Source organism: Nonomuraea sp. NPDC003709 (assembly GCF_040610775.1).
Classification (GTDB): domain Bacteria; phylum Actinomycetota; class Actinomycetes; order Streptosporangiales; family Streptosporangiaceae; genus Nonomuraea; species Nonomuraea angiospora_A.
The window spans coordinates 227,915-453,891 of record NZ_JBEXMW010000002.1 but is presented as its reverse complement, the minus strand read 5'-3'; the positions used below and the strand labels follow the sequence as shown (position 1 = coordinate 453,891).

Below are 225,977 nucleotides of genomic sequence, written 5' to 3'. Positions count from 1 at the left end.
CACAGCCGCATCCCGCCCCACCGCCAACCGCCCGCCACGAAGCCCGAAGACGGACGCGCGGAACCGGACACACGCAGCCGCAGCACGCCTACCGGTGGTCGCCCGCCGCTAGAACCCACCCGCCCCTGACCGGCTACGGGGCCTGGAGGCGGGCGCGCGAGTTGGACAGGTGCAGCCGCATCGCGGCCCGCGCCGCCGCGGCGTCCCGGTCGGCGATGGCGCGGTAGATGTTCTCGTGCTCCAGCGTCACCCGGGTGAGGTGGGTGGCGTTGGAGACGGTGTACGCGTGCTCCAGCCGGGTGCGCGGCAGCATGATCACCATGGGCCCGAAGGACGCCAGCAAGTCGGAGTAGAACCGGTTGCCCGAGGCCAGCGCGATCTTGAGATGGAACTGGAAGTCGGCCTCGACGGCGCTGCTGGGCTGCTCGCCGGAGCGCCCGAGGTCGACCAGGGCCCGCTCGATGGCCTTCAGCTGCAGATCGGTGCGGCGCTCGGCGGCCAGCCCCGCCGACTCCGACTCGACGCCGATCCGGAAGTCGATCATGTCGAGGACGTCGCGATGGCTGCGGATCTGCGAGGGCTCCACCGAGAAGGCCGTGGAGGCGGGCAAGGCCAGCACGAACGAGCCCCGCCCCTGGAACGTCTCGACCAGCCCGGCCGCCTGGAGCCGCGAGATGGCCTCGCGGACCACCGTACGGCTCACGCCGAACTCCTCGACGAGCGAGGACTCGGTCGGCAGCTTCTGGCCGGGCTCGATCTCGCCGGCGAGGATGCGTTCCTTGAGCCGTTCGACGAGCTCATGCGCGAGCCCGCGCCCGCTGTCGCGGTCGAGCCTCTGATCTGGCGGCACGGCTGACAACCTACCCGGCGTCCGCACGGAACTCGACCCGGCCGGACCATCCGCCCGCAACCGCACCGAACTCGCCCCGATCGGACCGCCCGCCCGCAACCGCACCGAACTCGCCCCGATCGGACCGCCCAGCCCCGGCCACGCCGAACTCGACCTGATCGAGCCGCCAGGCCGCCGCCCCGTCGGCGAGGCTGAGGCCGAGGCCCGGACGGTCCGGGACGCGCATGCCCCCTCCCTCGATCTCCAGCCGCTCCTCGAACAGCGGCGACAGCCACTCGATGTGCTCCACCCAGGACTCGCGCGGGTAAGCCGCGGCCAGATGGACGTGGATCTCCATCACGAAGTGCGGCGCGACCTGCAGCTGCGCGTGATCGGCCAGCGCGGCGACCTTGAGGTAGGGCGTGATGCCGCCCACCCGCGGCACGTCGGGCTGCAGGAAGCCGACGGCCCGAAGGTCGATGAGCCGCACGAGGTCGGGCACGCTGGAGAGCATCTCACCGGTGGCGATGGGCGTGCCGAGTGCGGCGGCCAACTGCGCGTGCCCCTCGGCGTCGTAGGCGTCCAGCGGCTCCTCGATCCAGACCAGCCCGAGCTCCTCCACCGCCCGCCCGAACCGCAGCGCCGTGGCCCGGTCCCACTGCTGGTTGGCGTCCACCATCAGCGGCACGTCGTCACCGAGGTGCTCGCGCACCGCGGCCAGCCGCCGCAGGTCCTCCCGGGTGTCGGGCTGCCCCACCTTGATCTTGATCCCGCCGATGCCGTCGTTCAGCGACTGCCGGGCCCGCTCCTTGACCTCCTCGACCGGAGCCTGCAGATAGCCGCCCGAGGTGTTGTACGTCCGGACCGAGTCGCGATAGGACCCCAGCAGCTTGGCCAGCGGCAACCCCGCCCGCTTCGCCTTCAGGTCCCACAGCGCGACGTCGACGGCCGCCAGCGCCTGCGTGGCCACCCCCGAACGCCCGACCGACGCCCCCGCCCACAGCAGCACGTCGTACAACCTGCCGATGTCGGACGGATCCCGGCCGAGGAGGTTCTCCCCGATTTCCTTCGCGTGGGCGAACTGCGCGCGGCAGCCCGCCCGCGTCGTGTACGAGAACCCGAGCCCCTCGAGCCCCTCGTCCGTCGTGATCTCGCAGGTCAGCACGTCGATCTGGGACAGGGGTCGCTGGCGCCCCGTCGCGACCTTGGCGTCGCTCACCGGATGCGCCAGCGGCACGGCGTAATGCCCGAACCGCACCGACGCGACACGGTCACCCATCGGTCTCAGGCCTTCCCGAACTCGACGCTGTCCACGGTCCACTTGCGGCACTGCTCGCTGAGCGTGAACCCGAGCCCCGGCCGGTCAGGGACGATCATGCGGCCGTCGCGGGTCTCGAGCCGCTCGTTGAACAGCGGGTTGAGCCATTCGAAGTGCTCGACCCAGGGTTCGCGCGGGTAGGCGGCGGCCAGGTGGAGGTGGATCTCCATGGCGAAATGCGGCGCCAGCTGCAGCCCCGCGTGGTCGGCGAGGGTGGCCAGGCGCAGGAAGGGTGTGATGCCGCCGACGCGCGGGGCGTCCGGCTGGATGATGTCGGCGGCGCGGGCCTCGATGAGGCGGACGTGCTCGGCGACGCTCGAGAGCATCTCGCCGGTGGCGATGGGCGTGTCGAGGGCGGCGGCGAGCTGCGCGTGCCCCTCGGCGTCGTAGGCGTCCAGGGGCTCCTCGATCCAGACCAGCCCGAGCTCCTCCACCGCCCGCCCGAACCGCAGCGCCGTCGGCCGGTCCCACTGCTGGTTGGCGTCCACCATGAGCGGCACGTCGTCGCCGAGGTGCTCGCGCACCGCGGCCAGCCGCCGCAGGTCCTCCTTGGTGTCGGGCTGCCCGACCTTGATCTTGATCCCGCCGATGCCGTCCTTGAGCGACTGGGTGGCGCGGGCCTTGACCTCCTCGATCGGCGCGTGCAGGAAGCCGCCCGAGGTGTTGTACGTCCGGACCGAGTCGCGATAGGACCCCAGCAGCTTGGCCAGCGGCAGCCCCGCCCGCTTCGCCTTCAGGTCCCACAGCGCGACGTCGATCGCCGCCAGCGCCTGCGTGGCGACCCCGGACCGGCCGACCGAGGCGCCCGCCCACAGCAGGGTGTCGTACACCTTGCCGATGTCGGAGGGGTCCTGGCCGATCAGGTTGGCCCCGACCTCCTTGGCGTGGGCGTACTGCGCGGGGCCGCCCGCCCTCTTGGAGTAGCTGAACCCGGTGCCCTCGTGACCGTCCTCGGTCGTGATCTCGGCGAAGAGGAAGGCGATCTCGGTCATCGGCTTCTGCCGCCCGGTGAGCACCTTGGCGTCGCTGATGGGGACGTCGAGCGGAAGGGTGACGGAGGAGAGCGAGACGTGGCGGATGCGGTCGGCGGCCATGGGCGGTCCAAGAGGGTAGGCGGCGATGTTGTCAGTCATCATACGAAGCCATCACTCGTATGACAACCTCGCCTCAGGGCCGCGTCAGCACGACGAGCAGGGCGGGGTGGTCGGTGTAGGTCATGCGGGTCACCTCCGTCCGCACGAAGCCCAGGTTGGCCGCGAAGACGTGCTGCACGCTGCCGTCCCCCTTCCTGAAGAAGGGCGCGGCGTTGCAGTCCTGGACATCGGGCCCGATCAGCGGGGCGTACTTGAGGTTGAAGTCGCCCGCCAGGAACGTCTGCCGGCCCGCGACGGCCCGGTCGCGCAGCAGGGCGATCGCCGCCTTGCACTGGGCCATGGCGACGTTCCCGGTGGTCGACAGGTGGGTGCTGCACCCGACGAGGTCCGCGAACTCGGCGCACACGTAGACGCGCTTCTCGCTGCCGCTGTCCTGGGTGGCGTACTGGCCGGAGAAGACGGTCCCGGTGACCGGGGAGCGGAAGATCAGGCCGTTGCCGTACTCGTCGCCGTTGGTGCAGCGCACGGGCGTGCCATCGGGGCGGCGGGCCGGGGCGAACATGGAGAAACCGCTGCCCATGGCGGGGGCCAGCTGGGGCAGGTCGTTCCTGCAGATCTCGTTGAGGGAGACGACGTGGGGCTGCTTGGCGGCGATGACCGCGTTCGCCTCCTGGAGGGTGGCGGCGCCGTTGAAGCAGGAGGTGTTGACGCCGCTGTGGCACAGGTTGAGCTGCAGCACGCGGAACTCCTGCGCGGCCGCCGCGGGCGCGGCCACGGCGCCCACCGCGATGAGGACGATCACGAGAAGCAGTCGGACACGAGGCATGGATTGCCCTTCCTTTCGCCCGTCGATGACCATGACAGCGTCTCAACGGATCTCCGATACCGTCGAGAGCATGCGGCTTCACGTGGGATGCGCGATGTGGACTCATGCGCGGTGGCAAGGTCGATTCCTCCCCGGCCACCTCCCGCCCAGGGAGCGCCTGCGCTCGTACGCGACCTGGTGCGACGCGGTGGAGGGCAACACGACCTTCTACGCGACCCCCACGCGCGCCACGGTGGAGTCGTGGGCCGGCCAGACCGCCCCCGACTTCCGCATGGTCGTCAAGCTCCCCAAGCCCATCACCCACGAGCACCGCCTGACCGGCGCCGACGAGCACCTCCACGCCTTCCTGGACGCGATCGAGCCGCTGGGCCCGCGAGCCCACGCGCTCTGGATCCAGCTGCCCGGCTCCTTCTCCCCCACCGACCTCGGCACCCTCGCGGCCTTCCTGCACCGGCTCCCCCGCTCCCACAGGTACGCCGTCGAGGTCCGCCACCGCGCCTTCTTCGAGGACCAGCGATCCGAACGGCTCCTGGAGCGCGTCCTGGCGGCCGCGGACGCCGAGTGGGTCCCGTTCGACACCACGACGCTCTTCCAGAGCCCGCCGACCAGCGACGCCGAGCGCGACGCGTGGACCAAGAAGCCCCGCGTGCCCCGCCGCACGCGCACCCTCACCGGCCACCCGATCGTCCGCTACCTGGGCCGGGACACCGAGGCCCGCACCGTCGAGGGCTGGCGGCCGTGGCTGGACGTCGTCACGGACTGGCTGCGCGAGGGCCGCTCCCCCACGTTCTTCGTGCACACGCCGGACAACGCCGACGCGCCGAAGCTGGCCCGCGACTTCCACGAGGCGGTACGCGCCCGCCTCCCCGGCCTGACCCCGCTCCCCGAACCCGAGCCCGCGGACCCGCTGACCCTCTTCTAGCTGTCCAGGCATCCAGAATGGGACGATCTCTGCTCATGGCGAAGAAGATCCTCGAGGCCCTGACGAGGGCGAGAGATTCCGGCAAGCCGGTGCGAGTCAGCCGTGACATCGACGGCGCCGATCGGCTCGACGCGTATGTGGTGGGCATCGGCCGCAAATGGGTGCTTCTGCACACCATCTCCGACGAGTACCGGCTGGACGGCTACTCGGCCGTGCGGCTGCGCGACATCGCCCATGCCACCCGTTCCGGTTGGAAGGGCGCGATGGTGGCCCATCGAGCCCTGGCGCTGCGCGGGGAACGTCCCCGGCTGCCGGCAGGCGCCGACCTGGACTACACCAAGGGCTTGATCCAAACGCTGACCACGGCGTTCCCTCTCATGGCCGTGCACGTCGAGAGGGTCGACCCCCACGTCTGCTACATCGGCCGCGCCCGAGGGATCGACCGGGGGAAACGGCTGCGTCTCCAGGAGATCGGCCCGGCTGCGGACTGGGCGCGTACGCGCTCCACGACCAGGACGGCGGACATCACGCGGTTCGACGTCGGCGGCGGGTACATCGACGCGCTCCACGCCGTGGGCGGACGTCCACCAGAACGCTGACCGGCCGCGGAACCGCCTACGGGTGCGAGGCACCTTTCCGGGTCGGGGTCCTCATCCCCTTGGGCCGTAGGCCGTCATGAGGATGTGCACGAGGATGAGGACGACGATCCAGAACATGGCGCGTCTGGTCGGCGGAGGACCGCTGCGCAGCAGGGATATGCCCAGGGGGATGAAGGCGACGCAGAGGCCGCCCACGGCGATGAAGGACTGCGGTTCGGTGCCTTTGAGCGTCCCGAGCGCGAGCGCCGACATCAGGCCGAGCGCGACCGAGCGGCCCAGCCCCAGGGCGCCGGAGCGGTAGGCGCCGACGGCCAGCACGACCCAGCCGAAGAAGGCCGGTCCGGATATGGCCCTGAACGGATTCCAGATCGCGTCCCGCCATGCCAGGTAATAATCGTCGATGCCCTTGAGCATCGTTTGCAGGCCGAGGCTGTCGGTCAGATAGAAGGCCAGGTGATCGGTGCCGAACTGGAAGGTCCGGGTGAACAGGCCGACGATCACCAGGCAGCCGCCCCACAGGCCCCACAGCGGGCTGGTGGCGGCGATCCTCTGCGCCAGCGTCATGACCGCCGGCCACAGCAGGACGAACCCCGCGGCGAAGCAGGTATAGGCGACCCTGATGAGCGCGGGGTGCTGGGCGTAGGCGGCCAGTTGGTAAGGAACGAAGTAGTAGAACGGGGAGCGCAGGACAGTCCCGGTCATGATGAGGGCGGGGCCGCCGATCAGGGAGACGGCGCTCACCCATCGTCCGGGAAACGGGGGTTGCCGGTCCAGGTTGGCCGCGGCGTTGGCGGCGCGCCGGTCCGCGGCGGCCTGTCGCCATCGTGTGATTCGCCCCCGAAGATCGACGTTCATCGGTTCCTCCCAGATTTATCGCTCTCGGCCCGGTATGCCGGGTGCACCAGCATGGTGATGGGCTGTGGGGTGCGGGCGCGTCTGGCTCGGGTGGCATCTTGGCCGGCATACATGAGCCGGTGCTACGACCCCAGACCGATGCGGATGTCCGACCGTGGGCAGATGCCGGTTGATCGGGAAAGGCGATAACTTCTGGTCATGGTTCGGGCTCGGCGGCTCGGTGGGCACGGCGTTGCCGACGCTGTGGTGGCGGTCATCGTGGCGCTGACCGTCGGCTATGCCATCGTCGATCCGCCGGGCCCGTCGTCGTGGTGGCCCGCTTGGTCGGCTTGGCCGGTGGCGGCGGTCATGAGTTTTCCGGTCGCATTCCGGCGGCGCCGGCCGCGGGCCATGCTGGGGCTCGCGTGCGCCGCGGCAGTGCTGGCGACGCTGGCCGGTGCCGTCGCGGCGGGCGCGATCTGGGTGTCGTTCGTACCGACCGTGCTCGTGCTGTACCTGGTGGCCTCCACCGCCTCGGTCGGGTGGTCGTTGGGCGGCCTGTCGGTGTGCGTGGCCGGCTCGGTGACCGCCATCCTGATCTTCTACGAGCAGGTGCTCCCCGGCCTTCCACCCGCGGCGGCGCCCAGCGAGTTGCCGCCGTACTGGCCGGTCGAGATCGGCGCGATCTGCGTGCTGCTGACGGCCGGATGGGCCATCGGGACGGCCGTCCGCTGGAAGCGGGACACGACCGCCCGCCTCGTCCGCCACCTCGCCGAGGCGGCCGTGGCCGACGAACGCAGGCGCATCGCCCGGGAGCTGCATGACGTCATCGGCCACAGCATGAGCGTGATCGCCGTCAAGGCCACCGTCGCCAACCATGTCGCCGACGCCCGCCCGCACGAGGTGCGCGCCGCGCTGGCCGTCATCGAGCAGACCAGCCGAAGCACGCTCGCCGAGATCCACCGGGTGCTCGGCCTCCTGCGCTCCGACGACGATCCCCACCAGCCCCACCTGCCCGTTCCCGGCATGGCGGACCTGCCCGAGCTGGCCGCCCATGCCCGCTCGGCCGGGGTGGAGGTGGATCTGACCGTCCGCGAAGAGGCGGTGCTGCCTCCCGCGGTCGCGATGTCGGTGTACCGCATCGTGCAACAGGCCCTGACCAACGTCATCACCCACGCGGCGCCCACCCGCTGCGCTGTCACCGTGGAGATCGACGGGCGGGAGGCCATGATCGAGGTCATCGACGACGGCCCCCGCCACGGCCGGCCGCCGCGCACGGGCCACGGCGGACACGGCCTGATCGGCATGCGCGAACGGGCCAAGATGTACGGAGGCACGTTCAGCGCGGGACGCCGGCCCGAAGGAGGCTTTCACGTGACCGCTCGCCTGCCCTACGACCCGAACGGCACCATCGCATGACCGCCGACGCCGCCGCACACGATCCGCCCCCACCCGTCCGGGTCCTGCTGGCCGAGGACCAGGTCCTGGTGCGCGACAGCCTCAAACTCCTCATCGACACCACACCGGGGCTGGCCACCGTGGGCGAGGCCGGCACCGGCGCCGAAGCCGTGCTCCTGGCCCGCCGGCGGCGACCCGACGTCGTCCTCATGGACGTGCGTATGCCCGACATGGATGGCATCGAGGCGACGCGCCGTATCTGCGCCGCCCCGGACAGCGCCGGCGTCCGCGTGCTGATCCTCACCACGTTCGATCTGGACGAATACGTGTACGCCTCGCTCAGGGCCGGCGCCAGTGGATTCCTCGTCAAGAGCGCGACGGCGAGCGAGCTCCTGGCCGCCATCCGGGTCGTCGCCTCCGGCGAAGCCCTGCTCGCGCCCACCGTGACCCGCCGGCTCATCGCCGATTTCCTGCGAGGCCCGCACTCCGCCCCGGTCCTGCGGGACCTCAACGACATCACTCAACGCGAGCGCGAGGTACTCACCCTCATCGGCAAGGGGATGTCCAACTCCGAGATCGCGGAGCACCTCCACCTCACCGTCGGCACGGTCAAAACCCACATCGGCCGTCTCCTGGCCAAACTGCACGCCAGGGACCGAGCCCAGCTCGTCATCGCCGCCTACGAAGGCGGGCTCATCACCATCTGAGACCCGGTCGTCGTCATTGCGGGGCGGGGTCGGGGTTCAGGCCGGCCCACAACGTACGCCGAGCCTTCCGGAAGATCGTCAAGGCCCCAGGGATGCCCGCCTCCTGCTTGCGAGCAGATCCGCGCCGTACTCCTGCAAGGAGCTGCGACGACGGGCACCCCAGCACACCCGAACCCCGCCGCGTCCGATCACGCAACGGCATCACGGGCATCAACTCGCGAACCGCCCTCTGATCTGGTTGGTCAGGCGCAGATCTTCACTGCGTCAGTCATGTTGTCCGCCGACTGTGGCATGTCGCCCTTCGCACCGTCGGGCACGTCCACGAGTAGCTGCCATTCGGCACCCGTCCAGTTGTACAGTGCGACGCTCTTGCCAGTCCGGTTCTGATACGAGGTCAGCCGGTCCCCCAAGCCGGCGCTCCCGATGTCATACATGCTGCAGGTGGCGTCCTTTTGAACGATCATGGCGCCCTCACCTTGAGCGTCATCCCATGCGCAGAACAGTCCACCGGGGCAGCTCCACCCCGCCGCGCCGCTGGTCGGCTTGGATGATTGCTTGGAGGAGTTGTGGCCACTCTTGGGGTTGCCTGCTGAGGCGGAGTGGCTACCGCCGTCCTGGCAGACCCCGACTGCCCGGCATACCGGTTCGCCCCACAGCGGTGAGGTCACGAGGGCCGTGATCAGGCCGATAACGGCGACCACTATGGGTATCAGCGAGCTGCTACTTTCTCGCCCTGTCATGCAGACTCTCCTGGTTTGGGGGGTTGTGGCCCGGTTAGGGCATGGCGTGTTGCCGGATGGTGCTGGTGCATCGGGGGTAGTGATCTACCGCGCAGGTGAAGACCGTCTTGGCCGTGCTCGGCGGCGTTTCGGGCAGCAGGAACGTCTCGGCGGCCTCGAGGTCGACCTGCTAGCCGAGGTCCTGCAGGGCATCACCAGCGGCCCGGCGGCGCCGAGTATCCCTTGGGGACCGTGGATGCGCATGCCCCGCCATGACCCTGAGGTCGGCGATCGCTGCGAGGCAGGGCATCCGCATCTCAGGCAGATCTCCCAGGATGATCTGCACCCAGCGATCGGCCGCCCCTTGAACGCCGCCTTCTGCGTCTCCGGCAGCCCGCCCAGGAACTCGACCTCGACGAGTGGTGATTCCGTATCTGCGAGCATCTTCACCCGCGTGACGTCGGCGATCGCCCTGTACGTCTCGTTGGTGGCCACGGGCCACTCCCTCCGTTACCTGCTCTGTGAAGGTAAACCGGCAACGATCTGCACGCCTGAGTAACCCATACTCAATTCGGCCGGCGGGAGGAGGCGCGGCGAAGGGCGGCGGGCGAGAAGCGGCAGGATCACGGGCTCGTCTTCGCCTTGCTCGTCGGCACGCCGCTCGACGTCCACAACGTCCGACGTGCCTTCCGAGAGATCATCGAGGACGCGGGGATGCCCGCCTACCACTGGACTTCTCGCGAGACGAGACGAGACGCGCCACAGCTTCGTCTCGCTGCTCTCCCACCCCGGCACATCGCCCGGCTCGTCGGCCACAGCGGGACGGCCGTCACCGAAGCCGTCCACCGTAAGCAGATCCACCCCGTACTCCTGCAAGGAGCTACGGCGATGGACACCCTCTTCGCCCCGTTAGTCACCCACCCATGCGAAAGGGTGCCACCCTATTGAGTGACACCCTCATCGACCACCGAGAATATGGTCGGGACGACAGGATTTGAACCTGCGACCCCTTGACCCCCAGTCAAGTGCGCTACCAAGCTGCGCTACGTCCCGGTCGCGCCGGCCGCCCCCTGCGGAGCGGAACGTCACAACCTTAGCGCACATCCGAGGTGCGGGATCATGGACAGTAACGCTGTAACGCCTCCATCGCGCGCAGTGATGAACACCGTGACGGCGTCGCACGCGAGGAGGGCCCGGCGGAATGTCCTGGCGGAGCTCGCTGGCCGAGATCATCGTCACCGCGTTTCTGCTGGGACCGCTCTGCGCGTGCGGAGACGGACAGGTGGACGCGCCGGCGTCGGGGACGCCGGTCGCGTCGAAGTCGAAGACTCCGACGCGGTCAGTGAAGAAAGGCGTGCGCACCCCCGAACCGACGCGGTCCAGGCGCAGACCATGCCCGACCGGCGGTGGTGAAGCGCCGTTGCCGTGCCCCTCGATCGCGCCGCCCGGCACCCCGACTCCCACCATCACGGTCCCGCAGCCCACGACTACGGCCCTGCCCCTTCCCGAGGCGTCCCCGGAGCCGTCGCCGGAGGCACTGCCCGCCACCGCCGCTCCGCAGGCTCCGTAGCCGTGCAGGAAAGCGAGCAGGGCGAGTCGCGTCCGCTCGACGCGATCGGGCTGATCACCGCGCTGATCACCGTCAGCGCGGCGGTGCTCATCTACATGGGATGGGCCTACCTGGAGGGTTACCTTCAGTATTTCAGTCTGAGGGCCACCGACCTGGGGTACGGCGCCGACGAATACGCCATCTACGGCGTCAACCTCTTCGACACCGGTTTCCTGCCGTGGATGGTGGCGATCCCGCTGGCGCTCGCCGTCGCCGCCCACCGGGCCCTGCTGGTCCGGTTCGTGCCGCAGTGGCTGCGGGGGGCCGGGGCGCGGCTGAAGAGCCGGGTGCCGGTCGTGGCGGACCGCAGGGTCGTGGGAGGCGGGCTCGCGCTCGCCGGGCTCGTCTGCGCCGTCGCCGTGCTCAACCGATGGTGGCAGATGGGTACGTACCAGCTGCTCGCGCTGTCGGCCCTCGGCCTGCTGTTGCTGACCTGGCCGTCGCCGGCCCGGAAATCCAACCGGATCACCTTCGCCTTCAGCGTGGCCATGGCCGTCTTCTCACTGCTCTGGGCCGCGTCCCTGTACGCCAACGGGCGGGGGACGAGGACGGCCGAGCAAGCCGTGCGCGATCTGCCCGAGCGGACCCAGGTGGTGATCTGGTCGAAGGACGACCTCTCGGTCAACCCCGCAGGCATCGAGCACCAGAAATACAAGACCGGGAAATACCGGCACTCCTACACGGGAATGCGGCTCCTGCTCGTCCGTGACGACCGTTACTATCTCGTGCCGCCGGTGAGCGAGAAGGACTGGCGGGACGGCGGGGGCCGTACGTACGTCCTCCCGCAGAACGACGACATCCGCATGGAGATCCTGCCGGGCAGGCAACCCGGCAGGGGAATCTGATCAGATGGCGGCCTGGAACGAGCTGGCGCGCATGCCGGCCAGCAGGCCCGCCGTCTGGTCCGGCGTGTAGCGGCGCACCGGGTCGTGGTGGAGCAGGCCCTCGATGAGCGGCCGCATCACCCCGGCCCGCCGGGGCGGTGGGTACGGGCCGCTGCGGGCCATGCCGAGCACCGTGGCCGCGTCCTGGCCCGGGTAGGGCGGCTGGCCCTCGACGGCGCTGTAGAGGGTGGCGCCGAAGGACCACATGTCGGCCTCTTTACTGGCCGGCCCCCCGTGCAGCCGCTCGGGCGCCATGAACGCCGGAGTGCCCCGCAACCGCCGCGACCTGGTCATCCGGATGTCGCCCTCGGCGGTCGCTATGCCGAAGTCGGTCAGCACCACCCGGTCACCGGTCAGCATCACATTGGCGGGCTTCACGTCGCGATGCAGCACTCCGGCCTGGTGGGCGGTCCGTAGCGCGGCGAGCAGATGCTGCCCGATCGCGGCGACCGACTGGGCCGGTAAGGTGCCCACCTGGGAGAGCAGCTGGTGCAACGAGAGCCCGTCCAGGTATTCCATCACGATCCAGAGCTTGCCGCCCTCTTCGATCAGGTCGTGGACCGTGACGATGTTAGGGTGCGTCAGCCCGGCAGCCATCCTGGCCTCACGCAGCACCCGGCGGCGCACCATCTCGGCCTCACCGGCCAAGGTCAGCTCCTTCAGCGCCACCGTACGGTGGAGGAGCTGATCGAACGCACGCCAGACGACACCCATACCCCCACGACCGGCCTCCTCGTTCAGGAGGTACCGTCCGCCGATCTCCCGCATACCATCCCCTCTTGCTCGGGGATAATCATGTCACTTCAGCACAGGCCGTAGGGTGCCTAACGTGATCCTGATATGTCGGAAAGTGCGGGTGCGCTGGTCAACGGCCTAGAAATTCGATCAGACAACGCGCGCCACACCAGTCCGACGCCCCCCAAACATACTCCAGTGGCGCCCACGAGGACGGCGCCAAGCCCCGCAAACTCGGCCACGACGCCTCCCAGCGCAGCCCCGAGCGGCATCCCACCCATGCCGACGAGGCGGTATGCCGAATTGACCCTCCCGAGCAATTCGGCCGGGATCAGCCGCTGCCGGGCCGAGATCACCAGGACGTTGCCCGCCGCGCCCACCACGCCCCACAGCACCGCCGTCGGGTAGAGCGTCCACGGGGAGGGCACGACCACCGGCACGATGAGCAGGAGGCTGGTCGTCAGCCAGCATCCCACGAGCGCGCGGAACTCCCCGAAGCGTCCCGCGACCCACCCCGACAGCAGGGACCCCGGGAGCGCCCCGACGGCGAACGCGGTCGTCATCAGGCCGTATTCGCCCGGCTCCAGCCCGATCCGCGACCCGTCGCCGACGGCCCACAGCACGAAGACGGCGAAGTAGGCGGCGTTGGCGAGGTTGAGCAGCCCGGCCGTGATGGCCAGGCTCCGCAGCACCCGGTGGGACCACAGGTACCGCAGCGCCTCGCCGATGTCCTGCCGCAGCGGCCGGCGCCCCTGCGCGCGAGGGGCGTCCATCCGGTACGTGCCGCGCATGCCCAGCAACAGCAGGCCCGCGGCGCCGTACAGGAGGGCCGGGGCGCCGAAGACGACGGCGGGGAGGGTGACGACGAGCAGGCCCGCCAGCGGCGCCCCGACGAAGTCGTTGCCGATCATCTGGGCGGTGGAGACGCGGCCGTTCGCCCTGGTCAGGTGGCCCTGAGGCACGGTCATGGGCAGGATCGACTGCGCCGAGACGTCGGCGAAGACCTCGGCCACCCCGGCCAGGAGCACGGCCGCCAGCAGCACCCACAGGTCGAGCAGGCCGAGCAGGGCCGCCAGCCCGGCGAGGGAGAGGATCGCGGCCCGGGCGACGTTGGCCACGACCATGATGCGGCGGCGGTCGAGCCGGTCGGCGAGGGCCCCGGCGTGCAGCGCGAGGAGCAGCCACGGCACCGTCGCGGCCGCCCCCGCCAGCGACACCAGCGTGGGCGAACGGGTCATCGACACGGCCAGCAGCGGCGCCCCGACCTTCAGCACGCCGTCGGCCAGGTTCGACAGCGCGGTGGAGGACAAGAGAAATCCGAACGAACGCCCCACGGCTCACTCCGATAGTGTGTAAGGGAAAGTGTGCATAGTTTTCTTTGCAAAGATAGGCTTGCATAGCATGCAGAGCAAGAGCTTCTCCGCCCGCACGCTCGACGCGAACGCCCTGAAGTCGTTCGCCCACCCGCTGCGGCTGCGGATCTACGAGCTGCTGGACGAGCACGGCCCCTCCACGGCCACCAAGCTCGCCGCCCTGCTCGGGCAGAACACCGGCGCCACGAGCTACCACCTGAGGGAGCTGGCCGGGCACGGCATGATCGAGGTCGTGCCGGGGATGGGGCGCGGCAAGGAGAAGTACTGGCGCATCACGCCCGGCGGATTCTCCTTCGGGGAGCCGGGCTCCGACCCCGAGACGGCCAGCGCGATGGAGTTCCTGCTGGACGACCTGGTGCGCCAGCGCGGCGCGGAGCTGGCCCGGTGGCGCGAGGAGGAGGCGCGGGCGCCCGAGGAGTGGGTGCGCGCGAGCGGCTACGGGCGGCGGTCGCTGCGGCTCACGCCGGAGGAGAGCGCGGCGCTGCGGGACGAGGTGTTCGAGGTGCTGGAACGGTATCGCACGCTGTCGGACCGCAGGGAGATCGCGTCGCCGGACTCCCGCGATCCGTCGACGGGACGCGTGGTCATCCACTTCGACGTGCTGCCGGTGGGAGCCGGTCAGGAGCCGGCCGAGGAGGGCACGCCTCAGGGCCGCCCACAGCCCGGGCGGCCCTGAGGCGGACCAGTACACTGACCGCCGTGGCGCTCTACGCTCTCATCGAGAAGGTCAGCGAGGACGCCGGCCAGGCCCGGTATCAGTACTCCGAGGGCACGGGGTTCGTCCTCGGCCACGTGATCCTCGACAAGGCCGGCGAACGGCTGTGGATCGAGGACGGCGAGGAGACGTACCTCTCCCGGGCCGTGGTGCGGAAGATCGCGGTCCACTGGGCGACCCACGGCGTGACGCCCGTGAAGCTGGCCGTGCAGTCGTAGCGGGTCAGCCGATGAGCTTGAGCGCCAGCTCGGTCAGGCCCTCCGGCGCCGTCCTGGGCGACCCGGCGTCGAACGGCGGGTGCGGGTCGTACTCGATCACGAGCTGCACCGACTGCGCGGTCGTCTCGTCGGTCGCCTGGGCCAGCAGCGTCAGCGCCATGTCGATCCCCGCCGACACCCCCGCAGCGGTCACGATCCGGCCCTGGGTGACGACGCGCTCGCTCACCGGCTCGGCCCCGTACTGCGGCAGCATGTCGAGCAGGGCCCAGTGGCTGGTCGCCGTCAGCCCCTCCAGCAGCCCCGCGGCCGCCAGGACGAACGAGCCGCTGCACACCGAGGTCGTCCATTGGCTGTGCTCGTGGGCCTCCCGCAGCCAGCCCAGCAGCGCCTCGTCGGACATGACGTCGAATGTCCCCGGGCCGCCCGGGACCACGATCACGTCGGGGTGGGGCAGGTCCTCGTAGGAGGCCGTGGCGGTGAGGGTGAGCGTGCCCCGGTCGTCGGTGACCGGCCCGGGCTCGGCCGCGACGAACGTGACCGTCCAGCCGGGCGCGAAGGCCAGCACCGTGTACGGCCCGACCGCGTCGAGCGCGGTGAAACGGGGATAGAGCAGGATCGCCACATGCATCGCTTACTTCTCCTTCGATCGGAACCTGCGACGGTGGTCGCCGGGTGAGATCCGCCAGTGGCGGCGGAAGACGCGGTAGAGGGTCTCCGGCGTGCCGAGCCCCGACTCCCTGGCCACCCGGTCCAGCGGGTGGGCGGTGACCTCCAGGAGCCGCCTGGCGGCCTCGGCGCGGCTGCGTTCGACGTACCGGCCGGGCGACAGGCCGGTCTGCTCGGTGAAGACACGGGAGAAGTGGCGCTCGCTCATCCCCACCCGGTCGGCGAGCGCGGGGACGCTCAGGTCGGCGGCGGGGTTCGCGTCGATGTAGGCCTGCAACTCCCTGAGCGGCTCGCTGCGCGGCGTCATGGCCCGCATCGGGGTGCTGAACTGGCTCTGCCCGCCCGGCCTGTGCAGGTACACCACGAGGCCGCGGGCGACGTCGCGGGCGAGCGCGTGGCCGTGGTCCCTGGCCACCAGCGCGAGCGCGAGGTCCACGCCGGACAGCACGCCCGCCGAGGTCCAGACGTTGCCGTCCTCGATGTAGAGGGGGTCGGCGTCCACCTCGACGCACTTGTAGCGGGCGTCCAGCTCGCCGGCGGCGAGCCAGTGCGTGGTGGCCCGCCGGTGGTCCAGCAGCCCGGCCTCGGCCAGCAGGAACGCCCCGTTGCACACGGACGCGACCCGCCGCGCGCCCGCGGCCAGCCGGGCGACGCCCTCGACGAGCTCCCGGTCGCCCAGCTGCTCGGGGACCGACATCCCGCCCACGACCATCAGCGTGTCGACGGGCCCGGTGACCTCGCCGAGGGCGCGGGCCGTGACGGCGATCCCGTTGCCGGAGGGCACGGGACCGGCGCGCACGGCCGCCACCTCGACCCGGTAGCCGTCCTGGGGCGCCAGCAGGGCCGCCGTCGCGAACACGTCGGACGGCCCGGCCAGGTCGAGCAGCTGGAAGCCGGGGAAGACGACCATGAGAACCCGTCGCTGCATGTCTTCATGCTGGTGGCGGGCCTGTCAAGGCGTCAACGACACAAATATTGCACATTACGCCATGAGCCCCCCGGGGCAGGACCGGGGGGCTCATGGGCTTGCTGGGCTGAAAAATCAGCCCATGTGCGGATAACGATGGTCGGTGGGCGGGACGAACGTCTCCTTGATCGTGCGGGCGTTCACCCAGCGGATCAGGTTGAAGATCGAGCCCGCCTTGTCGTTGGTGCCCGAGGCGCGGGCGCCGCCGAACGGCTGCTGGCCCACGACCGCGCCCGTCGGCTTGTCGTTGACGTAGAAGTTGCCCGCCGCGAAGCGCAGCCGGTCGGACGCCGACGCGATGGCGTAGCGGTCCTGGGCGATGATCGAGCCGGTCAGCGCGTACGGGGCGATGCCCTCCATCTGGTCGAGCACCGTGTCGAAGTCGCGGTCCTCGTAGACGTGCACGCCCAGGATGGGCCCGAAGTACTCCTTGACGAAGATCTCGTCCGTGGGGTCGGCCGACTCCAGGATGGTCGGCTTGACGAAGTAGCCGACGCTGTCGTCGTACGAGCCGGTGAGGACGTCGATGTTCGCGGCCGCCCGCGCCCGGTCGATGGCCTCCTTGTGCTTGGCGAAGGCCCGGGCGTCGATGACCCCGCCCATGAACGTCGACAGGTCGCCCGACACGTCGCCCACGGTCAGCGACTCGGCGGTGGCCACGAAGTCGTCGCGCATCCGGTTCCAGACCGAGCGCGGCACATAAGCCCGCGAGGCCGCCGAGCACTTCTGTCCCTGGTACTCGAAGGCGCCCCTGACCAGCGCCGTCGAGAGCACGGCCGGGTCGGCGGACGGGTGGGCCAGCACGAAGTCCTTGCCGCCGGTCTCGCCGACGAGGCGCGGGTAGCCGTGGTAGGAGGCGATGTTCTGGCCGATGGTGCTCCACAGGTGCTGGAACGTCGCCGTGGAGCCGGTGAAGTGGATCCCGGCCAGGGCCGGGTGCGCGAGCGCCACCTCGGAGACGGCCTGGCCGTTGCCGGTGACCATGTTGATCACGCCGGGAGGCAGCCCGGCGGCCTCCAGCAGCCGCATCGTGAAGTGCGCGGCGAACTGCTGGGTGGGCGACGGCTTCCAGACGACGACATTCCCCATCAAAGCCGCAGAAGTCGGCAGATTTCCGGCGATGGCGGTGAAGTTGAACGGCGTGATCGCCAGCACGAAGCCTTCGAGCGGCCGGTACTCCATCCGGTTCCACACGCCGGGCGACGAGATCGGCTGGTCGGCGTAGAGCTGGCGCGCGTAGGCCACGTTGAAGCGCAGGAAGTCGATCAGCTCGCAGGCCGAGTCGATCTCCGCCTGCTGCACCGACTTCGACTGGCCCAGCACGGTCGCCGCGTTGAGCGTGGCCCGCCACGGCCCGGCCAGCAGGTCGGCGGCCTTGAGGAAGATCGCCGCCCGCTCGTCGAACGACAGGGCCCGCCACGCCGGCGCCGCCCGCAGCGCCGCCTCCACGGCGTCCTGCACGTCCCGGGCCGTAGCGTCGTTGGTACGGCCCAGGACGGCAGCGTGGTTGTGCGGTTGCACCACGTCGATGGGAGCGCCCGCGCCGAGGCGCTGCTCGCCGTCGATCGTCATGGTCAGGTCGATCGACGACCCGGCCAGCTCCTTGATGCGGTCCTCCAGCGCCGACCGCTCGGCGCTGCCCGGCGCGTACCCGTAGATGCGCTCGTTGGCAGGAACGGGGACGTTGCTGATGGCATCCATTACTTACCCCCAAGGGCGCGAAGGAAGAAGGCGACGTTGGCCGGGCGCTCCGCGAGGCGGCGCATGAAGTAGCCGTACCAGTCGTCGCCGTAGGGGACGTAGACGCGGACCGTGTGGCCGGCCCCGGCCAGGGACTCCTGCAGGTCGGTCCGGATTCCGTAGAGCATCTGGAACTCGTGGTCGCCGATCGTCCGCCCGAACCGGTCGGCGAGCACCTCCGTGATCGCGATCATGCGATCGTCGTGCGTCGCCACCATGGGATACCCCTTCCCCGCCATGAGGATCCGCAGGCATCGCACGTACGCCTTGTCCACGGCGCCGCGGCCCTGGTGCGCGACGGAGGCGGGCTCGCGGTAGGCGCCCTTGACCAGGCGAACCCGGGAGCCCTCGGCGGACAGGTCGCGGCAGTCGGCCTCGCTGCGGAACAGGTACGCCTGGATCGCCACACCGGTCGACGGGTAGTCCTCGCGCAGCTTGCGCAGGATGGTCAGCGTCGAGTCGACGGTGGTGTGATCCTCCATGTCGAGCGTGACGGTCGAGCCGTTGCGCGCCGCCGCGGCGCAGATCTCGCGGGCGTGTTCCAGCGCCATCGCGTCGTCGAGCCGCTGCCCCACGGCCGACAGCTTCACCGACACCTCGCCCCGGACGCCGAGGTCGAGCGGCCTGACGGCGTCGAGCAGCGTGAGGTAGGCGTCCGCGGTGGCCTCGGCGGCCCGCGCGTCGCGCGTCTCCTCGCCGAGATGGTCGACGGTGACGGCGAGTTTCATGTCGCGCAGGCGCTCGATGGCGTCGCGGGCCTCCTGGACGCTCTCGCCCGCGACGAACCGATCGACCACCTTCCTGGTGAGCGGGAAGGCCGACACGGAACGACGTACGACGCCGCTCCCGGACGCGGCGAGGAGCACTTGACCCAGCATGCCTCAAGTCTAAAAACGCAGCTCAGCGGGGGCCATCGACGTGCGTAACGGCCGATGTGGCAGGCTGTCATACAAATGCACAACACGGCAGACCTGCAAGAGATCGTCGACGAGATCGCCGCCCGGCTGGGGGCGTCCGCGACGCTGGAGGACCGCTCGTTCCGGCTGCTGGCGTACGGGGCGCAGCACGGCGACATCGACACGGTCCGCCAGGAGTCGATCCTGCGCCGGCGCGCCACCGGAGAGGTGCGCGACTACTTCGAGCGCTACGGCATCGCCAAGGCCCCCGGCCCGATCCGGATCCCCGCCGACGCCGAGCTCGGGGTCCTGGCCAGGGTGTGCTGGCCGCTGCGCCACGGCGAGGTCACCTACGGCTATCTCTGGCTGCTCGACTCGGGCTCGCTTACCGCGCTCGAACCCGTCGCGCCGCTGGTGGCCAGGGCCGCCGCCGCCCTCGCCCAGGAGGCCAGGAGCCGGCAGGACCTCGGCCGCGGACTGCTCGCCCTCTTCTCGGCCGACCCGTCCGAGCGGGCGGGCGCGGCCATCGAGGTGCCGGGCCCCGTCGCGGCGATCGCCGTACGCGAGTCGGCCGAGCGCCTCGCCGCCCTCTGGACGCTGCCGCGCGGCGTCCTGGCCCGCCCCGGCTCGCCCGTCGCCCTGCTCGCCCCCGCCCACCTCGCGGGGGAGGTGGCGCAGACCCTGCAGAGCGCGTACGGCACCGCCGCCGGCATCGGCGCGCCCCGGGCGGACCCGGCCGACGCCTGGCTGAGCTGGCGCGAGGCCCGCCACGCCCTGCGCGTCGCCGAGCACTTCCCCCGGTACGCGCCCGTCGCCCGCTGGGAGGACCTGGGCGTGCACCGCCTGCTGGCCAGGCTCGGCCAGGCGGACCTGCGCGAGCTGGCGGCCGAGACCGCGGTCCTGGACGGCGAACTGGCCGAGACCGTGGAGGCATACCTCGACCACGGCGGCCACGCCCAGAAGACGGCCGCCGAGCTCGGCATCCACCGCCAGACGCTCTACTACCGGCTGGGCAAGGCCGAGCGCCTCACCCACCGGGATCTTTCGGACGGCGACGACCGCCTGGCCGTGCACCTGGGACTCAAGGCCGCCCGGCTCTGCGGATCCTGACCATGTCAAGGTGCCGGGTCGTGGTGCCGGGTCATGGTGCCGGGTCATGGTGCCGGGTCATGGTGCCGGGTCATGGTGCCGGCAGGCGGCTGCTGCCGCCTGCCGGGGTTTCGGTGCTTCAGGCGCAGGCCGCCTCGTACACCCGTACCAGTTCCTGGCTCACCCGCTCCCAGGAGTAGCGCGAACGCGCCCGGTCGGCGCCGGCGTAGCCCAGCGCGGTCCGCAGGGTGGGGTCCCACAGCAGCTCGCGGGCCAGCCGCGCGGTGCGCGCCGGCCGGTCCGGAGGCACGAGCAGCCCGGTGACGCCGTCGATGACGGAGTCCAGGTGGGCGCCGACGGCCGAGGCGATCACCGGTACGCCGCAGGCCATCGCCTCCAGCGCGACGATGCCCGTCACGGCCTCGCGCGGCACCGACACCACGGCGTCCGCGCTGCGCATGAGCTTCGGCACGGTGGACCGCTTGACCTGGCCCAGCAGCGTCACCTGGTCGGCGACCTCGAGCTGCTCGGCCAGCGCGCGCAGCCGGCGGGCGTCCTGGTCGCTGTCGAGGTCCTCGGGCTCGGGCCCGCCCGCGATGACCAGCTCGACGTCGCCGAGCCCCGGCAGCGCCCGCACGATGGTGTCCGCGCCGCGATCCACCGTCAGCGGCCCGACGTGCAGGAGCCGCTTGCGCGTGCCCTTCGTGGCCACCGCGCCGCGGCGCTGGAAGCGCTCAGTGTCGACGCCGTACGGGACGACGGCGATGTGGTTGCGCGGCACGCCCAGCCGGATCAGCGCCGACTCCTCGTCCCCGGAGCCCGCGATGACCGCGTTGGCCCGGCGGCCGAGGGCCAGCTCCAGCTCCTTGTGCGAGGCGTCGACCGTGTGGAACGTCTGCGTGACCGGCACCCCCAGCCCGTTGGCACCCGCCACCGCCACCAGCCCACCGGTCCACGAATGCGCGTGGATCACGTCGGGCCGGTCCTGGTTCCACCGCCGCATCAGGTGCTCGCCGACGTCGTTCAGGTAGGGAACGACGCCGTCGGCCGTCAGCTCCTGGGCCGGGCCCACATCGATCTGCTCCAACGTGACCCCCGGGGCCACCCGCGTCTTGGGCTTGCCCTCAATGCTGTCACGACGGGAGTAGACGGTGACGTGGTGCTCGCGGCCGAGCTCACGGGCGACGGAAAGGATGCGGTCACGCCGGTTGCTCTCGGCGGAAGCTACGATCGCGATATTCATGGCACACCTCAGCGAAGCAAGACTGAAAGGTGCGCCTGCGTCTTAGGCACATGTCTACGCTTCCGACCATACCCAGTTTTGACTCGATCGCAAACCCCCAAAAATCAGACATCTCTGACTTCGCAGGTCAGACCCCCCGTAGCGCGAGGATCACAATCTCGTCCCACACCTGGCCGCCCGAGAAGGCGTGCCGGTCGGCCTCTAGCGCCTTGACCACGGTGGACGGCGACTGTCCCGCGCACCGGCCGAGCACGTCGGCCAGCCGCTCCTCGCCGTACGGCTCCCCGAGGTCGTTCCTGGAGGAGATCAACCCCTCCGAGTACAGCACCAGCGTCTCGCCCGCGGCCACCGTCAGCCGCTCCACGGCGGTCTCCGCCTCGGGCGCGAGGCCCAGCGGCACGCCGCCGCCCGCGGCGAAGCGCACGCCGCCGTCGGCCTGCAGCAGCGCGGCGGGATGGTGCCCGGCCGACGACAGCCTGATCTCGCGGCCCTTCACGAAACCCGCCGCGGCCATCACGAACATGCCGGCGCCCTGCGCGACCAGGGCCTCGTTGACCTTGCGCATCACCAGGTCGGGGTCGGACTCCCAGGTGCCCAGCACCCGCAGGCCGCCGCGTACCATCGCGCTGACCGACGCGGCCTCCTCGCCCTTGCCGACGGCGCCGCCCAGCGCGAACCCCCACCCGCAGGACACCGGGAACACGTCGTAGAACTCGGCGCCCACCGACGCCCCGGGATGGTAGACGGCCGCCGCCTCGTAGCCGGGCACGTCGGGCAGCTTGCGGGGCGCGACACTCGCCGACAGCGCGTCCGCCGCCCGCGAACGGTTCTGGAAGCTGGTCTGGGCGCGTACCGCCAGCCCGAGTTGCAGACCCACCTCCTGCATGACGGCCAGGTCGGCCAGCGTGAACGGGCGCCGGTCGTGCGCGCGCACCAGCGTGAGCACGCCGTCGCCGGAGCCGATCGGCACGCACAGCATCGAGCCCGCGCCCATCGCCGTCAGCAGCGGCCCGTCCGCGCAGAACCCGAGCAGGCCGTCGTCGTCCAGCATCTCCTGCACCACGCCGGAGCCGCGCTCCAGCACCTGCATCACGACCTGGCTGCCCGCCGGATCCGCGGATTCAACCTGCCGGACCAGATCGCCCAGCGGATGGTTCTTCGGCGCCACCACGACCGAGCGGCGCGGCACCCCGCCGCGCACCATGTCCGCGATCACCCAGTCGGCCCACTCGGCCGCCAGCAGCCGCGTCGCCCTCGGCAGCGCGACCGGGCGCAGCAGCGTCTCCTCTTCGAGCAGCAGATTGGCCATCTTGACCAGCAGGTCCTGCCGCTTGGCCGCCGCCAGCAGCAGAGCCCCGTCGGACTGCTCGGGCCGCCCCGCGCCCGGCTCGGGCAGCTGCACCTCGGTCGGCAGCGCCACCGCCGCCACCATCTGCTGCGGCTCGCCCGGCATGGTCATCCTGGTCAGCGCCAGCTGGACGGTGTGCGTGCGCCCCTGATGCGCCAGCCGTGTCTCGAACGCCGACGGCTGGCCCGTCTGCAGCACCGCCGTCAGATGCGACCGGAACGCCGCCCGCCGCGACACGTCCACCAGCAGCGGGAACGACCGGCCCACCAGGTAGCCGTCGGGGCTGCCGAGCATCTGCGAGGTCTCGGGGTTGATCCGCCTGACCACGCCACCGCTGTCCAGCACGATGACCGGCACCGGAAAGGCCCGGAACACCTGACGCAGCAGCTTCAGCTCCCGCTGCGCGCCGTCCTTCTTGCCGCCCGCCCGCTTGGGCGCCTTCTGCAGCGCCTCGCGGGCCTCGGCCAGCAGCTCGGCCGCGGTGTCGAGCTCGGCGAGGGCGGCGTCGAGCGTGGGCGCGAGGTCGGCGGGATAGGCGGTTCGCGCCTCGCGAAGCGAGGACACGCGTCCGGCCAACGCGTCCAGCGCTTGTTCGAGGTCCGGCATGGTCACCCTCTGACGCTACGTCACAAGGGATACGGGAGGCCATATCGGGTAGGGGCTTCCTGCTATGAAATCAACTGCGATGATCACCCCCGGTCTCGCCCGCGACCTCGCCACACTGGGCCGGCTGGGCGAGGACACCTCCACGGAACGCGTGCTGCGCGACCTCACCACGGCGCTGGCCGCCGGCGTACCGGGCTGCTCGGGAGCCTCGGCCGAACACTGGCGCGACCACCGGGTGCTGGTGTCGGGCTCCCACAGCGAGCTGATCATGCTCGTCGAGGGCGAACGCGCGCTCGGCGAGGGCCCGTCCGTCGAGGCCCGGCAGAGCGGCGCCCGCGCCGGCGTGACCGACGTGCTCAACGAGCCCCGCTGGCCCCGCTACGACGCGCTGGCCAGCCGCTGGGGCGTGCGCTCCGTGCTGGTCGTCCCCATCGACGTGGCGCCCGCCCTGCTGCTGGTCGGCCTCTATTCGGTACGCCCCGGGGCGTTCTCCCCCCAGAGCGCCCACTCGCTGGCCGACATGCTGACCGAGCAGGTCGGGGTGGCGATGGCCAACATGTGGGAGTTCGAGGAGGTGCGTACGGACGCCGCGCAACTCCAGGAGGCGCTCGCCGGACGGGCGGTGATCGACCAGGCCAAGGGCATCATCATGCAGACCAGCGGATGCACCGCCGAGGCCGCGTTCGAGGAGCTTCGCAAGATCTCCCAGCACCACCAGGTCAAGGTGGCCGACCTCGCCAGGCTCCTGGTCGACGAGCACCAGCGCAAGTCGAGACGCTGACCTCCGCGGCCCTGCCGCGCCCTGCCGCCGCCCTCAGCCGATGGCCGCCAGCGCGTCGTCGAGCGTGTCGTAGAGGGGCAGCCGCTGCGCCAGCCCGGTGATCCACATCACCTTGGACTTGGAGTATTCGACCCCGATGAGCGCGAACCTGGCGCCCGACGCCAGGCTCGTCTGCCAGTGGTGGACGATGAGCCCGAGCGCGCGAGAGTCCATGAACGTGACCCCTGCCAGGTCAAGAATCAGGTCCGACCCCGCCAGGGACAGGTAGTCGGCGAACTGCTCGCGGGTCGTGGCATCGAGGACGCCGTCAACCTTGATCACGGTGATCTCGTCCACCGTCGACGACGTCAGGGTCAGGGCCGCCACGGGCCCCTCACCGTTATCCGGCATTGTCACGGAGCAACCTTACTGTCACCACAAGAGGGAGGAATACTTCCCGCGATACGGGGGACACTTGATGCGGAGTCCAGCAGCGGGCTTTCGTCTCGAGAGTTGAGCGAGGCGTGCCTCTGCCTGGGCTTTTTTGCTGGGAGAGGGCGCCTGCGACCCATAGAGGAGCAGCGATGGCTGTGCAGGAATACGTCCTCGAGGAGATGACAGCGGAAGAGCTCCTGGCCGAAATGGTCAGGGAAGAGACCCCCGACAGTCACAGAGAGCGACTGCGAGAGCGCATCGTCGAGATGCACCGGCCGCTCGCCATGGAGATCGCCCGGCGCTACCGCTACCGCGGCGAGCCTTTGGAGGATCTTCTCCAGGCCGCGTACGTCGGCCTGATGAAAGCCGTCAACGGCTTCGACCCGACCCTCGGCCACGCGTTCCGGGGCTACGCGGTCGTCACGATGACCGGCGAGGTCAAGCGCCACTTCCGCGACCGCACCTGGGCCATCCGGGTGCCGCGGCTCTACCAGGAGCGCCGCTCGGAGCTCAACCGCCTGGTCGCCGACCTCAGCCAGGACCTCGGCAGGTCGCCCACCGTGGCCGAGCTGGCCGTCAAGATGAACATCACCGAGGAGGACGTCCTGCTGACCCTCGACGCCTCCGCCGCCTACAGCACCCTGTCGCTCGACGCGCCGCTCGGCACCGACGACGACGCCGCCTCCCTCGGCGACGTCATCCCCGAGGACGACGACACGCTGAGCACCATGGTCGACCGGGAGGCCGTCAAGCCGCTCATCGACGCGCTGCCCTCCCGCGAGAAGCACATCCTGCTGCTGCGGTTCTTCGGCAACATGACGCAGGCCGAGATCGCCGCCGAGTTCGGGATCTCCCAGATGCACGTCTCACGTATCCTCCGCAAGGTTCTCGACCAGCTGCGCTCCGAGCTGGTCGGCTGAGAAGAAGGTCGCCGGGTGAACGAGGACGGAGAGCCTCAGTCGGGCTACACGAGCCCGCCGCCCGGCGCGCCCGTGAAAGAGCTCCGCTTCCGACTGCCGGACCTGCCGCAGGTCCGGCAGTTCGCTGAGGACGAGGCCCGCGACGCCGGCATGCACGAGGACGTCATCGAGGACTTCGTCATCGCGGTCAACGAGGTCGCCACCAACGCCGTCACCCACGGGGCCGACCGGGCCTCCATGCGTACCTGGACGGTGAACGGCGACCTGATCGTGGAGGTGCACGACGGGGGCGCCTGGAAACCCGGGCCCAGACCGGGCGCGGTGGGCGGGATGGGGCTGTGGGTGGCCCGCCTAGTGTCGGCGGACCTGACCCTGCGGGTCGGGAACGGCGGCAGCACCGTCATCATGCGCTTCCCCGGCAAGGAGTGACGGGAGGCCGCCGTCCTCGGCGACCTCCCGTCTTCGGGGCCTCACCGGCTGGGGCCTTTTACCGGTGGGCCCTTGGCCGGCTCCTACCTGCGCGCCCGGCCACGCCAGTTGCTGTAACCGGTACGGATTCCGGCCGTGCCGACACCCGCCTGATGCAGGGCCAGCAGCGTCAGGCCGAGCAGGACGAACGTCATGCCGGAGAATCCGCCGGGGATCCGGGCGCCGACCAGGTCGAGCAGGAACCCCAGTCCGAAGATGATCGCTGCGACTACCGCGAGCATGTCAGGTCACCTCTTTCCCCAGGTCTGGAGATGGGTCCGGGTCGTCTGGATCTGGGGCTGGTTCTGTTGGCCGGAGAGGGCGAGCAGGCGTTCCAGGACGCTCCTGTAGTCGCGCAGCGCCAGGCGCATCTGCTCGGTGTCGGCGGCCTCGGTGTCCTTCCAGCGGTCGCGCAGGCCGTTCGTACGGGTGGCGAGGCTGCTGGTGAGGGCGTCGACGACCTCGCCGACCAGCCCGTCGGCGCGCCGCACGGCCTCGCCGGGGTCGTCGACGAACGACGCCTGCAGGTCGCGCCAGCGGGCCTGCACCTGGTCCGGGTCCTGGTCGAACAGGACGACGTCCTCGGGGGCGGCGTGCGCCGGGATCTCGCCCGGCTCGGTCTCCGGCCCGGCCGGCGTGTCCCCGGCGGTTCTGGCGTAGGGGTCGCGGTACGTGCCGTCGTCGTACTCGGCGTCGTACTCGGCCGTGGGCGGCGTCACGGCGCCGGGCACGGCTGCGGCGTACTCGTCGCCGGCACGCGGACTGTGCCTCTCCGGCTCGCCGTCGCCCGCGACACGGACGTCGTCCGAGCCGTCGTCGGCGAGCTTGCGATCGTCCGCGTACTCATCGGCGCGGGCGTCCTCATCGGCGCGCTCGCCGGAGTGCTCGTCGGCTCGGAGGTGCTCATCGCGCCGAGCGCGCTCCTCCTCGCTGCCGCTCCTGGGGGTGCTGGGGGTGCTCATGTGCTCGTTCACCGTCCTCGTGTGGTCTCCTGCAGCAGTTCCTCGAACAGCGCGCGGTAGTGCACCATGGCCTGCCGCAGGTCCTCCGTGGAGGCCTCCTTCCTGGCCGCGCGCCCGCTGATCTCGTGGGCCGTCCGGTAGTGGTCGAGAGTCTTCGCGTGCCCCACCGACAGGGTGGACAGCCGCTCCTCGTAGTCCTCCGTCGGGTAACCCCGTTCCGCCATGACCGCGGTGACCAGCTGGTCGGCCTCGGTCACCGCGAACCCGGGTGCGTCGACGAAGCGCTCCTGCACCTCGGTCCACTGGTTCGCGTAGGTGTCGCGCGACTCTTCCGTCAGGGGATGGATGCCGAGCTCCGCATGCCGGCGCTCCCGGTCGAGCAGCTCCTGCTCGGCCTCGTGGCGGGTGTCGTGCTCGGAGACTATGCGTTCGTACTCCGGGCCGAAACGTTCGCGGAGGTGGCCGCGGCGCCTCTGCTGCAGCACGACATAACCCACTGCGACGAGCGCCACCACCACGACCACGACGACGGCCACCCAGATTAAGGTGGTCATGTTGTTCGCCTCCGGTCTGTGTCTTGAGACCAGCGACTGCCCTCGAACAGGTGGGTCGAAACTCACCGCCTCAGCGGGCTTCCAGCGCCTCCCTGGCCGCGGCCAGCACGGCTGCGACATGTGAGCCCGTTGGTGCGGCGGGGATCTCGCTGAACCCCTCAGCCGCGTCGTACCGCACGTCGAGCCCCGCGTCGACGAGCCGCTGAGCCCACCGCAGAGCCGTGTTCAGCCGCTCGGCCGCGGGCGGCTTCCCCTGCGCGGCCGCCGACAGATTGCGCAGATTGGTGGCGGGCCCGGACTGGGAGTGCTCGCGGGCCAGCTTCCACGGCACGGCCCGGCTGTGGTCGAGCATCGGCTTGGCCAGCCCGGCGGCCCGCTTGGCCTGCAGCACCCCGGACTCGCTGACCCCGAAGTGCGCGGCCAGCTCCTGGACGTTCATCCCTTCGGCCACCAACCTGGCCAGCTCCCGCCGATCGATGGTCGGTTTCCGCCCCACTCGGCCCCCTCCGCCCCAGCTCTCCGTGTACGCGTGCACCTCCGATGTGCGCTAAGGTTATGACGTCCCGCTCCGCAGGGAGCGGCCGACACGACCGGGACGTAGCGCAGCTTGGTAGCGCACTTGACTGGGGGTCAAGGGGTCGCAGGTTCAAATCCTGTCGTCCCGACCAGATATCGCTGGTCGATGAGGGTGTCACTCGTCAGGGTGACACCCTTTCTCATGCTTGAGCGGCGTCCGTCGCGGCTGTCCGCCGGCGCTCGGCCAGGCGGCCCCATACCGATACGACCGCGATGGAGACGATCAGCAGCACGACGCTCCCGGCGATGTCGAGCACGTAGTGGTTGCCCGTGGTGAGCACGACCGCGACCATACCCAGCGGAAAGATCCACGCCAGCAACGCCGGCCGTGGGTGGGAGACCCGCAGCGCGGACCACACGGCGTACGCGCACCACAACGACCACCCCACGTGCATGCTCGGCATCGCCGTCAGGTTCTGGCCGTTCCCGATCTCGCGTGAGGCGTGGCCGCCCAGGAGGTCATGCTCGGCGATGATGTCGACGACGCCCGGCAGCGCGAACCGTGGGGGCGACATGGGCACCGCCCAGTAAACGGGCAGCACGAGGACGAGCATCGCGACGAGGGTCCAGCGGACCTTGGCGTAGACAGCGGCGTGCCGGACGAAGACCCACACCAGCACACCGATGACCACGAGGTAGTACAGGCGGTAGTAGTACACCGCCGGCTGGATGAGGGCCGGATGCTCGGTCAGCCACTGGTTCGCGCTCAGTGCGATGTCCAGGTGGAGGGCCCGTTCCATGGACTGCAGGGCCAGAGCGTTGGCGGTGGCGGCCGCGGTGTCGTTCCCGGCGGCGGCGTGAAGCCGTGCGAAGAGCAGGATCACGAGCAGCAGACCGGCCACTTCGACCAGCGGGGCGGGGCGCCCGCCCATCCTCCCGGCGAGTGCGACCGAGCGGGCGCGCGCCACCAGGCGCGATAATCGGCCGGCGGCCACCTCACGCGGGCTCACGCGAGTCACCCTAACTCACCGCTCCGGCATGGAACGTGTTACAGAACGACCACCTCGGCCACTTCCGCCACCTCAACAACTTCCGGCGGCCTCACCGCCCCGGTAATCTTGCTGGATTCTCTGACTCCGGTGGAGGGTCGTCGTGGGCTCCGGTGCTCGCCATGCCGATCAGCGCGCTCGGGCTGGGCTTCGACTTCTTCCTGGCCGGACCCGTGGAGTGACCGCCCCAGGGCCGCTGTAGGTCCTGCACCCCTCAACCCCCAGGAGGTAGAGCCGTGGGCTCTGGCAAGAAGACGTGGACGGCAGCGTTGCTGGCCACTGCTGTGCTGGTGATCACTGCGGCCTGCGGCAGCGAAGGCGCCGACGGTGCGATCACGTTACGTTTCGCCTACTGGGGCAGTGACGCGCGGCAGAAGATGACGCAAGAGGCGATCAAGAGGTTCGAGGCGAAGAACCCGGACATCGACATCGAGGAAGAGTTCTCCGGCTTCGGCACCTACTACGACACGCTGGCCACGAAGGTCGCGAGCGACGAGACACCTGACGTCATCACCCTCGAGATCCGCGGGCTGCGGGAGTACGCCGAACGCGGCACGCTCGCCGATCTGTCCAGCGCGGTCGACACCGCCGACATCGACGCCAAGGTGCTGGCCACCGGCGCCATCGACGAGAAGCAGTTCGCCATCCCCACCGGCGTCAATGCCTGGTCCCTGGTCGTGGACCCGAAGGCGATCAAGGACGCGGGGCAGAACCTGCCCGACGACACCACGTGGACCTGGGACGAATACGTCGACCTGGCGGCGAAGATCACCGCGAGCACCGGCGGCAAGGTCTACGGCACGCAGCAGGCTTTCAACCCGGCGTTCCTGCAGATCTTCGCCGCTCAGCGGGGCGAGTCCCTCTACAAGGGCAACAAGATCGGTGTCTCGCCCGGGACGCTCAAGGCGTGGTGGGCGGTCCACCAGAAGCTGATCAGGAGCAAGGGCTCTCCTGACGCCGCCAAGAGCATCGAGCTCGCGACCCAGAGCGAGGACCGGTCGCTGTTCGCCACCCGCAACGGCGCGATGGGGATGTGGTGGAGCAACCAGCTCGGCTCGATCAACAAGGCGTCCGGCGGGAAGGAGGTGGACCTGCTCCGGATGCCCAAGGCGCAGGGCGCCACCGCGGGCGGCATGTTCCTGCAGCCCGCGATGTTCTACACCGCCTCGGCGAAGTCCGGGCATCAGGCCGCGGCGGCCAAGTTCATCGACTTCATGATCAACGACCCGGAGGCGGGCGCGATCATCCTCAGCGACCGCGGCCTGCCGGCCAGTTCCAAGGTGCTGGCGGCGGTCAGGGACAAGCTTCCGGAGACCGACAAGAAGACGCTGGCCTTCCTCGACAAGGTCAAGGGCGAGCTCACAGACTCGCCCGCCGCCCCGCCGAAGCGCGCCAGCGCCATCGAGGCCATCCTCACGCGGTACACGAATGAGGTCCTGTTCGGTCGGATGACGCCTGACGAGGCCGCTCAGAAGCTCATCACGGAGGCCAACGCCCTCATCGCGGGCTAGTGGGCTCGGTTCGCGGGGATGCGCAGGGCTGAGCGGTGGGCCCAGGTGACCCAGCGCCAGAGCCACTCGACGGGACCCTGGCGGTGGCGGCGCAGCCAGAGGGTGGCGAACAGCCACTGGGCGGCGAGGATGACTCCCGCGGCCGCGTACGCCGCCGTCAGGGATCGGCCGATCGGCAGGCCGAGGATGCGACTGGCCGCCAGCACGAGGAGTGTGGCGGTCAGGTAATTGGTCAGCGCCATCCGGCCCAGTGGTGCGAAGAGGGCCGCCAGCGCCGGTCGCAGCGGCGTTCTGAGCAGGACCAGCAGGGTGCACACGTACACGCCGGCGAGCAGCAGATCGGCCAGGCTGGACGTGAAGGACGGCGCACCAGCCCCGTTCCGTGCCCACAGGGCTGAGGCCGCCCCCGCCGCGAAGGCCAGCCCCAGCAGGAGCGGCCCTCGAGTGGACCGCTCGATCTTCTCGATCATCCCGTACCGGACCAGCGCCGAGCCCAGCAGGAACAGCCCGGCGATCATCAGGGGCCCGCCACCCCCGCCGCCGATCAGCGCCGCCGCCACGAGCGCCGGGGCGAGGCCGGCCACGGCCCACCGCGGCAGCCAGGTGGAGGGCAGCAGCACCAGCAGGCCGACGACGGCGTACGAGGTCAGGATTTCGCCCCGCCACAGCAGCGAATGCGCGAGGCCGATCGCGAGCAGCGCCAGAAGCCGGCGCAGCAGGACGAGCCGCGGGCGGGGGACGCGGTTCGCGGCGGAGTCCAGCAGCAGCGAGAACCCGATGCCGAACAGCAGGGAGAAGATCGGGAGCCCGAGCCACGGGTCCCAGTCGCCCATGGGCTGCGTCGTGACGGCTCTGTCGCCGTTGGCTATCAGCTGGATGTTGGCGAGCAGGATCTCGCACAGCGTGAACCCGCGCAGGACGTCGAGCGCGGCGATACGCGGCCGGCCGGGGGAGGCCGTCGTCCCGGCGCGGGTGGAAGGGGCTCCGGGACCTCGGACCGGTCCCGGAGCGTGATCTCGATAGGGCATGCACCTCATCCTGGGGACGGGGCCCGGTGCGGACATCGACCACCGGTGGGGGCTCGCGGTCCGCCGACGGTACTTTCGGCCGATCCTCGTTCTCGACGGTCCCCACCGGGCCGTCGGTTCGTCCGGCTGGTCCGGGATGAGAGGACGCGTCAGGCGTAGGAACCCTCGACGAGATCGGCCACGATGCCGGGGCGGGAGGGCTGCCAGCCGAGCGTTTCGCGGGTACGGGTCGCGCTGACGCGCTGGCTGATCGCCAGAGCCAGGGCGAAGCCCTCCCCGAGCTCCCGCGCGGCCTCCTCGAGCGGCCAGGGCTCGGCCGTCTCCTTGACGCCCGCCGACCTGGCCGCCGCCTCGGCCACGGCGGTGACGGGCACCGCCTCCTCGCTGATGGCGTGATAGACGGCCGCCTCCCCCTTCTCCACGGCGGCCACGATCAGCTCGGCCACATCGTCCACGTGCACGAAGGTCCACGTCGGCGCGGTGCCGCCCGCGGTGACGTACACACCGGTCCCGCGCCGCGCGGCCTGGGCCTTCAGCAGCGCCGCGATGCCCGTGCCGCGCCCGTGGACGACGCCGGGACGCACCACGGAGCCGCCGCCGCCGATCACCAGCCGCTCCACCTGGTCCCGGTACGCCACCAGGGGGATCGGGTCGGCCGGGCTGTCCTCGTCGGCCCCGTCGGTCTCGCCGAGCACCCACACACCGCTGACGTAGACGACCTTCTGTGACGCTCCGGCGAGCACGCCGATCGTGGCCAGATCGGTCTCCCGGTCGCCGGTCAACTGGCCGGCGTGCACGATCGCGTCGAGGTCCGCGGTGATCGCCTTCTCCAGCGCGGCGGCGTCCGCCAGATCCCCGTACCGGACGTCGGCCACACCCGGCACCCGCCGCTCTCCCTCCGCCGCGGGCCGCACGTAGGCCGCCACCTCATGCCCCTGCGCGACCAGCCGCTCCACCAGGGCACCACCGATGTACCCCGTCGCGCCAAGCACCAGCACCTTCATTGTCCCACCTCAAAAATTTCGACATTGAACATTTCCACGTAGGACGATAACCCACGACATCGAACATTTCAATGTCGTACGATTGCCGTCATGGGAGATGCAGTCGACGCGATCCTCGGGCAGTGGGCCCGCACCCGGCCCGACGTGGACGTGTCCCCGATGGGCGTGATCGGCCGGGTGTCGCGGGCCTCGCGGCTCCTGGAGCGGGGTGTCAAGGAGTTCCTGGGCGAGCACGGGCTGGAGGCGTGGGAGTTCGACATGCTGGCCACGCTGCTCAGGAGCGAAGCCGACTCCATGTGCATGAAGGACCTGTCGGCGGCGGCCATGGTCAGTCCCGGCGCGCTCACCAACCGCATGGACCACCTGGTGGAGCGCGGGCTGGTCGACCGCTGGCCGGCGCCGGACAACCGGCGGATGACGCTCGTGGCGCTGACGGACGAAGGGCGGCGGGTGGCCAACGACGTCCTGGAACGTCACGCGGCCAACGAGGCCCGCCTCCTGTCCGGCCTCTCCCCCACCGACCGCGACGCCCTGGCCGGCCTCCTCCGCAAACTCCTCGTCTCTCTGGGCGACACCGTGTAGAGGGCTGCTCCCGGGGCTCGGCACCTGCCCTGGGGCGGTCCGTCGAGGCTTCCCTTTTCTGCGCCTGTACGGCCCCGCATCCGGTGGCCCTCTCTGGGGCTACTCCGGAAGGTCGAGCTCGTCGTAGGTCGCCACCTGATCGGCCGGAGGCGCTTGGATGTCGATCGGCCGACCCCACCGGGACAGACGGAGGTCGTCGACGTAATGGACGGTTTCGTCGCTCAGCTTGGGGATGCCGGGTTGCCTGGAGTCGCTGTGGCATCGGCGGACGAGCTGGTCCCGTCCGATCCAGAGCTTCCAGTCGACCCGGACACGGACGTACTTGCCCGCGGGCCTGTGAAGTCCGGCGATACGGAAGTCGGGGTCCGCCTTGGCGAGCTCGCCCAGCGTGATGGACCCCTCGTAGAGGGTGGTGCGGGTGCCGTCGTACACGCCGGAGGGGCGTTTGACCTTGGTGGCGGCGAGCAGGGCCTTGAGCGTGCCGGGATCGCTCAGCCGCATCTGGCCGCAGTACAGGGCGAGGGACCGCTTCTCCTTGGCGACCACCCAGCTCTTGCCCTCCGGAAGATGCTTGCGCAGGCTGGCCGACTGCTCGTAGTACCGGTCCGGGAAGAGGATGAGGCGCTGGCGATACTTGCCGAACATGAAATCCTTGGGACGCAGGATCTCGCTCGCGACGATCTTCCCCCGGCCCAGCTCGTGGACTCCCGACTCCCGGAAGGTGCGCGGCTTTCCTTCGGACCTGGCGACCAGGACGTCCGAGAAGGTCACACCGTTGCCGCCCGCCAGCTGGCGGCGCAGCGCGGCGACGGGGTCGGGGCCGGCCGCGGCGGCCGGTGACGTGACGACGGAGGTCACGGAGGTGATCGTCAGGGCGAGCGCCCAGAGCCTCATGCGGGTCGTCTCCTCGGGAGGTGAGCCATGCCGGGTGATCTTCGCAGGCCCAGATCTCGTTCCGGCCTCACCGACTCCACCAGCGCAACCGCCCGGGCCACGCGCCTCGCACCACGGCCCGCAAGCGCGGTCGCAGGCCGACCCCGCGCGGTGAACGGGCGCGGCCTCGACCGGCTCGGGTCCCGCCCGTGCCCGGCTCGGGTCGCGCCCGTGCCCAGTCGCCGCTGCCGGGGCGATGCGTTGCGGCGCGACCGGGTGGATTCGATTCGCGCTGCGCTTGTTGATCTTGTCCGGGCCTGTCAGTCGCATCGGAATGGCGGCCATGAGTCGCGAGGCCCTGGAGCAGTGGATGGCCGCCGTGGCGCGCGGCGACCTGGCGGACCCACCGGCCGCGCTGACGGTCGAGGACTGTACGGCCGCGGGCCTGGCGCCGTATGGGAGGTCCTTCCGGCGCTCTCGCAGAGGCGTGACGTTCCGCGCTTACTTCACCCCCGACCGGCGGCATCACGCCATGCTGCTGGCCGGGCCCGAGCTCCTGCTGTGGATGAACGGCCGGAGCGCGCTCGTCCCGACCGGCATCCGGGGCGAGACGCAGGGCGCTGCATTGGAGCGCTGGCTGGAGCATCGGTTCTCGATGGGCGGGATGGACGATCCGGTACGGGCACTGGCAATGTGGGCCTGGACGGGCCGCGCCGCTCGGGGCCGCGCCGCTCGGTGGGATGGTGGCCCACCGGCTCGGGTTGTGGGCAGGCGCGCGGAGTCGCCCGTGCTGATCCGCGCGACGCGTCCTGGCAAAAGCCCGGGTCTAGTCCTTCTTGGCGCGGGCCTCGGCCTCGGCGGCGTCCATGGCCTCCGCCTCCTCCGGCGTCGGGGCCGTGCCGCCCAGGTGGGCGGGCTGCCACCACACCCCCTGCGGCACCTCCGGGTACGTGCGCTGCGCCTGGTCCACCAGGCCCGACAGCCGCTTGTGCAGGTCGGCGGTGTGGTCGTTGACGTTCTCGCCGCGCTTGGGGTGCATCGGCTCCCCCACCACGATGGTCAGCGGGATGTGCCGTTGCGTGAGCTTGCGGGGCCGGCCCTTGGTCCAGAAGCGCTGGCTGCCCCACAGCCCGACGGGGATGATGGGCGTGTTGGTGGCCTGGGCCATGCGGATGGCGCCGTTCTTGATCTCCTTGACGGTGAACGACCGGCTGATCGTCGCCTCCGCGAAGACCCCGACGACCTCGCCGGCCTTCAGCATGCGCAGGGCCGTGGCGTACGAGCCCGCGCCCGCCCCCCGGTCCACCGGGATGTGTTTCATACCGCGCATCAGCGGCCCGGAGATCCGGTGCTCGAAGACGTCCTGCTTGGCCATGAAGCGCACCAGCCGCCGCGAGGGCAGCGCGGCGAATCCCGCGAAGATGAAGTCGAGGTAACTGATGTGGTTGCTCACCAGCACCGCTCCCCCGGTCTGCGGCACGTGCTCCGTACCCTCCATGCGGAACCGGACGTCAAGCGCGCGAAACAGGGTCCGCGCGGCGGCGATCACCGGCGGGTACACGATCTCAGCCATGAGCAGAAGGTAGCCTACTCAGGCGGGTGCCACGGTAGTCGGGAGCCGGACCATCCCGCGCACGTTCCCGTGCGAGATGCGCCGGATGCCGTCCGGGTCGATCTCGTACGAAGGCGAGACGGCCTTCGTCAGCTCCTCCAGCGCCACCCGGGCCTCCAGCCGGGCGAGCGGACCGCCGAGGCAGTAGTGGCGGCCGACGCCGAAGCTGATGGACCTGGAGGTGTCGCGGCCCAGGTCGTAGACGTCGGGGTCGGGGAAGACCGACTCGTCCCTGTTGGCGGAGCCGATCAGGATCCACACCTTGGCGTCGGCGGGGACCCCGACGCCGTGCCACTCGGCGGGCTCGGTGAGGCGGCGGGCGATGCCGTGCGCGGGGGTGTCGTACCGCAGCGACTCCTCCACCCACTGCGTGATCGCCCCGCCGAAGGCGGCGGCGCGCTGGCCGGGGTGGCGCCATGCCCAGTACCAGGCGGCGCTCAGCAGGTGGGTGGTGGTCTCCGAGCCGGCCCCGATCAGCAGGAACAGGAACGCCACGATCTCCTCGGGGCTCAGCCCTCCGTCGGCGACGAGCGCCGAGACGAGGTCGTCACGGGGTGCGGCCCGGCGGTCGGCGACGATCGAGGCGTAGTAGTCGCCGAGGGACAGGATGCTCCTGAGCCCCGTGTCCGCCATCTTGCCCTGAGGGTCATATTTCACGAGGATGTCGGACTTGCGGCGGACGTCCGCGCGATCGGACGGCGGCACCCCCACCAGCTCGGAGATCACGTCGAGCGGCAGCTTGGCCGCGAAGTCGCGGACGAAGTCGAACGTCCCCCGCTCGATGCCCTCCTCGATGTAGCCCCGCGCGATCTCCCTGATCATGGGTTCGAGCGCGGCCACCCGGCGCGGGGTGAAGGCCCGCGAGACGACGGCCCGCATGCGGGTGTGGTCCGGCGGGTCCATGGCCACGAACGACAGGTACGTCCGCGCCTGCGGCCCCCACGCGGCCGGATCGAGCACGGGGCCGTGGTCGCTGGACAGCAGGGCGCTGTCGCCGAGCGCGGCGGACACGTCGACGTGCCGCGACAGTGCCCAGAAGCCGTGCTCGGCATTGTGATAGACCGGCGCTTCCCGGCGTAACCACGCGTAGACGGGGTACGGATCGTTGTTGATCGCCGGGTCGTAGGGGTTGTAGACGACCTCCATCCCGCCCACGCTACGACGCTTGCGCCCTCGTGAAAATGGGCAGATCTTCTCACCATGAAGAAGCTCATCAACACGGCCGACTCCGTCGTCGATGACGCGCTGAACGGCATGGCCGCGGCCCACCCCTCGCTGCGAATGCGCGACCGCGTGGTCTACCGGGCCGAGGGACCGCGGCCGGGCAAGGTCGGCCTGGTCTCGGGCGGCGGCTCGGGACATGAGCCGCTGCACGCCGGTTTCGTCGGGTACGGCATGCTCGACGCGGCCTGCCCCGGCGAGGTCTTCACCTCACCGGTCCCCGACCAGATCATCGACGCGACCAGGGCGGTCGACGGCGGCGCCGGGGTCCTGCACATCGTCAAGAACTACACCGGCGACGTGCTGAACTTCGAGATGGCCGCCGAGCTGATCGAGGACGTCGAGGTGGCCAGCGTGCTGGTCGACGACGACGTGGCCGTACAGGACTCCCTCTACACGGCGGGCCGGCGCGGCACCGGGGCCACGCTGTTCGTGGAGAAGCTCGCGGGCGCGCTGGCCGAGCAGGATGCGCCGCTGGCCCAGATCGCCGCGGTGGCGGGCGAGGTGGACGAGCGCAGCAGGTCGTTCGGCATCGCCTTGACGTCCTGTACGACGCCGCACGCGGGCAAGCCGACGTTCGATCTGCCGGAGACGGACGTGGAGCTGGGCATCGGCATCCACGGCGAGCCGGGGCGGGCCCGGGTGCCGATGGTGTCGGCGCGCGAGCTGGCCGCGATCGCCATGGAGGCCATCCACGGCGACCTGCCGCTCCGCGGCGACCTGCTGGTCATGGTCAACGGCATGGGCGGCACCCCGCTCATGGAGCTGTATGTGGTGTTCGCGGAGGTCGCGGCCTTCGTCAGGGGCAAGGGCGCGCGGGTGTCGCGCTCGCTCGTCGGCAACTACGTGACCAGCCTCGACATGCAGGGCTTCTCCGTGTCGATCTGCCTGCTCGACGACGTGCTCACCCGCCTGTGGGACGCTCCGGTCGAGACGCCGGGGCTGCGCTGGGGGCGCTGATGGACACCGACGTGTTCGTGGCCTGGTTCGAGGAGGCGGCCAGGCTGGTGCACAGGGACCGCGACCGGCTGACCCGGTTGGACGCGGCGATCGGCGACGCCGACCACGGCACGAACCTCGACCGCGGCCTCACCGAGGTCCGCAAGACGCTGGCCGAGTCGCCGCCGGGGACTCCCGGCGAGGCGCTGGCCGCGGCGGGCGCGACGCTGATCCGCCGCGTCGGGGGCGCCTCCGGGCCGCTGTACGGGTCCGTGTTCCGGCAGATGGGCAAGTCGCTGGAGTCGCCGGTGACGCTGGCCGGGTTCTCGGGGGCGTTCGAGGCCGGGGTGGTGGCGCTCGAACGGCTGGGCAAGGCCGCGCTGGGCGACAAGACCATGGTGGACGCGCTGGTCCCGGCCTCCCGGGCGCTCGCCCTGGCCGTACGTGACGGGATCGGGGTGAAGGAGGCGTTCGAGCGGGCGGCCGAAGCCGCCGAGAAGGGGGCGAAGGCCACGATCCCGATGCAGGCGCGCAAGGGCCGGGCCAGCTACCTGGGCGAACGCAGCATCGGGCACGAGGACCCGGGGGCGGCGTCGGCGGCCCTGTTCATGGCGGCGCTGGCGTCGGTGGTGGCGTGATGAGCTGTCTTGGCCTCGGTGGTGGCGTGATGGGCGGGCCTGGTCTCGGTGGTGGCGTGATGGGCGGGCCCGGTGATCGTGTGATCCCACGCGGAGTCGGGTGATGGTGGGGCTGGTGCTCGTCGCGCACAGCGCGGGGCTGGCGGCGGAGGCGGCGGCGCTGGCCCGCGGGATCGCCGGTGCCGACGTACCCGTGGCGGCCGCCGGGGGCACCGAGGACGGCGGGCTGGGCACGAGCCTGGACCTCATCGAGGCGGCGCTGCGCAGCGTCGACCAGGGTGACGGGGTGGTGCTCATCCCCGACCTGGGCAGCTCGGTGCTGACCGCCCGCCTGCTGGAGGAGGACGGGCGGGTGGTGGTGGCGGACGTGCCGTTCGTGGAGGGCGCGATCGCCGCGGCGGTGGCGGCGGGCGCGGGTGTGCCGCTGGCCGACGTGCTGGAGGCGGCCGAGGAGGCCCGCACCTACCGCAAGCTGTGAGCTCAGTGGGCGCTCGCGCCTGACACAAGCGTGAGCTCAGCGGGCGCCCGCGCCTACCGCGAGCTCTGAGCTCAGTGGCCCTTGAAGGCCTCCTCCAGCCACCAGGACCCGTGCTCCGCCGTGACCTTGGCGTGCACCAGGAGCGGCCGGTCGCGGGGCCCGTCCACCCATTCGGCCACGCCCGCCAGGTCGCCGGGCCCGCCGACCGTCACGGCGGCGCAGCCGTAACCCCGGGCGATGGCGGCGAGGCCGGCCGGTGGGAACGTGACCGTCCCGAGCGGGTGCCCGTGCGGCCCGAAGTGGTGGACCTCGGCCCCGTACGCCTCGTCGTCGTACACCACGATCACCATGGGCAGGCCGAGCCGGACGACGGTCTCCAGCTCCGCGATGCCCATGAGGGCGCCGCCGTCGCCGAGCGCGGCCACCGGCAGCCGGTCCGGCCGGGCGATCGCCGCGCCGATCGCCGTCGCCAGGCCCAGCCCGATCGACTGGAACGCCTGCGTGAAGCAGAACCCACCCTCATCGGGAACATCCACGAACATCGACGGATATCCCATGAAATTTCCGGAATCGATGGCGACGATCCGCTCCCGCGGCAGGAGGTCGTCCAGCCCGATGCTGAGCGTCCGGGGGTCGATCCGGCCGCCGCCGCTCTCGTCCTCGTACGGCACGTCCCGCCAGCGCCCCTCGGCCCGCACGCGGGCGGCGAGCTCCGGCGACCGGTAGCCCGGGCGGGGCGCGACCTCAGCGGCCAGCGCCTCCGCGACGCGCGCCACGTCGCCCGCCACGCCCAGGTCGGCGGGCACATGGGTCTTGAACGCCGCCGGGTCGAGATCGACCTTCACGACCTTCGCGCCCGGCGAGACGAGCGTGCCGTGGCGGGTGGTCCACATGTTCAGCGCGCATCCCCACGCGACGACCAGGTCGGCGCCGCGGATCAGCTCGGCGGCCAGCGGCGTCGCGAAGCCGCCGCTCACGTCGAGGTCCCACGGGCTGCCGCGGAACAGCCCCTTCGCGACGGCCGAGGTGGCCAGCAGGGCGCCCGCGAGGTCGGCCAGCTCCTCCAGCTCCCGCCGCGCGTGCCGGGCACCGCGCCCCGCGATGAACACCGGCCGCTCGGCCGCGCCGAGCAACCGCGCCAGCTCCCCCACCTCCACCACCGAAGGACCCACCGAAGGACCCACCGAAGGAACCGCCGAAGCGATCGCGGGCGGCATCACGTCGGCAGGCCCCTCGAAGGGGGCGGCCTGGACGTCGAGCGGCAGGTTCAGCAGGACCGTGCGCCGCTCCTCCACCGCCACCCGGTACGCCTCGGCCACCCGCGACACCGCCTCCTCCGCCGAGGTGACGCGCATCGCCACCGCCCCCACCGCCGTCGCGAGCGCGGCCTGGTCGATGTGGAAGTTGGACTGGGCCTCCGTGGCCTCCCCCGCCAGCACGATGAGCGGCGTACGGCTCTTGGCCGCCTCGGTCAGGCCGGTCAGGGCGTTGGTGAGCCCCGGCCCCTGGTGCACCGACACGACGCCGACCCGCCCGCTCATCCGCGCGTACGCGTCGGCCATGGTGGCGGCCCCGCCCTCGTGGCGGGCGGCGACGAAGCGCACGCCGCCCGCCACCAGGGCGTTGGTCACGTGGAAGTTGCCGCTGCCGACCACCCCGAAGGCGGCCCCGACGCCGCAGGCGGCCAGGGCCCGCCCCACGGCCTCCGCGACGATCAACGTTCCACCAGGGCCAGCACGCGCACGGGGCTGCCGGAGCCGCCCACGATGGGCAGCGGCGGCGCGACCACGACGGCGCCGGTCACGGGCAGCCGGTCGAGGTTGCGCAGCTGGGTCAGGCCGTACTTGCCCGCCCCCAGCAGGAAGGAGTGGCACGGGAAGGCCGGGTCGAAGGAGTGGGCGGCGCCCGCGTCGGTGCCGACGGTCTCGACGCCGATCCCGGCGATCGGGGTCTCGGAGGCCAGCCACTTGGCGCACTCCACCGAGATGCCGGGCGTGTGGGGGCCGGAGGCGTCGGCGTTCAGGAAGGCCGCCTGGTCGGCGGAGCGGGTGTCCCAGCCGGTGCGGTAGAGCAGCCAGCCCCCGTCGGGCAACGGGCCGTTGGCGCGTTCCCACTCCTTGACGTGGTCGATCTGGAGGAGGAAGTCGGCGTCCTTGGACGCCTCGGCGGCGAAGTCGAGCACGACGGCGGGCGCGATGAGGCTGCGCACGGGCACCTGGGAGACGTCCTGACCGTCGCGGGCGGTGACCCAGTGGACGGGAGCGTCGAAGTGGGTGCCGGTGTGCTCGCCGGTGTGGATGTCGTTCCAGTACCAGGCGGGGCCGCGGTCGTCGTAGCGGCTGATCTCCTCCAGGCGGAACGGGATCGTGTTGCCGAACGGCTCGGGCAACTGGAGGATCGGTGTCTCGGACGAGAGGGGCGCCGTGAGGTCGATCACCTCGATCGCCCCGCTGCGCACGCTGTCAACGAAGCTCTGCAAGACCGACATGTCATCCTCCAGGTGGGCTGTGGGGTGGGCTGTGCGCATCCTCCTACGCACACCCCACCGCTGCCAACAACCTCAGCCCTTGAGTCCGCTGAAGCTCATCGTGGCCACGAAGTGCCGCTGCGCCAGGATGAACGCGAGCACGAGCGGCAGCACCGCGATCACGTTGCCGGCCATCAGCGCCGACCACTCGGTGTGCCGGGCGCCGGCGAAGGTGGCCAGCCCGAGCTGCAGCGTGTAGCCCGACTCCGACGAGATCGCGATGAGCGGCCAGATCAGGTCGTTCCAGGCGCCGAGCAGCGTGAACACCACCAGCGTGGCCAGCGCGGGCCGGGCCAGCGGCAGCACCACGCGGAAGAACACGCCCAGGGGGGAGCAGCCGTCGATGATGGCGGCCTCCTCCAGCTCCTTGGGCAGCGACAGGAAGAACTGCCGCATGAGGAACACCCCGAACGCCGACGCCAGCCACGGCACGATGGCCGCCCCCAGCGTGTCGATCAGGCCCATGTTCTTGAACAGCAGGAACGTCGGGATCATCAGCACCTGGGTCGGCACCATGATGGTGGCCATGACCGCCGCGAAGGCGACCCCGCGGCCGCGGAACTTGATCCGGGCGAAGCCGTACCCGGCCAGGGAGCAGAGCACCACGTGCCCGAGCACCGCCGACCCGGCCACGATCACCGTGTTGGCCAGCCAGAGCGGGTACTCGTCCTCGGTGAAGATGCGCCTGAACCCGTCCAGCGTGAAGTGCTCGGGCCAGAGCTTGGGCGGGTAGGTGTTGATGTCGGCGTCCGGCATGAACGCGGTCAGCGCCATCCACACCAGCGGCGCCACGAGCAGCAGCGCGAGCGGCATCAGGAAGAGATGGGCGAGGCTGCGGCGCGTCACTTCGCACCCCTCCACAGGACCGCGCCCGACACGGCGAGCGTCACGATGAACAGGACGTAGGCGATGGCCGTGCCGTAGCCGGAGTGGAAGAGCTGGAACGCCTGCCGGTAGAGGTAGAACACGATGGTCGTCGTGGAGTCGAGCGGCTGGCCCTTGGTGGTGGTGTAGACGAGGTCGAACAGCTGCAGCGCGGTGATCGTCTGCCAGATCAGCAGGAAGACCGTGGCCGGCCGCAGCTGCGGCAGCACGACGTGGCGCAGGACGTGCCGACCGGCGCCGCCGTCCGCCCGGGCCGCCTCGATCAGCTCGCGCGGGATGTCCTGCAGGGCGGCCAGGTAGACCACGGCGGGCATGCCCACGCCGCCCCAGAGCGAGATCGCGACCAGGGTGAGCATCGCCTGGTCGGGGTCCTGCAGGAACCCCATCGCGGGCAGGCCGAGCGCCTTCAGCCCGGCGTTGACGATGCCGAAGTCGGGGTCGAAGACGAAGTTCGACAGGATGCCCGTGGCTGCGGCGGAGACCACGTACGGGACGAAGAAGCACGTGCGGTAGAACCCGATGAGCCGGATCTTGAGGTTGAGCGCCAGCGCCAGCGCCAGCCCGAGCACCACCGAGCCGGGCACGAAGAGCACGGTGTAGAGCAGCGTGTGCCCGGCCGACGCGGCCAGCTCGGCGTCGCCGAGCATGTCGCCGTAGTTCGCCAGCCCGACGAAGTCGCCGCCGGTGAGCAGGTCGCCGTCCCGCAGCGAGAGCAGCAGCGCCCACACCGCGGGGAACAGGCTGAGCCCGACGATCACGAGCGTCGCGGGGAACACGAAGCCCCACCCGGTCAGCTGGGGGACCAACCGGCTCCGCCGCGCGGACGGCGCGCTCACCCGCGCCGTCCTGCTCATCGCCGGGGCTGTCATCGCGAGCGCCCCAGCACCGCGTCGGCCTCGGTCGCGGCCTTGGTGAGGGCCTGCTGCGCGGGCGTGCCGCCGACCAGCGCCTGGGCGATCGCGTTGCCGACCTTCTCGGAGAACTCCGGGTACGCCGGCAGGGGCGGCCTGGCCTGCTTGGCGTTCTCGAGGTTCGCGGTGAAGACGTCGATGCCGGGGAAGTCCTTGACGAACTTCTGGTACGCCGGCAGCGCGGTCGTGGCCTTGCGCAGCGGCAGGTTGCCCAGGCCGAGCGACCACCGGGCGTCCTGCTCCGGCCTGGTCAGCCAGGTCAGGAACTCGGCGGCGGTCTTGGCCCGGCGCGACCCGTTGTCGAACACGACCCAGTTGTCCGGGCCGGCGACCGTCTCGTGGTTGCCGTTGTAGCCGGGCAGCACCTGCACGCCGTAGGAGATCTTATGGTCGATGATGTCCAGCAGCGCGTACGGCGCCGCCGCGATCATCCCGATCTTGCCGCTCTGGAACAGCGGCACGAACTTCTCACCATTTTGATCGAGATATACGGACTTATCCTGCTGGGCCATGGCACTCCACAGATCGAGCGCCTGCGTCGCCTGCGGCGTGTTGAACGCCGACTTCTTCCCGTCCGGCGTCAGGATAGAGCCGCCCTGCTGCCAGATCATCGGCCAGAACCGCCACACGGTGTCCTCGAGACCGGTCACGGGGTACGCGGTGCCGTACACGCCGCCGCCGGTCAGCTTCTTCGCCGTGGCCCGGAAGTCGTCCCAGGTCCAGTCCTTGGACGGGTACGGCAGCCCCGCCGCGTCGAACAGCTTCTTGTTGTAGATGACGGCCAGGTTGTCGACCAGCGCGGGGACGCCGACGACCTTGCCGTTCACCTCCGACACGGCCCGCTCCGACGGCCAGAAGTCGTCCCACCCGAACCCGGGGGCCTTCACGGTGGCGGCCAGGTCGTACACCTTGGGGTTACGCGCCAGGTTCGGCATCCACGTGCCGTACATGTACGCGATGTCGGGCGCCTTGCCGCCGGCCAGCACCGCCTGGACCTTCTGCAGCATGTCGTCCACGTTCGTGGACCCGACGGCGGGCGTGATCTTCACGTCCGGGTGGGCCTTGGAGTACTCGGCGGCCAGCTCCTCGATGACCTTGGCCTGCAGCTCCGTCTGGCCGTGCCACCAGGTGATCTCGACCGGGCCCGAGGCGTCGTCGGAGGAGGAGGAGGAGCCGCAGGCCGTCAGCAGCCCGGCGACCAGGACGAGCGCCGCCGTGCCTTTCATGACGGGGCTCTTCATGACGGGGCTCTTCATCACCGGCTCCTGAGGGACTCGGGCATCAGCTCGCCGTGGGCCTCGATCAGCGCGCCGCACAACTCGTCGATCTGCTCGACGGTGAGGGTGGCGGCGGTGTTCGGGTCGGCCATCATGGCGTGCCGGACGTGCTCGGGCCGCCCCTCGGTGACGGCGCGCACGGTCAGCTCGTTGACGTTGACATAGGCGCGGTTGAGCGCCACGCACTGCGCGGGCAGGTCGCCGACGGCCATCGGGCGGACGCCGAGCGCGTCGGCCACGCACGGCACCTCCACCACGCAGCCGTCCGGCAGGTTTGCGACCAGGCCCCTGTTCTGGACGTTCCCGTAGACGACCCGGCTGGTGCCGGTGGTGACGCTGTGGATGATCTGCGGGGCGTATTCCATGGTCCCCTCCACGGTGATCGGCCGTCCCGCGCGCAGCGCGTCGCGGGTGGCCTCGTACTGGCGCACGTTCTCCTCGCTGATGCCGATGTACGCGCCCACGGGGATCCGCAGGCGCTCGATCTCGTTCTCGTCATGCAGGTACCAGGGCACGTACTCGGCCGAGTGCTCGCTCGTCTCGGTCGGGTAGTAGCCGAGCCTGCGGTACATGTCCACGCGCACCCGGCGCAGCAGGCCGGGGTCGCGCTCGATGGCCTCGTCCAGGCGCGGGTAGAGGTCCTGTCCGCCGGACTCGAAGCGCAGCATCCACGACTGGTGGTTGACGCCCGCCGCGAGGTACGACACCTCCTCCAGCGGCACCCCGACCAGTTCGGCCAGGTCGTGGGCGGTCCAGTAGATGGAGTGGCAGAGCCCGACGACGTTGCGCACGGGGGTGGCGGCGGCCAGGTACCAGACGTTCATGGCCATCGGGTTGGTGTAGTTGAGCAGCCACGCGTCCGGGCACACCTCGGCCATGGCCCGCCCGATCCGGTCGAGCGCCGGGAAGGTGCGCAGGGCGCGGAAGATGCCGCCCACGCCGATGGTGTCGGCGATCGTCTGGCGCAGCCCGTACCGGGCGGGCACCTCGAAGTCGACGCGGGTCGCGTCGATCATGCCGACCTGGATCATGTTGATCGCGAAGTCGGCGCCTTCGAGAGCCTGGCGCAGGTCGAGGTGGGCGGAGATCTTGACGGGCCGCCCGGCCGCGATGACGCGGGCGGCGGCCTCTGCGGTGTCCAGCCGCTCGGGGTGGATGTCGTGCAGCGCCACCTCGAACTCCCCCAGATCGGGGAAGGCGACCAGGTCCGCCAGCAGCCCTTGAGTGAACTCGACGCTCCCGGCGCCGAGAAAGACGATCTTCATAGGTCCTTCCAGGTGGGCTGGGCGGCGGTGCCGCCGGCGGCCTGGGTCGAAAGGGATCCGCAGGTCACGGCCACGCGCAGGCATTCGCGCAGGCTCATCCCGCGCAGCCGCGCGGCGAGGAGGCCGGCGTTGAAGCTGTCGCCGGCGCCGACGGTGTCCACCGGCTCGACGGGGACGGCGGGGGCCCGGGTCAGCTCGCCCGCCCGCCACGCCAGCGCGCCGTCGCCGCCGTCCTTGACGACCACGGTGGGGCCGAGCCCGCCGATCCGGGCCGCCGCGGCCTCGAGGCATTCGGGGCCGGTGTCGAAGAGCCGGGCGGCTATGGCCCGGGCCTCGGCGGCGTTCGGGAGGAACACGTCCACCTCGGCCAGCACCTCCCCGAGCCCTTCCCACTCCCCGGCGGGGTCGTCGTTGGTGTCCAGCGAGGTGGTCGCGCCCGCGCGCCGCTCCTCCGCCAGGAAGCCCGGCAGTCCGGGCGCGAGCCCCGGTTGCAGGAAATATGACGACACGTGGACGTGGCGGGCCACGCCGCGCGGCAGGTCCTCCACGGTCAGGTATGGCAGGCAGCCGGGCGAGGTGAGGATGGCCCGGTCCGAACCGTCGGCCAGCACCACGGTCATGGCCGTGGGCCGGGAGTCGATCACGCAGCGGGAGACGTCCACGCCCCGGTCGGCCAGGGCGTCCAGCACGAAGCGCCCGGCCGCGTCGTCGCCCACGCGACCCGCGAACGCGGTCCGCAGACCCAGCCGGGCCGCCCCGCACGCGGTGATCGCGCCGGACCCGCCGAGCACCAGGTCGCCGCCGGAGACGAGCTGTTCGCGCTGGCCGTACGCCAACCCGCGCGGCGCTCCGGAGAGCACCACGTCGGGGTTGGCGTCACCGACGACCAGCAGGTCGAAGTCACGCGCCACGGCAGGGCACGCGGTAGGCGTCGAGCTCGTACTTCTTCTTCAGCGAGTTGAAGTTCTGGGCGTTGGACTTGGCGCAGAAGGCCGAGGTGGCCAGGTTGTACTCGACGTTGAACACGGCCTTGCCCGCCTTGACGAACTGGTCGTATCCGTAGTCGTCGTTCTGCGCGGTGGTGCACTCGGTGTGCTCCCAGCACTCCTCGTTCACCGCGAAGTCGAAGTACGGCAGCAGCGCCGGGATCTGCTCGATGTCGTTCTTGAGCGCGACCGACAGGCCCCTCTTGTGGGCCTCGTTGGCGAACCAGGTGTTGTAGGCGAGCTGGTCGGCGGCCTTGAGCGGGAAGCCGCTGGCGTTGCTGTAGCCGTCGACGTTGTCGGGCTCCACGGCGTCGAACCCGGCGGCCTTGCACATGTCGAGCCGGGCCTTCATGATCTGGCCGAGCTTGCCGGTGTATGTGCGGATGTCGAGCCAGCGCTCACCCGGCCAGTCCTCCAGCGGCTTGCCGAGCACCTCGGCAGGGAACTGGCTCGCGTCCGGGCGCCAGTCCTCGAACGTGCCCGCGCTGATGTAGCAGACGACGCCGCGGCCCGGCTTGTCCGCCTTGAGCGACTTGACGATCGCGCCGTCCTTGGCGGCGAAGCCGTCGATGTCGAACATCTGCACGTTCGGGTACGGCTTGGTCGGCAGGGACGAGAGCTGCCACTGCCAGGACGTGTTCAGCGCGGGCTTCCAGCAGCCGTTGCAGGCGACAGGGGCGGGCAACGCCCTGGCCTCGGTGGTCGCGGCGGCGGCGGGGGCGGTGACGAGAGCGGTGGCGGCCAGGGCGGCCGCAGAGATCACAGCAGGGAGACGGCGCAACAGGCACTCCTCGCGTACGGAACGGGTGCGGATCAATGGCGCTGCGCGCTGTTCCGCACTCTCCGAGTCGCGTCCTGGCCAGGGACACCGGAGTGGCGTGGCCCATAACCGTAGGACGTCACGCCAGCACGCTCCAGGCGTGCCTCCCTTCTTACTTGCCGCACAGAATTGCGCATTCCTGCTCTTTTGTCCAGAGTTTGACGCACAAAAGCATCATGCTCTGATCCACTCCGCGCATCCGGCGGTCCTGAACGCCTTGTCCGTGGCCAGGATGGTGACGCTGACCGAACCTGTCGGCATGCCGCTCGCGATCTCGTCCCCCGTGGCGCTCCGCAGCCTGGCCCAGTAGCACATGGGGATCCCCGAGGTCGGGCCCGCCGTGCGGTAGGTGCCCGGCTGGATGTCCGCGCCCACGACGAGCGTCCGCATGGACACGTTGTTGAACGCGGGACTGCCGGTCCCCCCGCTCGGCGGGCCGGTCTGACCCGGCGGGTTCTGGCCGGGCGCCGTCTGACCCGGCCCGGGCGGGGTGGCGCCAGGCTGGGTGGCGCCGGGCTGGGTGGCCGGTGGCTGCGTTCCCTGCGGCTGCGTGGGCTGCGTTGGCTGCGTGGGCTGGACCGGCGACGACGGGCCGGGGCCGGTGGCCTCGGGCTCCGGCGGCTGCGTGCCCTCGACCGTGACCGTGACCCGGGGGGCGGGCTCCTCGGACGACTCGGACGCGCCGAACCCCACGAAGACCCCCAGCAGGAACCCGAGCAGAGCGGCGAGTCCGGCCACGAGCACGATGATCGTCGGACTGCTTGTCGCCCGCGGATACTCAGGCGGATATTCAGGAGGCCCGTACATCACGGACCAAGGGTGCCATCCCTATCAACGGTGGAGATAGTCGACGAGCGACGCCTTCTCCGTCTCCAGCTCCTCGATCGCGCTCTTGACCACGTCGCCGATGCTCACGATGCCCACGAGCCGGCCGTTCTCGACCACCGGCATGTGCCGGAACCGCTGCGTGGTCATGATCTGCCGCAGCGAGTCGACGTTCTCGCCGGGCCCCACCGTGCGCACCTGAGTGGTCATGATCGCGGATACCGGGCCGTCGAGGATCGCCGGGCCGCGGTCGTGCAGGCGGCGCACGACGTCGCGTTCGGACGCGATGCCCTCGATGGTGAGGCCGTCGGTGGAGACCACCGCGGCACCGATGTTGCGCTCGGCGAGCGTGGCCAGCAGCTCGCGCACTGTCGCCCCGGGCGACACGGTCGCCACATCACTTCCCTTGGCGCGAAGAATCGTCCCGATGAGCATGTTGCACCACCTCTTGCACCTCAGTCTTCCAGGCCTTGCGTACAGGCAAACAACCCCAGGGGGATGACGTCAAGGGGAGCCGGGTTGTAACGGGGCGGTCACTTTTCGTGCCTGGCTGACAACATGTGACCTGCGTCTCATACCTTTCGCGCAAATTCCCACGAAAGCATCGACTACTAGACAACCCGTCAGTAGGGTTGCCACTCATCTCATCCGTAGGCGGCGGAGGTGGTCATGGCGGTAACCCGAGGTCGCCGATGACCCTGTCCGGGTACATCGGACGCCGGGCCGGCTCGACGCTCGGCCAGATCGGTGAGCTGTTCGTCATCGTCCTGGAGGGGCTGCGCAGGACCTGGGACATCAGGCGCTGGTGGTGGGAGTTCGTCGAGCAGTGCTGGTTCCTGGCCCGGGTCACCAGCGTCCCGGTCCTGCTGGTCGCCCTGCCGCTGGGCGCCACCGTGGCGCTCCAGGTGGGCGAGCTGGCCAGGCAGCTCGGCGCCAGCTCCGCGACCGGCAGCGCGGTCTTCGTCGGGCTCATCCGCGAGGTGGCGCCGCTGGCCAGCGCGCTGCTGATCGCCGGGGCCGGCGGCAGCGCGATGACCTCCGACATCGGCGCGCGCCACATCCGCGACGAGCTGAGCGCGATGGAGGTCATGTCGGTCAACCCGATCCACCGCCTGGTCACGCCGCGCATGTGGGCGGCCAGCACGGTCGCGGTCTGCCTGTGCCCGCTGGTCATCCTGGCCGGCGCGAGCGGCGGCTACTTCTTCAACGTCGTCGTGCAGGGCGTCACCCCGGGCGCGTACTTCGACGGCGCGTTCTCCCTGGTCGTCGCCTCCGATCTGTACGTGACGCTGTTCAAGGCGTGGATCTTCGGGTTCATCGCGGCGGCGGTCGCCTGCTACAAGGGCATGACGTGCGCCTCCAGCCCCGTCGGCGTGGGGCGGGCGGTCAACCAGGCGACCGTGGTGACGTTCATGCTGGTGTTCGCGTTCAACTACGTGATCTCGGCCGTCTACTTCCTGGCCTACCCGCCGAGGTCGCTGTGATGATGGTGACGCGCACGGCCGGCCTGCGGCTCGCGCTGCGGGGACGGGACGTCGCCGAGCGGTTCGCGACGCTGGCCGACTGGCCGCTGTTCGTGTGGAAGGTGCTGTTCTACTCCGTACGCGACGTCGTCCTGCGGCTCAAGTTCTTCAAGGTCGTCATCAGGCAGGTCAGCGACGTCGTGGTGGGCGTCGGGGCGACCGTCATTGGCGGCGGCATGATCTTCGTGGTGTTCACGATGGCGTTCGTCGTGGGCGCGACCGTGGGCCTGCAGGGCTACCAGGGGCTGCAGGCGATCGGCGCGGAGTCGTTCATGGGCCTGGTGGGCAGCTTCGCGAACGTCCGCGAGATCACCCCGATCATCGCCGCGACGGCGCTGGCGGCGCAGGTGGGCTCGTCGTTCACGGCGGAGCTGGGCGCGATGCGGATCTCGGAGGAGATCGACGCGCTGGAGGTCATGGGCATCAACGCCTTCACGTACCTGATCTGCACCAGGGTCGTGGCGGCGCTGCTGGCGCTGGTGCCGATCTACCTGATCGCGCTCTTCGCCAGCTTCTTCGCCACCCGGCTGATGTGCACGGTGCTGTTCGGCCTGGCGCCGGGGGTCTACGACTACTACTTCTATCTGTATCTGCCGGTCCGGGACATCGCGTTCAGCGTCACCAAGGTCGGCGTGTTCGCCTTCGCGGTCATCGTGATCCACTGCTACCACGGCTTCCACGCCACCGGCGGCCCGGTGGGCGTGGGCGTGGCGGCGGGCCGCGCCATCCGCCAGTCGATCGTCACGATCGTGCTGCTCAATCTGCTGCTGTCGTACCTGTTCTGGGGCAGCGGCGGCAACATACCGCTGACGGGGTGAGCCGGTGGGCCGATTCCAACTCTCCCTCGCCGCCCGGGTGGGCATCGCGTTCGCCGTGCTCGTCGTGCTCGCCGCGGCCACCCTGTACGTCGTCCGCACCGCCACCGAGCTGAGCGGGACCAGGATCGACGCCGTGTTCGCCAGGGCCGGGCAGGGCATGGACGCCGGCTCCCCCGTCAAGATCCGCGGCATCACGGTCGGCAAGGTGACGAGCGTGTCGCTGGACGCCAAGGGCCGGGCCGTGGTGACCATGCACCTCGACTCCGGCGTCAAGGTGCCGGGGTCCACGGTCGCCTCCGTCGAGCCGGCCTCGGTGTTCGGCCCCAAGTTCCTCGACCTCAAGCCCGGCTCCGGCGAGACCACCGGCCCCTACCTGGCCAGTGGCGCCGTCATCACCGACACCGAGGGACCGCTCGACCTGTCCGACACACTCGGCGCCGCCTACCGCGGCCTGGACGCCGTCGACCCGCGCGAGGTCACCGTCATCGTGCACACCCTGGCCCAGGGCCTGGACGGCGAGGGCGAGAACCTGCGCGAGCTGATCGGCGACGCCGGCACGCTCGTCGGCGTCGCGCACCGGCAGCGCGGCCGGGCCCGGCAGTTCCTGCACGACGCCGCCCTGCTGGGCACGGCCCTGCAGGACAAGGGCGACGACCTGGTCTCGATCTCCTCCGACGTCAACGTCATCACCCCCGACCTGCTCGCGCGGGCCGACAAGGTGCGCGCGCTGCTGGACGAGGTCACCTCGGTCTCCGGCCTGGCGGCGCACGGGCTGGCCAAACACCGTCAGGACCTGCGGGCCGGCGTGCACTCCACCGAGCGGGTGGCCGCGCTCATCTACGCCCAGCTCGGCCTGGCCGGCGACGGCGTACGCGGCCTGAACAGGCTGGTCGACCTGCTCAACGAGCTGATCGAGGCGCCCGGGCCGGGCAACACCCGCCAGCTCCAGGTCGAGGCGTTCGTGGCGACCGACGTCTGCGAGCTGATCGTCGGCATTTGCGGCCCGACCGACGGGAGGCGCTGACATGCGCCGGGCCTGGACGTTCGCGCGGTTCGCGGTCTTCGTCGGCGTGTGCGTGGCGCTGATCGCGGTGATCGGCGTGCAGATCGCCCGGGTGAGCACGGACGCCGGATATCCGCTGGTCGCCGTGTTCGACGACGTGTCGGGGCTGAACGAGGGCGACCAGGTGAAGATCGCCGGAGCGCCCGTGGGCCAGGTGGACACGATCAAGGTGGTGGACGGACGGGCCGAGGTGACCATGGAGGTGCAGCAGGGGATCACCGTGCCCGCCGACACCGAGGCCGCCATCCGCTGGCGCAACGCGGTCGGCCAGCGCGTGGTCTACCTGATGCCCGGCACCGCGCCCGGAAAGCTGACGCCGGGGGCGCGCATCACCCGTACGTCCTCCGTCGTGGACATCGGCCAGCTGGTCAGCGACCTCGGCCCGCTCACCCGCAGCCTGGACCCCGACCAGATCAACCAGCTCCTCACCGCCGCCGCCAGGTCGCTCAAGGGCAACGAGCGGAACATCCCGAGGCTGCTCGACAACGTCAACGCCATCACCACCACGGTCACCGAGCGCAGGAAGACCATCGAGCAGTTACTGAAGGACTACGCCACCGTCACCGGCGTGGTCGCCCGGCGCGACAAGCAGATCGAGCAGCTCGTCGACAACCTCGTCACGCTGTCGGAGGCGTTCGCCGACAACCGCGAGCTGATCGACGAGTCGCTGGTGGAGCTGTCGACGACCGTGCACACCTCCAACGAGGTGCTCGGCAAGAACGCCGACGAGCTCGGCCGGCTGGTCGACAACCTGTCGGGCCTGACCGGCGGCATCAGGCGGCACGTGAACGAGATCGACAGGACGGTCAGCACGTTCCAGCCGCTGTTCGCCCGCGCGTACCAGACCGTGGACCGCGGCCGCTACTTCATCACCGCGGTCCCGTGCGTGGCGCTGAGCGCCGCGCCCTGCCCGTACGGGATGCAGGCGCCGCCGCCGCTGCGCAACACCCGGGTCCAGAGCACGAAGGACCTGCAGAAGCTGCTGGTGGGCGAGTGATGGCGCTCAAGTCCTTCCGCGACCGCAACCGGATCGTCGTCGGCCTCGTGTCGCTGGCCACGCTCGCCGCGATCCTCGTCGGCACGTTCCTGGTCGGCAACCTGGGGCTGCTGGAGGGCGGCTACTCCATGTCGGGCGTGTTCGTGGACTCCGGCGGGCTGCGCACCGGAAACGACGTCAGGGTCGCCGGGGTGCGCATCGGCAAGGTCACCGAGGTCCGCGCCGACTACGCGCAGGGCGACGTCGTGGTCACCTGGAAGGTGGACGACGGCGTACGGCTCGGCCGCGGCACCCGGGCCGACATCGCCCTGTCGAACCTGCTCGGCGGCCGGTACGTCAAGCTCACCGGCCCCGTCACGGCCCCGTTCATGGACCAGCTCCCCGAGGGGCAACGGCGCATCCCCGTGACGCGGACCGGCGTGCCCACCCTGATCAACGACGCCATCAAGGACGCCACCCGGCTGGTCCAGCGCCTGGACACCGACGCCGTGGACGACCTGCTCACCGAGCTGGACAAGGTCGACCTCGGCAAGCGCGGCCGCATCACCCGGCTGCTGCGCAACATCGGCGACCTGTCGGACACGATCAGCAAGAGCGAGCCGCAGCTCCAGCGCCTCATCGACAACGGCACCCGGATCATGAACGTCCTGGAGAAGAAGGACAGGCAGCTCGCGCGGCTCATCGACGCGATCAGCGTCATGCTGGCCGAGCTCCGCCGGCGGCGCGCGGAGCTGCGCACGCTGCTGGGCGACGGCAGCGACCTGGTGCGCAGCACGACCAAGCTGATCAACGAGCACGAGAAGACTCTCGTCCAGGTGCTGGACGACAACGCGGCCATCACGACGCGGCTCAGCGGCAGCAACAAGCAGTTCAATTCGCTCCTGGCATGGGCGGGCCCGACGTTCTCCGGCCTGTCCACGATGGGCGGTCAAGGCCCGTGGCTCGAGGCCATAGCCACGGGCCTCGGCCCCATCAACCCGGAGGTGCTCGCCGCCATCTCCAAGGACAGGAAGAGCGCCAAATGAGACGACTCGTGGCGGTCCTGCTGGCCGTGGCCGGGGTGTTCCTGACATCAGGGTGCACCGTGCTGGGGCCGGAGCCGTACCGGCTGGTGGCGATCTTCCGCAAGGCGCCCTCCCTGTACGAGCAGGCGCGGGTCAAGGTGATGGGGCTGGACGCCGGATATGTCGAGAAGATCCGGATCGATGGGGACAAGGTGAGAGTCGACCTGCTGGTGGACCGGCAGGTGCCGCTCCCGGCCAAGGTGAAGGCCGTGGTCGCGCCGCAGAACACGCTCGGCGAGCGGAACGTCGTCCTCTACCCCCCGTGGAAGCCCGGCGACCAGAAGGTCGCGCCGGGGACGGTCATCCCCCTGGAGCGCACCGACCTGCCGGTGGAGATCGACGACGCGCTCGACGCGTTCACCAAGCTCACCGACGCGCTCGACGACAAGAAGCTGGGCTCCGTGGCGAGCGACCTGGCCGACGGGGTCAGGGGGCGCGGCAAGACCATCAACAACGCCATCGACGACACCTCCCGGCTCACCGGCACCCTGGCCAAGCAGGACCAGCAGCTCGTCGACCTGGCCAAGGGGCTGAACCGGCTGGCCACCGGCCTCAACCGGCGCGAGAGCCAGGTGACGGGCGCGATCGACGCGTTCGCCGAGGCCAGTTCGATCCTGGCGGAGGAGCGGCGGCGGCTGCGCGACTTCATCACCGGCATCTCGGACTTCGTGCGGCGCGGCGACGTGATCATCGAGCAGTACTCCGAGCGGCTCCCCCAGGCCGCCGGGACGCTGGCCGAGCTGGTGCTGACCATGCGGGCCAACAGCGCGTCCGTGGCACAGGCGATCAAGGGCGCGGCCGACTTCGCCGACGTGGTGATCGACTCGTGGGACAGGAAGCAGCACGTGCTGAAGATCCGCGTCGTGCTCAACGCGATGACCAAGGCGTGGCTGACGCCGCTGTTCCAATCGCTGAACCTGGGGCGGGTGCCGTGCCTGCCCGCCGGGCTGAGCAACTGCCCCTACGAGCAGCAGGGGAGGCGGCGATGAGGACCCGCCTGCTCGCCGCGATCCTCGCGCTCGCCGTAACGGCGTCGTGCTCGCTCCAGACGCTCGGCGCGACCACCGGCGACCTGACCCTGCACGCGGTCTTCGACGACGTGCAGAGCCTGGTGGCCGGGCACAGCGTGCAGATCTCCGACGTACGGGTGGGCACGGTCACCGACATCCGGCTGGAGGGCTACCGGGCCAAAGTGACGATGTCGATCGTGTCCAAGTACCGGGTGCCCGAGGGCAGCACGGCCACCGTGGCCAAGACGTCGGTGCTGGGCGAGAACTACGTCCTGCTCACGCCGCCCGCGGGCAAGGACCTGGCCACGGGGCCGTACCTGAGCAACGGCGCCACCATCGCCGACACGTCGGTCGAGCCGGACATCGAGCAGGTCACCGCGAAGGCCGGGCCGCTCATCGAGGCACTCGGCGCGCAGGACGTGAACGCCATCCTCGACGCGGCCTCCACCGCCTTCGCCGGGAAGGGCGACGACGTCAACAAGCTGATCAAGCAGACGGCCGAGGTCACCGACGCCTACGCCGCGGCCCGCCAGGACCTGGGCACCAGCATCGACGCCCTGGCCAAGCTGGGCGACGACCTCGCCAAGGGCAGCGGCGAGCTGGACCGGCTGCCGGGCACGCTGGCCGCGGCCACCGCGCGGATCGCGCACGGGCGCAAGCACGTCAAGAAGACGATCATCGCGCTCACCCGGCTGGCCAAGGAGGCCAACCTCACCGTCTACCCGCGCCACGCCGCCCGGCTGCGGACGCTGCTGCTGGAGCTGGAGGCCATCTCGTCGGCGATGCAGCGGGGCAAGGAGGACCTGAAGACGCTGGTGGCGCGGCTGCAGAAGTTCATCGACACGCCGCCGATCACGGCCAACGGGCAGGTGCTGATCTACCTGTGGCTGAAGGGCGTCCTGCTGCCCAGGAAATCGTCGCAGGGGCTGCTGCCGAACCGGATCGAGGACTTCCGCCTGCTCCTGGAGCCGCCGCGATGAAAAACCGGATCTATCTGAACCTGGGCTTCTTCGCCGCCCTGGGCGTGGTCATGACCGTCTGGGCGTTCAGCACGATCATCCGGCTCGACGCCATCGAGCGGCCCTACCGGGTCTCGGCCGAGTTCGTGTCGTCGCCGGGGCTCATCCGGGGGTTCGACGTGGCGTACCTGGGGGTGCGGGTCGGCAAGATCGGCGACGTGCGGCTGGCGCCGGGCAAGATCGTGGTCGGCCTCGACATCGACAGGGGGATCCGGCTGCCCCAGGGCGCCACGGCCGAGGTGCGGCGCAAGTCGGCCATCGGGGAGCCGTACGTGGAGCTCTCGCCGCCCGCCACCGGCGTGAAGGGCCCCACGCTCGCGGCCGGGGACACGATCCCGCTGGCCAAGACGTCGGTGCCGCTCGACTACAAGAAGCTGTTCGAGGGCGTCGGCAAGCTGCTGAACGCGGTGCCGCCCCGGGACGCGAAGACGATCACCCATGAACTGGCCGTCGCGCTGGACGGGCGGGCCCCTGCGATCAGGAACATCATCGACGACGCCCACTCCCTGACCGGCACGCTGGCCGACAACGCCGCCGTCCTCGACGACCTGTCGGTGCAGCTCACCCGGCTCACCCACACGCTGGCCGGCAAGCGGGGCGAGCTGGCCTCCGGGATCACCGACCTGAGCACGGTGACGAGCACGCTGCGCGCCTCCCGTGCCGACCTGAACGCCTTCCTCGACCGGGGACCGGGGGTGTTCGCCCAGTTGGACGCGGCCGTCAAGAAGTCCAGGCCGGGGTTCTCGTGCCTGCTGACGGCGCTGGGGCAGCCGCATCGACCGGCGTTCTCGGCGCAGACCGAGCGGAACGTGCACCACCTGCTCAGCATCGTCCCGACCGCGCTCAGCCTGGCGGACGACATCAGCGACCGGCACGGCGACACCGTCTACGGGAGGGCGGCGTTCATCTTCAGCGTGCCGGGCGGGCCGACCCCGGCCGAGGAGTACGCCGGCGCGGTCGGGCCTCCGACGGTGCCCGCCCTGCGCTCCTGCCCCTCCCCCGCCGCTTCCCCGGACTCCGACGACTCCAGCGCAGATCGCCGTACAGATCCGCATCAGGACGCCGCCGGACCGGCGGACACCGCCTCACCCGCTTCGCCCGCCGAGTCCGCGCGTCCGGTGGCGAAGAACACCGAGAAACCGAAACAGCGGCCCGAGGCCACCCCGTCGCCCAGCGGCGCGGCGGCCGCCGGGCCCGCGTCCCGCACCCCGCCGAACGCCACCCCGCTGATTGCCGGGATATTCCTCGCCGTGGTGGCCGGCGGTGGCATCGTGGGCTGGATCGCGACGGGCCGGGCCGCCCGCCGCCGTGAGGAGTCGAGATGACCGCCAAGCAGGACCTCGCCGAGGACGCCCGCACCGATGAGGCCCCCTCCGAGGAAGAGCAGCCTACGGTGGCGGAGGCGACGTCCACCGAAACCGAAGAGGCTCCGGCCGAAGAGGCGGCGGGCGGCAAGGGCGGTGGGCGCGTCACGCGGGCCCGGGTGCTCGGGACGCTGGCGGCGATGCTGGTGGCCGCGCTGGCCGCCACCGCCGTGCTGCAGTGGATCTCCGCCTCGCAGGCCGAGGACGCGCGGGCCAGGCTCGAGTCCGAGCGCGCGCTGCGCCTGGAGGTGTCGGGGGCGGCGAGCGCGTTCAGCAAGGCGCTGCTCAGCTACGACTACCAGAACCTCCAGAACACCCGCTCCACCCTCGCCGCGCAGGCCACGGGCGACTTCCTGGCCACCTACGACGCGGCGTTCGGCGGGGCGATGGCGCAGGTCATCGTCAAGCTCAAGGCCACCTCGCAGGCCACGGTGCGCGAGGTCTACCTGGCCGACGTGGACGAGGCCACCGCGCACGCCATCGTCGTGGTGGACCAGCAGGTGAACACCTCCGAAGCGATCCGCTCCGTCAAGGACTCGCACCTTAAGATCAGCCTTGTGAAGGAGAAGGGGACCTGGAAGATCCATGACGTGACCGTTCTCGGCGCGGCCTCGGAGGACCAGTACAACCTCACCGGCGACAAGAAGAAGGACTGACCATCGGTTCTTTAGCGATGGGTGGCCGCCCCGACGAGGTGCGCGCCCCGGAAGACTGGCTCACCGAGGTGGAGACCGAGCGGGCCGGGCGGTTCAGGTTCGAGGCGGATCGGGCCAGCTTCGTCGCTGCCCACCTGCTCGTACGGCTGTGCGCCGCCGCCGTGCTCGACGTCGAGCCGCAGGGGCTGACCCTGCTGCAGCGCTGCGACCTGCACGGCCTCGGGCACGGGAAGCCGTACATCGAGGAGGCGCCCGAGCTGGGCGTCAGCTTCAGCCACACGCGCGGTTACGTGTGCGCGGCGGCCGGTCCCGGCAAGGTCGGCGTGGACGCGGAGCACGTGCCGCCGGGGCCGCTGGACCCGCTGCTCGCCGACCGGGTGCTCACCCCGCGCGAGCGGGCGATGGTCACCGGCAACGACGAGCTGATCCGGCACTGGACGCGCAAGGAGGCGCTGATCAAGCGCGGCGAGCTGACGCTCGACAGGCTCCGCGCGGGCGGCGACGACCTCGAGGGCCGCCACCTGCTCGAATGGAGCGTGGGGCCGGACATCAGGGTGGCCGTCGTCACAGACACCCCCGCGAGGAGGGCGCCCATCCCCGGATAGACTTGTACACATGTTCTACCGGAAATCCCTGGAGGAGCGGATCGCCGACCGCATGGCCCAGCGGCGGCCCCTCGAAGAGGGGAAGACGTTCGAGCACGGGCCGGCCAAGTTCGTGTTCATCTCCTTCATCGTCATCGTCGTGCTGATGCACGTGATCGGCGTCGCGATCGCCATGCACTACTTCAGCTGACCCGTCCCCTGCCCCCGTCAGCGGCGGCGGGTCGGAGTGGGGTCGAGAAAGACCTGGCTGATCCCCGAGAAGCGCTCCCGCAGCCGCCGCTCCACCTCGTCGCAGGCGATCTCCACACCCGCCGCGCTCGCCACGTCCACGAAGTCGATCTTGGCGGCCACCAGGATGGAGCCGGGCCCGATCATCATGGTGAGCAGCTCGACCACCTCCTCCACCTCTGGCTGGGCCGTCAACTCGGCCTGGATGCCCTCCTCCACGTGCGCGGGCGCGGCCTGGCCGATGAGCAGCGAGATGTTCGACCGGATCAGGATGAGCGCCACCACCAGCAGGAGCAGGCCGATCCCGACCGACGCCAGGCCGTCCCACAGCGCCGAGCCCATCAGCTGCGACCCGGCCAGCCCGGCGGCCGCGATGACCAGGCCCACGAGGGCGGCCGCGTCCTCGAACAGCACGGCCTTCAACGGGGTGTCGGAGGTGATCCGCACCAGCCGGACCGGGTCGAGCTCGTGCCTGGCGGCCTGCCTGCGCAGCTGGGTGAGGGCCTTGGTGAACGAGACGGCCTCGACGGCGAACGCGACGGCCAGCACGATGTACGACGGGGTGAGGTTCGTCAGCTCCTCACCCTTCTCGATCACGTGCAGTCCGTGCGTGATCGAGAACCCGGCCCCGCCCACCAGCGTCGCGACCGCCGCCATCATGGCCCAGAAGAACCCGCTCTTGCCGTGGCCGAACGGATGCCGCCGGTCCGGCGGCCGGCCCGCGCGGCGCACTGCCACCAGCAACAACAGCTCGGTCACGGTGTCGGCGGCCGAGTGGGCCGCCTCCGACAACATCGCCGCCGAGCCGCTGAGGAGACCCGCGAAGAGCTTGGCCACGGCGATCGTCAGATTGGCCGCTCCCGCCACCAGGACGGTGCTCAGGCTCTCTCCCGAATCCCGCTGCTCCATAGCGCTTCACTCTACGTGCGCTAGATTGGAGATCATGAGCGCGCCTCGTTGGCTTTCACCCGCCGAACAGCGTGCCTGGCGCACGCATCTGGCGCTGCACAAGCTTCTCATGCACCGGCTCGACCGGGAGCTGCAGGAGCACCAGCTCTCGTTGAACGACTACGAGATCCTGGTCAACCTCTCGGAGAACGAGGGACGGCGCATGCGGATGAGCGACCTGGCCGACGCGACGATCCAGTCACGCAGCCGGCTGTCGCACCAGATCTCCCGCATGGAGGCCAAGGGTCTCGTGACCAGGGAGGACTGCCGCGACGACCGGCGGGGCACGTTCGCGGTGCTGACCGACGAGGGCTGGGAGACGATCCAGCGGGTGGCGCCGCACCATGTGGCGAGCGTGCGCGAGCACTTCGTCGACCGGCTCACCGACGAGCAGCTCGAAGCGATCGACGCGGCCTACGGGCCGATCGTCGAGCGCCTGAAAAAACTGCGCTGAAAACTGCGCTGAAGAAATTGCGCTGACACCCAACCGATATCCGTGACGCCGCACGGCGTTCCCAGGCGGTGGATACGATCCGCACATGCTCAGAAAGCTTCTGATCGTCGCCGTTCTCGCGCTGGTGTCGGCGTGCTCGTCGGGCGGCGGCGGCGAGCTGCCCGCCGGTCCCGACCTGATGAAGAAGGCCTCCGAGGCCATGAAGGGCGTCAAGTCGGCCAGCTTCTCGATCGCGACCGAGGGCAAGCCCAAGGTGCCGGTCAAGAAGGCGGACGGCAGGCTCACGGCCGCCGGTGACGCCGACGGCACGATCACGATCGACATCCTGGGCAGCCTGCAGGAGGTCAGCTTCGCCCTGGTCGGGGACACCGTGCACTTCAAGGGGCCGACGGGCGGCTTCCAGAAGATGACGCGGCAGCAGCTCGCGCAGTTCTACGACCCCTCGGTGATCCTCGAGCCGACCAAGGGCATCGCGCAGCTGCTCGCCTCCGCGACCGAGCCCCAGGTGGAGGCGCTGGAGGGCGACGCGTACCGGGTGGCCACCGCCTTCCCCGGGCAGGCCATCGGCCAGATCATCCCCGGCGTCACGCAGAGTGTGAACGGCAAGGTCTGGCTCGACAAGGCCACCAGCCGCCTGACCAAGGCCAGCCTGCCGCTGCAGGGCGGCACGGTGACGGTGTCGTTCAGCGACTACGACGCGCCGGTCACGATCACGCCGCCCGCCGCCGGATGAGACGCGCCCGCCGGGTCGTCCTCGGCGCCGGGGGCGCGGTGGTGCTGCTGGCCGCGCTCGACGCGTACGTGGTGGTCACGGTCCTCATCGACATCGCCGAGGACGTGGGCATCCCGCTGAACCACCTGGAGCGGGCCACCCCCATCGTGACGGGGTTCCTGCTCGGGTACGTCGCCGCGATGCCGCTGCTCGGCCAGCTCTCCGACCGCTACGGGCGGCGGCCGCTGATCCACGCCTGCCTGGCGGCGTTCGCGCTCGGCTCGGTGCTGACGGCGCTGGCCGCCGGCGAGGTGATGGTGGTGGCCGGGCGCGCCGTGCAGGGGGTGGCGGGCGGGGCGCTGCTGCCGATCACGATGGCGCTCATTGGCGACCTGTGGGACGAGCGCGAGCGGCCGGTGGCGCTGGGGGCCGTGGGGGCGGCGCAGGAGCTCGGGAGCGCCCTCGGGCCCCTGTACGGCGGGGTGCTGGCGCTGATCCCGAGCACCGTGGTGGCGGGGGTGGAGCTGGGCGGCTGGCACGCCATCTTCTGGATCAACCTCCCGCTCGCCGCCCTGGCCGCCGTCGCGGTCCACTTCACCGTCCCCTCCGGCACCCCTGACGCCGCACCCGCCACGACCCCCACCGGCGACACGGCCGGCCACGTCGAGCCCGGCGGAGCCGCAGGCGAGGCGGCCACCGGTGCCGACGCGGCGGCGCATCGTGCGGGCGACTCCGGCGCCGGGCGAGTGGAGGTCGCCGGTGCCGGCGCAGCGGCTCATCGCGTGGGCGACTCCGGTGCCGGGCGGGTGGAGGTCGCCGGTGTCGACGCGGCGGCGCATAGCGTGGGCGACTCCGGTGCGGTCACGGGGACGGCCGCCGGTGCCGGGCGGGTGGAGGTCGCCGATGGGAGGCGGCGTGTGGACGTCGTCGGCGGGGCGTTGCTGGCGCTGGCGCTCGCGCTGCTGGTCGTGGGCCTGTACAACCCCGACCCCGCCAAGACCGTGCTCCCCCCGTGGGGCCTGCCCGTGATCGCCGCCGGAGCGCTGGCGGCCGGGATCTTCGTGTGGTGGGAGATCCGCTCCCCCGTACGCCTGCTCGACCTCTCCGCCACCCGCAAGGGCCCCCTGCTCGCCACCCTGGCCGTGAGCTTCCTGACCGGGGCGGCGCTCCTGGTGACCATGGTGTTCGTCCAGTTCACCGCCCAGACCCTGCTCGGCGAGGACGCGCTGGGAGCGTCGCTGGTCCTGGCCAGGTTCCTGGCCGCGCTCACCGTGGGCGCCCTGCTGGGCGGCCTCCTGGCCCGCAGGCTGGGCGACGGCGTCGTCGCGGTGGCGGGCATGGTGGTGGGGGCGGCCGGCTACTGGCTGATGAGCCGGTGGCCGCTCGAGCTGGAGAGCGCCGGGTTCCTCGTGGACGTCGACCTGGTGGTCGCCGGTCTGGGCCTGGGCCTGGTCATCGCCCCGGTCTCGTCGGCGGTGCTGCGCGTGACCTCGGCGACCCAGCACGGCGTGGCGTCGGCGGCGGTCGTGGTGGCCAGGATGATGGGCATGCTGATCGGCATCGCGGCGGTGTCGGCGTGGGGCTTCTACCGGTTCCAATCGCTGACCGCGCATCTGGACACGCCGCTGCCGTTCGGCGTGGACACGGTGACGTACCGGCGGCAGCTGGCCGAGTACACCGCGAAGGTGCAGGCGGCGCTGCACACGGAGTACACGGAGATGTTCCTGGTCACGGCGTTCATCTGCCTGCTGGGCGCGGCCGTCGCGCTGCTGATGCCCCGTACCCGGCGGGACGCGCCCTCCGCGCCCGCCTGAGAGGCGGGCGCGGAGAGCCGTCGGTCACGGGGACAGGCGGTGCAGGTCGCGGGGGAAGGCGGTGGTCTGGCGGATGTTGGCGGCCCCGGTCAGCCGCGCCGTCCACCGTTCCAGCCCGAGCGCGAACCCGCCGTGCGGCGGCATCCCGTACCGGAACGCCTGCAAGTACCCCTCGTACGCCTCCAGCCCCTCGCCCCGGGCGGCCAGCGCGGCCACGTAGTCCGGGTACCGGTGCAGCCGCTGCCCGCCGGTGACCAGCTCCAGACCCCTGAACAGCAGGTCGAACCCGTTGGAGTAGCCGGGCCGCGCAGGGTCCGGGTGGGTGTAGAAGGGCCGCTTGGACATCGGGTAGCCGGTGACGAACAGGAACTCCGACCCGTGCTCCTTCGCCGCCCACTCGCACAGCCACCGCTCCTGCGCGGGCGACAGGTCCGGCTCGGCCGAGCCGGTCAGCTCCTGTGCCTCGGTGAAGTGGATGGCCGGGATCTCGGCGGGCACCTCGGGCAGGATCGCCCCGGCGCGTTCGACGGCGGACGGGGCGCGGCGCCGTACCGACTCCAGCATGCCCGCCACCACCTCCCGCAGCACCGCCATCACGTCGCGGTGGTCCCGGACGAAGCCCAGCTCGGCGTCGAGGCTGGTGTACTGGGCCAGATGGCGTACGGTGTCGTGCGGCTCGGCGCGGAAGACGGGACCAACCTCGAAGACCCGCTCGAACACCCCCACCATCGCCTGCTTGTAGAACTGCGGCGACTGGGCCAGGTAGGCGCGGCTGCCGAAGTAGTCGATGCCGAAGACGTTCGCGCCCGACTCGGTGGCCGAGGCGACGATCTTCGGCGTGTGGATCTCGGTGAACCCGAGCCCGTCGAGCGTCTCGCGGAAGCCCGCCACGCTCGCGGCCGAGATCTCCAGCGGCGCGCTGAGCAGCGGATGCCGCAGCGCGACCGGCGCGTGGTCGAGGATCGTCGGCAGCCCGGCCGACACGACGGGCCGGTAGAGGTCGAACGGCGGCGCCGCGCACGGCTCCACCACCACCTCGATCTCCGGCTCGACCAGCTCGACGCCTCCCGGCGCCTGCGGGCTGGCGGTCACGGTGCCGGTGACCTCGACGACGCTCTCCTCGCCGGGCAGGTCGCTCGCGGCGACCACCTGGGCCAGGCCGGTACGGTCCCTGACGACGAGGAAGGACACGGATTTCAGCTGCCGGCGGCGATGGACCCAGCCGGCGATCGTCACTCGTTGGCCGGCGTGCTCAGCGAGCTCCGCCGACATGACACGAGAGATCATTACAGCTCCTCACGAGGAATTGCATGACCCCTTGGGAGTGCGGGGGAGAAGGGTGCTCCCGGTGCCACCGCACTTTCGCCGCCTCATTGAAGGCGGCCTCGACGACCCGATGACGGGGGTCAGGCCGGCGGGGCATTTCCTCCCCGCACTCGGGAGTGTCTTCACCAGCGGAGCACGGGACCGCCTTCGCAGCTACCGGCGGCTCTCTCGACCCCTGCGGACCTCTGGCTACTCGTCTCCGTCGACGCGTTGCCGTAGATCTTACGGCCGCGCCCGGGGGAACGGCAAAGCCATTCCCCCGGGCGCCGCGCGTTACTTGTCCTTCTTGGCCCGCTTCTCCCGGATCTTCATCGTGACCTCGATCGGCGAGCCGGCGAACCCGAACTCTTCCCGGATGCGCCGCTCGATGAAGCGCCGGTAGGTGTCCTCCAGCCATCCCGACGTGAACAGCACGAACTTCGGCGGCTCCACGGAAGCCTGCGTGGCGAAGAGGATCTTGGGCTGCTTGCCGCCCCGCACCGGCGGCGGCGTCTGCTGCACCAGCTCCGTCAGGAACGCGTTGAGGCGGGCGGTGGGCACCCGGGTGGACCAGGAGTCGAGCGCCTTCTCCAGGGCGGGCACCAGCCGGTCGATGTGCCGGCCCGTCAGGGCGGAGATGTTGACCCGCAGCGCCCACGGGGTGCGGACGAGCTGCCGGTCGATCTCCTTCTCCAGGTAGTAGCGGCGGTCCTCGTCGACCAGGTCCCACTTGTTGAAGGCGACGACCATCGCCCGGCCCGACTCGATGACCAGGCCGATGATGCGCAGGTCCTGCTCGGTGAGGATCTGGCTGGCGTCGATGAGCACGACGGCCACCTCGGTGCGCTCCAGCGCGGCGCGGGTGCGCATGGCCGCGTAGAAGTCGGCGCCCTGCAGCTCGCGGTCGCGCCTCCGGATGCCGGCCGTGTCGACGAACCGCCAGGTGCGCCCGCCCAGCTCGATCAGCTCGTCGACCGGGTCGCGGGTGGTGCCGGCCATGGGGTCGACCAGCACGCGCTCCTCGCCCGCGAGCTTGTTGAGCAGCGAGGACTTGCCGACGTTGGGCTTGCCGAGCAGCGCGACGCGGGCGGGGCCGCGCTCGGTCTCGAAGCCGAGCGCGGGCGTCTCGGGCAGCGCGTCGAGCACCACGTCGAGCAGGTCGCCGCTGGAGCGCCCGTGCAGGGCCGAGACGGGGTACGGCTCGCCGAGGCCGAGCGACCACAGCGCGGCGGCCTCCAGCTCGAGCTGCTGGTTGTCGACCTTGTTGGCGGCCAGGACGACCGGCTTGCCGGACTGCCGCAGGATCGAGCCCACGATCTCGTCGGCGTCGGTGGCGCCCACGGTGGCGTCGACGACGAACACGATCACGTCGGCCAGCTCGACGGCGACCTGGGCCTGCTCGGCGATGCGCAGGTTCATCCCGGTGGCGTCGGGGTCCCAGCCGCCGGTGTCGACCACCGTGAAGCGGCGGCCACGCCAGTTGGCGTCGTACGTGACCCGGTCGCGCGTGACGCCCGGCACGTCCTCCACGACCGCCTCGCGGCGGCCGATGATGCGGTTGACCAGCGTGGACTTGCCTACATTAGGCCGCCCCACGATGGCGACGACCGGCAACGGCGTAGTGTCGCCGTGCTCGGTGATCTCAAGGTCGTCGAGGCCGGCCTCGACCCAATCCCCCGTTGGCACGAAATTTCATCCTTTGTGAGTACCGCACCCTCAGGTGCGCTCTTTGACCAGTCTCAACACCTCAGCGATGACCTCTTCCAGGTTCAACGGCGTGGTGTCGAGCTCGACGGCGCCATCCGCCATCGAGAGTGGGTCCGTCTTGCGGGTCGAGTCGAGAGTGTCACGCTTGGCCATGGCCTCCTGCTGCGCCGCCACCGTCGAGCCGGCCAGCTCGGCGTTGCGCCGCCGGGCACGGGCCTCCGGGCTGGCCGTCAGGTAGACCTTGACGGCAGCCTCGGGCCAGACGGCCGTGCCGATGTCGCGGCCCTCGACCACGATGTCACCGGCCCCGATGAGCTCGCGCTGGAGCGCGACCAGGCGGGCCCGGACCTCGGGGACGGCTGCCACGGCGGAGACCGCGCCGGTGACCTCGGACTCCCTGATCGGACCCGCCACGTCGACGCCGTCGACGTGGACTGTGGGACCGTCGGGGTCGGTGCCGGACTCGATGCGCGGCTCGCCGCAGCGGGCGGCCACGGCGGCGGGGTCGGTCAGGTCGACGGACTGCCGGAGCATCCACCAGGTCATCGCCCGGTACATCGCCCCGGTGTCGAGGTAGCGCAGGCCCAGCGCCCGGGCGACCCCGCGCGACGCGCTCGACTTACCCGACCCCGAAGGACCGTCCATGGCGACGACCAGACCGGTCACGGCCTCTCCCTCTTCACGAGCTTCTCAAGAACCCCAACCTGAAGAGGCTACCGTGTCCGGCTCAGTCGGCGATCCAGCTTCCGTGGAAGCCGAGCGGGACGCGGGCCGGCAGGTGGACGGTGGCGACGGGCTCGCCGGTGAAGTCCTGCGCGGAAAGGATCATCAGGTCGGCCGCTCCCCTGGCCTCGTTGTTGACGAGGGCGAGCACGTACCCGTCGTCCTCGGCCGCGCCGGAGGCCACGAACGCGGGCTCGCCGACGTACGCGCCCCGCCCGAACTGCCGCCACTCCTGCGTCCCGCGCACCAGGTCGTGCTTGATGAGCGTGTTGTCGAAGGCCTGGTCGGGCAGGTCCTCCAGCTCGCTGTCGGCCCGGTAGAGCACGTCGTGAAGGTCGCGGGCGGCCGAGGTGTAGCCGTAGCGGTACGGGCGGCCGGTGCGGCGCTCGTCCATGCGCGGGAACTCCTGCGGCCGGTCGTCCAGCCGCGTCCGCCGGACCTTGCCGGCGGCCGGGTCGATCGTCCACCGGTCGAGCGTCGGCAGTCCGCCCAGGTCGAGCCGGGCGTCCACGAACCGCTTGGGGTAGCGGACCACGTCCACGACCACCTCGTCGCCGTCGTCGTAGGCGTTGAGCGTGTGGAACACCCAGCACGGGTCCACCTCCACCCACCGCACGTCGCCGCTCTCGCGCGACATGAGCCCGATCCGGGCGCCGTGGGCGTCGTTCCACGCGTACGGCAGCGGAACGCCCTTCTCCGCATGGGCCTGGCTGAACGTGACCGGCAGGTCGTAGATCACCACGTACCGCTCGGTGAGCGCGAAGTCGTGCAGCATCGGCGCGTCGGCGATGGGGATGTCCCTGATCCGCGTCACCGAGCCCTTGGGGTCGATCACGATGTGCTGGTGGTGGTCCCAGCCGAAGAAGTAGGCCAGCGCGTGCAGCTCGCCGCTGACCGGGTCGAGGTGGGTGTGCGCGGCGAACCCGCCGGGCAGGCCGCCGTCGAAGTCGCACGTGCCGACGGTGTCGAGCTCGTAGTCCAGCTCGTACGGCAGGGGCCCCGCCTCGACGGTCGCGAACGTGCGCCCGGCCAGCCCGATGACGTGCGTGTTGGCGGCGAAGTCCCAGTTCTTGTGCAGCGGGCCCGGCCGGGGCGGCTCGCCGAGCCGTTCGGCGACGCGGGCGCTGCGTACCCAGCGGTTGCGGTACCACTCGGCGCGGCCGTCGCGCAGCCGCACGCCGTGCACCATGCCCTCGCCGAGGAACAGGTGGCTTGCCGTGGGGTCGTCGAGGCTGAGCGGGTTGGGGCCGTTGCGCAGGTAGCGGCCGTTCAGCTCGGCCGGGATGCGGCCGGTGACCTCCAGGTCGAAGGCCGTGATCTCATCGGTCACGGGCGCGAACCCGCCGGTGAAGGGCGTCATGTCACGTTCCTCTCGTGGGTCAGGCGCCTTGGGCCAGGAAAGGCGCGAGGACCGAGGCGCAGAGCAGTTGGTAGCGCTGTGCCACCTCGTCGGGCTCGAAATAGCCAGAAATTTCCAGACTTACGGCGCCGTGCATGGCCATCCACAGCACATCGGCGATCTCCCGGGCCGCTCCCCCATGCAGCACCCCCGCCTCCAGGCACTCCTCCACGCGCCGCAGCAGCAGGTCGAACGTCCGCCTGGCGGCCTGCACCGACTCCTGGTCCGGCTTGAACCCCGGCATCGCCCCCTGGAACATGACCCGGTAGTAGTCGGGCTCGGCCAGCGCGTAGGCGCGGTAGTCCGCCATGCCCTTGCGCAGCCCGGTCAGGGGATCATCCGGGCCCATCCCTTCGAGCAGCCACCGCTCGAATCGCGCGAACCCCTCCAGCCACACCGCCTGGCTGAGCCCGTCCTTGCCGCCGAACAGCGTGTAGATCACCTTGGTCGAGCAGCCGACCTCGCCGGAGATCCGCCGCACGGTCAGCGCCGCCGGCCCCTCGGTGGCGAGCAGGTGCGTGGCGACGTCGAGGATCGCGGCCCGGACGACGCTCTGCCCCTCCTGCTGGGCCTGCTGGTACGCAGTGCTCACGGTAACGCCGTTTCCTCTCGGTAACACTGTTACCGCCCTTGATACCCCTTTCCGGGGAGCGCGTCAAACGAGAGGAGTAAGAGAGCGCGGCGCGGTAAGTGGCCCTCTGTGAACGATCCGCGCGTCACCGTGGTCGTGGCCTGCAAGGACAGGCTGCGGGCGCTGGCCCGCACGCTTCCCCTGCACCCGTCCCCGGTGATCCTCGTTGACAACGGGTCAACCGACGGGACGGCGGGGTTCGTGCGGCGCCACTTCCCGGACGTTCACGTGGTGGAGGCGGGCAGGGACCTGGGCGCGCCGGCCCGCAACCTCGGCGTCCGCCTGGCCGAGACCCCGTACGTGGCCTTCGCCGACGACGACTCCTGGTGGGCGCCGGGGGCGCTGGAGCGGGCCGCGGACGCGCTGGACGCGCATCCGAGGCTGGCCGTCCTGGGCGCACGCGTGCTGGTGGGGCCGGAGGAGCGCCCGGACGCGGCGTCGGAGGCGATGCGCGACTCACCGCTCGGCGTGGAGCCGGACCTGCCGGGGCCGAGCGTGCTGGGGTTCCTGGCGTTCGGGGCGGTGGTGCGCAAAGAGGCGTTCCTGGAGGCGGGCGGGTTCGACGACGTGACCTTCTCCTTCGGCGAGGAGGAGCGGCTGGCCGTGGACCTGGCCGCGAAGGGGTGGGGGCTGGCGTACGTGGACGAGGTCGTGGCCCACCACCAGCCCCGGCCCGGGGGCTCGCGCGACAGGCAGGTGCTGGCCACGTGCGACGCCGTGCTGACCGCGGTGCTGCGCCGCCCGTGGCGGGTGGTGGCGCGGCGGTCGCTCGACGCGCTCCGCGCCGGCCCGGCGGGCTGGGAAGGGCTGCGTGCGGCCGCGCCGAGGCTGTCGCGGGCACTGGCCGAGCGGCGGGAACTGCCGGCCGAGGTGGAACGGGCACGGCAGCGACTGGAACGGCACGATTGCTGACCGAATGTTACATATCGTGACAGTCGGGCAGCACAGAGTTATGACAACGATACCGAACCCGATCGACCTGCTCAAGAACCTGAGCGGCGTGGAATTTCCGGCCAACAAGCAGGACCTGATCAGGGCCGCTCGCGAGCGCAAGGCGAGCAAGGAGATCATCAAGGCCCTGGAGACCCTGCCCGACCACGAGATGTTCGACGACCCGAGTGACGTGACCGAGGCCCTGACGACCAGGCGCTGATCACGCAAGAACGCGACGGGCGGGGCCCAGGGCCCCGCCCGTCGTGCTGTTCACCCGAGCCCTCCGGTCAGCGCGAACGCCCACACGGGCACCAGACCCTGCTTCAGCAACTTGAACGTGGGGATCGGGCTGCTGCTGACGGTCTCCTTGTACGTGATCGCCGCCCGGCCCTTCAGGTACCACCTGCGCGGGCTGTCGTCCCGCCGGGTGAACTGGATGACCGCGTCCTTCCGCCCCAGGGAGAGGGGCTGATGCACGTACCCGAACCGGAACGCCTTCGGGGTCCTGCCGCGCAGGGTCGCGGCGAGCGAGTCGGCGGCGTGCAGGCCGGTGGGGATGCCGCCCTGGCAGGTGCCGTGCAGCACGCCGTACGGCTGGCTGACCGCGGCGGCGTCGCCGACGGCGTACACGTCGGGGTGGGACACCGAGCGCAGCGCGGAGTCCACCACGATCCGGCCGCGGGCGTCGACGGTCAGCCCGGACTCGGCGGCCAGTGGCAGCCCCCTGGTGCCGGTGGTCCACAGTGTCGCGTCGGAGTGGACGAGCTCGCCCCCGGCCAGCTCGACGCCCTCCGGCAGCACCTTGGTGATGTCCGCGCCGGTGCGCACCTCGACGCCCAGCCGCTCCAGCACGGCGTCCAGGTGGGCGCGGGCCCGCTCGCCCATCATGGAGCCGGGCCGTCCCCTGGTCAGCAGGACCACGTGCAGGTGCGGGTGGGCCTCGGCGATCTCCGCGGCCGACTCGACGCCGGTCAGCCCGCCGCCGGCCACGACGACCGTGCCCGAGGTGAGGGCGGTGAGATGCTCGGCGAGCCGTACGGTGCCCGCGTAGTCGTCGTAGACGAAGGCGTGCTCGGCGACGCCGGGCACCGAGGCGTCGGTGACGGTGCCGAGCGCGTAGATCAGCTTGTCGTAGCCGAGCACGCGCCCGTCCGCCAGCCGGGCCTGCCGCCGCTCGACGTCCAGCCCGGCCACCCGGCCCTGGACGAACTCGATGCCGGTGCCCGCGACCACATCCTCCAGCGGGAAGTCCGTCAGCCGCTGCCCGGCCGCCGTCTGGTGCAGCCTGAGCCGCTCGGTGAACCTCGGCGAGGCGTTCACCAGCCGCACCCGGCCGCCCGTGCGGCGGGTCCTGACGGCGGTCCTGATGGCCGCGACGACTCCGGTGTAGCCGGCTCCGAGTACCAGAATGTCGGTCATTGTCCTTACCTCCTCGATCCGGCCTGAAGACGGATCGAGGAGGCTCGGATGTGACATCGGGACCGGCGCTAGCCGGCGGCGGGCACGGCGGGCTTGTCGTCGGTCCAGCCGACCTTGTACGTCTCGACCCCGCTCTTGCCGGCCAGCTGCTTGCCGCCGTCCTGGAGGTCGGTGTAGTGGGCCAGCAGCGTCATCGTCTTGGTGTCCACGATGAACTGCTCCTTGAGCACCGAACTCTTCCGCTCGTAGACCGGCAGGGCGACCTTCTGACCGGGCCGGTTCAGCGGGTCCTTCACCTGGCCGAGGTCACCGACGCCCTTGGTGGTCCTCAACGCCTGGTACGCGGCGGACCTGACCTTGAACGGCACCGGGTTCTCGTACAGCAGCCGGGTCATGTACTCGGCCACGTACCTGTCGAGGTGGATCAGCCAGTCTTCCTTCTTGGCACTCGGGTCGGTGGTCTTGGCGTCCTCCGCGGCCCAGTCGATCCAGGCGCGCACGTCCGCGACGACGCGCGCCCTGAGCGCTTCGGGCTCGGTCGGCAGGGCCTGGAGCTGGCCGTACGTCACCCACTTGTTGTCCCCCATCCGGAACTTTCCCGCGGGCCGCCCCTTCACCGGGAGCACGCGGCCCTGGCCGGGTTCGGTGGACAGCGAGATCTTCATGCCTTCCGTCCGGTACGTCCACGAGGTCGGTGAGCCGTCGGCCTTCCAGGCCGCCTCGTCCTTCGCGGTCTTGGGCCGGGCCCCCAGCTCGCGGTAGGCGGACCACTCCTTGCCCTCGGGCGTGAGCCAGTGCACGCCGACCGACCGCTCGGTCACCGTGTATCCGCTGCCCACGGGGCGCGAATGGTCCGCGGTCCGCACCACCTCGACCCGCCAGTAGGCGCCCTCGGCCGGGGCTGCCTGCGCGGGCACGGCGACGACGCCGGCGGTGATGAGGACGGCCGCTGCGGCTACCGGATATCTCACTTCGTCTCCTCCAACGGGTTGTCATTCGACCAGCGGCTGCCCTGGATCGCGGTGTACTCCAGGAGCAGCCCGTCCTTCGCCGACCGGGTCTCGATGGACAGCGGCATCCCGCTGACCGGGTCGATCACCAGCCGGGTGCGGGTCTCTCCCGCGTACGGTGTCGTGGGGTATTCGGCGGAGCGGTATTCGACCGCCTGCCCCGCGCGGCCCAGCACGTCGGTCACCGGGCCGACGGCGCCGACCCCGGGCAGCGAGGCCAGCAGCCGGTAGGCGGCGGCCCTGGTCCGGCTGGTCACCGGCGCGAAGAAGAGCAGGCGCGCGGTGTTGTCGATGGTCGCCTGGTCGTCGGGGGTGCCGAGGAGCGCGCGCAGGCCCTCGGGGGTGTCGGGGACCTCGTTCATCTTGGTCAGCGGCTTGTCCGCGAGCATGATGCGGAAGTCCCAGTCCTCGGTGGAGAGGGTCTCCGGCTTGCCCGGGGCCGCCCGTACGATGCCGTTCGGGGCGTCCTCGGTGGGCAGTCCTGGAGCCTTCTCCCCGTAGGTCCACGACTCCGGCGACCCGCCGGCGCGCCAGGCCGCCTCGTCCTGGGGCGTGGCGGGCTCGGCGCCCAGGTACTTCCAGCGGTACCAGGTGCGGCCCTCCGGGTCCGCGGGGATCCACGTCTCCTGCGACTCGCTCTGCCGCAGCACGTAGCCCTGGCCGGGCTCGCGGAACTCCCTGCCGTTGACCAGCGTGCTCCCCCACCAGGTGCCGGCGTCCGGCACGGAGGTCACCGAAGCCGCGGCGGCCAGCAGGAACTGTTTGCCGTCCGGCGCGGCGATCATGCCAGACCGGGCCGGCGGCGCGGTGGGGGCCGTGGCGGGGACGACGACCAGGGCCGCCGCGGCCGCCGCGCCCGCCAGGCCGAGCCCCAGCCCGGTCCACCTGGCGGCCCTGCGGCCTTTCCGTAGCCGCTCCCCCGCGATCGCGGCGGCCAGTCTGTCGCGTCCTGCCCGTTCCACGCCGGGCGTCAGCGGCGGCGCGGGCAGCAGCTCCCGCACCGCCCGGTAGTCATCCATCGGTGCCTCCGTTCAGGGGGTTGACGCTGCCCAGGGCGGCACGGAGTTTCTTGCGCACACGGGACAGGCGGGATCCGACGGTGCCGTACGGGATGTCGAGGGCCTGGGCCACCTCTTCATGGCTCAGCTCGCCCAGCGCGCTCAGGAGCAGCACGTCCCTGTCGCCGTCGGACAGGGCCCGCAGCTCCGCCGCGAGCCGTCCCTGCGTGCTCACGGCGTCCACGCGGGTCACCACGCGCTCCTCGTGGCCGTCGTCCGGGGAGCGGTGCACGCCGGCGCTGCGCTGCAGCGCCGCCAGCCGCCGGGTCTCAGTACGGCGGTGCAGGCTGATCAGGTTGGTGGCGAACCCGTAGAGCCAGGCGCGGACCTCGCCGCGCCCGGAATCGAATGTCTCGCGCTTCCTGAAGGCCGCGAGGAACACCTCGGCGGTCAGGTCGTCGGCGGCCTGCCGGTCCAGGCGCCTGCCGAGGTAGGCGTGGATCTCCGCCACGTACCGGTCGTAGATCTCACCGAACCGCTCGGGTTTTCGGCGCGACAGCTCCAGCAGAGCCGCGTCGCTCAGCGCCTCCGCCGGGTCCGATGGCCCGGCGCGAGCCGTCACATTGGCAGTCACACCCTTTACTCAACCGATGGGGCGTTCTGCTTTCACACGGGAGGACCCAGGGCTCAGGGAATTTCCCAGCCGCGCTCGCGCAGGGCCTCGACCAGCATGGACACGGCGTCGGGCTCGACCGACAGCTCGGCGATGCCCAGGGGCAGCCCGGGGGCGTGCTCCAGGCGCACATCCTCGACGTTGACCCCGACCTCGTCGCACACCTGGAAGAGGCGGGCGAGCTGGCCGAGGCGGTCACCGATGACGACCTGGACGACGGCGTAGGAGGAGGCCGGGCCGCCGTGCTTGCCGGGGATGCGGTCGTGGCCGACGACGCCGCGCTTGAGCAGCTGGGTGATGTCGTTGGTGGCGGTGCCGTCGCCCTCGGCCAGGGCGCGCAGGGCGCTGGCGGCGTCGGCCAGGTCGGCGGCGACGGCTTCGAGCACCTCGGCGACCGGGGAGGCGTTGCCGGACAGGATGCCGAGCCAGAGGCTCGGGTCGCTGCCCGCGATCCTGGTGACGTCACGCACGCCCTGACCGGCCAGGCCGAGCGCGACGTCGGTGGCGTCGGCCAGGCGGGCCGCCACGGCGGAGGCGGCGACGTGGGGCGCGTGGGAGACGACGGCGACCGCGCGGTCGTGCTCGGACGCGCTCACCTCGACCGCGTTGGCCCCGCACAGCTCGATCAGCCGCAGCACGGTCGCCTTGGCCTCGGGGTCGGCCTCGTCGGTGGGGCACAGCGCCCACGGCCGGCCCAGGAACAGATCGGCCCTGGCCGCCCCCGGGCCGGACTTCTCGCGGCCCGCGAGCGGGTGGGAGGCGACGTAGGAGGCCAGGTCGCAGCCGAGCTGCGTGGCCCGGTGCAAGGGCTCGGCCTTCACGCTGGCGACGTCGGTGTAGAACCTGGCGGCGTTGATCCGCTGCAGCTCCAGCAGCTCGGTCGCCACATGGGCCGGGGGGACCGCGATGATCGCCAGGTCCACCTCGCCGGTGTGCTGCTCGTCCGGATCCCAGTCTTCGCCCGCGCCCAGCTCCCGTGCCAGCCGTACGGCGGCCTGATCGCGGTCGGCGAGCAGCACGCGTACGCCGCGCTTGCGCAGCGCCAGGGCAGCGGAAGTGCCGATGAGGCCGGTGCCGACGACGAGCGCGGTGCGAAGTTCCATCTCGGTGTCCTGATTTATCGGGCCATAGTGGGCGTGAATATGCCCTGACGTAATCGCCGGGCGTTACTGGGCGATATCCTGCCGCAACTTCACCGCGCCACGCAGGTAGACATGCTGGATCGCGGAGCGCGGGCGGTCGAGGTCGACGTGGGCCATGAGGCGTACCACCCGGGGCAGCGCGCCCGGCACGTCGATCTCGGTGCAGCAGATCAGCGGCACCTCGTGGAAGCCCAGCTTGCGCGCCGCGAGCGCCGGGAACTCGGCCGTCAGGTCGGGCGTGGCCGTGAACAGCACGCTGATCACGTCGTCGGTGGTCAGCTCGTTACGCTCCATGATCGCGGTGACCAGCTCGGTCGTGCCTGCGATGATCGAGTCGCGGTCGTTGGCTTCCACCTGGATCGCCCCGCGGATCGCCCGCACCATGTGGTTTGTCCCCTTCCATAGCGGGAGAGCCCGTGCGGAGATTCGCACGGGCTCCTGCGTCCGGCCAGATTACAGCTTCACGGCCGCGTAAAGCTCACCGACCTCTTTCAAGGTCAGCGCCCTGACCGTCCCGGCTTTGGTACGGCCCAGCTTCACCGGGCCGAACTCGATCCTGGCCAGGTCGATCACCCGGTGGCCCGCCACTTCCAGCATGCGCCGGACGACGTGCTTGCGGCCCTCGTGCAGGACGACCTCGACCAGCGCCTGCTGGCCGTGCTCCTGCACGATCGCGAAGCTGTCGGCCTTGACGATGCCGTCCTCCAGCTCGATGCCCTGCTTGAGCCTGCGGCCCAGGTCGCGCGGGATCGGGCCCGGCACCTTGGCCCAGTACTTCTTCTGCACGCCGTAGCTGGGGTGCGTCAGCCGGTTGGCCAGCTCGCCGTCGTTGGTGAGCAGCAGCAGGCCCTCGGTCTCGGTGTCCAGCCTGCCCACGTGGAACAGCCTCGGGGCCAGCTCCTCCACGTAGTCGGCCAGGCACGGGCGGCCCTGCGGGTCGCTCATGGTGGAGACGACGCCGATGGGCTTGTTCATGGCGTAGTAGACGAGGTCGGGGGCGGTGGGGACGCGCTTGCCGTCCACGTGGATGACCTGCGTCGCCGGGTCCACCTTGGCGCCGAACCGCCGTACGACCTGGCCGTTCACGGTGACCCTGCCGTCGCCGATCATCTCCTCGCAGGCCCGGCGGCTGGCCACGCCCGCCTGGGCGAGCACCTTCTGCAGCCGCACCCCGTTGGGGACCTCGGTGGTGTCGCGCTCGTCGGTGTAGTCGTCGGGGTAGAAGTCGCGGTCGCGGAGGGGCTGGCGAGCGGCCTTCACGCGGTCGCGCTGGGGGCTGCCGCTGCCGATCGTCTGTACGTCGTCGCGGCGGGGGGTACGGGGGGCGCGGTCGGCGGTGCGGGGGGCGGTGCGGGGGGCATCGCCGTCCCGCCTGCCGAACCGGGCACGCGAGGAAGCCGGAGCTCCCCCGTCCCTGCGCCCACTCCGATCGACCCGGAACCCGCCACCGCCACTGCGCTCATCACGCCGCCCGGCACCGTAACCGCCGCGGTCGTCACGCTGCCCGGTACCGGAACCACTGCGCTCATCACGCCGCCCGGCACCGAAGCCGCCGCGCTCATCGCGCCGTCCAGCGCTGTAACCGCCACGGTCATCGCGTCGGCCGGCCGAGTACCCGCCGCGCTCGTCACGCCGCCCGGCACCGTAACCGCCGCGGTCGTCGCGCTGCCCGGTACCGGAACCGCTGCGCTCATCACGCCGGCCAGCACCGAAGCTGCCTCGCTCATCACGCCGGCCGGCACCGAAACCGCCGCGCTCATCGCGCCGTCCAGCGCTGTAACCGCCACGCTCATCGCGTCGGCCGGCACCGTAACCGCCACGCTCGTCACGCCGGTTGGCCGTGTAACCGCCACGGTCGTCACGCCGGCCGGCGCCGTACCCGCCGCGCTCGTCGCGTCGGTCGGGGCCGGAGCCGCCGCGCTCGTCGCGGGAACCGCGGGCGCGCTCGCCGCCGGAGTCGTCACGGCGCCCGGTGCCGTAACCACGGCGGTCGTCGCGGAACCCGCCGCCACGCTGGCCGCCGCGCTCGTCGTCGCGGCGCTCGGGGCGGTATCCGCCCCGGTCGCCGTAGGGCCGCTCCTGGCGCTCACCGCGCCCGTTGCGGTCGTCGTACCGGTTTCCCCGGTCTTCGTACCGACTCCCACGGTCGTCGTTCCGGCCGGTGCGGTCTTCGGTCCGGTTGCCGCGGTCTTCGTAACGGTTGCCGCGGTCGTCACGCGCCGGGTAGCGCTCGCCGCGGGGTTGCCTCTGCTCGCGGCCGCCGGACCCGGCACGCGAGCCGCTCCGGTCGGCGCGGAGGGAGTCCCCGGACCCGCCGCGGAAGCCGCCGCCGGAACGGGATCCTGAACTGGAATCGGAGCGGAAGGCGGGACGTCCCGCTCGGCCCTGACCCGAGCCGCCGGTACGTCCACGACCGCGTCCATCACCGGACGGGGTGCTACGCCTGTTGATCACTTTGTTGTCTCCTCGAGGTTTTCCACGTCGTCGGGGAGGAGGGGTGCGAGCTCGGGGAGCTCGCTGAGGTCCCGCATTCCCAGACGTTCAAGGAAGTATGAGCTTGTCCGGTAGAGCACTGCCTGGCTCTCCGGGTCGGTGCCGGCCTCTTCGACCAGCCCTCTCGCGACGAGCGTCCGCATGACGCCGTCACTGTTCACGCCGCGTACCGCGGCGACGCGGGCCCGGCTCACCGGTTGCCGGTAAGCCACGACCGCAAGTGTTTCCAGCGCGGCCTGGGTGAGCCGCGTCTGCTGGCCGTCGCGTACGAACCGCTCGACCAGGGGCGCGCAGTCGGCACGCGTGTAAAAACGCCAGCCGCCCGCGACATCTCTCAAGTCAAAACCTCGGCCGGCGGCGGTATATTCCGCCGCCAGGCCCCGCAATGCGGCGGCGACCTCGTGGGTGGGCCGTTCCAGCACCTGGGCCAGGGTGATCTCGGCCACGGGCTCATCGACGACGAGCAGGATGGCCTCCAACGCCGCCGCCAACGTCGGCCCTTCCCCCGCGCGCTCCTGCCCCTCCTCCGCGTCCCCGGGCTCCTCCTCGAGGCCTTCCGCACCCCGCCCTGGACCCGCGCCCGAGAGAACCGCGGCCGGGGCGGTGGCCGTGCCGCTCGCCTCGCGACCGTCAATCGCCAGCGCCTCACCGGCCTCCGCAGCGCCCGACTTCTCGGCCGCACGCGTTGCGCCGAACTCCACCGCACCGCTACCCGCCGACCCGGCGCCCGGAGGAGCCGCGGCCGGGGCGGCGGAGGGAGCGTCCGGCGCCGGTGCGCTGTCCGATGGCGCCTCCCGCGACGGCGGTCCGTCAGCCGAAAGCGCCTCATCCGCGAGCGCCGCCCCGTCCGTCGATCCCGCCACATCCGTCAGCAGCGTCCCGTCGGTCGATCCCGCCTCATCCGCAGATCCCACCTCGTCCATCGGCGGCGTCCCGTCAGCCGGTCGGGCGTCCTCCGTTGGCGGGGCGTCGTCCGTAAACGCGGCGTCGTCCGGTTGCGCGGCATCGGCCGGGGGCGGTGGTGGGGATGGGGGTTCGGCTGTGTCCTCAGCCTCAGGGGGTGAGGGTTGGGCGAGGGAGCCGGGGAGGCTCATCCAGGCGGGGAGCGGGGGCTCGGAGTCCGGGGATCGGCGAGGGGTGGGCAGTGGGTTGTCAGTCATTGCGTGGTTTCTCCGCGGATTCCTCGTAATCGTCCCCCACCGCGACGTCCCCGTCGTCAGCGCCCGTCCAGGTTACGTGCAAGTCCCCCAGCGCTTCGACCTGTTCGAAGGTAACCGCCGACTCCCGGAAGAGCTCCAGCACCGCCAGGAACCGGGCGATGACCTCGAAAGTGCCCGAGCAGTCGGCCACCAGCGTGCGGAAGGTGGCGCGCCGGAGGCGGCGCAGGTGCATGACGAGGATGGCCGCCTGCTCCTTGACGCTCGCCAGGGGCTGGTAGATGTGCCCGACGCTGACGGTGGGGGGCAGCTTGGGGGTGAAGGCCTTGGCGGCGATCCTGGCGAGCTGCTCGGGCCCGATGCCCAGGATGAGCTCGGGCAGGAGGTCGGCGAACTGCGGCTCCAGCGACACCGTACGGGGGAAGCGCAGCGCCTCCTCCGCCATCCGCCCCGCGAAGAGCTTCGCCACCTCCTTGTACGCCTTGTACTGCAGCAACCGCGCGAACAGCAGGTCCCTGGCCTCCAGCAGCGCCAGGTCCTCCTCGTCCTCGACCTCGCCCGAGGGCAGCAGCCGGGCCGCCTTCAGGTCGAGCAGGGTCGCCGCGACCAGCAGGAAGTGGCTGGTCTGGTCGAGGTCCCACTCGGGCCCCCGGGAGCGGATGTACGCGATGAACTCGTCGGTGACCTTGGAGAGCGAGACCTCGGTGATGTCCAGCTTGTGCTTGGCGATGAGGCCGAGGAGCAAGTCGAAGGGTCCCTCGAAGACGTCCAGATGGACCTGGAACCCTTGGGGCTGCTCGGCGTCGGTCACCTGGCCATTGTGGCAGGCGCCGACCAGCGCGAGAGCACCTCGCGGGCCAGCTCACGGTAAGCGTTCGCACCGAGCGAGGACGGGTCGAAGGTGGTGATGGGCTCACCGGCGACCGTCGCGTCGGGGAAGCGGACCGTACGGTTGATCACCGTGTGGAACACCTTGTCGCCGAACGCCTCCACCGTCCGCGCCAGCACCTCGCGGCCGTGCAGCGTACGGGCGTCGTACATGGTGGCCAGCAGGCCCTCGATCTCGAGGTCCTCGTTGAGCCGCTCCTGGACCTTGGAGATCGTGTCCATCAGCAGTGCCACGCCGCGCAGCGCGAAGAACTCGCACTCCAGCGGCACCATGACGCCGTGGGCGCAGGTGAGTGCGTTGATCGTGAGCAGGCCCAGGGACGGCTGGCAGTCGATGAGGCAGACGTCGTAGTGCGGCAGCAGCGGCTTGATCACCCGGCCGAGCACCTGCTCGCGGGCGACCTCGGTGACGAGCTGCACTTCGGCGGCCGACAGGTCGATGTTGCTGGGCAGCAGGTCGAGGCCCTCGACGCCGGTCTCCAGGAGGACGTCCTCGGCGGTGACGCCCCGCTCCATGAGCAGGTTGTAGACCGTCAGGTCGAGCTGGAGCGGGTTGATGCCCAGGCCGACGGAGAGCGCGCCCTGCGGGTCGAAGTCGACCAGCAGCACCTTGAGCCCGTATTCGACGAGCGCGGCGCCCAGGTTGATGGTGGTCGTCGTCTTGCCGACGCCACCCTTCTGGTTGACCATCGCGACCACGCGCGCCGGGCCGTGCACCGCGGGGGGCACCGGTTCGGGGAACACGGGCCTGGGCCGCTGCGTGGGCCCGAGATTGACGCCGTTGGAAGGCGTGTTGGTCTTCGTGTCGCCCCAGGGGTTGTCGGGGGTCCCCGGGGTCGAACCCTTGGTCGTCACAGTCACCAGCTCGAACCTCCCTGACGATCCCGAACCGGACCGTCCGGACGGACACTATGGGCTCGCCACTTTAGGCGGCAAGGCGGCACGCCGAAGGCTGCCGCACGTCGCAAAAGACTATAGATCACTGCCGGGCACGTGGATGCGCGGCGGCGTAGACCTCGCGAAGTTTGTCGACCGTCACCAGTGTGTAGACCTGCGTGGTCGTCACGGAGGCGTGACCGAGCAACTCCTGGACCACCCTAACGTCAGCGCCGCCGTCTATCAGATGGGTTGCGAAGGAATGGCGAAGAACGTGGGGACTTATCCCGTCGAGCTCAGCGCGTTCGGCGGCGGCCTGGAGCACTTCCCACGCTCCCTGCCTGGTCAGCCGGCCTCCCCGGGCGTTCAGGAAGACGGCCGGGGTGCCGCGCCCGTGGGCGAGCAGGCCGGGGCGGGCCCGTACGAGGTAGGCGTCGAGCGCGGAGCGGGCGTAGCGGCCCAGGGGCACGACGCGCATGCGCTCGCCCTTGCCGCGCAGGCGCACCTGGTCGTCCTCGAGGTCGTCCACGGCCAGCCCGACGGCCTCGGAGATGCGGGCGCCGGTGCCGTACAGGACCTCGAGCAGGGCCCTGTTGCGCAGGGTCAGGGGCGCGCCGTCGGGGCCGGAGGCGGCGATGAGCCGCTCGACCTCGTCCACGCTGATGGCCTTGGGGAGCCTGCGCGGCTGGCGCGGCGGGCGTACCTCGTGGGCGGGGTCGTGGGCCGTGACGCCTTCGCGCAGGGCGAAACGGTGCAGCCCGCGCACGGCGGAGACGGCGCGGGCGGCCGAGCTGGCGACGAGCGCGGGGTGCTCGCCGTCGCCCTCGCGCAACGCGGCGAGGAAGGCCAGCACGTCGGCCTCCCCCACCTCGTCGAGCTCCGCCCGGCCGCGCGCGTGCAGGTGTTCGACGTATCGCCGCAGGTCACGACGGTAGGACGCGAGCGTGTTGGCAGCCAGGCTCCGCTCCACCGCCAGATGGGCGAGGTAGCTGGAGAGCACCGCCTCCACGAAAGGTCCTTCCGGTCACGCCTCTGGGGCGTCGGCGGGGCGCAACAGGGCGAATCCCTCAACCGAAGCCGCGTACGCGGCGAGGATACCGGCCACGGCCGGGGAATTGTGGATCATTCCCATGAGCGCCTTCTCGACCGCGTCGGGCAGCGGCACCCACTCGACCGGCATGTCGATCTCCTCGTGCCGGTGGACGAAGTCGGTCTCGATCTTGGTCAGGTCGCGGGCGAGGAAGACCCGGATCCGCTCGTCGGTCATGCCCGGGGAGGAGCGCAGGTCGACGAGGGTGTGCCAGGTGTCGGCCCGGTAGCCGGCCTCCTCGGCGAGCTCGCGGGCCGCGCCTTCGACGAGCGATTCGCCTTCGACGTCGCGGATCCCGGCGGGCAGCTCCCACATCAGCATGCGCGTGGGGTGGCGGTACTGCCTGATCATCAGGACCCGCTCCCGGTCGTCGAGCGCGAGCACGGCGACCGAGCCCGGATGCACCACGACGTCGCGCTCGGCGACCTCGTCGCGGGGCATCTTCACCGAGTCCGTGACCACCGTGATGACGTGGCCGCGGAAGCGTTCCTTGGAATCGACGACGTCCCACGCCTCGGGCGTGTCTGTGATCATGGTCGCACTCGCTTCCGGCCCTCGTTGGTTACGCAAGCTGCCGCCCTCGGTCCGAGGCTCGCCGCTCCAGGGACTCTCATCACTGGGTCACCTTCGTGCTGACTCGCGCGTCGGCGTACGTCAGGGCCGCGGAGATGAGGCCCTTGAACATGGGGTTGGCCCGCGTGGGGCGCGAGCGGAACTCGGGGTGGGCCTGGGTGCCGACGAAGAACGGGTGGACGTCGGTGGGCAGCTCGGTGTACTCGACCAGGCGGCCGTCGGGGGACAGGCCGGAGAAGACCAGGCCGACCTTCTCGAGCTGCTCGCGGTAGGCGTTGTTGACCTCGTAGCGGTGGCGGTGGCGCTCGTCGGCCTTGGCCTTGCCGCTGTAGAGCTGCCTGGCCAGGGTGCCCTCGCCGAGCTTGGCGGTGTAGCTGCCGAGCCGCATGGTGCCGCCCATGTCACGCTCGCCGGCGACGACGTCCTCCTGGTCAGCCATGGTGGAGATGACCGGGTGCTTGGTGTCGGGGTCGAACTCGGCGGAGTTGGCGTCCTCGATGCCGGCCATGTTGCGGGCGGCCTCGATGACCATGCCCTGCATGCCGAGGCAGATGCCGAGCAGCGGGATCTTGCCCTCGCGGGCGTGGCGGATCGCGCCGATCTTGCCCTCGATGCCGCGCACGCCGAACCCGCCGGGGATCAGCACGCCGTCGACGCCGTCGAGCTCGCGCTCGGCGCCCTCGGGGGTCTCGCAGTCGTCGCTCTTGACCCACCGGATGTTGACGCGGGCGTCGTTGGCGAACCCGCCGGCCCGCAGCGCCTCGGTGACCGACAGGTACGCGTCCGGCAGGTCGATGTACTTGCCGACCAGGGCGATCGTGACCTCCTTGGCCGGCCGGTGCACCCGACGCAGGAGCTCCTCCCACTCCTTCCAGTCGACGTCGCGGAACGGCAGGCCGAGCCGGCGCACCACGTACGCGTCGAGCCCTTCGGAGTGGAGCACCTTGGGGATGTCGTAGATCGAGGCCGCGTCCACGGCGGAGACGACGGCGTCCTCGTCCACGTCGCACATCAGGCTGATCTTGCGCTTGATCGCCGTCTGCACGGGCCGGTCGGAGCGCAGCACGATCGCGTCCGGCTGGATGCCGATGCTGCGCAGCGCCGCCACGCTGTGCTGGGTCGGCTTGGTCTTGAGCTCGCCGGAGGGGCCGATGTACGGCAGCAGCGACACGTGCAGGAAGAACACGTTGTCGCGGCCGACCTCGTGCCTGATCTGGCGGACGGCCTCCAGGAACGGCAGCGACTCGATGTCGCCGACCGTGCCCCCCACCTCGGTGATGACCACGTCCACCTCAGGAGCGGCCATGCCCCTGATCCGGTCCTTGATCTCGTTGGTGATGTGCGGGATCACCTGGACGGTGTCGCCCAGGTATTCGCCCCGCCGCTCCTTGGCGATGACGTTGGAGTAGACCTGGCCGGTCGTCACGTTGGCCGAGCCGTGCAGGTCGGTGTCGAGGAAACGCTCGTAGTGGCCGACGTCGAGGTCGGTCTCGGCGCCGTCGTCGGTGACGAACACCTCGCCGTGCTGGAACGGGTTCATGGTCCCGGGGTCGACATTCAGGTACGGGTCGAGCTTCTGCATGGTGACCCGGAGACCGCGCGCCTTGAGCAGGCGACCGAGGCTGGATGCCGTGAGCCCCTTGCCGAGACTGGAGGCGACACCGCCGGTGACGAACAGATGCTTGGTTTGCGATGCGCTGCGCAAAGGGGCTCCCGTGGCTCGAGGTGTGGTCGAAGTGTCCACGGGCTCTCAGGATATCAAACAACGCCCCCGACATGCCCGAACGGCTTGACCTAGCGGTAACTTTGGTCCCTATGTCATTGGTACGGCGGGCAGTCGGCGCGCTGATTCACCGAGCCTACGGGGCGATCCGGCGCGCGGGCGCGATCACTCCTGCCGCTCAGGCCGGCTACCGATTCGGCCGGATCGGCGACGGGGTCAGCATCGCCTTCCCCCCGGGCGCGATCTTCGGCGAGCGGTGGATCGAGATCGGCGACCACACGCTGGTCGGCGAGCGCGTGTCCCTGTCCTGCGGCATGGGCCCCGGGCTGGACCTGGGGCCGGAGTCCATCCTGCGCATCGGCGGCGGCTGCTCGATCGGCCGCGGCTCGCACATCGTGGCCCACCAGTCGATCGACATCGGCGACGACGTCTTCACCGGCCCGTACGTGTACATCACCGACCAGAACCACGTCTACGACGACCCCGACGTGCCGATCGGCCGGCAGTGGCCGCGTAACAGCCCGGTATCGATCGGCTCCGGCTCGTGGATCGGGGCGGGCGCGATCATCCTCCCGGGCACGAGGCTGGGCCGCCAGTGCGTGGTGGCGGGCGGGGCGGTGGTCCGCGGCGAGTTCCCTGACCACAGCGTGGTCGCCGGCGTACCGGCCAAGGTGGTCCGCGGCTACACCTCGGAGCTCGGCTGGCACGCTCCCGGCGGCCTCCTGAAGCACCCGGCCCGGCCCGGGGGATGGACCGAACAAGCTTCTGCCGGTTAGCGTCGAATCATGCGGACCCCCATCTGTGAGCGCCTGGGCATCGAGTTCCCGTTGTTCGCCTTCAGCCACTGCCGCGACGTCGTGGCCGCCGTCACGAACGCGGGCGGTTTCGGGGTCCTGGGTGCGATCGCGTATTCGCCGGAGCAGCTCGACACCGAGCTGACCTGGATCGACGGGCAGGTGGGCGGCCGGCCGTACGGCGTGGACGTGCTCGTGCCCGGCAAGGTCGACGCCTCCGCGCTCGACCGGCAGGCGCACCTCATGGACTTCGTCCCCGACCGGCACCGCGACTTCGTCACCCACCTGCTGTCCAAGTACGGCGTGAGCGCCCCCATGCAGCCGCTGACGGCGGCGGCGGACGAGTTCGGCAGGCGGGTCACGGCGGCCGGGGCGACGGGGCTGATCGACGTGGCGCTCAAGCACCCGATCGGGCTCATCGCCAGCGCCCTGGGGCCGCCTCCGCCCGAGATGGTCGCCAGGGCCAGGGAGGCGGGGGTGCCGGTGGCCGCGCTGGTCGGCACGGTCGAGCACGCCCGCAGGCAGGTGGCGGCGGGGGCGGACCTCATCGTGGCGCAGGGCACCGAGGCGGGCGGGCACACCGGCGACATCTCCACGATGGTGCTGGTCCCGCAGGTCGTGGACGCGGTCGCCCCGGTCCCCGTGCTGGCGGCGGGCGGGATCGCGTCCGGACGGCAGATGGCGGCGGCCATGGCGCTCGGGGCCGAGGGGGTCTGGTGCGGCTCGGTCTGGCTGACCACGGAGGAGGCGGAGACGTCGCCCGCGGTCAAGCGCAAGTTCCTGGCCGCCTCGTCGCTGGACACGGTCAGGTCCAGGTCCCGTACGGGCAAGCCGGCCCGCCAGCTCAAGTCCGCCTGGACGGAGGAGTGGGACTCCGGCCAGGAGAGCCCCGGGCCGCTCGGCATGCCGCTGCAGCTGCTGGTGGCCGAGGGCGCGATGGCCCGCATCGGGGCGGCGGCGGAGAAGGGCGAGCCGGGGGCGGTGGAGCTGGTCAACTACTTCGTCGGCCAGGTCGTGGGCCAGCTCGACCAGGTGAGACCGGCCCGCGAGGTGGTCTACGACATGATCAGCGAGTTCGGGGAGGCGGTGGAGCGGCTGCGGCTCCTGACCGGCTCCGACTAGCCGCGTAGACGTACAGGTACGGGTGCCGCGGCCGGACCTCGCCGCCCGCCGCGGCCCTGGCCAGCGCGAGCGCGCCGTCGGCGGAGGTGCCGACGGGCGGCGTGAACCGGGCTTGCGGCAGCAGGTCGCGCACGGTGGCCTGGAACGGCTCCATCAGCAGGTCCGCGGCGTCGAAGATCCGGCCGCCCCAGGAGAAGACCGGGTCGAGCCCCGACGCGGCGGCGACGGCGGTCTGGCCGAGCTGCCGCCCCGCCTCGGTCCAGATCCCGCGCGCCACCGGGTCTCCCGCGCGGGCCGCGTCGGCCACGGACGGCGCGAACGACGCCAGGTGGTGCGCCGGCGAGCCCGACTCGTAGACGAGCGCCACCAGGTCCAGGGGGTGGCCGAAGCGGGCCGTCAGGTGTTCGAGCAGGGCGGGCGAGCCGCCGGCCCGGCCGTCGTGGGCGCGCAGGGCGGCCTGGAGGCCCTGCGCGCCGATCCAGGCGCCCCCGCCGTGGTCGCCGAGCAGGTGGCCCCATCCGTCGGACTGGTTCCAGACGCGGTCGAGGTCGGTGCCGAGCGTGATGACGCCGGTCCCGGCGGCGACCACCACTCCGGGCCGGAACCCGAGCGCGCCGACGTGCGTGGTCACCATGTCCCCCGCGACCACGAGCGTGCCGAGCCCGAACCGCTCCCCCAGCGCCCGCCACAACGCCTCCGGCTCCCTGACCAGCCCCGGCAGCCCGGTCACGCCGACGGCCATCCCGTCCAGCCGCCCGGGGACGCGCGCCGCGTCCCCGATGACCGACGCGATCCGGAGGGCGAGCCGGTCGAGGTCCACCCGCCCCTCGGTACGGGGCACGGGCGCCGAGTCCTCGCCGTACGCGATCTCCCCGCCGCTCTCGATCCGTGTCCTGATGCCTCCGCCGCCGACGTCCACGCCCGCGAAGCCGCTCATCCGGCGTGCCCGCCCAGCGCGGCCACGGCCGCGCGGACGCCCGGCTGGGCGGCGAGCGCTTCCCGCGCCTGGCCGGGTGTGCAGCCCGTGAGCAGCCGTACGAGCGCCTCCGGGATCCGCCCGTCCGCCTCCGCCAGCGCGGCGGCGCAGGCCGCGGCGTCCTCCCCGGTCGCCTCCACGAGCAGGTTCACCGCCCGCTGCTCCAGCTTGGCGTTGGTGGCGACCAGCCCGACCATGAGGTTCGAGTACGTACGCCCCGACTTGATCATGAGTGCCGTCGAGAACGCGTTGAGCAGCACCTTGGTCGCCGTGCCCGCCTTGAGCCGGGTGGACCCGGTGAGCGCCTCGGGCCCGGTGTCCGCGACGACGAGGATCTCGGCCAGGTCGCGCAGCGGTGCGGCCGGATTGCAGGTGATCAGCACGGTGCGCGCGCCCGCCGCCCGGGCCGCGCGCAGCGCCCCGGCCACGTACGGGGTGGCCCCGGACGCCGTGATCCCGATCGCCAGGTCGTTCTCGGCGAGCGCCCCGGCGTCGGCGGCTCCGAGCTCCTCGGCGTCCTCCCGGTCCACGGACGAGTCGGTGAGCGCGCCAGGACCGCCGGCGAAGTGCGCCGTGAACAGGCCCCGCGCCACCCCGAACGTCGGCGTGATCTCGGTGGCGTCCAGCACCGCCAGCCGCCCCGACGCGCCGGCGCCGAAGTAGTGCACGCGTCCACCCCGGCCCAGCCGGAGATACGCCTCGTCCACCGCCCGGGAGAGCGCCGTGGCGGCGGCGCGGGCGGCCGCGACCGCCGTGGCGTCCTCGTCCAGCAGCAACCGCAGGACGTCTGCTGACTCCAGCGTGTCGATGTCGGCGGTGCGCGGGTTGCGGCTTTCGGTCGGTGGTGCCACCGGGGGCATCGTGCTCCTCATCGATCGTGTTCGAACGGGCCGCTCTGGCCCGTGTAGGCGGTGAACAGCCGGCGTGACTCCGTGGCGAGGTCGCCCTGGTCCGGCGACACCGGCCCCGGGCCTTCCCGCAGGAAGAGCTCGGCGCGTTCGCGGAGCCGTTCCCGCAGCTCCGTCTCGGCGCCGGGCTCGCCGGCGAGCGCGCGTCCGAGACTCCGCGCCCACAGCTCCCAGCGGTCGCGGTAGTAGCCGCCGACCAGTCCCGCCCAGTGCCGGGCCGCGTAGTCGTCCAGCAGCGGGCTGTCCGAGGTGCCCCACACCGTGAGGATGCGGCGGGCGTTGTCCCGCAGGACCGCGCGGTCGTCCGGGTCGCCGGCCCACGACACGGCCTTGGCCTCCCAGTGCCGGAAGGTGTATTCGGGGCGGCAGGCCAGCATCCGGTCGAGGTCCCCGAAGACCCGGAGGAACCGGTCGACCTGCGCCGGGCCGCCCGCCGAGTCCAGGACGTCGAGGCAGAGGCGGTCGGCGACCCTGGCCATGTACGCGATGCCGGTCTCCACGAGGTCGTGCCCGAGCGGTCCCGCGGCCAGGCCGGGATCGCGCTCGGCCACCTCGATCATCCGCTCCCAGGCCGCGGCGAGGACCTCCGGCCGGTACCACAGGAAAGCGTCGACGTCGGCGCGGAGCTCGGCCGGGTCGCGCTCGTACGAGGGCGCCGCGGTGATGACGCCTTCGAACGCCTGGGGGAGGATCGGCAGGCCCCGGGTGTCGTAGACGGTCTCCAGGAGCCCGTGCCAGGCCGCCCGCAGCTCTGCCGTCCACCGGGTTCCGTAGCGCCCGGTCACGAAGGCGTCGAGCCAGGCGTCGAGGTCGGGGACCTCGTTCCAGATCTGGTCGGCGACGAGCTCGAAGAAGACCGGGTTGTTGCGGGTGGCCTCCATGGACAGGCCGAGGCCGGCGGGCGGGCTCGGCGCCGCCAGTGCCGCGTCGATCCCGGCGGGCACGCCGCGCAGGCCGGCGCCCGGGTCGGTGCGGCCGCCGAAGTTCAGCAGCGCGCACCAGAGCCAGGGCTTCCCGGAGAACCCCTGGAAGCGGCCCCACAGCGGGTCGTGCTCCGCCCAGAGGTCCGCGACGAGCATCCGGCCGTCCGGGATCGCGTCGAGGAAGGCGTTGACGCGGTCCTCGGTCCAGAACTCCCGCTGGTAGGAGAACGGCCAGGCCTGCATGAGCCAGACCGCGTCCGGGTCGGCGGCCTGGAGGCCGGCCAGCGTGGCCGCCGCCACGGCCCCGGGAAAGGCCGGGTCGGCGTCGATGGGGATCATCTCGATGAACGGGTCGGCGGCGTACAGGTGATCGGTGCCGAAGAGCTTGATCTGCGCGCGGGTGATCTCGGCGCCGATCCGCTCGTACAGCGGGTCGGCCGGGTCGAGGACCCAGGTCTCGAACCCCTGCCAGAGGCGGCGACCGGCCCGCGCCGTCGACGCGAGCTCGGGCGGGACGTGTCCCGTGAAGGCCGGCAGCACGGGGGTCATGCCGAAGGCGCGCTCGCGGTCGAGGATGCGCGCGCCGAGCTCGCGATGGCTCTCGATCCAGGACGACGAGAGCGGGCCGGCGAAGGTGTCCAGGCAGCCCATGAACTGGAACGGCAGGTAGCCCGGCCCGCCCAGGAAGCCGCGGATCCGCCGGTCGTCGAGACCGAGCGCGGAGTAGGCGGCGTGCAGCGCGGCCTCGTGACCGGTGACGGCCAGCGGCATGGTGATGCCGTGCAGGGCCATCCAGTCGATCTCGCGTTCCCAGTCGGCCCAGTCCCAGTAGGGCATCGTGTAGCTGAAGGTGCAGAAGTTGAAGTAGTAGCCCTCCCGCACCCGCGCCGCGCCCTGGCGCGGCGGGGCGTCGGGCAGGAACGTCAGCCCCAGGGGCAGCACCGTGTCCCAGCCCACGGACGTGCCGCAGCGTTCCCGGAGATAGTGGTGGAGCGCGACCGAGGCGCTCACCCCGTCCGTCGCGGCGATGGCGAGCACGCCGCCCGCCGCCTCGTAGGCGTATTCGCGCCCGCCGCCGTCGCGGGCGGCGAACCGTACCGACTCGGCCACGGGCCCCAGCACGCGGCGGGCCAGACCGCGGACGGTTTCCGCCCAGGGCGGGCCCTCACCGGACAACACTGCAGGTCACACCCCTCGACGAATTAGTTCCGTACGGTCCATAATTAATATGCTAGCGTACCGGCAACCGATCGCAGGGAGAGAGAGCATGGAGCAGGTCGTCGCCGCCGGCACGCAGTTCATGCGCGAGGTCAACGCCGCCGCCGTCCTGCGCAAGCTGCGGGCCGAGACCAGCATGAGCGTGTCCGCGCTGGCAAAGGCCGTGGGGCTCTCCCGCCAGGCGGTCACCCGCTCGCTCAACGCGCTGGTCGCCGAAGGGCTCGTCGAGTTCGGTCCCCTTGACCGCGACTCCACCCGGGCGGGGCGGCCGGCGCAGCTCGTACGGTTCCGCGCGGAGGCCGGCCACGTGCTGGGCCTGTCGATCAGCCCGCAGGACGTGCGCGTGGCGCTGGCGGACCTGGCCGGCACGGTCGTGGCCTCCGACGCGCAGCAGCTCGGCACCGGACCCGGCGGTGCGCAGGTGGTGGAGACGCTCCTGGCCACGGTGGAGCGGACGCTGCGCGCGACGGGCATCACGACCGGCGACCTCTGGTTCGCCTCGGTGGGCACCCCCGGCATCGTCGACCCGGCGGCCGGGGTCATCAAGCTCATCCCGAGCATGCCCGGCCTGGCCGGCGACCTCCTCGTACGCCGGCTGACGGAGGCGCTCGGCTGCCCCGTCTACCTGGACAACGACGTCAAGCTGGCCACGCAGGGCGAGCGGTGGCGGGACGCGGAGCGGCGCGAGGACTCGCTGGTGATGATCCACTGGGGCGAGCGGGTCGGCGCCGGTATCGTGCTGAACGGCGAGCTCTACCGCGGCGCCTCCAATGACGCCGGCGACGTGGGCTTCCTCGACCTGTTCACCGAGGGTTCCTCGACGCCCCGCCATCCGCAGGGCCATCCGCGGGGGCTGGGCCCGTTCGAGGACCGGGTGGGCGGCGCGGAGATCGTGCGCCAGGCCACGGCAGCGGCCGGACGCGCCGCCGACGGCGCGCTCCTGGCCCGGATCGAGGCCGCGGGAGAGCACGCGCTCGAGGCCGTGCTGGACGCCGTCGCCGGCGGCGAGCCGGCGGCGCTGGAGGCGATCGACGTGGTGGCCCGCCGCTTCGCCAAGGGGATCACCGTGATCCGGGCGATCCTCAACCCGCGGCTCGTCGTCATCGGCGGGCCGCTGGCCAGATGCGGCGAGCCGCTGCTCGCGGCGCTCCGGCGGCACCTTTCCGGCGAGCCGCTGGACCAGCCGGCGCTGGAGGTCTCGGCGCTCCAGGAGGACGCCGTCGTCCACGGGGCGCTGCTGCACTCGCTGGACGAGATCGAACGGACCAGATTCGGCCTGGTGAGACCGGGCTCCGCCGGATGAGAACCGGCCGCCACGAGGGCCGTTGCAGACACGACGCCACCCACCCGATTGAGGAGAGAGGTCACACGCATGACGAGACCAGCCCGGCGCGCGGCGGTCGCGGCGCTCAGCGTCACGACGGCGTTCGCGCTGACGGCCTGTGCGGGCACCAGCAGTTCGGGGGGTAATACGGCGACGAAGGTCAACGTATCGACCACCGTTCCGAACGACCCGGTGACCCTGACCCTGGCCTACACCAACGACCCGCCCACCAAGGCGCTCATCGACGGCTTCACCAAGAAGCACCCCAACGTCACCGTCAAGCCCCAGATGACGCCGTTCAACGACTACATCAAGTCCATCAAACTGGCGATGTCGTCCGACTCCGCGCCGGACATCGCCCAGTACAACCCGGGCGCGATGAACTCCCTGGTCCCGGCCGGTCTCATCCTCGACCTGAGCCCGTGGTCCAAGGCCTACGGCTGGACCACCAAGTTCCCGCCGGCCAGCCTCGAGGTCCTCAGCTCCGACAAGTCAGCCAAGCAGTTCGGGACGGGCAACCTGTACGCCGTGCCCGGCGGGCTGTCGGTGCTCGGCGTCTTCTGCAACAAGAAGATCGTGAAGGAGGCGCCGAAGACGCTGGCCGACTTCGAGGCCGCGATGCAGAAGGCCAAGGACGCCGGCCAGACCCCGCTGAGCAACGGCGCGCTCCAGGTCGGCGGGTTCCACCTGTGGAACGCGCTGCTCAACGTGACCGGCGACGTCAACGACTACCGGTCGTGGGTGTACGGCAAGCCGGGCGCGACGATCGAGAACCCGGCCGCGACGAAGGCCACCCAGACGCTGACCGACTGGGCGAAGAAGGGATACATCTCCGCCGGGGCCAGCGCCACGGGCGACGCCGACGCGCTGGCGAGCTTCGCCAAGGGCGGCAGCGCGTTCCTGATCACCGGCAACTGGGCGGCCTCCACCCTGGAGACCGAGATGAAGGACGACGTGGGCTTCTTCCTCATGCCCACGGCCTCGGGCGAGCCCGCGAAGGTCGCCTCGGGCGCCAGCGTCGCGTACGCCATCTCGTCGAAGTCGAAGAACCCGAACGTCGCCGCGGCGTTCCTCGACTACCTCAGCTCGCCGGAGGCGGCGAAGATCGAGTTCGACGGCGGGTTCATGCCGGTCGACACCAAGGCCGAGCTGGGCGCGACGGGGCTGCGCGGCGACATCGCGGGCGTCTTCGCGCCGGTCGCGCAGGGCAACGGGATCGTCCCGTTCCCGGACTTCGCCTCCCCCGGCATGATCGACAAGCTGACTCCCGGCATCCAGGGCCTGATCAGCGACAAGATGGCTCCCGACGCCTTCCTGAAGTCGCTGCAGGAGTCGTGGGACGCCCATCATGGCTCGTGAGCTGAGCCCGGCCGTCTCCCCGCCGCGGGCCGCTCCGGCCCGCGGCGGGGGACGGGCGGCCGCCGGGGACACCCGGCCCCCGCGACGGCTGGGGCGACGGGCGCGCGGCTGGCTCTACGTGCTGCCCGCGCTCGCGGTGTACCTGGGCTTCGCCATCTGGCCCGCGCTGAACACGCTCCGCCTGTCGTTCCTGACCTGGGACGGCATCCTGCCGCCGGTCTGGGCGGGCTTCTCCAACTACGTCAAGATTTTTCGTGATTCAGCGCTGTACGAGGCCATCCTGCACAGCCTCGCGCTGATCGTCTTCTTCTCGGTCATCCCCATCGGCGTCGGGCTGCTCATGACGGCGCTCCTGATGGGCAAGGTGCGCCGGGGCATGACGTTCTTCCGGATCGTCTTCTTCCTCCCCCAGGTGCTGCCGCTCGTCGCCGTCGGCATCACCTGGCGCTGGCTCTACGGCGAGTCCGGCGTGGTCAACCAGTTCCTCGACCTGGTGGGGCTGGGGTCGATCACCCGCGCCTGGCTGGGCGACTACGGCCTGGCGCTGATCGCGCTCGGCCTCATCGGCACGTGGGTGATGAGCGGGTTGTGCATGATGCTCTTCCTGGCCGGCGCGCAGAAGATCGACCCGTCCCTGTACGAGGCGGCCAAGCTCGACGGCGCTGGGGCGCTCCGGCAGTTCCGGCACGTCACCGTGCCCGGGGTGCGCAGGGAGATCACGGTCGCCGGCGTCATCACCACGATCGCCGCGCTGGCCAGCTTCGACCTCGTCTTCGTCACCACGAACGGCGGCCCGGCGGGGCAGACCAACGTGCCCGGCCTGCTCGTCTACCGGCTGGCCTTCAACGAGGGCGACATCGGCGGCGCCAGCGCGCTCGCGGTCGTGCTGACCGTGATCGTGGTCGCCGTCGTCAGCGCCGTCCGATACTTCACCAGGGATGATCAGAGTTGAGAACGCTCGGCGGAGTCAGTGTCCGGTACGGAGTGCTCGTCCTGCTGGCGGTGATGGTGCTGGTGCCCTTCGCCGGCATCGTCCTGGCCGCCCTGCACCCCTCGGGCGCGCAGCTCGACGGGCTGAGCATCCCGGACAGGTGGTCGTGGGAGACCTTCGCGCTCGCCTGGGAGCGGGGCAACTTCACCAACCTCATGCGTTCGAGCGTGCTGATCGCGGTCGTCGTGGTGCCGCTCGCGGTGGCGATGGCCACGCTCGCCGGGTACGGGCTGGCGATCCTCAAGGTGTGGGGGCACCGGACGTTGTCGTTCGGGTTCGTGATGGGGCTCACGCTGCCGATCGAGGTCATCGTGGTGGCGCTCTACTTCAACCTGCGCGAGGTCGGCCTCACCAACTCCTACGTCGGCGTCATCCTGGCCGAGGCGGCGCTGTTCATGCCGTTCGGGGTGTACTGGATGCAGACGCACTTCTCGAACGTGCCCGAGGAGCTCGTCGAGGCGGCGCGCATCGACGGCGCCCGGGACCTCGTGGTGCTGGCACGGGTGCTGCTGCCCATCTCGTGGCCCGCGGTCACCACGCTGTCGGTTCTCTACTTCATGTGGTCGTGGAACCAGTTCATGCTGGTGCTGGTCATGATGCAGGACCCGGACCGGCGCACCGCGCCGAGCGGGCTGGGGCTCTTCGTCGGCCAGTACACGACGGACATCCCGTTGCTGGCGGCGGCCTGCCTGATCGTCATCGCGCCGATCGTCGTGGTGTACCTCGTCTTCCAGCGCAGCTTCGTCAACGGCATCACCCAGGGCGCCATCAAGGGCTGACCCCCTTAAGGGACCCCGGCCCCGGATGGTGGGCAAGTGGCCCACATTTGGCATTCACGCCGAAACCCATGTCAAGATGCGCGTGTGGTCGGGACACCGCCGGAGCTGGAGCGTGGCACGGGAGTCCCCGCGCACGTGCAGATCGAGCGGTGGCTGCTCGAGTCGATCTCCAGCGGCGAGATGGAGCCGGGCGACCGGCTGCCCGGCGAGCGGGAGCTGGCCGGGCGGCTGGGCGTGAGCAGGATGACGCTCAGGCAGGCGCTGGCCACCCTGGAGCGCGACGGCGTGCTGATCAGGGTGCCCGGCAGGTCGGGCGGCGCGTTCGTGGCCGAGCCGCGCATCGAGTGCGACCTGACCGGGCTGGCCGGGTTCACCGAGCAGATGCGGCGGGCCCACCTGCGGGCCGAGGCGCGGGTCCTGGCGGCGGTGACCGTGCCCGCCCCGCGGTCGGTGGCCGCGGCGCTGGAGGTGGAGGAGGGCTCGCCGGTGCACGAGGTGGCCAGGGTGCGCTCGGCCGGGCTGTCGCCGGTGGCGCTGGAGCGCTCCTGGTTCCCGCCCCTGCCCGGCTTCCTCGACCAGGACCTCACCGGCTCCCTCTACGCCCTGCTGGCCGCCCGCTACGACCTGGAGCCACGTACGGCGGTCGAGCACCTGGCCCCGGTGATCGCCCGCCCTGCCGAGGCCGCCGAGCTGGGCATCGCCCCCGGCGCGCCGCTCATGCTCATCGAGCGCACCGCCTACGCGGGCGACGGCACGCCGGTGGAGTTCGCCCGGGACCTGTTCCGCCCCGACCGGGTCCGGATCTCGGTACGCAGCGGCGTCACGGAACCAGGGGGGTCCTGACCACGACGCCCGGCACCCAGGCGCCCTCGACCTCGATCTCGACCTGGGCCTCTGGGCCGACCGGCAGGTAGGCGTAGGCGATCGACTCCTTCGCGGTGTAGCCGTACCCGCCCGAGGTGACCCGGGCCACGACCTGCCCGTCCAGCCGTACGGGCTCGTTGCCGAGCGCGACGGCTCTCGGGTCGCGCAGCGTCACGCACCGCAGCCGCCGCTCGGGCGCCGGGTCCAGGACGTCCTTGCCGAGGAAGTCCTTGTCCGTCTTGACGCAGAACCCCAGCCCCGCCTCGTACGGCGTCGTCTCGGGCCCGATGTCCGCGCCCCACACCCGGTAGCCCTTCTCCAGTCGCAGGCTGTCGATGGCCCGGTAGCCGCCGGCCACCAGCCCGTACGGCTCCCCCGCCCGCCACAGCTCCTGCCACAGCCCCAGCCCGTACTCGGTGGAGCAGTACAGCTCCCAGCCCATCTCCCCCACGAACGTGACCCGCAGCGCCAGCACCGGCACGTCCCCCACGGTGATCTCCCGCGACGACATGAACGGGAAGTCCATCGGGTCCGGCGTGAGCCCCGAGATGATCTCGGGAGCGCGCGGGCCCCACAGGGCGAAGCACGCGTACTGGCCGGTGACGTCGGCGATCCTGGCCGTCGCGCCGGTGCGCGCGGCCTGCTTGCGCAGCCAGCCCAGGTCGTGCGAGCCGAACGCGGTGCCGGTGACGATCAGGAACTCCTGCTCGCCCCGCCTGGTCACGGTGAAGTCGCACTCGATGCCGCCGCGCCTGTTGAGCGCCTGGGTATAGGTGACGGCGCCGACCTCGCGGGCGACCCGGTTGTCGCACACCCATTCCAGCAGGTCCGCCGCGTCCGGGCCGGAGACCTCGATCTTCGCGAACGAGCTCTCGTCGAACAGGCCCGCCGTGGTGCGCGTGGCCCGGTGCTCGACGCCGATCGCGGGCGACCAGAGCCGCCCGGCCCACCCGCCGGGCCGCTCCCCCTCGTCCGTCGCGTTCGCGTCGTAGTAGTTGACCCGTTCCCAGCCGGACTTCTCGCCGAAGGCGGCGCCGTGGGCGGCGTGCCAGCCGTACGCGGGCGAGAGCCGCAGGGGCCGCCCCGCCGAGCGCTCGTGGCCCGGGTAGCGGATGTCGTAGTACGTCTCGTAGTTCTCGACGGCCCGCTTGATCGTGTACGACGGCGAGCGGTACTGGCGGCCGAAGCGGCGGATGTCCATGTGCGAGAGGTCCATGCTGGGCTCGCCCTCGACGATCCACTCGGCCATCACCTTGCCGATGCCGCCCGCGCCCGCGATGCCGTGCGCGCAGAACCCGGCCGCCACGAAGAACCCGCCGACCTCCGTCTCCCCCAGGCAGAACTCGTTGTCGGGGGTGAACGCCTCGGGGCCGTTGATCAGCTTGCGGATGCCGACGTCGGCCATCGCAGGCACCCGAATCCGGGAATTATCCGAAATTTCCTCAAATCTCGGCCAATCTTCGGACAGGAGGCGGCCGTTGAAGTCCGCGGGGACGGCGTCGAAGGAGTTCGGGCCGGCCGTCCAGGGCGCGCAGGTGCGCTCGTACCCGCCCATGACCAGCCCCTGCACCTCCTGCCGGTAGTAGACGAGCAGGTCGGGGTCGCGCAGCGTGGGCAGCCCCGTGTGGTCGTGGCAGGCGTCGGTCACCACGTACTGGTGCGACATCGGCACGATCGGGATCCGCGCCCCGGCCATGCGGCCGATCTCGGCCGCGAACATGCCGCCGCAGTTGACCACTATCTCGCAGTCGATGTCCCCCTGGTCGGTGCGCACGCCGGTGACGCGGCCGTTCGCCGTCGTGATGCCGAGCACCCTGGTGTGGGTACGGATGACCGCCCCGCCCTCGCGGGCCCGCTGGGCCAGGGCGTAACAGAGCTGCGAGGGGTCGATCTGCCCGTCCGTGGGCAGGTACGCGGCGCCCACGACGCCCTCGGGGTCCATGAGAGGGAACAGCTCGACGGCCTCGGCCACCGAGATCTCCTCCAGCGGCAGCCCGAACGTCCGTGCCCAGCCGATCTGCCGGCGGATCTCCGCCATCCGCTCGGGCGTGGAGGCCAGCTTGATGCCGCCGCACTCCGTCCATCCGGCGTCGAGGGTGCGGTAGAGCTCGACGGAGTACTGGTTCATGCGGGTCAGGGTGGGATCGGCGCGCAGCTGGCCGACCAGGCCCGCCGAGTGGAAGGTGGAGCCGCTGGTGAGCTCGTCCCGCTCCAGCAGGACGACGTCGCGTTCGCCGAGTTGGGTGAGGTGGTAGGCGACGGACGCGCCGCCCACCCCGCCACCGATGATCACGATGCGGGCCGAGTCGCTCATGCTGGCGAGGCTAACCTTCGGACCGGTAAAAGGTCTAGACCGTTTAGCGCCGTCCGTCCTAGCATCGAGCATGGCCGTGCCCGAGGTGCTCGATCGCATTCCTCTGCTGTCCGGCGTGCCGCGCTCCGTCGAGGAGCTGCCCGGAGGGCTGACCAACCACAACTACAAGGTCACGACCCCGGGCGGGTCGTACGTGGCGCGCGTGTGGGCCAGCGACTCCTCGCTGCTGGGGATCGACAGGGACGCCGAGCACGCGTGCTCGCTGGCCGCCGCCGCGGCCGGGGTGGGGGCGCCGGTGCACGCGTACCTGCCCGAGCTGGGGGTGCTGGTGGTGGGCTTCCTGCCGGGGCGGACGTTCACCGAGGCCGACCTGCGCGACCCGGCGAACCTGCCCCGGGTGGCGCAGGCGTGCCGCCGCCTGCACGCGGGGCCGCGGTTCGTACGGGACTTCGACATGTTCGAGATCCAGCGGCACTATCTGGGGATCGTGCGGGAGCGGGGCTACCGGCTTCCCGCGGACTACCTCGGCTTCATGCCCGCCGTCGAAGACATCCGGAAATGTCTGCAAATAAGGGCGGAAGGCACCGTCCCCTGCAACAACGACCTCCTGCCCGGCAACATCCTCGACGACGGACAACGCCTCTGGCTGATCGACTACGAGTACGCCGGCAACAACGACCCCTGCTTCGAGCTCGGCAACATCTGGAGCGAGTCCGACCTGCCGCTCGGCCACCTGGAGGAGCTCGTCACCGCGTACTACGGCCGCCGCCTGCGCCACAAGATCGCCCGCGCCCGGCTGCTCGGCCTCATGTCCAAGTACGGCTGGACGCTCTGGGCCTCCATCCAGGACGGCGCGAACGAGAGCATCGACTTCGACTTCTGGTCGTGGGGCATGGAGAAGTACGAGCGGGCGGTGGCCGAATTCACCGGATCTGACCTTGCGTACCTCATGGACGAGGCCGCGCGGGCAGACTAGGGGCATGTTCGCCGCACTGACCGGTCTCGGCCTGTCCACGGCCGCCGGGCTGAACGCCTACATCCCGCTCCTCGTCGTGGGTGTCCTGGCCAACTTCACGGACGCCGTGAAGCTCCCCGACGGCTACTCCTGGCTGTCCAACTGGGGCGTGCTCGCGGTGATCGCCGTCCTGCTGGTGGCCGAGTTCGTCCTGGACAAGGTGCCCGCCGTCGACAGCGTCAACGACACCATCCAGACCGTGGTGCGCCCGGCGTCGGGCGGCGTGGTCTTCTCGGCCACGCAGGCGGCGGCCGAGGTGGACCACTCCACCTGGATGGCCGAGCACCCGTGGGCCGGCTGGCTGCTGGGCATCGTGATGGCGCTGGCCGTGCACGTGGTCAAGGCCACCGCCCGGCCGGTGATCAACGCCGGGACGGCCGGAGTGGGCGCCCCGGTGGTGAGCACGGCGGAGGATGCGGGCTCGCTCGGCATGAGCCTGGTCGCCGTCTTCGCCCCCGCGCTGGTGATCGTCGCGCTGCTGGTGATGGCCGTGCTGGCGTGGTGGCTGATCAGGAAGGTACGGCGCATGCGCGCCCGCAGAAGAGCGGCCCGCGGTCTGCCCTGACCTGAGGCTATTCCTGGGCTTGCAGCCACTCCTCCACGAGATCCACGAATTCGGCCGGGCGCTCCTCGTGCAGCCGGTGACTGGCGCCCTCCCAGCACACGACCCTGGACGCGGGGTCCTTGAACAGCCCCGACTCCCAGCTCGCCCGTTCCGGATCCGCCCAGATCGACAGCACCGGGCAGCGCCGGCGGGCCAGGTAGTCGTCGCTGGCCGGGCGCACCCCGATGGCGTCCGGGGCCGTGAACATGGCCTCGAACGCCTGGACCAGCACGTGCGGCGGCATGCCGGACAGCCTGCGCTTGTGCCAGCGCCTGATGACGGCGGGCGTGCCGGCGTTCGTGCACCACTCGTCGATCTTCTCGGCGGCGGCGTGCGGGTGTTCGCCGCGCAGGCCGTCGATCATCTTGGGGAATCGCCGGGCGACCCGGTCGGTCATGCCGTAGCCGGGGTCGACGGCGACGAGCCCGCGTACCAGCTCGGGGTGTTCGACTGCGAGGATGGAGACCACCTGGCCGCCCATCGAGTGCCCGACGGCGACCACCTGCGGGATGCCCCGGCTTTCGAGAAGGGCGCGCAGGTCGCCGGCCATCTCGCGCGGCGTGTTGCCGCTCTCGGGGACGGACGAGTAGCCGTGGCCGCGCAGGTCCACGGCGATCACCCGGTGGTTGGCCGCCAGCGCGTCGATGTGCCAGGACCACTGGTGGGAGTCGGTGCCCCACCCGTGGACGAGCAGCAGCGGGGGCCCGTCGCCGTCCTCCGTGTAGAAGAGCCTGATATTTCCGCCGACATCCGCGTACGGCATCTATTGACCCCCACCCTCCAGTCGGGACAGCAGCGCGCTCTCCCCTGCCGTCCACCCGCCGTCCACGGCCAGCTCCGCGCCCGTCACGTACGAGGCGGCGTCGGACAGCAGGAACGCGATGGCCTCCGCCACCTCCTCCGGCTCGCCCCAGCGCCCGGCGGCGGCCAGCGGGAAGGTCCCGTCCCCCGACACGGCCCCGAGCGGCTGCGTCATCGGGGTGACGATCATTCCGGGATGTACGGAGTTGACCCGGATGCGGTCCTTGCCGAACTCCAAGGCGGCGATCTTGGTCAGCCCGCGCACGCCCCACTTGGACGCGCCGTAGCCGCCCGTACCGGGCAGGGCGGTGAGGCCCGCGACGGACGAGAGGTTCACGACGGCGCCGCCGCCGGACTCGCGCATGGCCTTGACCACCGATTTGAGCCCCAGGAAGACGCCGACCAGGTTCACCTGGAGCACGCGTTCGAAGGCCTCCAGCGACTGCTGCTCGATCGACTGCGTGAGGGCGATGCCCGCGTTGTTCACCAGCCCGTCGAGGCTGCCGTACGCCTCCAGGGCAGCGGCGACCACGTCGGTCCACTGGTCCTGACTTGTCACATCGTGGGGGAGAAATCGGGCACCCAGCTCCTTGGCGGTGGCCGTACCCTCCTCCACCAGCACATCGGTGATCAAGACCTGGGCCCCGGCCGCGACGCAGCGCCGCGCGGTGGCCGCCCCCATCCCCCGGGCGCCACCGGTGATGATCACAACCTTGCCGTCGAGCACGTCACCCCGCCCTTCCAGCCGCTCTCCGAGAACTGAAGCACAGCCCCACTGGTCTGATCAAGTGCTTGCTTGGTTTCTCGGCCGCGCCGATCCCGCCCCGGCCGACTATCCTTCAAGGCAGAGACCCACAGGAGGTGGCGGAGATCGGCGAGCTGCTTGTCGTCCTACTGGTGATCCTGGCGTTCTTCCTGTTGCTGGGCGGCGTTGGTGTCTTCCTCCTGGTCAAGCTGGGCAAGAAGGCTGCGGTCAAGGCCAAACAGGCCACGACGCGGCTCAGCACCCACGTCAACGCCATGGGCACGGGCGACGCCGCCGAGGTCGAACGCCTCCGCCTCGACCTGCGCCGCGAGGTCTCCCTCACCCGCCAGGCCGTCGACCACGCCCAGCGCCTGGGCTGGGGCCTCGGCGACCTCCCCCGCCTCATGGCCGACCTCACCGCGCAGGCGGACGTCCACGACGGCCAGCTCGGCATGTACGCCCAGCAGCGCCGCATGTCCCCGTACGTCGACCACGCCACCCTCGACCGGCTCAGGGAGCACCAGGCCAAGCTGACGGCGATGTGCGCCCGCATCCGCGCCGACCTCTTGGGCGACCAGGTGCACCACACGGCCGCCGGCATCGCCGACCTCGGCTCCCGCACCGACCTCGAGATCGAGGCCCGCCGCCACGCCCCCGACCCGCTTGACCAGATCGACGATCTCTACCGCCGCTCGATGGAGGAACGCAAAGACCGCCCCTGACGACTACTCTACGTGGCAAAATGAGCGCGCCGCGTGAAGTGTCGAGGAGTGCGACTGGTGACTGCGGATCTTCCTGAGTGGTTCTATCCCGGCCCTCCCGGCGGCTGGACCGCCGACATGCTCGATCACCTTCCCCCTGATGCGCCCCGGCACGTCGAATTGATCGATGGGTCGCTCATCTTCAGGCCGCCGCAGACCGCCTTTCACATGCTGGCACTCCGACGGTTCGAGGGTTACCTCGATCCGCCCGGACATCTTGCAGTGATTCGCGGGATGACGGTGACCCTGGGTCCGCGTCAGCGGCCCGAGCCGGACATCCTCCTGGTCAACAAGTCAGTGATCTCCGCGAAAACCACCACCTTCCAGCCGGGAGACGTACATCTCGTGGCAGAAGTGGCCTCTGACGAATCCATGGAAAGGGATCGGACCACCAAGCCGATCAAATATTCAGGTGCGGGCATCCGGCATTTCTGGCGGATTGAGGAGGAAGACGGGCTGCCCGTTGTTTACACCTTCGAGCTTGAGCCGGCGGTCAAGGCCTACGTCCCCACCGGCATTCACCGCAAGCGACTGCAGACCCACATCGGATTCGACGTCGACATCGATCTCGACCTGAAATGGTAACGGCCAGCCCACTCACGGCGACCGAAGGCGGTGAACAACCCGCGACCTGCTGATCCGGCCTGCCGTGGGGCTGCACCGGCGTCGAACCCCCGGCACCACGGCGTCTGCCGCAGATCATCAGGGGCCGCGACTCAGGCGTCGTCCCACTCCCGGTATATGAACGCCGCGAGCTCCGCCTCCGTGGCGCCGCCGTTGGCCAGGGCCTTGGTGGCCTGGGCCTGGGCTCGGGTGGGGAGCCGGCCCTCGATGAGGATGGGGAGCGACAGCCGCCGCAGCAGCACCTCGGACTCCGAGACCCCGGACGTACGGCGGGTGACGGCCACGTTCACCCGCAGCCCGTGCTCGTTACCGGGCGGGACGGCGGGGCGGTCGATCTCGATGGCGGAGTAGCGGAAGCCGTTGGCCAGGTCGCAGGCGGCGCATCCGGCCGGGCCCCTGCTGAGCCGATCGCCGCACTCGGGGCAGGTCAGGCGGTCGTAGGCGGCGTCCACCACGCGCCACGGGTGCTTGTCGGGCTCGTCGGTGACCATCTCGGCGATGAGGCGCTCGTCCGGTGGCCGGGTGGTGCCGAACTCCTGCTCAAGGAACGCGCGCCAGCCCTCTTCCACGATCTCGTCGACCAGCCCGGCGCACCGGGCGCAGCCGGGGGCTCCAGCGGGCTCCCAATGGTCGCATTCCGGGCAACGTCGCATGCCCGCACCGTACAAGCCCGGCCGGATCCATCGCACCGCATTTTTGCCGATGATCCACGAGCTCGGCACCGCAGGACCTCGGCTTTCCTCCTGCACCGAACCGTGCGCAGCGCGTCGGATCCGCGCGGCCGGACGGGCCCGGCGCCGCGCCAGGCCTCCGGCAGCTCACCGCGGCCCGGCACGCCTCCGGCAGCTCACCGCGGCCCGGCAGCTCAGCCGGTCGTGGCGTAGCGCAGCAGGACGTTGCCGGAGCCGTCGAGGCGGCGGACCTCCGCGACGGTGAACCCGTCGACCGGCTGGGTGAAGATCGGCGTCCCCTCGCCGAGCGCCTTCGCTCCGACGACCAGGTGCAGCTCGTCGACGAGCCCGGCGCGGAGCAGGGCGTTCCACGTGATCCGGCTGCCGAAGGTGACGATGTCACCGCTGGTGCGTTGCTTGAGCTCCTTGACCCATCCCTCGGCGTCGGCGCGCCTGACCACGGTCGTCCGGTCCGCCCACGGCGCGATGTCCTCGTCCGTGAGCGAGTCCGAGATGACGCTGACCTCGATCCGCCCGTAGATCCCGCCGAACTGCTGATTCACCGTGGACGCCTCGGGATTGTCCGCCTGGGCGGGCCAGAACCCCATGAACATCCGGTACGAGTCGGCGCCGAGCAGCAGCGAGCCGGCCGCCTGGATCCGCTCCAGGTTGTAGGCGTCGAAGGCGGCGTCCATCGGCAGCACGAGCGGGTTGCCGTCCGCCGCCGCGTAAAAGCCGTCAAGGGACATGATGTTGCAGACAACCAGTTTCGCCATGTCAGGCACTCCGCCTCTTCCGTCGATCAGCTTCCGGCGCCCACCATGCCCGGAGAGCGCGGCGGCCGACAGAGGCAAATGTCACCGGACCCGCAATGACTTTCGCTACATCAACCCAGGTCAAGCGCATTGCGGGAATCCGCGTACGCGCTCTCATGGACCGGCACGGCGCACGCAGCCGCTTCCGGCTCGCGCTGGAGCTGTCCCGAAGGCACTGATGTCCGCGGGTGGGCGGCGGTGACGGGCTTGGCCGAGTCCGGCCCGGACGCAATGGCGCCCACCGGGTGAGCTCACCCAGCAGATCGTCCACTGGGACGATCACGACAGGAGGTCGCGCCAGCGCCGGCCCGACTCCAGCGTGTCCAGGCCGATCCGCTCCAGGTATGCACCGCCCTTGGCCAGCCGGCGTCCCACGGGCGTGTCGAGGCCGAACGTCTCCCCCGCCGCCTTCGCCAGCTCCGCCGCCTCCAGCGTCTGCCGCGAGCTGGTCACGATCGACTGGTACCAGGAATTGTCATCGACCGTGTAGATGTCGCGACGCCGCCGCGGATCGCGCTCGCGCCCGATCAGCCCCTGCTGGATCAGATAGCCCACCGCCATGGAGACCGAGGCGGGGCTGACCTTCAGCCTGCGCGTCAGCTCGGCCGCGGTGAGTCTGCCGTCCTCGCTCAGCCACAGGGCGACGAGCACGCGCGCCATCATCTTCGGCAGCCCCATCCGGACCGCCATCTCGATGACCTCGTCCCCCAGCTCGCCGTCCGGCGGCCCGGCCGCGAACCGGAGAGCCGGCGTGCCGCGCCGCGCCCGCCGCTCCGTCGCCCGGTGCGCCTGCTCGGGCCGGTAACCGCCGGGGCCGCCGTTGCGGCCGACCTCCCGGCTGATCGTCGAGGTCGGCCTGTCCAGCCGCCTGGCGATCTCGGCGTAGGAACGCCCTTCGGCGAGGCCGGCCGCGATGCGCTGGCGGTCCCGCTGGGTCAACCTTCCTTGTGACATGACGCCATTGTTGCGTTCGCCGCCACTCAATGCAACGAATCATTGCGTTCGAGTCCAGCGTCATTGCATCAATTTGCCCGCTCTCACCTGCAAATACGGATCCCATTGATTGCAGCCCTTTTGAATGCAACGTAGCTTTCAAAGCATGTCGAACACGTACTATCGCGATGAGACGGTCAGCCCTTCCCTCGACCGCGCACCCGCCTGCCCCTTCGATCCCGCCCCCGAGGTCACCGCGCTGCGTGCCGAGCAGCCGATCGCCCGGCTGGCCGCGCCCGAGGGCGCCCCCGGCGTCTGGCTGGTCACCGGCTACGGGCTGGTCCGCCAGATCCTCGCCGACCCGCGTTTCAGCTCCCGCTATGAGACCCACTACTACCCGCAGATGGGCGGGTACCTGCCGCCCGCCCCCGCCGGCGACCTGACCGGCATGGACGCGCCCCAGCACACCCGCTTCCGCAAGCTGCTGGCGGGCAAGTTCACCGTCCGCAGGATGAACCTGCTCACCGAGCGGGTCACCGAGATCACCCGTGAGCGGCTCGACGCGATGGAGCGGCAGGGGCCGCCCGCCGACCTCGTCGAGGTCTTCGCCCAGCCCGTCCCCGCGCTGATGATCTGCGAGCTGCTCGGCGTGCCGTACGACGACCGCGAGCAGTTCCAGACCGCCACGCGGACCCTCTCGGACGCCGTGGAGCCCGAGGCGCAGTACAACGCCTTCATCCAGCTCGGTGACTACCTGCGGACGCTCGCGCTCGCCAAGCGCGCGAACCCGACCGACGACCTGCTCAGTGACCTGGCCACGGCAGGCGAGCTGACCGACGAGGAGCTCGGCGGCGTGGCCGCCTTCCTGCTCGGCGCCGGCCTCGACACCACCGCCAACATGCTCGCGCTCGGCACCTTCGCCCTGCTGCGCGACCCGGCCCAGCTCGCCGCCCTGCGCAGCGATCCCGGTCTGGCCGCCGGTGCCGTGGAGGAGCTGCTGCGTCACCTGTCCATCGCCGCCATGGGCATGCGCGGCGTGCTGGAGGACCTCGAGCTCGGCGACAGGCAGCTCAAGGCCGGCGACACGGTCATCATCGCGCTCAACGCCGCCAACAGGGACCCGGCCAAGTTCTCCGACCCCGACGTGCTCGACCTGCGCCGTTCGGCCACCGGGCACCTGGCCTTCGGCCACGGCGTCCACCAGTGCCTCGGCCAGCAGCTCGCCCGCGTCGAGATGCGCGTCGCCTTCCCCGCGCTGCTCACCCGGTTCCCGACGCTGCGGCTCGCCGTACCGGCGGAAGAGGTTCCGCTGCGCACCGACCCCGCGCAGATCTACGGCGTGCGCAGCCTGCCCGTCACCTGGGACCGAGGGTGACGACCGTGCGGACCATCGAACCTGCCATCTCGGTGGCGGGACTGCGCAAGTCGTACGGCTCGCACCGCGTACTGGACGGCATCGACCTCACCATCCCGCAGGGCACGATCTTCTCCCTGCTCGGCCCCAACGGCGCGGGCAAGACCACCATGGTGCAGATCCTGTCCACCCTGATCAGGGCCGACGCCGGCGAGATCCGGGTGTCCGGGCACGACCTGGCCCGAGAACCCGACAAGGTGCGCGCCGTGATCGGCGTCACCGGCCAGTTCTCCGCCGTCGACAGCTTCCTCACCGGCGAGGAGAACCTGCGGCTCATGGCCGACCTGCTCCACCTCGGCCGCTCCAAGGGCCGCGAGCGAGCCCGCGAACTGCTGGAGCGCTTCGACCTCACCGACGCCGCGCGCAAGCCGGCGGTCTCCTACTCGGGCGGCATGCGGCGCCGGCTCGACCTCGCCATGACCATGGTCGGCACACCCAGGCTGATCTTCCTCGACGAGCCGACCACCGGCCTGGACCCGCGCAGCCGCCGCACCATGTGGCAGATCGTCAGGGACCTGGTCGAGCAGGACGGCGTGACCGTCTTCCTGACCACGCAGTACCTGGAGGAGGCCGACGAGCTCGCCAACCGCATCGCGCTGCTGAGCCAGGGCGAGCTGGTGGCCGAGGGCACCCCGGAGGAGCTCAAGCGGCTGGTCCCCGGCGGCCACATCGTCGTGCGCTTCGCCGACGCCGACGGCTACCGCAGGGCCGCCCCGCACGTCGGCGCCACCTCGCGCAACGACGCGGCGCTCACCGTCCAGATCCCCGACTCCGGTGGTGTCAGGACGCTGAAGAAGCTCCTGGAGTGGCTGGACACCCAGGCCATCGACGTCGCCGAGCTGTCGGTGCGCACGCCCGACCTGGACGACGTCTTCCTCTCCCTGACCAAGGAGCCCTCCCGATGAGAGCGATCACCGACTCGGCGACGATGCTGCGCCGCCAGGTCACGCACATCTGGCGCTACCCCTCGCTGATCTTCACGTTCGCCGCCGTCCCTGTGGTGTTCCTGCTGCTGTTCGTGTTCGTCTTGGGCGGCACCATGGGCGCGGGCATCGGCGGAGGCCGCGCCGCCTATGTCGGCTACCTCGCCCCCGGAATCATGATCACGACCATCGCCGGTGCCGCGCAGGGGACCGCGATCTCGGTGGCCACCGACATGACCGAGGGCATCATCGCCAGGTTCAAGACCATGGCCATCGCCCGCGTCTCGGTGCTCACCGGGCACGTGCTCGGGGCGATGGTGCAGACGTTCATCGCGATCGCGGCGGTGACCCTGGTGGCCGTGCTGATCGGCTTCCGCCCGTCGGCCTCCGCGCTGGACTGGCTCGGCGTGGTCGGCGTGCTGGCCATGTTCACCTTCGCCATCACCTGGCTGTCGGTCGCGCTCGCGCTGGTCTCCAAGAGCGTCACCACGGCCAGCAACCTGCCGATGCCGCTGATGCTGCTGCCGTTCCTCGGCAGCGGTTTCGTACCGACCGAGTCGATGCCGGCCGGGTTGCGCTGGTTCGCGGAGCACCAGCCGTTCACCCCCGTCATCGAGACGCTGCGGGCGCTGCTGGCCGGTCGCCCGGCCGCCTCCAGCTTCGCGGAGGCTGCTGCCTGGAGCGCGGTCATCGCCGTGGCCGGATATCTGTGGGCACGCAGGCTCTACAACCGTTGAGGTCCACCCACAGGCATGCACGCCGACCTCGCTGTCACTCCGGCTGATCGATGGGGGCGGCTCCCAGCTCCAGGTGGCGGTCCGCATCGGGGTGCGGGTGGCGGTCCGCATCTGGGTGCGTCCGATGGTGCCGCCGACCCGGGTGGCGGGACGTGTCGGCCGCCCACGACGGCCCGCGCGCCGTCCCGTCGACGATCTGGTTGCCCGCCGTCGGGGCGATGGCCAGGGCGACCACGGGCGTGGCTCGAGACCGCCACCGGGGTCACTCCACGCCGCGCCGGCCGTCGCATGGTCCTGCCCCATCTCCGGGGTGACAAGGGTGGCGGCGGGGGCGTCATTTAATCGGTTGCGAGGGCGGTACGTGGACCGGGATACTCGGGACCGAGTTGATCGCTTGGCAGCGGCTTGACGATGATCGCCGCGCTGTGCCGCGAAGGGAGGGTGAGACCGTGATGACGACTGTTCGCGTGCCGTTTTCCGCGTCCTCAGACCTTCCCACCGCACACTCGCTGACCTGATCGACGAGCCGGTGGGCCTCACACCTGGAGCAATCCCACCGTGCCCAAGCACTCGCAGCACCGCACCCGTGGCAAGTACGCCCTCGACGCCGACGACCTCGAATGGCTGGAGAGCACTCCCGAGACCGACGACGGGCCGCCCGAGGGTGACCGCTGGTCCACCTGGGACCAGAGCACACCCACGGAGAAGGGGCCCAAGCCGTACCCCGGCTGGCTCGTCACCGAGCTGGCCGCCGTCGACACCGAGCACGGCGTGCTCAAGACCGGCAAGGAAGCCGACGTCCATCTGATCTCGCGGGGGGTGCCCGGCACGGACCGGGTCTGCCTGCTGGCCGCCAAGCGCTACCGCTCCTCCGAGCACCGGCTGTTCCACCGCGACTCCGGCTACATGGAGGGCCGCAGGACCCGCGAGAGCCGCATGAACCGCGCCATGGCCAACCGCACCGCGTTCGGCAAGCAGGTGATCGCCGCCCAGTGGGCGGTCGCCGAGTTCGGGGCATTGTGCCGGCTGTGGGAGCTCGGGGTTCCCGTGCCGTACCCGGTGCAGATCGTGGAGACGGAGATCCTGCAGGAGTTCATCGGGACCCGGGACGGGTACGCGGCGCCGCGGCTGGCGCAGGTGTCCGACGACCTGGACGGGCTGTGGGAGCAGCTCGTGGCGGCCATGGTCACGCTGGCCAGGGAGGGGCTGGCCCATGGGGACCTGTCGCCGTACAACCTGCTGGTCCATGACGGCAGGCTGGTGATCATCGACCTGCCGCAGATCGTGGACGTCATCGCCCACCCGACCGGTCCCTCGTTCCTGGACCGGGACGCCCACAACGTCGCCACCTGGTTCGCCGCCAAGGGCGTCCCGGCCGCCGACCCGGACTCCCTCGCCGCTCTCCTCCGCAAAGAGGCCGGCCTGTCCCTGTGATCGCTCCGGCCCTCGTCCCGCAGCCCGACCTCCCGCACCGCGCCGCCACGCGGATGGCGCCGCCGGACGCCCGGATGGCGCCGCCGGACGCCCGGATGGCACCGCCGGACGGCCGCGAGGTGACGCAGGACGGCTGGACGGCGACGCATGAACTGCCGGATGGCGGGGCGGGGCGGGGCGGCTGGAGGGTGCCGTGGACGCGGGGTCGCGGTCCCTCGGGTGCCAGGGTGGAAGTGGCAGCTCTCGGGCGATAGGTTACGGCGCCATGTGCGGGGTGTGGAGTGGCGCGCCGCCGCCAGCCAATGGGGCGCGGGATACCGCGGGCCTGTCGCTGGATCGCAGGGCTGCACACCATCGCCAGCCGCCGGATCGCGGAATGCCGCGTGGCAGGCGCTGGGGCGTGTGGGTTGTGTGTGTTGTCGGTGGCGGGGGTGACGTGCGGGGACGTCGGAGTGCCGATCGTTTACGCAGGTCGTAGGTATATTGGCCCCGATATACGACGAGGAGGGCCGTCATGCACGATGCCGTCGTCCACCCCAGCGGCGCTCGCATCCGCTGGGTAGAGCTGCCGGGTGCGGAGCCGTCGCGGGTCTACGTCCACGGTCTCGGTGCGACCTCGGCCCCCTACTACGCCGAGGTCGCCGCACACCCGCTCCTGCCGCAACACCGTTCCCTGCTGATCGACCTGCTCGGGTTCGGGATCAGCGACCGTCCCCGGGACTTCGCCTACACGCTCGAGACCCACGCCGACGCCCTGGCCGAGGCGTTGCGCAAGGCGGGGGTCGCCGGGGCGTCGGTGATCGCCCACAGCATGGGCGGCGCGGTGGCGATCGTCCTCGCCTCCCGTCACCCGGAGCTGATCGCCAATCTGGTGCTCGTGGACGCCGACCTCGACCCCTATCCCCCGGCTTCCGTGCGGCCGGATGGCAGCGGCATCGCGAGCTACACGGAGGAGGCGTTCCTGTCGCACGGGTGGAAGGAGGTGCGCGAGCGCGTGGGGCCGCACCGATGGTCCACCATGCGGCTGGCGGACCTGCGCGGGCTCCACCGCACGGCCGTCAGCCTGAGCGCGGGCACCACGCCCACCATGCGCCGGCTCCTGCAGGACCTCCCGATCCCCCGCGCCTTCCTGCACCCGGAGGGTGAGCCGCCCGAGGACGCCGACAGCCTGCGGGCCACCGGGGTCCGGGTGATCGGCATTCCCGAGTCGGGGGACAGCATCATGCTCGACAACCCCGAGGTCTTCGCCCGCACCCTGGCGGATTTCCTCCCCTAGCCCGACGCCCGGCGGCCCCAGCCCGGCGGCCCTCGCCCGGCCCCAGCGCGACGCCCGACGCCCGGCGGCCAGCGCCCGGCTGGCGGCCGAAGTCGCGCGCGGCAGGCGCCCGATGTCATGCGTACGCAAACCGCCCCTTCCTCCGTGCGAGGAGGAGGCGCCTTGCGGGCGTTACTTGATGCCGGCCTCGCGCATGTCGCGGAGCTCGCGCTTGAGCTCCTTGATCTCGTCGCGCAACCGAGCCGCCACCTCGAACTGCAGGTCGGCCGCCGACTGGTGCATCTGCTCGGTCAGCGACTCGATCAGGGACTCCATCTGCGCCCGCGGCATCTCGCCGGCGATGGCCTTGGCGTGCTGGCCGGCCTGCCGTGCGCCGAAGCCGGGCACCGGGGCCTTGCCGCGCGACTGCTGGCGCCCGCCGCCCAGGAGCCGGTCGGTGTCGGCGTCCTCGCGCTGCAGGGAGTCGAGGATGTCGGCGATCTTCTTGCGCAGCGGCTGCGGGTCGATGCCGTTGGCCTCGTTGTAGGCCATCTGCTTGGCCCGCCGCCGATTCGTCTCGTCGATCGCCCGCTCCATGGACGGCGTGATCTTGTCGGCGTACATGTGGACCTGGCCGGACACGTTACGGGCGGCGCGGCCGATGGTCTGGATCAGCGACGTCTCCGAGCGCAGGAAGCCCTCCTTGTCGGCGTCGAGGATGGCCACCAGCGACACCTCGGGCAGGTCGAGGCCCTCACGCAGCAGGTTGATGCCGACGAGCACGTCGAACTCGCCCGTGCGCAGCTCCCGCAGCAGCTCGATGCGGCGCAGCGTGTCGACCTCGCTGTGCAGGTAGCGCACCCGGATGCCGAGCTCCAGGAGGTAGTCGGTGAGGTCTTCGGACATCTTCTTCGTCAGCGTGGTGACCAGCACGCGCTCGTCGCGCTCGGCCCGCTGGCGGATCTCGTGGACCAGGTCGTCGATCTGGCCCTTGGTCGGCTTGACCACGATCTCGGGGTCGACCAGGCCGGTCGGGCGGATGACCTGCTCGACGACCTCGCCCTTGGCCCGCCCCAGCTCGTAAGGCCCCGGCGTGGCCGACAGGTAGACGGTCTGGCCGATGCGCTCCAGGAACTCCTCCCACTTCAGCGGCCGGTTGTCGAGCGCCGACGGCAGCCGGAACCCGTGCTCGACCAGCGTGCGCTTGCGAGAGGCGTCGCCTTCGTACATGGCGCCGATCTGCGGCACGGTCTGGTGGGACTCGTCGAGGACCAGCAGGAAGTCCTCGGGGAAGTAGTCGAGCAGCGTGTTGGGCGCGCTGCCGGCCTCGCGCCCGTCCATGTGGCGCGAGTAGTTTTCGATGCCGGAGCAGGTGCCGATCTGCCGCATCATCTCGATGTCGTACGTCGTGCGCATCCGCAGCCGCTGCGCCTCCAGCAGCTTGCCCTGGCGCTCCAGCTCCTCCAGCCGCGCGGCCAGCTCCGCCTCGATGCCCCCCACGGCGGCGGCCATGCGCTGCTCGCCGGCGACGTAGTGGGAGGCGGGGAAGATGTAGAGCTCCTCGTCCTCCGTGATGACCTCGCCGGTCAGCGGGTGCATGGTCGAGAGCTTCTCGATCTCGTCACCGAACATCTCGATGCGCACGGCCAGCTCTTCGTACTTCGGGATGATCTCGATCGTGTCGCCCCGGACCCGGAACGTGCCCCGGGTGAAGGCCAGGTCGTTGCGCGTGTACTGCATGTCGACCAGGCGGCGCAGGAGCTGGTCGCGGTCGACGTCCATGCCGACGCGCAGCCTGGCCATGCGGTCGACGTATTCCTGCGGCGTGCCCAGGCCGTAGATGCACGACACGGAGGCGACCACGATGGTGTCGCGGCGGGTGAGCAGCGAGTTGGTCGCCGAGTGGCGCAGCCGCTCGACCTCGTCGTTGATCGAGGAGTCCTTCTCGATGTACGTGTCGCTCTGCGGGACGTACGCCTCAGGCTGGTAATAATCGTAATAAGAAACGAAATATTCGACCGCGTTGTTGGGCAGCATCTCCCGCAGCTCGTTGGCGAACTGCGCGGCGAGGGTCTTGTTGGGCTGCATGACCAGCGCGGGCCGCTGCAGCCGCTCGATCAGCCAGGCGATGGTGGCGGTCTTGCCGGTGCCGGTGGCACCCAGCAGCACGTTGTCCTTCTCTCCGGCCATGACGCGGCGCTCCAGCTCGGCGATGGCCGTGGGCTGGTCACCGGAGGGAGTCATCTCGGTGACGACCTCGAAAGGCGCCACCTTCCGCTGCAAATCTGTGACCGGTCGCATGTTGCCACTGTAGGCGTCCCGACCGACAGAAAGGGTCGCACCCCCTCTGACCTCCGCCGCCGGGGTCCCCGCGCCCCGGCGGCGGTTACCGGTCAGAACCAGCCGCGGTGGCGGGCCATCTGCTCCAGACCGCGTTGCAGCGCCCCGTCCGCCGAGTGCGGCGGGTCGTCGTAACGCACGGTGAAGCGGTTGTACGCGTCGTGGCTGGAGGTCAGGAAGCCGCCCCGCTTGTCGGCCTCCAGGATGACGTCCATCTGCCGCGCCCCGGCGATGAACGTCAGTTCGAGCTCGTTGAAGTGGCGCCGCCACTGCCCGCCCGCGTAGTACTCGATCTCCTGGAAGAACGGCATCGTCGAGCCGTACAGCGTGCCGCGCTCCAGGTCGGCCTTCTTGAACTGGAAGCCCAGCCGGTCGAGCGCGGCGATGACGTGGTCCTGCGCGGGCAGCGGGCTCACGTACAGCGGGTCGAGGTCGCCCTTGTCGAGCGCGCCCGCCAGCGCCAGCTCCGTCTGGACGCCCAGCTTCATGCCGTGCAGCGGATGCCCGGCGATGGCGCTGATCGGCGTCTCCCAGGGGACCTGGATCTCGAAGGGCTGCTGGTGCTGCGCGCCCGCGGCGAGCTGGAACGTCCCGGCGACCTGCTGGCGCAGGAAGCTGTAGGTCGTCTTGTACTCGTTGTCGCCCGACTCGATCTCGACCACCGCGGTCAGGTCGATGTGGATGCCCTCGACCTTGTAGTCGGAGTTGCCGCCACGGAAGTGGACGACGCCGCGCAGGATCTCGCCGGGACGCACGCCCGTGTTGGTCAACACCGTGTCTACCTCGACGCCCGCACCGAACGCGGCCATCAATTTGCGGAACACCATGGGGTTCTCCTAAGCGGAAGGTGTCTGGCCGTTCACTTGACCCGTGCCCGAGATGCGGGGGAGCAACTGGGCAAGGAGGAGGGTGGAGAGCGCGGAGTCCGACTGGCCCTGCTGGGTGCGTACGACCAGCGGCTGGGGGGCGTTCTCCGCGAGTTTGGCGCCCACGTCGAGGCGCCTGCGGGCCAGCTCGTACTGCAGCACGGCCCGGTTGTCCCGGTACGACTCGGCCAGCCGGCGCAACGCCTTGGCCTCGTTCTCGGCGGCGGTCAGCTCGGCCCGGCCGCGCGCCTCGATCTCCCATGTCACACGCTGCGCCTCGGTCTCCTGCTCCTCCAGCATGCGCGCCACGTCCTTGCGCGCCGTGTTGTGGGCGGCCTTGACCTCGACGACGCGGGCGTCACGGGTCTTCTTGGAGCGCTCGATCTCCATCAGCAGGGTGTCGATGCGGCGCTTGCGGGTCAGCTCCCACTCGCGCTCGTAGGCCGAGAGCTCCTTGGCCACCTTCTCGCGGGTGGCCAGGTGCTGCTGGTACTGGTCGGGCAGCTGGACGTCGGGGATGTTGGCGCCCGTGATGCGCACGCCGTACCGGCCGAGCTGGCGGTTGAGCGCGTCCTGCATGTCGCCGACGTCGGAGCCGCGCAGGTCGTACGCGCGCTCGGTGTTGACGCGGCGGCTGCGCTGCCTGATCGCGTCCTGCACCGCGCTGGAGAGCACCAGGTCGAAGTTGCCCGCGCCGATCGTGCGGACGAACGCGACGGGGTCCACGATGCGGAACTTGAGGAAGAACTCGATCGACTTCAGCGGCACGTTCTCGGCCGTGGGACAGGCCACGATCGGCGCCGAGTACGGGATCTCCGTGGAGGTGTCGACGACCGCGTCCACCCGGTCCCACGGCAGCCACAGGTAGTGGCGGCCCGGCGGGAGGGTGCCGGTGATGGCGCCCCAGCGGCTGCGTACGCCGGTGGTGCCCTCCTCGATCTCGATGATCGCCTTGCGCCACATCGTGACCATGGCCACGACCAGGAAGAACAGCGCCAGCAGCGCGGCGATCAGGGTGAGGTCGGTCAGGACCGCCATCCCGGCGAAGTACAGCCCCAGGAACACCAGCGCCATCCAGGCGAAGCCGCGCCGGTCCTTGGGGATCACGACGGGGACGAGCTGGCCCTGCTCGCCGCCCCGCAGGAGCTGGCGGATGTCGCCCCAGGAGGCCAGCGACTCCTTGATCTTCGAGAATTCGCGGCTCATCTCAGATCTCCCCCTTCCCGGGCAGCAGGCGTTCGACGGTGCGCTCCAGTTCCGCGTCGGGCTCCGGCGCCGCCTGGGGCTCGGTCACGTCGGCGGTGGCCTTCTTGAGCAGGGCGGCGATCTCGGCCTCGCGGCTCTGCACGCGGGAACCGATCTCGTCGAGCCTGGACCGGATGGCGGCCATATCCTCGGCCGAGAACAGCGCCGCGTCCTTGCCGCCCACCAGCTGCTGGGCCAGGGCCAGGAAGTCGATGTCGGTCTGCTCGCCCACCTGCACGACCTGCGGCAGCCTGGTGGCGACGGACTCCAGCTTGTTCAGCAGGTCCTGCTGGAAGCGGTAGTCGAGGATCTCGGGCGCCTCCGCGGCCGACAGCGCCCTGATGTCCAGCGCCTGCGCCTCCAGGAGCGCGGCGTTGGCGTTGGCCGTGGACTCGGCCTCGACCAGGCGCTGCCTGGCCTGCGCGGTGGCCTGGTGGCTGGCGCGTTCGAGGGCGGTGTCCATGCGGGCCTGGTAGCCGGCGATCTCCGCCTGGATGGCGCTCAGCGTCTCCTGCAGCCCAGCCAGCTCCTTGACCAGGTCGCCCTCGTTCTGCTCCTTGCGCAACTGGAGCTCGTACTCGTAGGTGTAGGCCTCCTTGGCGACCCGGACCATCTCGGGGGCGGCCAGGTCCATCCGGTATTCCTGGCTGGACGGCTCGGCGTGCGTGATGTTCACGTCGGTGAGCCGTACGGCGGGCAGGAACTGCTGGTTGAGGCTCTCCAGCATGCCCAGCGTGCTCTCGCCCACCAGGTCGTAGATCTCCTCGGCCCGCTGGGCGTAGATGAGGGAGCGGGTGACCTCGCTGATGGCGTTCTGGAGCTTGGACTGGAAGCCGCTGACCGAGCCGAGCACGAAGATGAACTCCGCCGGGTTCTCGATCCTGAACTGCAGGAACAGGTCCACGCTGGCCTTGACGCCCTGCTGCGTCGGCGCCTCGCTGATCGGCGCGTTGAACGGGTACTCGCGGGTGGTGTTGACGATGTAGCTGACCCGCTTCCACGGGTTGAACAGCGTCACCCGGCCCGGGTCCGCGATGTGCACCAGCTTGCCGAACTGGGTGATCAGGGCCTTGCAGCCCTCGGGCACCATCACCACGCTGCGCCGCCACCACAGGAACGCGGCCGCCAGGACCAGCACCACCCAGTAGTGCGGGCCGAAGAACAGGTCGGTGTTCGGGATGACGTTGCCGAGCGCGCCGATCAGGCCGAGCACCACCAGGATGCCCAGCGGCACGATCACCTTCGCGGTGCTCCCCTTGGGGATCACCACCGGGGAGATGACGTGCATGCCGTTCTCGGTGAAGCTGCGGTTGACGATCTCGCCGGCCTCGTTCAGCGAGGCCGACCTGGCCTCGATGGCCGTGCCGATCGACACGCCGCCGTCGCGGGCCGCGGCGAAGTCGTGGGGGTTCAGCGCGAAACCCCGGGCCTGGCCCGCGAGCTGCCCCGCCTGGTCGACGACCTGGCCCATGGCCTGCCCCATCGCCTGCCGCATGTCACCCCCTTGGGCAACCGCTTGGGCTATGCCCTGACCTGCCTGGATCAGTGCCTCTCTGGGTCGTGACATCGAACCTTCCTTTTCCGCTACAGGCGAATCCGACCGTATCGGGTGCGACTTACTGTTCGCTTGCAATGGATGTCATATGTCTATTGCGTCCCGTAGCATGCGTGCTATCTATGTAGTAGACCTACTATCTGGAGAATTGATGGATGCGGTAAGGGAGCTCGACCTGGGCCAGACCGCCGCCGCCATCGAGGTCGACGACCCGCACATGGCGTACGGCCACAAGGAGGTCCTCCGGGGCGTCGGCTTCACGGTCGCCCCCGGCGAGGTGATCGGCCTGGGCATGCGCTCGGCGCTGCTGCCCGACTCGGCCGCCGCCGCGGAGATCGGCAGCTCGTGGCGGCCGAGGCCCGCCGTCACCAGGCGATGCAGCGGCTGACCTGAGAAGATATGCGCTGATGAGCGAGACCGTCTACAACCGCATCGCGCTGCTGCGCGCAGAGCGGAACGTGACCCGCAGGCAGCTGGCCGACGCCCTGGGGGTCCATTACCAGACCGTCGGCTACCTGGAACGGGGGGAATACAGCCCGAGCCTCTTCCTGGCGCTGCGGATCGCCGAATACTTCGAGGTGCCGGTGGAGGTGGTCTTCTCGACCAGCCCGTTCCCCCGGATCGGGGAGCGGACCGCCTGACCGCGGCCGGGAGCCCGCGGTCAGGCGGTCGCCACGGCCAGGAGATGGCCGCTGACCCCCAGGAGCGACGGCTCCGACTCCAGCCGGCGGGCGGCGTCGAGCAGCAGCTCGCGCCGCTCGTCGTCGTCCAGCCACTCGTCCACGTCGCCGTACAGCCAGAAGGCGCCCTCCAGGCCGTAACGGTCGGGACGCGGCAGGCCGGCGTCGGCGAACTCGTCCAGGATCTCCTCGAGATCGTGGAGGTAACCGCGGAACCCGCCCGGCCTGGGCGAGATCATCACCCCCGTCTCCAGGCCCCGATAGTCGGCCGCCCGGTACTCCTCGTCCACGAAGCCGCCGCGGTATACGCCGTCGTGCACGCTCGCGTACCGGCTGATGAAGGCCGCCACGACCGGCCCGCCCGGGCGCACCGCGCGCTTGGCCTCGGCCAGGGCGCGGACGCGGTCGGCCCGTTCGGGCAGGTGGTAGAGCGGGCCGAGCAGCAGCGCCGCGTCGGCCCGGCCGGAGGGGACGGGCAGGTCGCGGGCGTCGCCCAGGCGGGCGCTCACCCCGGGCAGCGCGGACGCCTCCCGTACGTGCAGCGGCACCGGGTCGATCAGCTCGACCTCGTATCCGTCGGCGGCCAGCCACTCGGCGTGCGCGCCGGTGCCCCCGCCCACGTCGAGCACCCGCGCGGGCGCCGGCGGCAGGACGCGGCGCAGCACGTCACGCGTGCGCCAGTACTCCAGCCGGTTGCGCCCCCGCCGCAGCCTGGTCAGCTCGCCGCCCTGCTCGTAGTAGCCCATCACCTCGGGATCCATGATCATGCGAGCCGATGCTACCCACGGGAGCCGTTCAGGTTCGAGGCAATAAAGCTCCCTGGCTCTGGGTGTACTGGTGGTCGCTTGGCGCGGTCGTTACCATGACCTCGGGGACTGAATGATCGTCGAACGGCGGGGCGAGCGATGACACGGTTCGTGGCGGCGGTGAAGCAGGTCGCCCCATGGGCTGCGCAGAACGCCGACGGGGCCATCGCGCTGGTGCTCGCGATCGTGATCGGCGTCGTGGGCGTGATGCCCAACGAGATCGTGCCCGACGAGGTGCAGTCCCAGCTGGTCAACGCCGCGACCCTGGTCATCATGGCGCTGGTGGCCACCGCGCTGCTGCGCGACCGCGCGCGCCAGGCCCCGGTCGAGGAGACGATCACCTCGGGCGCGCTGGCCGAGCTGCCCGCGCGCCTGGCCCGCCTGCAGGAGATCGAGTCGCTGGTCGGCAGCACCCGCAAGGCCCTCGACGCGCTCCAGCTCGTACGGGTGCTGGGCAGCAGCCAGGAGATCGCCCAGTCCCACGCGGAGGCGCGCAAGGACACCCACCGGTGGAGCTTCAAGGGCGGCACCGGCACCTACCTGCGCGCGGTCACCCTGCCCGAGTGCGTCGCGGCGGCCCGCAGGGACAAGCGCCACCTCACGGTCAGGGTCGAGGTGATCGACCCGTCCAACCTGGAGGTGTGCGAGACGTACGCCCACTACCGCCGCTCGCTGTCGGACGCCCCCGACGGCACCGGCGAGACGTGGACGACCGACCGGGCCAGGAAGGAGTCGTACGCGACGATCCTGGCCGCCTTCTGGCACCGCCAGCGCTACGGCCTGCTCGACATCGCGGTGGGCCTGTCCTCGACGATGACCACGTTCCGCTGGGACGTGTCGGCCACCCGCCTGATCATGACGGTCGAGGACCCCAACAAGGCGATGACCGCGCTGGCCGGCACGTTCTACTACGAGAACTGCGACACCGAGCTGCGGCTCAGCTTCGAGCAGGCGCGGCGGGTGCCACTGGAGATGTACAAGAAGGTGCCGTTGAGCGACGAGCCCACCATCGAGGAGGTTCAGGAGCTGTTCGAACGCGTCGGGATCCCGCTGCCCAAGGCGTACAACGGCCGTGACGTCGTCGACATCGCCCGCAAGGCGTTGCGGGCGATGGACCCCTACGGTGAGCCGCATGATCGAGCTGGTGCGTGATGAGCCATCACGGCGTCCACCAGCGGGTCATCGGGGGCGAGGCCAGGGCCTGGGCGCTGGAGACGCTCTCGTCCGGCGGCCTGACGGCGGTGCGCCACCCGCTCGGGTTCGTGTGCCTGCCGCTGGAGCGCGACGGCGGCGAAGGGGTGTGCGTCCACCTGTGGTCCGACTCGTTCGCGCACGCCGAGAGCACCACCTCGCAGATCCACTGCCACAGCTGGGACCTGGTCAGCCACGTCCTCTACGGCCAGGTGCGCAACGTGCACGCGGTGGTCACCGACGCCGGCCGGGACGCCACGCACCGGGTCTTCGAGGTGGTCAGCGGGGCCGACGGCGACCGCATCTCGCCCACCGGGCGCACCGTGCGGCACGCGACGGGCCTGGTGGAGGTGTTCGGCCCCGGCGACACGTACACGCTGGCCGCCGACCGCTTCCACAGCAGCGTCGTGCCGGAGGGCGGCGAGGCGGCCACGATCGCGCTGGGGCGGGGCCGGCCCGGCAGCCGCGACCTGTCGCTCGGCCCGCTGGGCGGCGGGCCGCACCACGTGGCCAGGCAGCCGCTGGACGCCCGTGAGACCGAGCTGGCCGTACGTCTGATCACCGCTCACCTGACCTGAGAGGCATCCGATGGACCTGGATCACGCCCGCACGGTCGCCGTCGAAGCCGCCGAGGCCGCGGGGGCGCTGCTCCGGGAAGGTATGAGCGGCGTGGTCGGCGTCCGGGCCAAGGGCGAGGCGGGCGACGTGGTGACCGACCTCGACCTGGCCTCGGAGAAGCTGCTGCTGGAGCGCATCCTGACGGCGTACCCGTCGCACACGGTGATCGCCGAGGAGTCGGGGCTGGTGGGGGCCGCGGGCGGCGAGTGGACGTGGCTGGTCGACCCGCTCGACGGCACCAACAACGTGGCGATCGGCCTGCCCGCCTACGTGGTGGGCGTGGCGCTGTGCCGGGGCGGGCGTCCCGTGCTGGGCGTGGTGCACGATCCCGTCTCCGACCAGACGTGGTCGGCCGTCCGCGGGCGGGGGGCGCTGTCCGCTCCGGCGGGATCGTCCTCGGGGGTACTCCTCGCGCCCCCGTACGCGCCGAGCCCGCACGGGCCGCTGCTGGCCTGGACCCAGGGCTACGGCGTGACCAGGGACGACGCGACCGCACGCGCACTGCGCACGGCGCTGGAGCTCAACGCGCGGCGGGTGCTGCAGCTGTGGGCGCCGCTGCTGGCGTGGGCGATGCTGGCGCGCGGCGACATCGACGGCATCGTGGGCTACCGGGCCGAGGCGGTCGACCTGCCCGCGGGCGCGCTGCTCGCCCGGGAGGCCGGCATCGAGATCAGGGCGCTGGACGGCGGCCCGTTCGAGGAGTGCATCGACGGCACGGCCGACGACCGCAGCTTCGTCGCCGCCCATCCCTGGGCCGTCCCCGGGCTGCTCGCCCTCCTCGGGCCCGAATGAGGAAAAGTCCGCAGAACATGTGTGTCCTTCGCCGATGAGTTCCGCTCCCGTTCGAGGTCTATTGAGAGAGAACGGAACAAGGGAGAGGGGCTCGACATGATGACCACGACCGAGCTGGCGCAGGTGCTCTTCGCGACCGCTCTGCAGCCGTCCGACCGGCTGTCCCCGTTCCAGATCCGCGAGGCCGTGGACGAGCGGCTGTGCCGGTGCGGCGGCGACGCGGCCCGGTGCGCGGCGTACGTGGCGCAGGAGGCCGGCGACCACCCCGAGACGTACGTCGTGCGCATGCGCTGGGCGCTGGACGCGGTCGCCGGCGCCTACGCGCTGGCCGCCGCCTGATCAGCTGAACCGCACCAGGGTCCACACGGTGGCGAGCAGCCCGGCCACGGCCAGGCCCGTGCCGGTCAGCAGGAAGCGGCGCATCGGGACCTTGACCTCGTGGCGGCGGCACGACTCGAACCACAGCAGCGTGGCCAGCGACGCCCACGGCGTGATGACCGGGGCCACGTTGGTGCCGGCCAGCAGGGCCAGCAGCTGGTCCTGGTCGGCGGCCGGGATGACGGTCTCGACGGCCTTGTAGGCGGGCAGGTTGTTGATGGTGTTGGAGAGCCCGGCCCCGACGGCGGCCGTGCGGTAGGGGTCGCCCTCCGTGCCGACCATCCAGGTCATCAGGTCGGACAGGCCGTGCCTGCTGAGCGTGGGCACCACCAGGAACAGCCCCGTCACGAAGATCACGAGCTGAAACGGGACGAGGCTCCAGGTCAGGCGGTCGCGGGCGCGTACCAGGAAGGCCGCCACGACGATCGCGGCCGCCGCGGTGGCGGCGATGGCCACGTGCGTCTTGAGCAGCAGCATCGCGATGAACAGCAGGCAGCCGGCCGCCGCGGCGCCGAACAGCACGCGGTCGGCCACCGGCTCCAGCAGCGGCGGGGTGTAGCGCAGGTCGCGCCGCTCGCCGCGGCGCCAGTAGAACACCCACAGGAACACCATCGTCACCGCGATCGAGGCGAGCTGCGGGGCCCACATGCGCGCGGCGAACTCCTGGGCGTCCAGGCCGATCTTCTCCATGCCCAGGAGGTTGGTCAGGTTGGAGACGGGGAGCAGCAGGCTCGCGGTGTTGGCCAGCCAGATCGTGGTCATGGCCAGGGGGAGGGCGGCGATGCGGGCCCTGGGGGCGAGGGCGAGCATGACGGGGGTGAGCAGGACCGCCGTCGTGTCCAGATTCAGAAATATCGTGATAAATGACGCGAAGGCGGTGCAAAGAAAGAAGAGAGCGGCGTAGTTGCCGCGTCCGAGCACCGCCATCCTCGCCGCGATGGCGTCGAAGACCTGGGCTTCCTTGGTGAGCTCGGCCAGCACGATGATCGCGACCAGGAAGATCAGCAGGGGCCCGATCTCATCCAGGCTGGCGAGCGCGTCCTCCCACGGCAGCAACCCGGTCGCCACGAACACCACGCCGAGTATGAGCAGCCCGATCCTGATCAGGTCGAGCACGCCAAGACGCCACACCCGATAGATGATCCCACACGCTGAAAACCTTCGGCCCCACAGGGGATACTGAGCTCATGGCGCGTGACGGCAGGCCGACCGAGATCTTCGTCAGCTATTCCCCGGCCGACACGGCGTGGGCCACCTGGATAGCCTGGGAGCTCGAGGCGGCCGGCTACAAGACCATGATCCAGGAGTGGGACTTCGTACCGGGCACCAACTTCATCGACTTCATGGACCGCGGGGTCAGCGAAGCGCAGGTGGTCGTGGCCGTGCTCTCGCGCAACTACCTGACCTCCCGCTACGGCCGGATGGAGTGGCAGGCCGCGCTGCGGGCCGACCCCGACAACCCCTCCAACAAGCTCGTCACGATCAGGCTGGAGGACGTCCAGCTCGAGGGCCTGCTGTCCACGATCACCTGGGTCGACCTGCTGGGCGTCACCGACCCCGGGCAGGCCAGGGCGCTGCTGCTGGGCCGGGTGCGGGAGGCGATGGCGGGCCGGGCCAAGCCGGCGGCGGCGCCCGCGTTCCCCGACGGCTCCAGGGTGCCGGTGCCCGTCCCGACGCTGCCGCCGCCGGGCGACCGGGCCAGGGCCCGGCGCACGCCGGTGGCGGCGCCGAAGTTCCCCCCGACGGTGAGCGCCGACCGGGCGCGCGAGTCGATCAGCGTGCTGCACATCGGCGGCCCCAGGTTCGGCCGGGCGCTGCCCGATCCGGGCGAGCCGTTCACGCCCGAGGACATGCAGGCGCGCATCTGGGCGGACCTGACCGCCATGTACGACCGGGGCATGCCGCGTCCCGACCTCATGCTGGTCACCGGCGACCTGACCGAGTCGGGCAGCCTGGGGCAGTTCGGGCAGGCGACGCGGTTCGTGACCGATTTGCGGCTGCTGATCGGGCTGGAGCAGCACCGGCTGATCCTGCTGCCCGGCCCGCGTGACGTGACCAAGGCCGCCGCCAGCGCGTACTTCATGACCTGCGAGGCCGACGACGTGAGCCCGCAGCCGCCCTACTGGCCCAAGTGGCGGCATTTCGCCGGGCTGTTCGGCGAGGTGTACCAGGGGCTGGACGACCGGGTGTTCGACGGCGGGCAGCCGTGGACGCTGTTCGAGGTGCCCGATCTGAAGGTGGTCGTGGCGGGGCTCAACTCGACGATGGCGATGAGCCACCTCGAACGCGACGCGTACGCGCAGCTCGGGGAGGCGCAGGCGGCCTGGTTCGCCGAGCGGCTGCGGCCGTACGAGGAGGGCGCGTGGCTGCGGCTGGGCGCGATCGGGCATCCGCCGGGCGAGCTGCGGGACGCGCCCACGTTCGAGCGGCTGCTGACCCACCGGCTCAACCTGCTCTTCCACGGCGGGTCCGCCCACCGCGCCGAAGGTGTGATCGCCGCGCCGCGCTCCGGGCGGCACCAGGTGGTCGAGATCACGCCTGACGGCCTGCGGGTCTGGCTGCCCGACGCGGGCGAGCCCGAGCCGGTCCCGTACCGGTGGAAGGCCGTGCGGGCCACCTTCACCGGCGAGAGCCCGGCCCCCGAGCCGCCCGCGCCCAAGCCGGACGAGCGCGCGCCGAGCCCGGTCGAGCTGCTGCTCGACCGGATCGCCGAGGTCTGCGAGGCCAGGCACGAGCGCGCCAGGATCCGCCGGTTCGACGCGCACCTCGTGGTCACCCACCCGGAGGACGGTTTCGTCCGCCAGATGATGATCGGCGCGCACGTCGGCGAGCTGACCGAGAGCACCGCCGACGGCTTCGTCCGCCAGGCGCACGCCACCGGCCTGGCCGCCGAGCTGGTCTACCAGGGTCCGCCCGCCTCCCGGGCGGTCCGCGACGACCTGATGCGCAAGGGGGTGCGGCTGCGCACCTTCACCGAGTTCCAGGGGCTGCTCGACCTGACCGGCTACGTCGCCGAGCAGACGGCCAGGCTGATGGCCGACCGCCGCTACCCGCCCGACCTGTACGTGCCGCAGCGCTACCGCGAGCTCGACCGCCAGGGCGGCCAGATCAAGCACGGCCTGACCGACGAGCTGATGCGGCTGCTGGCCACCGACCACGGCAGGTTCCTGCTGCTGCTCGGCGACTTCGGCCACGGCAAGACGTTCGCGCTGCGAGAGCTGGCCCGGCGCATCCCGGTCGAGCTGCCGCACCTGACGCCGATCCTGATCGAGCTGCGCGCCCTGGACAAGGCGCACTCCGTGGACGCGCTGGTGGCGGCCCATCTGGCCGGGCACGGCGAGGAGTTCATCGATCTCAAGGCGTTCCGCTACCTGCTCAGGCAGGGGCGCATCGTGCTGCTGTTCGACGGGTTCGACGAGCTGGTGACCCGGCTGACGTTCGACCGGGCGGCCGATCACCTGGCCACGCTGCTGGCTGCGGCCGAGGACAAGGCCAAGATCGTGGTCGCCAGCCGTACGCAGCACTTCAAGTCGCACAGCCAGGTGCTGACCTCGCTCGGCGAGATGGTGGGGGTGCTGCCGCAGCGGCGGGTGCTCAGCGTGGAGGACTTCACGCACGACCAGATCCGCTCCTACCTGGCCAACCGGTTCGACGACGGCGACGAGGCCGGCGCGCGCATGTCGCTGATGGGCGAGATCAAGGACCTGCTGGCGCTGGCCCAGAACCCGCGCATGCTGACCTTCATCGCCGACCTCGACGCCGACCGGCTGCGTACGGTGGCGGGCGCCCGCCACACGATCAGCCCCGCGCTGCTGTACGACGAGATCCTCAGCTCCTGGCTGGCCTTCGAGGAGCGGCGGGCCAGGATCCCCGGCTCGGCCACGGCGTTGACCGTCGACGAGCTGTGGCAGGCGGTGACGGCGCTGGCGATGCGGCTGTGGGACACCGGCGAGTCGCTGCTGGGCGTGGACGAGCTGACCGAGATCGGCGAGACGCTCACGGATCTGTCCGACGGGCAGCTGTCGGCGGCGCACGCCGCGTACCGGATGGGGTCGGGCAGCCTGCTGGTGCGGACCGAGGACGGGATGTTCGGGTTCATCCACGCGTCCGTGATGGAGTGGCTGATCGCCCGCCACATCGCCCTCGACAACTTCGCACTGCTGTCGCGCCGGCCGCTGTCGGCGCTGACCGTGGAGTTCCTGTGCGACCTGGCCGACGTGCGGGCGCTGCACGCGTGGGCGGCCGACCCGCCGGGCGACGACGTGTCCAGGGCGAACGCGGTCAAGATCTCGGCCAGGCTGCGCACCCCGGCCCGGGCCGACCTGCGCGGCGCGAACCTCAAGGGCGAGGACCTGTCGGCCAGGGACCTGAGCGACGTCGACCTCACCGGCGCCGACCTGTCCGAGGCCACCCTGGCGGGCACCAACCTGTCCAGGGCCACCCTGCGCGAGGCCAGGCTGACCGGGGCGCGGCTCGACGGCGCCGCGCTGACCGGGGCCGACCTGACCGGCGCCGACCTGTCGGGGGCGCGGCTGGCGCGGGTGGACCTGAGCGACGCGGCGGTCGAGGGCGCCCGCTGGCACCGGGCCTCGCTGATCAACGTGACCGGCACGCTGCCCCACCTGCCCGGCGCGGCGGTGGTGCCGGGTCAGCCGGTGGAGGTCGAGTTCGCCCCGGCCGGCATCGGCGTCCCGTACGGCTACCACTTCCAGACCAGCCGCCTGCCCGAGCCCATCGCCTACAGCCCCGACGGCTCCACGATCGCGATCGGCAACGAGGACGGCGGCGTGCTGCTCTGCGTCGGCGGCGCCCCCGTGCGCACGCTGCAGGGGCACCGGGGCCGCGTCTACGCGGTCACGTTCGCCCGCACCCGCGACCTGCTGGCCACGGGCGCGAGCGACGGAGCCGTCCTGCTCTGGAACTCCCTCACCGGCGAGTGCCTGCACGCGCTCAAGGGCCACGCCGACGGCGTCTGGCCGGTACGCCTCAGCCCGGCCGGCGACCTGGTGGCGGCCGGGGGCGGCGACGGCATCGTACGCGTGTGGGAGACGGCCACCGGGCGGCTGGCGCACGCGCTCGAAGGGCACCAGGCGCCGATCTACACGGCGTCGTTCGGCCACTCGGTGCTGGTGACGGGCGACGCGGCCGGTGTCGTACGCGTCTGGGACCTGACGTCCGGGCAGGTGAAGGAGACGCTCGACGGCCATCGCGGCAGCGTCTACCGCGCCGTGCACAGCCCGGACCGCCGCCTGCTGGCCACCGGCGACGAGGCGGGCACCGTCAGGCTGTGGGACACCGCCACGTGGCGGCCGCTGCACGTGCTGGGCGGGCACGCGGGCAGCATCTACTGTGTGGCGTTCTCGCCGGACGGCTCGCTGCTGGCCACCGGCGACACGGCGGGCGCCGTACGCCTGTGGGAGCCGTCGGGCGAGTCCCGTGGCGTGCACACCACGCACGCGGCGGCCGTCTACCAGGTGACCTTCAGCCCCGACGGGCAGGCGCTGGCCAGCGGCGACTCGGGCGGCGTGCTCCGGCTGCAGCCGGTCGGCGGCGGCCAGCGGGTCGAGCTGTCGGGCCACCGGAGCTCGGTCTGGCCGTTCGCGTTCCGGCCCGACGGCCAGCAGATCGCCACCAGCAGCAACGACGGCACCGTGCGCCTGTGGGACCCGGGCTCGGGCAAGTGCCAGCGGGTGCTGCGCGGCCACGGGCGGCGCATCTCGTCCGTCAGGTTCAGCGCCGACGGCTCGATGCTGGCGACCAGCGGCAACGACGGCGTCGTACGCGTGTGGGAGCCGCGTACGGGACGGCGGCTGCGGGAGTTCACCGGCACGGCCGACCGGCTCATCTCGGCCCTGTTCTCCCCCGCCGGGCCCGTGCTGGCCACCTCCAGCAACGACGGCGGCGTGCACTTCTGGAACGCCGTCACCGGCGACTACGAGCGCGAGCTGAGCGCCGAGACCGACCACGTCTGGGCCGAGGCGTTCAGCCCCGACGGCCTCCTGCTGGCCACGGCCAACGACGACGACAGCGTCAAGATCTGGTACCGCCCGACCGGACGGCTGGCGGGCCACCTGTCCGACCACCGCGGGCGGGTGCGCTCGATCGCGTTCAGCCCCGACGGCGAGTACGTGGCCACGGGCTGCGACGACCGGCTCGTACGCCTGTGGCACGTGGCCTCCGGCGGCCGGGTCGCCACGCTCAAGGGCCACACCGACCGGGTCTACTCGGTGGTCTTCTCCCCCGACGGCCGCCACCTGGCCAGCGCCGGCAACGACGGCCGGGCCATGGTGTGGGAGCTGCGCCCGGGACAGCCGTGGCAGCCGCGGCTGGTGCACGAGCTCTGGCACGAGGGGCGGCTGTGGAGCCTGGCGTTCGACGCGACGGGCGAGCGCCTGGCCACGGGCGGCGACGACCTGGTGGTGCGGGTCTGGGACACCGCGACCGGGCGGCCGCGGCACACGCTGGCCGGGCACGCCCGCCGGGTGTGGTCGGTGGCCTTCAGCCCGGTCGCCGACCTGCTGGCCAGCGCGGGCGACGACGGCGTGGTGATCCTCTGGGAGGGCGGCGAGCGGCGGGCCACCCTGCTCGGGCTGGCCGAGGGGTGGGCGGCGCTGGCGCCCGACGGGCGCTACAAGGTCCACGGCGAGCCGGCCGGGCAGTTCTGGCACGTGATCGGGATGTCCCGGTTCGAGCTGGGTGAGCTCGACCCCTACCTGCCGGGCGTGCGGCAGGTGCCGCTCGACTCGCCCTTCTGAGCACGCTCCCGGGCGGGCGGCTCCGCGTCGAGCAGGTCGATCAGCACGTCAGCGTCAGCCGCGGCCGGCGCGCCTCGTCAGCTCCTCCCAGACCTCCTCCACCCGGGCGTCCAGCTCGGCCAGCGAGCCCTCGTTGGGGATCACGATGTCGGCCACCGCCAGCCGGTCCTCGCGGGAGGCCTGGGCGGCGATGCGGGACTTGGCGTCGGCCTCCGGCATGCCCCGGTGCTCGGCCAGGCGCCGGATGCGGGTCTCGTCGGCCGCGTCGACGACGATGACCACGTCGTACATGGGGGCCAGGTGGTTCTCCGCCAGCAGCGGCACGTCGTAGACGGTGATCGCGTCGTCGGCCGCCCGGCTCTGCAGCTCCGCCACCCGCTCCCCCACCAGCGGGTGGACGATCGCGTTGAGCGCGGCGAGCCGCTCGGGATCGGCGAAGACGATGGAGCCGAGCTTCTCCCTGTCGAGCGAGCCGTCAGGGCGCAGCACATCCTCCCCGAACGCGGCCACCACCCTGGCCAGCCCCGGCGTGTCCGGCTCGACCACCTCGCGGGCGATCCTGTCGGCGTCGATCACGACGGCGCCCTTGGCCGCGAGCCGCTTCGACACCTCGCTCTTGCCCGATCCGATACCGCCTGTGAGCCCAGTCTTCAACACGGGAAAAAGCCTACGGGGTCATCATCGTAGACATGAAGACGACGATCGTACGGGCCGCGCACGAGCAGGCCGCGGCCGTCGGGGACGACTGGGTGGGGCCGCAACACGTCGTGCTCGCCCTGCTGGCCGGCGAGTCCCTGGCCGCGCGGGTGCTGACCGAGGCCGGGCTGGACCGCGCCCACGCGCTCGAATGCCTGCCGCACCACGCCAGGACCGCGCACGGGGCGGGCGGCTTCGCCAACCCCGCCTTCTACAAGCTGTACGGCATCGCGACCGGCCTGGCGTTGGCCGCGGGCCGCCGGCAGGCGGAGCCGGCGGACTGGCTCATGGCCCTGGCCTACGACGTCGAGGAGGACCGGGGGCCGACGCCGCTGCACCTGTTCGGGGTGGACCCGGCGGCGGTGGCCGCGGCGCTGCGCGCGCACGGGGTCGGGACGCCGCCGGTCGACCCGCCCGTGCACGTGCCGTGGCGGGGCCGCCACCAGGTCATCGTGCCCGCCGCCGCCCTCCAGGGCGTGCTCGACCGGCTCAACGCCGACCATCCGGCGGGCTCGGAGTGGCGCTGGGGGTGGAACTGGGTGGACGACGACCTGGGCCGCGTCATGATCACGGCTGAGGAAGGGATCGATCTGGCCGCATACGCAGATGGATCAGCGTCAGATGATCGTCCATCCGCTCCCGGCTCGTCTCCCGGTAGCCCAGACGGCGGTAGAGCTTGAGGTTGACCCCTGACAGGTGCCCCGTGAACAGGTCGAACGCCTCCGCCTCCGGCACCGCCTCGTGCAGGGCCGTCAGCAGCGCCGTGCCGATGCCCCGGCCCTGGCGGTCGGGCGCCACGACCAGGCGGCCGACCAGGCAGGTCGTGCCCGACACCTGCCCGCGCACCGCGCCGATCACGCGGCCGGCGTCGAGCGCCTTGAGCACGACGGCGCCCTCGATGACCTTGCGGACCTGCTCCAGCGACTCGATGAGCGGTGGGATGTACGGGTCGCCGTACAGCTGGGCCTCGCTCACGTAGGCCGCCCGCTGCAAGGTGAGGATCTCGCCCGCGTCCGCCGTGGTCGCCCGTTCGATCAGCACGCGCAGCACCCTACCGTCCGCTCCTCACGGATACATGCCCGCCGTGAGCTCGCCGGGGCACTCGGTGCCCTCCTGCGGCAGCGTCCCGTTGACGAGGTAGTCGTGCACGTGCGTGCGCAGGCAGGTGGCGCGGAGCCTGCTGACCCCCTGGAGCAGGTACGCGTCGGGCCCGTCGCCGTGCGACAGCACGACCGCCCCGGGGATGTGCCCCACGGGCCGGGCACCGGTGTCCAGCCGGCCGATCCCGACCAGGACCGTGGGGCCGTGACGGGGGTCCGGCACGTTCGGGGGCCAGCTCGGGGCGCCCTTGCGCGGCATGCCGAGGCATCGCGCGACCTCGTACCGGCCGCTCACCCATCCCACGCGCGGCGCCACCTCGCGCAGATGCGTCTCCATCGTGAGGAAGCGCCGGTAGGCGGGCACGGCGGGCATGAAGTCGTGGCACCACATGGCTCCCGACACGGTCGCGGGCGGCGCCGGCGCGCTCACGGCGTCCGGCTTGGCCGCCTCGGAGGCCTGCTTGGCTGCCTCGGCGTCCGGCTTGATCCCCTCGGAGACCTGCTTGGTCGCCTCGGACGCCTGCTTGGTCGCCTCGGACGCCCGCTTGGTCGCCTCGGAGGCCAACGCCGCCAGCCTGGTCGCGTCGCCCTCCCTGGCCTCGGACATGGCCCGGGCCAGCTCCGGCCAGCTCCCCGGGGCCAGCCCGGCGTGGACGGCCGCCGCGAGGCGCCGGGAGTTCACCGTACGCCCGGGGCCCGCGTGCAGGGGCGTGCGGCGGGTCAGGGCGTCGTAGACCTCCACGGCGTCGGTGTCGGCGTCGTGGAGCGGGCACCCCAGGTGCCTGCGGCACCAGTCGCGGAAGGAGAACAGCTGCCGCTCGGCCGCCCGCGCCCGGTCGGTCAGCCGCTGCGCCAGGTCGGGCTCGGTGTGGTCGGGCCCGCCTTCGAGGTACATCCGCCCGGTCCGGTGCGGGAACAGCTCCATGTACGCCTGCCCGTACACGGCCCCGTAGGAGGAGCCGAAGTACCGCAGCCGGGGCTCCCCCAGCTCGGCGCGCAGGGCGTCGAGGTCGTGGGCGACCTGCCAGGACGTGAGCCCGTCGTAGGCGAGTCCGGCGGCGGCCCGGCAACTCCTGTCGTAGGCGGCGTTGTCGCGGGCGTAGGCGCGCCACCCGGCCCGTCCCGGGGCGAGGACGAGGCGCAGCGGATCGGGCTGCGCCACCGCGCACTGAACGGCGGCCGCGCTCCCCCGGTCGCCGATCCCCCGCGGCTCGACCAGCACCACGTCGAACCACCTGGTCAGCTCGCTCACACCCTCCGGCCGGGCGCGCACGGCCTGGACGGGGGAGGCCGGACCGGTGTTCACCACCAGGAAGCCGCGGCTGTGCTGCGGGTCCTGCGCGGGCATCCTCGCCAGGTCGATCTCGGTACGGGCGCCGTGCGGCCTGGCCCAGTCGACGGGCACGGACAGCTTGGCGCACTGCAACCCGTCGCCGCAGTCCTGCCATTGGGGAACGGCCGCGCCCTTCACCGCCGGCGAAGCGGCGGCCGCGGCCGCCAGCGCGGCCGCTGCAAGGATGATCACCCGCTGAACCATGCCCAATGCGTCGCCCCTGGGAATCGATCGTGGTGTCAACAGCGCAGGTCAGTCTGTCAGCGCCGATCGCCGCGGGCGGCGGGCTCGCCAACACCCAAGGTAAAATCTCCGACCCCCTCAACGCCTCGCCCGAAACCCCCACCCCACACCCGCCGCACCCCCACGAGCCTCTCCCATGACGCTGCCGGCCGACGGCACCGCATCGCACCACGCGGGCACTCTCGGCACCGCACACCAACGGCGCGGCTGCGACGCCCCCGTGCGGGCCTCTGTGGCACGGTGCGAGCGGAGCGCCACGGTCCCGGGTTCATACCGCCCTGGGCGCCGCGACGCGCACAGTGGCACTCACGGTGTCTCTCGCCCGGCGCCCAGCTGCCCAGCGCCTCCCGCCCCGGCCCCGGAGGCCGGGCGCACGAAGGCGGGGGCACGGAAGGCAGGCGCACGGACAGGCGGGCCCACGGACAACCAGGCCCACCGGACAGCCGGGCGCGCGGAAGGCGGAATCCCCAGCAGCGGGAGGTCGTGGTGCCGGGGGTGCCCGATGCCGAGGGGCGGGCACTGGCGCGGCGGCCGGCCCAAACCCCCGGCGGTGGGGGCAGGCGTGCGGAAGGCCCCGCACCGCGAACGGTACGGGGCCTTCCGGATTAAGGCTGTGCCTCAGCTGGACCCGAAGGTCAGCTCTGGCCGCCCGCGAGCTTCTCGCGCAGAGCCGCGAGCGCCTCGTCAGAGGCGAGCGCGCCGCTGGCCGGAGCCGACGAGGAGGAGGAGCCGCCGGCCGGAGCCTGCGTCTCGCCGCTGTAGGTCGAGGGAGCGGCCTCGCCGGCCTCCGCCTCGGCCTTGCGGGCCTCCTCGATCTGCTTCCGGTGAGCCTCGAAACGCGTCTGGGCCTCGGCGTACTGCCGCTCCCACTCCTCACGCTGCTTGTCGAAGCCCTCGAGCCACTCCCCGGTCTCCGGGTCGAAGCCCTCGGGGTAGATGTAGTTGCCCTGGTCGTCGTACGTGGCCGCCATGCCGTACAGGGTCGGGTCGAACTCGACCTCGGTCCCGACGCCCTCGTTGGCCTGCTTCAGCGAGAGGCTGATGCGGCGACGGTCGAGGTCGATGTCGATGATCTTGACAAAGATCTCGTCGCCGACCTGGACGACCTGCTCCGGAATCTCCACGTGGCGCTCGGCCAGCTCGGAGATGTGGACCAGGCCCTCGATGCCCTCCTCGACCCGGACGAACGCGCCGAACGGCACCAGCTTGGTGACGCGGCCCGGCACGACCTGGCCGATCTGGTGGGTGCGGGCGAACTGCTGCCACGGGTCTTCCTGGGTCGCCTTGAGCGACAGGGAGACGCGCTCGCGCTCCATGTCGACGTCGAGGACCTCGACCGTGACCTCCTGGCCGACCTCGACAACCTCGGAGGGGTGGTCGATGTGCTTCCAGGACAGCTCGGACACGTGGACCAGACCGTCGACCCCACCGAGGTCGACGAAGGCGCCGAAGTTGACGATCGAGGAGACGACGCCCTTGCGGACCTGACCCTTCTGGAGGGTGTTGAGGAACGTCTGGCGAACCTCGGACTGCGTCTGCTCGAGCCAGGCGCGGCGCGACAGAACCACGTTGTTGCGGTTCTTGTCGAGCTCGATGATCTTGGCTTCGAGCTCGCGGCCGACATACGGCTGCAGGTCGCGGACGCGGCGCATCTCCACGAGGGACGCCGGCAGGAAGCCACGCAGGCCGATGTCGAGGATGAGACCACCCTTGACGACCTCGATGACGGTGCCGGTGACGATGCCGTCCTCGTCCTTGATCTTCTCGATCGTGCCCCAGGCGCGCTCGTACTGCGCGCGCTTCTTGGACAGGATCAGGCGGCCCTCCTTGTCCTCCTTCTGGAGGACCAGGGCTTCGACGTGCTCTCCAACTTCCACGACGTCAGCTGGGTCGACATCGTGCTTGATGGAAAGCTCGCGCGAGGGGATGACACCCTCGGTCTTGTAGCCGATATCGAGAAGAACCTCGTCTCGATCGACCTTGACGACGGTGCCCTCGACGATGTCGCCGTCGTTGAAGTACTTGATGGTCTCGTCGATCGCCGCGAGGAAGGCTTCCTCGGACCCGATGTCGTTGACCGCTACCTGCGGGGTGCTCGAGGTGGCCTCAGTGCTGGACGTCATGTGTGGAATTGCTCCGAACGCGGACAGGATGTCGATGTGGCGGATGCGCGGCAGGCCCTCTTCCGCATCAAGCCGAGGAATTACGACATCGACGTGACCGAGCGCGAGCCCGCTCCGTCTGAGGCGCGCGCGAGCCCACAGCGCAGCGATCAGCATATGAGACCATCGCCACGGGGTCAATCCGGGGAGCAATCAATACGCGTTGACCTGCAGTCCGCGCTTGGCGTCGATTTTACCTCGCAGTTTCTCCGGTATGGAGATGCGGGCCGGGTCGCCGTCGGAGACATAGCGCTCGCCGGGGTGCTTGTTCAGCCATTCCAGCCAGTACTGCGAGCACCACTTGCGGCACTCGCCCTTCTTGCCGTTGCTCTGGATGCGCTGGATGGCTCCCCGGTCGAATTTTTTCGCGTAGGGCGAAAGCGACGGCTCCGCGCCGGCGAGGAACACGCCGGCGAAATCATACCGGGTGCCGTCCCAAGACCCGGTACGGGCGAGCTTCTTCGGCCGGGGCATCGACCCGAACGGCAGGGCCATCGTCCGCGACTCCGGCACGCCGAGCTTCTTGAGCAGGCGCTCGAGCCGGACGATCTGCTCGCGGACCTTCTTCTTGCGCATCACGCGCAGGTTGGGGTGGTTCCAGGTGTGGTTGGCCACCTCGTACCCGTGGTCGACCAGCCACTTGACGGCGACCGCCTGGGACTCCCGGTCGGTCAGCCCGAACGGCTCCCTGTTGATCCAGAAGGTGGCGACCGGCCGGAACCCCGGGTATTTCCCGGCCACCTCCTGGAGGACGGCCACGGCCGTGCCGGCCTTGGGGTTGCCGTTCGCGTCGAGCGCGAAGTGGCTCGGGTGCCCGTCGTCGAACGTCAGCACGACCGGGAACTTCCCCGCCGGCACCTTGATGTCGCCGGTGACGAAGTCTCTGGCGGTGATCGGCACGTAGCCCTGCTTGGCCAGCTTCTCCAGCTCTTTCCTGAGCTGGTCGGGCGTCCTGTCGATCGAGGCCAGCCGCTTGGGGAGGATCCGGTGGTACATCAGGACCGGCACCAGCCCGGCCTCGTTGGCGTGCACCTGCCGGGCGAACTCGGGTGTGGCCACGACCCCGGGCGGCTCGCCCACCGGCGTCTGGCTCGGCGGTGGGACGCTGCCCTGGACCTTGGCCACGTCTTTCGGCTTGGCGTGCGGGCGCTGCTCGGACGGTAAGAGGCTCAGGCCGACGAGGGCCACCGTTACCACCACCACGTTGGCGATGCCGATGGTCCGCGTGAGGGACGCTGAAATCCGCACTGAGCTCCTGGCCGCCTAGTGAAATTTCCTCCAGGTTAGTCGAAAAAGATGATCAGTCAGTGCCCGGCGTCCTCCCACGTACGCCCGACGCCCACGGAGACCTCCAGCGGGACGCGCAGGTGGTAGGCGGCGTTCATCTGGTCGCGCACGAGCTGCTTGAGCTGCTCCAGCTCCCCTGGCGCGACCTCGAAGACCAGCTCGTCGTGGACCTGCAGCAGCATCCTGGAGGCCAGCTTCTCCTCGCGGACGGCCTGGTGGACGTTGAGCATGGCGACCTTGATGATGTCGGCGGCCGAGCCCTGGATGGGGGCGTTGAGCGCCATCCGCTCGGCCATCTCGCGGCGCTGGCGGTTGTCGCTGGTGAGGTCGGGCAGGTAGCGGCGGCGACCCATGATCGTCTCGGTGTAGCCGTCGGTGCGCGCCTGCTGGACGATGGCCTGCAGGAAGTCGCGCACGCCGCCGAACTCGGTGAAGTATTCCTCCTTCAGCGCCCGGGCCTCCGCGACCGGGATGTTGAGCTGGCCGGACAGCCCGAAGTCGGACAGGCCGTAGGCCAGGCCGTAGTTCATGGCCTTGATGCGGGCCCGCAGCTCGCCGTCGATCTGCTCGGGCGGCAGGTTGAACACGCGCGCGGCGGTGGCCTGGTGGAAGTCGTGGCCCGACTCGAACGCCGCGATCAGCGACTCGTCGCCCGACAGGTGGGCCATGATGCGCAGCTCGATCTGGCTGTAGTCGGCCGTCAGCAGCGTCTCGTAGCCCTCGCCGACCACGAAGCCCTGCCGGATGCGGCGGCCCTCGGCGGTGCGGATCGGGATGTTCTGCAGGTTGGGCTTCTCGGAGGACAGGCGGCCGGTGGCGGCGATGATCTGGTTGAACGTGGTGTGGATGCGCCCGTCGTCGGAGATCTCCTTGATCAGGCCCTCGACGGTGGTGCGCAGCTTCTGCTGGTCGCGGTGGCGCAGCATGATCGTCGGCAGCTCGTGCTCGGTCTGCGTGGCCAGCCAGGCGAGCTGGTCGGCGTCGGTGCTGTAGCCGGTCTTGATCTTCTTCGTCTTGGGGAGGTTGAGCCGGACGAAGAGGATCTCCTGCAGCTGCTTGGGCGAGCCCAGGTTGAACTGCTCGCCGACGGAGCGGTGGGCCTCCTCCACGGCGTGCTTGACCGCGGCCCCGAACTCGGCCTCCAGGCCCGTGAAGTATTGGCCGTCGACGGCGATGCCCGCCCGCTCCAGCTCGGCCAGCACGGTCAGCAGGGGCAGCTCGACGTCGGCCAGGAGCTGGGTGCCGCCGCGCCCGGCCAGGAAGGTCTCCAGGGAGTCGGCCAGCTCGCGCACGGCGTGGGCGCGCAGCGCGAGGTCCTTGGCCGGGGCGTCCTCGTCATCACCGAACAGCGCGGCCTGCCCGTTGGACTCCTCCTCGGCCCGCAGGTCGCGGTGGAGATAGCGCCTGGCGAGGTCCTCGAGCGCGAACGTGCGCTGCCCCGGCATCGCCAGGTAGGCCGCCAGCGCGGTGTCGCAGCTCAGGCCGCGCAGGTCCAGGCCCTGCGCCCAGAGCGCCAGGATGGGCCCCTTGGCGTCGTGGACGGCCTTGGGGCGGCTCTCGTCGCCCAGCCAGGCCCGCAGGGCCGCCTCGTCGGCCTCGGTGAGCTTGACGGGGTCGATGTGGGCGGCGGTGCCGTCGGGCGAGGCGACGGCGATGGCGTCGATGCGGCCGGTGCCGCTGCCGTAGGCGCCCTTGAAGGCCAGCCCGGCCCGGCCCGCGGGCATCGCCGACAGCCAGCCGGCCACCCGGTCGGGGCCGAGCAGCACGGTCTCGACCTCGAAGCCCTGCTCGGGCTCCTGCTCGCCGCTGCCGAGCACCTTGAAGACGCGCTCGCGCAGCTCGCCGCGGATCTGCAGGGAGTCGAACAGCTTGTTGATCTCCTCGCGGTCCCACGCGCCCTGCGTGAGGTCGCCGAGGTCGACGTCGAGCGAGACGTCGCGCAGCAGCTCGGTGAGGCGCCGGTTCATCAGCACCTGGGCGACGTGCTCGCGCAGCTTGTCGCCGACCTTGCCCTTGACCTCGTCGACCCGGTCGACCAGCGCGGTCAGCGAGCCGAACTCGCGCACCCACTTGGCGGCGGTCTTCTCGCCCACGCTCGGGATGCTCAGGAGGTTGTCGCTGGGGTCGCCGCGCAGGGCGGCGAAGTCGGGGTACTGCTCCGGCGTCAGGCCGTACTTCTCGACCACGGCATCGGGGGTGAACCTGGTCATGTCGCTGATGCCGCGCCGGGTCATCAGGACGGTGACGTGCTCGTTGACCAATTGCAGCGCGTCGCGGTCGCCGGTGACGATCAGCACGTCCATGCCCTCCCCGGCCGCGCGGGTGGCGAGCGTCGCGATGAGGTCGTCGGCCTCGAAACCCGCCTTGGACAGGTGCGGGATGCGCAGGATGTCGAGCAGCTCGTAGATGAGCTGCATCTGACCGCGGAAGTCCTCCGGCGTCTCGCTCCGGTTGGCCTTGTACTCGGAGTAGGCCTCGTGGCGGAACGTCGGCTCCGACCTGTCGAAGGCCACCGCCACGTGGGTCGGCTGCTCGTCGCGCAGGACGTTGGTCAGCATCGAGGTGAACCCGTAGACCGCCTCGGTGTGCTGACCATCGGTGGTCATCAGGTTGGCGTCCTTGAGCGCGTAAAAAGCGCGGTAGGCCAGGGAATGCCCGTCAAGCAGCAACAGGCGCGGGCGGCTGGGGGTCACTTCACTCTTCGGCACACACGCAGCCTAGTCTGCGTCTGCGACAGAAAACCTGAGCTCGGAAGAGTGGAGACGTCCCTTTGACGCAGACCAACCCCCTGGACTTCTCGGTGCTCGGCGCCGTGCACGAGGGCACGCTGGCCGACCGCATGGGCATCGAGTTCCTCGAGGCCGGCCCCGAGCGGGTCGTGGGCCGCATGCCGGTCGCGGGCAACACCCAGCCCTACGGCCTGCTGCACGGCGGGGCCTCGGCGGTGCTGGCCGAGACGCTGGGTTCGGTGGCCGCCGCCATCCACGCGGGCCCCGAGCGCATCGCCGTGGGCATCGAGATCAACGCCACCCACCACCGCTCGGCGACCGCCGGGCACGTCACGGGCGTGGCGACCAGGCTGCACGGCGGCCGGACGCTGGCGACGTACGGTATCGAGATCACCGACGAGCAGGGAAAACTCGTGTGCACCTCTCGTCTCACGTGCATGTTGCGCGACAGGTGAAACTCCTGTCCCTTTGCGCGCCGCGCCCGGAGGTCGATACGGTGGTCCGAACGCGAGCCCGCGGGGTGGCCCAGTAGAAAACGTGTGCGGCCGGGGAAGCCCTACACGGTCCCAAAGGTCACCCGCGCGGGCTCGTCCACGTTTTACGGCGATCGTTACGGATTCGTGCGCGGAGCCGCCAGGCGTCTACGGCGATTTAGCCCCTGACCTGGCTTGTTGTTTGCTCACATCAGCGACACACACATGTCACTAATTGGTGACGAACGATACTGAACCGGGCGTCACCAGAATAAGCTCCCGCCACAGCATCCCAGTTGTGCCTGCGATGCGCGCGTGTCGAGATGGAGGGGCACAACCCCGCCTTGACCTACTTGAGGGAGCACCATTGCGCAGAGCCGTGATCGCGTTCACGGCCTTCCTGGGTGGACTCGTCTTCCTGCTGGCCAGCCCCGCTCACGCGGGGCCCGCCGATTGCCAGGGACTGAGGGGAACACTCAAACTCCAAGGCCAGCCAGTGAACGGCGCCAAAATCGCCGTGACCACCGAGAGCGGACAACCCGTTAAGGAGGTCACGAGCAACGCACAAGGCACTTGGGACGTTCCGGTCGACAAACCCGGTAAGTACAAGGTCACCTTGGATGTCAGCAGCCTTCCGCAGAACGCGGAGGTGCGTGGCGGCAACAATGTCCGCACGCCGACCGTCTTCGAGGGCAACTGCTCGACGGTCCTGTTCGCCCTCCAGGCCAAGGGTGCCCCGGGGCAGCAGCAGGAGGAGGGTGGCGGCGAGAGCTCGTTCTGGACGACGGCCGCGCAGCTGACCTTCGAGGGCCTGAACCTCGGCCTGATCATCGCCCTGGCCGCGCTCGGTCTGTCGCTCATCTACGGCACGACCGGCCTGACCAACTTCGCCCACGGCGAGCTGGTCACGCTCGGCGCGATCCTCGCCTATGCGTTCAACGTGGGCTTCGGGCTGCATATCATCCCGGCCGCCATCATCGCGGTCGTGGTCGGCGGCATGCTCGGTTACCTGCAGGACCGCCTGTTCTGGGGCCAGCTGCGCAGGCGCGGCACCGGCACCATCGCCATGATGATCATCTCGATCGGCGTGGCGCTCTTCCTGCGGTACGTGTTCCTGATCTTCTTCGGCGGCCAGAACGAGGCCTTCGCCCAGTACACGGCCCAGCCCGGCATCCAGGTCGGCCCCATCACGGCCGCGCCCAAGAACTTCGTCGCCATGGGCATCGAGCTCGCGGTCCTGATCATCGTCGGCCTGGCCCTGATGCGCACCCGCACCGGCAAGGCGGCCCGCGCCGTGGCCGACAACCCCGCGCTCGCGGCCTCGTCCGGCATCAACGTCGACCAGGTCATCCGGATCATCTGGACCACGGGCGGCGCCATCGCCGCACTGGCGGGCATCATGCTCGGCCTGTCGCAGAGCCTCAAATACACCATGGGCCAGGACATCCTGCTGCTCATCTTCGCCGGTGTGACGCTCGGCGGGCTCGGCACCGCGTTCGGCGCGCTGGTCGGCTCCTTGGTGGTGGGCCTGTTCATCCAGGTCTCCACCCTGTGGGTGCCGCCGGAGCTCAAGAGCGTCGGCGCGCTGGGCGTACTCATCATCGTGCTCCTCGTCCGGCCGCAGGGCATCCTGGGCCGCCGCGAGCGGATCGGCTGATCGGGGGAGGATCAGAATGGACTGGATCACGATCATCAGCACCACCCTCAAGTCCGCCATCGGCGTGGACACGGTGCTGTACGCCCTCGCGGCCATCGGCATCAACATCCACTTCGGCTACACGGGCCTGCTCAACTTCGGCCAGGCCGCGTTCATGGGCGTGGCCGGCTACGGCCTGGCGGTCACCGTCACCGTCATGGGCCTGCCGTTCTGGATCGGCATCATCGTCGGCCTCGCCGCCGCCGTGCTGCTGGCGATCCTCATGGGCATCCCGACGCTGCAGCTGCGCGCCGACTACCTGGCCATCGTCACCATCGCGGCGGCCGAGATCATCAGGCTCGTCTTCCGCTCGGTGGCCTTCAAATCGGTCTTCGGCGGCTCCGACGGCCAGCGCGGCTTCTCCGACGGCTTCTACGCCCTCAACCCGTTCTCCGAGGGGGACTACGGCTTCAACCTCGGCCCGGTGCCGATCTTCTTCAACAACCGGGTCCTGTGGGTGATGGTCGTCGGCTGGGCGCTGATCGCCATCTGCTGCGGCATCGTCTACCTGCTCATGAAGAGCCCGTGGGGCCGCGTGCTCAAGGCCATCCGCGAGGACGAGGACGCCGTGCGCAGCCTCGGCAAGAGCGTCTTCTCGTACAAGATGCAGTCGCTCATCCTGGGCGGCGTCATCGGCTCGCTCGGTGGCTTCATCTACGGCCTGGCCTTCGCCTCCGTGCAGCCGGACGTCTTCGGCACCGAGACGACCTTCTACGTCTACACCATGGTCATCCTCGGCGGCGCGGCCCGGGTGCTCGGCCCGGTCGTCGGCTCGATGATCTTCTGGGTGCTGCTGGTCTTCATCTACGGTGTGCTCACCGAGGCGGTCGGCGCCGGGTACATCACCTTCATGGACACCAACCAGGTGGGCGCTTTCCGCTACATCATCGTGGGTCTTGGCCTCATCCTGTTGCTCGTCTTCCGGCCACAGGGCGTCTTCGGTGACAAGAGGGAGATAGCAATCGATGCACGCTGAAACCCACACTCAGGCAGGCACCACCGAGCGCAAGGCGGCCGCCCTGGCGGCGTTCAAGGACCTGGCGCGCGATCCCGGCGTGCCCAAGCCCGACCCCATCCTCGTGGTGGACAACGTCGTGCGCCGCTTCGGCGGCCTGACCGCGGTCGAGGTCGGCCACGTCGAGATCCAGCGCGGTTCCATCACCGCGCTGATCGGCCCCAACGGCGCCGGCAAGACCACGTTCTTCAACCAGCTCACCGGGTTCGACACGGCCGACTCCGGCTCGTGGACGTTCAACGGGAAGTCCATGAACGGCGTGCCCGCGCACAAGGTGGCCCGCGCCGGCATGGTGCGCACGTTCCAGCTCACCAAGGCGCTGTCCCGCCTGACGGTCATGGAGAACATGCGCCTGGGCGCCCAGCAGCAGAAGGGCGAGAGCTTCTTCCGCGCGCTCATCCCGAGCCTGTGGCGCGGCCAGGAGGACGAGATCACGGTACGGGCCGAGGAACTGCTGGAGCGGTTCAAGCTCGACGCCAAGCGCGAGGACTTCGCCGGATCCCTGTCGGGCGGCCAGCGCAAGCTGCTGGAGATGGCCCGCGCACTCATGGTCCAGCCCGAGCTGGTCATGCTCGACGAGCCCATGGCCGGGGTCAACCCGGCGCTGACGCAGTCGCTGCTCGGCCACGTCAAGGACCTGCGCGAGCAGGGCATGACGGTGCTGTTCGTGGAGCACGACATGGACATGGTCCGCGACATCAGCGACTGGGTGATCGTCATGGCGCAGGGCGCGGTCATCGCCGAGGGCCCGCCCTCGACGATCATGTCCGACGAGCGCGTGATCGACGCCTACCTGGGCGCCCACCACGACGCGCCGCTCTCGGAGACCGAGCTGGAGGCCCAGCTTCACGAGGCCGAGGCGGCGCTGGAGGCCGAGATCGAAGAGGAGACGCAGAAGTGACCGTCCCTGAGCCGGCCCAGTCGAAGGCGGCCGTCACCGACCGCGGCGACCACCTGGCAGGCGCCGAGGACGCCGTGCTGAGGTGCGACGAGCTGATCGCCGGCTACCTGCCGGGCGTCAACATCCTCAACGGCTCCGACCTCTACGTCAAAGAGGGCGAGCTGATCGGCATCATCGGCCCCAACGGCGCCGGCAAGTCGACCCTGCTCAAGGCCATGTTCGGGCTGGTCACCATCCGCAGCGGCACCGTGCTGCTCAAGGGTGAGGACATCACGAACATGAAGGCGCACTCGCTGGTCGCCCGCGGCGTCGGCTACGTGCCGCAGACCAACAACGTCTTCCCCAGCCTCACCATCGAGGAGAACCTCGAGATGGGCGCCTTCCAGGTGCCGGGGAAGTTCAAGGAGCGCTTCGAGTTCGTGGCCGAGCTGTTCCCCGCGCTCAAGGAGCGGCGCAAGCAGCGCGCCGGCTCCCTGTCCGGCGGTGAGCGGCAGATGGTCGCGATGGCCAGGGCCCTCATGACCGAGCCGTCCGTGCTCCTGCTCGACGAGCCGTCGGCGGGCCTGTCGCCCAAGCTGCAGGACCTGGTGTTCATCCAGGCCCAGCAGATCAACAAGGCGGGCGTGACGGTGATCATGGTGGAGCAGAACGCGCGGCGCTGCCTGCAGATCTGCCACCGCGGCTACGTCCTCGACCAGGGCCGCAACGCCTACACCGGCACCGGGCGGCAGCTCGCCAACGACCCCAAGGTCATCGAGCTGTACCTCGGCACGCTGGCCAAGGCGTAAGACGATCGAGAACGGCGGAGGGGCTCCCGTGGGCCCCTCCGCCGTTCTTTAATGTGCGTTGTGAAACGTTTAGCGACAGTCGCGCTCATGCTTCCCGTCCTGCTCGTCGGCTGCCAGGGCAACGCCTCGTCCGCGTCCAAATACAGCACCGGCGGCGATCCCACCGACAGCCCCTGCGCCCGCGTGGTCTCGGCCATCGGGTACGCCAACCTCATGCTGAAACCGAAGGGTCAGGAGGACCGGCAATATTTCGAGGACGCCGTGATCGGCCGCCTGGCGGAGCTGCGCGGGATCACGCTGGAGTTCGGCGACCGGCTGCCCGACTCGCTGAAGGGCGCCGTACAGACGATCAAGACCACGACCGCCGGGCTGTCCAGGAACGACGTGCCCCGGGAGCGGCAGGTGGCGCTGCTCAAGCAGTACCGCGTGGCCGCCGACCAGATCGTGGCGGGCTGCAAGTAGCGACGAGAAGGGCCCGGCCGTGACGGCCGGGCCCTTCCGTGTGAGGCGGCGGTACTAGCCGGCGATGTTGCCGGTGCGGTACTCGAGTGCCTTGGTGGCGTACTTGTTGTTGGCGCCGTACTGGTAGATGCCGATGGTGGCCACGGACGGGTCACCGGCCTCGTTGAACTCGACCGGGCCGCTGACGCCCTCGTAGTCGATGTCCTTGCCGGCCTTCAGCAGGTCCACGCACTCCTTGAAGCTCTTGCACTTCTCGCCGCCCTTGCTCACCTCGGCGAGCTTGGCCGCGATGTCCGTGCCGGCGTCGCTCTTGGCGGCCTCGGCGGCCAGCGCGATCAGGTTGGTGGCGTCGTAGGACTCGGGAGCGTAGCTGAAGTCCTGGAGCTTGGGGTTGACGGCCAGGAGCTTCTTCTCGAACTCCTCGGGGGCCGCGGCACCCGGGATCGTGCCCTTGACGCCGTCGAGCGTGCCCTTGGGCATCTTCACGTAGTTCGTGTTGGACGTGTTGCCGTCCACCATGTACCACTTGTGCTTGTCGGCGGGCAGGCCCTGCTTGACCAGCTCGGCCACGACCTTCGCCGTCTCCTCGAACCCGATCAGCACGATGCCCTTGGGGTTCTTGGCCTTGATCTTGGCCACGTCCGCGGAGAAGTCGGCCGCCTTCGGGTCGTAGTCGACCCGCTCCACGACCTCGCCACCGCCGTCGGTGACCGTCTTCTGGACCTGGTCGGCCAGACCCGTGCCGTAGGAGTCCTGCATGGCCAGGATGCCCACCGTGTCGTTGCCGTCGGCCACCACGAGGTCACCCAGCACGCGCCCCTGCAGCTTGTCGGGCGGCGAGGTACGGAAGTACAGGCCCTTGTCGTTGATCGTGGTGAACTTGTCCGACGTGTTCGCCGGCGAGAACTGCACCACGCCCGCACCGGTGATCTTGTCGATCACCGACTCCGACACCGACGACGACGCGGCGCCGATGATGGCGTCGGCCTTCTGCGCCAGCAGCTTGTCCACCGACTGCGAGGCGATGTTGGTGGTGGTGTCACCCGAGTCGGTGTCGTACTTGGTGATCGGCTTGCCGAGCACGCCACCGGCCTCGTTGATCTCCTTGACGGCGGCGTCGACTCCCGCGATCTCGGGCGGGCCGAGGAAGGCCAGCGAACCGGTCTGGGGCAGCAGGGTGCCGATGGTGAGAGTGCCATCGCCCTTCGCCGCGGCGGGCGCCGACGACGACGGCGCGGCGGCAGACTCTGACGTCTGCGTGGCGGTGTTGCCGCCGCCACCGCCGCAGGCTGTCAGGGCGAGGCTGGTGGCAGCCACGACAGCCAGCGCCCGCCCCACGGGAGCAATGCGGATCATGAAGTGTCTCCTTCATTTCCAGGCCGGGATCGGTCAGCACCGCCGAGCGTTCCCGAACGAATGCAGGAAACGTATAAAACTGCTGCATGCTCCAACCAGATGCACTGGGGAACTGTCGGCACTTGGATGCGGAGTCGTAATCAGTCCTCAACTTACGGACCTGGGCAAGCGCGCTTAATCTGCATCGAGTGAAGCGCTTTACGGTTCCCCTCGCCATGGTGCTCCTCCTCGCCGGTTGCGCCGCCTCCGAACGGCCTTCGCCGCCGCCCGCGACGCCCCCGGCGGGCGTATCGGTCTCACTGGCGCAATGGCGTTCGGACGAGCCCGTGCACGCGCTGGAGGTGGCCGTCCGCAATACCACGGACACACCGGTCTATTTCGCCGACGTCCAGCTGGTCACGCCGTCATTCAAAACCCTGCCGGCGCAACGGACCGACGCCACCCTCAAGAAGACCGAGCGGACGGACCTGCGCATCACGTACGGGCCCGCCAACTGCCTGCCCCAGGGGCTGCCCGAGGTCCAGCCGGCCACGGTCGTGGCGCACGTCAGCACCGGCTCCGAGCAGCCGCGCAAGGTGGTCTTCAACGTCCCCCACCCCGACCCGCTGCTGGCCAGGCTGCTGCGCGACGAGTGCTCGGAGTTCCTGATCAAGGAGGCGGCGGACATCGAGTTCGGCCCCGAGTGGAAGGACGTCGACAAGGCCATGCGGGGCAACCTGGTGATCACCCGGCGCGGGAACGGCGCCGTCACCGTCAACGACATGGGCGGGACCACCCACTTCATCGTCACGTCCGAGCACCGGCCCCTGGGCGTGCTGGCCGCCGGTCGGCAGCGGCTGGAGGTGCCGATCGCGCTCACCCCCGGCCGCTGCGACCCCCACGCGTTCGCCGAGGCCAAGAAGGCCTTCCTGTTCCCCGTGCGGGCCAGCATCGACGGGGGTCAGGAGCGCGTGGTCATCGTGGTGCCGCCCAAGCCCCTGCAGGACCGCCTCATCCCCTGGGCGATGAAGACGTGCGGGTTGGGACGATGAGAAACCTGCAAAGCGGACTGCCGCTACGGCGTTGACCGGGCAGGAGCCTGGCGCGGCAGGCCGATGAGCAGGTTTCTTGTCGGAAGGCTCCTAGCCCTCGATCTTGCCGGTGCGGTACTCCAGCGCCTTGCCGGGGTACTTGTTGTCGTCCCCGTACTGGTAGACGCCGATCGTGGCCACCGCCGGGTCACCGGCGTCGTTGAACTCGACCGGGCCGCTGAGGCCGTCGTAGTCGATGTCCTTGCCGGCCTTCAGCAGGTCGACGCACTCCTTGAAGCTCTTGCACTTCTCGCCGCCCTTGCTCACCTCGGGCAGCTTGGCGGCGATGGACGCGCCGGAGTCGTCCTTGGCCGCCTCGGCGGCGAGGGCGATCAGGTTCGCCGCGTCGTATGACTCGGCCGCGTACGTGAAGTCGCTCAGCTTGGGGCTGAGCTCGACGAGCTTCTTCCTGAACTCCTCGGGCGCCTCGGCGCCCGGGATGGTGCCCTTGACGCCCTTGAGCGTGCCCTTGGGCATCTTCTGGTAGTTGGTGTTCGACATGTTGCCGTCCACCATGTACCACTTGTACTTGTCCGTCGTCAGGCCCTGCTTGACCAGCTCGGCCACGACCTTGGCGCCCTCCTCGAAGCCGATCAGCACGATCGCCTTCGGGTTCTTCGCCTTGATCTTGGCCACGTCGGCGGAGAAGTCGGCCGCCTTCGGGTCGTAGTCGACCCGCTCCACGACGCTGGCGCCGGCCTCCTCGGCGGTCTTGGTGACCTGGTCGGCCAGGCCGGAGCCGTAGGAGTCCTGCATGGCCAGGATGCCGATGGTGTCGTTGCCGTCGGCGGCGATCAGGTCGCCGAGCACGCGGCCCTGGAGCTTGTCCGGCGGCGCCGTACGGAAGTACAGGCCCTTGTCGCTGATCGTGGTGAACTTGTCGGAGGTGTTGGCCGGCGAGAACTGCACCACGCCCGCACCCGTGATCTTGTCGATGATCGACTCCGACACCGACGACGACGCGGCGCCGATGATGGCGTCGGCCTTCTGGGCCAGCAGCTTGTCCACCGACTGCGAGGCGATGTTCGTGCTCGTGTCACCCGAGTCCGTGTGGACCTTGGTGATCGGCTTGCCGAGCACGCCGCCGGCCTCGTTGATCTCCTTGACGGCCTGGTCCACGCCGGCGAACTCGGGCGGGCCGAGGAACGCGAGCGAGCCCGTCTGCGGCAGCACGGTGCCGAGGGTCAGCGTGCCGTCGCCCTTCGCCGCGGGCGCCGAGGAGGCCGCCGTGGACGGGGCCGCCGACTCGGACTGCTTCGCGGCCGTGTCGCCGCCGCCACCGCCACAGGCCGTCAGAGCCAGGCTCGCCGCGGCCGCGACGGCCAGCATGCGCCCCGTTGGAGCAATGCGGATCATAAAAGAGACTCCCCCTATCTCAACGAAGGAACGATCACCTTCGCTGGGTTTTCCGAGCTCAGCATGCCTGTTCGAACAGGTGATGGGGAGTTCTTACGCGGCTTTTATGCGGATTCGTAATGTCACAAACACTGATGGTAATGATGTGTTTCGTGTGAGTTACGGTCCTGTCAGACACGACACACCCCAGATCCGGAAATTTCCGGATCTGGGGTGCAATGGGCGCTCCTCAGCCCGCGATGTTGCCCTGGCGATATTCGACCGCCTTCGCCGCGTCGAACTTGTTGTCCGCCCCGTACTGGTAGACCCCGATCGTCGCCACCGACGGGTCGCCCACCTCGTTGAAGTCGACCGGCCCGCTGACACCCTCGTAGTCGATGTCCTTACCGGCCTTCAGCAGGTCCACGCACTCCTTGAAACCGGTGCACTTCTCGCCGGACTTGCTCACGGCCACCAGGTTCGCCGCGATGGCCGCCCCCGAGTCGTCCTTGGCCACCTCGGCCGCCAGCGCGATCAGCGTCACCGCGTCGTACGACTCCGCCGCGTACGTGAACTCGGTCAGCTTGGGATTGACCGCCAGCAGCTTCTTCTGGAACGCCTCGGGCGCAGCCGCGCCGGGCAGCGTGCCCTTGACGTCCTTGAGCGTGCCCTTCGGGGCCCTGACGAAGTTGGTGTTCGACATGTTGCCGTCCACCATGTACCACTTGTGCCTGTCCGCCGTCAGGCCCTGCTTGACCAGCTCCGCCACGACCTTCGCCGTCTCCTCGAACCCGATCAGCACGATGCCCTTCGGATTCTTCGCCTTAATCCTGGCCACGTCCGCGGAGAAGTCGGCCGCCTTCGGGTCGTAGTCCACCCGCTCCACGACCTCGCCACCGCCGTCGGTGATGGTCTTCTGCACCTGATCCGCCAGACCCGTGCCGTACGAGTCCTGCATGGCCAGAATGCCCACCGTGTCGTTGCCGTCGCCCACCACCAGGTCACCCAGCACCCGGCCCTGCAGCTTGTCCGGCGGCGCCGTACGGAAATAGAGCCCACGGTCGTTGATCGTGGTGAACTTGTCCGACGTGTTCGCCGGCGAGAACTGCACGACCCCCGCACGGGTGATCTTGTCGATGATCGACTCCGACACCGACGAGGACGCCGCACCCACGATCGCGTCCACCTTCTGCGTCAGCAGCTTGTCGGCCGACTGCGAGGCGATGTTCGTGGTGGTGTCACCCGAGTCCGTGTCGTACTTGGTGACCGGCTTGCCGAGCACCCCGCCCGCCTCGTTCACCTCCTTGAGCGCCAGGTTCGCACCCGTGAACATGGGCGGGCCCAGATACGCGAGCGAACCCGTCTGCGGCAGCACCGTGCCGATCGTCAGCGTGCCGTCCCCCTTCTTCGCGGCCCCGGCCGAGGAGGACGAAGCCGAGGCGGACCCGGCGGGGGCGGCGGACGTGCCTCCGCCCGAACACGCGACCAGCACCAGACACGCCGCCGCGACGGCGACCGGTAAGCGGGCGGCGGCGAGCACGGGTACGCGGATCGCTGTGGCGGCGACCGGCGCGCGGGAAATACGGATCATCGAAAGCGTCTCCGTTCGAGATGAGCGGACCTTCCGTCCGCCCATCAGTTACGCGCCGGAACACCTCCCACGAAAAGCACTCGAAGCCGGTTGGATGCCCACTCGTGACCACACCACAACCCACCGGCCCAAAAGACTTGATATAGGCCTTTTTCAGCCCCGCTCGGCCGCGTCATCTATAACGATCTGAGCAACCTCACGCATGCTCAACCGCCGATCCATCGACGCCTTCTGGATCCACCTGAACGCCTGCGGCTCACTCCAGCCGTGCTGCGTCATCAGCTGACCCTTGGCCCGCTCCACCAGCTTCCTGGTCTCCAGCCGCTCCGACAGGCTCGACACCTCGGACGCCAGCGCGACCATCTCCTCGTGCCTGCTGACCGCCATCTCGATCGCCGGCACCAGATCCGCCTTCGTGAACGGCTTGACCAGATAGGCCATCGCCCCCGCGTCCCTGGCCCGCTCGACCAGGTCACGCTGGGAGAACGCGGTCAGGATCAGGCACGGGGCGATCCGCTCGGCCGCGATCCGCTCGGCCGCCGAGATGCCGTCGAGCACGGGCATCTTCACGTCCAGGATCACGAGGTCCGGCCTCAGATCGGCGGCCAGCCGGATCGCCTGCTCACCGTCCCCGGCCTCGCCCACGACGACGTAGCCGTCCTCCTGGAGCATCTCCTTGAGGTCGAGGCGGATCAGGGCCTCGTCTTCCGCGATCACTACTCGCCGCTGCGTACTCACGAGCAGAAGAGTACCGATGTCCGGTAGATTAGATCCACGCCGGTGCGGCTCGGTGCTTTACACTCCGAGATCACAGACCGGACAAATGCCGCCCCGGTAGACCAATCGGCAGAGTCGATGGCCTCAAAATCCATTCAGTGTGGGTTCGAATCCCACCCGGGGCACTTTCAAACCGCCCGGCTTCTCGGCCGGGCGGTTTTGTCGTACCCGGCTGCGACACTCTGCGCATGCACGATCGCACTCTACGCAACCGCACGCTGCGCCTGCTGGAGGCCGGGCTCAGCGTCGGCGAGGCGAGCCGCCAGACCGGCGTCAGCCTGAGCACCATCCGCCGGTGGCGCGAGGTGCCCGAGAGTCGCTCCCCCACGGCCCGCGGTTGCGCCCGTTGTGCGCCGATTCCGCTCTCTCCGACGCCCGCCGACGGTTACGCCCAGTTACTCGGCCTCTATCTCGGCGACGGCCACATCGTGCGCTGCCTCAAGGGGGTCCACCTGCTCACCGTCTACTGCGACGACAGCCGGCCCGGCCTCATCGAAGAAGCCGCCGCGACGATGGCACGGGTGATGCCGGCCTCAGCCGTGAGCCGGCGCAGGCGCAACGGGTGCACCGAGGTCAAGAGCCTCTCCAAGCACCGGCCGCACCTGTTCCCGCAGCACGGCCCCGGCAAGAAGCATGAGCGCTCGATCGTGCTCGAGCCGTGGCAGCGGGAGATCGTCTCGGCGCATCCCGGGAGGTTCGTCAGGGGCCTCATCCACTCCGACGGCTGGCGTGGGACCAACCGGGTCCGCCGCGTCCTGCCCAGCGGCGTCCGCTGGTACGAATATCCGCGCTACCACTTCAAGAACGAGTCCCCCGACATCCTCGCCCTCTGCGGCGAGGCGCTCGATCTGCTCGGCGTGGCCTGGCGGTTCAACAACCGCAACGAGCTCTCGGTCGCCCGCAGGGAGGCGGTGGAGCTGCTCGACCTTCACATCGGCCCGAAATACTGACCGGTCACCAGGGCATGGCCCCGGCGTCGTCGTAGAAGCCGCCGGTCGGGCCGTCGGGGCCGAGGGTGGCCAGCCGGATGACGACGGCGGCCCCGTCCGCGGCCGTGCGGGTGGGTTTGTACGGCAGGTCCTTGGTGAGGTCGGTGGCGCAGGCGCCCGGGGCGGCGGCGTTGACGAGGATGCCTTCCTCGCGCAGTTCCTTGGCGTACTGGACGGTCAGGGAGTTGAGCGCGGTCTTGGACACGGGATAGGTGGCCGAGGGCGGCAGGGCGGACATGTAGTGGCCGGGGTCGGTGTGGTGGGCGAGGGAGCCGACGCCGCTGGAGACGTTCACGATGCGGGCCGCCGGTGAGCGTCTGAGCAGGGGGAGCATGGCGTTGGTGACCATGAGGACGCCGACGACGTTCGTCTCGAGCACCTCCCGGAGGGTTCGCGGGGACATCGCGCTGGGCGGGTCGCCCATGGGGCCCGCGATTCCGGCGTTGTTGACCAGCACGTCGAGGCGGGTCAGCGTGGCGGCGGCGGCGTCGATCGTGGCCGGGTCGGTGACGTCCAGCAGGACGGGGCGCACGTCGCCGCCCTCGGCGCGGAGCCGGGCGGCGGCCTCCTCCCCGCGTGCCCGGTCGCGGGAGCCGAGCAGCACTGTCATGCCCGTGCGCGCGAGTCCGGCGGCGGCCTCGTATCCGATGCCCTTGTTCGCCCCGGTCACCAGGGCTGTGGTCTTGTCGGTCATGTCGGGAAGCACATCATCGCCGGCGGTTCCGGGGCCAACACCGGGTGGGTCATGGGCCATACCCTGAGGGTATGGAAACGCGCGAGCTGGCCTATTTCGCCGCCGTCGCGGAGGAGCTGCACTTCGGGCGGGCGGCCGCGCGGCTGGGCATGGCGCAGCCGCCGTTGTCGAGGGCGATCCAGAAGCTGGAGCGGCGGCTCGGGGTGACGTTGTTCGACCGGTCGGGGCGGCGGATCTCGCTGACTCCGGCGGGCGAGGTGCTGGCCAGGGAGGCGGCCAAGGTCCTCGACGCGGTGGCCGCCGCGACGGTGCGCACGCAGCGGGCGGGGCGCGCCGTGCCCCGGCTGGTGGTGGCGATGAAGGCGGGTGGCGACGGCGGCCTGCTGCCGGAGATCCTCGCCGCCTATCGCGCCCATCCGGACGCCGTCGAGGTGGATCTGGTCCTGTGCGCGGTGACGGAGCGGGCGCGGATGCTGCGTGACGGCACGGCCGACGTGGCGTTCCTGCACAGCCCGTACGAGGATCTGGCGGGTTTCGACAGCGAGCCGCTCCGGGAGGAGGGCAGTGTGGCGATCGTGCCGCCCGGGCACCGGCTGTCGGGGCGGCCTTTTGTGCGCCTGGCCGAGTTGGAGGAGGACTCGACTCCGTGCTGGCCGGGTCAGCGTCCGGAGCTGCACGATCCGTCCATGTTGATGCAACTGGTGGCGTTGGGGCGGTTGATCGCGGTGGTGCCGGAGTCGGTGCGGGATCATCTGCGGCGGGATCTGGTGTGTGTTCCGGTGCTCGACGGCGCTCCGACGACGGTGGTGCTGGCCTGGCCGGAGGGGGTACGGTCGCGGGCGCTGGCGGGGTTCGTGCACACGGCTACGACGGTCGTGGCCCGGAACCTGGCCGCCGCGGATGGGGATCACCTGGGCAAAACCGCGATCGAGGAGCTTTCGGGATCGCTCCCATCGGGAATATCGGTCTCAAGATCGATGCAGACGGGGGTGGGGCGGCATGCCGTTGAGCGTGGCGGCGAGGGAGGCGTTCCTGGCGGAGCCGCACATCGCGAGCCTGGCGGTGGAGACGGGTGACGGGCGCGCGCCGCTGATCGTGCCCGTCTGGTACGACTACGTCCCCGGCGGCGAGATCCGCTTCCTGACGGACGGCGGCTCGCGCAAGGCCAAGCTGATCGCGAAGGCGACCAGGTTCTCGATGCTGGTGCAGCGGGTCAGCCCGACCTACCGGTACGTGTCCGTCGAGGGGCCCGTCGTGCGCTCCGGGCCCACGACGCTGGAGGACCTGACCCGCATCTCCTCCCGCTACCTGCCGCCCGACGCGGTGGAGGGATACGTGCAGGGCTCGGACCTGCACGTGCTCATGACGTTCCGGATGCGACCCGAGCATTGGCTCTCCGCCGACCTGGGCGCTCTCGGCTGACCCGGAAACGGTATTTTTGGGCCCGTGACTGCTATCGATCCCACCTCGACCGGCGCGTTCGGCGTCGGCCTCGCGACCATCGCCGCCGACGGCACCGTACTCGACACCTGGTTCCCCGCCCCCGAGCTGGGCGACGCGCCCGCGACGGGCACCGAGCGGCTCTCCGCTGGCGAGGCCGGTGAGCTGGCCGAGCTGACGGGTCCCGATGCGGCGCGGGGCGTGGAGGTGGTGGCGGTGCGCACCGGCATCGCCAAGCTCTCCGAGGCGCCCGTGGACGCCCACGACGTCTACCTGCGGCTGCACCTGCTGTCCGCGCGCCTGGTCAGGCCGCACGGGGTCAACCTGGACGGCGTCTTCGGCCTGCTCGCCAACGTCGCGTGGACCAATTTCGGTCCGTGCCCGGTGCCGGACTTCGAGCGGACGCGCCTGCGGCTGCGGGCGAGGGGCGCGGTGACGGTGTACGGGGTGGACAAGTTCCCGCGGATGGTGGACTACGTGCTGCCTTCCGGCGTGCGGATCGCCGACGCGGACCGGGTGCGCCTGGGCGCCCACCTGGCGAGCGGCACCACGGTCATGCACGAGGGCTTCGTCAACTTCAACGCCGGCACCCTGGGCGCCTCCATGGTCGAGGGCCGCATCTCGGCCGGCGTGGTCGTCGGCGACGGCTCCGACGTGGGCGGCGGCGCCTCGATCATGGGGACGCTGTCCGGCGGCGGCAAGCAGGTCATCTCGATCGGCGAGCGCTGCCTGCTCGGCGCCAACGCGGGCATCGGCATCTCGCTGGGGGACGACTGCGTGGTGGAGGCCGGGCTGTACGTGACGGCGGGCACGAAGGTCGCGCTCCCGGACGGCACGGTGGTGAAGGCCGCCGAGCTGTCGGGCTCGAACGGGGTCCTGCTGCGCCGCAACTCGCAGTCGGGCGCGGTGGAGGCGGTGCCGCGCACGGGCGGCGGCATCGAGCTGAACGCCGCCCTGCACGCCAACTGACCCCCTGACCGCCCCTACCAACGCCGCCCGCCCTGGGTCAGGGCGGGCGCAGCGCTGGGGGGCGCATGGTGGTGGGGCCGCCCATCGAGACGCGTGGGCGCCCTCAGGTCCTTCGCGCGATCAAGTCGGAACGCGCGGGCGGCGTGGGCGTGCCCCGTGTCCCCTGGCGCGCCGGTCAAGCGAGAACCACGGAGATGGCCCACGGCCCGCCGTTGCGGCGGCGCGCCGGTGAGGCGGGTAAGCGTCTCCCTGGAGGGCCCTCAGCCACGGTCGGCGGGTGGCGCCGACCGTGCGCAGCCGTAAAAACTGAAGGTTAGTGCGTGTGGGAGACGGCCGAACCGACGGTGTGGACGCGCAGGGCGTTGGTGGAGCCCGGGGTGCCGGGAGGCGAGCCGGCCACGATGACCACCTTGTCCCCCTTCTCCAGCCGCCCGGACGACAGCAGCGAAGCCTCCACCTGCCGCACCATGTCATCGGTGTGGTGCACGAACGGCACGTGGAACGTCTCCACCCCCCACGTCAACGACAGCTGCCCCCGCACGTGCGGCGACGACGTGAAGGCCAGCAGCGGGATCGGCGAGCGGTAGCGGGCCAGGCGGCGCGCCGTCTCCCCCGACATCGTGAACGCCACCAGTGCCTTGGCCCCCACGATGGCCCCCACCTCGGCCGCCGCCCGCGCGATGGCGCCGCCGGTGGTCTCCGGCATGCGCTCCAGCGTGTGCGTGGCGTGCAGGGACGTCTCCTCGGCGGCGCAGGCGATGCGGTCCATCGTGGAGACGGACTCGATCGGGTAGTTGCCGACCGACGTCTCGCCCGACAGCATGACCGCGTCGGCGCCGTCCATGACCGCGTAGGCCACGTCGGAGGCCTCGGCCCGGGTGGGGCGCGGGGCGTTCATCATCGAGTCGAGCATCTGGGTGGCGACGATGACCGGGTGGGCCTTCTCGCGGCACAGCTCGATGATGCGCCGCTGCACGATCGGCACCTGCTCCAGCGGCAGCTCGACGCCCAGGTCGCCGCGGGCGACCATGATGCCGTCGAAGGCCTCGACGATCTCGGGGAGGCGGTCGACGGCCTGCGGCTTCTCGATCTTGGCGAGCAGCGGCAGGCGTACGGCCTCCTGCTCCATGATGTTGCGCACCACGTCGGCGTCGGACGGGCGGCGGACGAAGGACAGGGCGATCATGTCGAAGCCGGTGCGCAGCGCCCAGCGCAGGTCGGCCTCGTCCTTGTCGGTCAGGGCGGGGGCGCTGACGTTGACGCCGGGCAGGTTGAGGCCCTTGTTGTCGGAGATCATGCCGCCGATGACGACACGGGTGGTGATGCGCTCACCGTCGACGCGGGTGGCCTCGAGCACGAGGCGGCCGTCGTCGACGAGGATCGTGTCACCGGGGCGCACGTCGTTCGGCAGCCCCTTGTAGGTGGTGGAGACCTGCTCGCGGTCGCCCGGGACGTCTTCGGTGGTGATGGTGAAGACGTCGCCGAAGCCCAGCCTGACGGGGCCCTCCTCGAACGTGCCGACGCGGATCTTGGGGCCCTGCAGGTCGGCGAGCATGCCTACGCCGCGGCCGAGGTCGGCCGCCACCTCCCTGACCCGGTCGTAGACCTCTCTGTGCATGTCATGAGTGCCATGGCTGAGGTTGAACCGTGCCACGTCCATGCCTGCGGCGATCAGCTCGCGGAGGCGTTCTTTGGAGGAGGTGGCGGGGCCTAGGGTGCAGACGATTTTCGCGCGACGAGTCACGAGTCCTACCTTAATTGGTACAGACCACTTGGCAGTCACTGACGACGGAGAACGTAGCCTACGTAAGAGAACAGAACGAGAACGGCGACCCCCAGACGTACCAAGTTCGTGTACTGCTCCGGGTAGATCACGCCCTCGATGTAGTTGTCGATGAATCCACCGCGGGGCAGCTCGGGCAGCCCCGCGTTCCGGCGTCCCCAGTCCTCGACCACGGTGAGCGGGCACTCGACGCCGGTCACGAGCGAGAGCAGGCCCCAGCCGACCACGGCCAGGTGCGCCCAGATCGTACGCCGCCAGCGCCACGCGAGGAACCCGCCCACGGCCAGGTAGGCCAGGAACGCGAAGTGCACCATCATCGCGGCGTCCGCGATGATGCGATACATCATGGTTCGACGGTAGCCGCTTTCCATGCGTCCACGACACCGTGCCCGAAGAAGCCGTTGTCCGCCTGGTCTCCCTCGCAGACCTGCGTGACGTCCTGGCCGTAGGCTTTGTACACATATTGGCGGGGCGTGGGGCAGGCCTTGGGAGTGGCGGTCTTGTACAGCAGGTCCTCGACGGTGGCCGGGGCCAGTTCGAGGCCGCCCCTGCCGGGTTTGCCGAAGCGGCTGATGAGGATGGCGGCGACTCCCGTGGCGTGCGGGGCGGCCATGGAGGTGCCGTCGAGGTACTGGTAGTAGGCGCAGGTGTCGCCCTTGCAGTCCTTGACGACGTCGGCGCCCTTGGGCTCGCCCTTCGCGTCGATCCGCCCGGCGGCCCGCAGCACGTGCTCGGGCGCGGCGCCCAGGATCGAGCGGGTGGCCTTGGCGCCCGTGCCGTCCAGCGCGTCGCCGCCGGGCGCGGACACATCGGCCTGTTCGACGCCGTAGTCGCTGTAGATCGCCTTGCGGCCGGAGGGGCCGAGCCCGGCGACGGAGATGACGCCGGAGGACTCGGCGGGCACGTTGACGCAGGAGTTGTCGACCTGGCGCTCCTTCTTCTCGCCCACCGGGTAGCCGGGGCTCTCCTTGTCGACCTTGGGGTGGCCGAGGTCGGTGGAGCCGTTGCCGAGGGCGGAGATGAGGGTGACGCCGCGCTGGCGGGCGTAGTCGAGTGCCCGCTGCATGCCGGTGATGATGGCCGCCTGTTCGAGCTGTTGCTTCCTGGAGTCGGCCTTGTTGTTCGTGCAGTTGAACAGCCAGGGGTCGACGTAGTAGCTCATGTTCACGACGTCCACGCCGATGTCGCCGGCGTAGGTGAGCGCGTCGAGGCTGGGCTTGAGGAAGAAGAAGCCGGAGTCCTGGCCTGCTCTGATGTTCACGATCTGCACGCCGGGGGCGACGCCGGCGATGCCGATGCCGTTGATCGGGGCGGCGATCGTGCTGGCGACGTGGGTGCCGTGGCCGTCGTCGTCCTCGTCCACGGGGTCCTTGCAGCTGCTGACCTCGCAGGGGCCGTCGAGCGTCTCGCCGTCCTCGTCCTTGGGCTTGTCGGTGACGAAGTTGCGGCTGAGCTCGCGGTTGAAGTTGGGGGCGATGTCGGGGTGCTTGCCGTCCACGCCGGTGTCGATGACGCCGACCAGCACCTGCCTGCTGCCGGGCACCTTGGCGTTGGCGCGGTCGGCGCCGATCATCCGCATGTCCCACTGGCGGCCGGCGAGCGGCTCTCCCGAGCCGCTCCTGGTGAACGACCGCGCGTCGGGGAAGGCCGCCGACCGGCCCTTGGCTCCTCCGGTACGGCGGGTGGCGGCGCGGGCGGCGCCGGCTTCGGCGAAGCCGATGCTGCGGTCCGGGGAAACCCCGACGACGGATCCGTCGGCGCCCACGTTTTCGGCGAACCTGCCACCGCCGCCCGTGGCCGTCAGGTAGCCGAGTTTGGCGTCGTTCGCGAGCGTGGTGCCGCCGGCGCTTTCGACGGCCTGCTGCGCCTGTTGCCGGCCGCCTTGGGTGTAGAAGACGAGGTATTCGGGGCCTCGGGGGGTGGCGGCGCGGGGCGGGGCCTGCGATGCGCCGGGCGAGCAGGCGGCCATCGCGACCACGGTGGCCAACGCCGTCAAGCCAGAGGCGACCCGCCGCATTGTTCCCCCATCCACCCAGTGCCGCAGATTCTGCATCTTCCCGACACTTACCAGGTGATGCAACCAACTGACGAAATTTCGGCCTAAAGGTAGCTAAGCGGACCCCGGGTACGGGATCCGCTCAGCCCTGGGCTCAGGCCCGTACGCCGGGCTCCGGGGCGGGTTCCTGCGCGACCGGCTCGGACGGGGCCTGGTCGGTCAGGCGTACGTTCCTCAGGAACGCCAGCAGCAACGCGGCGGCCAGCAGGATCGGCCCCACCCACGCGAACACCCCGCTGATGGCGTCGGAGAAGGCGAGCTGCGTGGCGTGCCGCGCGGCCTCGGGCAGCGCCTGGATGGCCTCGGGCGTGAGCGAGGCCTGTCCCAGCGCGAGCCTGCCGCTGAAGACGCCGCCCAGCACCGCCACGCCCACCGCGCCGCCGACGCCCCGGGCGAACGTGACGGCCGAGGTCGCCGCGCCCCGGTCCGCCGCCGCGGTGGTGGTCTGCACGACCAGCAGCACGTTCTGCATGACCATGCCGAGCCCGGCCCCGAAGAGGGCCATGTACGCGCCGGAGACGAACCCGCTGGTCCCGAGGTCCATGGTGGAGAACAGGAGCCCGGCCACCCCGGCGAGCGCCGTCCCCGTGACCATGAACCACTTGAACCGGCCGAACCGGTGCACGAGCTGCCCCGTCAGCGTCGACGAGACGACCATCCCGACCATCATCGGGAGCAGCAGCAGCCCCGAGTCCGCCGCGCTCGCCCCGGTGGCCAGCTGCAGGAACACGGGCAGGAACGTGGCCGCGCCGAGCATCGCGGTGGCCATGAGCACGACGGAGGCCACCGGGATCGTGAACGTCCGGTCGCGGAACAGCCGCAGCGGCAGCACAGGTTCGGCCGCCGTCCGCTCCACCAGCACGAACAGCACGGCCAGCAGCACCGCGCCGCCGCCGAGCCCGATGACGACCGGCGAGGACCAGGCGTAGAGGGTGCCGCCCCAGGAGGCGAACAGCGTCAGGCAGGTCAGCAGCCCGGAGATGAGCACGGCGCCGAGCCAGTCGATGCGGTGCGGGGAGACGCGCTTGGGCAGCTTCAGCACGGCGAACGCCACGGCCAGCGCCACCACGCCGAGCGGCAGGTTGATGTAGAAGATCCAGCGCCAGGAGACGTGCTGGGTGAGGTAGCCGCCGAGGATCGGCCCGGCGATCGAGGCCAGTGTGAAGACCGCGCCGAAGATGCCCTGGTACCTGGCCCGTTCGCGGGGCGTGACCAGGTCGCCGACGATGGTCATGGTCAGCACCATGAGACCGCCCGCCCCGATGCCCTGGAAGGCCCGGAAGGCGATGAGCTGGCCCATCGACTGCGCGAGCCCGCACAGGGCCGAGCCGAGGACGAACAGGACGATGGCCGACAGGTAGAGGTTCTTGCGGCCGTACATGTCGCTGAGCTTGCCGTAGAGGGGCGTGGCGATGCCCGAGGTCAGCGCGAACGCGGTGACCAGCCACGACAGGCTCTCCAGGCCGTTCAGCTCGCCCACGATGGTCGGCATGGCGGTCGCCACGACGGTCTGGTCGACGGCGGCCAGGAACATGGTGAGCATGAGTGAGCCCATGCTCACCCAGAGTGAGCGCCGAGGTGCGGCCTCGGGCGTGGTTGTGGATAGCATTGGTCGTCTCCTTGCTTCTTTCGCGAGGGCAGGAGTGATCCGCGGCGATCGGGGGTGCCACCCCGGTCGCCGCTTTCCTATGGGGTCAGAGTCCGTTCTCCAGCAGCGTGAACGCCTCTTCGAGCAGGTCTTCCACCGAGCCGCCGCCGGCCGTCGCCTCCTGGATCGCCGAGATGGCGGCGCCGAACGACGCGACGATGAGCAGCCTGGCGTGGATGGGGCCGGTGACGCCCGGACGGCTCCTGACGGCGTCGAAGATCGTGTCCATGATCTTCGTCTCGTCGACGGCCCTGGACTTGGCGGCCAGTTCGGGGTGGCGCTTGCGCAGCTCCATGAACGGCTGCATGTCCGTCCAGATCCGCTGGCTCCGGACGGCGAAGGTCCGCATCACCGTTTTCAGCGACTGGAAGGCGGGCTCGTCGGCGGGCCTTTCCGCGAGCATGCCGACGAGCTCCTCGGGGTGCCAGAGCGGCTCCATGACGAGCGCCTCCTCCTTGGAGGCGAAGTAGTTGAAGAAGGTGCGCGGCGAGATGTCGGCCGCCGCGCTGATCGCCTCCACGGTCGCGGCCTCGATCCCCTCGTCGAGCGCGATCTTCACCGCGGCGACCCTGATGGCCTGCCGCTTCTCGGCCCGCCGACGGTCTCGACGCTGCTGCGGACTCTCCATGTCTTGCACTGTACGCAACTCTTGCACACTCTGCAAGACTTGCAGAGTGTGCAATTCCTTGGACATGCCGAAGGCGCCCGCCGTACGGGCGGGCGCCTCGGGACACGGGGGTCAGCGGGTGAGGTCGAGCTTGACGCCGCCCAGCATGACCTGGCGCGGCATCGGCCGGGCCAGGAACTCGTGCGGGAACCCGAGATCCACCCGGCCGGCCTCCTCCAGCGCGGCCAGCTGGCCGTCGCCGAAGCGCACGTCCAGGGCCCCCAGGTTGTCCTCCAGCTGCGCCGTCGTGCGCGCCCCCACGATGGGCGCCGTGACGCCGGGGTTCAGCGTCGTCCAGGCCAGCGCGACCTGCGACGGCTTGACCCCGAGCTCGCCGGCGACCTGCTTGACCACGTCGGCGATGTCCAGGGCACGCTCGGTCAGCGACCCGTTGGCCGCTGCCACGTTCTTGCGCGTGCCGGACGGGTCGGCGGAGACCTCCTGGGCGAGGTCGTCCCGGCCGTACTTGCCGGTCAGCACCCCGCCGGCCAGCGGCGACCACGGGATGACTCCGAGCCCCATCTCCCGCGCCATCGGGATGAGGTCCCGCTCGACGGTCCGCTCGACCAGGCTGTACTCGATCTGGAGGGCGATCAGCGGCGCCCACCCGCGCAGGTCGGCGATGGCCTGCATGCGCGACACCTGCCAGGCGGGCGCGTCGGAGATGCCCACGTAGAGCACCTTGCCGGCCCTGACCAGGTCGTCCATGGCCCGAAGGATCTCCTCCACCGGGGTGGTGAAGTCCCAGGCGTGCAGGTAGAGCAGGTCGATGAAGTCGGTGTTCAACCGGCGCAGGCTCGCCTCGACCGACTGCACCATGCTCTTGCGGTGGTTGCCGCCGGAGTTCGGGTCGCCGGGCCGCCTGGCCATGGTGTACTTCGTGGCCAGCACCAGCTCCTCGCGCCGCCCCGACGCGAACTCGCCGACCAGCGTCTCCGCGGTGCCCTCCGTGTACTGGCTGGCGGTGTCGATGAAGTTGCCGCCCCGGTCCACGTACGTGTCGAAGATCCGCCGCGACTCGTCCTTGTCCGAGCCCCAGCCCCAGTCCGTGCCGAACGTCATGGTCCCCAGCGCGAGCGGCGAGACGCGCAGTCCCGAGCGGCCGAGCAGGCGGTAGGTGTCAAGAGTCGTCATGCCATCCAGGCTGCTCGGGCCCGGATCCGGGGGGAAGGGAAGGCCCTTCCTGGGACGGGCCTTCCCAGGAAGGCGGGTCGTAGGATCCAAGGGATGAACACCGTGGACCAGACCCGCGAGCTCGCCGCCTTCCTGCGCACCCGCCGCGAGCGCCTGGATCCGGGCGACGTCGCCCTGCCCGCCCGTCGCGCCCAGCGGCGCACGCCGGGCCTGCGCAGGGAGGAGGTTGCCGAGCTCGCGGGCGTCAGCGTCGACTACGTGATCCGCCTGGAGCAGGGCCGCGGGCTGCGTCCCTCGGCCGAGGTGCTGGAGGCGCTGGCCGACGCGCTGCGGCTGAGCGAGGACGAGCGGGCCTACCTGTTCGAGCTGGCCCGCCAGCGCCCCAACCGGCAGGCGCCCACCGCGGAGGAGGCGGGCCCGCTGGCGCGGCTCGTGCTCGACCTGTCGCCGCTGCCCGCCATGCTGCTCAACCACCGCTTCGACATCCTGGCGTGGAACCCGGAGATGGCGGGGCTGATGCTGGACTTCGGCACGCTGCCGCCGGCGCAGCGCAACAGCCTGTGGCTGTGCATGCTCCACCCGGGGCTGCGCGACTTCTTCCGCGACAGGGAGCGCACGCTGCGCGAGGGCATCGCCGACCTGCGGGCCTCGTGGGCGGCCCATCCCGATGACAAGGCGCTGACCGAGCTGGTCGACGAGCTCACCGCCGCCAGCGAGGAGGTCGCCCGCCTGTGGGCACTGCGCGACGTCCGGGTCAACGGCCGGGGCCAGAAGCGGCTGCGGCACGCCGTCAAGGGCCCGCTGACCGTCGACTACGAGGTGCTGGCCCCGATCCAGGCCCCCGGCCAGCGGCTGGTCATCTACCGCGCCGCCGACGCCGGCTCGCAGCGCGTCCTCGACGCCATCGCCCGCGAATGCGCGGGAAAAAGCCGGGACCGCGCTGAGCGGTCCCGGCCTCTTTGAGTTACACCAGCGGCCGCGCGGTCGGCAGGATCGGGTACGGCAGCGCCGTCTCCCCGGTCAGATACCGGTCCACGCCCGAGGCGGCGGCCCGCCCCTCGGCGATGGCCCACACGATGAGCGACTGCCCGCGGCCCATGTCGCCGGCCACGAAGACGCCGTCCACCTTGGACATGTACGTCTTGTCACGCGAGACGTTGCCCCGCGCGTCGTAGAAGCCGTCACCTGCGACCTCGGACAGGTCCTGCAGCAGCGAACCCTTCTCCGGGCCGAGGAAGCCCATCGACAGCGTCACCAGCTCGGCCGGGATCTCGCGCTCCGTGCCCGGGATCGGCTTGAACCCGCCCTGCGGCCCCTCGACCTCGACCAGCCGCAGCGCCCGCACATTGCCGTCGGCGTCACCGACGAACTCGGTCGTGGAGACCGCGTAGACCCGCTCTCCCCCGCCGTCGGCCAGCTCCTCGTGGGCGCTCTCCATCTTGAACAGGATCGGGAATGTCGGCCACGGCTGGCTGCCGGGCCTGCTCGCCGGCGGCTGCGGCATGATCTCGAGCTGGGTGACGGACGCGGCGCCCTGCCGGATCGCCGTGCCGATGCAGTCGGCGCCGGTGTCGCCGCCGCCGATCACCACGACGTGCTTGCCCTCGGCCGAGACGGGCGCGGTCTCGAAGTCGCCCTCCTGGACCTTGTTGGACAGCGGCAGGTACTCCATCGCCTGGTAGACGCCCTTGAGCTCGCGCCCGGTCACCGTCAGGTCGCGCCACTGGGTGGCCCCGCCCGACAGCACCACGGCGTCGAACTGATCGCGCAGCTCGGCGGCGGTGATGTCGACGCCGACGTTCACGCCGGTGCGGAACTCGGTGCCCTCGGCCCGCATCTGCTCCAGGCGGCGCTCGATGTGCCGCTTCTCCATCTTGAACTCGGGGATGCCGTACCGCAGCAGGCCGCCGATCCGGTCGGCCCGCTCGAACACGACCACATCATGCCCGGCCCTGGTGAGCTGCTGCGCGGCGGCCAGGCCCGCAGGGCCCGAGCCGACGACCGCGACCCGCTTGCCGGTCTTGACGGCCGGGGGCTGCGGGATCACCCAGCCCTCGGCGAACGCCCGGTCGATGATCTCGACCTCGACCCGCTTGATCGCCACGGGGTCGGAGTTGATGCCGAGCACGCACGCCGCCTCGCACGGGGCCGGGCAGAGCCGGCCCGTGAACTCGGGGAAGTTGTTCGTGGCGTGCAGCCGCTCGATCGCCTCGCGCCAGTCGGTGCGGTAGACGAGGTCGTTCCACTCGGGGATGAGGTTCCCGAGCGGGCAGCCGTTGTGGCAGAACGGGATGCCGCAGTCCATGCAGCGGGCCGCCTGCTTGGTCAGCTTCTCCTGCGAGAAGTCCTGGTAGACCTCGCGCCAGTCGCTGATGCGGACGTCCACGGGGCGGCGCGCCGGCAGCTCCCGGTCGTGCGTGAGAAAACCCTTCGGGTCAGCCATTCGGTTACGCCTCCCTTAGCTTTGAACCGCGGCCGCCATGACGGCCTCGTCGATGTCCCTGCCTTCGATGCGGGCGGCCTCGGCGGCGGCCAGCACCCGCTTGTAGTCGGTCGGCATGATCTTGCCGAACCGGCCCAGCGCCGCGTCCCAGTCGGCCAGCAGCTCCTTGGCGACCGGCGAGCCGGTCTCCGCGAAGTGCTTCTCGACGGTCTCCTTGAGGAACTCGCCGTCCTCCTCGGTGAGCGTCTCGATGGCGACCATCTCGCGGTTGACCCGCTCCGACCTGAGGTCGAGCAGGTAGGCGATGCCGCCCGACATGCCGGCCGCGAAGTTGCGCCCGGTCGGGCCGAGCACGACGGCCCGGCCGCCGGTCATGTACTCGCAGCCGTGGTCGCCCACGCCCTCGACGACCGCCGTGGCGCCGGAGTTGCGCACGCAGAACCGCTCGCCCACGACGCCGCGGATGAACACCTCGCCGGACGTGGCGCCGTACAGGGCGACGTTGCCGGAGATGATGTGGCCGTCGAGCGGGGCCTCCTCGTGCGGCCGGACGGTGATCCGCCCGCCGGACAGGCCCTTGCCGAGATAGTCGTTGGCGTCGCCGGTCAGCCGCAGCGTGACGCCGCGCGGCACGAACGCGCCGAGCGAGTTGCCCGCCGAGCCGGTGAACGAGATGTCGATCGTGTTGTCGGGCAGGCCCTGGCCGCCGTACCGCTTGGTCACCTGGTAGCCGAGCATGGTGCCGACCGTGCGGTTGACGTTGCGGATGGGCAGCTCCAGCGTGACCGGGGTGCCCTCGTTGAGCGCGCCCTCGGCGAGCTGGATCAGCGTGTTGTCCAGCGCGTGCTGCAGGCCGTGGTCCTGCTCGACGACCCTGCGCAGCACGGTGCCCGCGGGCAGCTCGGGCCGGTGCAGGATCGGCGCCAGGTCGAGGCCGCTGGCCTTCCAGTGGTCCTCGGCCGCCGACATGTCGAGCATCTCGACGTGCCCGATCGCCTCGTCGAGCGTGCGGAAGCCCAGCTCGGCCAGGTATTCGCGGATCTCCTCGGCGATGAACTCGAAGAAGTTGACCACGAACTCCGGCTTGCCGCTGAAGCGCTTGCGCAGCTCCGGGTTCTGCGTGGCGACACCCACGGGGCAGGTGTCGAGGTGGCAGACCCGCATCATGACGCAGCCGCTGACGACGAGGGGCGCGGTGGCGAAGCCGTACTCCTCGGCGCCGAGCAGCGCGGCGATGACGACGTCACGGCCGGTCTTGAGCTGGCCGTCGACCTGGACGACGATGCGGTCGCGCAGGTCGTTCAGCAGGAGCGTCTGCTGGGTCTCGGCCAGGCCGAGCTCCCACGGCGCGCCCGCGTGCTTGAGCGACGTGAGCGGCGAGGCGCCGGTGCCGCCGTCGTGCCCGGAGATGAGCACCACGTCGGCGTGCGCCTTCGACACGCCCGCGGCGACCGTGCCGACGCCGACCTCGGCGACCAGCTTCACGTGGACCCTGGCCTCCGGGTTGGAGTTCTTCAGGTCGTGGATGAGCTGGGCCAGGTCCTCGATCGAGTAGATGTCGTGGTGCGGCGGCGGCGAGATGAGGCCGACGCCCGGCGTGGAGTGCCTGGTCTTGGCGATCCACGGGTAGACCTTGTGGCCGGGCAGCTGGCCGCCCTCACCGGGCTTGGCGCCCTGGGCCATCTTGATCTGCAGGTCGGCCGCGTTCACCAGGTATTCGCTGGTGACGCCGAACCGGCCGGAGGCGACCTGCTTGATCGCGGACCTGCGGGTGGCGTCGTAGAGCCGCTCGGGGTCCTCGCCGCCCTCGCCGGTGTTGGACTTGCCGCCGAGCCGGTTCATCGCGATGGCGAGCGTCTCGTGCGCCTCCATGGAGATGGAGCCGTACGACATCGCGCCCGTCGAGAACCGCTTGACGATCTCCGAGGCCGGCTCGACCTCCTCGATCGGGATCGGGGCGCCCTTGCGCAGCTTGAACAGGCCGCGCAGGGTCATCAGCCGCTCCGCCTGGGAGTCCACGAGGTTCGTGTACTCCTTGAAGATCTCGTAGCGGCGGGTCCTGGTGGCGTGCTGCAGCTTGAAGACGGTCTCGGGATTGAACAGGTGCGGCTCGCCCTCGCGCCGCCACTGGTACTCGCCGCCGACCTGGAGCCTGCGGTGGGCGTTCTCCGCGCGCGGGTAGGCGTGGCGGTGCCGCTGCGCGACCTCCTCGGCCAGCACGTCGAAGCCGACGCCGCCCAGGCGGGAGGTGGTGCCGGTGAAGCAGGAGTCGATGACCTGCTGGCTCAGGCCGAGCGCCTCGAAGATCTGCGCGCCGGTGTAGGAGGCCACCGTGGACACGCCCATCTTGGACATGACCTTGATGACGCCCTTGCCGTACGCCTTGATCAGGTTGCGCACGGCCTTGCGCTTGTCCATCTGGAGGGCGCCGGTGTCGACCAGGTCCTCGATGGTCTCGATCGCGAGGTACGGGTTGATGGCGCCGGCGCCGTACCCGATGAGCAGCGCCATGTGGTGGCACTCGCGGGCCTCGGCGGTCTCGACCACGAGCCCGATCTTGGTGCGGGTCTTCTCCTGGATCAGGTGGTGGTGCACCGCGCCGGTCAGCAGCAGCGCCGGGATCGGCGCCAGCGTCTCCGACGAGCCGCGGTCGGACAGCACGATGATCCGCGCGCCGGCCGCGATCGCCTGGGACGCCTCGGCCCTGATCTCCTCCAGGCGGCTCAGCAGCGCCTCGCCGCCGCCGGCGACCTCGTACAGGCCGCTGATGACGTACGGGTGAAAGCCCGGCAGGTCGTGCTCGTCATTGATGTGGATGATCTTGGCGACCTCGTCGTTGTCGATCACCGGGTACGGCAGCACGAGCTGGCGGCACGACGACGGACCCGGGTCGAGCAGGTTGCCCTCGGGACCGATGGTGCTGGCCAGCGACGTGACCAGCTCTTCACGGATGGCGTCCAGCGGCGGGTTCGTGACCTGCGCGAACAGCTGCGTGAAGTAGTCGAACAGGAGCCGCGGCTTCTCGCTCAGCACGGCCACGGGCGTGTCGGTGCCCATGGAGCCGATCGGCTCCTGGCCCGCCTTGGCCATCGGCGACAGGATGATGCGCAGCTCTTCCTCGGTGTAGCCGAAGGTCTGCTGCCGCTTGACGAGCGCCTCGTGCGTGGGGATCTCCCGCTGCCGCGCGGGCAGCTCCTCGAAGCGGACGAGCCCCGCGTGCAGCCAGTCCTCGTACGGGAGCTCGGCGGCCAGCTCGGCCTTGATCTCGTCGTCCTCGATGATCTTGCCGCGGGCGGTGTCGATGAGGAACATGCGGCCCGGCTGCAGGCGGCCCTTCCTGACCACGTCCTCGGGCTTGAAGTCCAGCACGCCGGCCTCGGAGGCCAGCACGACCAGGCCGTCGGCGGTCACCCAGAAGCGTCCGGGGCGCAGGCCGTTGCGGTCGAGCACGGCGCCGGCCAGGGTGCCGTCGGTGAACGTGATCGACGCGGGGCCGTCCCAGGCCTCCATCATCGAGGAGTGGAACTCGTAGAAGGCCCGGCGCGCGGGATCCATCTCGGTGTGGTTCTCCCACGCCTCCGGGATCATCATCAGCACGGCGTGGGGCAGGCTCCGGCCGCCGATGTGCAGGAGCTCCAGGGCCTCGTCGAAGCTGGCGGTGTCGCTGCCATCTGGGTCACAGATGGGGAAAAGTCGTGAAATATCGCCCGGGATGTGGGCGGACTCCAGCATCGCCTCGCGGGCCCGCATCCAGTTGCGGTTGCCCTTGACCGTGTTGATCTCGCCGTTGTGGGCGATGTAGCGGTACGGGTGGGCGAGCGGCCAGCTCGGGAACGTGTTGGTGGAGAAGCGCGAGTGCACCAGCGCGATCGCCGTCTCGTAACGCTCGTCGCTCAGGTCGGGGAAGAACGGCTCGACCTGGTCGGGCGTGAGCATGCCCTTGTAGACGATCGTCCTGGCGGACAGCGAGGGGAAGTAGACGTCCGCCTCGTGCTCGGCCCTCTTGCGCAGGCAGAACGCCAGCCGGTCGAGCTCCAGCCCCTCCCGGCCCTCGGGGTCGGTCACGAACAGCTGGGCGAAGTGCGGCATGACGGCCCTGGCGCTGGGCCCGGGCAGCTCGCGGTCGACCGGCAGCTCGCGCCAGCCGAGCACGGTAAGGCCCTCCTCGGCCGCGATCTCCTCGATCAGGCCGGTGGCGATGCCCCTGGCCTGCTCGTCGAACGGCAGGAAGGCGATGCCGGTCGCGTACGCGCCGGCCGGGGGAAGCGCGAACGGCACGCTCGCGCGGTAGAACCCATCGGGAATCTGCGTCAGGATCCCGGCTCCGTCGCCGGTGTCCGGCTCGCTACCCTTGGCCCCCCGATGATCAAGATTGCACAGAGCCGTCAGCGCCTTGACCACGATCCCATGCCCACGGCGTCCAGCGACGTCGGCAACCATGGCGACACCGCAGGCATCATGCTCGTTGGCGGGGTGGTACAGGCCCTGGGGCTCGGGGAACCCGAGGTGGGCAGCAGGCATTTAATCCCTCCCGTCGTCATCGTCTGTCTCTAACTGCGCTACAGGCGGGGACGACGTTGGCCCTGCTGCATATCGTGGGTAGAGGTTACCGCACGCTGCCGGAATGGTGCCCGGCACGTCCGCATTGCGAACATTGGGGCCTATCCCAGCATCCGAACTCCCTATCCCAAACCCCGGACGTAGGCAAAGAAATTCCCGCTACACGTCCACGATTTACGGCATGGGGAGCGATTCGTCCCCACTCCACCCCCCGCCCAAACCCCAACCCGACCAATCCGCCCGTACACCACCCCGCCCACCTCCAGATTTCACCCCCGCGCCGCCCCGATCACCCGCCCACCTCACCCACCCGCCACCACGACCACTCCACCACCCCACCCAAGCCCTGCCACAGTTTCCCCACTGCTCACTCGAGGCACCGCCGCCTCACCCCCGCCCCGCCACAATCACCCACCGCAGTACCCGCGAGCCACCACAATCCCCCGCTCCTCAGCGGACACATCGCCACGATCACTCCCCCGCCTCACCCACGCCCTGCCACCATCCCCTGCTCTTCACCCGATGTGCCGCCGCAATCGCCCCACCGCTTTACCCACGAGCCACCACAACCCGCCGTTCCTCAGCCGACACACCGCCGCGATCACTCCCCCGCCTCACCCGCCCCTGCCACCATCCTCGCTCCCCACCTGAGGCACAGCCACAACCCCACCGCCCCACCCCCGAGCCACCACAACCCGCCGTTCCTCAGCCGACACCGCCACGATCACTCCCCCGCCTCACCCACGCGCCAGTGCCCACGGCCCTCATGACTCCCATCCACCACCACAGCCACCCCGCTTTAACTGCCACCACATGTCGCGACGCCAGCCAACTCCGCGACGCCAGCCAACTCCGCGACGACCTCCCTCACCACGGAACCACCCGCTCGGACCCCCACCGCCGAGCCACCCGCTCACGCCATGACCGCGAGAGAGCAGGGCCGCCTCCCCGCACGGGCACATGGCCGGGACACGGACGACACCACCTCGCACGGACGGGTGGCCGGGCCGAGGACACCGACGCCTCGCACGGACACGCGCTCGGGCTGTCCACCCTCGTACCTCGATAGGGTTGCCCTCGTGACTCCTCCGCTCCTCGAAGGGAGCGGCTTCTCGCCAAGCCGCCTGCGCAGCGTCGCGAAGCTCGATCGACGCGCCGACATCGACATCGCCGTCGACATCGACGTGCGCACAGTGCGAGCGACGAGAACACACACGGGAGATGCCGGCAGCCCCGTGCACAAGCACCGTCACCATCACCCCCCGACCCACGTCCAGGATCGATCCGCTCAATCTCGATCCAGACGTGCCGACGACGTCACACCCGGTCCGATCGATCACGCCGTACGCCTGCTCACCGGTGGGGCACAGCAGGAACGCGGACGATCCGTGCACCACCACCTCCCACCCTCAGTAACGAGACCATCACGCTATCGGCATGCGCCGACAAAATCTGGAGGGAGGGAGCGCGGACTCCTCCGCCGGCCGAGGCAGGCAGCGGAGTCCGCGCGGATCTGATGGAGCGTGACGGGGTGGAGCGCCTGCTCGCGGAGGCAGGGCCGGACAGCAGGCGGTTGCGGCACGCCCTGACCCTCCTGTGCGACGCGCAATGGTGGACGCTGGCCGACCTGGTCAGGGAGACCGCCACATCCAGGCGTACCATCGAGGCCCTCCTGCGCGAGCTCCCCCTGGAGCGGAAGGGCGAGGCGTTCCGGATCCCGTTGACCCACATCAACGACTACCAGGACCTCCTCTCGCTGGCCCCGCCGCCGGAGGATCCGGTGGCCCACCTGCTCCCCCATTACGCTTCCGAGCTCGCTCGCCTCAAAGACCTCGTGGCCCGGGCTCCGCGCGCCCGCCACGTGCTCGACCACGTCTCGGCCACCCCCGAAACGATCCTGAGGCGGGCGCTGCTGCTCGGCGCCCGCTTCTGGCTCCCCGGCACGCGCCTGCTGTGCGTCGGCGACCACGACCTGACCTCGCTGGCCGTCAAGCTGATCCATCCAGAGACCGACGTCACGGTGGTCGACATCGACGAGCGCATCCTGGCGTACATCGACGCCCAGCGCCTGGGGGTCCGCACCCGCTGGGCCGACCTGCGCCTCGGCCTGCCCGCGTCCGCCCGGGACCACGACCTCGCGCTCACCGACCCGCCGTACACGCCGGAGGGCACAGGCCTGTTCGTGGCGCGCGCCGCCGAGGCGCTGACGGACAACGGCCGCATCCTGCTCGCGTACGGAGCCAGCGAACGTACCCCGATGCTGGCCTTCAAGGTCCAGCAGGCCCTGGCGGACCTCAACCTCGCCTACGAAGCCATCTATCCCGACTTCAACCGATATTTCGGGGCAGAAGCCATCGGCTCGGCCGCCGACATGTACATCCTCCGCCCCACCACCAAGACGCGCCCGGCCGTGACGTCCCGCCTGAGCCGCCAAACCACCACTATCTACACCCAAGGCCCACAATCGGTCGAAAGCGCCCATAACGCCCTCTCAGCCCCGCGGGAGGCTATCCAGGGCTTCGACCCCGACCTGCTGGTGGGCGAGTGGCCCAAGGACCTCACCGAGCCACGGGTCCGGCTCTCGACCTGGCTCTCCAAGCCGTATGCCGCCACCCTGGACCGCGTGGCCGTGGCCCTGCCCCCGGGCCTGGAGGCCGCCCTCCCCCGCATCCTCCTGGCGACCCGCGCCTCCCACGTACGCGTCGTGGGCTCCGACCTCCCGCCGCTGCCTGACGTGCTGTCCACCGTCTACAAGCTGAGCGCCGGCGGCGACGTCCTGGACGCCGTACGCCTGCCACAACCGCCCGGCGACGCGGCCTCGGTACTGCGCAGGATCCTGGACAACGGGCACGCCAAGCTGGCCAACACATGGCGCGAGGCCCTCATCGCGGTGGCCCGTACCCAAGGCTCGACCCTGACCAAGAACGAGGCCCGCACCCTCATCGCCGAAGCCGCCCCCTGGTCGGAAGCCCTGACCCCCCTGGACGCCCCCCTCCACCGCCTGTCCGCCCTCCCCGAAGCAGTCACCACAACCATCTCCGCCCTGACCACAACCACCTGACCCACCCCGAAAACCCCGCCCTCCGAGGGGTCCGGACGTCCAGTCACTGCCAAAGCCAGGCCGATGCGCCACGGCCAAGTCCAGCCGAGGCCGGGTCCAGTTAGGCGGAGTCCAGCCAGGTGGAGTCCAGTGGAGGTCGAGGCCAGTGGAGGTCGAGGCCAGTGGAGGTCGAGGCCAGCAGCAGGCCGATGCCGCAAGTCGCCCTGATCGCCGCCACAGTCGCGGATCCCGGTCACCCTCGCGGGTGGCAGTCGCCGCTCCGGTCACCATCCCGGGGCGCGGGTTGCGGTCGCTGTCCCAGCCACCGTGGCGGGTCACCGTCACGGTCGCCTGTAGCGATCGCCGCCCTGATCATCGTGACGGTCCCCATCGCAGTCGCTGGTCCCGGTCACCATCGCGGAGTGCCACCCTGTCGCCGGCCCGGCCACCGTCGCGGTCCTGGTCATCGTCGCGCTCGCGGATCGCCGACGCAGTCCCGGCCCCGGTCACCGTTGCGAGTCATGAGCCCGGCCACGGTCGCGGTCACAGGTCCCGGTCACCATCGCAGTCGCGAGACCTGGTCACCGTCGCACTCAGGGGTCGCCATCGCAGTCCCGGCTTCCGCTCCTCTCAGGGGTTGCCATCGAGGGGCGGGCGGGTGGCGGTGGCTTCAGGTTGCGGCGACGATGCGGCCCTGGACCACGCGCCCCAAACCGTCCAGCGCCACGAGGGCGGCCACCAGGTCCTGGGCGGGCGCCGATCCTCCGGCCCAGCTCACGGTCACGTAGTGGCCCATCGCCCGCGCCTGGGCACGGCTGCCGACCGGCTCGAATGCGATGTCCTGCCGTACGAAGCCGCCCTTGCCCAGCGCCGACACCAGCGCGTCAGCCGCCCGCCCGTCGCTCAGGTTGAAGATGACGAACTGGCCCGCCACCGTACCCCCCTTGTACGTGGCCTGGAGCGCCTGCGTGCAGCCCGTGGCCGAGACCCCCCAGAGAACCTCGTCACAGTCGCTGAACTGCTGCGTGGCGTCCAGACGCATGGCGCCCAGGGTCTGGGTGGCCGGGGTGAAGACCTCCTTCAGGGTGAGAGGCGCGGTGTCGTTCTGGCGTTTGTCGATGGCGGAATAGAAGGCGGAGGTGGGCTCGGCGTGGAAGCTGGCGGGCCTGGGATCCTCGCGCCGCAGCCACAGCCAACCGGCCACCGCGACGACCGCCACGAGGGCGAGCCCCAAGGGGATGACAACACGACGCGACATCAGCAGGCCACCTCCGCAATCGCGACGACATCCCGTGGCCCCGGGCCACCGCCCTCCACCATCGCAGCAACTCCCCCAGGCCTCAGCCGACCGCCCTCAGTAATCGTGACGACATCCCGAGGCCTCAGGCGGCCGCCCTCCACCATCGCGGCAGCTCTCCCGAACCTCAGGAAACCGCCCTCAGCGGTCGCGATGACATCCCAAGGCCACGGGCGAGCACCCTCCACGATCACGACGACTCCACCGGGCCTCAGCCGACCGCCCTCGGCGATCGTGGCGTCATCCCCAGGCCCCGGGCCACCGCCCTCCACCATCACGGCAACTCTGCCGGACCTCAGGAAACCGCCCTCAGCGATCGTGATGACGTCGCGGGAGCGGTGCCAGGGGCGGGTGTTGTTCGGGGGTAGGTGGTTCTGCATCAGGAGGACGGTCCGGTGATCGTGACGACGCGGCGGTAGACGGCCTTCTCCGCGCCGCGGAGCGCCAGAGTGAGCGAGACGAAGTCGTCCTTGGGGCCGGGATCCGCGCCGTCGGTCTTCCCCAGCCACACCAGGCCGACGTAGTGGCCGAGGGCGTAGCCGCCCGCCTCGGAGTAGCCGCCGGCGGGGAAGGCGGCCTTGGCGGACTCCAGGGGACGCGTCCAACCGCCCCGGTAGAGCGTCTTCAACGACTCCACCAGGTCGGCGGCCGACTTCCCGTCCTTGAGGTTGAGCAGCGTGTACTGGCCGATGTACCGGCCGTCGGAGCTCGCGTAGAGGCCGCGGGCGACTTGGGTGCATCCGGCGTCCGACACCAGTTCGAGGAGGTTCGCGCCCCACAGCGCCGCCGAGCAGTCGGCATCGAGTTTCTTGGTGACCAGCTTGAGCTTGAGCTTCTTGGACACGGCGAGCTCGCTCTGCCCGAACACCTCCTTCTCGGTCAGGGCCCGCTGGTCCTTGGCCCTGTCCGTGACGGGGTCGAACAGCTTGGGCGAACCCCACCCTCGGAAGACGTGCGGGAGCGCCGTGTCCGGCGCGATCATGGAGGAGCCGGCCTGCCGCTGCGGGGAGTAGCCGCCGATGGAGTTGATGGCGACCACCAGCCCGGCCCCGCCCGCCAGCACGCCGACGATCGTGGCGATGATGACGATCAGCCGCTGGTGCTTGGGCTGCAAGCCCATGTGGGTGAGCAGCGGGAGCTGCCAGTCAGAAGGCGGCGGACGCCGTCGCGTACGCGAGAACTTCCCGGGCCGCCCGTCACCGTCGGCCTTCCCGTCGCGAGTCTCAGAAGTCGCAAATCCACCGTCGGCCCCGAAGTCCAATGGACCGTCGTCGGCCAACCGATCGTCCTCGGCCCCGAGCACTGACCAACCGCCATCGGCGCCGGCCACCAACCGGCCGCCTTCGGCACCTGCTGCCGAGCGGCCACCTTCCGCCCCAGCCACCGAGCGACCGCCGTCGGTCTCAGCCGCCGAGCGACCGCCTTGGGCCCCGACCGCCGAACGACGACCGCGGCCTCCGGATGCCGAACGACCTCCATCGGTCTCGGCCGCCGAACGTCGGCCGCCGGATCTGCGGGGTCGGGTCCCCTCCGTGACGGACCGCATACCGCTGACCGCCCAGTCACCGCCGATCGCATCGGCCGCGGGCTCGTCGCCGCCGGCCGCCCAGTTTCCAAGGTCGCCGTCTGCTGCCCAGTTTCCGCGGTCGCCGCCGCTCGCCGACTGGTCATCCGCGCCGTGGCTCGCCTTCGCCCGCCTGCGCCCGGAACGCCTTTCACCGCTCTTGCCGGACGGCAGCCGCCCGCCGCCGGTCGCCTCGGCCAACAGCTGACCATCGTCACCCTGGCCTCCGGCAGTCCAGCCACCGCCGCCGGCTCCAGCCCCGCCAGCACCCACCCCGCCAGCCGCACCAGGACCAGCACCGCCAGTGGCACCAGGACCAGTGCCAGGCCCAGCACCAGCACCGGCACCGGGCCTACCCCCGTCGCCAGCGTGCCGGCCACCTGCACCCGGCGTCGGCTGGCCGTCGCCGCTCGGCTGCCAGCCACCGTCCGCGCCTGCCGCCGGCCAGCCGCCAGCTGCTTGGCCTCCACCGTCCGGGTCTACGGACGGCCGGGCGTGACCGGCCCGCCCCGAGTCGGCCGCGCCCGCCGACCTGCGTCCACCGGCACGGCGGCTGCCTCGCCCCTCCGACGCGGGCCGACCGCCGCCGCCGGTACGGCCGGTGTCATCCGAGCCTGATCCCCGGCGACCCCCGGCCGCGCCGGTGTCCTGCGCCTCTCGAGCGGGCCAGCTGCCACCGGCGTCCTGGACATCCCGAGCAGGCCAACTACCACCCGCGTCCCGCAGGTTCCGCGCAGGCCAGCTACCACCCGCGTCCTGCACATCACGCGCCGGCCAGGTACCACCAGCGTCTGGAACATCCCGCGCCGGCCAACTACCGCCGACGTCCTGCACATCACGCGCCGGCCAGCTACCGCCGGCATCTGGAACATCCCGCGCCGGCCAACTGCCACCGGCGTCTTGAACGTCTCGCGCGGGCCAACTGCCACCAGCCGGGCCAGCGCCATCCGAACCCGACGCCCGGCGACCACCAGCACGGCCGGCATCCCGCGCAGGCCAACTCCCGCTCGTATCCTGCACATCACGGGCCGGCCAGCTACCACCCGCGTCCTGCACCTCTCGCGCGGGCCAACTGGCGCCAGCCTGGCCAGCACCATCGGCACCCGACGCCCGGCGACCACCAGCACGACCGGCATCCTGCACGTCCCGCGCGGACCAGCTACCGCCGGCGTCCTGGACATCCCGAGCCGGCCAACTGCCACCAGCCGGGCCAGCGCCATCCGAACCCGACGCCCGGCGACCACCAGCACGACCGGCATCCCGCGCAGGCCAACTCCCGCTCGTATCCTGCACATCACGCGCAGGCCAACTCCCGCTCGTATCCTGCACATCACGCGCAGGCCAACTACCGCCGGCCCGGCCGGCGGCGGCGTTCGGGTCTGGGGTCGGCTGGCCGGAGGCGGGGGTGGGATTGTCCTGGTCGCTGCCGGGCGAGCGGCCGCCGCGGGTGCGGCCCGTGCCGTCCTGGCCGGAGGAGGATCTGCCGTGACCGCCCGAACCGGCTCTTCTGCGGGCCATCACAGGCCCGCCGCCCCGATCAGGTTGCCGAGGCCGAACGTGACCGCCGCGGCGATCACGCCCACCACGAGCTGGCGCAGCCCTGAGAACCACCAGCTGCGCGCCGTCACCGCCGAGACCAGCGCGCCCGCCGCGAACAGGGCCACGCAGGACACCGCGGCCGACAGCGCCAGGTCCCTGGCGCCGAGCAGGTACGGCAGCAGGGGCAGCACCGCCCCCAAGCTGAACGACAGGAACGACGACACCGCGGCCACCACCGGTGAGGGCAGCTCGCCGGGGGCGACGCCCAGTTCGTTCTGGGCGTGGACCTCCAGCGCGCGGTCCGGGTTGCGGGAGATCTGCCTGGACACCTCGGCGGCCAGGCCGGGCTCCACGCCCTTGTCGACGAACGTCTGTGCCAGCTCCGCCTGCTCGTCGTCAGGGTGGCGGGCGAGCTCGCGCCGTTCCACGGCGATCTCGGCCTGGGCCAGCTCGCGCTGGCTGGCGACCGAGACGTACTCGCCGCCCGCCATGGACAGCGCGCCGGCGGCGAGCCCGGCGACGCCTCCGAGGGCGATGACCTTCGTGTTGGTCGTCCCGCCCGCGACACCCGCGATGAGCGCGAAGTTCGACACCAGGCCGTCCATCGCGCCGAACACCGAGGGCCGCAACCAGCCTCCGGTGACGTCGCGATGCTGGTGGTGGATCTCCGCGCGACCACTCATCGCGAGTTCTTCTCCTTCGTCACGACTTCGGCGTCAGATGCCTCTACCCCGTCGGCGGGGGTCACATCATCCGCCGTCGGCGGGGCATCCTTCGCTCCGTCGTCCTCGGCCTTCTCAGGCTTCTCGGCCTTTTCGGCTGCCGGCGCCGGAGCGTCCGTGACTTCCGCGTCCGTGGTCTTGTCGGTCTCCGGAGCCGGGTCGTCCGTGGCTTCGGGGTCCTTGGACGTATCGGCCGATGGTCGAGGGCTCGGAGCGTCCTCTCCGTCGTCGGCCGAGGTGGGCTCCTGCGTGTCCTCGGAGTCGGCGTCCGCCTGGTCGGCGGGGTGAGCCGGGTCGGCCGGGGCCACGATCTCCACGCTGTCCCGGTTCCTGGACAGCCAGAAGTACGCCAGCGCCGCCACGAACAGCACGATCGACGTCCACTGGTTGATCCGCAGCCCGAGGAACGTCACCGCGTGGTCCACGCCGCCGACCGGGTCGATGCGCAGCCCTTCGATCCAGAAGCGGCCCAGCGTGTAGCCGGCGACGTAGAGGGCGAACAGCCGCCCGTGGCGCAGGGCGAAGCGCCGGCCCGCGAAGAGGAGCACGAAGCCGAGCGCCACGTCCCACAGCGACTCGTACAGGAACGTCGGGTGGTAGAGCACCCCCGGCTCGCCCCCGTGGTCGGCGTCGATCTCCAGGCCCCATGGCAGCGTGGTCGGCGAGCCGTAGAGCTCCTGGTTGAACCAGTTGCCCCAGCGGCCGATGGCCTGGGCGAAGGCGATGCCGGGCGCGACCGTGTCGGCGACGGCGCTCATGGAGATGCCGCGTTTGCGCACGGCGAACCAGACGCCGAGCGCTCCGAGTGAGATCGCGCCCCAGATGCCGAGGCCGCCCTCCCAGATGAACAGCGCCTGGATGGGCTCCTTGATCGCGCGGCTGCCGAAGTAGGTCTGCCAGTCGGTGATGACGTGGTAGAGCCGGCCGCCGATCAGGCCGAAGATGACCGCGGGGACCGCGATGTCGACGATCGTCCCCTTCTGGCCACCGCGGGCCTGCCAGCGCCGCTCGCTCAGCCAGACGGCGACGATGACGCCGAGCACGATGCATAGTGCATAAGCCCGGATCGGGATGATTCCGAGATACCAGACCCCCTGGGAAGGGCTGGGAATCGAGGCAAGGGGCATGTCACGTGAGGGTAGCGGAAGAGAGACTACTTGGCCGCCTTCGTAATCGCTTCGCGCAGATCTTGCGGGCTGAAGAGTACGGGATTGTCGATTTCCTTGCCGTTCAGTTTCACCGTCGGCGTATGGTCGATCTTCTGCGCATCGATGATCTTCTTGCTGTACGAGAGCTGCGCGTCGGCGTGCTTCTGCGTGGTGACGCACTGGTCGAAGTCCGGCGCGGTCACCCCTGCCTGCTTGCCCCAGTTCTTCAGCTGGTCGACCGTGAAGCCGGCCTCGGTCTCGGACGGCTGGTTCTGGTAGAGCAGGTCATGGAAGGCGACCCACTGCTTGCCGTCGGCGACACATCGGGCGGCACTGCCCGCGCGTACGGAGTTGGACTTGGTCGGCTCCTGGGAGAAGATCGTGATCGGGTGGTAGACGACCTTGGCCTTGCCCTCGGCGGCGAGGTTCTTGAAGGTCTGGCCGCTGACCCGCTCGAGCTCCTTGCAGGCGGGACACTGGAAGTCCTCGTAGATGTCGACCACGGGCCCGGCGACGCCCTGGTTGGCCATCACGACCGAGCCGTCGGGCTGCACCGTGACAGACGCGAGCGCTCCGGCGGCCTGCTCGGACTGCGAGTTGCTGGCCGCGTACCACCAGCCGAGCCCGACGGCGGCCACCGCGACCGCCCCGGCGGTCACGTACGTGGCGATGCGCCTGCGCCTTTCACGCAGGCGTGCCTCGGCCTGCTGTTCCCTGATCTTCTCGCGCGCGCTCTTCGTCTTGGTGCGCTCAGCCTTGCTCATCGTCGTCATCCCCTTCAATACGATTGTCGCCCCCCAGTCCAAGGGCGCCGTCGAGCGCGAAACGGCCCGGCGGGAAACGCACCGCCCAGGCGCCGAGCAGCACGAGCCCGAAGTCGCGCAGGATGTCGAGCAAGTACGTCGGCTCCTCCCCTACCCCCAGCTGGCCGCCGCCACCGAAGCAGCCGCAGTCGATCCGCAGACCGTGCGTCCAGGCCCAGGCGATGCCGAACACGAAGGCGAACATGAGCAGCCCGGCGATCACCGCGGCCACCCTGGTCAGCAGACCGACGACCAGCAGCAGTCCGACGACGATCTCCAGGATCGGCAGGGCGTAGCCCACCGTGACGGCGATCGATTCGGGCAGCAGCTGGTAAGCCTTGACCGCCACGACCGAATCGGCCGGGTTGCCGATCTTGAGCCCACCCGCCGCGATCAGCACCCCGCCCAGCACGAGCCGGGCGACGGTCGTCACCCAGGGTATCGCCGAGAACTCACCGCGTGACGATAGTGACGCGTCCACACGCCATCTCCTCTTTCTCTGCGCCGGGATGGGCACAGTACCGGGAATCCATATGACCACGCGGCGGATAAGCACCGGCTAAGCCGTGTTTCTTGCGGGAATTACGCAATCAAGTAAAAATTTACTCATGCAAGTAACGGTCACGGGCTCCGCAAGACGAGCGCAGATCGTGACGGCGACCATCGCGACGATCGCCGAGCTCGGCTACCACCAGGCGTCGTTCGCCCGGATCGCCCGATCTGCCGGGCTCAGCAGCACGCGCCTGATCTCGTACCACTTCGCGGGCAAGGACGAGCTGATCGCTCAGGTGATCGCGACGATCCAGGGGCGGCTTTCGGCGTTCATGACCGAGCGGGTGAGCACACAGCGCACGGCCGGCGCGGCGCTGGAGACGTACATCCGCTCCCTGGCGGCGTACGTCAGCGAGCACCGCGCCGAGATGCGCGCCGCCACGGAGATCCTCCTCAACCACCGCCCCGAGGCCACCGGCCTGTCGGCTCTGTCCCACCTCGAGCGGTTACTGGTCTGGGGGCAGGAGAGCGGCGAGTTCGGGGCGTTCAACGTGCGGGTGACCGCGATGGCGGTCCAGCGCGCGCTGGACGGGCTGCCGTTCCTGCTGGAGGCCGACCCCGACGCCGACCCGGACGAGTACGCCGACGGGCTGGCCGCGCTGTTCGCCAGGGCAGTCCGGGCCTGAGGGGCCCGCTCAGCCGCACGCGAACCTGGCCTCGCCCCAGTCGGCGTGGTCGTTGCCGTTCCCGTCGCCGCCGTCCCCGGCCACCAGGTCCACGTAACGGGCTCCGGTCAGGTCGGCGCTCAGCTCGTACGCCGCGTCGGCGGCCCGCAGGACCGGGCTGCGCGCCTTCTCCACCCCGTCCGCCACCACGGCGAACTGCACGGACCCCCGCGTGGCCTGCACGTCGTCGACCCCCACGAAGGCCGTGAACCCCGTGCACGCGCCGCCCAGGTGGAAGCGAACCCTGGCCGGCGCGTGCGTGCCGAGCCCCTTGGCGAACGTCCGCCCGCCGATGACGATCGGCCCGCCGTCGGCCTCGCCGGTGTCGCCGTTGGACCGGTCGCGCTCCACCGGCCCCCAGCCGTTGTCCGCGGTCACCCACTCCAGGTCGCTCGCGTAGGCGTCCTCCGCGGGCGGCCGGGGCGGCGTGCGCACGGTCGCGGACGCGGTGAGCCGCTTCGCCACGCCGCCCACGGAATAGCCGGCCGCGGCCCCGAGCTCGTAGCTCCCGGAGGCGTCCGCAGGCGGGGTGACCTGCCAGGTCGTGGTCAACTTGGCGCCCGGCTCCACGACGCCGGTCCCGTCGCCGGTGGCCGTCCACCCGTCCGGTACGTCCAGCGTCACCCGCACGTCCTGGGCCGTCGAGTCCTCGAGGTTCGTGAACGTGGTGACGACCTCGTTGGCCCTTCCCTGCTCGAAGACGCCGGCGGGCGCCACCTCCAGCGACCCGCACGCCTGCGCGTCCGGCGCCGCGCCGAGGTCGGTCACGGAGAAGTCGTCGAGGACGAAGTCGGCCCCGGCCTGCTCGGCCTTGAGCGAGCGCAGCCCGACCCAGACGTCCCCGCACCCCGCGACCACCCGCTCCCTGAACGTCCCCGTGGTCCGCCGCTCGGGGATGGGCGTGCGCCGGGTCTCGACGCCGGCGCCGCCCTTGTCGTAGCCGGTCACCCACTGGTACGCGTCCGCCTGCGCGCTCTGGTAGGCGAAGGACACCTCGTACGCGTGCCCCGGCTCGAACCGCGCGGTCCACGGCAACGTGCGGTAGATGAGCCCCTGGCGCTCCTCATGCGCCTTCAGCGACCAGTCGCCGTTCAGCACGTCGTCGATCGTCTTGCCGTTCCACCCGGCCTGCGTGTACGGCTCGTGCCGCTCGGACAGGTGCGTGCGCGCGTCGAACGACCCGCCCGCGTCCCCCTTCACGAACGGCCCCCAGCCGGGCTCGTTCGACTCGAACGTCTCCACGTCACCGGCCGGCTCCCGCTCGAACAGCCGTACGTCGTCCACCCGCACGTCCCCGTCCGCGGCGGCGGCCGTGATCCGCAGCGTGGCCGACGTGCCGGGCGCGGTGAAGGTCACCTTGGCCCGCTGGAAGAAGGTGTCGTGCTTCTCGTCGGAGGCGATGTAGTTCCTGGCCGTGGACCGGCTGACGGTCACCGCCTGACCGGCGACCTCCAGGGTGGTCTCGCGGGTCCTGCCCGGCTCGACCTCGACGAAGGCGGAGGCGGTGTAGGTGCGGCCGGGCCGCAGGCCCGTCAGCCGCTGCTCCAGCCGCGCCCGCGCCCCGCCGCCGAGCAGCGCCACCCGCTGGCCCAGGTCGTTCTCGCGGACGCTCACGGGGCCCGTGACGGTCCATCCGGGGAGCCGGTCGCCGTTGAAGCCGGGGTCGCGCACGCCGCCGCCCTGCCCCCAGTCCGGGTCCGGCTGCCGGGGCGCCTTGCCGGGGTAGAGCACGTACGGCACGCCCGCCTCCGCCCGCAACGTGATCTTCCCGTGCTCCGGGGTGACCGTGCCGGCCGCCACGCGGCCCTGGCCGGTGAGCCGGTAGACGGTCATCGGCCGGTCGGCGTCCCAGGTCGTGGCCCCTCCCGCCGGGTTGTAGTGGTAATACCTGCCCTGCCACGGCAGCAGGTAGGTGCCCCCGTCGAGCACCTTGTGCCCGCCGGCGAACAGCTCGCGCCTCCCGTCCCGGTATGTGCCGCGCACGCCGCCGGAGAAGACGATCTCGTCCGCGTTCCAGTCCATGATCTTGTAGTGCTGCAGGAACTTGACCGGCAGGTTGTGCTCCCAGATGTTGCGGTAGAACGCGGTGAAGTCGTTCTTCGCCTGCCAGCCCTCGAACTCGACGATGCGGGCGTTGCCGAGGATCGGGTGGGCGTTCCAGACGTCCTTCTCGTCGTTGCGGATGAACCGGATGATCTGGGAGTTCAGTCCCTTGTTGGTGACCCCGCCGTAGTTGAGGTCATTGGCCCAGTGGGACCACAGGGACGCGCGTTCCAGCTTGTCCGACCACTCGGTGGTCACCTGCCAGCCCTGCTCGCGCAGCTCCGCCAGCGTACGGTCGGCGACCCAGCCGAACGGCCTGAACACGTCCACGTACAGCACCGCGAGGTTGCGGTCGGTCTCGGCGCGCAGCTGCGCGAAGCGCCCGGCCAGGGTGCCTCTGGTGAGGTCGCCGCGCTGGTCGATCAGGTACGCCTGGTCGAGCCAGTTCCAGCCCTTGGCGGCCTTGTCGACGAGCTGCTCGCTGAAATTCCTGGCCTCGGGGTAGGACTCGGTGGCGTTGACGTGCACGCCGAACGTGGCGTTCCAGCCCTTGCCGGCCTTGAGCAGCGTGTTCAGGTCCTTCAGCCCGCCCGCGCGCCGGTTGTAGTTGCCGCCGTAGTCGGGGTGCGCCGCGTCGTGGCCCTCCGACTGGTAGCCCTTGAGCAGCGCGAGCTGCCCGAGGCCGTCGGTGGCCAGCGAGATGCGCTTGACGTCGTCCAGGGTGCGCAGGAACGGGTGCGTGGCCTGGCTGGAGAAGTTGAACGGGATGTGCGTGACCACGCGGTCCCTGGTCCGCTCGGCGCCGGCCGCCTTGACGGCGATCGTCCTGAACGCCACCGCGCCGTCCTGCCAGTCGAGCGCCCCGTCGCCGTTGGCGTCGGGCGTGACCACGACCTTGGCCCAGGGCGGCTCCTCGGTGAACGGCGAGCCGGTCGCGCGGTGCGTCCACTGGCCGCTCCACACGCCCACGGAGACCGTGCCACCGGCGTCCTTCCTGGCCTGGTGCCAGAGCCTGGCGGCGTCCCGGTCGGTGACGCCCGAGGGGCGGTCGTAGGTGGAGTTCGTCTCGATCGCGGCGGCCAGCAGGTCGGTGTTCACGATCGCGTACGTGGCCCCGACCGGGCCGTCGTCGGGCGCGGTGCCCGGCGTGACCTGGGCGAAGACGTCGGCGGTGCGGGTGGAGTTGGGGTCCAGCCGGGTGAACGCGGTCGCCGCGCCCGGCTGCGCGCTCGACACCGACACCAGGTCATGTCCGGGCAGGTCGATGGTGTTGACGCGGAACGCCTCGGTGTCGGCCACCGAGTCGATCCGGAACGTCGTCACCCGGCCCTTGACGCCGATGCTCGCCCCGAGCGCGACGCCGCCGAGATCGGGGAAGGTCAGCCGGTAGCGGGCGGTCGCGCCGTCGTTCCCGGTCAGTGCCACGGTGGCGGCTCGCGCCTGGCCGTTGAGGACGACGGCGGGCACGCCCGCGCTGCCGCCGAGCGTGGCGCCGCTGGCCCGGTCGGTGTAGCCCAGGACGCGCGGGAAGTCCGGGTCGAGCTCAACGCGCAGCGCCGGGGACGAGATCGCGATCGGCCGGACCACCCGCGTCGGCCTGGGCGGCTCGTTCTGCGCGGTGGGGCTCGGCGGGGGCGTCCCGGTGGGCGGCGTCTCCGGGGACGGCAACTCGTACGTCGGGGTGGGCTCCGCGTCAGGCGGCGGGGCGGGTTCGGGGCCCGCAGACGCCGGTACGGGGCCTGCCGACACCGGGGCAGGACCGACGGACGCCGGGACGAGATCGGCGGACGCCGGGGCGGTCATGGCCGTGACCGCGAGTGCGAGGGTCGCTGCGAACGTGAGGGGGCTGGGACGCATCGGTGTCCTTTCGGGGTCGTGCGTCACACCGCTTCGGGGCCCCGATCATCACCCGCCCCGGACCGCACGCCAAGGACCTACGCGCCAAATCCTTGCAGCAATCCCGAAATTTCGTTACATAGCCGGTAAAGCGCCTTTACCGGCGGACCCCCTGGGCCATGTCCCTGGCCAGGGCTCCGATGGAGGCCCGGCCCTCGGCCTCGTCGGACGCGTCGAGGATGCGGCGGATGAACGCCGACCCCACGATCACCCCGTCGGCGTAGGTCGCCACCTCGGCCGCCTGCGCGCCCGTGCCCACGCCGAGGCCCACGCACACCGGCAGGTCCGTGTGCGCCCGGGTCCGCTCGACCAGGCCCTCGGCGGCGACGTTGACACTCTCCCTGGCGCCGGTGACACCCATCAGCGAGGCCGCGTACACGAAGCCCGTGCAGCAGTCGACGACGGCCTTGATGCGCTGCTCGGTCGAGCTCGGCGCCACCAGGAACACCGTGTCGATGCCCGCGGACGCGGACGCCGCCCGCCACGGCTCCGACTCCTCGGGCGTCAGGTCGGGCGTGATCGTGCCCACGCCGCCCGCGTTGGCGAGGTCGCGGGCGAACCGCTCGGCGCCGTACTTGTCGATGGGGTTCCAGTAGGTCATGACGAGCGTGGCGGCGCCGGTGGCGGCGACGCCCTCGACCGTGCGCAGCACGTCGGCGATGCGCGTGCCGTTGACCAGCGAGCGGTGCACCGCGTCCTGGATCGTCGGCCCGTCCATGAGCGGGTCGGAGTAGGGCAGGCCGATCTCGATGACGTCGCAGCCGGCCTCGACCAGGGCCGCTGCCGCGGCGACGTCGCCGCCCTTGGAGGGGAAGCCCGCGGGCAGGTAGCCGACGAGCGCGGCCCGGTTGTCCGCCTTCGCCTTGGCGAAAACCGTCTGAAGAGTCGTCATGTCTGTCCGTTTCGAAGGTCGAGTCCCACCAGTTATCCCCCGGCGCGGGACCCCACGCCGGGGTGGCGGCTCGTCAGAGGTTGAAGTATTTCATCGCCGTGCCCATGTCTTTGTCGCCGCGGCCGGAGAGGTTGACCAGGATGGTCACCTCGGGGCCGAGCTCGCGGCCCAGCTCCAGCGCGCCCGCCAGGGCGTGGGAGGACTCGATGGCCGGGATGATGCCCTCGGTCCTGGCCAGCAGCGAGAACGCGGCCATCGCCGCGTCGTCGGTGACGCCGTGGTAGGTGGCACGGCCCGAGTCCTTCAGCCAGGCGTGCTCGGGGCCGACGCCCGGGTAGTCGAGCCCGGCCGAGATCGAGTGGGACTCGATGGTCTGGCCCTCGTCGTCCTGCAGCACGTAGGTGCGCGAGCCGTGCAGCACGCCGATCGAGCCGGCGGTGAGCGTGAGCGCGTGCTCGCCGGACTCCAGGCCGCGCCCGGCGGCCTCGTAGCCGTGCAGCTGGACGCCCTCGTCACCGAGGAAGGCGTGGAAGATGCCGATCGCGTTGCTGCCGCCGCCGACCGCCGCGCACACCGCGTCGGGCAGGCCGCCGGTCAGCTCCTGGATCTGGCGGCGGGCCTCGACGCCGATGATGCGCGCGAAGTCGCGGACGATCTCGGGGAACGGGTGCGGCCCCGCGATCGTGCCGAACAGGTAGTGGGTGGAGTCGACGTTGGTCACCCAGTCGCGGAACGCCTCGTTGATGGCGTCCTTCAGCGTCTGGGAGCCGTTGGTCACCGGCACCACGGTGGCGCCGAGCAGCTTCATCCTGGCGACGTTGAGCGCCTGGCGCTCGCAGTCGACCGCGCCCATGTAGATCACGCACTCCAGGCCGAGCAGGGCGGCCGCGGTGGCGGTGGCCACGCCGTGCTGGCCCGCGCCGGTCTCGGCGATCACGCGCTTCTTGCCCAGCCGCTTGGTCAGCAGGGCCTGGCCGAGCACGTTGTTGATCTTGTGAGCGCCGGTGTGGGTGAGGTCCTCACGCTTGAGCACGATCCTGGCGCCGCCGGCGTGCTCGCTGAAGCGCGGCACGTCGGTCAGCGTGGTCGGCCGGCCCGCGTACGTGCGCAGCAGATGGTCGAACTCCCGCAGGAACTCCGGGTCGTTCTTGGCCTTCTCGTAGACCGCGGCCACCTCGTCGAGCGCCGGGATGAGCGCCTCGGGGACGAACCGGCCGCCGAAGATGCCGAACTTGCCGTGCACGTCTGGGTCGTCGCCGAGCGGGCCGTTGCCCGTCAGGTCGGCGGCGGTCAGGATGGAGCCTTCGTGTGCCACTGCTATCCCTCTGCTGAGTGGTCGGGGCGCGTCGCTGGATGGGCGCCGGCGGTCACCAGGGCCTCCACTGCCTTGCGCGGGTCCTTGCCGGTGACCAGGCTCTCCCCGACCAGGACGGCGTCGGCGCCGGCCCTGGCATAGGCGAGCAGGTCGTGCGGGCCGCGCACGCCCGACTCGGCAATCTTGATCACATTATCGGGGATCTTGGGCGCCAGCTTCGTGAAGACCTCGCGATCGACTTCGAGTGTCTTGAGGTTGCGCGCGTTGATCCCGATGACCCGGGCACCGGCGGCGACCGCCCGCTCGAGCTCCTCTTCGGTGTGCACCTCGACCAGCGGGGTGAGCCCGATCGACTCGGCCCGCTCGATCAGCGACACCAGCGCCTCCTGCTCCAGGCAGACGACCATCAGCAGCGCCAGGTCGGCACCGTGGGCCCGGGCCTCCCAGAGCTGGTAGGAGGTCAGGATGAAGTCTTTGCGCAGGATCGGGATGTCGACCCGGGCGCGAACCGCCGCCAGGTCTTCGAGGCTGCCGCCGAACTTGCGCCGCTCGGTCAGCACGCTGATGACGTGGGCGCCGCCCTGTTCGTAGTCGGCCGCCAGCGCGGCCGGGTCGGCGATGGCGGCCAGCGCGCCCTTGGACGGGCTCGACCGCTTGACCTCGGCGATCACCGAGATCCTGTCGCCCCCGAGCGCGGCCATGGCGTCTCTGGGCGCGTGGGCGCGCTCGGCCCGCCGCTTGAGCTCGTCAATGGACACGGCCTGCTGACGTGCGGCGAGGTCGGCGCGCACCCCGTCGAGGATGTCGTCGAGGACACTCGGCCCTTCCGTCCGCTCACTCACGCGCTTGAGGTCCCTCCGGTCGACTGTGGGGGCGGCGGAGAGTTCGCGTCGCGTCCGCTCTCTGCCTTGTCCTGCGATGGTATCGGCCCGCACGGGGTCACCTCACCACAGGCCCCCCGGCTGGAAGTCCCTACGGAGCGAGGAACGCCCCGAACGGCAGGTTACGGACGACCCAGTAGACCATGACGAGGGCGAGGAACGCCCACAGCCACGCCGGATGGGCGAGCGTGGTGCGTCTCGGCCTGCCCTGCCAGGCGCGTACGACCCATCTCCCCCACCAGAACAGCAGGAACGGCATCATGGCCATGGCGAGAGGGTTCATCCCGAGCGCGGTGGCCGGGTCGAGATGGGCGAGCGCGTGGATGGTCCGCAGCGTGCCGCAGCCCGGGCAGTAGAGGTGGGTGAGCGCCAGGAACGGGCAGGTCGGGTAGTGGCCCGGCTGGTTGGGGTCCACCATCCCGACGAACGCGAACACGGCGCCCGTCGCGCCCGCAACACCGAGCGGCGCGAGCAGGCCCTTGAGGCGCGCCGCGCCGCGCCACTCGGTTGTTGCGATGCTCATGCTCTCAGTATCCGCCTTCCGGCTCAGTAGCTCGAGCTCGGGACACTGGCGGCCAGGAGGACGAACACCACCACGTAGAAGAGGATGACCAGCACCCACCAGATGATGCCCGCGATCAACGACCGCTTCCACCAGGTCTTGGCCTCCTCGCTCGCCAGCGCGGCACCCTGGAAGTCGCCGATCTGCCACTTCGAGTTGACCTGCGAAGACTTGACGATCGACACGATGCCCAGGGGAAGGCAGCAGAACAGGGTGGTCAGGATGGCCGCGACCAGGTGGTTGTCCGGCGGGTTCCCACCGGCCGGGGGCTGCTGGCCGTAACCGCCGCCGTAGCCGCCGCCACTCGGGGGCTGCTGGCCGTAGCCGCCACCGCTGGGGGGCTGCTGGCCGTAACCACCGCCGCCGCTCGGAGGCTGCTGGCCGTAACCACCGCCGTAGCCGCCGCCACTCGGGGGCTGCTGGCCATAACCACCGCCGCCGCTCGGAGGCTGCTGACCGTAGCCACCACCGCTCGGGGGCTGCTGGCCATAACCGCCGCCGGGCGGCTGCGAGCCGTAGCCGCCGTCGCCCTGATTGCCGTAACTCATGAAGGGCCTCTCATGTTGTTATCCGTGGCAAGTTGCGCGCGGCAGCCTAGCGAGGATACGCCCCCTACGTGGAAGAACGTCCATTTTGCGGACAATTCGTAATCGGACCGCAAGCGGCTCGTCACGGTCCGGCCACCCTCGCGGAGGGTTACCGACCGGTTCAGTAGTCGTACGAGGACGACGTGGCGGCGGCGCTGAGCCCGATCATCGACAGGATGAGCCCGCCGAAGATGAGCCAGCACAGCACCCAGATCACGACGGTGATGTAGGACGTGACCAGACCGCCGACGGCCATGCCCGAGCCCTCCTCGCCGGTCTTCTTGATCCGGTTGAGGGCGATGTGGCCGAGGATCACGCCCGGGATGCTGGTGATCCCGCAGAAGATCAGGCCGATGATGCCCAGGACGAGCGAGGCCACCGCCATGCCGTTGGTCGACCTGGGCGGCTGGGGCGGCGCGCCGTAGCCGTAACCCTGCTGGCCGTAGCCCTGCTGACCGTAGGCCTGCTGGCCGTAGCTGGGGGGCTGCTGGCCGTAGCCGCCGGCACTCGGGGGCTGCTGGCCGTAGCCGAGCGGCTCCTGCGGATAGCTGGGCGGCTGCTCCCCGTACCCGCCCGAGCTCGGGGGCTGCTGCCCGTAACCGCCACCCCCGGTCGGGGGCTGCTGCCCGTACCCGCCCCCGTAGCTGGGCGGCTGCTGACCGTAACCGCCGCCCCCGCTGGGGGGCTGCTGGCCGTACCCACCGCCGGGCTGCTGCGCGCCGTAGCCGCCGCTGCCCTGATCCCCGTAGCTCATGCGCCTGGCTCCTAAGTGTTCGTGGCGAGTTGCAACGGCAGCTTATTGAGGAAACGTTTGCCAAGCAGACAGAGGTTCAGAACAGTAAAGAAATCGTCATAGCGCGGAGAGTCAGCGGGAGTCGGTGGGGTCGTCGCCGCGGTCGAGCGCGTCCCACAGCGCCCGGTCGTCCTTGACCTCGGCGCGGGCCTTGCCGGCGCCCCCATCGGCGCCCGGCTCAGTGCCCCTGTCGTAGCGCGCCGACATCCCCGCCCACCTGCCGCCGCGCACGATCGCGACGATCCCGCCGGCGATCACCAGGACCGCACCGGCGGCCGTGACCGCCGGCCAGAGCGGGGCGGCCTCCCAGGGGAATTCGGCGGCGCCGCGCAGGACGTTCTGCTCGCGCAGCAAGCCGGTGACGGTGTCGCCGCCGAGCGCCGTCCACGTCCCGGCCGCCGCGCCCGCCCCGCACAGGGCGACCAGCGCCCCGACGACGCGGCGCCCCGCGCCCTTGGTGGCCAGCACGGCCACCACCCCGGCCAGCGCGGCCAGGGCGACGGGGGTCAGGACGGGGCTGAGCTCGGCTCCGGTGGGCGCGGCCACGCCCGGCTCCAGGATCCGCACCCAGGCCCGGCTCGCGCCGAACAGCACGAGCACGCATCCGAGGACGGTCGCCCCCAGCCAGCTCCACAGCTCTCTGTGCCCCATGCGGCCTGCTATCCGAGCGGGATCTCGAGCTGGTCGGCGTCGAAGCACGTGCGGTCTCCGGTGTGGCACGCGCCGTCGACCTGGTCGACCTTGACGAGGACGGCGTCGCCGTCGCAGTCGAGGGCCACCGCCTTGACGTGCTGGACGTGGCCGGAGGTGCCGCCCTTGACCCAGAGCTCGGCGCGGCTGCGGGACCAGTAGGTGGCCCGGCCGGTGGTGAGCGTCCGATGCAGCGCCTCGTCGTTCATCCAGGCCAGCATGAGCACCTCGCCGGTGTCGTACTGCTGGGCGATGGCGGCGACCAGGCCGTCGGCGTCGCGCTTCAACCGCGCGGCGATCTTGGGGTCAAGGGACATGCGTCCATTCAACCAGCCTGCCCGCGTGCCCGGTTTATCGGGCACGCGGGCAGGTACGTCACGTCCGGTCAGGAGCGGGCCGCGGAGATCCACGACGCGTGCAGGTCGGCGTACACGCCCGGCTCCCCCACCAGCTCGGCGTGCGGGCCGCGCTGCACCAGGCGGCCCGCGTCGAAGACCAGGATCTCGTCGGCGTTCTCCGCCGTCGAGAGGCGGTGCGCGATCGAGACGGCCGTACGGCCCCGCGTCACGCCCTCCAGCGCCCGCGCCAGCCGTACCTCCGTGGCCGGGTCCACCGCCGAGGTGGCCTCGTCCAGCAGGAGCAGGTCGGGGTCGGCCAGGTACGCCCGCGCCAGGGCGACGAGCTGCCGCTCACCCGCGGAGAGGGACTCGCCGCGCTGGCCCACGGGGGTGTCCAGTCCGGCGGGCAGGCCCTCCAGCCAGTCGGCCAGGCCCAGCTCGGTCATCGCGAGCCGGATCTCCTCGGCGGTGGCCGACGGCTTGCCGTAGCGGACGTTCTCCTCCAGCGTCCCGTCGAACAGGAAGCCGTCCTGCGGCACCATGACGATCCGCTCGCGCAGCGAGGAGAAGCGGACGTCGCGCAGGTCGTGGCCGTCCACCGTGACGCGGCCCGCGGCCGGGTCCATGAGGCGGGTCAGGAGCTTGGCGAACGTGGTCTTGCCCGACCCCGTCTCCCCCACCACCGCGACCCGCGAGCGCGGCGGGATGTCCACCGTGATCTCGCGCAGCACGGGCGCGCCGCCGGGATAGGAGAAGTGCACGTTCTCGAAGGCGACCGAGATGGGGCCGCGGGGCAGCGTCACGCCCTGGTCGCCGGGGTCGGCCACGTCGGCCGGCGTGTCGAGCACGCCCAGGATGCGGCGCCAGCCGGCGATGGCGTTCTGGGCCTCGTTCAGCACCTCGGTGGCCGTCTGCAGCGGCGAGACGAACAGGGTGACCAGGAACAGGAACGCCACCAGCTGCCCCTGCGTGATGTCGCCCGACAGGCCGAGCCGCACGCCGAGCAGCACGATCGCGCCGATGGCGACGGCGGCCACGATCTCGGTCAGGGGGAAGACGAAGCCGACGATGGTCTGCGCCCTGATCTGGGCGCGGCGGTTGGCGTTCACGGCGGTGTCGATGCGCTCGGCGGTGCGGCGCTCGGAGGCGTACGCCCTGATGACGGTGGCCCCGACGACGGACTCGCTGACCGCCGCCAGCATGTCGCCGGTGCGCTCGCGCACGATCGTGTACGCCCGCGACAGCAGCCGCTGGAAGCGCGGCAGCGCGATCATCAGCGGGATGAAGCACGCCCAGACGAGCAGGGTGAGCTGCCAGGAGTAGACGAACATGAGCACGGTCGCCACGAACAGCTGCCCGAACGCCACGATGATCATCAGCCCGCCCCACTGCATGAACGCGCTGATCTGGTCGATGTCGTTGGTGACGCGCGAGACCAGGGAGCCGCGCCGCTCGGTGTTCTGGGTGAGCACCGACAGGTCGTGCACGTGGCGGAAGCCGCGCACGCGCAGGGTCGCCAGGGACGACTCGGTGGCCTTGTAGAGGCGGACGTTCATGATGTACGCGGCCAGGGCCGTGAGCAGCACCGCGGCCGCGCAGATAAGAACAGCCTTGGTGATGTACGGAATGTCCGGCGAGCCGCCCTTGAGCCCCGTGTCGATCGTCTGCTGGACCGCGATCGGCACGATGATCTTGCCGATGGTCGCGATGACGGCCAGCGCCAGCGTGCCCGCCAGCCCCTTGCGGAACTCGGGCGTGAGCGAGAGCCCATGCCGGATCGTGGCCAGCGCGGAACGTTCAGAGTTGCCCTGGATGCTCTGCGCCGTCATGCGCTGACCCCTTCTTCTTCTTCTGCCTGCAGGTCGATGGCGGCGCGCTCGGCTTCCTCGCGCTCGTAGGCGGTCACCAGGTTGCGGTAGCCCTCGCAGCGCTCCAGCAGCTCCTCGTGCGAGCCCCGGTCCACGACCCGGCCGTGGTCGAGGAAGACCACCTCGTCGGCCAGGGCGATCGTGGCCATCCGGTAGGCGACGACCACGACGGTCGAGGACTCGGCCGCGTCCCGCAGCCCGTACAGGATCCTGGCCTCGACCTGCGGGTCCACGCTGGAGGTGGCATCGTCGAGGATGAGCAGGCGGGGCCGGCGCACGACCGCGCGGGCCAGCGCGAGGCGCTGGCGCTGGCCGCCGGACAGCGTCGCGCCGCGCTCGCCGACCCGCGTGTCGAGCCCGTCGGCGAGCCTGGCCACGAACCCGTCGGCCTGGGCCAGCCGCAGGGCGGCCCACACGTCCTCGTCGCCCGCCTCCAGCCCGAGCGCGATGTTGCCGCGCACGCTGTCGTCGAACAGAAACGTCTGCTGCGGCACCAGCGCCACCGACTCGGCGATGCCGCCGTAGGCCAGCTCGCGCAGGTCCACGCCGTCGAGCAGCACCTGTCCCGTGCCGGGATCCACGAGCCGGACGAGCAGCTGCACGAGCGTGGACTTGCCCGAACCGGTGGGCCCGACCAGCGCGACGGTACGGCCGGCGGGCACGTCGAAGGTGACGTCGTGGAGCACCTGGGCCTCGCCGTAGGCGTACGAGACGCCGGAGATCTCCAGCGCGGCGGGGGTGGAGGCGGTCGTGGCGGCGGCCGTGGCGGCGACGCCGCCGTACTCCATGGAGCCGGTGGCCTCCAGCACGGCCTGCACCCGCTGCCAGCCGACGACGCTGCGCGGCAGCTCGGCCAGCACCCAGCCGAGCGCCCTGATCGGGAAGGACAGCAGCGTGAACAGGTACGCCACCTGCACCAGGTCGCCGGAGTCGATCGCACCGGCGGACAGCCGCGCCGCGCCGACGGCGAGCACCGCGAGCACGCCGATCGTGGGCAGCGCCTCCAGCAGCGGGTCGAACAGCCCGCGCACGCGCCCGACCGCGATGTTGGCGTCGCGCAGCTCGTGGGCGCGCCGCCGGAACCGGTCGGTCTCCAGCTCCTCCCGGCCGAGCGTCTTGACGACGAGCGCGCCGTCGAAGCTCTCGTGCGCGATCTCGCTGACCTCGGCGCGCAGCTGCTGCGCGCGGGTGGCCAGCGGGCTGAGCTTGCGCTGATAAATCAGGTTAAGTACGGCGATCGCCGGAAAAATCAAGAAACCCACCAGCGCGAGCACGAGATCCGTGAACAGCATCGCGATCGCCGCGGTGAACAGCATGACGATCACGCCCACGGCCATCGGCAGCGGCGCGAGCGGCGCCCAGGCGGCCTCGGCGTCGGCGCTGGCGTTCGACAGGAGCTGCCCGGTCGGGTGCTGGTGGTGCCAGGACAGCGGCAGCCTCAGGTACTGCTTGGTCACGTCCCTGCGCGACCTGGCCTGCATGCGGTACTGCATGACCCCCGCCAGGATGCGGCGCCCGGCCACGCCGATCGACTTGAGCAGCGCCGCCCCGACGATGAGGAGCACTCCCGTCCACAGCGCCCCCGAAGCGATGCGGCCCGACCCGAAGGCCGGCAGCACCACGTTCTGCGTCGCCCAGCCCAGCGCCCACGCGGACGCGACGGTCATGCCGCCGTAGACCGCGCTGGCCAGCACCGCCAGCGCGAAAACTGCCTTCTCCGTCTGAATGGCCACCCCAAGGACACGCAGCCCTTGACGCATCACGGCCGAGGTGACCTTGGTCGCCACGCGGCACGTTCCCCTTCCAATCCGACATATCTGCCTAAGTCACTATCACTTCAGATATGCACGTTATTCCCACCGGTAGGGTTGACCACGTGACGTACGCTCGCGACGAACGCTCCGCGCTCTGCGACCTGTTCGACCGCCTCGGCCCCGACGCCCCCACGCTCTGCACGGGCTGGACGACCTATGATCTGGCCGCCCACCTCGCGCTGCGCGAGCGCAGGCCCGACGCGATGGGCGGCATCGCGCTCAAGCCCCTCGCCGGCTACACCGCCTCGGTCCAGAACGGCCTCAAAGCCAAGCACCCCTTCCCCGAGCTGGTCGGCCTGGTGCGCGAGCCGGGCGGCGTCTACGGGCTGCTGCCCTTCCTCGACGACGCCGTCAACACGCTGGAGTTCTTCGTCCACCACGAGGACGTCCGCCGCGCCCAGCCGTCATGGGAGCCCCGCGAGCTGTCCGACGACCTCGAACGGCTCATCTGGAAGCGGGTCGCCAGCGGGGCCCGGCTGATGCTGCGCAAGGCGCCGGTCGGCGTGGTGCTGCACCGGCTCGGCGGCGGCGTGGCGCTCGGCGGCCCCCGCGGAGGCGCGCGGGTCGAGGTCACCGGCCGGGCGGCCGAGCTGCTCATGTTCTGCTTCGGGCGGCAGCGGCACACCAGGGTGGAGCTGACCGGCGACCCCGAGGACGTCGAACGACTGCGCGACGCCTCCCTCGGCGTCTGAGCGATCCGGACGACCTATCACGGAAATCCCGGTGAACAAGGGGTTCACGCCAGACCTTCTGCGCTTACCATTGGCTCAGTAAGGAAGCCCCCCGGTTAGGATCATGTACATCTTCACAGAAGATGCCGATGATCGCCCAGATCCGGGTATATACGGCTGGGAATGGACTGCAGGAGGCCCCCATGCAGGTCAAGAAGGTGATCACCTACGTGGCTGTCGCGTTCGTGGTGTTCTACCTGTTCACCAAGCCGACCCAGGCTGCGGCGGCGGTCAACGGAGTGTTTGAAGGAATCCTTCACGGAGCAGACCAATTGGCTGTGTTCTTCACAAATGTTCTGACCTGACGCGAGGCTTCTGTCTGCGCCAGATGCTTCCCCGCGCTGCCGGATCGTGTTACGCAGGCAGGATGAGAGATCGCCCGAGCGGCACAAAGATCAATCAGCTCGATCCCAACGCGCGGCGGATCCTCGAGCGAACCGAGCTCGAGGGAATCGAGCTGATCCGTTTTCTGTACGCCGACCACGGTGGCGTGATCCGGGGCAAGGCCGCGTCCCGGTCGAGGTTGGCGGAACGGCTCAGCACGGGCATCGGGCACACGGTGGCCATGATGGCGATGAACATGCTCGACCAGCTCCAGGAGGTCGAGCACATGGGTCCGGTGGGCGAGGTACGCATTGTCCCCGACCCCGCCACCTACGTCCCGTTGCCCCATGCGCCGGGCGCGGCGGCGATGCTGTCCGACCTGCGCCTGCCGGACGGCTCGCCGTGGGGGGCCTGCGCGCGCACCTTCCTCAAGGAGGCCATCGCCGAGCTCGCCACCGAGGGCTACACGCTGGTCGCGGCGTTCGAGCCGGAGTTCACGCTCGGCCGCCGCCTGCCCGACCCGGCCGGCGGCCCCGACCGGCTGATCCCGCTCGACGACTCGCTGTGCTACGCCAACGCCGGGTTCGACACGGCCCACGACTACACGATCAAGCTCATCCACGCCCTGGAGACGCAGGGGCTGCGGGTCGAGCACTACCATCCCGAGCTGGGGCCCGGCCAGCAGGAGCTGTCCGTGCGCCACGCGCCCGCGCTGCGCGCCGCCGACAACCACGTCCTCTACCGCGAGACCGTGCGCGGCACGGCGATGCGCATGCAGATGTGGGCCACGCTGGCCCCCAAGCCGCTGGCCGACCAGGCGGGCAACGGCGCGCACCTGCATCTGTCCCTGTGGAGCGACAACCGTAACGTCTTCGCCGAGGACGGCGAGGTGCGCGACGGGTTCATCGGCGGCCTGATGGCCCACCTGCCCGGCCTGACGGCGCTCACGTGCGGGAGCGTCAACAGCTTCCGGCGGCTGGCGCCCCGCACGTGGGCGAGCGCGTACGCCGTCCACGGGCCCGACAACCGCGAGGCCGCGGTACGCGTGTGCTCCCCGCTCGGCGAGAGCGGCGAGCCCAACCTGGAGCTCAAACCCTCCGACTCCTCCGCCAACCCCTACCTGGCGCTCGGGGCCGTCATCCACGCCGGCCTGGACGGCATCCGGCGCAAGCTGGACCCGGGACCCGCCGTGGACGTGGACCCGGACACCCGGCCCGGCCAGTACACCCGCCTGCCCGCGTCGCTGGACGAGGCGCTGGACGCGCTGGAGGCCGACGAGGTGCTCATGGAGGCGCTGGGGCCGCTGCGGCGCAGCGCGTACCTGGCGGTCAAGCGCTCGGAGGCGGCGGCATTCGCCGCGAAGGACGTCGCGTACGAGCTGTTCCACCACCTGCGGGTCTTCTGACGGACGCGCGCAGGCGGGCCTCGCGACCCGCCCGCACGCGGTGACACCCGCCCCGGCGGGCTAGCGGACCGGGTGGCCCGCCATCCGGAGCGTGTCCTTGACCTCGGAGATCTTGAGCGTGCCGAAGTGGAACACCGACGCCGCGAGCACGGCGTCGGCGCCCGCCGCCACCGCCGGAGGGAAGTCCTCCAGCCGGCCGGCGCCGCCACTGGCGATCACCGGCACCCGCACCGCGGCGCGGACCGCGCGCAGCATCTCCAGGTCGTAGCCGTCGAGCGTGCCGTCACCGTCCATCGAGTTGAGCAGGATCTCCCCCACTCCGAGCTCCTCGCCGCGGGCCGCCCACTCCACCGCGTCGATCCCGGTGCCGCGGCGACCGCCGTGCGTGGTCACCTCGAACCCGCTGGGGGTGCCGGGCGCGCGGCGGGCGTCCACGGACAGCACGACGCACTGGGCGCCGAACCGCCGGGACGCCTCCGTGAGCAGCTCGGGCCGGGCGATGGCCGCCGTGTTGAGCGACACCTTGTCGGCCCCGGCCCGCAGCAGGCGGTTGACGTCCTCGACCGAACGCACGCCGCCGCCGACGGTGAGCGGGATGAACACCTGCTCGGCGGTCCTGCGCACCACGTCGAGCATGGTCTCCCGCTCGCCGGACGACGCGGTGATGTCGAGGAAGGTCAGCTCGTCGGCGCCCTCCTCGTCATAGCGCCTGGCCAGCTCGACCGGGTCGCCCGCGTCGCGGAGGTTCTCGAAGTTGATGCCCTTGACCACGCGGCCGGCGTCCACGTCGAGACAGGGGATGACTCTTACGGCTACGGTCATGCTCGGTGTGCCTCGATTTCGATCTCGACCAGCATTCTCGGGTCGACCAGCCCGGCCACCCTCACTCCGGTGCAGGCGGGACGCACCTTGCCGAAGACCTCGCCGATGGCCTGCCCGACGAGGTCGAAGTGGCGCTGCTCCACCACATAGTAACGGACCATGACCACGTCCTCGCTGGTCAGACCGCCCATCAGGACGGCCTCCAGCGCGATGTCGATCGCGGTCAGGCTCTGTCTGTAGGCGTCGCCGACATGGCGCACCTCTCCGTCGACCGTGGCGGTGCAGCCGGACACGATCACCCGGTCACCCGCCACGACGGCACGGGCATAGCCGTACCGCTCCTCCCAGATGCCGCCGGAAAACACCCTGCGACCGGTGCTTTCCATACCAAAGATGCTGACGCTCATCTCGCCCCCTCCCGGCAAGAGCTACACACGTACTGCGGCTAGCGCGTTTTCCAGTGTGAACGCGTGAGCGTAGAGGGCGCTGCCCACGATGGCCCCCTCAAGGCCGTCGGGGACGAGGGACGCGAGTGCGACCAGGTCATCCAGAGACGAGACACCGCCGCTGGCCACGACGGGCCTGTCGGTGCGGGCGCAGATCCGGCGGTAGAGGTCGAGGTTGGGGCCCTGGAGCATGCCGTCCTTGGTCACGTCGGTGACGACGTAGCGGGGGCAGCCGTCGGACTCGAGCCGGTCGAGGGCCTCCCAGAGGTCTCCGCCTTCCTCGGTCCAGCCACGGGCCGCCAGCGTGGTGCCGCGCACGTCGAGCCCCACCGCGACCTTGTCACCGTGCTCGGCGATGACCTTCCGGCACCAGTCGGGCTTCTCCAGCGCGGCGGTGCCGATGTTGACCCGGCGGCAGCCGGTGGCCAGCGCGGCGGCCAGGGAGTCGTCGTCGCGGATGCCGCCGGACAGCTCAACGTTCACGTCGAGCCGCCCGATGACGTCGGCGATCAGCTCCCGGTTGGTGCCCCGGCCGAACGCGGCGTCGAGATCGACCATATGGATCCACTCGGCGCCCGCCTTCTGCCAGGCCAGCGCGGCGGCCAGCGGCTCGCCGTAGCCTTTCTCCGTCCCGGCCACACCCTGCACCAGTTGCACCGCCTGGCCGTCGATCACATCTACAGCGGGCAGCAATACGAGCGACATTCAGATCCTCCGGTCGAAAGCGAGGGTCACGACAACGGGCACCAGCAGCAGGGAGAAGACCAGGACGGCGAGGCTGAGCGGGAGCGAGCCCCACAGCAGCCACACGATGGCCTGGACGAACAGGAAGCCCAGCGCGACCACGATGTTCTGGGCGCGGTGGCGGCGGGCGATCAGGCCGCCCTGGCGGTAGAACCGCACCGGGCGCGGGGTCAGCCGGGCCAGGAGGGCGCGGCGGCGGGCCCGGCGCGCCTGCCGCTCCTCGTTGGCCCGGATCGCGCGCGCCCGCTCCGCCTCCCGCTCGGCCCTGCGGCGCGCGCGTTCCTTGCTCATGAGAGCCTGGATCGGGTGATCGGCGCGCTCACAGCGTGCCGAGCCAGTTCTTCAGCAGCACGGCTCCGGCGTCGCCGGACTTCTCGGGGTGGAACTGGGTGGCCTTGAGCGGGCCGTTCTCGACGGCCGCCACGAACGGGACGCCATGCTCGGCCCAGGTGACCAGCGGCTCCGCGAACCCCTCGCCGGCGTGCAGCTCCCACTCGCGCACCCCGTACGAGTGCACGAAGTAGAAGCGGGTCGCGGCGTCGAGCCCGGCGAACAGCACGCTGTCGGCGGGCGCCTTGACCGTGTTCCACCCCATGTGGGGCAGCACGGGCGCCTCCAGCCGCTCCACCGTGCCCGGCCACTCGGCGCAGCCCTCGGTCTCCACGCCGTGCTCGACGCCCCGGGCGAACAGGATCTGCATGCCCACGCAGATGCCCAGCACCGGACGCCCGCCGGACAGGCGCCGCCCGATGATCCGCTCGCCGCGCACGCTCTTGAGCCCGGTCATGCACGCCTCGAAAGCGCCGACGCCCGGCACCACCAGCCCGTCGGCGTCCATGGCGGCGTCGAAGTCGGACGTGACGGTCACGTCGGCGCCGACCCTGGCCAGCGCCCGCTCGGCCGAGCGCAGGTTGCCCGACCCGTAGTCGAGCACCACGACCTTCTTGCCTACCACCACAGCACCCCCGCCGTGATCGCCATCGCCGCGCCCAGCGCGCAGACGGCCGCACCGATCTTCAGCCCCTGCTTGGCCAGCGAGAACACGCCGCCGATCAGGAACAGCCCGATGAACACCATCGCGATGGCGATGGTGTTCTCGGTCATAGGACGCCCTTGGTGCTCGGCACGCCCGTGGCGCGCGGGTCGAGCTCGGACGCCTCGCGCAGCGCCCGGGCCAGGGCCTTGAACTGGGCCTCCACGATGTGGTGGGCGTTGCGGCCGTAGGGCACGTGGACGTGCAGGCAGATCGCGGCCTGCGCGACGAGCGACTCCAGGATGTGGCGGGTCATCGTCGTGTCGTACTCGGGGCCGATCATCGGCGCCATGCCCTCGGGCTCGGAGTGCACGAGATAGGGGCGCCCGGACAGGTCGACGGTGACCTGGGCGAGCGACTCGTCCAGCGGGCACGACGCGCTGCCGAACCTCCTGATGCCCGACTTGTCGCCCAGCGCCTCGCGGAACGCCGCGCCCAGCGCGAGCGCGGTGTCCTCGATCGTGTGGTGGGAGTCGATGTGCAGGTCGCCCTCGGTCTTGACCGTCAGGTCGAACAGCCCGTGCTTGCCCAGCTGGGCCAGCATGTGGTCGAAGAAGCCGACCCCGGTGGCCACCTCGACCCGGCCGGTGCCGTCGAGGCCGACCTCCACCAGGACCGAGGTCTCCTTCGTAACGCGCTCGACGCGGCCTACGCGACTCACAAGACTCCTTCCAGGGCGGCGCGGAAGGCCGCCATCTCCTCACCGGTGCCGATCGACACCCGCAGCCATTGTGGCGGGCCCACCTCGCGGATGAGCACCCCGCGCTCCAGCAGCCCCTCCCACACCTTGCGCCGGTCGGGGAAGCGCCCGAACAGCACGAAGTTGGCGTCGGAGTCGGCCACGGCCAGGCCCTTGGAGCGCAGCCACGCGACCGTGTCGTCGCGCTCGCGCCGCAGCGCGTCGACCGTGCCCAGCAGCTCGGCACGGTGCCGCAGCGCCACGCGCGCCGCCGTCTGGGTGAGCGTGGACAGGTGGTACGGCAGGCGCACCAGCAGCAGCGCCTCCACCACGGCCGGGTGAGCGGCGAGGTAGCCGAGCCGGGTGCCCGCCATGGCGAACGCCTTGGACATCGTCCTGGTGACGATCAGCCTGGGGTGCTCGGGCAGCAGGGTGAGCGCCGACGGCGTGCCCTCGCGGGCGAACTCGGCGTAGGCCTCGTCGACCACGACCATGCCCCGGGTGCTGGCCAGGACGGCCTTGATGGTCTCGAGCGGCTGGGCGGTGCCGGTCGGGTTGTTGGGCGAGGCCAGGAACACGATATCGGGCTGGTGCTCCTCGATCGCCGCCGTCGCCTTGCCGGGGTCGATCGAGAAGTCGTCCTCGCGGCTGGCCGAGATCCACTCGGTGCTGGTGCCGCTGGTGATGATCGGGTGCATCGAGTACGAGGGCTCGAACCCGATGGCCGTGCGGCCGTGGCCGCCGAAGGCCTGCAAAATCTGCTGGAGCACCTCGTTGGAGCCGTTGGCGGCCCACACCTGCTCGGTGGTCAGGCCGTGGCCGAGGTAGCCGGCCAGGTCGGCGCGCAGGGCCGTGGCGTCCCTGTCGGGGTAGCGGTTGAGCTCTCCCGCGCTCTCCCGGACCGCCTCGGCCAGGTCGGCGACCAGCTCGGGCGAGGGCGGGTAGGGGTTTTCGTTGGTGTTGAGCCTGACGGGGACGTCGATCTGGGGCGCGCCGTACGGCGACTTACCCCGGAGGTCGTCTCGGATGGGCAGGTCGTCGAGGTTCACGCGGTCTCCGTGGGAATCTGCCAGTCGAATCGGGCGCGGATCGCGGCGCCGTGGGCCGGAAGGTCCTCGGCGTCCGCCAGGACCGACACGTGGGCCGCCGCGTCGGCGAGAGCGTCGCGGGTGTAGTCGACGACGTGGATGCCGCGCAGGAACGACTGCACCGACAGGCCGCTGGAGTGGCAGGCGCAGCCGCCCGTGGGCAGCACGTGGTTGGACCCGGCGAGGTAGTCGCCGAGCGACACGGGAGCGTACGGGCCCACGAAGATGGCCCCGGCGTTCCGGATTCTTCCGGCTATCTCCGCGGCGTTCGCGGTGTGGATCTCCAGGTGCTCGGCGGCGTAGGCGTCCACGACCTTGATGCCGTCGTCGATGGAGCCGACCAGCACGATGCCCGACTGCCTGCCGCCCAGCGCCTCGGCGATGCGCTCGGAGTGCCTGGTCGCCGACACCTGGCCCGGCAGCTCCTTCTCGACCGCGTCGGCCAGCTCGACGCTGGTGGTGACCAGCACGGCGGCGGCGATCGGGTCGTGCTCGGCCTGGCTGATCAGGTCGGCGGCCACGTGGACCGGGTCGGCCGTCTCGTCGGCCAGGACGGCGATCTCGGTCGGGCCCGCCTCGGAGTCGATGCCGATGCGCCCCTTGAGCAGCCGCTTGGCCGCCGCCACCCAGATGTTGCCCGGACCGGTCACCATCGTGGCGGGCGGGCACTCCTCCGTGCCGTAGGCGAACATGGCCACCGCCTGCGCCCCGCCCACCGAATAGACCTCGTCCACGCCGAGCAGCGCGCACGCGGCCAGGATCGTGGGGTGCGGCAGCCCGCCGTACTCCTTCTGCGGCGGGCTGGTCACGGCCAGCGAGCCGACGCCGGCCTCCTGCGCCGGGACGACGTTCATGACCACGCTGGAGGGGTAGACCGCGCGGCCGCCGGGGACGTAGAGGCCCACCCGGTCGACCGGCACCCACCGCTCGGTCACGGTGCCACCGGGCACGACCTGGGTGGTGACGTCGGTGCGCCGCTGGTCGCGGTGGACCAGCCTGGCCCGCCTGATCGACTCCTCCAGCGCCGCCCTGACCTCGGGGGCGAGCTCGCGCAGGGCCCGGTCGATGGCCTCGGCGGAGACGCGGGTGGAGGCGATCTCGACGCCGTCGAACCTGGCGGTCAGCTCCCGTACGGCTGCCGCCCCGCGATGGCGCACGTCGTCGCAGATGGGCCGCACCTTCTCCAGGGCGGCCTCGACGTCGAGCTCGGCGCGGGGCAGCACGTCGCGCAGGTTCTCCGGAAGAGAACCACGCATGTCAATACGGGAAATCACCATCACAGTCTACGGAGTCCGGCCCCTAAATCAGGTTCTGTCCACCATCCGGGACGGCGTGCCGCCCCTCACCCGGCGGTGCGGAGGGCGGCCGCGGGCGACGCTCGCCGACGTCGCAGCCCGCAGCCGCCACAGCCCCGGACCGGGCCCGCCGGGGCATCGCCGTGGCCGTCGCGGGGGCATGGCCACGGCCGGGAAAGCCGAGAGCCGTCACCCCTGCCCGCCCCGAACCCCCCGATAACGCCGAACGCCCAAAAAGGCGCCAATTTCTCTTTACCCAAAGGTCGAGCGCCCATGTCCCGGAAAAGCCATCACCCCACCCGGCAAGGCCAGGTGCGTACTTTCCCATTACGTGTCCATTCTGTCCGCACCCCTACAGTTACCGGGGTGGGACAGTGGCGAGCCCCCGGCGGCATCCTGGTCGAGGCGATCATCTTGGACGATCGCCCGCTGCTGCGTGTCTCGCACCGGGTCAACGGCACGACGTACCTACAGGGCTACTGCGCCACCGTCGCCGAGCTCACCGCCCACGGCGTGGACCTGGCCGAGCTCGTCGAGGACACCGCGCTTGACCATCTGTAGACCCCGGCCCGCCACTGTCGATCAGCCCTCCGGGGTACGGCCTGCACCATGGTGCGGCTGCCGGCCTACGCGCCCATGCTGGCGCAGCTCGGCACCCTGACCTCCGTCCAGGGTGCGGACTGGGCCGTGGAGATGAAATGGGACGGCGTGCGCGCCCTCGCCTACCTCCAGGGCGGCGCCGTCCGCCTGATGTCGCGCAACGCCAAGGACATCACCCCCGCCTACCCCGAGCTCCAGCTCATGGCCGGCGCCACCGGCGGACACCCGGCCGTGATCGACGGGGAGATCGTGGCGTTCGACGAGACCGGGCGGCCCAGCTTCGAGGCGCTGCAGCCCCGGATGCACCAGCGCAACCCGGCGGCGGTGGCCGAACTGGCCAGGTCGGTGCCGGTGACGTTCATGGCGTTCGACATCCTGCACCTCGACGAGGACAGCACCGTCTCCCGCCCCTACAGCGCCCGCAGGGAATTGCTCGAGACCACGTTCACGCCCGGCTACCGCTGGGAGGTGCCCGTGTGGTTCGCCGACCACGCCGGGCTCGCGTTCGACTCCTCCCGGCAGCTCGGGCTCGAAGGGGTCGTGTGCAAGCGGATGGGCTCGCCGTACCGGCCCGGCCGGCGCAGCAGCGACTGGACGAAGGTCAAGAACGTCCGCACCGCCGAGGTCGTGATCGGCGGCTGGAAGCCGGGGGGCGGGCGGCGTTCGGGGATGATCGGGTCGCTGCTGCTGGGCGCCTACGACCAGCGGGGGCGGCTGCGGTTCGTGGGGCACGTCGGGACCGGGTTCACCGAGGCTATGCTGCGCGACCTGGGCGAACGCCTGGCGTCCCTGGAACGCGCCGGCCCGCCGTTCGACGAGCCGGTGCCGCGCGAGCACGCCAGGGACGCGCGCTGGGTGGAGCCGCGCCTGGTCGGGGAGGTGCAGTACGCCGAGGTCACCGGCGACAGCCGCCTGCGCCACCCGTCGTGGCGCGGGCTGCGGCCCGATCGCGAGCCGTCCGAGACCAGTACCGCCGACTTCCTGCCCCCCGGCCGCACCGGCGACGCCGCGGCCGGCTGAAGCCCGGCTGAGCCCCGGGACGCTATGGCGACACGGAGCGCCTAACTACGCTTCGTCTGCATTTCGTAACCTAGAGTGATCGAGACGTTGCCGATTTCACTCAAAGGGGACACCGTGCCGAAGGTCCTGGTCACCACGCTCACCACGCTGGCCGGCGTCGCGCTCGCGGTGCCCGCGACCGCCGGGCAGCAGCCCCCTTTGACGCCCGTCCAGGACCGCGCCTGGGAGGCCGCGTCGTCCCCGCTGATGCGCCCAGCCCGCGCCGTGCGCTACTGGACCGCGAGCAAGCAGGCCCAGGCCAACGCCACGGAGCTGCCCAAGAGCCTGAAAGCACGGGCCCAGGGCGTCATGGAGCTGCCCAAGAGCCTGGAGGCGCCGGGTCAGCTGCGCAGCGTGCCGGAGGGCAAACGGATCACCCCGGGCGGGGACGCCAACGGCTACGCCCCCATGCCCCGCCCCTACACCGCCGCCACCCAGAGCCGCGTCACCGGCCGGCTGTTCTACGTCAACTCCAGCGGGCTGGACGACTCCTGCAGCGCGTCCGTCGTGCGCTCGGCGGTCGGGCTGCTCATCGTCACCGCCGCCCACTGCGTGTACAGCGTGCCGCTGGGCGCGTCGGCCGGCCAGTGGCACACGAACTTCGCGTTCGTGCCCGCGTACGACGGGCAGGCCGCCGACGTGCGGGGCCGCGAGCCGTACGGGCGGTGGGGCGCCCGGCGGGCGTGGAAGCCCGACCCCTACACCGGCATGAGCGGCGGCGACTGGAACTCGCACTACGACATCGCCCTCATCGAGGTCGGCAGGAAGAGCCGCACGCTCCAGGACGCCGTCGGCGCCTTCACCCCGATCCGCAACCAGGGCGGCGCGTACACCGTCGCCACGACGGGCTACCCCGGCGTGGCCGGCAGGAAGCCGTACGACGGCCGGGAACAGCTCTGGTGCCTGGCCAAGACCGAGCCGGCCGGCGGCATCGCCGACACCGGCACCCTCTTCGCCTCCCGCATCACCGCCACGTCGGCCGGCGGACGCATGGAGACGCGCAACTGCCACCTGTTCAAGGGCCACAGCGGCGGCCCGTGGCTGCTCAGAGACACCGACGACCTGATGGGCGTGCTGTCGGCGGGCACGGAGGACGGCGGGGCTGACGGCTACTCCGTCGCGAACGCCCTCAACGCCGAGAGCTACGGCGCGATCATCAAGCAGGCCGACCCGCAGGGGGTGTACGACGCGCTGTCCATCAGCACCTCCGGCCCGCGCCGCGCGGTCAGGCGCGGCGGCGGCACCGCGAACGTCAGGGCCACCGTGACCATGCGCGGGCTGATGGGCGCCGCCCAGGTGCCCGTCACGTTCAACCTCCCGGCCGGTACGAGCCTGTCCTCGGTGAACGGCGCCTCGTGCAAGCGCTCGGGCAGGCAGGCCACCTGCACGATCGCCGCCATCCACCCCGAGCGCCCGGTCCAGCTCACGGCCCGCGTCCGCGTGACCCGCCGGGCCGCCCGCTACCCGCGCGTCACCGCGCACGTGGACTCGAGCCGCCTCGACACGAACCAGGTCGACAACACCAGCACCGTCGCCCTGTCCACCTACCGCCGCTGACCGGCGCGTCCCGGGCTGCGGGAGGTCAGGCGGCGGGCTCCAGCACCGGCTCCTTCAGCGTCCTGGCCAGCAGCCAGGCCAGGGCCGGGAAGACGATCAGGCACGCCAGCGCCGTCCGCAACGTGGTGGCCTCGGCGAGCGCGCCCACCAGCGGGCTGGCCAGGCCGCCCACGCTCACCGCGAGCCCCAGGGTCACGCCGCCGGCCGTGCCCACCCGGGTGGGCAGGAAGTCCTGGCCCAGCGTCACATGCAGCGAGAACGGCGCATACAGGGCGATCGACGAGGCCGCGACGAAGACGTACGCGACAGGTCCCGGCGCCAGCACCACCCCCGCTACCGCCGGGACCGCCAGCGCGTAGGCCAGGCGCATCGTCCGCATCCGCCCCCACCGGGCCGCCAGCCTGCCACCCAGCACGGTCCCCACCGCCCCGCCCGCGAACAGCACGAACAGCGCCACCGCGCCCGCCGCCCCGCCGCCCATGTAGAGCGCCACGAAGGCGCTCAGCCCGACGTACACGACCGAGCGGAAGACGATCACCAGCGTCAGCCTGACGAACGACGGCCAGTCGTCCCGGCCGGACACCGGGGCCGCGGCCCGCGCCGCCGGCCCTCCCCCGGCCAGCGCCCGGACCGCCGGGAGCGTCGCCACCGCCCCCAGCACCGCCGGCGCGGCCAGGAACGGCGAGGCGCCCAGCCCCCACCCCGCCAGCAACGGCGTCACCAGCACGGGAGCCGACGCGAACCCCAGCGTCCCGCCCAGCGAGAACCAGCTCATCCGCACGTGACTGCCCTCGCTCGCGATCCTGGCCAGCCGCGCGGACTCCGGATGGTAGGCCGCCACGCCGAGGCCGGACAGCGCCACGGCCAGCCAGGTCAGCACGTAGGAGTCCGTCACCCCGCCGAGCGCCACCCCGGCGCCCGCGACGAGCGTGCTCACCGGGATCAGCCACGGCATCCGCCACCTGTCCGTCAGCACCCCGAACACCGGCTGCACGACCGACGACAGCAGCGTCGCGGCCAGCACGATGCCGGACACGGCGACGTACCCGTAGCCGCGGCCGGCCACCAGGAAGGGCACGAGCGCGGGCACGGCGCCCTGGTAGAAGTCCACGGCCGCGTGGCCGGCGGCGAGCATGGGGGTCCTGTTCACCCCCCGATCCTTTCCCGATGGCGGCTGGCCCGCTTCCGATAAAATGCCAATTCATGACGGCAATCCGCCATCTGCCCGAAGCGCCGACGGGGCGGCGGCCGTTGGCCCCCGGTGCGGGCATCGACGCGCACCGGCACGACACCCACCAGATCGTCTACGCCTGCCGCGGCGTGCTCTCGGTCACCACCGGCGCGGGCACCTGGGTCGCCCCGGCCAACCGCGCCATCTGGATCCCGGCCGGCACCGTCCACGAACACCGCGCCCACGGCGACACCGACCTGCGCCTGGTGGGCCTCGCCGACAACCCCCTCGGCCTCGGCCACCCCACCGTCCTCGTCGTCGGCCCCCTGCTCCGCGAGCTGATCATCACCTACACCTCCGACGAGCGCTCCCCACCGGACGGCGGGGAGCGCGAGAGGTTGTGGGCCGTGCTCGTCGACCAGCTCAAGCGCGCCCCCGAGCAGCGGCTGCACCTACCCACCGCCCGCGACCCCAGGCTGACCGCCGTCTGCGCGATCCTGCGCCGCGACCCCGCCGACAGCAGGACCCTGGCGCAGCTGGCCGTCCAGGCCGGCACCAGCGACCGTACGCTGGCCAGGCTGTGCCGGCGCGAGCTGGGCATGAGCTTCCCGCAGTGGCGCACCCAGCTCCGCCTGCACCACGCGCTGCTCCTGCTGGCCGACGGCGTCGCCGTGACCACCGTCGCCCACCGGTGCGGGTGGGCCTCCGCGAGCGCGTTCATCGACGTGTTCGGGCGGGCGTTCGGGTACACCCCGGGCAAGGCCTTTACATTGTAGATTCGCTACAATGTGATCCTGTGAGCACATCGAAAGGCAAGGGCGGGACCCCGGCCACCGTGGCGCTGACCAAGGCCAAGGCCGAGTTCACGCTCCACCCGTACGAGCACGACGCCTCGGCCCAGGCCTACGGCGAGGAAGCCGCGGACGCGCTCGGCGTCCCCTACGAGCGGATCTTCAAGACGCTGGTGGCCGAGGTGGAGAGCGGGCTGGCGGTGGCGGTCGTGCCCGTGTCGGGCAAGCTCGACCTCAAGGCCCTGGCCGGCGCTCTCAACAGCAAGCGGGCCGCCATGGCCGACGCCGCCAAGGTGGAGCGCGTCACCGGCTACGTCGTGGGCGGCATCAGCCCCCTGGGCCAGCGCAAGCAGCTCCCGACGGTGGTCGACTCCTCGGCGCTGGACTTCGAGACGATCTACTTCTCGGCCGGGAAGCGCGGCCTCCAGATCGAGACCGCGCCCGACAACCTCATCACTCTCACCAGGGCCGTCACCGCGCCCATCGGCAAGCCCTCCTGACCGCGCTCATCGCCGCCGCCCGGGCTCCGAGCGCTCCAGGGGCGACTGGCCGACGAGCCATTCGAAGAGCCGCCGGCGTCCCCAGAAGAAGGGGTGGTCGCCGCGTCCCCGGCCGCCCTCCGCCTCGCGCCTCTTCCGCTCCTCCTCGGCGAGCGCCTGCTCCAGCCCCGGCGTGTTGCCGCCGCCGAAGCGGGCCATGTCCGGCCCGGAGAAGCCCTTGGGCTCGACATCCCGCAGCGCTGACTCCATCGACTCCACCCAGATCGGCCCGGGCAGCGACGCCCCCTGCACCGCTCCGTAGTAGTCGTCCCCGATCTGCACCCCCTGCAGCGGGAAGCGGTACGACCCGCGGATGTCCCCCACGCTGACCGCCGCCGCCAGCGCCGGCGTGTAACCGGCGAACCAGGCCGAGGTGTAGCCGTTGTTGGTGCCCGTCTTGCCGGCGGCCGGCCGCCCGATGCTCTGGCCCTGCATGGTGCCCTTGGAGAAGACTCCCTCCAGCACGTAGTTGACCGCGTCCGCGACCTCCTCCTCGATGGCGCGCTCGCACGCGGGCGGCACGTGGGTGCGCCGCCCGTCCCTGCCGACGATCTCGACGATCGCCAGCGGCCGGCAGTAGATCCCCCTGGCCCCGAACGCCGCGAACGCCGCCGCCACCGTCACCGGATCCATCTCGTTCACGCCCAGCGTGAACGTGGGCACCTCCTTCAGCGGCTCCCCGTCCGCCCTGGCGATCCCGAGCGCCTTGGCCGTCCGCACCACGTTGCAGAGCCCGACCTTGCGCTCCAGCATCATGTAGAAGATGTTCACCGACTTCCAGGTGCCGGTCTCGATGCTGTGCGGGCCGCCGGAGCCCTCGCCGGTGGCGTTGAGTATGCGGGTGTCCGGGTCGTTCACGGCGTGGCCCGCGCAGTCGCGGTAGCCCTGCCCGGGCACGAGTTCGCCCGGGGTGTTGAAGCCGTCGCCGAACCGCCACCCCTGCTGGAGCGCCGTGGCCAGCGTGAACACCTTGAACGTCGACCCGGCCTGGAACCCCTGGCCGCCTCCGTGCGCCACGTCCGCGGCCAGGTTGAAGGTGGTCTTGGGGCCGTTCTTCCGGTTGCCGGGGTTGCGGCCGAAGCGTTTGCTGGCCGCGATCGCCCTGATCCGCCCGGTTCGCGGCTCGACCATGGCCTCGGCGGCCACCTCGGTGTCCTCCGGCCAGACGTGACGGCGGATGGCCTGCTCGGCGGCGCTCTGCGCGATCGGGTCGAGGCTGGTCCTGATCGTCAGGCCGCCCCTGGCCATCCTGGCCCGCCGCTCGGCCTCGGTGTTGCCGAAGACGGGGTTCGACAGCAGCTCGCGCTGGACGTAGAGGCAGTAGAAGGGATAGGCGCTCTGCTCGCACCCGCCGGGCTCGGGCCTGAGCTTGATGGCCAGCGGCGCGGCCTTGGCGCTCGCCGCCTCCTGCGGGCTGATCAGCTTCAGCCCGGCCATGCGGTCGAGCACGAGGTCCCGGCGCGTCTTCAGGCGCTCGCGATGGTCCCGGCCGAGCGAGGGGTCGGTCGAGTACGGCATGCGCACCGCGCCGGCCAGCGTGGCCGCCTGGCCCAGGGTCAGCCGGGAGGCCGACGTGGAGAAGAAGCGCCTGGCCGCCGCCTCCACGCCGTGGGCTCCGGCGCCGAAGTAGGCGATGTTGAGGTAGCGCTCCAGGATCTCGTCCTTGCGGTACTTCTTCTCCAGCGCCAGCGCGAGCCGCAGCTCGGTGATCTTGCGGGCCAGGTTCGGGGCGCGGGCGCGGTCGCGCTCGGCCTCGGTGCGGGCGGCCTCGATCAGGATGTTCTTGACGAGCTGCTGCGTCAGGGACGAGCCGCCCTGCTTGATGCCGCCGGCCTGCGTGTTGGTGAGCAGCGCCCGGAACGTGCCCCGGATGTCGAGGCCGCCGTGCTCGTAGAAGCGGGCGTCCTCGATCGCCACGATCGCCTTGCGCATCACCGGGGCGACGGCGCTCAGCTGCACGGCCGTCCGATTGGCCTCGTAGAACTGGGCGAACGTCCTGCCGTCCTTGTCCAGCAGTCTGGTCACCTGGTCCAGGGGCTCTTCACGCGGGGCGGGCGGCAGGTCGACGAAGGTGCTCGCGACGTTCTTGGCGGCGATGCCGCCCCCGCTCACCACGGGCGCGGCCAGTGCCGCGGTCAGCACCCCTCCGAGCGCCCCCGCCAGCCCGAGCGCGCCGACGGATCTGAGTACGGTCACGTCACATGATCTGCGACGTCCGGATCCGCGCCAAACGCCCGCTTGTCACCTGTTTACCGTTGCCTGCGGATGTGCAGACCGAGCGAGGCGAACTGTTCGAACGGCCGGTGGTAACCGCGTTCGATGTGGTGCACGCCGCGCAGCGTGGACGGCCCGTCGGCGACGGCGGCCGCCAGCACGGCCGAGAACCCCGCCCGGATGTCGGGCAGCGTCACGTCGGCGCCCTTGAGCTTGGACACGCCGCGCACCACGGCCGAGTGCCTGGCGTTGGTGTCGTGGTACCGGCAGGCCGGCCCGCCCAGGCACTGGTCGAACACCTCGATCTCGCAGCCCATCTTCTGCAGCGCGGGCACGTACACCAGGCGGTTCTCGAAGACCGTCTCGTGCAGCACCGACATGCCCTGGCTCTGCGTGAACAGCACCATGAGCGGCGTCTGCCAGTCCGTCATGAACCCGGGGTGGGTGTCGGTCTGCACGGCCGCCGAGCGCAGCCCCTCGGGCGGCGCGGTGGCGCACAGGTACTCGTCGTTGATGTCGAACTGGGCGCCCATCCTGGCCAGCGTGGTGATCGCGGTGACCAGGCGGTCCTGCGGGCAGCCGTGCACCCGCACCTCTCCCCCGGTGACCAGGCCGGCCGCCAGGTACGAGAACGCCTCGATGCGGTCGCCGGTCAGCCAGGTGGAGGCGCCGCGCAGCCGTTCGACGCCCTCGATGACGATCCTGCGGTCGGGGGAGAGCTCGATCCTGGCCCCCATCCGCTGCAGGAACAGCGCCAGCTCCACCACCTCGGGCTCCATCGCGGCGTTCTTCAGCACCGTCTTGCCCTCGGCCAGGACCGCCGACATCAGGATGGTCTCCGTGGCGCCGACGCTCGGGTACGGCAGCTCGATCCGGGTGCCGTGGAGCCGGCCGGCCTTGGCGAAGATGCCGGTGTCGCCCACCTCCACCTCGGCGCCCATCGCGCGCAGGGCCTCCACGTGGAAGTTGACCGGCCGCCGCCCGATCGGGTCGCCGCCCACCAGCGGGACGAACGCCTCCCCCGCCAGGTGCAGGAGCGGGCCGAGCATGAGGATGGGGATGCGGTTCAGGCCGGTGAACGCGTCGGGCACCCTCGGCTCGATGGCCTGTCCCCGCGCGATCCTGATCTCCGTGCGGGAGATCTCGACATGGATGCCCAGCGCCCGCAGCATGGCGGCGGTGATCTCCACCTCGCCCACCTCCGGGGCGTTGTGGATGCTGCTCTCCCCGCCGCCCAGCATGGCGGCGACCATGTGCTTGGAGACTCCGTTCTTGGAGCCGCGTACTTCGACGTCCCCCCGGAGCGGGCCGGAGGGTTCTATCAACCAGACCTCTTCTGCAATCACGAGGCGAGCCTAGCCGGGGGATACCATCGAGCTGATTCGGACACACATGTAAGGGGGAGTGGCGTGACGAGGGAAGTGCGCGCTTTCGCGGTAACTGTCCTCGCACTTGCCACTCTCGGAGCGGCTGCCGGGCTGGTCTGGTCAGGGATCACGCCACGGGCGCCGTACCAGGTCACCGACCAGGGGACGGTGCTGGCCGACCCGTCCACGCAGGCGCTGATCGCGGCCGACGGGTGGTTCGCGGTGATCACCGGCGGGCTGGGGCTGCTGTGCGGCGGGGTCGCGTGGTTCGCGGCGCGGCGGTGGATGCTGCCGGTGCTGCTCGGGCTCTGCGCGGGCGGCGTCCTGGGGGCGATGCTGACGCTGTGGGTCGGGTCCACGTTCACGATCGGGGCGGTCGTCATCGAGGCCGCCGCCACGCCCGGGGTGAAGGTCGTCCCGGGCGCGCTGAAGCTGACGGCCTCCGGCGTGCTGGTGTCCTGGCCGCTGCTGGCGGTGGGGCTGTTCGGGTTCCTGGAGGGCATGCACGGGTACCGCGAGTCGCCGCTGCGCCACCCGTACGGCGACCCGCCCGAACCCCTCTGACCCACCCGCACGACGACCCGCTTGAGCCCTCCTGACCCGCTCGCACAACGACCCGCACCGGCCCACCCGTGCGGCGGCTACAGCGGTGGGCGGCGCTCGCCGTGCCGGGTGGCCTGCTCGAACGCGCGGGCCACGCGCAGGACCCTGGCGTCCTCGAACGGCCGGCCCACGATCTGCACCCCCACCGGAAGCCCGTCCGCCGTGAACCCGGCCGGCACGGACGCGGCCGGCGCGTGCAGCACGCTGATCCAGTACGCGGAGCGCATCCAGGCGAGGTAGTCGGGCATCGGCTCCCCGTTGATCTCGCTGACGTGGGGCTGCTCGACCGGGAACGGCGGCACCTGGCTGACGGGCGCGATCAGCACGTCGTAGGTGTCGAAGAACGCGGCCATCCGCTGGTAGAGGCGGCTGCGGCCGCGCTCGGCCCGGGCCAGGTCGGCGCCGGTGACCTTGCGGCCCTGCTCGACGTTCCACGCGGTGTTGGGGCCGAGCCCGGTCAGGTCGCCGAAGGACAGCGCGTAGTTCCATGCCCGGTAGGTCCGGAACGCGTCCTCGGCCTCCGACAGGTCCAGCTCGACCTGCTCGACCAGGGCTCCCAGCCGCTCGAACACCGCCGGCGCCGTCGCGGTGACCGCCGCCGTCCCCGGGTCCACCGGCAGGCCGCCCAGGTCCGGGCTCCACGCCACGCGCAGCCCCCGCACGCCCTCCTCCGGCTCGGGGGCGAAGACCTCCTTGATCGAGTACGGGGAGCGCCGGTCGAACCCGGCGATCGCCCCGAACATCAGCGTCACGTCCTCGACCGTCCTGGCCATCGGCCCCTGCACGGACAGCGTGTACCAGGCGTTGGTGTCGGACGGGTCGGGGACGCGGCCCGGTGTCGGGCGCAGGCCGACGACGTTGCAGAAGGAGGCCGGGTTGCGCAGCGAGCCCCCCATGTCGGACCCGTCGGCCAGCGGGACCATGCCGGTGGCCAGGGCCGCGGCCGCGCCCCCGCTGCTGCCTCCGGCGGACCTGGACAGGTCGTAGGGGTTTCTGGTGGCGCCGAACACCTCGTTGACGGTGTGGGAGCCGGTGCCGAACTCCGGTGTGTTGGTCTTGCCCATGGTGATGGCCCCGGCGGCGCGCAGCCGCCGGACGATCAGGTCGTCCTGGGCCGGGACGTTGTCGGCGAAGAGCGGCGATCCGTACGTGGTGCGGATGCCGGCCGTGTCGACGAGGTCCTTGTGCGCGACGGGCAGGCCGTGCAGCGGACCGGCCGGCTCCCCCGCGTCGGCCGCCTTGGCCGCGTCGAGCGCCTGCTCGGCGACCAGGGTCACGATGGCGTTGACGCGCGGGTTGACCTGCTCGATGCGGTCGAGGTGGGCTTGGACGACCTCGACGGCGCTCACCTGCCTGGCCCTGATCAGGTGCGCCAGCTCGGTCGCGGTCGAGTAGTGCAGTTCGCTCACCCTTGGATCCTCCCCCACGGGCCGCGGCCCGACGACGGCGAGGGTTGCCCACCCCGGCCGCGACCGCTCGTCGGATCACCACCGCTCAGGAACTCTCCCGCACCAGCCCCCGTTCCAGTGGCGCGGTGTGGCCGTCCCTCCGTCCGGCCAGGATGAGCAGGCCGGTGACGGCGAGCGCGCAGGCGACGATGACGAGCTGCACGCCGTACTGGACGTCCTGGGTCGGGAGCACGATGTTGCCGGTGTGGAAGCCGGTGTGCACGCCGACCGCCATCCACACCGCTCCGGTGCGCGCCCGCGCCGCCGCGCAGGCGAAGCCGATGCCGATCGCCTGGAGCACGTAGAGCAGGCGCTCGGCGGGCGTGTCCGCCGGGCTCCGGGAGAGGATGTGCAGCGCGCCGAAGCACACGGACACCACGATCAGCACGGCCCTCGGGGACAGCCGGCCCGACAGCGTGTCGAACAGGTGACCCCGCCACAGCAGCTCCTCGGGGAACGCCTGGCCGAGCAGGACTATGGCGACGTAGAGCGGCAGGTAGGGGAGCTGGGCGCGCATCACGTCCCACGGCAGCCAGGTGGCCACGCCGAGCGCCACCGACAGAGCGTTGGAGGCGATCACCGCGGCCGCGCCGGCCAGCACGCCCGCCAGCAGGTGCGGCACGGCCCGCCAGGACCTCGTGAGCCCCACGCCCCGCCACGACTGACGGCCGAGGAAGCGGCGGATCAGGTAGACGAGCCCGAGCGAGGCCAGCGTGACTCCGATCACGCCCACCGGCTGATAGAGGGGGTCGCCCCGGTCGAAGAGCAGCATCGCGGGAAGGGAGCCGCCGTACACCTGCGCGAACATCGCGACGACGGCGATCAGCACGGCCCAGACAGGATGAGTGGCTTTCATGGACCGTCACGCTAGGCAGCCCTGCGCCGCCGCACATCGGCCCGCGGTCTGAACCCGCCATGACCTTCGTCATGGGTCCTCAAGGAGGATCACAACGCCCTCGCGGGAAACTATGGTCGAAGCCATGCAGCGTCCTCTGGCCCGGCTGCGCGTCCCCGACCGGCCCGTCCTGTTCACCGTCGTGTTCTGGGTGGTGCTCGCCGCCACCGGGGCCGTCGCGTACGCGGCCGAGCCCTCGACGCCGCCGTGGGCCGTGCCCTTCGGCGTCAACCTGGCGCTCGTGGCCGTGCTCTGGCTGCTGCTGCCCTGGCGGCGCTGCGAAGGGTGGCGGCGGCCTCTGCCGGTGGCGTTCCTGCTGGCGACGTTCGCCCTGGGACTCACGGGTTCGGCCGAGATCCACCAGTTGCTGACGCTCCTGGCGATCGCCAATGTGGCGTTCGTCCACGGCATGCGGACCGCGGCCGTCATCGTCGGCTGCCTGATGGGCGGGCTCTTCGTCACGACCGCGGTGGCCCACGGCATTCCGGAGGCCACCGTGCAGACGGTGGTCACCGTCGTCTTCGCCGCGTTCGTGCTGGGCATGACGTCGGCCGTGCTGGAGGCGCGGCGCAGGCGGGAGGAGGCGCGGCGGCTGCTGGCCCGGGTCAGGGAGCTGACGGTCGCCCAGGAGCGGGCGCGGATGGGCGCCGAGATGCACGACTCCATCGGCCACCACCTGACGGTGATCAAGCTGAGCCTGGAGAACGCCGAGCGGTTCCGCTCGCGCCGCCCCGAGGCCGCCTGGGACGAGGTGCGCCAGGCGAAGGGGCTGACCGTGGAGGCGCTGGCCGACGCCCGCCGGTGGGTCCGCGCGCTGCGCCCGCTCGCGCTCGAGGGCCGCGTCGGCAGCGCGGCGCTGGAACGGCTGGCGGCGTCGTTCGACGGCACGGGGCTGGCGGTGTCCTTCGAGGTGGTGGGCGGCGAGGTGCCCCTGGAGCCCGATGTGGAGCTGGTGCTCTACCGCGTGCTGCAGGAAGGGCTCACCAACGCGGTCCGGCACGCCGGGGCCCGCCACGTCGACGGCACGCTCACCTTCTCCGGCGAGGCCGTCGTCCTGGCGGTCGCCGACGACGGCAAGGGCCGCGACCGCGGGGGACGTGGCGGGTTCGGCCTGAGCTCGCTCGCCGAGCGCGCCCGCGCCGTGGGCGGCACCCTGGTCGCGGGCGACCGGCCGGGCGGCGGCTTCGAGGTGCGGGCGGAGCTGCCCGTCCGGGCGAAGGTGGCGACGTGAGGGCGATCAGGGTGCCGCTGGAGGTACGGGCGGAGCTGCCCGTCCCAGTGAAGGTGGCGACGTGAGGGCGATCAAGGTGCTGCTGGTCGACGACCAGGAGCTGATGCGGCAGGGCCTGCGCAAGATGCTGGAGATCGAGGACGGCATCGAGGTGGCGGGCGAGGCCGCCGACGGCGAGGAGGCGCTGCTGGTGGCCGCCGAGTGCCGCCCGGACGTGGCGCTGGTGGACGCCAGGATGCCCAGGATGGACGGCGTCGAGCTCATCTCCCGCCTGTCGGCCCGGCAGCCCGGGGTGGCGTCGATCGTGCTCAGCACCTTCGACGAGGACGACTACATCTTCGGCGCGCTGCGCGGCGGCGCCGTCGGCTACCTGCTCAAGGACTGCACGCCGGAGGAGCTGATCGACTCCGTCCGCCGCGCCGGCCGCGGGGAGACGGTGCTCGCCTCACCGGTGGCCGCCCGCCTGGTCGCCGAGCTCCGGCGCACCCCGCCCGCGCCGCCCCCGCCGGCTGCGCCTCGGGGCCGGTTGTCGGCCCGGGAGGCGCAGGTGGCCGCGCTGATCGCCGCGGGGGCCTCCAACCGCGAGATCGCGGCCCGGCTGCGCATCGCCGAGGGCACGGTGAAGAACCACGTCTCCAGCCTCCTCCGCAAATACGCCCTCCGCGACCGCACCCGCCTCGCCCTCCACCTCAAGGACCCCCCACCCTCCTGACCCCCGCCACCCCATCACGCACGGGCCCGAACCGCGGACGACCACCATCCCACCCCAGGCGGATCCCAGCCCCTCCCGGAGACCGCTACGACCGCCGTCACGCCCCCAAGCCGATCGCGCCCCCACCGGGAGACCACGACAACCGCCGTCACGCCCCCAGGCGGATCCCGGCCCCGCTCGAGTGGGGTTGTGCGCTCCGACTCCAGTGGTCCGGACCGAGACCCTGGTGCCCGCGCCCGGCCCCCGTCCGGACCGGCGCGCCGGGACCCCCGTGGCCGGCAGCACCGATATCGTCATATTCACTGTACGTAGTTGAGGAGACACTCGGTGCGCACGCAGACGGACGAAGGCTACCGGCACGCGCTCGGCAACCGCCAGGTCCAGATGATCGCGATCGGCGGGGCGATCGGGGTTGGCCTGTTCCTCGGTTCGGGCGGCCGGCTGGCCGCGGCCGGGCCCGCCCTGGTGATCTCGTACGCCACCGCAGGGGCGGCCGCGTTCTTCGTCATGCGGGCGCTCGGCGAGCTCGTGCTCTACCGCCCGGTGGCGGGGTCGTTCGTCGAGTACGCGGGCGAGTTCATCGGCCCGTGGGCGGCGTTCGCCAGCGGCTGGATGTACTGGATCAACTGGGCGTTCACCGGCATCGCCGAGCTGACCGCCATCGCCGCCTACATCCATTACTGGGCTCCGGCGTTCCCGCAGTGGCTGACGGCGCTCATCGCCCTGGGCTTCGTGCTGTCGGTCAACCTGGTGTCGGTCCGGCTGTTCGGCGAGCTGGAGTTCTGGTTCGCCATGCTGAAGGTGCTGGCGATCACGATCTTCCTGGTGGTCGGCCTGGTCCTGGTGGTCTTCGCGGTCGGCCAGGCGACCCCGCACAACCTCGTCTCCCACGGCGGCTTCTTCCCCAAGGGCTTCCCGATGGTGCTGATGAGCCTGCAGTCGGTGGTGTTCGCGTACGCGTCGATCGAGCTGGTCGGCATCACGGCGGGTGAGACGGCCAGGCCGCACCAGGTCATGCCGAAGGCGATCAACGGCGTGGTGTGGCGCATCGCGATCTTCTACGTGGGCTCGGTGGCGCTGCTGGCGATGGTCCTGCCGTGGACCGCGTACCACGCGGACACCTCGCCGTTCGTGACGGTCTTCGCGGGCCTCGGCGTCCCGTGGGCCGCCGACGCGATGAACCTCGTGGTGATCACCGCCGCGCTCTCGTCCTGCAACTCCGGCCTGTACGCCACGGGCCGCATCCTGCGCTCGATGGCCATGAAGCAGGAGGCGCCCGGGTTCACGGGCACGCTCAGCTCCAGGTTCGTCCCGATGGGCGGCATCCTGTTCACGGCGGCCATGTTCCTGGCCGGGGTGGCGCTGTTCTACTTCCTGCCCGAGCGCGCCTTCAACATCGCCACCGCCGTCGCCTCCCTCGGCGTGATCACGACCTGGGGCGTGCTCGTCTGGTGCCAGATGCGGCTGCGCCGGTCGGGCCACCTGTCGGTGTTCCCGATGCCCGGCGCGCCGTACACGAACTGGCTCACGCTGGCGTTCCTGGTGCTCGTCGTCCTGCTGATGCCCTTCGCCGACCCCGACCAGCGGGTGGCGTTCTTCCTCATCCCGGCGCTGGCCGTGGCCATCGCCCTCGGCTGGCGGGTGGTCAGCCGCCGCCGGATCGTCAACGGCGGCCGCCCCTGACTGAGTACTCTCGATGTGCCGGCACAGAGCCGCCGCACACGGGGGAGGCCGCACTGGACGAGGCGACACGACAGACGCCGAGGTGGACAAAGCGGGCGATAGTCCAGACCGTGGCGGCCGCCGCCGTCGGCGCCGCGCTTGCCGTGGCATGCGCGCCCTTGGGCGTCTTACCGAGGCTGGCCTGCGCCGTGCTCGGCGCGGGCTGCCCGGCCGATCAGGAGCCGAACGGAAGGCTGCCGCAGGCGACCCGCCTGACGCCCGTGCAGGTGGCGCAGGGCGGCATGTACGTCGCGCTGGGCGACTCCTACTCCTCCGGCGAGGGCGTCTGGGACCTGGACCACGAGCCGATCAACGACGGCGCCGACCGCTGCCACCGGGCGACGGGCTCGTACGTGCCGCTGGTGGCGCAGACCTACCGCTTCGGGGGCGGCACCGCCTTCTACGCCTGCAGCGGCGCCACCTCCTCCCAGATCCTGTCGGGCCAGTACGGCCAGAAGCCCCAGATCACCCGGGTCGGCCCGAACGCCAGCCTGGTGACGCTGAGCATCGGCGGCAACGACGCCGGGTTCACGAAGGTGCTCACGGGCTGCATCGTCAAGCTGCCGTGGTCGTCGGCGTGCGTGGAGCAGGACGCCGCCGTCGCCCGCCGCATCGACGAGCTGCGCCCCAGCCTGACCAAGGTGCTGCGCGAGGTGCGGACGCGGGCGCCGAACGCCCGCATCATCGTCCTCGGCTACCCCAGGCCCTTCCCCAAGGACCCCGTGGCGACCGTCGACAACATGAGCGCCGAGGACCAGACCTGGCTGAACGGGATGACGCGCCGGCTCAACGACACGGTGGCCTCGGTGGTGTCCGACTTCGACCGCACGATCGCGGCGTTCGGCGTGCCGGGGAGCGTGGAGTACGTGGACGCGTACGAGGCGTTCACGGGGCACGAGGTGGGCCGGCCGCAGCCGTACCTGAACGGGTTGAGCGTGAACATGGACGAGCTCAAGGTCAACGCCCGCAGCTACCACCCGACGGGCGACGGCTACCGCCGCTTCGCCGAGCTCATCACCAAGCAGATCGCCGCCGGACCGGGCCGCCCCATGAACAACGTCCGCCTCGACGCTCCCTGACGCCCGCTCACTCGGCCGAGCGCTCCTCGGCCAGGTGGAGGCCCGCCTCGATGACGGCGTTCATGATGGGCGCGAGCCGGGCCTCCCCCAGCGACGGGGCGCGCAGCGCCATCCGCGACACGAGCGCGCGCTCCCGGGCCATGTCGCGCCCGGCGAACCCGCCGACCGGCTTGATCCGCTGCACGATGCCCGCCAGCGCCGCCCGCCGTTCGAGCAGCGTGGCCAGCGCCGCGTCCACCCGGTCGATCGCCTCGCGGCACTCCGGCAGCGTGGCGGGCGCCTCGGGCCGCACCAGGGCGCCCACGACCGTCACGGCCTCCTCGGCCGCGCGCAACACCGTCGCCGGGGAGAGCTCCTGACGGGCCTCGGCGAGGCTCCCGGGGCCCACGAACTCCAGCGCCCCGCTCCTGGAGGGCTCAGCCGTCCGGGCTCCCACGTAGGTCCCGAGCTTGGCCGGCCCGCCAACCGGCGGGGTGCCCCGTTCGGCCGAGTCCACGACGAGCCCGTCGGCGCCCGCCGCCACCGCCGCCGCGGACAGCGCCGCGTCCCGCGAGACGTCGGCGAGCACGGGACGCCCCGAGACCGCGCGGGCCGCCCGCATCAGCCCCAGGTCCAACCGGCCGCCCTCGCACAGGAGCACCCGCCCGTCCCCCTCCCGCGCGCAGTAGTCGGCCAGCTCCAGCCACTCCTCCAGCGACGCAGCGGGCCGCCGCTCCACGACCACCGGCAGCCCGAGCCCGGCCGCCGAGCGCACCAGCGGGATGTCGCGCGTCCACGACGAACCCACCACGACCGCGTCCGCCCGCTCGGCGATGGCCGGCAGATCGGCCGCCGAGTACGGCTCCACCAGCGTGGCGTGCTCGCCCAGCACCTCGTACGCGTCGGCCTCCCCGCGGTGCGCCCGCAGGTCGACCCGGCCGCCGATCACCACGGCGGGCCCTTCGCCCACGAGCGTTCCGCCCACCGCCACGGCGCGCCGTTCCAAGGTCGATGACATCCTCGACTCCCCCAATTCGGGCCGGCCCCTGCGCAGCCGGCGGGAAAACCAAAAAGGCAGAGACGGGTCGTCTCTGCCTCGTGCCGGCTCCAGGTGGTCGCTAGCTGACGACCGGCTCTCCCGGAGCCGGCTCGATAAAGGCGTAGCGACAAGTCATGTCTGAAACACTACACCCATGGCTTCACCTGCTGGACGGTGCCACTCACATGACGGACTGTCCTTCAGGCGAGTCGCCGTTGATCCCTCTCTATGGGAGTATTTCTTGGCCTAGAGGAGGGTTTGAGGCCGTTGATGTCGGATCGCAAGCAGGAGGGACGCCGCATCGCCGGCCGCTACCAACTGCAGGAACCCATCGGCAGGGGCGGGATGGGTATCGTCTGGCGCGCGTACGACGAGCTCCTGGACCGCACGGTCGCGGTCAAGGAGGTCAGGTACGCGGCCGCCCTGGGCGAGGAAGTGCAGCTGCTGAACCGGCGCACCATGCGCGAGGCGAGGGCGGCGGCGAGGTTCGAGCATCCCAACGTGATCGTCGTTCACGACGTGATCGAGGAGGATGACCGGCCCTGGATCGTCATGCAGCTCGTCCAGTCGCGCTCGCTGGGCGCCGTGATCAAGCAGGACGGGCCGCTGGCACCCAAGCGGGTGGCCGAGATCGGCCTGGCCGTGCTGGACGCGCTGCACCGCGCCCACGAGGCCGGCGTGCTGCACCGCGACGTCAAACCCGAGAACGTGCTGCTGGCCGACGACGGCCGGGTCGTGCTCACCGACTTCGGCATCGCCACGCTGGAGACCGAGACGCAGCTCACCGTGACCGGGCTGGCCGGGACGCCGGCGTTCATCGCGCCCGAGCGGCTCAAGGGGCTGCCCGCGCGGCGCGAGTCGGACCTGTGGTCGTTAGGGGCTACGCTGTACACGGCCGTGGAGGGCCGCTCCCCGCACGAGCGGGGGATGGCCCTGGCGACCATGCACGCCGTGCTGACCGACGAGCCCGATCCGGCTGCGCACACGGGCCCGCTCACCGACGTGATCCTGGGCCTGCTCAACAAGGAGCCGGTCCAGCGGCTCACGTACGAGGAAGCGCAGCGGATGCTGCGGCAGGTCATCGCCCAGGCGAGCCCGCCGCCGACCGCGCAGTTCCCCGCGGCGCAGACGATCCGCGTGCCGCGGCCCACCACGCCACCACCGCCGCGCAAAACCCCCGCCCCGGCCGAGCCGCCGTCGCAGAACGAGGCCTCCGCGCAGGGCAAGGCCGCCGTCCAGAACAGGTTCCGCGCCCTGGGCAAGCTGCGCCAGGCGCCGCCCGTCGAGGACGACACCCCGACCGACCCCAACCTGATCGCCTCCGCCGCTCCGGTCCCGTCGCCCGCCGTCCCCGAGACCGGGTCGCGGATCACGCCGTCGCCGACCGCGGCCCCGGCCCCCGCCACCGCCGAGTCCACGATGGACGCGACCAGGACGGACCAGCGCCGGGCCGGGCCGGTCATCGCGGCGGCCGTGGCCGTCGTGCTCGTGGCCGTGATCGGCGGCTACCTCGGGCTGAGCTCGGCCCCCGACGAGCGCGACACGAAGAAGGGCTCGTCCCAGGCCACGGTCCCCACGGGCACCGCCTCGCAGGCGTCGCCCAGCGCGTCCACGTCGGGCTCCGCCGAGCCCAGTGCGTCCCAGCCGCCGTCGCCGACGGCCACGACCCCGGCTCCCACTCCCGAGAAGGAGAAGGAGAAGGAGAACGCGCTGCCGGCCGGCTGGAAGATGTACAAGGACAAGAAGCTCGGCTTCTCCGTCGGCTTGCCCAAGGGCTGGGACGTGCTGACCCGCGGCGGCAACCAGGTCAAGTTCCGAGGCCCTGGCGCGGCCTCCAACGCGTACCTCATGATCGAGGACGGCGGGAAGAGCAGCAGGGACCCGTACAAGGACTGGAAGAAGCAGGAGCCGAGTCTCAAGAACAACTTCGGCGGCTACAAGAAGCTCGACATCAAGCGGGTCGACGGCTTCCAGAAGGCCGCCGCGGACTGGGACTTCACCTGGAACACCAACACCGGCAAGACGCGCGTGCGCAACCGGGGCTTCATCACCGACAACGGGCGGGGATACGCGATCTACTGGCACACGCTGAAGAGCCACTGGAAGGCCGACTACGACTTCTTTGAAGGGTTCTGCGCCACCTTCAAACCGGCCAAGTAGGCTTCACGGCGTGGAAAGGCAGGTCGGCAACCGCTATCGCCTCATCGAGCCGCTCGGTGAGGGCGGCATGGGCGTGGTCTGGCGTGCCTACGACGAGCTGCTCGACCGTACGGTGGCGATCAAGGAGGTCCGCTACACGGGCGTCGGCGACGCCAAGCGGGCCGAGCTCAACAGCCGGACCATCAGGGAGGCCAGGGCGGCGGGCCGCCTCGACCACCCGTCGGTGATCGTCATCCACGACGTCGTCGAGGAGGACGGCCGCCCGTGGATCGTGATGCAGCTCGTGCGCTCGCGTTCGCTGGCCGAGGTGGTGCGCGAGCGCGGGCCGCTCACGGTGGGGCAGGTCGCGGTGATCGGCGGGCGGGTGCTCGACGCGCTGCGCGCCGCGCACGCCACCGGGGTGCTCCACCGTGACGTGAAGCCCGAGAACGTGCTGCTGGCCGACGACGGCCGGGTGGTGCTGACCGACTTCGGCATCGCCTCGCTGGAGGCCGAGGCGGGGCTGACGGCGACCGGCGGGCTGGTGGGCACGCCCGCGTACATGCCGCCCGAGCGTCTCAACGGCGAGCCCGCGCGCCCCGAGTCGGACCTGTGGTCGCTGGGGGCGACGCTGTACGCGGCCGTCGAGGGCGAGCCGCCGTTCAAGCGCGACTCGTGGGCCGCGACGGTCGCGGCGGTGCTGCGCGACGCGCCGGAGCCGCCCGCGCGGGCCGGCGCGCTGCAGCCGGTCATCATGGGGCTGCTGCGCAGGAGCCCGGACGAGCGCCTGCCCGCCGCGGAGGCCGCGAGGCTGCTGTACGAGGCCGCCTCGGGCCCCTCCCCCCACCCGACGCCCCCCGGGGCATGGCGGCCGACGGCCGGCGCCGCGAACACGGCCGAGGGCCCCACGCTCTCGACGCGGCCCAGGCGCGGCAAGGCGCTGTGGATCGGCCTGCCCGCCGCCGTGGCGGTGCTGGGCGCGGGCGGCTTCCTGGTCTCCAACCACTGGACGAGCACCGCCGCGACCCCGAGCCCCACACCGACGGGTCCCACCCCCACCGCCGAGCCGACCACGTCGAGCACGCCCACGGCCATGCCCACGCCCACGCCCGAGCCCACGCGTACGCCCACCACGACGACGCAGCCGGTGCCCGCGGGGTGGCGCGCGTTCAGGAGCGCGCAGGGTCGCTTCGGGGTCGCCGTCCCGGAGGGGTGGCGGGCCGTGAAGCACTCCACCAGGGACAGCATCACTTTCAAGGGCCCCGACAGCCCCGGCGCGATGATCGTGGAGTGGACCGTCCCCGACTTCGCCTGGACGGACCCGGCGAAGCAGTGGGCCAGCCTGGAGAAGGAGATCCGGGCGAAGGGCGAGTTCGAGGGATACAGCCGGATCGGCATCGTCTCCACCACCTACCTCGGCCGCAAGGCCGCCGACTGGGAGTTCACCAGGATCCGCGACGGGCAGCGGATCCACGTGATCAACCGCGGCTTCCGCACCGCCGACGGCCGCCCGTACGCCCTCTATTGGGAGACCACCGACGCCCGCTGGGCCTCGGACCGGCGCTACTTCGAGACGTTCGCGAAGACCTTCAGACCTCAATGAAAGAGCAGGCGCACTTCTGGCGGCATCCGGCGGTGCCGGGCACCGACCTGCTCAAGGCCCGCTACGTCACCCACCGCTTCACCCGGCACGTGCACGACGGCTACGCCATCGGCGTGATCGTCAGGGGTGTGGAGGAGTTCGACTACCGCGGCACCCTGCACCGGGCGGGCGCGGGCGAGGTGGTGCTGGTCAACCCCGAGTCGGTGCACACCGGCCAGGCGGGCACGCCGGACGGCTGGTCGTACCGCATGCTCTACCCGTCGATCGACAGGCTGGCGGGGATCGCCGCCGAGCTGGGCGTGCCGTACGCGACGCCGCACTTCCCCAGGCAGGTCGTGCGTGACGAGGAGGTGGCGCTGCTGCTCGGCCGGGCTCACCAGGCGGCCGAGCGCGGCGACGCGCTGGCCGCCTCCACGCTGAGCCGCACGCTGTTCGCGCGGCTGGTGACCCGCCACGCCACGCCCAGGCCGACGGCGATCCTGCCCGCAGAGGGCCGGCGGGCCGTGCGGGACGCGCTCGACCTGCTGCACGGCAGCCTCGTCGACCCGCCGACGCTGGACGACCTGGCCGACGCGGTGGGCGCGCGGCCGTTCGCGCTGCTGCGGGCGTTCAAGGCCGAGACCGGCCTGCCGCCGCACGCCTACCTCACCTCGCTGCGGGTGCGCCAGGCGCGCCGCCTCCTGCAGTCCGGGGTACGCCCGGCGCAGGTGGCCGCCGAGGTGGGCTTCACGGACCAGGCCCACCTCAACCGGCATTTCAAGCGCATCGTGGGCGTGCCGCCCGCGGCGTACCAGCGTGCTGCAGGAACGTACAAGACCGGCGGTTCCCCCACCTCCTAGCCTCTTGCGGCATGGAACAGACAACTCACCGTTCCGCCGCCGTGCGGGACGGCCTCGGCGTGGGCGTGGCCGTGGGGCTGTCGGGGATCGCCTTCGGCGCCGCCGCGATCACCGCGGGCCTGAGCGTGCCGCAGGCGTGCGTGCTGAGCCTGCTGGCCTTCACCGGCGCCTCGCAGTTCGCGCTGACCGGCGCGGTGGGCGCGGGCGGCGACCTGGTGACCGCCACGCTGGGCGCGCTGCTGCTGGGCGGCCGCAACACGCTCTACGGCCTGCGCCTGGCCGACCTGCTCCGGGTACGCGGGCCCCGAAGACTGCTGGCCGCGCAGGGAGTGATCGACGAGACGACGGCCGTCACGCTGGCCCAGCCGACCCCGGAGGCGGCCCGTACGGGCTTCGTCACCACGTTCGCCAGCCTCTACCTCACCTGGAACCTGACCACCCTGGCGGGCGCCTACGGGGCGTCGTTCCTGGGCGACCCCGGCGTGCTGGGGCTGGACGTGGTGGGCCCGGCCGCGTTCCTGGCCATCCTGTGGCCGCGCCTGACGGCCAGCGCCGAGCTGCGCCGGCTGGCCGGCGCGGCCGCGGTGATGGCCCTGTGCGCCACCCCGTTCCTGCCGCCCGGCGTGCCCGTGCTGCTGTCGGCGGCCGCCGTGCTGGTGGTGATGGCGCGATGACGCTGTGGTGGGCCATCGCCGCGGTCTGCGCGGGCTGTTACGTGCTCAAGCTGGCCGGGCTGGCGGCGCCGCGCCGGGTGCTGGAGCATCCGGCGATCCGCAGGTTCGCCGAACTGGTGCCGGTGGCGCTGCTGGCGGCCCTGATCGCGGTGCAGGTGTTCACGGAGGAGGGCGGGCTGAGCTTCGACCCGGCGCGCACGGCCGGGCTGGGCGCCGCGGTCGTCGGGCTGCTGCTGCGGGCGCCGTTCCTGGTCATCCTGGCCGCGGCGGCCCTCGTCACCGCGCTTGTCCGGTTCTTTCTTGGGTAGTCGCCGTGCATGTCCGATGCAACAGAGATGGTCGGTGGGCGTTACCGGCTGCTCAGGACGATCGGCCGGGGCGGGATGGGAACGGTGTGGCAGGCTCATGACGAGGTGCTGGGCCGGGACGTGGCGGTCAAGGAGATCCTGCCGCCGCCCGACCTGACGGATCCCGAGCGCGAGGTCTTCGCCGTACGCACGTTCAGGGAGGCCAGGGCCGCCGGCCGGGTGGCGCATCCAGGTGTGGCCACCGTGTACGACGTCCTGGAGGAGAACGGTCACCCGTGGATCGTCATGCAGCTCGTCAACTCCCGCACCTTGGGCGAGCTGATCCGCGAGGACGGCCCCATGTCCCCAGCGGCGGCCGCGGACATCGGGCTGCAGCTCCTCGAGGCGCTGCGCGCGGCGCACGCGGCGGGCGTGCTGCACCGGGATGTCAAACCGGACAACGTGCTGCTGACCGAGGACGGCCGGGCGGTGCTCACCGACTTCGGCATCGCCACGACGGAGGACGAGGCTCCCGTGACGAGCACGGGCGTGCTGCTCGGCACCCCCGCGTTCATGGCGCCGGAACGCGCGGCGGGCAGCCAGGCCAAGGCCTCCTCCGACCTGTGGTCGCTGGGCGTGACGCTCTACATCGCGGTCGAGGGGCACTCGCCCTTCCAGCGGGACAACCCCCTGGCCACGCTGGGCGCGGTCCTGCACGCCGAGCCGGAGCCGCTGGCCCGCGCGGGCGTGCTCGGTCCCGTACTGCTCGGGCTGCTGCGCAAGAACCCGGCCGAGCGCATGTCGCTGGAGGAGGCCGAGCAGCGGCTGGCCGCGATCCTGACCGGCGGCGCCCCCGAGCGGACGGGCCCCGTCACCGAACCGGGCCCGGCCGGGCCCGGCGCGATCAAGCCAAGTGCGACCGGGCCGGGCGGGGCTTCCCCGCGGCGGCGGCGCAGGCTTCCGGTGGCCGTGATCGCGGGAGGCGCGCTGCTCGTCGCGGCGGTCACGGGCGGCGCGGCCTGGTGGTCCGGCCGGACGCGGGACCTGCCCCGGAACCCGGGCCCCGCCCCCGCCGTCGTGACCGCCGGGCCCTCCACCGGCGCTCCGACCACTGATCCGACCACCGGCGCTCCGCAGCTCGCCCCGACGCCCTCCACACCCGAAAGCTCCCCGCCGGCCGTCGAGGACCGGCACAGGACGCCTACCGGCGACCGGAAGGACCCCAGCCGGGAGCCCACGCCGACCGGTGAGCGGAAGAACCCCGACCGGACGCCGACGCCGAGCGCGAGCGGCAAGAAGGACCGGGACAACACCACCCCTTCCCGGACCCCGGACTCGGTCGAGCCGTCGGAGCCGGGCGGCGAGGACGCCGACCAGCCGTAGGGGCGGTCAGGATTCGGCGCGGACGATGTCCAGCGCCTTCTGCAGGTCCTGCGGATAGTCCGTGCTGAACGACATCCAGTCGCCCGTGGTGGGGTGCTCGAACCCGAGCGCCACCGCGTGCAGCCACTGGCGCGTGACCCCCAGCCGGGCCGCCAGCGTCGGATCCGCCCCGTAGAGCAGATCCCCGACGCAGGGGTGCCGCAGCGCCGCCATGTGCACCCTGATCTGGTGCGTGCGCCCGGTCTCCAACTTGATGTCCAGCAACGAGGCCGCACGGAACGCCTCGACGGTGTCGTAGTGGGTGACCGACGGCTTCCCCCCGGCCACCACCGCGAAGCGCCCGTCCCCGGACGGGTGGCGGTCGATGGGCGCGTCCACCGTGCCCCTGAACGGGTCGGGATGCCCCTGCACCAGCGCGTGGTAGCGCTTGTCGACCGTGCGCTCCTTGAAGGCCCGCTTGAGCCGCGAGTACGCGACCTCGCTCTTGGCCACCACCATCGCCCCCGTGGTGTTGGCGTCGAGGCGGTGCACGATGCCCTGGCGCTCGGCGGCCCCGCTGGTGGCGATCGTGTGACCGGCCCCGAGCAGCCCGCCGATCACGGTCGGCCCCGTCCAGCCGACGGTCGGGTGGGCGGCCACGCCGATCGGTTTGTTGATCACGATGACGTCGTCGTCCTCGTACACGACCGTCATGCCCGGCACCGGCTCGGCGACCGGCATCGGCGTGGTGACCGGCGGCGGCATCGTCACGTCGAGCCACGCGCCCGCGTGCACGCGGTCGGATTTGGCCGGCTGCCGGCCGTCCACCAGCACCTCGCCCGCGCCGATCAGCTCGGCCGCGCGGGTGCGGGAGAAGCCGAACAGCCGCGAGAGCGCGGCGTCGAGCCGCTCGCCCTCCAGCCCGTCGGGTACGGGCAGGCTCCGCTGCTCACTCACCCTTCTCGGCCCCCTTGGTCTCCGGGGTCTCCCGGGACCCGTCGATCTGCACGTTGCGCCAGGCCAGCAGCACCGCCAGGATGCCGCCGCAGACGATGGCCGAGTCGGCGATGTTGAACACGGGGAAGTAGTCGATCACGGGGAAATGCCCGGGGAGCACCTCGATGAAGTCGACGACGTGCCCCTGCAGCTGCGTGGAGCGCCCGATCCC

General features: G+C 71.0%; 216 protein-coding genes and 3 tRNA genes (1 of these 219 cut by a window edge). 92 read left to right on the top strand and 127 right to left on the bottom strand.

The window, feature by feature from the left end; translation table 11 throughout:
- Positions 1 to 133: 133 nt before the first annotated feature.
- The 4 genes from ABZX61_RS06615 to ABZX61_RS06600 form a co-directional block, all read right to left on the bottom strand.
- On the bottom strand, positions 134 to 850 hold the full coding sequence (locus ABZX61_RS06615; RefSeq protein WP_192792423.1) for a FadR/GntR family transcriptional regulator: 717 nt from the start codon (positions 848 to 850) through the stop codon (positions 134 to 136).
- A 10-nt stretch (positions 851 to 860) separates the two neighbouring features.
- On the bottom strand, positions 861 to 2,108 hold the full coding sequence (locus ABZX61_RS06610) for a mandelate racemase/muconate lactonizing enzyme family protein (RefSeq protein ID WP_355192055.1): 1,248 nt from the start codon (positions 2,106 to 2,108) through the stop codon (positions 861 to 863).
- 5 nt (positions 2,109 to 2,113) lie between these two features.
- Positions 2,114 to 3,241 (bottom strand): mandelate racemase/muconate lactonizing enzyme family protein, encoded by a 1,128-nt coding sequence (locus tag ABZX61_RS06605; protein ID WP_355192712.1) that lies wholly within the window; start codon positions 3,239 to 3,241, stop codon positions 2,114 to 2,116.
- 73 nt (positions 3,242 to 3,314) lie between these two features.
- Complete coding sequence (locus ABZX61_RS06600) at positions 3,315 to 4,067, bottom strand: endonuclease/exonuclease/phosphatase family protein (RefSeq protein ID WP_355192053.1); 753 nt, start codon at positions 4,065 to 4,067, stop codon at positions 3,315 to 3,317.
- A gap of 70 nt (positions 4,068 to 4,137) precedes the next feature.
- Here ABZX61_RS06600 and ABZX61_RS06595 point away from each other — a divergent pair, with 70 nt between their 5' ends.
- Both ABZX61_RS06595 and ABZX61_RS06590 read left to right on the top strand, forming a co-directional pair.
- A complete protein-coding gene (locus ABZX61_RS06595) occupies positions 4,138 to 4,989 on the top strand; it encodes a DUF72 domain-containing protein (protein WP_355192051.1) in 852 nt (283 codons plus the stop codon).
- 35 nt (positions 4,990 to 5,024) lie between these two features.
- The gene (locus tag ABZX61_RS06590; protein WP_350726560.1) at positions 5,025 to 5,588 is read left to right on the top strand and encodes a hypothetical protein; all 564 of its coding nucleotides are present in this window, start codon (positions 5,025 to 5,027) and stop codon (positions 5,586 to 5,588) included.
- A gap of 51 nt (positions 5,589 to 5,639) precedes the next feature.
- Here the strand turns inward: ABZX61_RS06590 and ABZX61_RS06585 are convergent, their stop codons facing one another.
- A complete protein-coding gene (locus tag ABZX61_RS06585) occupies positions 5,640 to 6,443 on the bottom strand; it encodes a hypothetical protein (protein WP_355192049.1) in 804 nt (267 codons plus the stop codon).
- A 198-nt stretch (positions 6,444 to 6,641) separates the two neighbouring features.
- Between ABZX61_RS06585 and ABZX61_RS06580 the strand changes: the two genes are divergently transcribed.
- Both ABZX61_RS06580 and ABZX61_RS06575 read left to right on the top strand, forming a co-directional pair.
- Positions 6,642 to 7,841, top strand: coding sequence for a sensor histidine kinase (locus ABZX61_RS06580; protein WP_355192047.1), 1,200 nt, complete (start codon positions 6,642 to 6,644; stop codon positions 7,839 to 7,841).
- Positions 7,838 to 8,527, top strand: a complete 690-nt coding sequence (locus ABZX61_RS06575) for a response regulator transcription factor (RefSeq protein WP_355192045.1) — start codon at positions 7,838 to 7,840, stop codon at positions 8,525 to 8,527. Before ABZX61_RS06580 ends, ABZX61_RS06575 begins: the two co-directional genes overlap by 4 nt.
- A 242-nt stretch (positions 8,528 to 8,769) precedes the next feature.
- On the opposite strand, the gene ABZX61_RS06570 is transcribed toward ABZX61_RS06575, so the two are convergent.
- The 3 genes from ABZX61_RS06570 to ABZX61_RS06560 all read right to left on the bottom strand — a co-directional run bounded on the left by ABZX61_RS06570 (position 8,770) and on the right by ABZX61_RS06560 (position 10,299).
- A complete protein-coding gene (locus ABZX61_RS06570) occupies positions 8,770 to 9,267 on the bottom strand; it encodes a peptidase inhibitor family I36 protein (protein ID WP_350726552.1) in 498 nt (165 codons plus the stop codon).
- 489 nt (positions 9,268 to 9,756) lie between these two features.
- Positions 9,757 to 10,107: a hypothetical protein gene (locus tag ABZX61_RS06565; RefSeq protein WP_355192043.1), complete on the bottom strand. Its 351-nt coding sequence runs from the start codon at positions 10,105 to 10,107 to the stop codon at positions 9,757 to 9,759.
- Between the two features lie 115 nt (positions 10,108 to 10,222).
- Positions 10,223 to 10,299 (bottom strand) — tRNA-Pro (locus tag ABZX61_RS06560).
- Positions 10,300 to 10,818: 519 nt separating this feature from the next.
- On the opposite strand from ABZX61_RS06560, the gene ABZX61_RS06555 reads away from it, so the two are divergent.
- Positions 10,819 to 11,700 (top strand): hypothetical protein, encoded by an 882-nt coding sequence (locus ABZX61_RS06555; RefSeq protein WP_355192041.1) that lies wholly within the window; start codon positions 10,819 to 10,821, stop codon positions 11,698 to 11,700.
- Here the strand turns inward: ABZX61_RS06555 and ABZX61_RS06550 are convergent, their stop codons facing one another.
- Both ABZX61_RS06550 and ABZX61_RS06545 read right to left on the bottom strand, forming a co-directional pair.
- Complete coding sequence (locus ABZX61_RS06550; protein WP_350726540.1) at positions 11,701 to 12,507, bottom strand: serine/threonine-protein kinase; 807 nt, start codon at positions 12,505 to 12,507, stop codon at positions 11,701 to 11,703.
- Positions 12,508 to 12,563: 56 nt separating this feature from the next.
- The gene (locus ABZX61_RS06545) at positions 12,564 to 13,808 is read right to left on the bottom strand and encodes an MFS transporter (RefSeq protein WP_355192039.1); all 1,245 of its coding nucleotides are present in this window, start codon (positions 13,806 to 13,808) and stop codon (positions 12,564 to 12,566) included.
- Between the two features lie 67 nt (positions 13,809 to 13,875).
- Here ABZX61_RS06545 and ABZX61_RS06540 point away from each other — a divergent pair, with 67 nt between their 5' ends.
- Both ABZX61_RS06540 and ABZX61_RS06535 read left to right on the top strand, forming a co-directional pair.
- A complete protein-coding gene (locus tag ABZX61_RS06540; RefSeq protein WP_355192037.1) occupies positions 13,876 to 14,523 on the top strand; it encodes a helix-turn-helix domain-containing protein in 648 nt (215 codons plus the stop codon).
- A 23-nt stretch (positions 14,524 to 14,546) separates the two neighbouring features.
- Positions 14,547 to 14,780: a hypothetical protein gene (locus ABZX61_RS06535; protein WP_355192035.1), complete on the top strand. Its 234-nt coding sequence runs from the start codon at positions 14,547 to 14,549 to the stop codon at positions 14,778 to 14,780.
- Positions 14,781 to 14,784: 4 nt separating this feature from the next.
- On the opposite strand, the gene ABZX61_RS06530 is transcribed toward ABZX61_RS06535, so the two are convergent.
- From ABZX61_RS06530 to ABZX61_RS06515, 4 genes are all read right to left on the bottom strand, one after another.
- Complete coding sequence (locus tag ABZX61_RS06530; protein WP_355192033.1) at positions 14,785 to 15,408, bottom strand: DJ-1/PfpI family protein; 624 nt, start codon at positions 15,406 to 15,408, stop codon at positions 14,785 to 14,787.
- Positions 15,409 to 15,411: 3 nt separating this feature from the next.
- The gene (locus ABZX61_RS06525; protein ID WP_355192031.1) at positions 15,412 to 16,374 is read right to left on the bottom strand and encodes a GlxA family transcriptional regulator; all 963 of its coding nucleotides are present in this window, start codon (positions 16,372 to 16,374) and stop codon (positions 15,412 to 15,414) included.
- A gap of 114 nt (positions 16,375 to 16,488) precedes the next feature.
- A complete protein-coding gene (gene pruA, locus ABZX61_RS06520) occupies positions 16,489 to 18,114 on the bottom strand; it encodes an L-glutamate gamma-semialdehyde dehydrogenase (RefSeq protein ID WP_355192029.1) in 1,626 nt (541 codons plus the stop codon).
- Positions 18,114 to 19,031, bottom strand: a complete 918-nt coding sequence (locus ABZX61_RS06515) for a proline dehydrogenase family protein (protein ID WP_355192027.1) — start codon at positions 19,029 to 19,031, stop codon at positions 18,114 to 18,116. The genes pruA and ABZX61_RS06515 overlap by 1 nt, the downstream gene beginning before the upstream one ends.
- Positions 19,032 to 19,106: 75 nt before the next feature.
- Between ABZX61_RS06515 and ABZX61_RS06510 the strand changes: the two genes are divergently transcribed.
- Positions 19,107 to 20,159, top strand: a complete 1,053-nt coding sequence (locus ABZX61_RS06510; RefSeq protein WP_355192025.1) for a helix-turn-helix domain-containing protein — start codon at positions 19,107 to 19,109, stop codon at positions 20,157 to 20,159.
- A 118-nt stretch (positions 20,160 to 20,277) separates the two neighbouring features.
- Here the strand turns inward: ABZX61_RS06510 and ABZX61_RS06505 are convergent, their stop codons facing one another.
- Entirely contained in the window at positions 20,278 to 21,381 is a 1,104-nt protein-coding gene (locus ABZX61_RS06505; RefSeq protein WP_355192023.1) for a glycosyltransferase, read from the bottom strand.
- 127 nt (positions 21,382 to 21,508) lie between these two features.
- Positions 21,509 to 23,335, bottom strand: a complete 1,827-nt coding sequence (locus ABZX61_RS06500) for a SpoIIE family protein phosphatase (protein WP_355192710.1) — start codon at positions 23,333 to 23,335, stop codon at positions 21,509 to 21,511.
- A gap of 79 nt (positions 23,336 to 23,414) precedes the next feature.
- Between ABZX61_RS06500 and ABZX61_RS06495 the strand changes: the two genes are divergently transcribed.
- A complete protein-coding gene (locus tag ABZX61_RS06495) occupies positions 23,415 to 24,116 on the top strand; it encodes a GAF and ANTAR domain-containing protein (protein ID WP_355192021.1) in 702 nt (233 codons plus the stop codon).
- A 33-nt stretch (positions 24,117 to 24,149) separates the two neighbouring features.
- On the opposite strand, the gene ABZX61_RS06490 is transcribed toward ABZX61_RS06495, so the two are convergent.
- Positions 24,150 to 24,506, bottom strand: a complete 357-nt coding sequence (locus ABZX61_RS06490) for an STAS domain-containing protein (RefSeq protein WP_350726908.1) — start codon at positions 24,504 to 24,506, stop codon at positions 24,150 to 24,152.
- Between the two features lie 173 nt (positions 24,507 to 24,679).
- Here ABZX61_RS06490 and ABZX61_RS06485 point away from each other — a divergent pair, with 173 nt between their 5' ends.
- Both ABZX61_RS06485 and ABZX61_RS06480 read left to right on the top strand, forming a co-directional pair.
- Entirely contained in the window at positions 24,680 to 25,450 is a 771-nt protein-coding gene (locus tag ABZX61_RS06485) for a SigB/SigF/SigG family RNA polymerase sigma factor (protein ID WP_355192019.1), read from the top strand.
- A gap of 15 nt (positions 25,451 to 25,465) precedes the next feature.
- The gene (locus tag ABZX61_RS06480; RefSeq protein ID WP_350726518.1) at positions 25,466 to 25,879 is read left to right on the top strand and encodes an ATP-binding protein; all 414 of its coding nucleotides are present in this window, start codon (positions 25,466 to 25,468) and stop codon (positions 25,877 to 25,879) included.
- Between the two features lie 83 nt (positions 25,880 to 25,962).
- On the opposite strand, the gene ABZX61_RS06475 is transcribed toward ABZX61_RS06480, so the two are convergent.
- From ABZX61_RS06475 to ABZX61_RS06460, 4 genes are all read right to left on the bottom strand, one after another.
- Positions 25,963 to 26,160 carry a hypothetical protein gene (locus ABZX61_RS06475; protein WP_185073178.1) on the bottom strand — a complete coding sequence of 66 codons (198 nt, stop codon included), beginning with the start codon at positions 26,158 to 26,160 and terminating at the stop codon, positions 25,963 to 25,965.
- 6 nt (positions 26,161 to 26,166) lie between these two features.
- A complete protein-coding gene (locus tag ABZX61_RS06470; RefSeq protein ID WP_355192016.1) occupies positions 26,167 to 26,880 on the bottom strand; it encodes a hypothetical protein in 714 nt (237 codons plus the stop codon).
- 8 nt (positions 26,881 to 26,888) lie between these two features.
- Positions 26,889 to 27,434, bottom strand: coding sequence for a hypothetical protein (locus tag ABZX61_RS06465; protein ID WP_350726514.1), 546 nt, complete (start codon positions 27,432 to 27,434; stop codon positions 26,889 to 26,891).
- A 70-nt stretch (positions 27,435 to 27,504) separates the two neighbouring features.
- Positions 27,505 to 27,930: a hypothetical protein gene (locus tag ABZX61_RS06460; RefSeq protein WP_350726512.1), complete on the bottom strand. Its 426-nt coding sequence runs from the start codon at positions 27,928 to 27,930 to the stop codon at positions 27,505 to 27,507.
- 95 nt (positions 27,931 to 28,025) lie between these two features.
- Between ABZX61_RS06460 and ABZX61_RS06455 the strand changes: the two genes are divergently transcribed.
- A tRNA-Pro gene (locus tag ABZX61_RS06455) sits at positions 28,026 to 28,102 on the top strand.
- Between the two features lie 48 nt (positions 28,103 to 28,150).
- Here the strand turns inward: ABZX61_RS06455 and ABZX61_RS06450 are convergent.
- A complete protein-coding gene (locus ABZX61_RS06450) occupies positions 28,151 to 28,960 on the bottom strand; it encodes a phosphatase PAP2 family protein (RefSeq protein WP_355192014.1) in 810 nt (269 codons plus the stop codon).
- 35 nt (positions 28,961 to 28,995) lie between these two features.
- Between ABZX61_RS06450 and ABZX61_RS06445 the strand changes: the two genes are divergently transcribed.
- Positions 28,996 to 29,181 carry a hypothetical protein gene (locus ABZX61_RS06445; RefSeq protein WP_355192012.1) on the top strand — a complete coding sequence of 62 codons (186 nt, stop codon included), beginning with the start codon at positions 28,996 to 28,998 and terminating at the stop codon, positions 29,179 to 29,181.
- A 54-nt stretch (positions 29,182 to 29,235) separates the two neighbouring features.
- Entirely contained in the window at positions 29,236 to 30,510 is a 1,275-nt protein-coding gene (locus tag ABZX61_RS06440; RefSeq protein ID WP_355192010.1) for an extracellular solute-binding protein, read from the top strand.
- Here the strand turns inward: ABZX61_RS06440 and ABZX61_RS06435 are convergent.
- Positions 30,507 to 31,538, bottom strand: a complete 1,032-nt coding sequence (locus tag ABZX61_RS06435) for a DUF418 domain-containing protein (protein WP_355192008.1) — start codon at positions 31,536 to 31,538, stop codon at positions 30,507 to 30,509. The two genes, ABZX61_RS06440 and ABZX61_RS06435, sit on opposite strands and share 4 nt — an antisense overlap.
- Positions 31,539 to 31,687: 149 nt before the next feature.
- Entirely contained in the window at positions 31,688 to 32,542 is an 855-nt protein-coding gene (locus ABZX61_RS06430; RefSeq protein ID WP_355192006.1) for an NAD-dependent epimerase/dehydratase family protein, read from the bottom strand.
- 90 nt (positions 32,543 to 32,632) lie between these two features.
- On the opposite strand from ABZX61_RS06430, the gene ABZX61_RS06425 reads away from it, so the two are divergent.
- On the top strand, positions 32,633 to 33,124 hold the full coding sequence (locus ABZX61_RS06425) for a MarR family transcriptional regulator (RefSeq protein ID WP_355192004.1): 492 nt from the start codon (positions 32,633 to 32,635) through the stop codon (positions 33,122 to 33,124).
- 99 nt (positions 33,125 to 33,223) lie between these two features.
- Here the strand turns inward: ABZX61_RS06425 and ABZX61_RS06420 are convergent, their stop codons facing one another.
- The 3 genes from ABZX61_RS06420 to ABZX61_RS06410 all read right to left on the bottom strand — a co-directional run bounded on the left by ABZX61_RS06420 (position 33,224) and on the right by ABZX61_RS06410 (position 36,755).
- The gene (locus tag ABZX61_RS06420) at positions 33,224 to 34,018 is read right to left on the bottom strand and encodes a hypothetical protein (protein WP_355192002.1); all 795 of its coding nucleotides are present in this window, start codon (positions 34,016 to 34,018) and stop codon (positions 33,224 to 33,226) included.
- 805 nt (positions 34,019 to 34,823) lie between these two features.
- Complete coding sequence (locus ABZX61_RS06415) at positions 34,824 to 35,570, bottom strand: lysophospholipid acyltransferase family protein (protein WP_355192000.1); 747 nt, start codon at positions 35,568 to 35,570, stop codon at positions 34,824 to 34,826.
- An 18-nt stretch (positions 35,571 to 35,588) separates the two neighbouring features.
- The gene (locus ABZX61_RS06410; RefSeq protein WP_355191998.1) at positions 35,589 to 36,755 is read right to left on the bottom strand and encodes a cytochrome P450; all 1,167 of its coding nucleotides are present in this window, start codon (positions 36,753 to 36,755) and stop codon (positions 35,589 to 35,591) included.
- Between the two features lie 54 nt (positions 36,756 to 36,809).
- Between ABZX61_RS06410 and dhaK the strand changes: the two genes are divergently transcribed.
- From dhaK to ABZX61_RS06395, 3 genes are all read left to right on the top strand, one after another.
- Positions 36,810 to 37,790 (top strand): dihydroxyacetone kinase subunit DhaK, encoded by a 981-nt coding sequence (gene dhaK / locus ABZX61_RS06405; RefSeq protein WP_350726490.1) that lies wholly within the window; start codon positions 36,810 to 36,812, stop codon positions 37,788 to 37,790.
- Entirely contained in the window at positions 37,790 to 38,407 is a 618-nt protein-coding gene (dhaL, locus tag ABZX61_RS06400) for a dihydroxyacetone kinase subunit DhaL (protein ID WP_355191996.1), read from the top strand. Before dhaK ends, dhaL begins: the two co-directional genes overlap by 1 nt.
- Before the next feature lie 103 nt (positions 38,408 to 38,510).
- Positions 38,511 to 38,885, top strand: a complete 375-nt coding sequence (locus ABZX61_RS06395) for a phosphoenolpyruvate--protein phosphotransferase (protein ID WP_355191994.1) — start codon at positions 38,511 to 38,513, stop codon at positions 38,883 to 38,885.
- Between the two features lie 71 nt (positions 38,886 to 38,956).
- On the opposite strand, the gene ABZX61_RS06390 is transcribed toward ABZX61_RS06395, so the two are convergent.
- The 10 genes from ABZX61_RS06390 to ABZX61_RS06345 form a co-directional block, all read right to left on the bottom strand.
- On the bottom strand, positions 38,957 to 40,603 hold the full coding sequence (locus ABZX61_RS06390; RefSeq protein WP_355191992.1) for a thiamine pyrophosphate-binding protein: 1,647 nt from the start codon (positions 40,601 to 40,603) through the stop codon (positions 38,957 to 38,959).
- Entirely contained in the window at positions 40,600 to 41,373 is a 774-nt protein-coding gene (locus ABZX61_RS06385) for a cyclase family protein (RefSeq protein ID WP_355191990.1), read from the bottom strand. The genes ABZX61_RS06390 and ABZX61_RS06385 overlap by 4 nt, the downstream gene beginning before the upstream one ends.
- Before the next feature lie 72 nt (positions 41,374 to 41,445).
- Positions 41,446 to 42,258, bottom strand: a complete 813-nt coding sequence (locus ABZX61_RS06380) for a carbohydrate ABC transporter permease (RefSeq protein ID WP_355191988.1) — start codon at positions 42,256 to 42,258, stop codon at positions 41,446 to 41,448.
- Positions 42,255 to 43,151, bottom strand: a complete 897-nt coding sequence (locus ABZX61_RS06375; RefSeq protein ID WP_350726479.1) for a sugar ABC transporter permease — start codon at positions 43,149 to 43,151, stop codon at positions 42,255 to 42,257. Before ABZX61_RS06375 ends, ABZX61_RS06380 begins: the two co-directional genes overlap by 4 nt.
- A gap of 11 nt (positions 43,152 to 43,162) precedes the next feature.
- Positions 43,163 to 44,464 carry an ABC transporter substrate-binding protein gene (locus ABZX61_RS06370; protein WP_355191986.1) on the bottom strand — a complete coding sequence of 434 codons (1,302 nt, stop codon included), beginning with the start codon at positions 44,462 to 44,464 and terminating at the stop codon, positions 43,163 to 43,165.
- A complete protein-coding gene (locus ABZX61_RS06365; RefSeq protein ID WP_355191984.1) occupies positions 44,464 to 45,750 on the bottom strand; it encodes an alpha-glucosidase/alpha-galactosidase in 1,287 nt (428 codons plus the stop codon). Before ABZX61_RS06365 ends, ABZX61_RS06370 begins: the two co-directional genes overlap by 1 nt.
- The gene (locus tag ABZX61_RS06360) at positions 45,747 to 46,661 is read right to left on the bottom strand and encodes a sugar kinase (protein WP_355191982.1); all 915 of its coding nucleotides are present in this window, start codon (positions 46,659 to 46,661) and stop codon (positions 45,747 to 45,749) included. The genes ABZX61_RS06365 and ABZX61_RS06360 overlap by 4 nt, the downstream gene beginning before the upstream one ends.
- On the bottom strand, positions 46,651 to 47,517 hold the full coding sequence (locus ABZX61_RS06355; RefSeq protein ID WP_355191980.1) for an endo alpha-1,4 polygalactosaminidase: 867 nt from the start codon (positions 47,515 to 47,517) through the stop codon (positions 46,651 to 46,653). Before ABZX61_RS06355 ends, ABZX61_RS06360 begins: the two co-directional genes overlap by 11 nt.
- 213 nt (positions 47,518 to 47,730) lie before the next feature.
- Positions 47,731 to 48,294 (bottom strand): hypothetical protein, encoded by a 564-nt coding sequence (locus ABZX61_RS06350; RefSeq protein WP_355191978.1) that lies wholly within the window; start codon positions 48,292 to 48,294, stop codon positions 47,731 to 47,733.
- A 93-nt stretch (positions 48,295 to 48,387) separates the two neighbouring features.
- A complete protein-coding gene (locus tag ABZX61_RS06345) occupies positions 48,388 to 48,816 on the bottom strand; it encodes a CBS domain-containing protein (RefSeq protein ID WP_350726467.1) in 429 nt (142 codons plus the stop codon).
- Between the two features lie 257 nt (positions 48,817 to 49,073).
- On the opposite strand from ABZX61_RS06345, the gene ABZX61_RS06340 reads away from it, so the two are divergent.
- From ABZX61_RS06340 to ABZX61_RS06290, 11 genes are read left to right on the top strand one after another with little or no spacing between them, the layout of a single operon-like run.
- Positions 49,074 to 49,865, top strand: a complete 792-nt coding sequence (locus tag ABZX61_RS06340; protein WP_350726465.1) for an ABC transporter permease — start codon at positions 49,074 to 49,076, stop codon at positions 49,863 to 49,865.
- A complete protein-coding gene (locus tag ABZX61_RS06335) occupies positions 49,865 to 50,722 on the top strand; it encodes an ABC transporter permease (protein ID WP_313045386.1) in 858 nt (285 codons plus the stop codon). Before ABZX61_RS06340 ends, ABZX61_RS06335 begins: the two co-directional genes overlap by 1 nt.
- Before the next feature lie 4 nt (positions 50,723 to 50,726).
- The gene (locus ABZX61_RS06330; RefSeq protein ID WP_355191975.1) at positions 50,727 to 51,746 is read left to right on the top strand and encodes an MlaD family protein; all 1,020 of its coding nucleotides are present in this window, start codon (positions 50,727 to 50,729) and stop codon (positions 51,744 to 51,746) included.
- A gap of 1 nt (position 51,747) precedes the next feature.
- Positions 51,748 to 52,782: an MCE family protein gene (locus ABZX61_RS06325; protein ID WP_355191973.1), complete on the top strand. Its 1,035-nt coding sequence runs from the start codon at positions 51,748 to 51,750 to the stop codon at positions 52,780 to 52,782.
- Complete coding sequence (locus ABZX61_RS06320) at positions 52,782 to 53,807, top strand: MlaD family protein (protein WP_355191971.1); 1,026 nt, start codon at positions 52,782 to 52,784, stop codon at positions 53,805 to 53,807. The genes ABZX61_RS06325 and ABZX61_RS06320 overlap by 1 nt, the downstream gene beginning before the upstream one ends.
- Entirely contained in the window at positions 53,804 to 54,835 is a 1,032-nt protein-coding gene (locus tag ABZX61_RS06315) for an MCE family protein (RefSeq protein WP_355191969.1), read from the top strand. The genes ABZX61_RS06320 and ABZX61_RS06315 overlap by 4 nt, the downstream gene beginning before the upstream one ends.
- On the top strand, positions 54,832 to 55,836 hold the full coding sequence (locus tag ABZX61_RS06310) for an MCE family protein (protein WP_355191967.1): 1,005 nt from the start codon (positions 54,832 to 54,834) through the stop codon (positions 55,834 to 55,836). Before ABZX61_RS06315 ends, ABZX61_RS06310 begins: the two co-directional genes overlap by 4 nt.
- Complete coding sequence (locus tag ABZX61_RS06305) at positions 55,833 to 57,200, top strand: MCE family protein (protein WP_355191965.1); 1,368 nt, start codon at positions 55,833 to 55,835, stop codon at positions 57,198 to 57,200. Before ABZX61_RS06310 ends, ABZX61_RS06305 begins: the two co-directional genes overlap by 4 nt.
- Positions 57,197 to 57,895 carry a hypothetical protein gene (locus ABZX61_RS06300; protein WP_355191963.1) on the top strand — a complete coding sequence of 233 codons (699 nt, stop codon included), beginning with the start codon at positions 57,197 to 57,199 and terminating at the stop codon, positions 57,893 to 57,895. The genes ABZX61_RS06305 and ABZX61_RS06300 overlap by 4 nt, the downstream gene beginning before the upstream one ends.
- Before the next feature lie 17 nt (positions 57,896 to 57,912).
- Positions 57,913 to 58,500: a 4'-phosphopantetheinyl transferase superfamily protein gene (locus tag ABZX61_RS06295; RefSeq protein WP_350726450.1), complete on the top strand. Its 588-nt coding sequence runs from the start codon at positions 57,913 to 57,915 to the stop codon at positions 58,498 to 58,500.
- 10 nt (positions 58,501 to 58,510) lie between these two features.
- Positions 58,511 to 58,690, top strand: a complete 180-nt coding sequence (locus tag ABZX61_RS06290; RefSeq protein ID WP_350726448.1) for a hypothetical protein — start codon at positions 58,511 to 58,513, stop codon at positions 58,688 to 58,690.
- A 17-nt stretch (positions 58,691 to 58,707) separates the two neighbouring features.
- On the opposite strand, the gene ABZX61_RS06285 is transcribed toward ABZX61_RS06290, so the two are convergent.
- Entirely contained in the window at positions 58,708 to 59,637 is a 930-nt protein-coding gene (locus ABZX61_RS06285) for a cation diffusion facilitator family transporter (RefSeq protein WP_355191961.1), read from the bottom strand.
- A gap of 34 nt (positions 59,638 to 59,671) precedes the next feature.
- Here ABZX61_RS06285 and ABZX61_RS06280 point away from each other — a divergent pair, with 34 nt between their 5' ends.
- The 3 genes from ABZX61_RS06280 to ABZX61_RS06270 all read left to right on the top strand — a co-directional run bounded on the left by ABZX61_RS06280 (position 59,672) and on the right by ABZX61_RS06270 (position 62,656).
- Positions 59,672 to 60,130 carry a MarR family transcriptional regulator gene (locus ABZX61_RS06280; RefSeq protein ID WP_350726444.1) on the top strand — a complete coding sequence of 153 codons (459 nt, stop codon included), beginning with the start codon at positions 59,672 to 59,674 and terminating at the stop codon, positions 60,128 to 60,130.
- A gap of 85 nt (positions 60,131 to 60,215) precedes the next feature.
- Positions 60,216 to 60,863 carry an LppX_LprAFG lipoprotein gene (locus ABZX61_RS06275; RefSeq protein WP_350726443.1) on the top strand — a complete coding sequence of 216 codons (648 nt, stop codon included), beginning with the start codon at positions 60,216 to 60,218 and terminating at the stop codon, positions 60,861 to 60,863.
- On the top strand, positions 60,860 to 62,656 hold the full coding sequence (locus ABZX61_RS06270; protein WP_355191958.1) for an MFS transporter: 1,797 nt from the start codon (positions 60,860 to 60,862) through the stop codon (positions 62,654 to 62,656). Before ABZX61_RS06275 ends, ABZX61_RS06270 begins: the two co-directional genes overlap by 4 nt.
- 24 nt (positions 62,657 to 62,680) lie before the next feature.
- Here the strand turns inward: ABZX61_RS06270 and aspS are convergent, their stop codons facing one another.
- The 5 genes from aspS to ABZX61_RS06245 form a co-directional block, all read right to left on the bottom strand.
- Entirely contained in the window at positions 62,681 to 63,943 is a 1,263-nt protein-coding gene (gene aspS / locus ABZX61_RS06265) for an aspartate--tRNA(Asn) ligase (RefSeq protein ID WP_355191957.1), read from the bottom strand.
- 312 nt (positions 63,944 to 64,255) lie between these two features.
- The gene (gene der, locus ABZX61_RS06260; RefSeq protein WP_355192708.1) at positions 64,256 to 65,602 is read right to left on the bottom strand and encodes a ribosome biogenesis GTPase Der; all 1,347 of its coding nucleotides are present in this window, start codon (positions 65,600 to 65,602) and stop codon (positions 64,256 to 64,258) included.
- 75 nt (positions 65,603 to 65,677) lie between these two features.
- Complete coding sequence (gene cmk, locus ABZX61_RS06255) at positions 65,678 to 66,313, bottom strand: (d)CMP kinase (RefSeq protein WP_355192707.1); 636 nt, start codon at positions 66,311 to 66,313, stop codon at positions 65,678 to 65,680.
- Positions 66,314 to 66,395: 82 nt separating this feature from the next.
- The gene (locus ABZX61_RS06250) at positions 66,396 to 67,751 is read right to left on the bottom strand and encodes a carotenoid oxygenase family protein (protein ID WP_350726436.1); all 1,356 of its coding nucleotides are present in this window, start codon (positions 67,749 to 67,751) and stop codon (positions 66,396 to 66,398) included.
- 19 nt (positions 67,752 to 67,770) lie between these two features.
- A complete protein-coding gene (locus tag ABZX61_RS06245; protein ID WP_355191955.1) occupies positions 67,771 to 68,382 on the bottom strand; it encodes a TetR/AcrR family transcriptional regulator in 612 nt (203 codons plus the stop codon).
- Positions 68,383 to 68,490: 108 nt separating this feature from the next.
- Between ABZX61_RS06245 and ABZX61_RS06240 the strand changes: the two genes are divergently transcribed.
- Positions 68,491 to 69,333: a glycosyltransferase gene (locus ABZX61_RS06240; RefSeq protein WP_355191953.1), complete on the top strand. Its 843-nt coding sequence runs from the start codon at positions 68,491 to 68,493 to the stop codon at positions 69,331 to 69,333.
- 40 nt (positions 69,334 to 69,373) lie between these two features.
- A complete protein-coding gene (locus ABZX61_RS06235; RefSeq protein ID WP_350726430.1) occupies positions 69,374 to 69,574 on the top strand; it encodes a DUF2795 domain-containing protein in 201 nt (66 codons plus the stop codon).
- A gap of 50 nt (positions 69,575 to 69,624) precedes the next feature.
- Here the strand turns inward: ABZX61_RS06235 and ABZX61_RS06230 are convergent, their stop codons facing one another.
- The 14 genes from ABZX61_RS06230 to ABZX61_RS06165 form a co-directional block, all read right to left on the bottom strand.
- Positions 69,625 to 70,773, bottom strand: a complete 1,149-nt coding sequence (locus ABZX61_RS06230; protein ID WP_355191950.1) for an FAD-dependent oxidoreductase — start codon at positions 70,771 to 70,773, stop codon at positions 69,625 to 69,627.
- 68 nt (positions 70,774 to 70,841) lie between these two features.
- The gene (locus tag ABZX61_RS06225) at positions 70,842 to 71,744 is read right to left on the bottom strand and encodes a hypothetical protein (protein ID WP_355191949.1); all 903 of its coding nucleotides are present in this window, start codon (positions 71,742 to 71,744) and stop codon (positions 70,842 to 70,844) included.
- Positions 71,741 to 72,802, bottom strand: coding sequence for a CU044_5270 family protein (locus ABZX61_RS06220; RefSeq protein ID WP_355191947.1), 1,062 nt, complete (start codon positions 72,800 to 72,802; stop codon positions 71,741 to 71,743). Before ABZX61_RS06220 ends, ABZX61_RS06225 begins: the two co-directional genes overlap by 4 nt.
- A complete protein-coding gene (locus tag ABZX61_RS06215) occupies positions 72,795 to 73,415 on the bottom strand; it encodes an RNA polymerase sigma factor (RefSeq protein WP_355191945.1) in 621 nt (206 codons plus the stop codon). The genes ABZX61_RS06220 and ABZX61_RS06215 overlap by 8 nt, the downstream gene beginning before the upstream one ends.
- 53 nt (positions 73,416 to 73,468) lie before the next feature.
- Positions 73,469 to 74,557, bottom strand: a complete 1,089-nt coding sequence (locus ABZX61_RS06210) for a prephenate dehydrogenase (RefSeq protein WP_355191943.1) — start codon at positions 74,555 to 74,557, stop codon at positions 73,469 to 73,471.
- A 63-nt stretch (positions 74,558 to 74,620) separates the two neighbouring features.
- A complete protein-coding gene (gene aroH, locus ABZX61_RS06205) occupies positions 74,621 to 74,980 on the bottom strand; it encodes a chorismate mutase (RefSeq protein ID WP_185073133.1) in 360 nt (119 codons plus the stop codon).
- 69 nt (positions 74,981 to 75,049) lie between these two features.
- Positions 75,050 to 75,856, bottom strand: a complete 807-nt coding sequence (locus tag ABZX61_RS06200) for a pseudouridine synthase (RefSeq protein ID WP_350726418.1) — start codon at positions 75,854 to 75,856, stop codon at positions 75,050 to 75,052.
- Positions 75,853 to 76,812, bottom strand: coding sequence for a hypothetical protein (locus tag ABZX61_RS06195; RefSeq protein WP_355191941.1), 960 nt, complete (start codon positions 76,810 to 76,812; stop codon positions 75,853 to 75,855). Before ABZX61_RS06195 ends, ABZX61_RS06200 begins: the two co-directional genes overlap by 4 nt.
- A gap of 234 nt (positions 76,813 to 77,046) precedes the next feature.
- Complete coding sequence (gene scpB / locus ABZX61_RS06190; protein ID WP_355192705.1) at positions 77,047 to 77,580, bottom strand: SMC-Scp complex subunit ScpB; 534 nt, start codon at positions 77,578 to 77,580, stop codon at positions 77,047 to 77,049.
- A 661-nt stretch (positions 77,581 to 78,241) separates the two neighbouring features.
- Positions 78,242 to 79,057, bottom strand: a complete 816-nt coding sequence (locus ABZX61_RS06185; RefSeq protein ID WP_355191939.1) for a segregation/condensation protein A — start codon at positions 79,055 to 79,057, stop codon at positions 78,242 to 78,244.
- Positions 79,054 to 79,995 carry a ParA family protein gene (locus ABZX61_RS06180; RefSeq protein WP_350726412.1) on the bottom strand — a complete coding sequence of 314 codons (942 nt, stop codon included), beginning with the start codon at positions 79,993 to 79,995 and terminating at the stop codon, positions 79,054 to 79,056. Before ABZX61_RS06180 ends, ABZX61_RS06185 begins: the two co-directional genes overlap by 4 nt.
- A 118-nt stretch (positions 79,996 to 80,113) precedes the next feature.
- Entirely contained in the window at positions 80,114 to 81,019 is a 906-nt protein-coding gene (locus ABZX61_RS06175) for a site-specific tyrosine recombinase XerD (protein ID WP_355191936.1), read from the bottom strand.
- 15 nt (positions 81,020 to 81,034) lie between these two features.
- Positions 81,035 to 81,634: an NUDIX hydrolase gene (locus ABZX61_RS06170; protein ID WP_355191934.1), complete on the bottom strand. Its 600-nt coding sequence runs from the start codon at positions 81,632 to 81,634 to the stop codon at positions 81,035 to 81,037.
- Positions 81,635 to 81,713: 79 nt separating this feature from the next.
- Positions 81,714 to 83,378 (bottom strand): CTP synthase, encoded by a 1,665-nt coding sequence (locus ABZX61_RS06165; RefSeq protein ID WP_350726406.1) that lies wholly within the window; start codon positions 83,376 to 83,378, stop codon positions 81,714 to 81,716.
- Positions 83,379 to 83,488: 110 nt separating this feature from the next.
- Here ABZX61_RS06165 and ABZX61_RS06160 point away from each other — a divergent pair, with 110 nt between their 5' ends.
- On the top strand, positions 83,489 to 84,172 hold the full coding sequence (locus ABZX61_RS06160; RefSeq protein ID WP_355191932.1) for an acyltransferase: 684 nt from the start codon (positions 83,489 to 83,491) through the stop codon (positions 84,170 to 84,172).
- A gap of 9 nt (positions 84,173 to 84,181) precedes the next feature.
- The gene (locus ABZX61_RS06155; RefSeq protein ID WP_350726402.1) at positions 84,182 to 85,312 is read left to right on the top strand and encodes a nitronate monooxygenase family protein; all 1,131 of its coding nucleotides are present in this window, start codon (positions 84,182 to 84,184) and stop codon (positions 85,310 to 85,312) included.
- Here ABZX61_RS06155 and ABZX61_RS06150 read toward each other — a convergent pair.
- The 3 genes from ABZX61_RS06150 to ABZX61_RS06140 are packed head-to-tail and all read right to left on the bottom strand — an operon-like array spanning position 85,257 to position 89,295.
- Positions 85,257 to 86,249 carry a BadF/BadG/BcrA/BcrD ATPase family protein gene (locus ABZX61_RS06150; RefSeq protein WP_355191929.1) on the bottom strand — a complete coding sequence of 331 codons (993 nt, stop codon included), beginning with the start codon at positions 86,247 to 86,249 and terminating at the stop codon, positions 85,257 to 85,259. The two genes, ABZX61_RS06155 and ABZX61_RS06150, sit on opposite strands and share 56 nt — an antisense overlap.
- Positions 86,246 to 87,148 (bottom strand): N-acetylmuramic acid 6-phosphate etherase, encoded by a 903-nt coding sequence (locus tag ABZX61_RS06145; RefSeq protein WP_355191927.1) that lies wholly within the window; start codon positions 87,146 to 87,148, stop codon positions 86,246 to 86,248. Before ABZX61_RS06145 ends, ABZX61_RS06150 begins: the two co-directional genes overlap by 4 nt.
- 8 nt (positions 87,149 to 87,156) lie before the next feature.
- On the bottom strand, positions 87,157 to 89,295 hold the full coding sequence (locus ABZX61_RS06140) for an alpha-N-acetylglucosaminidase TIM-barrel domain-containing protein (protein WP_355191925.1): 2,139 nt from the start codon (positions 89,293 to 89,295) through the stop codon (positions 87,157 to 87,159).
- 91 nt (positions 89,296 to 89,386) lie between these two features.
- On the opposite strand from ABZX61_RS06140, the gene ABZX61_RS06135 reads away from it, so the two are divergent.
- From ABZX61_RS06135 to ABZX61_RS06115, 5 genes are all read left to right on the top strand, one after another.
- Positions 89,387 to 90,640, top strand: coding sequence for an ROK family transcriptional regulator (locus ABZX61_RS06135; RefSeq protein WP_355191922.1), 1,254 nt, complete (start codon positions 89,387 to 89,389; stop codon positions 90,638 to 90,640).
- 69 nt (positions 90,641 to 90,709) lie between these two features.
- Positions 90,710 to 92,020, top strand: a complete 1,311-nt coding sequence (locus ABZX61_RS06130; RefSeq protein WP_355191920.1) for an extracellular solute-binding protein — start codon at positions 90,710 to 90,712, stop codon at positions 92,018 to 92,020.
- Positions 92,010 to 92,972, top strand: a complete 963-nt coding sequence (locus ABZX61_RS06125) for a sugar ABC transporter permease (RefSeq protein ID WP_355191918.1) — start codon at positions 92,010 to 92,012, stop codon at positions 92,970 to 92,972. Before ABZX61_RS06130 ends, ABZX61_RS06125 begins: the two co-directional genes overlap by 11 nt.
- Positions 92,973 to 93,025: 53 nt before the next feature.
- On the top strand, positions 93,026 to 93,790 hold the full coding sequence (locus tag ABZX61_RS06120; protein ID WP_350726905.1) for a carbohydrate ABC transporter permease: 765 nt from the start codon (positions 93,026 to 93,028) through the stop codon (positions 93,788 to 93,790).
- An 84-nt stretch (positions 93,791 to 93,874) separates the two neighbouring features.
- Complete coding sequence (locus ABZX61_RS06115) at positions 93,875 to 94,633, top strand: GntR family transcriptional regulator (protein ID WP_355191916.1); 759 nt, start codon at positions 93,875 to 93,877, stop codon at positions 94,631 to 94,633.
- On the opposite strand, the gene ABZX61_RS06110 is transcribed toward ABZX61_RS06115, so the two are convergent.
- Positions 94,611 to 96,968, bottom strand: coding sequence for an FAD-dependent oxidoreductase (locus ABZX61_RS06110; protein WP_355191914.1), 2,358 nt, complete (start codon positions 96,966 to 96,968; stop codon positions 94,611 to 94,613). The two genes, ABZX61_RS06115 and ABZX61_RS06110, sit on opposite strands and share 23 nt — an antisense overlap.
- Positions 96,969 to 97,038: 70 nt before the next feature.
- Here ABZX61_RS06110 and ABZX61_RS06105 point away from each other — a divergent pair, with 70 nt between their 5' ends.
- Together ABZX61_RS06105 and ABZX61_RS06100 are read left to right on the top strand one after the other, a co-directional pair.
- Positions 97,039 to 97,944, top strand: coding sequence for a phosphotransferase (locus tag ABZX61_RS06105; protein WP_355191912.1), 906 nt, complete (start codon positions 97,039 to 97,041; stop codon positions 97,942 to 97,944).
- A gap of 4 nt (positions 97,945 to 97,948) precedes the next feature.
- The gene (locus tag ABZX61_RS06100) at positions 97,949 to 98,548 is read left to right on the top strand and encodes a DUF4126 domain-containing protein (protein WP_355191910.1); all 600 of its coding nucleotides are present in this window, start codon (positions 97,949 to 97,951) and stop codon (positions 98,546 to 98,548) included.
- A gap of 7 nt (positions 98,549 to 98,555) precedes the next feature.
- Here ABZX61_RS06100 and ABZX61_RS06095 read toward each other — a convergent pair whose 3' ends face one another.
- Together ABZX61_RS06095 and ABZX61_RS06090 are read right to left on the bottom strand one after the other, a co-directional pair.
- The gene (locus ABZX61_RS06095) at positions 98,556 to 99,350 is read right to left on the bottom strand and encodes an alpha/beta hydrolase (RefSeq protein WP_355191908.1); all 795 of its coding nucleotides are present in this window, start codon (positions 99,348 to 99,350) and stop codon (positions 98,556 to 98,558) included.
- Complete coding sequence (locus ABZX61_RS06090; RefSeq protein WP_355191906.1) at positions 99,351 to 100,115, bottom strand: glucose 1-dehydrogenase; 765 nt, start codon at positions 100,113 to 100,115, stop codon at positions 99,351 to 99,353.
- A 134-nt stretch (positions 100,116 to 100,249) separates the two neighbouring features.
- On the opposite strand from ABZX61_RS06090, the gene ABZX61_RS06085 reads away from it, so the two are divergent.
- Together ABZX61_RS06085 and ABZX61_RS06080 are read left to right on the top strand one after the other, a co-directional pair.
- Complete coding sequence (locus tag ABZX61_RS06085; RefSeq protein WP_350726378.1) at positions 100,250 to 100,855, top strand: hypothetical protein; 606 nt, start codon at positions 100,250 to 100,252, stop codon at positions 100,853 to 100,855.
- 57 nt (positions 100,856 to 100,912) lie between these two features.
- Positions 100,913 to 101,479, top strand: coding sequence for a Uma2 family endonuclease (locus ABZX61_RS06080; RefSeq protein ID WP_355191904.1), 567 nt, complete (start codon positions 100,913 to 100,915; stop codon positions 101,477 to 101,479).
- Positions 101,480 to 101,610: 131 nt separating this feature from the next.
- On the opposite strand, the gene ABZX61_RS06075 is transcribed toward ABZX61_RS06080, so the two are convergent.
- The 3 genes from ABZX61_RS06075 to ABZX61_RS06065 form a co-directional block, all read right to left on the bottom strand.
- A complete protein-coding gene (locus tag ABZX61_RS06075; protein ID WP_355191902.1) occupies positions 101,611 to 102,171 on the bottom strand; it encodes a hypothetical protein in 561 nt (186 codons plus the stop codon).
- Positions 102,172 to 102,383: 212 nt separating this feature from the next.
- The gene (locus tag ABZX61_RS06070; protein ID WP_355191900.1) at positions 102,384 to 102,965 is read right to left on the bottom strand and encodes a dihydrofolate reductase family protein; all 582 of its coding nucleotides are present in this window, start codon (positions 102,963 to 102,965) and stop codon (positions 102,384 to 102,386) included.
- 318 nt (positions 102,966 to 103,283) lie between these two features.
- Positions 103,284 to 103,943, bottom strand: coding sequence for a helix-turn-helix domain-containing protein (locus ABZX61_RS06065; protein ID WP_355191898.1), 660 nt, complete (start codon positions 103,941 to 103,943; stop codon positions 103,284 to 103,286).
- A 160-nt stretch (positions 103,944 to 104,103) separates the two neighbouring features.
- On the opposite strand from ABZX61_RS06065, the gene ABZX61_RS06060 reads away from it, so the two are divergent.
- The 3 genes from ABZX61_RS06060 to ABZX61_RS06050 are packed head-to-tail and all read left to right on the top strand — an operon-like array spanning position 104,104 to position 107,011.
- Entirely contained in the window at positions 104,104 to 105,312 is a 1,209-nt protein-coding gene (locus tag ABZX61_RS06060; RefSeq protein WP_355191896.1) for a cytochrome P450, read from the top strand.
- A gap of 5 nt (positions 105,313 to 105,317) precedes the next feature.
- Entirely contained in the window at positions 105,318 to 106,256 is a 939-nt protein-coding gene (locus ABZX61_RS06055; RefSeq protein WP_355191894.1) for an ATP-binding cassette domain-containing protein, read from the top strand.
- Positions 106,253 to 107,011, top strand: a complete 759-nt coding sequence (locus ABZX61_RS06050; RefSeq protein ID WP_355191892.1) for an ABC transporter permease — start codon at positions 106,253 to 106,255, stop codon at positions 107,009 to 107,011. The genes ABZX61_RS06055 and ABZX61_RS06050 overlap by 4 nt, the downstream gene beginning before the upstream one ends.
- Before the next feature lie 34 nt (positions 107,012 to 107,045).
- Here ABZX61_RS06050 and ABZX61_RS06045 read toward each other — a convergent pair whose 3' ends face one another.
- Positions 107,046 to 107,246, bottom strand: coding sequence for a hypothetical protein (locus ABZX61_RS06045; protein ID WP_355191890.1), 201 nt, complete (start codon positions 107,244 to 107,246; stop codon positions 107,046 to 107,048).
- A 323-nt stretch (positions 107,247 to 107,569) separates the two neighbouring features.
- Here ABZX61_RS06045 and ABZX61_RS06040 point away from each other — a divergent pair, with 323 nt between their 5' ends.
- A complete protein-coding gene (locus ABZX61_RS06040) occupies positions 107,570 to 108,445 on the top strand; it encodes an RIO1 family regulatory kinase/ATPase (RefSeq protein ID WP_355191888.1) in 876 nt (291 codons plus the stop codon).
- Between the two features lie 514 nt (positions 108,446 to 108,959).
- Positions 108,960 to 109,721 carry an alpha/beta fold hydrolase gene (locus ABZX61_RS06035; protein WP_355191887.1) on the top strand — a complete coding sequence of 254 codons (762 nt, stop codon included), beginning with the start codon at positions 108,960 to 108,962 and terminating at the stop codon, positions 109,719 to 109,721.
- 171 nt (positions 109,722 to 109,892) lie between these two features.
- Here the strand turns inward: ABZX61_RS06035 and uvrB are convergent, their stop codons facing one another.
- From uvrB to ABZX61_RS06015, 4 genes are all read right to left on the bottom strand, one after another.
- Positions 109,893 to 112,001, bottom strand: coding sequence for an excinuclease ABC subunit UvrB (uvrB, locus tag ABZX61_RS06030; RefSeq protein ID WP_355191885.1), 2,109 nt, complete (start codon positions 111,999 to 112,001; stop codon positions 109,893 to 109,895).
- Between the two features lie 92 nt (positions 112,002 to 112,093).
- Positions 112,094 to 112,867 carry a sporulation protein gene (locus ABZX61_RS06025; protein WP_355191883.1) on the bottom strand — a complete coding sequence of 258 codons (774 nt, stop codon included), beginning with the start codon at positions 112,865 to 112,867 and terminating at the stop codon, positions 112,094 to 112,096.
- 9 nt (positions 112,868 to 112,876) lie between these two features.
- Entirely contained in the window at positions 112,877 to 114,112 is a 1,236-nt protein-coding gene (locus ABZX61_RS06020; RefSeq protein WP_355191881.1) for an SPFH domain-containing protein, read from the bottom strand.
- A 1-nt stretch (position 114,113) separates the two neighbouring features.
- Positions 114,114 to 115,718, bottom strand: coding sequence for an SPFH domain-containing protein (locus ABZX61_RS06015; RefSeq protein WP_350726354.1), 1,605 nt, complete (start codon positions 115,716 to 115,718; stop codon positions 114,114 to 114,116).
- A gap of 139 nt (positions 115,719 to 115,857) precedes the next feature.
- Between ABZX61_RS06015 and ABZX61_RS06010 the strand changes: the two genes are divergently transcribed.
- Both ABZX61_RS06010 and ABZX61_RS06005 read left to right on the top strand, forming a co-directional pair.
- The gene (locus ABZX61_RS06010; protein ID WP_355191879.1) at positions 115,858 to 116,094 is read left to right on the top strand and encodes a hypothetical protein; all 237 of its coding nucleotides are present in this window, start codon (positions 115,858 to 115,860) and stop codon (positions 116,092 to 116,094) included.
- A gap of 19 nt (positions 116,095 to 116,113) precedes the next feature.
- Positions 116,114 to 116,347 (top strand): helix-turn-helix transcriptional regulator, encoded by a 234-nt coding sequence (locus ABZX61_RS06005; protein WP_355191877.1) that lies wholly within the window; start codon positions 116,114 to 116,116, stop codon positions 116,345 to 116,347.
- 20 nt (positions 116,348 to 116,367) lie between these two features.
- On the opposite strand, the gene ABZX61_RS06000 is transcribed toward ABZX61_RS06005, so the two are convergent.
- Positions 116,368 to 117,153 carry a class I SAM-dependent methyltransferase gene (locus tag ABZX61_RS06000; RefSeq protein ID WP_355191875.1) on the bottom strand — a complete coding sequence of 262 codons (786 nt, stop codon included), beginning with the start codon at positions 117,151 to 117,153 and terminating at the stop codon, positions 116,368 to 116,370.
- 138 nt (positions 117,154 to 117,291) lie between these two features.
- Between ABZX61_RS06000 and ABZX61_RS05995 the strand changes: the two genes are divergently transcribed.
- The 4 genes from ABZX61_RS05995 (at position 117,292) to ABZX61_RS05980 (ending at position 120,132) form a co-directional block, all read left to right on the top strand.
- The gene (locus ABZX61_RS05995; protein ID WP_350726346.1) at positions 117,292 to 118,344 is read left to right on the top strand and encodes a hypothetical protein; all 1,053 of its coding nucleotides are present in this window, start codon (positions 117,292 to 117,294) and stop codon (positions 118,342 to 118,344) included.
- Positions 118,344 to 118,961, top strand: a complete 618-nt coding sequence (locus ABZX61_RS05990) for a hypothetical protein (RefSeq protein ID WP_350726344.1) — start codon at positions 118,344 to 118,346, stop codon at positions 118,959 to 118,961. The genes ABZX61_RS05995 and ABZX61_RS05990 overlap by 1 nt, the downstream gene beginning before the upstream one ends.
- 10 nt (positions 118,962 to 118,971) lie before the next feature.
- Positions 118,972 to 119,793 carry an inositol monophosphatase family protein gene (locus tag ABZX61_RS05985; protein ID WP_355191872.1) on the top strand — a complete coding sequence of 274 codons (822 nt, stop codon included), beginning with the start codon at positions 118,972 to 118,974 and terminating at the stop codon, positions 119,791 to 119,793.
- 96 nt (positions 119,794 to 119,889) lie between these two features.
- Positions 119,890 to 120,132 carry a hypothetical protein gene (locus tag ABZX61_RS05980; protein ID WP_350726341.1) on the top strand — a complete coding sequence of 81 codons (243 nt, stop codon included), beginning with the start codon at positions 119,890 to 119,892 and terminating at the stop codon, positions 120,130 to 120,132.
- Here the strand turns inward: ABZX61_RS05980 and ABZX61_RS05975 are convergent, their stop codons facing one another.
- Positions 120,133 to 121,302 (bottom strand): SLC13 family permease, encoded by a 1,170-nt coding sequence (locus ABZX61_RS05975; RefSeq protein ID WP_355191870.1) that lies wholly within the window; start codon positions 121,300 to 121,302, stop codon positions 120,133 to 120,135. It lies immediately after the preceding gene.
- A 56-nt stretch (positions 121,303 to 121,358) separates the two neighbouring features.
- Between ABZX61_RS05975 and ABZX61_RS05970 the strand changes: the two genes are divergently transcribed.
- Positions 121,359 to 126,926, top strand: a complete 5,568-nt coding sequence (locus ABZX61_RS05970; RefSeq protein WP_355191868.1) for a TIR domain-containing protein — start codon at positions 121,359 to 121,361, stop codon at positions 126,924 to 126,926.
- Positions 126,927 to 126,980: 54 nt separating this feature from the next.
- Here the strand turns inward: ABZX61_RS05970 and coaE are convergent, their stop codons facing one another.
- Positions 126,981 to 127,583 (bottom strand): dephospho-CoA kinase, encoded by a 603-nt coding sequence (gene coaE / locus ABZX61_RS05965; protein WP_355191866.1) that lies wholly within the window; start codon positions 127,581 to 127,583, stop codon positions 126,981 to 126,983.
- 32 nt (positions 127,584 to 127,615) lie between these two features.
- Between coaE and ABZX61_RS05960 the strand changes: the two genes are divergently transcribed.
- Positions 127,616 to 128,302: a Clp protease N-terminal domain-containing protein gene (locus ABZX61_RS05960; RefSeq protein WP_355191864.1), complete on the top strand. Its 687-nt coding sequence runs from the start codon at positions 127,616 to 127,618 to the stop codon at positions 128,300 to 128,302.
- Here the strand turns inward: ABZX61_RS05960 and ABZX61_RS05955 are convergent.
- The 5 genes from ABZX61_RS05955 to polA form a co-directional block, all read right to left on the bottom strand.
- Positions 128,190 to 128,660: a GNAT family N-acetyltransferase gene (locus tag ABZX61_RS05955; protein WP_355192703.1), complete on the bottom strand. Its 471-nt coding sequence runs from the start codon at positions 128,658 to 128,660 to the stop codon at positions 128,190 to 128,192. The two genes, ABZX61_RS05960 and ABZX61_RS05955, sit on opposite strands and share 113 nt — an antisense overlap.
- Positions 128,661 to 128,687: 27 nt before the next feature.
- The gene (locus tag ABZX61_RS05950) at positions 128,688 to 130,247 is read right to left on the bottom strand and encodes a hypothetical protein (protein WP_355191862.1); all 1,560 of its coding nucleotides are present in this window, start codon (positions 130,245 to 130,247) and stop codon (positions 128,688 to 128,690) included.
- A 686-nt stretch (positions 130,248 to 130,933) separates the two neighbouring features.
- The gene (rpsA, locus tag ABZX61_RS05945) at positions 130,934 to 132,421 is read right to left on the bottom strand and encodes a 30S ribosomal protein S1 (protein ID WP_350726329.1); all 1,488 of its coding nucleotides are present in this window, start codon (positions 132,419 to 132,421) and stop codon (positions 130,934 to 130,936) included.
- Positions 132,422 to 132,613: 192 nt separating this feature from the next.
- The gene (locus tag ABZX61_RS05940; protein WP_355191860.1) at positions 132,614 to 133,708 is read right to left on the bottom strand and encodes a polysaccharide deacetylase family protein; all 1,095 of its coding nucleotides are present in this window, start codon (positions 133,706 to 133,708) and stop codon (positions 132,614 to 132,616) included.
- A gap of 56 nt (positions 133,709 to 133,764) precedes the next feature.
- Positions 133,765 to 136,455, bottom strand: a complete 2,691-nt coding sequence (gene polA / locus ABZX61_RS05935; RefSeq protein ID WP_355191858.1) for a DNA polymerase I — start codon at positions 136,453 to 136,455, stop codon at positions 133,765 to 133,767.
- A 131-nt stretch (positions 136,456 to 136,586) separates the two neighbouring features.
- On the opposite strand from polA, the gene ABZX61_RS05930 reads away from it, so the two are divergent.
- The 6 genes from ABZX61_RS05930 (at position 136,587) to ABZX61_RS05905 (ending at position 141,811) form a co-directional block, all read left to right on the top strand.
- Positions 136,587 to 136,931, top strand: coding sequence for a hotdog fold thioesterase (locus tag ABZX61_RS05930; protein WP_192794325.1), 345 nt, complete (start codon positions 136,587 to 136,589; stop codon positions 136,929 to 136,931).
- Between the two features lie 634 nt (positions 136,932 to 137,565).
- Complete coding sequence (locus ABZX61_RS05925) at positions 137,566 to 138,606, top strand: branched-chain amino acid ABC transporter permease (RefSeq protein ID WP_355191856.1); 1,041 nt, start codon at positions 137,566 to 137,568, stop codon at positions 138,604 to 138,606.
- Between the two features lie 16 nt (positions 138,607 to 138,622).
- Complete coding sequence (locus tag ABZX61_RS05920) at positions 138,623 to 139,621, top strand: branched-chain amino acid ABC transporter permease (RefSeq protein WP_355191854.1); 999 nt, start codon at positions 138,623 to 138,625, stop codon at positions 139,619 to 139,621.
- A complete protein-coding gene (locus ABZX61_RS05915; RefSeq protein ID WP_355191852.1) occupies positions 139,611 to 140,561 on the top strand; it encodes an ABC transporter ATP-binding protein in 951 nt (316 codons plus the stop codon). Before ABZX61_RS05920 ends, ABZX61_RS05915 begins: the two co-directional genes overlap by 11 nt.
- Positions 140,562 to 140,614: 53 nt before the next feature.
- On the top strand, positions 140,615 to 141,349 hold the full coding sequence (locus ABZX61_RS05910; protein ID WP_350726902.1) for an ABC transporter ATP-binding protein: 735 nt from the start codon (positions 140,615 to 140,617) through the stop codon (positions 141,347 to 141,349).
- Between the two features lie 87 nt (positions 141,350 to 141,436).
- Positions 141,437 to 141,811 (top strand): hypothetical protein, encoded by a 375-nt coding sequence (locus ABZX61_RS05905; RefSeq protein WP_355191850.1) that lies wholly within the window; start codon positions 141,437 to 141,439, stop codon positions 141,809 to 141,811.
- 54 nt (positions 141,812 to 141,865) lie between these two features.
- Here ABZX61_RS05905 and ABZX61_RS05900 read toward each other — a convergent pair whose 3' ends face one another.
- Complete coding sequence (locus ABZX61_RS05900) at positions 141,866 to 143,167, bottom strand: ABC transporter substrate-binding protein (RefSeq protein WP_350726317.1); 1,302 nt, start codon at positions 143,165 to 143,167, stop codon at positions 141,866 to 141,868.
- A gap of 188 nt (positions 143,168 to 143,355) precedes the next feature.
- Between ABZX61_RS05900 and ABZX61_RS05895 the strand changes: the two genes are divergently transcribed.
- The gene (locus ABZX61_RS05895) at positions 143,356 to 144,198 is read left to right on the top strand and encodes a hypothetical protein (RefSeq protein ID WP_355191848.1); all 843 of its coding nucleotides are present in this window, start codon (positions 143,356 to 143,358) and stop codon (positions 144,196 to 144,198) included.
- 90 nt (positions 144,199 to 144,288) lie between these two features.
- On the opposite strand, the gene ABZX61_RS05890 is transcribed toward ABZX61_RS05895, so the two are convergent.
- The 3 genes from ABZX61_RS05890 to ABZX61_RS05880 form a co-directional block, all read right to left on the bottom strand.
- Positions 144,289 to 145,593 (bottom strand): ABC transporter substrate-binding protein, encoded by a 1,305-nt coding sequence (locus ABZX61_RS05890; RefSeq protein WP_350726313.1) that lies wholly within the window; start codon positions 145,591 to 145,593, stop codon positions 144,289 to 144,291.
- A gap of 229 nt (positions 145,594 to 145,822) precedes the next feature.
- Complete coding sequence (locus tag ABZX61_RS05885; RefSeq protein WP_355191846.1) at positions 145,823 to 147,163, bottom strand: ABC transporter substrate-binding protein; 1,341 nt, start codon at positions 147,161 to 147,163, stop codon at positions 145,823 to 145,825.
- A gap of 153 nt (positions 147,164 to 147,316) precedes the next feature.
- Positions 147,317 to 147,901 carry a response regulator gene (locus tag ABZX61_RS05880; protein ID WP_350726309.1) on the bottom strand — a complete coding sequence of 195 codons (585 nt, stop codon included), beginning with the start codon at positions 147,899 to 147,901 and terminating at the stop codon, positions 147,317 to 147,319.
- A gap of 90 nt (positions 147,902 to 147,991) precedes the next feature.
- Between ABZX61_RS05880 and ABZX61_RS05875 the strand changes: the two genes are divergently transcribed.
- Positions 147,992 to 148,065 (top strand) — tRNA-Leu (locus tag ABZX61_RS05875).
- Between the two features lie 63 nt (positions 148,066 to 148,128).
- Positions 148,129 to 148,890: a helix-turn-helix domain-containing protein gene (locus ABZX61_RS05870; protein WP_355191844.1), complete on the top strand. Its 762-nt coding sequence runs from the start codon at positions 148,129 to 148,131 to the stop codon at positions 148,888 to 148,890.
- Between the two features lie 4 nt (positions 148,891 to 148,894).
- On the opposite strand, the gene ABZX61_RS05865 is transcribed toward ABZX61_RS05870, so the two are convergent.
- Positions 148,895 to 149,623, bottom strand: coding sequence for an SDR family oxidoreductase (locus ABZX61_RS05865; protein ID WP_355191842.1), 729 nt, complete (start codon positions 149,621 to 149,623; stop codon positions 148,895 to 148,897).
- Positions 149,624 to 149,694: 71 nt separating this feature from the next.
- On the opposite strand from ABZX61_RS05865, the gene ABZX61_RS05860 reads away from it, so the two are divergent.
- The 3 genes from ABZX61_RS05860 to dapD are packed head-to-tail and all read left to right on the top strand — an operon-like array spanning position 149,695 to position 152,032.
- Positions 149,695 to 150,699, top strand: a complete 1,005-nt coding sequence (locus ABZX61_RS05860; protein WP_355191840.1) for a LysR family transcriptional regulator — start codon at positions 149,695 to 149,697, stop codon at positions 150,697 to 150,699.
- Positions 150,623 to 151,045, top strand: a complete 423-nt coding sequence (locus tag ABZX61_RS05855; protein ID WP_350726301.1) for a pyridoxamine 5'-phosphate oxidase family protein — start codon at positions 150,623 to 150,625, stop codon at positions 151,043 to 151,045. Before ABZX61_RS05860 ends, ABZX61_RS05855 begins: the two co-directional genes overlap by 77 nt.
- Before the next feature lie 24 nt (positions 151,046 to 151,069).
- Positions 151,070 to 152,032 (top strand): 2,3,4,5-tetrahydropyridine-2,6-dicarboxylate N-succinyltransferase, encoded by a 963-nt coding sequence (gene dapD, locus ABZX61_RS05850; protein ID WP_350726299.1) that lies wholly within the window; start codon positions 151,070 to 151,072, stop codon positions 152,030 to 152,032.
- A gap of 313 nt (positions 152,033 to 152,345) precedes the next feature.
- Here the strand turns inward: dapD and pyk are convergent, their stop codons facing one another.
- From pyk to ABZX61_RS05820, 6 genes are all read right to left on the bottom strand, one after another.
- The gene (gene pyk / locus ABZX61_RS05845) at positions 152,346 to 153,776 is read right to left on the bottom strand and encodes a pyruvate kinase (RefSeq protein ID WP_355191838.1); all 1,431 of its coding nucleotides are present in this window, start codon (positions 153,774 to 153,776) and stop codon (positions 152,346 to 152,348) included.
- Positions 153,777 to 153,811: 35 nt separating this feature from the next.
- Entirely contained in the window at positions 153,812 to 154,162 is a 351-nt protein-coding gene (locus ABZX61_RS05840; protein WP_355191836.1) for a DUF2784 domain-containing protein, read from the bottom strand.
- The gene (locus tag ABZX61_RS05835; protein ID WP_355192700.1) at positions 154,159 to 155,793 is read right to left on the bottom strand and encodes a S8 family serine peptidase; all 1,635 of its coding nucleotides are present in this window, start codon (positions 155,791 to 155,793) and stop codon (positions 154,159 to 154,161) included. The genes ABZX61_RS05840 and ABZX61_RS05835 overlap by 4 nt, the downstream gene beginning before the upstream one ends.
- Positions 155,794 to 155,965: 172 nt before the next feature.
- On the bottom strand, positions 155,966 to 157,480 hold the full coding sequence (locus ABZX61_RS05830) for an MDR family MFS transporter (RefSeq protein ID WP_355191834.1): 1,515 nt from the start codon (positions 157,478 to 157,480) through the stop codon (positions 155,966 to 155,968).
- 85 nt (positions 157,481 to 157,565) lie between these two features.
- Complete coding sequence (locus ABZX61_RS05825; RefSeq protein WP_355191832.1) at positions 157,566 to 158,147, bottom strand: TetR/AcrR family transcriptional regulator; 582 nt, start codon at positions 158,145 to 158,147, stop codon at positions 157,566 to 157,568.
- Positions 158,148 to 158,258: 111 nt separating this feature from the next.
- Complete coding sequence (locus ABZX61_RS05820; RefSeq protein ID WP_355191830.1) at positions 158,259 to 159,320, bottom strand: aldo/keto reductase; 1,062 nt, start codon at positions 159,318 to 159,320, stop codon at positions 158,259 to 158,261.
- Between the two features lie 93 nt (positions 159,321 to 159,413).
- Here ABZX61_RS05820 and ABZX61_RS05815 point away from each other — a divergent pair, with 93 nt between their 5' ends.
- The gene (locus tag ABZX61_RS05815) at positions 159,414 to 160,283 is read left to right on the top strand and encodes a helix-turn-helix transcriptional regulator (RefSeq protein WP_355191828.1); all 870 of its coding nucleotides are present in this window, start codon (positions 159,414 to 159,416) and stop codon (positions 160,281 to 160,283) included.
- Between the two features lies 1 nt (position 160,284).
- On the opposite strand, the gene ABZX61_RS05810 is transcribed toward ABZX61_RS05815, so the two are convergent.
- Positions 160,285 to 161,763 (bottom strand): glutamate synthase subunit beta, encoded by a 1,479-nt coding sequence (locus ABZX61_RS05810; RefSeq protein ID WP_355191826.1) that lies wholly within the window; start codon positions 161,761 to 161,763, stop codon positions 160,285 to 160,287.
- Positions 161,764 to 161,778: 15 nt separating this feature from the next.
- A complete protein-coding gene (gene gltB, locus ABZX61_RS05805; RefSeq protein ID WP_355191824.1) occupies positions 161,779 to 166,284 on the bottom strand; it encodes a glutamate synthase large subunit in 4,506 nt (1,501 codons plus the stop codon).
- Positions 166,285 to 167,839: 1,555 nt separating this feature from the next.
- On the opposite strand from gltB, the gene ABZX61_RS05800 reads away from it, so the two are divergent.
- Positions 167,840 to 169,384, top strand: coding sequence for a bis-aminopropyl spermidine synthase family protein (locus ABZX61_RS05800; protein WP_355191822.1), 1,545 nt, complete (start codon positions 167,840 to 167,842; stop codon positions 169,382 to 169,384).
- A gap of 649 nt (positions 169,385 to 170,033) precedes the next feature.
- On the opposite strand, the gene ABZX61_RS05795 is transcribed toward ABZX61_RS05800, so the two are convergent.
- The 7 genes from ABZX61_RS05795 to ABZX61_RS05765 form a co-directional block, all read right to left on the bottom strand.
- Positions 170,034 to 170,621: a hypothetical protein gene (locus tag ABZX61_RS05795; RefSeq protein WP_355191820.1), complete on the bottom strand. Its 588-nt coding sequence runs from the start codon at positions 170,619 to 170,621 to the stop codon at positions 170,034 to 170,036.
- On the bottom strand, positions 170,621 to 171,040 hold the full coding sequence (locus ABZX61_RS05790; protein ID WP_355191818.1) for a hypothetical protein: 420 nt from the start codon (positions 171,038 to 171,040) through the stop codon (positions 170,621 to 170,623). Before ABZX61_RS05790 ends, ABZX61_RS05795 begins: the two co-directional genes overlap by 1 nt.
- Positions 171,040 to 171,780: a hypothetical protein gene (locus ABZX61_RS05785; protein ID WP_355191816.1), complete on the bottom strand. Its 741-nt coding sequence runs from the start codon at positions 171,778 to 171,780 to the stop codon at positions 171,040 to 171,042. Before ABZX61_RS05785 ends, ABZX61_RS05790 begins: the two co-directional genes overlap by 1 nt.
- Positions 171,781 to 173,741: 1,961 nt before the next feature.
- Positions 173,742 to 174,446: a VIT1/CCC1 transporter family protein gene (locus ABZX61_RS05780; RefSeq protein WP_355191814.1), complete on the bottom strand. Its 705-nt coding sequence runs from the start codon at positions 174,444 to 174,446 to the stop codon at positions 173,742 to 173,744.
- On the bottom strand, positions 174,443 to 175,612 hold the full coding sequence (gene lgt / locus ABZX61_RS05775) for a prolipoprotein diacylglyceryl transferase (protein WP_355191812.1): 1,170 nt from the start codon (positions 175,610 to 175,612) through the stop codon (positions 174,443 to 174,445). Before lgt ends, ABZX61_RS05780 begins: the two co-directional genes overlap by 4 nt.
- A 26-nt stretch (positions 175,613 to 175,638) precedes the next feature.
- The gene (locus tag ABZX61_RS05770) at positions 175,639 to 176,397 is read right to left on the bottom strand and encodes a thioredoxin domain-containing protein (RefSeq protein ID WP_350726271.1); all 759 of its coding nucleotides are present in this window, start codon (positions 176,395 to 176,397) and stop codon (positions 175,639 to 175,641) included.
- Complete coding sequence (locus ABZX61_RS05765; RefSeq protein ID WP_355191810.1) at positions 176,384 to 176,869, bottom strand: MauE/DoxX family redox-associated membrane protein; 486 nt, start codon at positions 176,867 to 176,869, stop codon at positions 176,384 to 176,386. Before ABZX61_RS05765 ends, ABZX61_RS05770 begins: the two co-directional genes overlap by 14 nt.
- A 217-nt stretch (positions 176,870 to 177,086) precedes the next feature.
- On the opposite strand from ABZX61_RS05765, the gene ABZX61_RS05760 reads away from it, so the two are divergent.
- Positions 177,087 to 177,614 (top strand): TetR family transcriptional regulator, encoded by a 528-nt coding sequence (locus tag ABZX61_RS05760; protein ID WP_355191808.1) that lies wholly within the window; start codon positions 177,087 to 177,089, stop codon positions 177,612 to 177,614.
- 9 nt (positions 177,615 to 177,623) lie between these two features.
- Here the strand turns inward: ABZX61_RS05760 and ABZX61_RS05755 are convergent, their stop codons facing one another.
- The 11 genes from ABZX61_RS05755 to ABZX61_RS05705 form a co-directional block, all read right to left on the bottom strand.
- On the bottom strand, positions 177,624 to 181,553 hold the full coding sequence (locus ABZX61_RS05755) for an endo-alpha-N-acetylgalactosaminidase family protein (protein ID WP_355191806.1): 3,930 nt from the start codon (positions 181,551 to 181,553) through the stop codon (positions 177,624 to 177,626).
- A gap of 136 nt (positions 181,554 to 181,689) precedes the next feature.
- The gene (gene trpA / locus ABZX61_RS05750; RefSeq protein ID WP_350726265.1) at positions 181,690 to 182,484 is read right to left on the bottom strand and encodes a tryptophan synthase subunit alpha; all 795 of its coding nucleotides are present in this window, start codon (positions 182,482 to 182,484) and stop codon (positions 181,690 to 181,692) included.
- Between the two features lie 73 nt (positions 182,485 to 182,557).
- Positions 182,558 to 183,763, bottom strand: coding sequence for a tryptophan synthase subunit beta (trpB, locus tag ABZX61_RS05745; protein WP_355192698.1), 1,206 nt, complete (start codon positions 183,761 to 183,763; stop codon positions 182,558 to 182,560).
- A gap of 38 nt (positions 183,764 to 183,801) precedes the next feature.
- The gene (trpC, locus tag ABZX61_RS05740; protein ID WP_355191803.1) at positions 183,802 to 184,641 is read right to left on the bottom strand and encodes an indole-3-glycerol phosphate synthase TrpC; all 840 of its coding nucleotides are present in this window, start codon (positions 184,639 to 184,641) and stop codon (positions 183,802 to 183,804) included.
- Between the two features lie 130 nt (positions 184,642 to 184,771).
- Entirely contained in the window at positions 184,772 to 185,203 is a 432-nt protein-coding gene (locus tag ABZX61_RS05735; RefSeq protein WP_355191801.1) for a DUF2752 domain-containing protein, read from the bottom strand.
- Between the two features lie 23 nt (positions 185,204 to 185,226).
- Positions 185,227 to 185,790 carry a CD225/dispanin family protein gene (locus tag ABZX61_RS05730; protein ID WP_355191799.1) on the bottom strand — a complete coding sequence of 188 codons (564 nt, stop codon included), beginning with the start codon at positions 185,788 to 185,790 and terminating at the stop codon, positions 185,227 to 185,229.
- A 160-nt stretch (positions 185,791 to 185,950) separates the two neighbouring features.
- Positions 185,951 to 186,583 (bottom strand): DUF4190 domain-containing protein, encoded by a 633-nt coding sequence (locus ABZX61_RS05725; protein WP_355191798.1) that lies wholly within the window; start codon positions 186,581 to 186,583, stop codon positions 185,951 to 185,953.
- 111 nt (positions 186,584 to 186,694) lie between these two features.
- Complete coding sequence (locus ABZX61_RS05720) at positions 186,695 to 187,273, bottom strand: Trp biosynthesis-associated membrane protein (RefSeq protein WP_355191796.1); 579 nt, start codon at positions 187,271 to 187,273, stop codon at positions 186,695 to 186,697.
- 8 nt (positions 187,274 to 187,281) lie between these two features.
- The gene (hisI, locus tag ABZX61_RS05715) at positions 187,282 to 187,629 is read right to left on the bottom strand and encodes a phosphoribosyl-AMP cyclohydrolase (protein ID WP_350726255.1); all 348 of its coding nucleotides are present in this window, start codon (positions 187,627 to 187,629) and stop codon (positions 187,282 to 187,284) included.
- Positions 187,630 to 187,697: 68 nt separating this feature from the next.
- Entirely contained in the window at positions 187,698 to 189,479 is a 1,782-nt protein-coding gene (locus tag ABZX61_RS05710; protein WP_355191794.1) for an ABC transporter ATP-binding protein, read from the bottom strand.
- Positions 189,476 to 191,278, bottom strand: coding sequence for an ABC transporter ATP-binding protein (locus ABZX61_RS05705; RefSeq protein ID WP_355192696.1), 1,803 nt, complete (start codon positions 191,276 to 191,278; stop codon positions 189,476 to 189,478). The genes ABZX61_RS05710 and ABZX61_RS05705 overlap by 4 nt, the downstream gene beginning before the upstream one ends.
- A 116-nt stretch (positions 191,279 to 191,394) precedes the next feature.
- On the opposite strand from ABZX61_RS05705, the gene ABZX61_RS05700 reads away from it, so the two are divergent.
- The 3 genes from ABZX61_RS05700 to ABZX61_RS05690 all read left to right on the top strand — a co-directional run bounded on the left by ABZX61_RS05700 (position 191,395) and on the right by ABZX61_RS05690 (position 193,792).
- Positions 191,395 to 192,024 carry a TIGR03085 family metal-binding protein gene (locus ABZX61_RS05700; protein WP_350726251.1) on the top strand — a complete coding sequence of 210 codons (630 nt, stop codon included), beginning with the start codon at positions 191,395 to 191,397 and terminating at the stop codon, positions 192,022 to 192,024.
- Positions 192,025 to 192,152: 128 nt separating this feature from the next.
- A complete protein-coding gene (locus ABZX61_RS05695; protein WP_185079467.1) occupies positions 192,153 to 192,368 on the top strand; it encodes a hypothetical protein in 216 nt (71 codons plus the stop codon).
- Positions 192,369 to 192,430: 62 nt separating this feature from the next.
- Positions 192,431 to 193,792: a glutamine synthetase family protein gene (locus ABZX61_RS05690; RefSeq protein ID WP_355191792.1), complete on the top strand. Its 1,362-nt coding sequence runs from the start codon at positions 192,431 to 192,433 to the stop codon at positions 193,790 to 193,792.
- A 60-nt stretch (positions 193,793 to 193,852) separates the two neighbouring features.
- Here the strand turns inward: ABZX61_RS05690 and hisF are convergent, their stop codons facing one another.
- The 9 genes from hisF to hisD are packed head-to-tail and all read right to left on the bottom strand — an operon-like array spanning position 193,853 to position 199,878.
- Entirely contained in the window at positions 193,853 to 194,614 is a 762-nt protein-coding gene (gene hisF / locus ABZX61_RS05685) for an imidazole glycerol phosphate synthase subunit HisF (protein WP_355191790.1), read from the bottom strand.
- Complete coding sequence (locus tag ABZX61_RS05680) at positions 194,611 to 195,021, bottom strand: Rid family hydrolase (protein WP_355191788.1); 411 nt, start codon at positions 195,019 to 195,021, stop codon at positions 194,611 to 194,613. Before ABZX61_RS05680 ends, hisF begins: the two co-directional genes overlap by 4 nt.
- A 21-nt stretch (positions 195,022 to 195,042) precedes the next feature.
- Complete coding sequence (gene priA / locus ABZX61_RS05675; RefSeq protein ID WP_355191786.1) at positions 195,043 to 195,765, bottom strand: bifunctional 1-(5-phosphoribosyl)-5-((5-phosphoribosylamino)methylideneamino)imidazole-4-carboxamide isomerase/phosphoribosylanthranilate isomerase PriA; 723 nt, start codon at positions 195,763 to 195,765, stop codon at positions 195,043 to 195,045.
- A complete protein-coding gene (locus ABZX61_RS05670) occupies positions 195,766 to 196,095 on the bottom strand; it encodes a hypothetical protein (protein ID WP_355191784.1) in 330 nt (109 codons plus the stop codon). It abuts the gene before it with no gap.
- A 28-nt stretch (positions 196,096 to 196,123) separates the two neighbouring features.
- Positions 196,124 to 196,762, bottom strand: coding sequence for an imidazole glycerol phosphate synthase subunit HisH (gene hisH / locus ABZX61_RS05665; RefSeq protein ID WP_350726239.1), 639 nt, complete (start codon positions 196,760 to 196,762; stop codon positions 196,124 to 196,126).
- Positions 196,753 to 196,908 (bottom strand): hypothetical protein, encoded by a 156-nt coding sequence (locus ABZX61_RS05660; RefSeq protein WP_350726237.1) that lies wholly within the window; start codon positions 196,906 to 196,908, stop codon positions 196,753 to 196,755. Before ABZX61_RS05660 ends, hisH begins: the two co-directional genes overlap by 10 nt.
- Positions 196,905 to 197,498 carry an imidazoleglycerol-phosphate dehydratase HisB gene (gene hisB / locus ABZX61_RS05655; protein ID WP_350726235.1) on the bottom strand — a complete coding sequence of 198 codons (594 nt, stop codon included), beginning with the start codon at positions 197,496 to 197,498 and terminating at the stop codon, positions 196,905 to 196,907. Before hisB ends, ABZX61_RS05660 begins: the two co-directional genes overlap by 4 nt.
- Positions 197,495 to 198,565, bottom strand: a complete 1,071-nt coding sequence (locus ABZX61_RS05650) for a histidinol-phosphate transaminase (RefSeq protein ID WP_355191781.1) — start codon at positions 198,563 to 198,565, stop codon at positions 197,495 to 197,497. The genes hisB and ABZX61_RS05650 overlap by 4 nt, the downstream gene beginning before the upstream one ends.
- The gene (gene hisD, locus ABZX61_RS05645; RefSeq protein ID WP_350726231.1) at positions 198,562 to 199,878 is read right to left on the bottom strand and encodes a histidinol dehydrogenase; all 1,317 of its coding nucleotides are present in this window, start codon (positions 199,876 to 199,878) and stop codon (positions 198,562 to 198,564) included. Before hisD ends, ABZX61_RS05650 begins: the two co-directional genes overlap by 4 nt.
- A 387-nt stretch (positions 199,879 to 200,265) precedes the next feature.
- Between hisD and ABZX61_RS05640 the strand changes: the two genes are divergently transcribed.
- The 3 genes from ABZX61_RS05640 (at position 200,266) to ABZX61_RS05630 (ending at position 203,115) form a co-directional block, all read left to right on the top strand.
- A complete protein-coding gene (locus ABZX61_RS05640; RefSeq protein WP_350726229.1) occupies positions 200,266 to 200,460 on the top strand; it encodes a hypothetical protein in 195 nt (64 codons plus the stop codon).
- A gap of 48 nt (positions 200,461 to 200,508) precedes the next feature.
- The gene (gene ligD / locus ABZX61_RS05635) at positions 200,509 to 201,519 is read left to right on the top strand and encodes a non-homologous end-joining DNA ligase (protein ID WP_355191779.1); all 1,011 of its coding nucleotides are present in this window, start codon (positions 200,509 to 200,511) and stop codon (positions 201,517 to 201,519) included.
- A gap of 114 nt (positions 201,520 to 201,633) precedes the next feature.
- The gene (locus ABZX61_RS05630) at positions 201,634 to 203,115 is read left to right on the top strand and encodes a trypsin-like serine protease (RefSeq protein WP_355191777.1); all 1,482 of its coding nucleotides are present in this window, start codon (positions 201,634 to 201,636) and stop codon (positions 203,113 to 203,115) included.
- Positions 203,116 to 203,140: 25 nt separating this feature from the next.
- On the opposite strand, the gene ABZX61_RS05625 is transcribed toward ABZX61_RS05630, so the two are convergent.
- On the bottom strand, positions 203,141 to 204,265 hold the full coding sequence (locus ABZX61_RS05625) for an MFS transporter (protein WP_350726223.1): 1,125 nt from the start codon (positions 204,263 to 204,265) through the stop codon (positions 203,141 to 203,143).
- A 53-nt stretch (positions 204,266 to 204,318) separates the two neighbouring features.
- On the opposite strand from ABZX61_RS05625, the gene ABZX61_RS05620 reads away from it, so the two are divergent.
- Entirely contained in the window at positions 204,319 to 205,062 is a 744-nt protein-coding gene (locus ABZX61_RS05620; protein ID WP_355191774.1) for a helix-turn-helix transcriptional regulator, read from the top strand.
- Positions 205,063 to 205,082: 20 nt separating this feature from the next.
- Entirely contained in the window at positions 205,083 to 205,577 is a 495-nt protein-coding gene (gene ybaK, locus ABZX61_RS05615; RefSeq protein ID WP_355191772.1) for a Cys-tRNA(Pro) deacylase, read from the top strand.
- Positions 205,578 to 205,583: 6 nt separating this feature from the next.
- Here ybaK and ABZX61_RS05610 read toward each other — a convergent pair whose 3' ends face one another.
- Positions 205,584 to 207,812, bottom strand: coding sequence for a transglycosylase domain-containing protein (locus tag ABZX61_RS05610; protein ID WP_355191770.1), 2,229 nt, complete (start codon positions 207,810 to 207,812; stop codon positions 205,584 to 205,586).
- A 53-nt stretch (positions 207,813 to 207,865) separates the two neighbouring features.
- Positions 207,866 to 209,176: a UDP-N-acetylglucosamine 1-carboxyvinyltransferase gene (gene murA, locus ABZX61_RS05605; protein WP_350729220.1), complete on the bottom strand. Its 1,311-nt coding sequence runs from the start codon at positions 209,174 to 209,176 to the stop codon at positions 207,866 to 207,868.
- A 63-nt stretch (positions 209,177 to 209,239) separates the two neighbouring features.
- On the opposite strand from murA, the gene ABZX61_RS05600 reads away from it, so the two are divergent.
- Positions 209,240 to 209,761, top strand: a complete 522-nt coding sequence (locus tag ABZX61_RS05600; protein WP_355191768.1) for a hypothetical protein — start codon at positions 209,240 to 209,242, stop codon at positions 209,759 to 209,761.
- A 77-nt stretch (positions 209,762 to 209,838) separates the two neighbouring features.
- On the opposite strand, the gene ABZX61_RS05595 is transcribed toward ABZX61_RS05600, so the two are convergent.
- Both ABZX61_RS05595 and ABZX61_RS05590 read right to left on the bottom strand, forming a co-directional pair.
- Positions 209,839 to 211,209 (bottom strand): amidase, encoded by a 1,371-nt coding sequence (locus tag ABZX61_RS05595; RefSeq protein WP_355191766.1) that lies wholly within the window; start codon positions 211,207 to 211,209, stop codon positions 209,839 to 209,841.
- An 85-nt stretch (positions 211,210 to 211,294) separates the two neighbouring features.
- Positions 211,295 to 212,104 (bottom strand): type II CAAX endopeptidase family protein, encoded by an 810-nt coding sequence (locus ABZX61_RS05590; RefSeq protein ID WP_355191764.1) that lies wholly within the window; start codon positions 212,102 to 212,104, stop codon positions 211,295 to 211,297.
- Between the two features lie 124 nt (positions 212,105 to 212,228).
- Between ABZX61_RS05590 and ABZX61_RS05585 the strand changes: the two genes are divergently transcribed.
- The 4 genes from ABZX61_RS05585 to ABZX61_RS05570 all read left to right on the top strand — a co-directional run bounded on the left by ABZX61_RS05585 (position 212,229) and on the right by ABZX61_RS05570 (position 216,887).
- A complete protein-coding gene (locus ABZX61_RS05585) occupies positions 212,229 to 213,374 on the top strand; it encodes a histidine kinase (RefSeq protein ID WP_355191762.1) in 1,146 nt (381 codons plus the stop codon).
- Between the two features lie 61 nt (positions 213,375 to 213,435).
- Entirely contained in the window at positions 213,436 to 214,086 is a 651-nt protein-coding gene (locus tag ABZX61_RS05580) for a response regulator transcription factor (protein WP_355191760.1), read from the top strand.
- Between the two features lie 327 nt (positions 214,087 to 214,413).
- A complete protein-coding gene (locus ABZX61_RS05575) occupies positions 214,414 to 215,769 on the top strand; it encodes an amino acid permease (protein WP_350729210.1) in 1,356 nt (451 codons plus the stop codon).
- A gap of 110 nt (positions 215,770 to 215,879) precedes the next feature.
- A complete protein-coding gene (locus ABZX61_RS05570) occupies positions 215,880 to 216,887 on the top strand; it encodes an SGNH/GDSL hydrolase family protein (RefSeq protein WP_355191758.1) in 1,008 nt (335 codons plus the stop codon).
- A 7-nt stretch (positions 216,888 to 216,894) separates the two neighbouring features.
- Here ABZX61_RS05570 and ABZX61_RS05565 read toward each other — a convergent pair whose 3' ends face one another.
- Positions 216,895 to 217,884, bottom strand: coding sequence for a chorismate mutase (locus ABZX61_RS05565; RefSeq protein ID WP_350729206.1), 990 nt, complete (start codon positions 217,882 to 217,884; stop codon positions 216,895 to 216,897).
- Between the two features lie 291 nt (positions 217,885 to 218,175).
- Between ABZX61_RS05565 and ABZX61_RS05560 the strand changes: the two genes are divergently transcribed.
- The 6 genes from ABZX61_RS05560 to ABZX61_RS05535 are packed head-to-tail and all read left to right on the top strand — an operon-like array spanning position 218,176 to position 224,830.
- Positions 218,176 to 220,065 carry a serine/threonine-protein kinase gene (locus ABZX61_RS05560; protein WP_355191756.1) on the top strand — a complete coding sequence of 630 codons (1,890 nt, stop codon included), beginning with the start codon at positions 218,176 to 218,178 and terminating at the stop codon, positions 220,063 to 220,065.
- Positions 220,066 to 220,075: 10 nt separating this feature from the next.
- Positions 220,076 to 221,647, top strand: coding sequence for a protein kinase (locus ABZX61_RS05555; RefSeq protein WP_355191754.1), 1,572 nt, complete (start codon positions 220,076 to 220,078; stop codon positions 221,645 to 221,647).
- Positions 221,644 to 222,486: an AraC family transcriptional regulator gene (locus ABZX61_RS05550; protein WP_355191752.1), complete on the top strand. Its 843-nt coding sequence runs from the start codon at positions 221,644 to 221,646 to the stop codon at positions 222,484 to 222,486. Before ABZX61_RS05555 ends, ABZX61_RS05550 begins: the two co-directional genes overlap by 4 nt.
- Positions 222,487 to 222,497: 11 nt before the next feature.
- Complete coding sequence (locus ABZX61_RS05545) at positions 222,498 to 223,160, top strand: AzlC family ABC transporter permease (protein WP_355191750.1); 663 nt, start codon at positions 222,498 to 222,500, stop codon at positions 223,158 to 223,160.
- Positions 223,157 to 223,468 carry an AzlD domain-containing protein gene (locus ABZX61_RS05540; RefSeq protein ID WP_350729198.1) on the top strand — a complete coding sequence of 104 codons (312 nt, stop codon included), beginning with the start codon at positions 223,157 to 223,159 and terminating at the stop codon, positions 223,466 to 223,468. The genes ABZX61_RS05545 and ABZX61_RS05540 overlap by 4 nt, the downstream gene beginning before the upstream one ends.
- A 9-nt stretch (positions 223,469 to 223,477) precedes the next feature.
- A complete protein-coding gene (locus ABZX61_RS05535; RefSeq protein WP_355191748.1) occupies positions 223,478 to 224,830 on the top strand; it encodes a protein kinase in 1,353 nt (450 codons plus the stop codon).
- 6 nt (positions 224,831 to 224,836) lie between these two features.
- Here the strand turns inward: ABZX61_RS05535 and ABZX61_RS05530 are convergent, their stop codons facing one another.
- Together ABZX61_RS05530 and lspA are read right to left on the bottom strand one after the other, a co-directional pair.
- A complete protein-coding gene (locus ABZX61_RS05530; protein ID WP_185073022.1) occupies positions 224,837 to 225,766 on the bottom strand; it encodes an RluA family pseudouridine synthase in 930 nt (309 codons plus the stop codon).
- Positions 225,759 to 225,977: the end of a signal peptidase II gene (lspA, locus tag ABZX61_RS05525; protein ID WP_350729231.1), read on the bottom strand. 309 nt of this gene lie beyond the right edge of the window; 219 of the gene's 528 nt are visible here — the last part of the coding sequence; its start codon lies off the right edge, out of view — the gene reads right to left on this strand; it ends in the stop codon at positions 225,759 to 225,761. The genes ABZX61_RS05530 and lspA overlap by 8 nt, the downstream gene beginning before the upstream one ends.

Coding starts and splice junctions, on each gene's coding strand:
- ABZX61_RS06610 (WP_355192055.1), bottom strand. CDS start 2,108: ATGGGTGACCGTGTCGCGTCGGTGCGGTTCGGGCATTACGCCGTGCCG.
- ABZX61_RS06605 (WP_355192712.1), bottom strand. CDS start 3,241: ATGGCCGCCGACCGCATCCGCCACGTCTCGCTCTCCTCCGTCACCCTT.
- ABZX61_RS06600 (WP_355192053.1), bottom strand. CDS start 4,067: ATGCCTCGTGTCCGACTGCTTCTCGTGATCGTCCTCATCGCGGTGGGC.
- ABZX61_RS06595 (WP_355192051.1), top strand. CDS start 4,138: ATGCGGCTTCACGTGGGATGCGCGATGTGGACTCATGCGCGGTGGCAA.
- ABZX61_RS06590 (WP_350726560.1), top strand. CDS start 5,025: ATGGCGAAGAAGATCCTCGAGGCCCTGACGAGGGCGAGAGATTCCGGC.
- ABZX61_RS06585 (WP_355192049.1), bottom strand. CDS start 6,443: ATGAACGTCGATCTTCGGGGGCGAATCACACGATGGCGACAGGCCGCC.
- ABZX61_RS06580 (WP_355192047.1), top strand. CDS start 6,642: ATGGTTCGGGCTCGGCGGCTCGGTGGGCACGGCGTTGCCGACGCTGTG.
- ABZX61_RS06575 (WP_355192045.1), top strand. CDS start 7,838: ATGACCGCCGACGCCGCCGCACACGATCCGCCCCCACCCGTCCGGGTC.
- ABZX61_RS06570 (WP_350726552.1), bottom strand. CDS start 9,267: ATGACAGGGCGAGAAAGTAGCAGCTCGCTGATACCCATAGTGGTCGCC.
- ABZX61_RS06550 (WP_350726540.1), bottom strand. CDS start 12,507: ATGCGGGAGATCGGCGGACGGTACCTCCTGAACGAGGAGGCCGGTCGT.
- ABZX61_RS06540 (WP_355192037.1), top strand. CDS start 13,876: ATGCAGAGCAAGAGCTTCTCCGCCCGCACGCTCGACGCGAACGCCCTG.
- ABZX61_RS06530 (WP_355192033.1), bottom strand. CDS start 15,408: ATGCATGTGGCGATCCTGCTCTATCCCCGTTTCACCGCGCTCGACGCG.
- ABZX61_RS06525 (WP_355192031.1), bottom strand. CDS start 16,374: ATGCAGCGACGGGTTCTCATGGTCGTCTTCCCCGGCTTCCAGCTGCTC.
- pruA (WP_355192029.1), bottom strand. CDS start 18,114: ATGGATGCCATCAGCAACGTCCCCGTTCCTGCCAACGAGCGCATCTAC.
- ABZX61_RS06515 (WP_355192027.1), bottom strand. CDS start 19,031: ATGCTGGGTCAAGTGCTCCTCGCCGCGTCCGGGAGCGGCGTCGTACGT.
- ABZX61_RS06510 (WP_355192025.1), top strand. CDS start 19,107: ATGCACAACACGGCAGACCTGCAAGAGATCGTCGACGAGATCGCCGCC.
- ABZX61_RS06505 (WP_355192023.1), bottom strand. CDS start 21,381: ATGAATATCGCGATCGTAGCTTCCGCCGAGAGCAACCGGCGTGACCGC.
- ABZX61_RS06500 (WP_355192710.1), bottom strand. CDS start 23,335: ATGCCGGACCTCGAACAAGCGCTGGACGCGTTGGCCGGACGCGTGTCC.
- ABZX61_RS06495 (WP_355192021.1), top strand. CDS start 23,415: ATGATCACCCCCGGTCTCGCCCGCGACCTCGCCACACTGGGCCGGCTG.
- ABZX61_RS06490 (WP_350726908.1), bottom strand. CDS start 24,506: ATGCCGGATAACGGTGAGGGGCCCGTGGCGGCCCTGACCCTGACGTCG.
- ABZX61_RS06485 (WP_355192019.1), top strand. CDS start 24,680: ATGGCTGTGCAGGAATACGTCCTCGAGGAGATGACAGCGGAAGAGCTC.
- ABZX61_RS06475 (WP_185073178.1), bottom strand. CDS start 26,160: ATGCTCGCGGTAGTCGCAGCGATCATCTTCGGACTGGGGTTCCTGCTC.
- ABZX61_RS06470 (WP_355192016.1), bottom strand. CDS start 26,880: ATGAGCACCCCCAGCACCCCCAGGAGCGGCAGCGAGGAGGAGCGCGCT.
- ABZX61_RS06465 (WP_350726514.1), bottom strand. CDS start 27,434: ATGACCACCTTAATCTGGGTGGCCGTCGTCGTGGTCGTGGTGGTGGCG.
- ABZX61_RS06435 (WP_355192008.1), bottom strand. CDS start 31,538: ATGCCCTATCGAGATCACGCTCCGGGACCGGTCCGAGGTCCCGGAGCC.
- ABZX61_RS06430 (WP_355192006.1), bottom strand. CDS start 32,542: ATGAAGGTGCTGGTGCTTGGCGCGACGGGGTACATCGGTGGTGCCCTG.
- ABZX61_RS06425 (WP_355192004.1), top strand. CDS start 32,633: ATGGGAGATGCAGTCGACGCGATCCTCGGGCAGTGGGCCCGCACCCGG.
- ABZX61_RS06420 (WP_355192002.1), bottom strand. CDS start 34,018: ATGAGGCTCTGGGCGCTCGCCCTGACGATCACCTCCGTGACCTCCGTC.
- ABZX61_RS06415 (WP_355192000.1), bottom strand. CDS start 35,570: ATGGCTGAGATCGTGTACCCGCCGGTGATCGCCGCCGCGCGGACCCTG.
- ABZX61_RS06410 (WP_355191998.1), bottom strand. CDS start 36,755: ATGGAGGTCGTCTACAACCCCTACGACCCGGCGATCAACAACGATCCG.
- dhaK (WP_350726490.1), top strand. CDS start 36,810: ATGAAGAAGCTCATCAACACGGCCGACTCCGTCGTCGATGACGCGCTG.
- dhaL (WP_355191996.1), top strand. CDS start 37,790: ATGGACACCGACGTGTTCGTGGCCTGGTTCGAGGAGGCGGCCAGGCTG.
- ABZX61_RS06395 (WP_355191994.1), top strand. CDS start 38,511: ATGGTGGGGCTGGTGCTCGTCGCGCACAGCGCGGGGCTGGCGGCGGAG.
- ABZX61_RS06385 (WP_355191990.1), bottom strand. CDS start 41,373: ATGTCGGTCTTGCAGAGCTTCGTTGACAGCGTGCGCAGCGGGGCGATC.
- ABZX61_RS06375 (WP_350726479.1), bottom strand. CDS start 43,151: ATGAGCAGGACGGCGCGGGTGAGCGCGCCGTCCGCGCGGCGGAGCCGG.
- ABZX61_RS06370 (WP_355191986.1), bottom strand. CDS start 44,464: ATGAAGAGCCCCGTCATGAAGAGCCCCGTCATGAAAGGCACGGCGGCG.
- ABZX61_RS06365 (WP_355191984.1), bottom strand. CDS start 45,750: ATGAAGATCGTCTTTCTCGGCGCCGGGAGCGTCGAGTTCACTCAAGGG.
- ABZX61_RS06345 (WP_350726467.1), bottom strand. CDS start 48,816: ATGCTCATCGGGACGATTCTTCGCGCCAAGGGAAGTGATGTGGCGACC.
- ABZX61_RS06340 (WP_350726465.1), top strand. CDS start 49,074: ATGACCCTGTCCGGGTACATCGGACGCCGGGCCGGCTCGACGCTCGGC.
- ABZX61_RS06335 (WP_313045386.1), top strand. CDS start 49,865: ATGATGGTGACGCGCACGGCCGGCCTGCGGCTCGCGCTGCGGGGACGG.
- ABZX61_RS06325 (WP_355191973.1), top strand. CDS start 51,748: ATGCGCCGGGCCTGGACGTTCGCGCGGTTCGCGGTCTTCGTCGGCGTG.
- ABZX61_RS06320 (WP_355191971.1), top strand. CDS start 52,782: ATGGCGCTCAAGTCCTTCCGCGACCGCAACCGGATCGTCGTCGGCCTC.
- ABZX61_RS06315 (WP_355191969.1), top strand. CDS start 53,804: ATGAGACGACTCGTGGCGGTCCTGCTGGCCGTGGCCGGGGTGTTCCTG.
- ABZX61_RS06310 (WP_355191967.1), top strand. CDS start 54,832: ATGAGGACCCGCCTGCTCGCCGCGATCCTCGCGCTCGCCGTAACGGCG.
- ABZX61_RS06305 (WP_355191965.1), top strand. CDS start 55,833: ATGAAAAACCGGATCTATCTGAACCTGGGCTTCTTCGCCGCCCTGGGC.
- ABZX61_RS06300 (WP_355191963.1), top strand. CDS start 57,197: ATGACCGCCAAGCAGGACCTCGCCGAGGACGCCCGCACCGATGAGGCC.
- ABZX61_RS06295 (WP_350726450.1), top strand. CDS start 57,913: ATGGGTGGCCGCCCCGACGAGGTGCGCGCCCCGGAAGACTGGCTCACC.
- ABZX61_RS06290 (WP_350726448.1), top strand. CDS start 58,511: ATGTTCTACCGGAAATCCCTGGAGGAGCGGATCGCCGACCGCATGGCC.
- ABZX61_RS06285 (WP_355191961.1), bottom strand. CDS start 59,637: ATGGAGCAGCGGGATTCGGGAGAGAGCCTGAGCACCGTCCTGGTGGCG.
- ABZX61_RS06280 (WP_350726444.1), top strand. CDS start 59,672: ATGAGCGCGCCTCGTTGGCTTTCACCCGCCGAACAGCGTGCCTGGCGC.
- ABZX61_RS06275 (WP_350726443.1), top strand. CDS start 60,216: ATGCTCAGAAAGCTTCTGATCGTCGCCGTTCTCGCGCTGGTGTCGGCG.
- ABZX61_RS06270 (WP_355191958.1), top strand. CDS start 60,860: ATGAGACGCGCCCGCCGGGTCGTCCTCGGCGCCGGGGGCGCGGTGGTG.
- aspS (WP_355191957.1), bottom strand. CDS start 63,943: ATGATCTCTCGTGTCATGTCGGCGGAGCTCGCTGAGCACGCCGGCCAA.
- cmk (WP_355192707.1), bottom strand. CDS start 66,313: ATGGACGGTCCTTCGGGGTCGGGTAAGTCGAGCGCGTCGCGCGGGGTC.
- ABZX61_RS06250 (WP_350726436.1), bottom strand. CDS start 67,751: ATGACGCCCTTCACCGGCGGGTTCGCGCCCGTGACCGATGAGATCACG.
- ABZX61_RS06235 (WP_350726430.1), top strand. CDS start 69,374: ATGACAACGATACCGAACCCGATCGACCTGCTCAAGAACCTGAGCGGC.
- ABZX61_RS06230 (WP_355191950.1), bottom strand. CDS start 70,773: ATGACCGACATTCTGGTACTCGGAGCCGGCTACACCGGAGTCGTCGCG.
- ABZX61_RS06220 (WP_355191947.1), bottom strand. CDS start 72,802: ATGGATGACTACCGGGCGGTGCGGGAGCTGCTGCCCGCGCCGCCGCTG.
- ABZX61_RS06210 (WP_355191943.1), bottom strand. CDS start 74,557: ATGGAACTTCGCACCGCGCTCGTCGTCGGCACCGGCCTCATCGGCACT.
- aroH (WP_185073133.1), bottom strand. CDS start 74,980: ATGGTGCGGGCGATCCGCGGGGCGATCCAGGTGGAAGCCAACGACCGC.
- ABZX61_RS06170 (WP_355191934.1), bottom strand. CDS start 81,634: ATGATCACAGACACGCCCGAGGCGTGGGACGTCGTCGATTCCAAGGAA.
- ABZX61_RS06160 (WP_355191932.1), top strand. CDS start 83,489: ATGTCATTGGTACGGCGGGCAGTCGGCGCGCTGATTCACCGAGCCTAC.
- ABZX61_RS06155 (WP_350726402.1), top strand. CDS start 84,182: ATGCGGACCCCCATCTGTGAGCGCCTGGGCATCGAGTTCCCGTTGTTC.
- ABZX61_RS06150 (WP_355191929.1), bottom strand. CDS start 86,249: ATGAGCGGCTTCGCGGGCGTGGACGTCGGCGGCGGAGGCATCAGGACA.
- ABZX61_RS06145 (WP_355191927.1), bottom strand. CDS start 87,148: ATGCCCCCGGTGGCACCACCGACCGAAAGCCGCAACCCGCGCACCGCC.
- ABZX61_RS06135 (WP_355191922.1), top strand. CDS start 89,387: ATGGAGCAGGTCGTCGCCGCCGGCACGCAGTTCATGCGCGAGGTCAAC.
- ABZX61_RS06130 (WP_355191920.1), top strand. CDS start 90,710: ATGACGAGACCAGCCCGGCGCGCGGCGGTCGCGGCGCTCAGCGTCACG.
- ABZX61_RS06125 (WP_355191918.1), top strand. CDS start 92,010: ATGGCTCGTGAGCTGAGCCCGGCCGTCTCCCCGCCGCGGGCCGCTCCG.
- ABZX61_RS06120 (WP_350726905.1), top strand. CDS start 93,026: ATGGTGCTGGTGCCCTTCGCCGGCATCGTCCTGGCCGCCCTGCACCCC.
- ABZX61_RS06110 (WP_355191914.1), bottom strand. CDS start 96,968: ATGAGCGACTCGGCCCGCATCGTGATCATCGGTGGCGGGGTGGGCGGC.
- ABZX61_RS06105 (WP_355191912.1), top strand. CDS start 97,039: ATGGCCGTGCCCGAGGTGCTCGATCGCATTCCTCTGCTGTCCGGCGTG.
- ABZX61_RS06100 (WP_355191910.1), top strand. CDS start 97,949: ATGTTCGCCGCACTGACCGGTCTCGGCCTGTCCACGGCCGCCGGGCTG.
- ABZX61_RS06095 (WP_355191908.1), bottom strand. CDS start 99,350: ATGCCGTACGCGGATGTCGGCGGAAATATCAGGCTCTTCTACACGGAG.
- ABZX61_RS06075 (WP_355191902.1), bottom strand. CDS start 102,171: ATGCGACGTTGCCCGGAATGCGACCATTGGGAGCCCGCTGGAGCCCCC.
- ABZX61_RS06070 (WP_355191900.1), bottom strand. CDS start 102,965: ATGGCGAAACTGGTTGTCTGCAACATCATGTCCCTTGACGGCTTTTAC.
- ABZX61_RS06060 (WP_355191896.1), top strand. CDS start 104,104: ATGTCGAACACGTACTATCGCGATGAGACGGTCAGCCCTTCCCTCGAC.
- ABZX61_RS06050 (WP_355191892.1), top strand. CDS start 106,253: ATGAGAGCGATCACCGACTCGGCGACGATGCTGCGCCGCCAGGTCACG.
- ABZX61_RS06035 (WP_355191887.1), top strand. CDS start 108,960: ATGCACGATGCCGTCGTCCACCCCAGCGGCGCTCGCATCCGCTGGGTA.
- uvrB (WP_355191885.1), bottom strand. CDS start 112,001: ATGCGACCGGTCACAGATTTGCAGCGGAAGGTGGCGCCTTTCGAGGTC.
- ABZX61_RS06025 (WP_355191883.1), bottom strand. CDS start 112,867: ATGGTGTTCCGCAAATTGATGGCCGCGTTCGGTGCGGGCGTCGAGGTA.
- ABZX61_RS06020 (WP_355191881.1), bottom strand. CDS start 114,112: ATGAGCCGCGAATTCTCGAAGATCAAGGAGTCGCTGGCCTCCTGGGGC.
- ABZX61_RS06015 (WP_350726354.1), bottom strand. CDS start 115,718: ATGTCACGACCCAGAGAGGCACTGATCCAGGCAGGTCAGGGCATAGCC.
- ABZX61_RS06010 (WP_355191879.1), top strand. CDS start 115,858: ATGGATGCGGTAAGGGAGCTCGACCTGGGCCAGACCGCCGCCGCCATC.
- ABZX61_RS06005 (WP_355191877.1), top strand. CDS start 116,114: ATGAGCGAGACCGTCTACAACCGCATCGCGCTGCTGCGCGCAGAGCGG.
- ABZX61_RS06000 (WP_355191875.1), bottom strand. CDS start 117,153: ATGATCATGGATCCCGAGGTGATGGGCTACTACGAGCAGGGCGGCGAG.
- ABZX61_RS05995 (WP_350726346.1), top strand. CDS start 117,292: ATGACACGGTTCGTGGCGGCGGTGAAGCAGGTCGCCCCATGGGCTGCG.
- ABZX61_RS05990 (WP_350726344.1), top strand. CDS start 118,344: ATGAGCCATCACGGCGTCCACCAGCGGGTCATCGGGGGCGAGGCCAGG.
- ABZX61_RS05985 (WP_355191872.1), top strand. CDS start 118,972: ATGGACCTGGATCACGCCCGCACGGTCGCCGTCGAAGCCGCCGAGGCC.
- ABZX61_RS05980 (WP_350726341.1), top strand. CDS start 119,890: ATGATGACCACGACCGAGCTGGCGCAGGTGCTCTTCGCGACCGCTCTG.
- ABZX61_RS05970 (WP_355191868.1), top strand. CDS start 121,359: ATGGCGCGTGACGGCAGGCCGACCGAGATCTTCGTCAGCTATTCCCCG.
- ABZX61_RS05960 (WP_355191864.1), top strand. CDS start 127,616: ATGAAGACGACGATCGTACGGGCCGCGCACGAGCAGGCCGCGGCCGTC.
- rpsA (WP_350726329.1), bottom strand. CDS start 132,421: ATGACGTCCAGCACTGAGGCCACCTCGAGCACCCCGCAGGTAGCGGTC.
- ABZX61_RS05930 (WP_192794325.1), top strand. CDS start 136,587: ATGGGCATCGAGTTCCTCGAGGCCGGCCCCGAGCGGGTCGTGGGCCGC.
- ABZX61_RS05920 (WP_355191854.1), top strand. CDS start 138,623: ATGGACTGGATCACGATCATCAGCACCACCCTCAAGTCCGCCATCGGC.
- ABZX61_RS05915 (WP_355191852.1), top strand. CDS start 139,611: ATGCACGCTGAAACCCACACTCAGGCAGGCACCACCGAGCGCAAGGCG.
- ABZX61_RS05905 (WP_355191850.1), top strand. CDS start 141,437: ATGCTTCCCGTCCTGCTCGTCGGCTGCCAGGGCAACGCCTCGTCCGCG.
- ABZX61_RS05900 (WP_350726317.1), bottom strand. CDS start 143,167: ATGATCCGCATTGCTCCCGTGGGGCGGGCGCTGGCTGTCGTGGCTGCC.
- ABZX61_RS05890 (WP_350726313.1), bottom strand. CDS start 145,593: ATGATCCGCATTGCTCCAACGGGGCGCATGCTGGCCGTCGCGGCCGCG.
- ABZX61_RS05885 (WP_355191846.1), bottom strand. CDS start 147,163: ATGATCCGTATTTCCCGCGCGCCGGTCGCCGCCACAGCGATCCGCGTA.
- ABZX61_RS05870 (WP_355191844.1), top strand. CDS start 148,129: ATGCACGATCGCACTCTACGCAACCGCACGCTGCGCCTGCTGGAGGCC.
- ABZX61_RS05865 (WP_355191842.1), bottom strand. CDS start 149,623: ATGACCGACAAGACCACAGCCCTGGTGACCGGGGCGAACAAGGGCATC.
- ABZX61_RS05860 (WP_355191840.1), top strand. CDS start 149,695: ATGGAAACGCGCGAGCTGGCCTATTTCGCCGCCGTCGCGGAGGAGCTG.
- ABZX61_RS05855 (WP_350726301.1), top strand. CDS start 150,623: ATGCCGTTGAGCGTGGCGGCGAGGGAGGCGTTCCTGGCGGAGCCGCAC.
- ABZX61_RS05840 (WP_355191836.1), bottom strand. CDS start 154,162: ATGATGTATCGCATCATCGCGGACGCCGCGATGATGGTGCACTTCGCG.
- ABZX61_RS05830 (WP_355191834.1), bottom strand. CDS start 157,480: ATGCTATCCACAACCACGCCCGAGGCCGCACCTCGGCGCTCACTCTGG.
- ABZX61_RS05825 (WP_355191832.1), bottom strand. CDS start 158,147: ATGGAGAGTCCGCAGCAGCGTCGAGACCGTCGGCGGGCCGAGAAGCGG.
- ABZX61_RS05820 (WP_355191830.1), bottom strand. CDS start 159,320: ATGACGACTCTTGACACCTACCGCCTGCTCGGCCGCTCGGGACTGCGC.
- ABZX61_RS05815 (WP_355191828.1), top strand. CDS start 159,414: ATGAACACCGTGGACCAGACCCGCGAGCTCGCCGCCTTCCTGCGCACC.
- ABZX61_RS05810 (WP_355191826.1), bottom strand. CDS start 161,763: ATGGCTGACCCGAAGGGTTTTCTCACGCACGACCGGGAGCTGCCGGCG.
- gltB (WP_355191824.1), bottom strand. CDS start 166,284: ATGCCTGCTGCCCACCTCGGGTTCCCCGAGCCCCAGGGCCTGTACCAC.
- ABZX61_RS05800 (WP_355191822.1), top strand. CDS start 167,840: ATGGAGCGTGACGGGGTGGAGCGCCTGCTCGCGGAGGCAGGGCCGGAC.
- ABZX61_RS05795 (WP_355191820.1), bottom strand. CDS start 170,621: ATGTCGCGTCGTGTTGTCATCCCCTTGGGGCTCGCCCTCGTGGCGGTC.
- ABZX61_RS05790 (WP_355191818.1), bottom strand. CDS start 171,040: ATGCAGAACCACCTACCCCCGAACAACACCCGCCCCTGGCACCGCTCC.
- ABZX61_RS05785 (WP_355191816.1), bottom strand. CDS start 171,780: ATGGGCTTGCAGCCCAAGCACCAGCGGCTGATCGTCATCATCGCCACG.
- ABZX61_RS05780 (WP_355191814.1), bottom strand. CDS start 174,446: ATGAGTGGTCGCGCGGAGATCCACCACCAGCATCGCGACGTCACCGGA.
- lgt (WP_355191812.1), bottom strand. CDS start 175,612: ATGCCCCTTGCCTCGATTCCCAGCCCTTCCCAGGGGGTCTGGTATCTC.
- ABZX61_RS05770 (WP_350726271.1), bottom strand. CDS start 176,397: ATGAGCAAGGCTGAGCGCACCAAGACGAAGAGCGCGCGCGAGAAGATC.
- ABZX61_RS05755 (WP_355191806.1), bottom strand. CDS start 181,553: ATGCGTCCCAGCCCCCTCACGTTCGCAGCGACCCTCGCACTCGCGGTC.
- trpA (WP_350726265.1), bottom strand. CDS start 182,484: ATGACGACTCTTCAGACGGTTTTCGCCAAGGCGAAGGCGGACAACCGG.
- ABZX61_RS05735 (WP_355191801.1), bottom strand. CDS start 185,203: ATGAGCATCGCAACAACCGAGTGGCGCGGCGCGGCGCGCCTCAAGGGC.
- ABZX61_RS05730 (WP_355191799.1), bottom strand. CDS start 185,790: ATGAGTTACGGCAATCAGGGCGACGGCGGCTACGGCTCGCAGCCGCCC.
- ABZX61_RS05725 (WP_355191798.1), bottom strand. CDS start 186,583: ATGAGCTACGGGGATCAGGGCAGCGGCGGCTACGGCGCGCAGCAGCCC.
- ABZX61_RS05720 (WP_355191796.1), bottom strand. CDS start 187,273: ATGGGGCACAGAGAGCTGTGGAGCTGGCTGGGGGCGACCGTCCTCGGA.
- hisI (WP_350726255.1), bottom strand. CDS start 187,629: ATGTCCCTTGACCCCAAGATCGCCGCGCGGTTGAAGCGCGACGCCGAC.
- ABZX61_RS05710 (WP_355191794.1), bottom strand. CDS start 189,479: ATGACGGCGCAGAGCATCCAGGGCAACTCTGAACGTTCCGCGCTGGCC.
- ABZX61_RS05705 (WP_355192696.1), bottom strand. CDS start 191,278: ATGCGTCAAGGGCTGCGTGTCCTTGGGGTGGCCATTCAGACGGAGAAG.
- ABZX61_RS05695 (WP_185079467.1), top strand. CDS start 192,153: ATGATCGCCCAGATCCGGGTATATACGGCTGGGAATGGACTGCAGGAG.
- ABZX61_RS05690 (WP_355191792.1), top strand. CDS start 192,431: ATGAGAGATCGCCCGAGCGGCACAAAGATCAATCAGCTCGATCCCAAC.
- hisF (WP_355191790.1), bottom strand. CDS start 194,614: ATGACCGTAGCCGTAAGAGTCATCCCCTGTCTCGACGTGGACGCCGGC.
- ABZX61_RS05680 (WP_355191788.1), bottom strand. CDS start 195,021: ATGAGCGTCAGCATCTTTGGTATGGAAAGCACCGGTCGCAGGGTGTTT.
- priA (WP_355191786.1), bottom strand. CDS start 195,765: ATGTCGCTCGTATTGCTGCCCGCTGTAGATGTGATCGACGGCCAGGCG.
- ABZX61_RS05670 (WP_355191784.1), bottom strand. CDS start 196,095: ATGAGCAAGGAACGCGCGCGCCGCAGGGCCGAGCGGGAGGCGGAGCGG.
- ABZX61_RS05660 (WP_350726237.1), bottom strand. CDS start 196,908: ATGACCGAGAACACCATCGCCATCGCGATGGTGTTCATCGGGCTGTTC.
- ligD (WP_355191779.1), top strand. CDS start 200,509: ATGGTGCGGCTGCCGGCCTACGCGCCCATGCTGGCGCAGCTCGGCACC.
- ABZX61_RS05620 (WP_355191774.1), top strand. CDS start 204,319: ATGACGGCAATCCGCCATCTGCCCGAAGCGCCGACGGGGCGGCGGCCG.
- ABZX61_RS05590 (WP_355191764.1), bottom strand. CDS start 212,104: ATGAAAGCCACTCATCCTGTCTGGGCCGTGCTGATCGCCGTCGTCGCG.
- ABZX61_RS05585 (WP_355191762.1), top strand. CDS start 212,229: ATGCAGCGTCCTCTGGCCCGGCTGCGCGTCCCCGACCGGCCCGTCCTG.
- ABZX61_RS05565 (WP_350729206.1), bottom strand. CDS start 217,884: ATGTCATCGACCTTGGAACGGCGCGCCGTGGCGGTGGGCGGAACGCTC.
- ABZX61_RS05560 (WP_355191756.1), top strand. CDS start 218,176: ATGTCGGATCGCAAGCAGGAGGGACGCCGCATCGCCGGCCGCTACCAA.
- ABZX61_RS05550 (WP_355191752.1), top strand. CDS start 221,644: ATGAAAGAGCAGGCGCACTTCTGGCGGCATCCGGCGGTGCCGGGCACC.
- ABZX61_RS05545 (WP_355191750.1), top strand. CDS start 222,498: ATGGAACAGACAACTCACCGTTCCGCCGCCGTGCGGGACGGCCTCGGC.
- ABZX61_RS05540 (WP_350729198.1), top strand. CDS start 223,157: ATGACGCTGTGGTGGGCCATCGCCGCGGTCTGCGCGGGCTGTTACGTG.
- ABZX61_RS05535 (WP_355191748.1), top strand. CDS start 223,478: ATGTCCGATGCAACAGAGATGGTCGGTGGGCGTTACCGGCTGCTCAGG.